The sequence below is a fragment of the Kribbella sp. NPDC026611 genome, assembly GCF_040638345.1.
Classification (GTDB): domain Bacteria; phylum Actinomycetota; class Actinomycetes; order Propionibacteriales; family Kribbellaceae; genus Kribbella.
The window spans coordinates 55,365-274,703 of the sequence record NZ_JBEZYC010000009.1; the positions used below are offsets into that span (position 1 = coordinate 55,365).

A 219,339-nucleotide genomic window follows, 5' to 3' on the forward strand; every position below is an offset into this window, starting at 1 on the left:
CAGAAGAGCACGACCGCCATCTCCAGCAGCCACAGCAACTCGGGCAGTTCGGCCCGGAGATCCGCTGGCAACTTCAGGTCGGACCCTTCCGCGACCTGCCGGAAGATCTCGATGCCGGCTTCGCGCGCCGGCGCGGACTGCTCGCTGAAAGGCGACAGCGGGCTGTTGGGATCGGCCGCGGTCTTGAAGAACGTGCCGGCGAACTCGTGGTACGGCGCCGCCACCTCCAGCCAGGCGAGCAGCACACCGGTCATCCGGGCCGTGAACGACTTCTCCGCTTGCAGGATGGGCTCGACGGCCTCCCGGTGCTGGGCGACCAGGAGGTCGTAGTACGCCTGCATGAGGTGCTCTTTGGAGCCGAAGTAGTAGTAGGCGTTGCCCACCGAGACCCCGGCCTCCCCCGCGATCGCGCGCATCGTCGTCTTGCCGTAGCCCTGCTCGCGGAACATCCGCAGCGCCGTCGACAGGATCAGCTCGCGCGTCTGCTCACCCTTCGCGGTCGCACCGTCCGTCACATCGGTCAGCGTAGTCACCTCCATCCTTGGTCCACCCCCTCAGCCCGGCCGCGGCCTGGACGATCGCCCGCGCGACCGGCCGCATCGCCGGACTCGACAGCCGCAGTGCCGTGTGCCTGTGCTCCCCTGTCGCCCACAGGCACACGATCCACGCGCGGTCGCCGACGTACACAGACCCGTCGTCGGCGACCACCGTCACCTCGCGAAGCGTCGCCTCGTGGTCGAGCTCGGGATAGAGCGCCCGCGCGTACGTCGACCCCGCCGCGACGAACCGCATCCGCACCACCCCGCCCGACCCGTCGGGCGCCGGCCGCTGCGCCGCCAGCCAGTCCTTGAACCGGCGGCACAGCCCACACCCCGCGTCGTACAGGACCGTCAGCTCACGCATCAGTAGCCGAACGGTCCAGGTGCGATGACCGGCCCCGGCGTGGGCAGCGCCTCGTTCAGTACCTCGTTAGGTGGCACCGGCGGCGTGGTCCGCTGCTCGAGCTGGCTCCGCCGGCGGATCGCGTTGAAGATCCACACGTTCGCCAGGTGCAGCCCGCCGAGCACGAGCATCACGGTCCCGAGCTTCACGCTCAGCAGCTCGAACAGCCCGCTCGCGTCCAGCACCGGCCGGTCCGTCCCGAGGTACAGCGTCACGAACCCCAGGTTGATCAGGTAGAACCCGACCACGAGCAGCCGGTTCACGGCGTCCGCGAACAGCGCGTTGCCGTCGAACACGTCGATCAGGAACATCCGTCCGTTCCGGCTCAGGGTTCGCGCCACCCAGATCGTCAGCGGTACCGCGATCACCAGGTAGATCACGTACGCCGTCACAGTCAGGTTCATCTCGTCCCCACTTCTTGAACACGTTCAAATTCTGTCGTGCAGCAGCGTAGGCCAAGTTTTTGAACATGTTCAAGTAGCCCTTCACGTGATCTGGCTCTCCTCCGGGGCAGGATGGGCACCATGACGACCTGGACCTTCGAAGGCACCGTGCTTCCCACCGGCGAGACCGCTCGGCTGAGCTTCGGCGCGGACGCCGCCACCGAGCAGCTCCCCGGCCGGTACGCCGTCCCCGGGCTGGTCGACGCGCACTGCCACCTGACCTTCGAGTTCACCCAGACCGGCCCACGCCTCGGCGGTGACGACTTCGCGAACGAGCGGCTCGAGGAGCTCACGAAGGCCGGCGTGAGCGCGCTCCGCGACGTCGGCGGCAACCGCGACGTCACACTCAAGCTCGCCCGGACCCAGGACGACAGCCGCCCGTACGTCCTCGCCGCCGGCCGCTTCTTCGCCCCGGCCAACCGCTACTTCCCGACCATGTACGAGCCGGTCGCCCCGGAGGACCTGCTGCGAGCGGTCGAGCAGGAGATCGCCGACGGCGCGACCTGGCTCAAGCTGGTCGGCGACTTCCCGCAGGTCGGCCCGGACGGCCCGATCCGCCGCAGCCCGGTCGGCCCGACGTACGACCTCGACGACATCCGGGCCATGGTCGACCTCGCCCACTCGAAGAACGTCCGGGTCGCCGCCCACACCACCAGCGAGCTCGTCTCCGACCTGATCGCCGCCGGGATCGACTCGGTCGAGCACGGTACGGCGCTCACCGAGCAGGACCTGCAAGCGCTCGGCGCCCGTGGTGGCGCCTGGACCCCGACCATGTGCGCGTCGATCGAGCGCAACCCCGACGCGAGCCCCGAGCAGGAGGCCAACCGCCAGGCCCGGTCGGCTCACCTCGCCGCGGTCCTCCCCCTCGCCGACCGGTACGGCGTCCGCGTGCTGACCGGGTCGGACGTCGTCGGCACGGTCGCCCGTGAGATCGAGCTGCTCGTCGAGCACGGCCTGACCGTCGACCAGGCGATCGCCGCCGCGTCGACCAGCGCGCAGGAGTACCTCGGCCTCGAGAACACCGGCAACCTGGTCACGTACGACGCAGATCCGCGCGAGCACCCCGAAGTACTCGCGCAGCCGGCCGCGGTGATCCTCAACGGCCGGCGGGTCCGATGAAGGAGAAGGACCTCGACAAGTGGGTCGCGAAGTACCGCAAGGCCTGGGAGTCGAACGACCCGGGCGACATCGCAGCGCTCTGGACCGAGGACGCGGCCTGGTACCGCCGGCCGGACGAGGAGCCGGTGCTCGGGCGAGACGCGATCGTCGCGGCCTGGCACGAGGTCGCCGACTCGCCGGGTGAGACGACATTCGAGTACGAGGTGCTCGGCTTCGGTGACGGTGTCGGGTTCGTCCGCGGGTGGACGACGTACCGAACCGATCCGCCCGGCGAGTTCAGCAATCTGTGGGTGATCCGGCTGGACAAGGACCGCGCGTACGAGTTCATCGAGTGGTGGATGGAGAAACCGTGATCGGTTACCGTGGGACCAGGCGCTCAGGGCGCCACCGGTCCGCGGGAAGGGCTCAGCCCACCTGGTCCTGGACTGGTGTTGCACCCGGTTTCACCTCCTTTCTCGCCTGACGACGCGGACAGCAGGCTCGTAGAGAGGAGGTCGCGATGGCGACCCGTAACCTTCCTGACGACCCACGCCTGGAGCACCTGCGCAAGCAGGCCAAGACCCTGCTGAAGGGCGTCCGCGCCGGTGACCGCGAGGCGCTGGCCCTCGCCGACGAGTTTCACTCCGTCGACACCCTGGCCGAGGCGCAGCTGGTGATTGCCCGCAGCTACGGCTTCGCCAGCTGGCCGCGGATCGTGCGGCACCTCGAGCTCGTCGATCGCTACAGCCGGTCGCCGCACCGGCAGGCAGTCGGCGGCCCGCTCGATACCCCGGAGCAACGTGCCGACGAGTTCCTGCGGCTGGCAACGCTGCACTACGACCAGGACGATCCGGCCCGGCAGCAAGCCGCGCGGGACCTCCTGGACCGGTTCCCGGAGATTGCCCAGAGCAACATCTATACCCGCGTCGTGGCCGGCGAGCTCGACGGTATCGACTACGACCAGGCTGCGGTCGAGGGTGGACCGTACCAGTGGGAACCGCTGCTCTACCTCACCTACAGCCGCCTCGACGTGCCCAACCAGGTCGAGATCGCCCGCCGCCTGCTGGAGAACGGCGCCGACCCGAACGCGGGCTATCTCTGGCAGGGCATGCCGTCACCCTTCACCGCGCTGACCGGCGTCTTCGGTCGCGGCGAGGGCGACCAGCCGGTGCACAAGGACCGCGTCGAGCTGGCCCGCCTGCTGCTCGATGCCGGCGCGGATCCGAACGACAGCCAGACGATGTACAACTGCGGGCCGGGTTGTCCGCCGCCGTGGGACGACGTCCACCTGGAGATCCTGCTGGAGTACGGGCTGGGACGTGGCGACGGTGGCCCGTGGCACGAGCGGATGACGACCGCGCACCCGACACCGCAGCAGCTGTTGGAGGACGAGCTGGTGTTCGCGTCGTCGAACGGTCTGCTGCACCGGGTCGAGCTAGTGCTTGCCCAGGGCATCGATCCGGAGGGCCGCGGGACACGTCATCCGGTGTTCTGCGGACACCGGGCCTACGAGCTGGCCGCCGTACAGGGACACACCGAGATCGCGGAGGTGCTGCGTGCGCGTGGTGCGGCGCCGCTCGACGAGGTCCACGAGGTGTTCGCCGCTGCCATGCGCGGTGAAACGCCGGATGTCACCAAGGAGCTCGCTGCGCGGGCCGTCGCGCGCAACCCGTTCCTGCCGATCCGGGCGGCGGAGATCGGCCGGACCGAGGCGATGGAACCGCTGCAGCGGCTGGGCTTCGACCTCAACGTGATGGGGATGTCCGCGCCGCTTCACCAGGCGGCCAGCAACGGTCATCTCGACACAGTCCGGAAGCTGGTGGAGCTCGGCGCGGACCCGGAGCTGCGCGATCCGTCGTACCAGGGCAACGCGCTGGGCTGGGCCGAGTACAACCGTAAGCAGGCGGTGGTGGACTACCTCAGGGGCTTACCGCAAGGAACAGGAACGCGCTGAACACCGCCAGGTGGACGGCGCCCTGAAGCAGGGTCGCCCGGCCGGTGGCGAGGGTGAGCATGCTGGTCACCACGGTCAGGGCGAACAGCACCATCTCCTTGCCACCCAGGCCCAGCACCAGCGGACCGCTCAGCCAGATCGAGGCGATCGCGATCGCGGGGATGGTCAGACCGATGCTGGCGAGGGCCGAGCCGAGTGCCAGGTTGACGCTGGTCTGGAGGCGGTTGCGCAGTGCCGCGCGGACTGCGGCAACCGTCTCCGGCAGCAGCACGAGCAGCGCGATCACGACGCCGACGACGGCGAGCGGCGCGCCGGCCGACTCCACGGCCGACTCGAGCTTCGGTGACACGACCTTGGCCAGCCCGACCACCGAGATCAGGCAGACGAACAACAGTCCGAGGCTGAGCAGCGCGGTCTTCCCGCTCGGAGCCGCGGCGTGCTGATCCTCGTCGGCGGCGGCTTCGTCCTCGGAAACCGGCAGGAAGTAGTCCCGGTGCCGGATCGTCTGGATGAAGACGAACACGCCGTACAGCACCAGCGACGTGATCCCGGCGAACGCGAGCTGCGCCGAGCTGAACTGCGGCCCCGGCGCGCTGGTCGTGAACGTCGGCAGCACCAGACTGAGCGTGACCAGTGCGGTCATCACGGTGAGCGCGGAGTACGACGCCTGCACCCGGAAGCCCTGGACCCGGTGCCGCAGCGAGCCGACGACGAGCGCGAGCCCGAGAATGCCGTTGCACGTGATCATCACCGCGGCGAACACGGTGTCGCGCGCGAGCGACGCGGCCTTGTCGCCGCCGGACGCCATCAGCGTGACGATCAGGGCGACCTCGATGATCGTCACCGCGAGCGCGAGGATCAGCGTGCCGAACGGTTCGCCGACGCGGTGCGCGACGACCTCGGCGTGGTGGACGGCGGCGATCACCGCGGCCCCGAGGCCGAGACAGACCAGGATCAGCAGGACCACGCCGAGGCCGCGGCCCCAGGACACCAGCAGGACGACGAAGGCGAGCGGCGGCACAGCAAGCGTCCAGCGCGGCAGCCCTTGGATCACGGAGTCTGTCATCCCCATCCAGCCTAGTGGGAATGGCCTTGGCATCCGGGGACGTACGGGTGATGCTTCTCGCATCATGACAGTGCAGATCAGAGAAGCGACGGACGAGGACTGGCCGGCGATCTGGCCGTTCTTCCACGAGATCGTCGTGGCGCGGGAGACCTACACCTACGATCCGCACCTCACCGAGGACGCGGCGCGGGAGCTGTGGATGTCGCCGTCGAGCTCACCGCTGCGCCGGACCACGGTCGCGGTCGATGCCGACGGCACCGTTCTGGGCAGCGCGAACATGTACCCGAACCGGCCCGGCCCGGGTGCGCACGTGTCCAGCGGAAGCTTCATGGTCGACGCCAGAGCGCGCGGCAAGGGCGTCGGGCGGCTGCTCTGCGCGGACATGATCGAGTGGTCGACGCGGTCCGGGTTCCGGTTGATCCAGTTCAATGCCGTGGTCGAGACGAACAAGTCCGCCGTCCACCTGTGGCAGGCGCTCGGGTTCCGGATCGCCGGCACGGTGCCGGGGGCGTTCGACCATCCGACCCTCGGGTACGTCGGCCTGCACGTCATGTACCGCCCGCTGCCATGAGGGCACGGGACCTGTGGAAGGCGCTGGAGCCGTTCCACGCGATCACGTACTTCGCGCCCGAGACCCGGCAGGCGACCGACGCACTCGGCCTCAAGGGCGGGTGGATGAGCTACTTCGCCTGCCGTTCCGCGCCGCTGGGGCCGGTCGATCCTGCGGTGGTCGCCGCGGTGTTCTACAACTTCCATCCGTCGATGGTTGCCCGAGCGCTGCCGGACGCATGGGGCTACGCGTCACCGGCGCACGTCCTGGAGGCGCGGCTCACGGCTGTGGACAAGGCCGTACGGCGGATCTTCCCGGACGGCTCGTTCGAGCGGGCAGCCGAGCTCGCTCGTCACGCGGCCGAGGTGGCTCCGGTCGCCGGACGGCCACTCGCGGCGGCGAATGCGGCGCTGGACTGGCCTTCCGAGCCGCACCTGGTGCTATGGCACGCGACCGCCGTACTGCGGGAGTCGCGAGGTGACGGCCATGTCGCGGCGCTGGTCGCCGCTGAGCTGAGCCCGTGCCAGGCGCTGATCACGATCTCGGCGGCCGGCGGGCCGTCGAAGGAGGTCTTCCAGCTCAACCGGCGGTGGAGCGACGCGGAGTGGGCCGAGGCGTCTGACGACCTCTGTAGTCGCGGACTGCTCGACGCCTCCGGTGCACTCACAGCGGACGGACGTGCGCTGCGCCAGCAGGTCGAGGACACAACAGACGCTCTCGCCGACCAAGGCTGGCGCGCGCTGGGCGACGACCTGACCGCCGAGCTGCACGACGTCGTACGCCCGCTGAGCGCCGTCGTCATGTCCGCCGGCCTGCTCCCGCCCGACAACCCGATGGGCCTGCGCTGGAGCTAGTCCTTCAGCCTCTCGGCCATCACGGTGATCGCGTAGGCGATGTCCTCGCCGGTCGGTGCCTTCTCGGGGTCGAACAGGTAGAGCGCCACCACCCCCAGCAGCAACGCCTGAAAAACCGACCCGATCCGTTGCACCGTGTCCGGGTCGGCATCGGGATCCACGCCACCGAAGAGATTCGCAACGCCCTCGCGGGCCTCTCCCTGCAGTTTCGACAGCTCGGCCAATAACTCCGGTTGGGTGCCAAGACTCAGCACCTCGAACTGCGTCGCCCACAACGCCTTCACGCTCTGCGCCGACAACGTCGAGATCGACAATCGCCACGTGTCCACGAACCGCTCGTAGGCATTGGCTCCGGACGGCCCGGCCCCCATCGTCTTCGCGACGTCGGCGCCCCAGTCGTCCAGCGCCGCACGCATGGCCTCGTTGAGCAGCGCCTCCTTCGACCCGAAGTGGTAGCCGATCGCGGCCAGGCTCACCCCGGCCGCGGTCGCGATGTCCCGCGCCGTCGTCCGGTTGTAGCCCTTCTCCAGCAGACACGCCTTCGCGCCCTCGACCAGCGCCTCGCGGTTACCCATGCCCAGCAGCGTAGCACATTTGTCTGGAACATACGTCTTGCACATTTGTATAAGACCGTTGTACGGTTCCTTCACCAACAACTTCTGGAGGGTTCCGATGACCACAGTTCTGATTTCCGGCGCGAGCGTGGCGGGTCCGGCGCTGGCGTACTGGCTGCACCGGTACGGCTACACCCCGACCGTCGTGGAGCGCGCCCCCGCGATCCGGCCCGGCGGCTACGCGGTCGACTTCCGCGGCGCGTCGATGACCGTGCTCGAGCGGATGGGCATCCTGGACGCCGTCCAGGCCAAGGCCACCAACATGGGCGACATCACCTACGTGAACGAGCAGGGCAAGCGGGTCTGCAGCACCCCGCCGAGCGCATTCAGCGGCGAGCTGGAGATCCTTCGCGGCGACCTGGTCGACATCTTGTACGAGCGCACCGCCGCGACGACGGAGTACCTGTTCGGCGACTCGATTACCGCGCTGCACGACGACGGCGACGGGGTCGAGGTGGTCTTCGAGAGCGGGCTGCGGCGCCGGTTCGACCTGGTCGTCGGCGCGGACGGCGCGCACTCGAACGTTCGCCGGCTCGCCTTCGGACCGGAGTCGTCGTACGCCCACGACCTCGGCTACCACGTCTCGGTGAGCACGGTGCCGAACCATCTGGACCTGGACCACAGCGGCCGGATCCTGAACGTGCCGGGCAAGGCCGTCGGGACTTACAGCGCCCGGGAGAACACCGAGGCGAAGGCGCTGTTCTACTTCTCCACCCAGGAGAAGCTCGACTACGACCGGCGCGACACGCTCGCACAGCAGGCGATCGTCGACGAGCAGTTCGCGGGGATCGGCTGGGAGGTACCGACCCTGCTGGCCGGCATGCGGCAGGCGCCGGACTTCTACTTCGACTCGATCACGCAGATCAAGCTGGACAGCTACTCCCGCGGCCGGGTCGTCCTGGTCGGCGACGCGGGGTACTGCGCCTCGCCGCTGTCCGGGATGGGCACGAGCCTCGCGGTCGTCGGGGCGTATGTCCTCGCCGGTGAGCTGCACGCGGCCGGTGGTGACCACGGGCGGGCGTTCGCGGCGTACGACGAGCGGATGAAGGGCTTCGTGCTCGCCTGCCAGAAGCTGGCCGAGGACGGCGCAATGTGGTTCATCCCGGGCAGCAAGGGATTTCTACGGCTCCGCAACCTGACGCTGCGGATGATGCCGTACCTGCCGTGGCGGAAGGTGATCGAGCAGGCGCCGTTGAAGGTCGGGAACTCGATCAAGCTCGTGAAGTACGAAGACCAGCCGCAGCGGCCCGCAGCACCGCGGCGGTGAGGGCGTCGAGGATGCCGGACTCGAGCTTCCAGTGCTGCCAGTACAACGGCACGTCGATGTACTTGCCAGGGGCAACATGTACCAGCCGCCCGGCGGCCAGCTCGGGTCCGGCCACCTCGTCCTCGAGCATCCCCCAGCCGAGGCCGATCCGGACCGCCCGGTGGAACGGCGCGGACGCCGGGATCGCGTGGGTCGGCGGGTCCAGCTTCCGCCGGGTCACCTTGCGGAGCAACCGGTGCTGGAGGACGTCCTTCTCGTTGAAGACCACCAGCGGGGCCTCCGCCAGCGCGTCCGGGAGCGGCCTGCCCTCGAGCCAGCGCTCGGCGTACTCCGGGGTGGCGACCGGAAGGTACCGCGTCTTCCCGAGCGGTACGACGCGGCAGCCCTGGACCGGCCGCGGGTCGGCGGTGACCGCGGCCAGGACGGTCCCGTTGCGGAGGAACTCGGCCGAGTGTTCCTCGTCCTCCTGGTGGACGTGGAACCGGGCGTTGTGCGTGCGGGACAGGTCGAGCATGGCCGGCACGAACCAGTTGTTGAGCGAGTCCGCATTCACCGCGAGCGGGATCCGCTGCGCGTCGATCGTGCCGCGGACGGCGGCGATCGCCTCGAGCTCGAGCAGGGCGACCTGCCGCGCGAGTCTGAGCAGCGCCTCGCCCGCCGGGGTCGGCTTGGCCGGCTTGCTGCGTTGCACGACCACCTGACCGAGGCCACTCTCGAGCGCCTTGATCCGTTGGCTCACCGCGGACGGCGTCAGCCGAAGCTTCCTGGCCGCGGCGTCGAAGCTGCCCTCGTCGACGACCGCGGCGAACGTCTCCAACTGGGCCGAGTCGAACTCCATGATGAAGCAATACTAATGGTGCATCAGAATCTTTAGCTGGTTTACTGCCTGTCCGCTCCCTACCGTCGAAGACATGCCCCTCCTCGCCGGCTTCGCCACGGCGTTGTCGCTGATCGTGGCCATCGGCGCCCAGAACGCTTTCGTCCTCCGCCAAGGCCTCCGCCGCGAACACGTCCTCCCCGTCGTCCTCACCTGCGCCCTGTCCGACGCCATCCTCATCTCCAGCGGCATCCTCGGCCTCGGCGCCCTCCTCACCCGCAGCCAGCTGGTCCTCGACCTCACGAAGTACGCCGGTGCCGCCTTCCTCTACACGTACGCCGTCCTGGCCGCGAAGCGAGCCTTCAACCCGAGCTCCATCACCCCGGCCGACCACACCCCCAACGCCCTCCGCGCCGTCGTCCTCACCTGCCTCGCCTTCACGTACCTCAACCCGCACGTATACCTGGACACCGTCGTCCTCCTTGGCTCGCTGGCCAATCAACGAGGTACGGACGACCGCTGGCTCTACGGCCTCGGCGCCGTCATTGCCAGCTTCACGTGGTTCTTCTCCCTGGGCTTCTTCTCCCGCAAACTGTCCGCGCTCTTCGCCCGTCCTCGGGCCTGGCAGGTCCTCGACTCCGGAATCGCCGTTCTGATGGCATCCCTCGCCACCTGGTTGCTGCTGCCCTGAGAATGTGCGCGTGGACGTGACAGTGCTGTGTGACGCGGTCGCTGTGTTTCCGGAGTCTGTTGAGGCTGCGATGCCTGGGTGGGACTCGACGCATGCTGCATGGACCGCGGAGGCGATGCCGGGCAACGTCGTCGGAGATGGATGGTTCCTGCACTTCCACAGTTACCTGGTGACGTCTGACGCCGGTGTCGTGCTGATCGACGCGGGCGTTGGGCCGGCTGGTGGCGAGGCGGCCGAATGGCTGGGTGTTGCCGGACGATTGCCGCGGCTGCTGGCGCAGGCCAGCGTGGAGGCGACGGACGTGGATGCGGTCGTGCTGACCCACATTCACCTCGATCATGTGGGCTGGGCGGCCGATGGAGTACGGCCGCTGTTCCCCAATGCGGAGTACGTCGTCCAGGCCGCGGAGCTCGCGCACGCACGGAGCGGGCCGACGTACGAGCACCGGATCCGGCCGCTGGAGCTTGCTGGGCAGTTGAGGGCGATCGAGGGCGAGAAGGTTCTGCGGGGGATTCGCTTGGTGCCCGCGCCTGGGCACACTCCGGGACATCAAGTGGCGGTGACTGAGCGAGCTGTGCTGGGTGGGGATGTGCTGGTCCATCCGGCGCAGGCTCGGTGGCCGGAGTTGACCTATGTTTACGAGCGCGATCCGGCGGTGGCCGTCACCTCACGCCGAGAGGTGCTTGCGATCGCCGCCGAGCTAGGAGTCCCGATCGCGGCCGCACACACGCACACTGCGCTGACAGCCGATGCTCGAGCCATCCAACAGTCGACCTCATTTGAAGCGTGTGCGGTGCACAAGCTTTAGCGGTAACCCGTGGTGTCTGCGGGCTTGCCTGGTGCTTCCACCTCCGCGATGTAGCGCCAGGCGTCCGGCTGGCTGCCGTCCAGGTCGGTGAAGCCGTAGTGCTTCGCCAGGTCGCCGCTGGAGGTCGACTTGCCGTGCCAGCGCGCCACCTCTGGGTCGGAGGCGAGCGCAGCGACCGCGCGGCCGACGTACGACGGGCTCTCGGAGATGGCGAAGTGGGGGATGCGTTCGGTGGCGTCCTGCCAGTTGGATTCGGTGACGCCGAAGCCCTCGAGCATTGCCTCGGAGCGCAGCCAGCCGGGAGTGAGCAGCACGACGGTTGCGTCGTACTTCTTCAGCTCGTGGGACAACGCGAAGGCGATCCGGCTGACCGCGCCCTTCGCAACGTCGTAGAAGAACGAGACGCGGTAGTTCTCGGCGTTGTAGTCGTTGGTGCCGTCGGTCATCTCGATGACCAGGCCGCCTGGTGACTTGATCAGCAGCGGGAGTGCGTAGTGGTTGGTGATCACGTGCGTGTTCACCCCGAGCTCGAGCAACCGCAACCCGCCCGCGAGGTCGCTCTCCCAGACCGTCTTGTCCCACTCGGGCTCGCCGTGCTGACCCCAGATGTCGTTGACCAGGAGGTGCAGCGCGCCCTGCTCCCGCTCGATCCGCGCGACCAGCGCCTCCACCTGCGCGGGGTCCAGATGATCCGCCGGTACGGCGATGCCGTGCCCGCCGGCCTGGTCGACCAGCTCCGCGGTCTCCTCGATCGTCTCCGGGCGGTTCATCTCCGACCGCGCGGCGCGCGTCGTCCGCCCGGTCACGTACACGGTCGCCCCGGCCGCCCCCAGCTCGACCGCGATCCCGCGCCCGGCGGCCCGGGTCGCCCCGGTCACCAGCGCGATCTTCCCCGCCAATGGCTTGCTCATCCCGGATCCTCCTAAATCCATACACCGTACGATTAGGTACCATACGGCGTATGAATAACGCTGGCAAGCGCTCCGGCCGGCCCCGCGCGGGCGAGGAGCGGCTGAGCCGGGAGGCGATCCTGGCCACCGCGCTCCGGATCGTCGACGACGAGGGCATCGACGCGCTGACCATGCGCCGGCTCGCGGCGACGCTCGGGGTGAACCCGATGTCGCTCTACCACCACCTGCCGAACAAGGCCGCCGTACTGGCCGGCCTGGCCGAGCTGGTCTTCGCCGGGCTGGAGCTACCCGACCCGGGTGACGCCGTGCCGTGGGACGAGCAGTTGAAGGAAGCGGCGCGCGCTTACCGCAACGGTCTCCGCGCGCACCCGAACCTCGCGCTCCAGGTCCTGTCCGACACAGCCGCGGTATCTGACATCGTCGTGGTGACGATGGAGCCGTTCTACCGCGCGCTCGACCGGGCCGGACTGGCGGCGCGGCAGATCTTCGAGGCAGCGAACACGCTGATCGACTTCATCCACGGGTTCAGTCTCGGCGAGGCGTCCGTCCGGGCGGAGACCTTCGAGCTCGCACCCGACCTGCTGACCAGGGTGCGTGCGCTGCCCGACGGCAAGGCGCCGACGCTGAGCCGAATCGTCGAGGAGCTCGGCGCCGACGGGCTGGCCTACGACTTCGACAGCGGGTTCGAGTCCGGGCTCGCCACGTTGACCGCCGGCTTCGCCGCCGCCGTCCGGTAACGCGAGATCGCCACTCCGACCAGGCACAACGCGCCACCGGCGTACGCCAGCGGCGCCGGGCTCTCGCCGAGCAGCAGCCACCCGAGCAGGATCGCGATCGGCGGCACCAGGTACGTCGTCGCACCCATCCGCCCGGCCGTGGTCCGGGCCAACGCGTAAGCCCAGGTAGTAAAGGCGATCGCAGTCGGGAACGCGCCGAGGAACACCACCCACCACACCGTGGACACCCGCGCGTCGCCAACCTCCCGCACGAGCGCCGGCCCGAACGGCAAGCAGGCAACGGTTCCGATCACACAGGACAGCCAGGTCACCTCCAACGCGGGCAACCTGGCCAGCAAGGGCTTCTGGGCGACCACACCGCACGCGTAGGCGACAGCCGCGACCAAGCAGAGCACGACGCCCCAGGTCTCCGCACCTCCGTGCGACGACGACAGGCCGATCACCACGACCCCGGCGAAGGCCACAATACTGCCGATCACCAACTGCCGGGGAAAGCCTTCCTGCAGGAGGATCCCGGCCAGCAGGGCGATCACCAGCGGGCCGATGTTCACCAGCATCGCCGTCGTCCCCGCATCGAGATGACGCTCGGCTGCGTTCAGCGCGAGGTTGTAGACGCCGAACCACAGCAGCCCGCACACCAGCAAGAGCTTCCAGTCCGCCCGCGTCGGCCACCGCCGCGGCCGGGTGAATACGAAGACACCAAGTAGCACGCTGCCCACCAGCAACCGCCCAAGCGACAAGGCGCCCGCCGAGAACTCGGTCCCGACGTGCCGGATCGCCACGAACGCCGACGCCCACAACAAGACCGTCACCGCGGCCGCGCCAGCGGCCAGGACGCCAGGTTTCCTCATGCTGATACAACGCGCGCTCGGCTCATGGTGTGAGGCTAAGGCTCTGACACTTCGGCGGCCGCCGAACTGCGCGGATCCGGCAGCGCGAACGGTACGACGAACGCCGTCAGCAGCACCGGGATCGTCAGACCCGCGACGAGCACGGCCATCGAGAACCAGACCGACCCGAGCGCGAACCCGGCGTACACCGCGACCGCGAACACCTCGGCGAAGAATCCCGACACCGACGTCACGGTGGCTCGGGCCGGACCGGTGATCGCGTCCTGGAGCCGCGACTCCGACACCACGATCACCAGCTGCATGAGTCCGTACCCGACCGCGATCGGCAGGAATCCCCACTGCGACCGACTCAGCGACCCGCTCGCGATCAGTACCGCGGTCGCACCCAGCGCGACCGCGAAGGTTGCGGCAGGCAACTTGTAGACCGGACCGGCCAGCGCGCCGCCGATCGCCTGTGCAGCAACGGTTCCCGCGATCAGCAACGGCACCGCGCTCGTCGTCGCACCAGCCTCTCGGGCGAGCAACGGGAAGTACTCGTCGAAGGCCAGGAACCCGCCCAGCAGCGCGACCAGCGCCACCGCCCGGCGTACCAACCGGCTGGTCAGCACCTCGGACACACCGGACCGCAGCATGTGCAGGTAGTTGGTGAACGCCGCGCGAGCGCCGGGATCGTCCGACTCGCGTGCGGTCTCGACCGCCCGGGCCTCGGGCAGGGACCAGGCGACCGCGGCCTGGAGCACGTTCGCCAACACGCTGACAATGCCGGCCAGCGTGTAACCGCCCAGGTTGAACAGCGGCGTCGCGAGCGCGGTCGCCGCCAGGTTCGTCACGAACGACGCGGAGCGAGCTCGACCGAGCAGCGTCGCGAACCGTTCGGTCCGGCCACGGGCGGCGAGCTCGTCGTACACGAACGCTTCGTAGGTGCCGGAGATCAGCGCGGACGACGTACCCCAGAGCACGAACCCGGTCGCGAATCCCGCGAAGGTCGGCAGCGTGATCCAGGTGGCGTAGCCGAGGGCGCTGAGCAGCGAGCCGAGCACCAGCAGCTTGCGGCGCGAGAACGAGTCAGCCCAGGCACCGGACGGTACTTCGAGCACGAAGGCCGTGGCCGACCAGATGACGAACAGCAGCGAGACCTGCGCTGCCGACAGACCGTGGTCGGTGAACAGCAGCTGGTACAGCGGGTAGAGCGGGATGAAGTCCTGCAATGCCTCGAAGGCAACGACCCGGACCGAAAGGCCCCTGTCAGAACGTCAAAGGTGCGGGCTCGGGAATCTCATGCCATCGAAGATACGGCATAAACCGCGGGCGCCGGCGGGCAATTTCGGCCAGAGTTGACGCATGGGACAGGTCAGCGAACGGTTCTGGGCCAAGCTGCCGGACGGCAGCCGAGAGGCCCTCGTCGACGGGCTGAGTCAGTCCGAGCTGCAGTCGGTGCTGCTCGACGTGACCCGCGAGCGCGCGGCCAAGGTGACGCCGGCGCGGCTGTTGCAGCGCTGGCAGCAGGACCGGTTCGTCCAGCCGTCGGCGGTCGACCCCCGGCAGCTGGTGAAGACGCAGCAGCGACTGTGGGAGCTGCTGCCCGCGAAGTTCGAGGGTGTCCAGCTGTCGCCGGTGGCACCGCTCGGCACGTGTTCGGCGATCGCGACCATCAACCAGCACCAGGTGGTCAGCACGATCCGCGGTACCGAGGTGGCCAGCGATCCGACCAACGAGCTGGCGATCGAGGCCGCGGTACGGCGCCGCGCCGGGCAGGAACGCGTCCACCTGGCGACCTGCCAGCGCGTCGTACGGGCGCAACCGTTCGACGGGCCCGGGATGTCGGCGCACTTCGAGCTGTTCGTGCTGGTGTCGAGCGCGCGGGACACCGGGTCGGGGCGGACCGAGGCCGAGCTGCTGATCGATCACCTGCGGTTCTGGCACGACGTGCTGGGTGATGCGGCCGACCTGAGCTTCACCCTGTTCACGCCATCGGCGATGCGCGAGCGGATCGACGACACGGTCCGGCCGGCGCTCGAGATCGATCTCCGCGAGGACACCGAGCGGACCAAGAGCGCGACCTACTACGCAGGTCTCGGCCTCGGCATCGACCACGCCGACGCGCGCGGCCTGGGCGACGGCGGCTTCACCACGTGGACCGCCGACCTCCTCGGCAACGCCAAGGAACGCTGCCTGACCTCGTGCATCTCGACGGAACGGCTGACAGCGACGACAGTGTGAGGCATGACCGAGCACGATCTCGAGGACGTGATCGTCACCATCGAGCACCCGTTCGGGACGCTCGAGGTGCCGTTGACCACCTGGATTCGGCGTGGGCCGGGGCCACGCACCCTCCTGCGGCCCACGGCGGCCAGCTCGCGACTGACCGGGGAGGCGCTACCGCTGGACGTCATACCGTTCCGCTACCGCAACGATTCGGCGTCCCGGCGCGCGATCGCGGCCGGCGAGATCGAGGATCCCTGGCCGGAGGTCTGACGCAGGTCGAGCAGGCCCGCGTCGGTCGGGCGGAAGCCGCACGCCTCGAGGTAGAACGCCTTCAGGTGGGGTTCGAAGTCGACGTGCAGCCAGTCGCAGCCGGCCTTGGCGGCTTCCTCAGCCGCGGTGAGCACCAACTGCTTGCCGATCCCCTGCCGGCCGAACTCCGGGTGCACAGCGGTGTCCAGGACGAAGGCGTGCGCACCGCCGTCCCAGCACACCTGAACGAACCCGACCAGCTCATCGTTGCTGAAGGCCCCTACCCAGGTCAGGGCCCACCGCTCCAACCGCTCCCGCCACGGGGTCAAGCTGTAGTCGCCCTCGAAGGCCGTCGAGTGCAGAGCGGACAGGGCCTCGTCATCGACCGGGAACCGGACAACGTAATCGATCATTCGGATGCGCCTTCGGTGCTGAGGAGGATGACAGTGCTGTCGCCGTTCAACGGCAGCCGGCCGCTGGCGGCGCGAAGTCCGGCCAGGGTGGCGGCGCCGCTGGGTCCTGAAGAGATGCCGGCCGCGCGTAGGTCGTCCACGGCCCGCTGCGCCGCGTCATCCTCGACGGTGGCCGAGTAGTCGAGCCCGGACCGCAGTACGGGCCAGGCGAGCGACGACGGCGTGCCGCAGTTGAGGCCGGCCATGACGGTTGCGCTGGTGGGGACGGTGGTGAGCTCGCCGGTCAGGAGGCTTGCGGTGACGCAGGCGGCGTTGGCCGGCTCTACGCCCAGGAGCGCGGGTGCCGCCGGCCCGCTGCGGTAGTGCGTGACTGCTGCCTGAGCCAGTGAGCCAACACCCATCGGTACGGCGACCAGGTCGGGCTGTACGTCGATCTCGCGGAACAGGGTCGAGTAGCCGTCGACGATGTACTGCGGGATCACCTCGTACCCGGGCCAGGCCGAGTCCTGGATGAGTAGGCGCGAGCCGGTGGCGTACGACGCAGCCTCGGCGACCGCGGCGTCGTACGACTCGGGGACGACGGTCACCGTCGCGCCCTCGGACCGGATGGCGTCCACCGCGGCGTCACCGACGACGTCCGGGATGAACACGTGCGACGCCAGGCCGAGCATGGTCGCCCGGCGAGCCACCGCGCGGCCGTGGTTGCCGTCGGTCGCAGTCACGAGCTCAGTGTGGTCCCGCAGTGCACGGTGGATCGCCCACCACGCACCGAGCGCCTTGAACGCGGGCAGGCCGAGCCGGCGCGACTCGTCCTTCACCAGCACCTGCCCGACACCCAGCTCCGCCGCCAGTGAGGGGACTGGCGTCAGCGGGGTCGCCCGGTACGTCGGAAGGCTCTGGTGGAACGTCAGCACCTCAGCCGGCGCAGCAGTGGTACGCCACGACCGTGCGGTCGGGTTGCTGTACCAACGCACCAACTAAGCGACCAGTGCGAACGCCTGGGCCGACCCGTACTGCGCTCGCGGCATCCCGCCCGGAGTGGGGACGAGCGGACCGGTCCGGTCCTCGACCCGGATCGCTGCGGTCTGCAGCCGGACCGGCAGCGTCGAGCGGAGCGCGGTGGCGAGGTCGAACTGCACCTCGGTCAGCAGGTCGGTCAGCTCGAGCTCGAGCGCACGACAGATCGCCGCGAGGATCTCCGAGGAGGGCTCCTTGCGGCCGCGCTCGATCTCGGAGAGGTAGGGCACCGACACCTGGGCCAGCTCGGCGAGCTCGCGCAGGGTGATCCCCCGCTCGCGCCGTAAGCGGCGGAAGACGTTCCCGATCACCTGGCGTAGCAACACGTCTGGCCCTCCTCGCCTCCGGATGTCCTGTACCGAGTGTGCCACTCGCCCGAGGTCCAACAGGCCGGGATCTGCCCTGAGCAGATTTTCTGCGGTCCGCTGCTGGCTGTCCGGTCAGGCGCTGAGGGCTTGCTGGAGGTCCTCAGCCAGGTCCTCCGGGTCCTCCAGCCCGATGCTCAGCCGGAGCAGGCCCTCGCCCGGTTTCGCCTCTGCCGCCACCAGGCGGTGGGTCAGGGCCGCAGGGTGCTGGATGAGCGTGTCCACACCACCCAGCGAGACCGCGTGGGTGATCAGCTTCAACCCGGCGGCTACCCGCGAGGCCGCTTCGAATCCCCCGGACAAGGCGAAGGCGATGACAGACCCGGGACCGGCTTGCTGGCGTCCGATCAGTCCGGCGGGGTCAGTGAGGCCTGGGTAGTACACGCGGTCTACCGACGGTTGCGCGGAGAGCCAGTCCGCGAGCTTGATTGCGGTTGCCTGCTGCGCCCGTACTCGGACCGGCAACGTCTGCAGTCCCCTGTGCAGTTCGTACGCCGCCAACGGATGCAGCAGGCCACCTGTTACGGCGCGGATCTGCCGGAGCCGACCGACCCACTCCACGCCGGCCGCGACGACGCCACCCATCACGTCGCCATGACCGCCGAGGTACTTGGTTGCCGAGTGCAGCACCAGGCTCGCCCCGTGCCGGGCCGGCTGCTGCAGGACAGGCGTGGCGAACGTGTTGTCCACCAGCACCGGTACGTCGCCCGCCGCGGCCGTCACGGCCGCGAGGTCCACCAGCTCGACCGTCGGGTTGGCCGGCGTCTCGACGATCACCAGGCCGGTGTCCGGACGGATCGCGGCCGCGATGCCGTCCACAGACGCCCAGGTGACGGTTGTCCCCAGGAGGCCTGTGGACAACAGGTGGTCGGAGCCGCCGTACAGCGGCCGTACGGCGACGACGTGCGGACGACCTGCGGCGACCGTCGCGAGCAGGCAAGCGGTGAGCGCAGCCATGCCGGAGCCGAAGGCGACTGCGCCATCGGTGTGCTCGAGCTCGGCCAGCGCGTCCTCGAAACGGGCCACGGTCGGGTTCCACAGCCGCTGGTAGACCAGGCTGCCGCCGGCCGGGGCGTGACCGTTCGCGAGGACGTCGTACGCCGTACCGCCGCTGTGGACGCCGGGGAGCGGGTAGGTGGTGGACAGGTCGATCGGCGGCACGTGGACGCCGAGGGCCGTCAGGTCGTCGCGGCCGGCGTGGACCGACCGGGTGTCGAGCTGGTGCATCGCTGCCTCCTCACCTGGATGGGGAATGAGGATGGAATCTTCTGCGAGCCAGTGGCCAGAGTTCCGAAGAAAATTCGTCCACAGGGTTGTACACACGCTGTGGATTCTGTGGATGGGCCCTAGAGTGAGGGCATGCCGAAGGATCGTCGGAGCCCGGGACCGGCTCCGCGGCCGGTACCGGACGGGCTCGACGACGTCGACCGGGAGCTGGTCCGGCTGCTCGCCGCCGACGGGCGGATGCCGAACAACGCGCTCGCCGAGGCGACCGGGATCGCGGCCTCGACGTGCCTGACCCGGGTCCGCGCACTGCGCGAGCGCGGGGTGATCCGTGGTTTCCACGCGGACGTGGACCTGGCCGCGCTCGGTCAGCCGCTGCAGGCGCTGATCGCGATCCGCATCGGCGCCCATTCCCGCGACGAGATCAACCGCTTCCGCGCGAAGGTCCCGGCATTACCGGGGGTGCTGTCGCTCTTCCACGTCAGCGGCGCCAACGACTACCTGCTGCACGTCGCAGCAGCAACCCCCGACGCCCTCCGCGAGTTCGTCCTCGACCACCTGACCGCCGACCCAGCAGTAACCCACGCCGAAACCAGCCTCATCTTCGAACACGTCCGCGGCGGCTAGGTCCGCCGCGTGCCCGGGGCAGGGAGGCCCGCCACCTCATCCGCTGGGCCTCGGCGACTACCTGCTTTTCAGTCCCCAGGCCTGCGCCAGCAGTTCGTACGACCGTCGGCGTTCGTCCGGGTTGTGGATGTTCGTTGTGATGATCAGTTCGTCCGCGCCGGCTTTGTTTGCTTTCCGCAGCAGCTCGGCGGCTACGTACTCCGGCGGACCGACGGTGACCAGACCGGTCCACTCCTCGATCGCAGCCAGCTCAGCGTCCGACCACGGGTACTCCGCGGCTTCCTCAGGCGAGGGAAGCGGTCCCGGACGGCCGGAGCGCAACCGCAGCGTCGACAACGCGTTGGCCCGCGCCAGCTCAGCTGCCCGCGACTCGGTCTCCGCCACGATCGCGGAGAGCGCCAGGATCGCCCGCGGTTCGCCGGCGTGCTCGAAGCGCCGGTAGTTCGTCTTGTAGGACGAGATCACGCCGGCCGGGTCGAGCGTCCCGAAGTGCCCGGCGTACGCGAACCCGGTCCCGAGCGCGGCCGCCGCCTGACCGCCGTACGTGCTCGACCCGAGGATCCAGATCGGCGGCAGCGGTACGTCGTCCGGCTGCGCGCTGATCGGCGCGAACGGGTGATCCGCCGGAAAACCGTCGACGTACGCCAGCAGCTCGGCGTACTGCTCGGTGAAGTCGTCCGCCCCGAGCGCCTCCCGGCTGCGCCGCAACGCGAGCGCGGTCAGCTGGTCCGTACCGGGCGCGCGCCCCAGGCCGAGGTCGATGCGGTCCGGGTACAGCCCGCCGAGCACGCGGAACGTCTCGGCGACCTTGAGCGGCGAGTGGTTCGGCAGCATGATCCCGCCGGACCCGACCCGGATGCTCGACGTCGCGGCGGCGACGGCCGCGATCATCACCTCGGGGCTCGTGCTGACCACGCTGCGGATGTTGTGGTGCTCGGCCAGCCAGTAGCGGTGCTAGCCGGCCGCCTCCGCGGTGCGAGCCAGTTCCAGCGTCTCGTGCAGCGCCTCCGAGGGCCGGGTCCCCGACGGGACCGGCGAGAGGTCGAGCACGGACAGGGGCATCGGTTCGGCGGTCACGTCCAACCTCCAACTGATGCCAGCGACAACCTATTCCGGGTACGGCGTGTCCGCCCGCGCGTCGCGCAGACAACGCGCCCACCACGCCAACTGACGCAACATCGCACCGGCCGCCCGCGGCGTACTCGCATCCACCGGCTCGCCGGATGCCGTGAAGTCCTCCTCGCGGAAGCCCAGGCTGTCCCGGATCGTCACCGCATGCAGCTCGCCGAAGACCAGCCGCAACGCCTCCGCCGCTCGCAACCCACCGGACCGCCCGCCGTACGCGACAAACCCCACCGGCTTCGCATACCAAGGCCGCCGGACGGCGTCAATCGCGGTCTTCACGTCCCCCGGATACGCGTGGTTGTACTCCGCCGTCACGATGACCGCCGCATCCGCATCCTCGATCCGCTCCGGCAACTCCGCCACCGGAACCACGCTCAGATCAACCAGGTCGAGCTTGAACCCCTCCGCCCGCTCGACCTCCCGGGCGAACCACCGCGTCACCGCCGTCCCGAACCGCCCATCCTCGAGATTGCGGGTCAGCACGACGAGCCGCAGCGGATGAACAGTCACCTCGGCGACGCTAGTACCTCAACAAGACTTGAGGTCAAGGTCAGCCGGCGGTGTCCCGGTCTGGCGCCTGGCCGGGTGGGGTGGAGGGGCGGAGCTCGGTCTTCGCCGCGTTCATGAGCTCCGTCCGATCGCTCTCCTGGGCCACACCACCGCTTGGCGGTTCCGGCGGTTCCTCGGCGAGGACGCCCACGGTTTGCCAGGCGGTGGTGACGGCGGCGACCTGGCTCGAGTCCGCACCGAAGAGGTCGCGTGCGGCGGCCTGTGTGGCCTCGGCGAAGGTCTTGAAGTCGGCCGATTCGGAGAGGGTTCCCGAGGTCAGCGTGGTGTACCAGATCTTGCCGGCGTCGTCGTACGCGTTCCCGCCAAGAGCGGCCGCGACCAGGTAGAACGCGCGGTTCGGGATGCCGGAGTTGAGGTGCACACCGCCGTTGTCATCGGTGGTCTCCACGTAGCCGGCCATCGTGTCCGGCTGCGGATCCTTGCCCAGCCGCGGATCGTCGTACGCCGTACCCGGTGCCTTCATCGAGCGCAACGCCACGCCCTGCACGCCGGGCATGAACAGACCGGCACCGATCAACCAGTCCGCCTCCTCGGCCGACTGCCCCAGCGCGTACTGCTTCGCGAGCGAGCCGAACACGTCGGAGATGCTCTCGTTCAGCGCGCCCGACTGGCCGTCGTACGCGAGGTTCGCGGTGTACTGCGTGACGCCGTGCGTCAACTCGTGGCCGGTGACGTCGATCGAGGCGGTGAAGCCGCCGAAGATCTCGCCGTCACCGTCGCCGAACACCATCTGCGCGCCGTCCCAGAACGCGTTCGCGTACCCACGGTCGTAGTGCACGGTCGAGGTCAGAATCAGCCCGGCGCCGTCGATCGAGTCGCGGCCGAAGCAGTCGTGGTACATCGTCCAGGTCGCGCCGGTCCCGTCGTACGCCTGGTTCGCCGACTGGTCCTGGACCGCGTCCTCACCCTCGGACCGGACCAGCGTGCCGGGCAGGTCGGTCCCGTGCTCCGCGTCGTACACCTCGCGTCTCAGCCCACCCTCGGCCGACGCCCGGCCCAGACCGGCGGCCGGCCGGCTGCGCAGTACGGCGTCGTGCTGCAGGGACAGCCGGAAGCGGGCCCGGAGGTTCGGGTCGTCGACGCTCCGCTCGAGCTGCTCGAGCAGGTACGGCGGGATGATCGAGTGAAACACCACTACAGGAAACCCCGGCAGCGGATAAACTCAAGGATTTGTTGGCGGCTGTCAAAGAATTCGCAGAATGCAGCCCGATAACCAACGGGACGTATTTTAACACAAGGGGTAGGAATTGCCGAATCCGGTCGACGCCGAACAGGCGCACCTGACCACGTTCTACGCCGCGCTCGACACGGAGCGCGAGCGGACCGACGCCCGCACCGGCGACGAGCAACTGGTCCAGACCCGCAACGCGCAGGCCCTGCACCAGCGCGACGGCCGCATCCGCGACCTCAAGCTCCGCCAGGCCCGGCTGAACGCGGCCGAGGAGGGCCTGTACTTCGGCCGCCTCGACACCGCCGACGGCGACGTCCTGCACCTCGGCCGGATCGGCCTGCACGACGCCGACTACGAACCCCTGCTGGTCGACTGGCGCGCACCGGCCGCACGGCCGTTCTACATCGCGACCGCGGTGGCCAACCACGGCGTCGTCCGGCGCCGGCACATCCAGACCCGGCTCCGGCGGGTCCTCGACGTCCAGGACGAGCAGCTCGACCTGGCCCGGGACGCGGTGGACGCGTCCAAACCCGGCACCGGCGTGATCGGCGAGGCCGTGCTGATGAAGGCGCTGGAGGCCCGGCGGACCGGCCGGATGGAGTCGATCGTCCAGACCATTCAGGCCGACCAGGACCGGATCATCCGCTCCGAGCTGCCCGGAATCCTGGTCGTCCAGGGCGGTCCGGGCACCGGCAAGACCGCGATCGCGTTGCACCGGGCGGCATTTCTGCTTTACACCCACCGGGAGCAGCTGGAAAAGCGCGGAATTCTGGTCGTCGGGCCGAATGCGGCGTTCCTCCGGTTCATCGGCCAGGTGCTGCCGTCGCTCGGTGAGGACGGCGTCCGGCTGGTCACGATCGCCGAGCTGTACCCGGGTGTGGACGCGACCCGGCCGGAGACGCCGGAGAGCGCCGAGGTCAAGGGCCGGACGGTGATGGCCGAGGTGATCGCCAAGGCGGTCGTCGACCGGCAGTGGCTGCCGGAGAGCCCGGTCCGCGTCTCGGTCGACCGTACCGAGCTCACCCTCGACCCTGACGTCGTTGCCGCCACCCACGACCGCGTGAGCAACCGCAACCTGACGCACAACCAGGCGCGGCCCTTCGTGCTCAACGAGCTCACCGACTACCTGACGAACCAGTACGCCGAGCTGATCGGCACCGACCCGCTGGACGGCGAGCAGCTGCTCGACGAGTACGAGCTGGCCGAGCTGCGCAAGGAGGTGCTCGCCGAGCCCGCAGTACAGGCCCTGCTCGAGCAGCTCTGGCCGCTGCTCAGTCCACAGCGGCTGATCGAGGACCTGTACGGCGACGAGGGCCGGCTGGCGTCCGCGGCGCCACAGTTGTCTGCACTCGATCGCGAACACCTCCTGCGGTACGGCGACGACTGGAGTCCTTCCGACGTACCGCTGCTGGACGAGGCCGCCGAGCTGCTGGGCGATGACGGGTCCGAGGCCGCGCGCGCGCGGGCCGCGCGGGCTCGTGCGATCGCTTACGCCCAGGGCGCTCTGGACGTGCTGAGTGGTTCGGGGTCGACGGACTGGGACGAGGACGACGACGCGGAGATCCTGACCGCGAAGGACATCCTCGACGCGGAGGCCCTGGCCGAACGATACGAGGCTGACGACGACCGGACGCTGGCCGACCGGGCCGCGGCCGACCGGCGGTGGACGTACGGTCACGTGATCGTCGACGAGGCGCAGGAGCTGTCGCCGATGGCGTGGCGGGCGATCGCGCGCCGGTGTCCGCTGCGGTCGATGACGGTGGTCGGCGATGTCGCGCAGACCAGCGCGATCGGTGGCGGGACGACCTGGGCGGGTGTGCTCGGCGAGACGTTCGGCGACCGTTGGCGACTGGCTGAGCTGACGTTGAACTACCGGACCCCGGCCGAGGTCATGGAGCTGGCCAACGACGTACTGCGGGAGGTCGACCCGAGCGCGCGTACGCCGCAGTCCGTCCGCTCGACCGGCGTAAAGCCGTGGCACGCGGACGTCCCGGCGGCGGAGCAGGCGCTGTACGTCTACAAGCTCGCCGCGGAGGAGACGCAGTACGGCGAGGTCGGCGTGATCACGTCGCGCAGCCGGCTCGAGCTCATCCAGGAAGCGGTCGACGGCCTGACCGGCGTCACGGTCCTGAGCGCCCGCGAGGCAAAGGGCCTCGAGTTCGACTCAGTCCTGGTCGTCGACCCGGACGGCATCGTGATCGAGTCCCCCCGCGGCGTCCGCGACCTGTACGTCGCCCTGACCCGCTGCACCCAACGCCTCGGCGTCATCGGCAACCTACCGGACTTCCTCCAAACCTCAACCGCCTGGAGTTAGACCGATGGCAACCCCAACAATCGTGCAGTCCTCGTCGCCGTGGTTGCGCCAGGTGTGGCAGGTGCCGTTCTGGACAACGACGTCCCCGGCTCGCAGGGCCGTCTGCTCCCCGTCGTCGAGCTCCAGCGTCACCTCGCCGGAAACAACCACGACGTAGTCGATGCTGTCGGTGGCGTGCATCCCCGGCGGTCCGGGGACGCTGCGGGCCATCGCCCCCGGCATCTGCCGCTCGAGCTCGGCCAGGGCTGCGGCCGCGTCGACCTCCGCGGGTACGGCGACCTCGCCCGGCGGGATCAGGTTGACCATGAAGCGCGAGCCACCCGGCGGCGGGTAGTACGCCTCGGCGCGCCGCGGTGAGCCGTCGTCAGGAAAGGTCGGCGGTTCGTCCGTACCCCACACGCGGAAGGCGGCGTACCCCGGCAGGAGCGCGCTGGTGATCGCCTCGACGGCGCTGTCGTCGACGACCCGGGACCTGCCATCGGTGTTGTGACCGGTGACCACTCGGCGGATCTTCACGACTCCTCCATACGGTAGCGTATCCATACGCAACCGTATCCTTGAGCGCGCCGCAGGGTCAATACGCTGCCGTATCCTGGGCCGGTGGTGAACGAACCGAGCCGGCTGTCCGCTCAGGACTGGGCGCGGGCCGCGCTGGAGGCGATCGCGAAGGGCGGGCTGGCCGCGGTTGCGGTCGAGCCGCTGGCGCGCACGCTCGGCGTCACCAAAGGCAGCTTCTACGCGCACTACCGGACCCGCGACGAGCTGGTCGCCGCGGCACTCACCGAGTGGACCCGAAGTCACGGCGCGGACGGCTTGTCCTGGTACGCCGACATCGCCGACCCCGAGCAGCGGTTGCGGGAGCTGGTCACGGCGGTCGTGCAGGCCGTACAGCCCCTCGCGCCGTCGGTGCATCTGAGCCTGCTCGGCGACCGGAACGACCCGCGGGTGCGGGATGCGGTTCGACAGGTGAACCAGGCGCGACTGGAGGTGCTGACGCAGACTTACCGGGAGCTCGGGCTGTCGCCGGAGCGCGCGGCGTCGCGAGCTCGTGTCGCGTACGCCGCCATCCTCGGGCTGATGCATCTCGCCCAGACCGATCCAGACGGCACCGACCCGGCCGTCCTCGCCGACGAGGCGACTGCGGCGTTCCTACCCCGCGCTTAGTGGTCGGCGCAGCAGTTCTGTTGGTGCTGGAGTTCGAAGGGGATGAGGACGTCGCCGGCGGCCGGTTGGAGCTGGAGGACCAGGCGGCCGTCGCGGCGTACGGGGCGGAGGAAGTCGAGCGTGTCGATCAGTGTGTCGTCCTCGACCGGTACGCCGCCGATGCCCTCGAGTTGATCGATACCGCAGCGCGTCCGTAGCTCGGCCGCGGGCAGGACGCCGTGCGCCTGCTCGTGACCGGGCCACCGGACCACGCGTCCCGTCGTACCCAGCGCCGCCTCGACCGCGGCGACGTAGGCGCCCCGGACGAGCCGGCTCGGACCGGCGAGCTCGGGCTCGCTGGCGCCGGGCCGGGTGACCGCCAAGCCGACGTTGCGGTCGGCAACCATCTCCCGGACCGTGTCAGCCAGGTCGGCGGTGCTGGTCAGCGATACCGCGACGTGCGGGTGATCGTCGCCGGACACCATGTGGGTGCAGGCGACGACCGGCTGGTCCAGCACGTCGATCAGGTCGTACAGCAGGTGGTCGGCCGCGGCCGTGTCCGAGCTGTCGGCATCGATCGCAATGATCACAAGAGCCTTCTTCGGGTAGAAGCAGTCTTACTTCGGCAGCACCCAGATCGGGTTGGTGTAGAACCACAGGTCGACCCACGGGTCCGCGTCGCCGACCACGTCCAGCTTGGGCCCGGCCGGGTCCACCGCCGCGCCGAGGTAGCCCGGCTGGCTGCGGTTCCCGTCCGTACCCCGGATCCGCACGTACTGCGCTTCGTCGGCGCGACCCAGCGGATGGATCAACTCGAACGTACCGCGCTTCCCCGAGGTGTCCCACTGCTGGACGACCTTCGTGTTCGGGGCGGTCATCGTGTCCTTGTCCCCGACCGGTCCGGTGACCGAGCCCTGGATCACGTCGACGCGGTTGAGCGTCGGCACGAAGTTGGCCCAGTTCGGCATCGTCTGCGTGGTGATCCGGACGACGAGCTCGATCGGCCGGCCCTTCTTGACCACGAGGGCCCCGCCCAACGGTTCGCCGTACCGTTTGCCAACTTCGCGCACCTCGACCTCGACACCCTTGACCAGCGCGCCGTGGTCGACCCAGACGCGACCGTTGCGCAGGCCCGCCATCACCGCCAGGTAGTCGCGGCGGGACGCCCCCACGTGGGTGCGGCTGTAGAAGCCGGGCCAGAAGTCGCTCGCGGTCGCGTTCACCGTGTTGCCGTAGACCGGGTCCATGTAGCGGCCGTCGCGGTCGAACTGCTCCTGGCTGGAGCCGTCGGGGCGGCGAGCGGTCTCGTTCCAGTTCACGTGCGAGTCGGAGTTCGCGGTGATCCACCACGGCTTGCCCTCGGCGAGCAGGCTGTCCCAGAGGCCGCCGACGGTCGCGGTCATCCAGTCGAAGCCACCCCAGGTGCGGTAGCTCTCGGCCGGGAAGGCGGGGAAAGAGTTCGGGTTCGGGGCGTTGCCGTAGAGGCCGCGGGCGGCACCGTTGCCGATGCCCTTCGGGAGTCCGCCGGCCTGGTGACCCGGCGCGCCCTCGAAGCCGATCGCGATCCGCGGGTCGGCGTCGCGCCAGTTCCGGATCTCGTGCGGGCTGTCGATGCCGTTGCGGGCCGGGTGGTTGGCCAGGAACAGCGCGTCGGCGACGCGGCGCTTGGTCACCTGCTGGCCGAGCCACTGGATCCCGGAGACCGCGAGGGCCTCGTTGACCGGCGAGTTGGCGCCGGCGTTGTTCACGCTGCCGTCGTAGCTGTTCTCGAACTGCTTCAGTACGTCGACCTCGCGGCTGCCCGGGGCGACGAAGACCGTGCCGTGCTCGGCGGCCGGGATGTTCCACTCCAGGCCCTGGAAGATCAGCGTGTCTCGCAGCTCGGCGCGGGCCGCCTTGATCTGCGGGTTGACCAGGTCGACCCCGATCCGGGCGTGCGTCGCGCCGCCGTGGTCGGTGATGACGAGCCAGTCCAGGCCGAACGCGGTCGCGTGGCGGGCCTGGTCGATCACCCGGTACAGACCGTCGGAGCTGAGCTGGGTGTGGATGTGGTGGTCGCCGGCCAGCCAGGTGGTCGGCCGGTCGCCGGGCTGGAAGATCCAGCCGTCCTGGGGGGCCGTGGCCGCGGCGAACTGGGCTCCCGTCACCGCGAGCGCCGCCGTTCCTCCGAGAATGCCGGCCGAGCGGAGCAGTGCGCGGCGCGAGACCTCCGCCGGCGACAGGTCGCTGTCCGGTACGGACTCGTCCAGCGCGGCGAGTGTCGCCTCGTCGAGCTCGGTGTTCGGGTGGTGGTGGTCGTGCCCATGGTCGTGGCCGTGCTCATGGCCATGCCCGTGGCCGTGGTCGTGCGGGTGGTCGTGCGAGTGCCCCATCCCGATGTCCTTTCCTGGCGGAATCCCGCGCGGATCATCACCCGTTTGCGTGACCACCAGATGTTGCGCCGGTGAACAGAATTCCGGGTCGAGGCATGGACAACGGAAAGTGACGAGGTTTCAATGATTTGCGGGGGGAATCATGAATGGAGAACCGTATTCACGCACGTATTGTCACCGCCGCGACCAGCACGGTAACGCGACCTTGGCGGCGCTGGGGGGAGTGGCGGTCGGCGTCATCCTGGTGCTGCTGACCTGGCTGCTGGTGCTGATGACGAAGGACGATCCAGCGCCGAAAGCAGCGGACACACCACCGTCGGCTCCGGCTGTCGCAGCGCAAGCACCGGCAGCCTCGGCGCCGGCACCGGTGCCGACCCGGACGGTCGTCGTACCCAAGCCGCCGGTCAAGACGACCACGGCGCCCGCGCTCGGGGACGTCCGTTCGTTGCCGGCCGGGTTGTTCTGCCGGGACCTGGACGCCAGGGGCTACAGCTATGTCGCCGCGATCGACTACTGGCGGATGCACGGGCAGCCGAACCAGATGGATGCCGACCGCAACGGAATCCCTTGTGAGACCGTCTATCCACGCAGCGATGTCGCGGCGTACTGGAACGGGCGGGTGATCAGCGGCGCCGTCTACTGGACCGCCGGCCTGTTCTGCCGTGACCTGGCGGCCCGTGGGGCGTCGTACGCCGAGGCGGTCCGCTACTGGTGGTACTACGGCATGCCCGACCGGATGGACGCCGACAAGAACGGCATCCCGTGCGAGACTGTCTACTCATCCGTCGCCGTCAACAGTTTCTGGTACCCGTGACGAGACATACCTGGGCAGTCTTTCTGGTCGTCATCCTCGCCGTGACCGGCGGTGGTTTGTTCACCCTGAAGGCCACTGGTGCCTTCACCGAGAAACAACCCGCCGCCGCGCCACCACCCACACCGAGCACCGCACCACCCACACCGTCGGCCACGGCGCCACCGACGGACGAGCGCCCGACACCCGCGGAGCCCACGCTCAAACCGACAGCGACGCACCCACCGTCGTCGAAACCCAGTTCTGTGCCCACGAAGCAACGGCCTGTCACACCCACGTCGTCCCGGAAGTATGTGTTCCCAGTAGGCGGGTGCCGCGCCGACGCGTCCCAGAGCCACCACGACTACCCGGCCTCGGACATCTTCACCGCCAAGGGTTGCCTGTTCGTCGCGCCCATCGACGGACGCGTGGACGAGGTCACCCGGGTGGACCGCTGGGACCCGAAGACCAACCGCGGCGCCGACCGCGGCGGCCTGGGGGTCTCGATCGTCGGCGTCGACGGCGTGCGGTACTACGGCTCGCACCTGTCAGCGATCCAGCCCGGGATCGTGCCGGGGGCGCGCGTGCACGCCGGACAGACGCTGGGCCGGACAGGCAACACCGGCAGCGCCCGTGTCACCCCGCCGCACCTGCACTTCGGGATCAGCTGGCCGACCGCCCCGAACACCTGGTGGATCCGCCGCGGCATCGTCCCGCCGCAGGAATTCCTCAACAGCTGGCACCACGGCGGCCAACTCTCACCGGTCAGCCTCGTCACCCGAACCCACGCGAAGTACGGCCGCGAGAACGGCTGCCGCTCTTACTGCTGACGAACCGCGTCAGCGGACGCGCCCCTCACGCAGAGCGGCGAGCGTCTTCTCCAGGCGACGGTCCCGAGTGGCGTCCGTCTTCGCCGACGCCAACTGCAGCACGTGCCACTGCCGGTTGCTGTAGCTGAGCGTGTCCCAGAAAGCTCGAGCGTCCGGGTCACCTGCCAACGCGTCGGCCAAGGGCGTCGGCATCTCCAGTTCCCGCGGCGCGGTGTCCAGCTCCACGTCGACCTCGAGCATCTCCCCCGGCGCAACGCCGGCCTCGGTACGACGCTCCGCCGAAAACCCGAGCAGGTAGCGCCCACCCAGCCGCGCGATCGACGTACGGAACGTGTAGCCCTTCACCGTGACGCTGACCTTCGGCCGCCCACCACCTCCGAGCGACTCGACCACCGACTCCGGGACCTCGAAGCCGGCCGTGTTCTTCCCGGTCAGCAACAGCTCAGCGGTGAACTTCATGGGATCTCCTCAGGCGCGGGTGTCGATGGTACTGCTGAGGAAAGTGGTCTAGTCAGGATGGTTGGCCGTTTGCGGGTGGGCTCGAAGAATGAGGAACCACCCGACCGCAGGAGGTTTCTCCGCCATGAAACCGTCCAAAGCCCTGGCCGCGGCTGTCGCCGCGGCGACTGTCACCACGGCTCTCACCGCGCAGCTTCCGTCCACCGCCCAGAGTCGTGCCCCGCACACCCAGCTCTGGGCGGCGCGGGCGGCGACGCACGTCTTCAAGGACTCGTCGCCGGCCGACACCGGCGGCAGTACGACGCTCCGGCTCGACAGCGCCCGCAACGAGTTCGAGGCGGGCCAGGTCGTCATCCGCCGCGATCAGAGTTTCACGATCAAGCGGGTCAGCTTCACCCCGCTCGTCTCCGGACGCGGCCTGATCCCGGCCGGCGACCTGACCTACAACTTCGTCAAGTACACCGCCCTCAACCACACCTCGGTCTTCGGCGGCAACCAGTACGTGTACGCCCCGAGTCGGCCCGCACCGGACGACTTCCCCGACGGTCTCTCCAACGACCGGTCGACCGCGGTCCCCGCGAACACCACGCAGCCGATCTGGGTCCGCGTCCACGTCCCGAAGACCGTCAACGGCGGCGTGTACCGCGGCCTGGTCAAGGTCGAGACGGACCACGGCACCGAAGTACTGCCGCTGTCTGTCAACGTGCGCCCGGTGACGATCCCGGACGCCAAGGACAGCGGCTTCACCGACGTCGAGTGGACGCTGTTCTTCGGCACGGTCTCGTACCAGGACCCGCCCAGCGGGGTCGAGACGATGCTGCGCAACTACGGCGCCTCGCCGTTCACCCCCAAGTGGTGGAAGCTGATGGAGGACTACGCGAACCTCCGCCGCGACTACCGCAACAACAACCTGACGCTGCCGATGAACACGCTGCTGCTGGCCGGCAACACGACGGTCGACGCCGACGGTACGGCGCACTTCGACTGGTCCAAGGTCGACCAGGTGGTGAAGTTCTTCGCCGACCGCGGCACGGTCAGCCGGCTCGAGGGCTTCTGGGTCAACGGCGGCCCGACCTCCGGCGACCACTGGGGTGTCGAGACCCTCGCCCCGAACGCGGACGGCAAGCCGGTCAAGACCTACGTCCCCTGGGACTCCCCCGCAGCCGACCGCTGGATCCAGCAGTACGTCGGCGCGCTCCGCGACCACGTCAAGAAGATGGGCTGGGAGAGCAAGTGGTGGATGCACATCGGTGACGAACCGCAGGGCGACGCCGGCAGCAAGGGCTGGAACGGCATCTTCGACAAGGTCAAGCAGATCTGGCCGGAGGTGAAGATCGGCGACGCGACCTTCTCGGACCCGGTCGCCTCGCAGGTCAGTACGCGGGAGGACGTCACGATCCCGAACCTGCTCAACTACGAGTGGAACCCGGCCCCGTTCGACCAGGCCCGAGCGAGCGGCAAGGACCTCTGGCTGTACAACTGCAACATCCCGACGCTCGGCTACCTCAACCGCTTCATCGACCAGCCGGAGTACTACCAGCGGCTGATCGGCTGGCTGGCCGCCGCCCGGAACGCCAACGGCCACCTGCACTGGGCGTTCAACAACTGGAACATCTCGATGGACGACCAGGACGTCAAGGGCGACTTCTGGGTGGTGAACCCGGACAAGGAGCACAACCTGCTGGAGCGGACCATCCGGCTCGAGTCGCTGCGCGACGGCATCGAGGACTGGGAGGTCGTGTCGATCCTGAAGAAGACGCACCCGGACCTGGCCACTGACCTCGCCCTGGCGCTGGCCAGCACGCCGGGTACCTTCACCGGCGACGTCACCTACCTCGAGCGGATCCGGTCACTCGTCCTCGACGCGGCCGCGGGCCGCCCGGTCGCCGCACCGGAGCTGGCCGAGCAGATCAGGTCCGGCGCCGCGGTGGATCTGGGCGCTCAGCATCAGGTCGACGGTGCGTTCCTGCAGTGGGGTGCGCAGTACCCGGCCGAGTACACGATCCAGAGCTCGTACGACGGCGTGAGCTGGGTCGACGCGGCCCGTCGTACCAAGGCCAACGGCGGCGAGGACTTCGTCGGGATCAACGCGAAGGCGCGGTACCTCCGGCTCAAGCAGCCGGCCGACGGGCTGGTCAGCTTCAAGGTCGCCGGCTCGCCGCTGCCGCGGGAGAACCTCGTCGGCGGCCGGACCTACACCAAGTCGTGGACGCCACCGGCCAGGTTCCCGGACTCGACCGGCCTGGAGTCGACCGACGGCGTGATCTCGGACAACTGGGGTGACGGCCGGCCGTACGTGATCCAGGGCGGCGACGGCGAGACGAAGGCCTTCGACGTCAGCTTCGACCTCGGCGCCCCGAAGACCGTCCGCGAGGTCGACATGCAGGGGTACGTCGAGTACTCCGGCTACCGCCCCGACACCGTCCGGGTGCTGACCAGCGACGACGGCGAGCACTGGACCGACCGCGGCGGGGTGAGCCGCCCGAACGATGCCTCCGGCAACAGGTTCGAGGTCCGCTTCGCACCGGTCCGGGCGCAGCACGTGAAGGTGGCCTTCACCCGGACCTTCACCAAGGCGGCGGACGGAGTGTTCCTGGACGACATCGAGGTCTACTGATGTCGAGACGGGCGCGGCGGCTCCGACGTACCGGGCGTAACGACGCCTGACGAATGGAGAGATCGTGTCCAAGCCCGTTCTGAACAGCATGTTGCTCGGCAGTACCGACCCGGAGCGGCTGAAGAGCTGGTACCGCGACGGGTTCCAGGCGGAGGTCGACGGGTACGGCAACCTGAACCTCGGCGGGTTCGGCCTGGTGATCGAGCAGCGCGACGACGTCGCGGCGAAGACCGCGGAGCCGGGACGGTTCGTCGTGAACTTCGCGGTCGAGGACATCGAGGCGGCGGCCGCGCAGCTGCGGTCGCTCGACGTGGAGTGGCTGGTGCACCCGGAGGACCGCGGGGTCGGCTGGTTCGCGACCCTCGTCGACCCGGACGGGAACTACGTGCAGCTGATCCAGATGAAGCCGGAGTACTACGCGGGGCTGTAAAAAGTCGTTCGCACCGGAGCTGGGGGTTCCGGTGCGAACGAGGTACTGCGTATCAGGCGCATTGTCAGGGGAGAAAGGCGGCAGGTGAGGGGCAGAACGCCCTCGCTCACCTGCCGCCCCCGTGCTCGGTGAGGAGCACTGGCGCCGGTACCTTTGCTGATCGAGGTGAGGCGACTCGACCGGGCCCCGGTCCGCGTTGGGTTGTCTGGTGAGGTGCGGACCGCGAAAAGGTGCCGGAGGCCCTAATATCGGGCGAGCACCGTTCAGCGTGGTGCTACGTCCCACATGCGCTCGCCGGGCAGCGGGTCGGGGAGCTTGTCGATGGTCGGCATCGGGTCGTTGGTGACCCGGAGGCCGGCGAACCGGCGGCTCATGGCGTCTGCGTACCGCTCGGCCAACGCCGGCTCGGCGTTGTAGTCGGCGATCACGTGCTCACCGAACCAGACACGGACGCGTCGGCGCTCAATGGTCTGGGTGGCGGTGGCGGTTGTCACTGGTCCTCCTGGCTGTTGCATCGCGGTGGACGGCCTGGAAAACGCGGGCGAGCGCGGTGATGGTGCGCCGTAGTGTTCACCGTCACGTCAAATCCAACGCAGCACCCGACCCCAGGTCACGCCCGGATTCCGATTTGTCCGGCGGCGGGCAAACTTTTCCGGAACCGGCCACACCCGAAATCCTCGACCAGGTGTTCGATTGTCTGGATTCAGGAGAACGGGCCGCGGACGGAGACGCCGCCGTCGAGCACCAGCTGCTGGCCGGTGACGTAGGCGGACGCGTCCGACGCGAGATAGACGACGGCCTCGGCGACTTCTTCGGAGCGGCCGAAGCGGCCGGCCGGGATGTCTTCCACCACCTCGGTGGCGACGTGGGCGTTGGCGACCGCGGTGGCGATGGCGCCGGCCGCGGCGACGTTCATCCGGATGCCGTCGCGCGAGTACTCGGCCGCGACCGTCCGGGCCAGGCTGAGGATGCCGGCCTTCATCACGCCGTACGCCGCTTGCTCGGGCGCGGCCATGAAGCCGGTGACCGAGCCGACGCTGACGATCGTGCCGCCGGTGCCCTGGGCGAGGAAGACGCGGAGCGCGGCCCGCACGGCGCGAGCGACGTACCTCAGGTTGACCTCGTAGATCGTGTCCCAGTCCTCGTCGGCCATCTCGTGCAGCTTGACCGCGGGGACGAACGCGACCTGTCCACCGACCACGGTGACCAGTACGTCGAGACCGCCGAGCTTGTCCACCGCGGTCTGGATCATCGCGTCGATGTCGCCCGCCGAACGCACGTCACCGGACACCGGGTACGCCGTCGCGCCCTGCTCACCCAGCGCGTCTGCTGCCTCGGTCGCGCGGGCGAGGTCGACGTCAGCGACCACGACCGCGGCCCCTTCGTTGCCGAAGGCGCCGGTAATCGCCCGCCCGATCCCGCCGCCACCACCGCCGATCACCAGAGCTCGCTTACCACTCAGTCGCATGGTTCGAGGCTAGTTCAGCAGGGTTGCAAGATTCACAGCGTTTCCTCAGGAACGACACGCCGACCTGTCAGAACCACTCCGTACGCTGGATCTTGTGACCATCGAAGACGCTGGAACCAGGCTGCAGACAAACGCTTTAGCGGTCCCCGACCGGGTGACCGCGGACCTGGTCCCGACCACCGAGGCTGGTCCCGGCGCGCTGGCGGCGGTGCAGACCGAGCACCTGATCGGTGACATCGGCGCGGCCCTGCGACTGCTCGACGCGGTCGAGCGCGTGCGTGGGCACGCCCACCCGCTCATCCTCGGCCTGCAGGACGCCGTCGGCATGAAGATGCCCGCCGCCCTCGTCCTGAACGCGATCGCCAACGGCCGCACCACCCCGGACGAGGTGGCCGAGCAGGTCGGCATCACCCCCGGCGAGGCCGAGCTGGCGATCGCCGACCTGGAGGTCCTGGGCATGGTCCGGACCGCGCCCACCCTCACCGTCACCTCGATGGGCCACGCCCGCCTCTCCCAGCTCGACGCGCTGACGGTCCGGATCCTGGATGTCATCACCGGCATCCTCGGCCCCACCGACGCCGCCCACCTGGTCCGCCTCCTGCACGCCGTCGCCGACGGCCTCGAATCCACCCCCGTCACCAAGGCCGTCACCCAGTCCCTCCCGCAAACGGTCCTGCACAACTAACGCCCCGCCCTCCCGTTCCCCTCCCCTCCCCTCCCTCCCCGCCTCAGCCCGGTCGCTGGCTCGGGTCGCGTTCGAGGGGTTATCCGCTGGTGTTGTGGGTTCACCATTGGTATACGAGGGGAGAAGGCTCAACTCGAGGGGATATCCCCTCGTACGTCGGCGCGCGGGATCGGCTCGCGGGGCGGGGTGTCGAAATCGGTGGGGTGGTCTCGACGTAGCTGGTGTCAAGAGACCTAGGAGGGCATCAGATGTTCAAGGACACGAAGGCGTTCAGCGGGTTTTCGGTGGACGACATTCCGGCGGCGAAGGAGTTCTACGGGACCACGCTGGGCGTCGAGGTCTCGGAGGAGAACGGCATGCTCCGGCTGCACATCGCCGGCGGCAACCCGGTGCTCGTCTACCCGAAGCCGAACCACGTGCCGGCGGAGTACACCGTGCTCAACTTCCCTGTGGAGGACATCGAGGCGGCCGCGCGCGAGCTGACCGAGCGCGGGATCACCTTCGAGCGGTACAACGACGAGCACGACGACCTCGGCATCTTCCACGGCGGCGGCCCGCTGATCGCCTGGTTCAAGGACCCGGCAGGCAACGTGCTGTCGCTCATTCAGGTTTGAGGCACGGAGTCGTTGTACTGGCCTAGGCGGCCTGTGTAGCGCTGGCCGTTCAGGTAGGGCCAGGCGTATGCCGTGCAGCCGTGGAGGCCTAGCGTTTGTTGCTGCATGACCGGTGCCGGCTGGCCAGGGCCTGGGCAGAGTTCGTGTCCGCGGCCCAGCCGGTGGCCGGTCTCGTGGTTGACCATGTACTGCCGGTACGCCGTGAGCGGTGCGCCGTATCCAGGGACGCCGTGCGTCCACCGCGCCACGTTCAGCACGACCCGGTCGCCGATCCGGCAACTGGTGTACCGGTCCGGCGCGGCGCCGCAGATCACGTCGCGCGTCTGCGGGGTCACGAGCAGCAGCATGAAGTCCGCCGTCTCCCCCGGCCCGACCTGCTGGAACCGCCACAACCCCCGCGACGCCCACCCTTCCGGCGCGCCGTACGTCGCCCGCACGAACTGCGCGAACGCCGCCTTGTCGATCCCCTCGATCCCGCCCTCGATGCCGATCTGGAACCGCATCACGCGCCCGCCGGTCCCGATCACCCCGGGAACCGCCGGGAGCACGGAGTACGACCGGTTGCCCGCGGCCGGGTACGTGATCACCTCATCCGACCGCGCCGGACCTGAGCTCTCCGGCTGAACCGGCTTCTGTACGACGCCCGATGCCGGCCGGCCGGCGCCCGTCGAACCGGCCGGTCCGATCGACTCGGCCGACACGACCGGAACGCGGTCGGGCAGGCCGTGCCTGGTCAACGGGCTGGCCGGGAGCTGGTACAGCGCTCCGGCCACGACGACGACTCCGACAGCGAGCCCGATCGTCCTGACTACAGTCCAGCGACGCATCTAGCTGAGCTCCTCACACCGCGCCCCCGCGGGCGCGCTCTCACACTGCTCTTGCCCTAGTGCCCACAAACCCTTCTCCACCCACGGGCGGAGACCGGATTTCCACCTCCCGTTTCCAACACACTCGTGTTAGTTTCGATCGAAGAAGCACACCTGTACCAAAACAAGGAGCCTTCGATGAACCGCTGGACCGCAGGCCTTGCCGCGGTGACCCTGCTGACCGCCGCGACGCCCGTGATGACTGCCTGGGGAGCACCGCCGTTGCCGCATCTGACCGCGGACACGAACCGCGACGGCCTGCTCACTCCCGCCGACGACGCCGGCAAGACGACCTGGACCGACGACCGCGGCGCGATCTTCCTGCCCAACCTCGACGACGACCAGCGCCGCTGCAAGGTCGACCCGGCCGAGCTCGATCTCCGCGGCCGCGCGGTCGACGACAAACTTGCCGCCTGCAACGATGCGGCCGACGACCGGATCAACGGCCCGCGCGACGCCGCTGACCTGGCGCCGCTCGCGATCGCTGCCCAACGCAACCTTTCGCCGACCGCAACCGGCCGTATCACCATCACGCCCGCGGACAAGGCCCGCGTCTTCGCCGCCGGCCGTCCGGTGAGCTCACTGACGGCCGGCCAGCTACGCAACGGCGTACGTCTGGCGTTGGAAGGCCGCGACATCGTCCGCGATCCGGCGAAGTGGGACGGCCTGATCACCGTCACCGTCGAGGTCACCGATCAGGGCCGGACCAGCTCGGATGCAGTCCGGATGCGCGTCGCGCCGCTGATGTTCCAGAACGATCTCCAGCCCGCGCAGACCGTGCTGGCCGGCCGTCCCGCAAAGGGACCCGGCTGGTGGGACGGTACCCCGCCGTACCCGGACGGCGTACCCGGGGAATGGCGGAAGTTCGCCCAGAGCTTGCGTAAGGCAACCACCAGGGTCCGGTTCGTGAAGGGTACGCCGGACGGCTGGAAGGACATGTGGTGGCAGGACACCTTCGAGCCCACGACCGCGAGCATGCCGGCCGTCGGCGGCCCGCACACGATGCGCATCCTGATCCGCTCCGGCAACGTCTGGGACATCGGCGGTACGTCGACCCCACGGCCCGCCGGCCGACTGCTGTACCGCGATCTCCGCGGACCGGACGTCGGCATCGTCCAGGAGCTCGCCGCCACCGCTTCGGACAGCCTCGACGACCTGCTGAACATGGGCGGCAACCTCGAGTCGCTCCCGCCGTACGCCGGGTACCCGCACGGCCGGATCGTCTACGGCTCCGGCGAGCGGCACCCGGATCCGGGCTTCATCACGATGGTGAAAAGCCAGGGGTACCAGCCGCCGCTGACGATCGACACCTCCTGGCTGATGGTCGGGCACGCCGACGAGACGACCCACGTGGTCCGCGCGAACAACGCCCGCGGCTGGACGCTCGCGGTCGCCGACCCGCGGCTCGCCGTACGCCTCCTGCGAGGGCGCCCCTACCCAGGTCTGAACCTCACCGACAACGAGGCGGCCGCGAAGCACATCGACGACCAGCTCAAGATATTGCTCGAGGCAACGGGCTTGCGGGCCGACGAGCTCGTCCACCTGCCCGTCCTCTTCGACCGCGTACCCAGGTACGGGCTGCTCAAGGCACTGACACCGGACCTGGTCAACGGTATCTCACTCACCGAGCACGAGTTCGCCGCTCCGGACCCGCACGCCCCCAAGGTCAACGGCCGGGACATCTTCAAGAGCGCGACCGAGCAGGCTCTCGCCCGCAACGGCGTCCGGGTCCACTGGGTCGAGGACTTCTTCTGGGCACACCTCGGCGGCGGCGAGGTGCACTGCGCGACCAACGCCCTCCGCGACACCAGCCGCGCTACGCCCTGGTGGTCCGGAACCGCATCGTCGGGTACTTCGCCTCGATGAACCCCAGCCCGAGGTAGAGGTCGGCACCGTAGTCGGTCGCGTGGAGCTCCACCTGGCCGACCGCGGTCTCGTCCTGGAACCAGTCCATCAATGCGACCACGCAAGCCCGAGCCAGCCCTCGCCGGCGAAAGTCGGGCTCGGTGCTGACGTTGTAGAGGTGTCCGCGCGCGGTCGTCAGATCGTTCGGCCCCGGCGCGTGCAGCTGGATGTCGCCGGCGGCACCGGCCACCACGCCGGCGACCGGGTCGTCGACGACGTACGCCGCGAACGTGTCCGGGTCGGCGAGCCGCCGCGCGAAGAAGTCGAGCGCGATGGCGCGCCAGGGTGCGTCCGGTCCGCCGACGTCGACGCCCATGGCGGAGAGCACCAACCCGCGCAAACGGACCAGGGACTCCGCGTCGTCCGGCTGTGCTCGGCGTACCTCGATGTCGGTCACAGCTCACATCGTGCCAACTTTTTGCCGGGTCAAGGAATCGAAGGGGGTATGGCCCCGAGCAGAGCGCAGCGTGCTGCGCGTCCCAGCTGCGCCCGGAGAGAGCGGCGACGATCGGCGGTGGGGGCGCTGGCGATCGCGGTCCTCGGGGTCCTGCTGCCGGGTACGGCGTACCTGGCCGCCCGGCGGTACCGGCTCGGCGCTGCCATCACGACGCTGAGCCTGCTCGGGTACGGCGCAGCGGCGTACCTCGTGCTGCGGAAGCGGGACGCGGTGATCGGCTGGGCGCTGGACCCGAACGTGCTGCTGTGGATGATCGCCGGCCTGGGGATGCTGGCGATCATCTGGGTGACCGTGCTGGTCACGTCGTACAAGATGCTCCGCCCGCTCACCGCCTCACCGGGCGCTCGGCTGGCCGGGTCGCTGGTGGTCGGGGTGGTGGCGTTCGCGCTGGCCGTGAGTACGGCGTCGGGCGCGCAGACGCTGGTCGCGCAGCGGAGCCTCGTGGACAAGGTGTTCGCCGGTGGGGAGTCGCAGAGCCGGACCCGGCCGAAGATCTCCTCGAAGAAGGACCTCTGGCAGCAGCTCCCGCGGCTGAACATCCTGCTGCTCGGCGCGGACGACGGCGCCGGCCGGCAGGACACCCGGACCGACTCGGTGATGGTCGCGAGCATCGACACCCGGACCGGAAACACCTCGCTGATCTCGCTGACCCGGAACTTCATGCGGATGCCGTTCCCGCCGGACTCCGAGCTGCACAAGATCTACCCGACCGGCTTCTGGGACCCGCACGGCGAGAAGGAGCAGCCGGAGTTCTACCTGGACGCGATGTACCGCAACGTCCCGAAGCTGCACCGGGATGCGATCGGGCCGTCGGACAACCCGGGCGCCGACGTGCTCAAGCTGTCGGTCGGCGAGGCGCTCGGGCTGCAGATCCACTACTACGTGCAGATCAACCTGGCCGGGTTCGCGCAACTGGTCGAGGCGCTCGGCGGGATCACGGTCAACATCAACTACCCGGTCCCGGTCGGCGGCAACGACGACAAGCACATCCCGCCGAGCCGGTACCTGCAACCGGGACCGGACCAGCACCTGATGGGGACCGACGCGCTGTGGTTCGCGCGCGGCCGCTACCGGGTCCCGACCGCGGACCTGGCCCGGCAGGCCCGCCAGCGCTGCGCGGTCAAGGCGATCGTCGAGCGCGCGACGCCGCAGAACGTGCTGGCCAACTACCAGTCGATCGCGAAGGCCGGCGAACAACTGATCCGGACCGACATCCCGCAGGACCTGCTCGGGCAGTTCGTCGCGCTCGGCCAGCGGGTGAAGACCGCGAAGATCGCCAACGTCGACCTGGACAAGAAGCACAACTTCCCGACCGGCGAGAACCCGAACTACGCCGCCATGCGCGAGATCGTCCGGAAGGCGCTCAACCCGGTCCGGACGACCACCCAGCCGGTCCGGCCGAAGACCACCACCAAGCCGAAGACGAGCACCATCAAGCCGCCCACGAACGCGGCCGACCTGACGTCGGAGTGCGCCTACCACCCGGGCTCACCGGGCTAGGCGTAGCGGACGCCCAGGCCGCCGTCGACCGCCCAGTTGGCGCCGGTGACGAACGCAGCTGCTTCGGAGGCGAGGAAGCAGACCACCTCGGCCACGTTCTCCGGCGTACCGATCCGGCCGAGCGGGTGTACGCCGAGCGCGTGCTCGCGTTCGTGCGGGAACTCGCCGAAGAACTCCTCGAGCAGGTCGGTGGCGATGTACCCCGGGCTCACCGCGTTGACCCGGACGTTGTGCGGGGCAACGTCCAGCGCGAGCGAGCGGGTCATGCCGAGCAGGCCGGCCTTGGCCGCGGCGTACGGGAACATCCCGGCGGTGGTCAGCTGCGCATGGATCGAGGCGACGTTCACGATCGCGCCGTGCCGGTGCTCGATCATCGAGGGCAGCACCTGGCGGGCCAGCAGCCAGGCGCCCTTCAGGTCGACGTCGAAGACACCGTCCCATTCGGCCACGGACATCGTGGTCGCATCGGCGTACGAGTTCTTGCCGGCGTTGTTGACCAGCACGGTGACCGGTCCACCGAGCTCCTCGGTCAGCCTGCCGACTGCCTGCCGCACCGACACCTCGTCGGTGATGTCGCCGACCGCGGTCGCGACCTTGGCACCGGACAGCTCGGCCTTGGTGGCGGCCAGTTGATCGCCGAGGACGTCGATCAACCCGACGGCTGCGCCTTCCTCGGCGGCCTTGAGCGCCACCGCCCGGCCGATCCCCCGCGCGCCGCCGGTCACCAGCACAACCTCGTTCACCAACCGTCCCGTCATGCCTCGACCCTAGGCTCGAGTGGGACGGCGAGACACCCCCTCGACCGTCAGCTGGGCGGCAGGACGCAGAACTCGTTGCCGTCCGGGTCGGCCAGCACCACCCAGTCGACATCGCCCTGGCCGATGTCGATGCGCTGGGCACCTAGCGCGATGAGGCGTTCGACCTCGGTCTGCAGGTCGCCGCCGGGCGGCGTCGCCAGGTCCAGGTGCAGGCGGTTCTTCGGTGCCTTCGGGTTGACCGGCGGGCCACCCCAGCTGATCTTCGAGCCGCCCTGCGGCGACTGGATCGCGGTCTCCTCGTCCTGGTCCCAGACCAGCGGCCAGTCGAGCGCTTTGCTCCAGAAGTACCCGACTGCCTGGCTACCGTCCGACGACAGCGCACCGATGAAGTCGGTGTTCGCGAGGAAGTTGTTACCGGCCTCGACCACGCAGAACTCGTTGCCCTCGGGGTCCGCGAGGACGACGTGCAACTCTTCGGGCCGCTGGCCGATGTCGATGTGCTTGGCGCCGAGCTCGAGGGCGCGCGCGACGGTCGCCTGCTGCGCCTCGGGCGTCGCGCTGCTGAGGTCGAAGTGCATCTGGTTCGCCCGGTCCTTCACCCGGTCGCTGGCCACGAAGCGCAGCCGGAACTGGGTGTCCTTGTCCGGCAGCACGTCGCACCCCTCGGTCTTCCGGCCCATCAGAGCAGCCCAGAACTGGGCGAGTCGGACCGGGTCGTGGGCGTCGAAGGTCAGTGCGTGCAGTGTGAGGGTCACCTTGTCGAGGCTAGGTCGCGGTGGCGGTCGGCCGCAAAGCAAATACGGCGGCGGCCGTCCGGGCGTAGCGGTCCGCCGCGGCTCGGCTCAGCGGCTGCCGGAGCAGGACGAGCTGGTGGTACAGCGGCGCGGTCGCGGTCATCACGACCTGGTGGGCCTCCGTCGTGGGTGCGACCTCGCCGCGCTCGACGGCACGCCGTACGACGATCTCCGTGCGGGCGTAGCGGTCGATCCAGAACTGGGTGAGTGCATCGGCCGCTTCCAGCGTACGGAAGGAGGCGGCGATCACCGCACGGGTGAGCGACGGCTCGGCGGTGAGGGCTTCGTGTACCTCGCGGTTGACGGCTCGCAGGTCGCCCTCGAGGGAGCCGGTGTCCTTGGGCATCCAGTCGTCGTCGATCCCGGCCTGCAGCAGGTCGACGAGCAGGCCGGCGACCGACTTCCACCGGCGGTAGACGGTCGTGCGATGAACACCGGAACGGATCGCGACCGCGTCGATCGTCAGCCCGTCGTACCCGTGCTCGGCGAGCTCGGCCTCGACCGCGGCCAGCACCTCGGTCCGCACCCGGGCTGTCCGCCCACCTGGCCTGCTTGCGCGTCCGGCATCGGTCATGCCATCATCTTAACGCAACAGTCGTCGTATTAAGGAGCCGGCCAGTGATCTTCTGACCCCCGCCGTTCGCATCCCACGAACCCGCGAGTCAGGAGGATCTCTATGTCTACCCAGCTGTCTCTGCACGCTGTCAGCAAGTCCTACGACCACCACCTGGTGCTCGACCAGCTCACCGCCGCGTTCCCGCCCGGCCAGGTCAGCGGTCTGATCGGCCAGAACGGATCCGGCAAGTCGACGTTGCTCGACGTGCTGGCCGGGGCCTTGAGTCCGTCGGAAGGCTTCGTCGCGCGGCGCGGGCGGATCGGGTATCTCCGGCAGGAGGTAATCGAACCGCGGCCGGACGAGACGCTGCGGCGGGCCCTCGGGCGGTCTCCGGGCGCGACCGGGCTCGGACTCTTCCGCCCGGAGCAACTGATCACGCGGGTCGGAGCGTTATCTACAGGTCAGCGCCGGCGGTTGGCGCTGGCGCGGTTGCTGACCACGCCGTTCGACGTACTGCTGCTCGACGAGCCGACCAACCACCTGTCCCTCGCGCTGGTGGAGGAGCTGGAGGCGGCGCTCGACGGGTACGCCGGTGCGCTCGTGGTCGTCAGCCACGACCGCCGCTTCATCGCCCGCTGGCGCGGGACCGTCGTCGACCTGAAGGAGAGCTCTCTTGTCAGTCACTGAAATCACCGTCGCCGGCCCGAACGACGGTCCGTACGGCGTCGCCGTCGCCGGTGGTGAGGTGTGGACGACGCTCGTCCACACCGGCCGCCTGGCGACGGCCTCCGGGCGGGTCTTCGACCTGGAGGCACCGATGTCGCGGCCGAGCGTGGTCGTCGCGGGGCCGGACGACGCGGTGTGGTTCACCCGGAGCGGGGATCACCGGGTCGGGCGGCTCGGGTACGACGGGACGCTGTCCGCGATCGACGTCGCCGGGTCGCCGTACGGGCTGTGCGTCGGGCCGGACGGGGCGTTGTGGTGCACGCTGATGGATGCCGACGCGATCGCGCGGGTCACGGTGGACGGCTCGGTCACGACGTACCCGATCGGGGTGGCGGGGGCGTTTCCGGCGATGATCACTAGCTTTGCTGGAGACTTGTGGTTCACGCTGAACCAGGCGAACGCGATCGGGCGGATGACTCTCGAGGGTGTGGTCACCACTTATCCGCTGCCCACGGAATCCGCCGGACCGGTGGGCATCTGCGCGGGAGCCGATGCGATCTGGTTCGTCGAGATCCTCGCCGGCCAGGCCGGACGAATCACGGCTGAGGGAAAGATCGAGGAGTTCCCTTTACCTGTGGATTCGAAGCCGCACGCGGTGGCTCCGGTGGCGGGTGGTGGATGCTGGATCACGCTCTGGGCGACCGGCGCGCTGGTCCGATTGGATGCCTCCGGCAACATTGTCGAAGAGCATGCCCTGGGCAAAGATTCTGAGCCGCACGGGCTGGCGCTGGGCCTGGACGGGTCGGTCTGGGTCGCACTGGAGAACGGGGCGCTGGCTCAGAAAGCTTAAATGCGATGGTTCAACGATAGCGTTGAACGTATGGATGCTGATGCGGTAACGCGGCTGCTGGGGCGGCCGCGGGTGCTGGGGTTGGGCGAGCCGACGCACGGGTCGACGGCGCTGCTGACGCTGCGGAACGAGTTGTTCCGGCAGCTGGTCGAGGAGGCGGGATACCGGACGATCGCGCTCGAGAGCGACTGCATGATGGGGCTGATCGCAGACGAGTACGTGGCGTCCGGTACCGGCGGGCTCGACGAGGTGATGGAGCGCGGGTTCAGTCACCATGAGCTGGGCGCGGGGCCGGGCAACCGTGAGCTGGTGCGGTGGATGCGGTCCTACAACGACGGGCGGCCCGCGGCCGAGCAGGTTCATCTCATCGGCTTCGACGGACCGCTGGAGATGAGCCACGCGGCCAGTCCGCGCCAGGCACTCACCGCGCTGCACTCCTATCTCGGCGAGTGGGTCGACGCAGGTCCGGCGGCCGTCCTCGACGAGCTGCTCGGCGACGACGACGCATGGACGAACCACGACGCGATGATGGTCCCGTCCGCATCCATCGGCCGAAGCCCTGAGGCACAACAGCTCCGGCTGCTCGCCGACGAGCTGACCAGTGTGCTCGACACGCAGACGCCCTACCTGATCGCGGCGACCTCGCGCGATGCGTGGGACCGGGCTCGCCTGTATGCGCGCACTGCAACGGGTCTCCTTCGCTACCACGCCTGCATGGCCGCGCCGGTGCCCGATCGTTGGGCGCGGCTCTCGGGGCTGCGGGACGCGATGATGGCGGCCAACGTCATCGCCGCCGCCGAGCGATCACCCGTCCTGGTCCACGCCCACAACAGTCATCTCCAACGCCCGATCAGCACGATGCGCATGGGCGACCAACAGCTGGAGTGGTGGAGCGCCGGCGCCCAGGTCAGTGCCCGGTTGGGATCGTCGTACGCCGTGATCGCGACGGCTGTCGGGACGATCCGAGCGCACGACGTCGGCGTACCGCCTGTGGACACGATCGAAGGTCACCTCGACAGTCTGCCTGCGCAGTTGCATGATCCACGACAGCTGCCGACTGGATTCGCTCCTCGGCGCTCACCGTGGTTCGGCTATGCGCCGCTCGACCCAGCGCAGCTGCCGACGTACGACGGAGTGATCTATCTCAAGGAGGCGTGAGTAGCTTCACTCCCGGGAGGGAGGACGGCGGCGGCCGCGGGGAGGAGAGTGGTTGCTGTGAGCACAGTGCTGATGGGGCGGGGGTCAGCAGCGCGGGTCAAGGACGTGCTGTCGATCGGGCGGCCGGCGTTCTGGGTGGTGTCGGTGGTCCCCTACTACACGGGGATCCTGCTGGCCACGCACCGGCTCGTGCCGCCGTTGGCGGAGTGGCCGCGGCTGATCATCGGTGCTGTCGTCCTGGGACCGTTGGTCTGGCTGGCTGTGCTCGGGATCAACGACGCGTACGACCTGCCGAGCGACCGCCTCAACCCGCGAAAGTCCAAGTCGCCGCTGCTGGACGGACGGATCACGCTCAAAGCCGTTAAACGGTTGGCCTTTGCGGCCGCCGTCGCCGCGGTCGGACTCAGTCTGCAGGTCGGCATCATCTTCGCCGGCGGCGTCCTGCTCGCGGTTCTGCTCGGTTACGCGTACTCCGTCCCGCCGGTCCGGCTCAAGACCCGCGCCGGCTTCGACGTCGCCGTCAACGCCCTGGCGTTGGGCGCTTTCGGCCCGCTCGCCGGGTGGGCCGCCATCAACCCGGACCTGAGCGATTTCCCTTGGCTGATGGGCCTCCAGGGCACGCTGGCCGCCGTGGGCCTCTACCTCCCCACCACCATCGCCGACCTCCCCGCAGACCGGGCAGCCGGCTACCACACCATCGCAGTCCGGTACGGCGCCCGCACGGCGTACCTGATCGGCTACACCGCCTGGATCGCCGCCGCAGCCCTCTCCGTCATCCTCGCCGCGACCGCCACGATCATCCCCCGCACCATGCTCCCCCTGGAACTGATCATGGTCCCGGTCCTCGTCGCCGCCTACCGCAAACTGATCGGCCAACCTCAATCCTTCAAGAACATCATCATCCTCGCCACCCTCTTCCTCTTCCCCTGCCTGACCTTCGCCCTCACCTACGCCGGCGTGCTGGGGCGGTTTCGGTAAAGGCGGTTGGCGGAATCGGCAAAGATTTGATCACTGATCTTTACATCGATGGACCGGGCCGGGATGGTTGGGGACCATGACTCTGACCCGCCCAGAGCTCGAGACCGACTACACCCTCGGCCGGTCCGACATCAGGCATTTCGCGGAGCACGGATTCGTCAAGCTGAAGAACGTGCTGAGCGCGGACACGATCGCGGCGTACGAGCCGGAGATCACCGGGAAGGTGATCGAGCTCAACACGCAGGATCTGCCGATCGAGGAGCGCGACACCTACGGCAAGGCGTTCCTCCAGGTGATGAACCTGTGGCAGGACAGCGAACGCGTGCTGGAGTTCGTGTCCTCGCCCCGGCTCGCGCGGATCGCGGCGCAGCTGCTCGGCGTACCGTCGGTGCGGCTGTACCACGATCAGGCGCTGTACAAGGAGTCCGGCGGCGGCGTCACCCCGTGGCACGCAGACCAGTACTACTGGCCGTTCACCACCGACCGCTGCGTCACCGTCTGGATTCCCTTGCAGGAAACGCCGATGGAGATGGGTCCGCTCTCGTTCGCGGCCGGCAGCCATACCTTCGAGCACGGCCGCAACCTCCCGATCAGCGACGAGTCCGAGCAGGTACTGCGGGACGCGCTGGCGGAGCAGGCCTTCCCGGAGGTGTCCGAGCCGTACGAGCTAGGCGAGGTCAGCTACCACCTCGGCTGGACCTTCCACCACGCCCCCGAGAACACCACCGACATCCCCCGCCGGGTGATGACCGTCATCTACGTCGACGCCGCCATGGAGATCGCCGCACCGGCCAACCACGAACAGGAGAACGACCTCGCCAGACTGGATGCCAGGCAACCAGCCCGGCGAACTGATCTCCTCGCCCCTCAACCCGATCCTCTACTAGCAGCGCACGTCGTAACCGCCGGCGCAGAGGTTATGGCACTGGGAACGATGGGGGCGGACCTTCGCCGGTGGAGCCGTCGGCTGCTTCGCGGAGGAGGTCGGCGTGGCCGGTGTGGCGGGCGTACTCCTCGATCATGTCGGCCAGCAACCGGCGCACGCTCATCCCGGCGTGGGTCGGTTGATCGAGGTCACCGCTCGCCAGCGCCTCGGCGAGTGCGGATCTGGATCGGTGCACCGCGCCGACCCATAGTGCCCGTAGCGCCTCCGGCGTGTCGTCCGCTGCGGTGCGCCACGGCCGGTCCCAGTCGGTCTCGGGATCGAGCGCGTCGAACGGCGCCATCGCCGGCCGACCTGCCAGGTGGCCCTGGAAGTAGAGCTCTTCTACCCATGCCAGGTGCTTGAGCAGACCGCCCAACGTCACCGACGAGGCAGCGACTCGCAAGGTCATGGCCTCGGCGCCGATGTCGGCGCATTTCCACGCGAACGTACGCCGGTTCCGCTCCAGCGTGATCAGGGCGGTGTCGAGCTCGTCACCGTGAAGGAACAGTTCGACGTCCCACGCCGGCGGCTTACCGACGGTGAAACCCGGAGGAAGTTTGGCAACCATACGGATCACCGTAGGCCCGGTTCCGGACGAAACCCTTCCGCATTGCAGTCGGTTCAGGGAACGAATGTGACCGCCGCCGTCAGTCTTGACCGACGGCCGCACGGTCGCGCAGCGTGTCCTTCTTGGATTTGTTCCCGCAGGTGTTCATCGAGCACCAGCGGCGCGTGCCGGGCCGGGAGGAGTCCAGGAACAGGGCTCGGCAGTCGTGTCCGGCGCAGTGGCGGACCCGGCCGATGGCCGTCGAGCTGACCAGGTCCACAGCGTCTCGGGCAACGAGGGCCAGGGTCGCCACGACCAGGTCGTCGGCTCCCCAACGCAACCGGCCCGCAGGGTCCAGCCACGGCGCCGGGACCGGCAGCGCGGCCATCTCGTTGACGGTCTCGCGCGCCTGCGCGGGACACGACGCGACCCCGGCCTGGCCGCGCGCCGCGGTGATCAGCTCGTAGATCGCCTCACGCAGCACCCGCGCCCGGGCATCCTGCCCCTCCCCGGTCGACTCCTCCGGGCCGAACTGACCGGCCGGGCCGAACTGGCGGACCCAGGCCAGCAGCGCGGCCGGATCCGGCAACTCCTCCTCGACGTCGGCGGTGCCGCCGTGGCGGAGGGTCCGGATGAAGTCCAGGCACAGCCGCCCCGCTCCACCGCGAAACGCGGGGACGGGCCTCGCAGCAGTCATGGCAACACCATACCCCGCGGAACCGGTTTAACTGGTACCGTGACGAACCAGTTAAACCGGTTCCGATTGCGAGGCCTCATGTCCCACGACCTTCAACGGCCCGACCGCACCGGTACCGCACCGGGGCGCCCGCTGATCCTGCTGCTCGCCCTGGCCTGCGGCATTGGCGTGACCAACGTCTACTTCCCGCAGGCGATCGTCCCGCTCGTCGCCGGCGGACTGCGCGTCACGCCCAGCGCGGCCTCGGCGGTGGTGACCGCGGCGCAGTTCGGCTATGCCGCTGGGATCTTCCTGCTGGTACCGCTCGGCGACAGGCTGACGCACCGCCGCCTGATCGTCACCCTGCTGACGATCACCGGCCTGGGCCTGGTCGTCGCTGGGACGGCGCCCACGCTGCCCGTGCTGGTGGCGGCCAGCGCCCTGATCGGCGCAGCGACCGTGGTCCCCCAAATCATCATCCCGATGACGGCGGGACTGGTGCCGGCCGACCGGAATGGTGCAGTCACCGGCACTCTGCTCAGCGGCTTGATCGGCGGCATCCTGCTCGCCCGCGCCTTCAGCGGCATCCTCGGGCAGTGGCTCGGCTGGCGCGCCCCTTACCTGGTCGCGGCGGCGGCCACGGCACTGCTCGCGCTGATCCTGGCCATGGCACTGCCCACCACAACCCCGTCCTCACGCGAGCGCTACCCAGCACTGCTGGCCACCTCTCTCCGTCTACTGCGCACTGAACCGGATCTGCGCCGCTCGGCCCTGTACCAGGCGCTGATCTTCGCGGGCTTCACCGCGGCCTGGACGAGCCTGGCACTCCTGGTCACCGGACCGGACTACGGACTGGGCGCCTCGGCCATCGGGCTGATCGCACTGGTCGGCGCGGTGAGCATGTTCGCCAGCCCCATCGCCGGGCGCTACGCCGACCGTCGCGGGCCAGACCCGGTCAACCTGGTCTGCATGGTGGCTGTCATCGGCGCGGCCGCCCTGCTCATCACCGGCTCCTTGGGTCACGCCGTCGGCCTGATCGGGCTGACCGCGGGCATGCTCGTGCTCGACGTGGCGATGCAGTCGGGCCAGGTCGCCAACCAGGCAAGGATCTTCGCGCTGCGGTCCGAGGTTCGCAGCAGGCTCAACACCGCCTACATGACTTGCGCCTTCCTCGGCGGCAGCATCGGCTCCTGGCTCGGCGTGCGCATCTACAGCACCTTCGGCTGGACCGGCGTATGCCTACTCGTGGCAGCACTGGCCGCCCTCGCCCTCACTCGGCACCTCGTCGGTAGGCGAAGTGACCTCTGTACCTATTAGTATGTACAGCATGATGCCAGGGATCAGTCGAGTGGTTGTGCTTGATCAGAAGTTGCCGGAGGCGCTTGCCGTACGGCGGATGGAGGTGCGGCGGATCACGATCGAGCCGGACACCGCGGTGGGTGCGCACGTGCACAATGGCCCGGTGTTCGGGAGTATCGAGGAGGGGTCGGCCGTGTACCAGCAGGCCGCGGACGACGAGGAGGTTGTGCTGCGCCCGGGCGACGTCTTCTACGAGCCGGCCGCCGAGCGGATCTCGCGGTTCGACGCGCTGGAAGAAGGCGTCACCTTCCTGGCCTACTTCCCGCTCACGGAAGGCCAGGAGTCCGCGCTGGACCTGATCTCATAGCGTCCGCTTCTGCGGGTAGATCGTCTCGCCGCGCTCCAACTGCGCCACGAACTGAGCGATCTTCTTCGCGCGCGTCTCGGCGCGCTTGACTGTCGTCACCCGGTAGATCACCGCGAACCGGTTCGCGCTGGTCAGGATCTCGAACATCGCCTGGGCTCGCGGCGAGGCGGCCAGGGCCGCGGCCAGGTCGTCCGGAATCTCCGCACGGCTGGACGTGTCGTACGCCGCCTCCCAGCGACCGTCCGCCTTCGCCCGCTCGACCTGCACGCGGCCGGCGGCCTGCATCCGGCCCTCCGTCTCCAGCCGGGCGATGATGTCGACGTTCCGCTGCGACCACATGCTGCGCGGCCGCCGCGGGGTGTACCGCTGGATGAACGTCGACTCGTCTCGGCCCTTGCGCTGGCCGTCGATCCACCCGTGACACAAGGCTTCCTCTAGCGCCTCGTCGTACGTGAGGCTGGTCGGCGTGGTGACGTTCTTCTTCGCGAGCACCAGCCAGACGCCCTCGTCCTGCCGATGATTCGCGACGAGCCACTCCCGCCAGGCAGCGGCATCGGCGACGGTCAGCTCGATCATGAAGCAGCGTCCTGGAAGCGCCCGGCCAAGTGCGCGGCGGCATCCTTCAACTCCCGCGGTCCCTCGAACTCCAGGTCGCACTCGAACATCCCGAACGACGCGGCCAGCCCCGTCCATGACCATGCGGTCAAGGTGAGCCGGCACGAGGTCGGCGTGAGCTCCTCGACGACGGTCCCGTTTCGCCCCGCCCACTGCGCGATGTCGCGAGCCTTCGCCTGCAGGATCGCCGTACCGCGGCAGGTGAACTGCTCCCCGGAGGTCTTGAACCGCGAAGCGATGTACGTCGCCACGTCCGGCGTCGGCAGCTCCCGCGGCGTGAACCGCGGACCGGTCGGCGTCTTCGGCGTCATCCGGTCCACCCGGAACGTCCGCCAGTCCTTCCGGTCCAGGTCCCAGCCGACCAGGTACCACCGGCCGCCCCACGTCACCAGGTGGTGCGGCTCGACCTTCCGCGGCGGCACCCACTCGTCGGACGCGCCCGGCGAGGCGTAGTCGAACCGCAGTACCTCGTTGGCCCGAAGCGCCATCCCGATCGCGATCAGCTGCTCGGAATCCACGGTCGTACGACGGTCCGCGTACCGGTCGACCGTGGTGACCTGCAGCGCGTCGACCCGCTGCCGCAACCGGGCCGGCATCACCTGACGAACCGTGGCGAGCGCACGCAGCGCCCCCTCCTCGATCCCGGTGACCGTCGTGGTCGCGGTCTGCAGCGCGACCGCGACCGCGATCGCCTGGTCGTCGTCGAACAGCAACGGCGGCAGGTCAGCACCCGCGTCCAGCCGGTAGCCACCATCAGGACCCTTGGTGGCCCGGACCGGATATCCCAGGTCGCGCAGCCGATCCACGTCGCGCCGGACCGTTCGCGGGCTCACCTCGAGCCGTTCGGCCAGCAGCGCACCAGGCCAGTCCCGCCGCGCCTGCAGCAACGAGAGCAACGCCAGAAGTCGAGCCGAGGTTTCGGACATGACCTCAGCTTGGCACGAGTAGCGGCCATGTCCTGTCCGCTTCTGCTGGAAACGTCAGAGGCACATCGAGATCGAAGGAGACAGCCGTGATCAGCACCCGAGCGCTCACCCGGGACTTCGTGGTGAGCCGTACCGAGACCGTGCACGCGGTCCGTGGCATCAGCCTGGACGTCGAACCCGGCGAGCTGGTCGCCGTCCTCGGCCCGAACGGCGCCGGTAAGACCACCACGCTCCGCATGCTCACCACCTTGATCACCCCGACCTCGGGGACCGCGACGGTCGCCGGGTACGACGTGACCGCGCAGCCGAGCCAGGTCCGCCGCCGGATCGGGTACGTCGGCCAGGGCAACGGCGCCGGCCACTCGCAACGGGTCGGCGACGAACTCACCGGACAGGCCGTGATCTACGGACTGGATCGGCGGGCGGCGAAGCGCCGTGCCGCCGAGCTGGTCGACGCGCTCGAGCTGACCGACCTGGCGCGACGCAAGGTCGCGGACCTGTCCGGCGGTCAGCGGCGCCGGCTCGACGTCGCGATGGGCCTGGTGCACGCGCCCTCGCTGCTGTTCCTGGACGAGCCGTCGACCGGGCTGGACCCGCAGAACCGGGCGAACCTGTGGGACCACATCCTGCGGATGCGCGCGGAGTACGGGATGACGATCGTGCTGACCACGCACTACCTGGACGAGGCGGACTCGATGGCCGAGCGCGTCGTCGTCGTGGACCACGGCGAGGTGATCGCGGACGACACCGCCGACGCTCTCAAGGCGAAACTGGCCGGCGACCGGCTCGCCCTCACCGTTGCTCCCAGCAACCTTGCACGGCTCACCGAGCTGGCGAAGAAGTTGCCCGGAGCCCGCGAAGTGGTTGCCGTTGGCGATGAGGTGAGCGTCCGCGTCGCGGACGGGCCGACCGCACTGCCGGAACTCATCACGGCCGCTCAGCAGCACGGCGTACCGGTCGCTGCGGCGCAGGTGCACCGCCCAACCCTCGACGACGTGTTCCTCAACCTCACCGGCCGCAGCCTCCGCGAAGAGTCGACTGGAAAGGCAGCTTGATGACCACCCTCACCCTCAACCCGACCACTACCGCCACCACCGAGCCGTCGTCCCGCAACCTGTTCGGGGACATCCGGACGGTGATGGCCCGCGAGCTCAAGCCGGTCCTGCGAGACCCGTTCACGATGGTGTTCGGGATGGTCCAGCCGCTGGTGTTCCTTGCTCTGTTCGGTCCACTGCTCCGCGGCTCGATGGGCGGCTCAGTTGGCAACGGCGTATGGCAATGGTTCGTGCCGTCGATCCTGGTGATGACCATGCTCTTCGGCACGTCGACCACCGGGTCCAACCTACTGTTCGAGTTCCAGACCGGCGCGCACGAACGGATGCTGGTCACGCCGCTGTCCCGCTCGTCGCTGCTCATCGGCCGCGCGCTGAAGGAGATGGTGCCGCTGTTCGGCCAGGCCGTGATCGTGCTCGCGGTGATGACACCGTTTGCGTTCGATTTGCACGTCGGTGGCGCGATCGTCGGCCTGGCGCTGCTCGCGGTGTTCGGCGTCGGGCTCGGCTCGTTCAGCTACGCGCTGGCGCTTGCGGTCCGCAAGCAGGACTGGATGTTCTGGATGGTGCAGCAGACGTTCCTGTTCCCGCTGATGATCCTGTCCGGCATGCTGCTGCCGCTGGAGACCGGCCCGGAGTGGATGAAGATCGCGTCCAAGTTCAACCCGCTGTCGTACCTCGTCGACGCGGAACGGGCGCTCTTCTCCGGCTCGGTCACGACCAGCCCGGTGCTGTGGGGATGGGTCGCCGCGCTCGCCACCACCGCGCTCGGCCTCACGATCGGCGTCCGCACCATGCTGCGCTCGGCAGATTGACCCAATTGCGCCGTCGCCGCGCTCGCCACCACGAGCGCGGTGGCGGCGTAATCGACGTCAAGCACACCGGAGCCCTCGCGCCCTTCAGGTGGGTGCGAGGGCGACGATGTGGCCGGTGTAGGCGACGTCGAGGAGGATCAGAATCGGTTTCATGGCTCAAGTTCACCGGGCTGAGCTGAGACAAACCATGGCTGCTGAGTGCAATTTGATGTCTGTGGCACTCAGGGCGGCGTACTCTCCTCGCATGGCTGTTCTGGATGACCTGCTGGCCGGGACCCGGGCGCGGGACGGGGTGTTCAATCTGACCATCCTGGACTCGCCGTGGGCGATCGAGATCCGGGACGAGGCGCCGCTCGCGCTCGCCACCCTGGTCCGCGGCTCCGGCTGGATCACCCGGGCCGGCATCGAGCCGCTGCGGATGGAGACCGGCGACGTCGCGATCTTCACCGGGACCACGCCGTACGTCGTCGGCGACAGCGTGGACACGCCCGCGCAGCTGCGCATCCATCCCGGCGGCGTCTGCGAACCGTTGCCGGGCGCGCCGGCGGACTACTCGGCCCGGCTCGGCGTGCGCACCTACGGCAGTCGCGCGCACGGCGAGGTAATGGTTGCCAGCGGCACCTATCAGGTACCGGGCGACGTCAGCCGCCGGCTGGTGACCGCGCTGCCGCCGGTGCTCGTCGTCCCGGCCGCGGAGATGGGCGGGTCGGTGCTGGACATGATCACCGGCGAGATCCAGCGGGACGCACCCGGCCAGCAGAGCGTCCTGGACCGGTGGCTCGACCTGGCCCTCATCATGACGCTGCGCGCGTGGTTCGACCGGCCGGAGTCCGATGCGCCCGGGTGGTACCAGGCGCAGAGCGATCAGGTGGCCGGTACGGCGTTGCGGTTGCTGCACGAGGATCCGGCGTACCCGTGGAACGTCACCGAGCTGGCCGATCGGGTCGGGGTGTCGCGCGCCTCGCTCGCCCGCCGGTTCACCGCGCTGGTCGGTGAGGCGCCGATGAGCTACCTGACCGGCTGGCGGATCACCCTCGCGGCGGATCAGCTGCGGTCGACCCGCGACACGGTCGAGACGATCGCGCGACGGGTCGGGTACGCGAACGCCTTCGCGTTGAGCGTCGCCTTCAAGCGCGTCCGCGGCGTCACGCCGACGGACCACCGCCGGGCGGCGTGAAGGTCAGCCGACCGTCGACTTCATGAACGCGAGCGCCTGCGGCCAGGCGAGCCGGAACGCGTCCTTGTTGACGTCCTTCCCATGCCGCGACTTGTCCGAGAAGCCGTGGTCGGCGCCGGGGAAGTACTGCGCGAAGGTCGCGCCGACCGGCCGCGCCTGCAGCACCGTCTGCAGCGCCTCGAAGTCCGCGTTCGGTACGGCGGCGTCCGCGCTCGGGTAGCTGACCAGCACCGGCGCCGTGATCCCGGCCGCGTCCGCGATCGCGTCGTACGTCTGGTGCGGCCGGAGCTTCGACGGTGTGGTCGGGTGGAACGCGACGACGTTCGACAGCCGGTGATCCCGCGCCGCGAGCAGGAAGGCGAACCGCCCTCCCAGGCACCAGCCGATCACGCCAGGTCGGCTGCAGCCGAGCTCACCGGTCAGGTAGTCGAGCAGCTCGACCTGCTCCGCGAGCGCCGCGTCGTCATCCAGCTGCGTCAGTAGCTCGCCCAGCTCCTCGCGGGTCGAGTTGTCGGTACTGCGGCCCTTGAACGGATCCCACACCAAGGCGGTGATCCCTTCACCGGCCAGCTCGTCGGCCCAGGCCCGGACCTGCTCGCCGATCCCGGTGATCATCGGGAGCAGCAACATCCCCGATCGCCCCACCCGCGCCAGGTAGGCGTCCTGCTCGCCGACCGTCACCGTCACACCCATGGGCACATCTTCACATGCCCACCTTCTGGTACTCCGGCTCGATCACTCCGATCACGCGTTCGACGTCGCGGCCGTACGGCTGCCCGAGGTACTTCTGCGCGATCTCGTCGACGAGCCGCCAGCCCTCGTCACCGTCGATCCACTCGACTACACGGCCGCGGAGAATGACCGGCTCGTACGGGTTGCCGGCCGCGGTCAGCGAGAGCGCGACGCGCGGGTCGCGCTGCAGGTTGCGCGCCTTCTGCGAGTCCGGCCCGGTCAGGAAGATGATCCGCTCGCCGAGGGTGTGAACCCACAGCGGAATCGAGTGCGGCGAACCATCCGGCAGCAGAGTTGCGAGGTGAGCGAGCGCGTTGCTTTCGACAGCGGCGCGTACGGCGGGCTTCAACATGGTCAGATCTCCTCAGCGAACGATCTCGTAGTGCAGGTGGGTGACGCCGGGCGCCGGCACGGCCTCGATCAGCCGGAGCTGGACGTGCTCGGGCAGCTCTTGGAAGAACGGCCGACCGGCGCCGAGCAGGATCGGCACCTGGTGCAGGACCACCTCGTCGACAAGGCCGGCCTGCAGCGCCGCGGTCACCACACCGCCGCCCATCAGGCCCACGTCCTTGCCACCAGCCAGCTCACGCGCGGCCGCGATCGCGTCCTCGATGGTGTGTGCGGCCGTCTGCCGCTCGCTCAGCCCCTCGACTGGGCCGTGGCTGAGCACGACCAGCGGTGCATTCGGGTGCGGGCTGCCACCGCCGAACCGGCCGGAGTCTTCGTACGTCTTGTGGCCGGCGACGATCGCGCCGTCCCGGGCGGCCAGCTCGTCGAACACCCGCGCGCTCGGGGCGCTGAGCTTGAACCCGTCGAAGACCTGGCTCGGGGTGTCGCCGTCGAAATACCAGTCGAACAGCATCGACGCGTCGCCGAGGCCGCGGTCGGGGCCGGCGTCGCGGCCGGTGATGTAGCCGTCGACCGAGACGGCGAGGGCGGTGAAGACCTTGCTCATCGGGCTTGCCCTTTCGGTTGGGGTTCCTTGAAGGAACGCTAACACGATGGAGTTCCTTCGGGGAACCCCAAGGGCTAGACTGGCTGCATGCAGCGGACAGACTTTGGTGAGTTGGCGTGTTCGATCGCGCGCACGCTGGACGTGATGGGTGAGCCGTGGTCGCCGCTGATCCTGCGGGACATCTGGGTCGGGTTCTCCCGGTTCGAGCAGCTTCAGGCGGACCTTGGCATCTCCCGGAAGGTGCTGACCGAGCGGCTCAACCACCTGGTCGACCGCGGCGTGATCGAGCGGCGGCCGTACGACCGGCGGCCGCGGTACGAGTACGTGCTGACCGAGAAGGGCTACGACCTCCTCGACGTCCTGATGGTGATGGTCGCGTGGGGCGACAAGTACCTGGCCGGCGAGGCCGGTCCCCCGGTCCTCTACCGGCACCACGCGTGCGGCGAAGTCAGCCACGTCGACCTGCACTGCGCCACCTGCGACAAGCCGATGCACGCCCGCGACATCGACATACTCCCAGGCCCCGGCGCCGCGGCCTAGCCGCAGTACGCGCGAAACACCTCGAGCATCCGATCGACCCGGCGGATCCGGTCGAACCCCCACGTGTCGACACCGGGCCGGTCGACCTCCTGCAGCACCCGGGCGGACATGTCCCGCAGACCGCGGGCGAGCAGCGCATACTCGAGATGACCGAGGTCGAGATCGCGTACGCCGTACTCCTCGAGGAACTCCACCACCTGCGGCCCCTCGGCCGCGACCCACACGTCGTGCTCCCGCGGTCCGATGACGGCGTCCTCCCGGTCGAGGATCGCCAGCACCTCACCCTCGTCGTCGAGCAACAGGTTCAACCCGTGGAAGTCCGTGTGGCAGACGACCTCCCGCACCGGCTTGAGCCCCGCGATGACGTCCCGCACCCGCTCGATCGCGGCAGCCACCTCGTCCCGCCGGTCCACGATCCACGGGTGGTCGAGATTCCGGCCCAACTCCCAGATGTGCGGCTCGTCGAGGTTTCCCGCGGGCAGGTCCACCCTCGGCGGTACGTCGCGCACCTGCCGCAACGCCCGTGCCGCCACCCGCCAGTCGTCCCAGGTCGCCGTACGCCCTTCTACATAAGGGAAGACTGCGTAGGCGCGGTCATCGGCCATCGCCGACAACTCGCCGCGCACGGTCCGGACCGGCTCGATCACCGGCAGTCCCAGTGCCGCCAGCTCGCTCAGCGTCTCGAGGCCGGTCGGCTTCTCACCGGCCGGCCACAGCTTCACGAACCAGCGCCGATCGACCACCCACGCGTCGGTCCGGAAGCCGCCGGGGTGTGGCTGGAGCGCCGAGGTGGTCAGGCCGTAGTCGCGTGCGAGGTCCACGCCCGCATGATCACATCATCGTTGTGCGGCGAGCATCCGGAATACGGCGAGGTTGACGAGGATCAGGATCAGGGCGGAGAACAGGAGGAGGGCGACCTGGGCGGGCAGGATCGCGATGCCGAGGCCGATGGCGAGGACCGGGATGGCGAGGCCGGCGTACGCGATCAGGAAGAGGGCGGCCAGGACCTCGCCGCGCGAAGACGGGTCGGCGAGGGAGGCCGCTGTCGCCACCGCGCCGCGGAAGACTAGTCCCACGCCGGCGCCGGCGATGACACCGCCGATGACGAAGAGGGTGAGGCTCGGGATCAGGCCGCCGGCGGCCACCCCGACCAGGCCGACGGACATGGCGACCAAGCCCAGGCGGAGCTGAGCAGGGCGGGTGAGACGGACGAAGACGACCTGGCTCAACGCGCCGGCGATGAAGACCGCGAACGTCACCAGGCCGGCCAGTAGCCGCGACGTGTGATGCAGCACGCCGGCCAGAAAGGTCGGCGCCAGCGACGTGAACAACCCGAAGATCGCGAACGCCGCGAACGCACCGATCGCCGACGCGAAGAACAACGGACGAGCCGACGACGGCAGCGACACCCGTTGCGGCCGGTACGCCGGACGCTCCTCCAGCCGCTCGACCGTCTCCGGCACAAGCGCAATCCCGAGCGCGCTGACCAGCAGCAGAACCAGGAAGACTTCGTACGGCCGCTGCAACGGCGACGACACGTACTGCGCGAGCAGTCCACCGACGAGCGGACCGAACGCCAGCCCACCGAGGTTCACCATGCTCGAGATCAGCGCGGACCGGCTCGGGTCCTCCCCCGGCCGCGCGACCTGCCGCAACTCGGACAGGTGAGCGGTCGCTGTCGCCGTCAGTACGCCGACACCGATCCCGCAGATGAACCGCGCAACCAGCAGACCCGGCACCTCGGGCCAGATCAGGAAGATCGCTGCCGCCAGCGCCTCGGCCAGAACCGCGACGAGCGCGACCCGCCGGCGCCCGAACCAGTCACTCAGATGCCCGGCCAGGTACAGCGACGCCATCACCCCGACCGCGTAGCTGGCGAAGATCACCGTGATCACGTACGTCGGAAAGCCGTCGCGCTGCTGGTAGATCGCGTAGAGCGGCGTCGGGATCGTCGAGAACGCCATCGTGGTCAAGAACGCCGCGGCGATCACCCAGAAGCCCGGAGCGTGGGCGAACCGGATCCGTCCGACGGTCCGGGAAGTAGTCATGGTGGACATGTCACCAGAGTGCCGCGCCACATTCATCGAGTCCAACGAAAGTTCTTGCAGGCTCTTATCGACAGACTCGATAATTACACCTGTGGACAGCCGTCAGCTCGAGTACTTCGTCGCCGTCGCCGAGGAGCTGAGCTTCACCCGCGCCGCGCAACGGCTCTTCACCGTCCAGTCCACCGTCTCGGCCGCGATCCGAACTCTCGAAGCCGACCTGAAGACGACCTTGTTCGACCGCTCGACCCGGCGGGTGACCCTCTCCGCGGCCGGCCAGGCTTTGTTGCCCGAGGCAAAGGCTGCGCTCGAGGCCCTGGACCGGGCCCGGGCCGCGGTCGAGGAAGCGTCGAGTGGGCTGCGGGGCAGCATCCGGATCGGGACGCTGGCCCGGCTCAGCCTGATCAACCTGGCCGAGCTGCTCGGCGGCTTCCACCGGAAGTACCCGTTGGTGGAGGTCCACGTCGCCACCTCACGGACCGGTTCGAGCGGCCTCGCCGACGACGTCCGGCACGGACGACTCGATCTCGCACTCCTCGGCCTGCCCCGACCGGAGCTCATCGGCCTCGACGCCCGCAACCTCGCGACCGTGCCGTTCGTCGCCTTGCTGCCGTCCACACACCCGCTGGCCTCGCGGTCCACGGTACGGCTGGCCGACCTGTCGCAGGAGCGCTTCATCGACATGCCACCAGGGTTCGGCAACCGCACGATGGTCGATCGCGCCTTCGACGCGATCGGTACGCCGCGGCGGCTTCAGGTCGAAGTACCCGAGCTGACCACGATCCCCGACTACGTCCGCGCCGGCCTCGGGGTGGCCGTCGTACCCGAGCTGGAGTTTCCGGACGAACCGACCGTCGTCAAGCTACCGATCGAGGGTGCCGAGCTGACCTGGACGTTGTCGGTCGTGACGGCGGCGGCCCGTCGGCCGAGCAGGGCGGTGGCCGCCCTGCTCGAGCTGATCGGCGAGTCGACCAGCCGCCCGTACTTCTAGTCGACCCCTTCGAGGCGACCCTTCTAGGCGACCCAGACCTGCCAGTCGGCGAGCTCGTTGTAGCGGCGCAGGCCAGCCACACCGCTGAGCCAACCGAGCCAGGCACCGTACGGCGGGTTGGACTCGTCGAAGCCGCTCATCACGAAGGTGAGCCGGGTCTTGCCCTCGGACTCGGCCAGCTCCCAGGTGCTGATCCCGGCCGGGCCCCAGTCGACGGACATCTTCTGGCCCTCGACCACCTCGACGACCTCCGCCGCGGGACCGGTGTCGAAGCCGCCCATCGCGAACCGGCCACCGACGTACGGCTCGATGCCGATCGGGAACCCGAACCACTCCGACGCCTTCTCCGACTCGGTGAGCGACGCGTAGACCTGAGCCGCCGGCGCGTCGATCAGTGCCTCGCCGGAGAAGGTCGCGGAGGTGAAGTCCGGGCGGGTGGTCAGCTCGCGACCGTCCAGGTAGTCGACGAGGTTGGCCAGCGCCAGCGCCCAGAAGGTCTGCAGTACTCCGCGGATGTTCGCGCCGCTGATCGCGTCGGCGAAGTCGAAATGCGTCTGCGACAGCTTGATCACCGTCGACTCGTCACCCTGGGGGACCAGCGTGATCTCGGTGGTGGTCTCCTCGCCGCCGAGTGTCCACGCCAGCGTCAGCGTGCTTCCGTCGTACCCGACGACGCGCTGGTGCGGTGCGTCGCCCTCGGGGATGTAGCGGCCCCAGAACTCGAACGTGCCGGGCAGGTCGACGGTCGAGTGCTCGCCGAGCCAGCGGTTCAGGGCCTTGGGGTCGATCAGCGCCTGCCGGACCTCGTCGAGGCCGTGGTGCGCGCGGACCTGCAGTACCAGTGGTTCAGTCATGTTGATCTCCCTTGGGGTAGCACGCCACGGCCAGCTTGAAGGCGTCGCCCTCGCTGCCGCCGTAGCGCTCGAAGAGGTCCTGCAGCGTGCCGCGCAGGTCCTCGAAGAACTCCCGTCGCCGGTCCGGCGGGACCCGGATCTCACCGGACACCCCGATGGACGGCAGCTCCGGGGCCGACCGGTCCAGCGCGGCGATGTCGGTCTGGACCTCTTCCATCAGGTCCAGCACGTAGCCGAGGCTCAGCTCGTCGCTGGGCCGGCGGAATCCGCCGATCCGGCCCACGAGCTGGGGCGACAGCCAGTACGACCGCGCCGTCGCCTGGTAGATGCCCTCGTGGATGCCGCGCACCTTGCGCTCCTCCACCAGCGTCGCCAACCCGGCCTCGACGAGGCGCTTGACGTGGTAGTAGACGCGCTGCGACGTCTGGCCGAGCTGCTCGGCCACCTCACCACAGGTCGCCGGCTCGGCCAGCCGCCGCAGCACCTCGATCCGTTGCGGCTTGAACAGCGCCTCGGCCTGCTCGAGCTGCTCCAGGTGCATCACGTCCTTGATCACACAAGGAAGTTTGTACGTAAAAAACTTCTTTGTCAATCAGGAGATTTACATCACTCCGGAATGTAAATGGTGGGTCGGGCGTTGTAGGAGGTGCTTGGTGATGTATCACCAACCAGACACCCAGGACCTGGGCGCCTTTGCTACGGATCGTCCGGCACGTTCCTGCCGGCGAAGGAGAGGAAGCGCGACATGGCAACTGTCTCGTTCAAGGGGGCGACCCGGGTCTACCCGGGCACCGACACCCCGGCGGTGGACAAGCTGGACCTCGATATCGAGGACGGCGAGTTCATGGTCCTGGTCGGGCCTTCGGGCTCCGGCAAGTCGACCGCGCTGCGGATGCTGGCCGGCCTCGAAGAGGTGAACGAAGGCGGTATCTACATCGGCGACAAGGACGTCACGAACGCCCCGCCGAAGGAACGCGACATCGCGATGGTGTTCCAGAACTACGCGCTCTACCCACACATGTCGGTCGCCGACAACATGGGGTTCGCGCTGAAGATGCAGGGCATCCACAAGGACGAGCGCGCCCAGCGCGTCCAGCAGGCCGCCAAGCTGCTCGGCCTCGAGGAGTACCTCGACCGCAAGCCGAAGGCGCTGTCCGGTGGTCAGCGGCAGCGGGTCGCGATGGGCCGGGCGATCGTGCGATCGCCGAAGGTGTTCCTGATGGACGAGCCGCTGTCGAACCTCGACGCGAAGCTGCGGGTGCAGACCCGCACCCAGATCGCTGAGCTCCAGCACCGGCTCGGCGTCACCACTGTTTACGTGACCCATGACCAGGTCGAGGCCATGACCATGGGCGACCGGGTCGCGGTGCTGAAGGACGGCGTACTCCAGCAGGTCGACACCCCGCTGAACCTGTACGACCGGCCGCGCAACAAGTTCGTGGCCGGCTTCATCGGCTCCCCCGCGATGAACCTGATCGAGGCCGAGATCACCGACGGCGGCGCGAAGATCGGCGACTACGTGGTCCCGATCAAACGCGAACTGCTGGCCAAGGCCGGCGACGACAAGACGCTGACGCTCGGCATCCGGCCGGAGTCGTTCCACCTCGCCGACGAGGGGCTGCCGGTCAAGGTCGCCGTGATCGAGGAGCTCGGCTCCGACGCCTTCCTGTACGGGACGGCGGAGCACACCGACGAGAAGCAGCAGATGATCGCGCGGATCGGGACCCGGATGCACAACGACAAGGGCACGCTGGTGCACCTCGCACCGGACCCCGAGAAGCTGCACCTCTTCTCCACCTCCACGGAGGAGCGGCTCGTCGGTTGACCGGGCGGCTTTCAGGTTGACCGGGTAGGCGTTTAGGTTGACCAGGTGGGCCTTTGGTCGCGGGACACCCCAGGAGTGATGGAGCTGCCGTCGGGTCGGCTGGTGCGCGGACGTGGTCTGCGCAACGGCCCGGCGGCAGCGCCGTTTCCGACGTACGGCGTGTATCTGCTCGGTCAGGAACCGCCCGACGTGCCGTGGGAGACGCGGTGGGTGCGCTGGCCGGACTTCCGGCTGCCGACTGATGTCGTGGCGGCTCGCGCAGCCTTTCTGGACGCGTTGGAGCGCGCCGGCGACGGCCGGGTCGAGTTCGCGTGCAGTGGCGGACGCGGACGGACCGGTACGGCGCTTGCGTGCCTCGCCGTACTCGACGGGCTGCCGGCCGCGGACGCTGTCGACTACGTACGACGGCACTACGACAAGCACGCGGTGGAGACGCCGTGGCAGAAGCGGTTCGTGCGGCACTTCGAGTAATTGTGTTGACGGCGGGTCGGCGTCTCGCGTTGGCTCGGTCGCGTGACGATCGAACGCTCCAACCCCGCCGGGCTGCACCCGACGCCTGGATATCACCACGTGACGACGGTCCAGGCCGACACCCTGATCTACCTCGCCGGGCAGTGCCCGTTGCAGGCCTCTGGTGAGCTGGCCGAGGGCGGGCTCGCCGAGCAGACCGCGCAGGTGATTGCGAACACGCTCACCGCGTTGAACGCCGCCGGCGCTCGGCCGGAGGACGTCGTCCGCACAGTCATCTATGTCGCCAGCTCAGATCGCGGCGAGCTCAGCGCCGTGTGGGACCTGCTCACCGCGTCGGAGTTGGCGCCGGCGTTCACGTCCGCGAGCACACTCCTCGGCGTTGCTCAGCTGGGCTTTCCTAGTCAGCGCGTCGAGCTCGACGTCACCGCTGCGCTGTGATCGTCCCGGCCGAGGTCGTTGCTTATGACCCGCGCTGGCCGTTGTGGTTCGCGGAGCTACGCGCCGGCTTGGCGCGGCCCCTGTTCGGCGTACCGCACCGGATCGAGCACGTCGGCAGTACGGCGGTGCCGGGGCTGGCGGCGAAGCCGATCATCGATCTCGACATCGTCGTACCGTCGGCGGAGCTGGTGCCGCTTGCGGTGGAGCGGTTGGTTGCTGCCGGCTACCGGCATTCCGGCGACCTGGGGATCGCGGGGCGGGAGGCGTTCGAGCTGCCGGCGGACGCGGAGCGGTACCACCATCTGTATGTCGTTGTCGATGGCAACGATGCTTTCCTCGACCATGTCATGCTGCGGGATCACTTGCGGCGGGACGCGGCCGATCGCGAGCGGTACGCCGCCCGGAAGCTCGAGCTGGCGCACCTGCTCACGACGGATCGGGCCGCCTACGTCGCCGGGAAGGCGGCGCTGGTGCAGGAGATGCTTGCTAGAGCTGGTGGTTCGCCTGCAGGCGGCGGGCCGGGTCGTACTGCCGGCGCAGAGCGGTCAGACGGGTGAAGGTCTCCGGCTCGTAGACCTCGCGGAGGTCGATGCCGGCGTCGTTGAAGTTGAACAGCCGGCCGATCGTCGCGGGCTGCCAGGGCGCGAGGATCTCGCGTTGGAGCTCGTCGCCCTCGGGTGGGGTGATGACCGTCAGCGAGTACGCCGCGTCGCGGTGACCGATCGCGTTGGGTACGGCGGGCTCGTGGGCCAGCGCGCCGCCGAGGTGGCGGATGGCGATCACACACCTCATCGGCGCCTCGGGACCGGCGAGCTTCGGGAGCGTCTGCAGGGCGGCCGGGTCCAGGTCGCTGAGCAGGACGTTGCGGGAGCTGAAACTGTCCGGGCGATCGGGCTCGTTGAAGATCTTGCCGGACTCGGCGTACGGCAGCTCGCCGACCGTGTCCATCGCCGGCTCGCCGATCGCGCGCAGCGGCTTGATCAGGTCCTCGCCTTCGCTGGTGATCGCCAGCGAGATCTGTGCGATGTACTTCCCGCGGATCGGCTCCGGCACCGGCTGGATGTCCGGCAGCGGGACCAGCGACAGCCCGGACGTGACGTGGTCAGGGACGGTCTGCGTCCACTGCCGCCAGATTTGCAGGACCTGCGGGTGCTCCGCGACGTCGAAGTACAGGCTGCCGCCGTACAGCGTCGGTACGTCGAAGAGCTCGATCTCGATGCCGGTGACGACGCCGAAGTTCCCGCCACCACCGCGGAGCGCCCAGAACAGATCCGGGTCGGCGGTCCGGCGTACACCGTCGAGCGTCACGAGCTCGATCCGGCGGACGTGGTCGGCGGCGTACCCGAAGCGCCTCGCCATCAGGCCGAGGCCACCGCCGAGTGTGTAGGGGATCGCGCCGAGGCCGGGGAAGCTGCCGGACAGCGGCGCGAGCCCGTACGGCGCGGTCGCGTCGAGGACCTCGCGCCAGGTCGCGCCGGCCTCGATCCACGCGGTCCTCTGCTCCGCGTCGACCGTGACCTGGTGGAATCCGCGGGTCGCGATCAGGACGCCGCCGTCGAGACCCCGGCCCGGACCGTGACCGGATGCCTGGACGGCCAGGTGCAGGTCGTGCTCGGTCGCGTAGCGGACCGCTTCCTCCACCTCGGCGGCGCTCGTGACCGCGAAGATCGCGTCCGGCCGGTGCGGGTCACGCCGCTGGAACCCGAGCCGTGCGTTGTCATATCCGTTGCTCGTCTTGGTCAGCATCATGGCACCGACGCTACGAGCCCTTGCGGACACATCTTGTCCGCAAGGCATGATTGTTTGGTGAGCGTGCGGAAGGAGATGCCGGGCCGGTTGCTGCGGTTGCTCTCGCTGCTGCAGAGCCGGCGGGAGTGGTCCGGCCGGGAGCTGGCCGAGCGCCTCGGCGTCACCGAGCGGACGGTCCGGCGGGATGTCGACCGGCTGCGGTTACTGGACTATCCGGTGACCGGCACGACCGGGACCGCGGGCGGATATCGGCTGGGGCCGGGGACGCAGCTGCCGCCGTTGCAGCTGGACGACGACGAGGCGGTCGCGGTGGCGCTCGGTCTGGTTGGCGCGGCCGGTGGTGGGGTTCGCGGGATGGCCGAGAGTTCGATGAGCGCGCTGGCGAAGCTGGAGCAGGTTCTGCCGGCGCGGTTGCGGCCGCAGCTCGCGGCGGTGGGGTCGGCGGCGGAGGCTGTGCCGCGTCCCGGCGTACCGCAGGTGTCACCTGACGTGCTGGCGATGCTTGCGCGCTGCTGCCGCAATCACGAGATCGTTGCCTTCGACTACCACGGCCGGGCTCGCTCGGTCGGTCGGCGTCGCGTGGAGCCGCATCAGTTGTTGTCGCTGACGTGGCGCTGGTACCTGCTCGCGTTCGACCCGTCGCGCGACGACTGGCGCATCTTCCGGGTCGACCGGATTCTCGAGGTCACGCCCGTGGGACACCGGTTCACTCCGCGGATCCTGCCTGCCCCGGACGCGGCGACGTACCTGGTCGAGTCCTTTGCGTCGGCCCAATACAGCCACACCATCCACCTGACCGTGCACGCTCCGGCTGCTGCTGTTTCGGAGACATTCGAAGGCGTTGTCCGCGGGATCGTCGAACCGGTTGATTCGTCCTCCTGCGTGGTGCGGTTCAGCGCCGACACCCCAGCGATGCTTCTCACCCAGGTCGCCGCCATCGCCGCCATCGCGTCGTTTGTTGTCGACCACGCAACCCCGGAGACAGCCGCGTTGATCGTCCAGGCCGGCGAACGCCTGCAGCAGTCGTTCGCCGGCCTAGGCAGCGATCAACCCAATCCCTAGCGTCAGCACGCCGAGCGCGAGGAACGCGGCGCCGATCCACAGGACCCAGATGAACTGGTTGGGCTGCGTGCGGTCCTTGCCGGCCGAGCTCGCGAAGAAGCCGCCGGACATCAGGATCGCGGCGGCCGGGGTGGCCAGGCGGGCGACCCAGAGCCAGAAGCCGGAGTACGTCGTCTGGTCGACGTACAGCAGGCCGACCAGGCTGAGGATGACCAGCACGCCGGCGTGAGCGTGGCCGGCCCGGGCGAACGACTTCTGGAAGCCGGTCATCGGAATCTGGCCGCGGACGATCCGGGTCATGAAGTAACCACCGAACTGGATCGTCACGATCGTCAGCAGGATGACACCCGCGATCGTGCGGGATGCGTCGGTCATGAGTGCACTTTCTCCTTGATTTGCGGGGATTCGGAGGTGGTGATCCTGGTCGCACGAGCGATCCACAGCGCGGTGGCCAGGTAGAGGATCTGTTCGGGGATGCGCTGCCAGAGCGGCGTCGCCGCTCCGCCGGCGAACGGGACGTGCGCGGTCGCGGCGTGGATGTTGGCCGGGAGCAGGGCGATGAACAGCGCGGCCAGGGCGTAGGCGGCCGGCTTGCGGGTCGCGGTGAGCACCAGACCGGCTGCGCCGAGCAGCTCGAAGACACCGGTCAGGTACACGAGCGCGTCGGCGAACGGGAGGAACGGCGGCACCATCCGGACCATGTCGGCATGGTTGGGCATCACGGTGACGCCGGCCGGGACGAAGTGTGCGCTGGCGGTGAACAGCAGCATGACGGCGAGCCCGTGCGCCGCGCTCGCGGGCCAGGTCGCGAACCGCAGTACGCCGCAGGCCCCCAGCGCGCGGAACAGCAGCGTCGTCAGGATCAGTACGAGGGGGATCATCGGCCCGCCTTCTCAATGGATAGTCAAGGTATCCGCTTATGGATACTGATACTATCCATCACAACCTCGAGGAAGGCAAGCGATGCGGATTGGCGAGCTCAGCAAGGCGACCGACGTACCGGTACCGACGATCAAGTACTACCTCCGCGAGGGCCTGCTCCCCGCGGGCGAGCTCAGCAGCCCGAACCAAGCGTCGTACGACGCTGTGCACGTCCGCCGGCTCCGCCTCATCCGCGCCCTGACCGAACTGGCCCAGGTCCCGGTCGCCCAGGTCAAGGAGATCCTCGAGTCCCTCGACTCCGACGACATCCCCCTGCACGAACAGATCGGCCGCGCCCACCGAGCCCTGACCCCCACCCGCCGCCTGACCACCACCCCCGAGGCCCGAGCCACCGCCGAGTCCCAGGTCGCCGCCCTGATCACCCGCCGAGGCTGGACCATCGAACCCGAAGCCCCCGCCCTGGCCACCCTGATCGACACCATCGCCGCCATGGAAACCCTCGGCCAACCCCACCTCTCCAGCTACCTCGACGCCTACGCCGAAGCCGTAGAGCACTTCACCCAACTAGACATCGAAGCAGTAACCACCCGCCCCACCCGCGACCAGCTGGCCGAATCAGTAGTCATCGGCACCATCCTCGGCGAAACCCTGATCGCCTCCCTACGCCTCCTGGCCCAAGAATCAATCTCAGCCCAACGCTGGAAGAACCGCTGACTCAGCCGAAGAGCTGGGCGTTGAGCGTGTCGGCGGTCCAGGTCACCCACTGGCGTTCGGTCCAACCAGCCTCGATGACCAACGCACCGTACGACTCGGGCCCCATCAAGAAGTCCAGGAGGTCGGCGGCCTTGCGCTGGGCCAGGCCGGCGCGCAGCGGGGTCTTCTTACGCAGGGCAACGACGAGCTCGCCCATGTCGTGGCGGCGAAGCTCCTTGGACCGGGCGTAGATCTCGCCGACCGGCTGCTGACTGACCGAGTTGAACACGGCCAGCATCGGCGCGATGCGGGCGTTGAGGGCAGCGACACCGGCGACGATCTTCGCGAGCGCCGCACGGGCATCCGACTCCTTCATCGCGGCGACGTGCCAGGGCTGCAGCGCCGGTGGCATCGGGGTGTCGCCGAGCACGGTCCACTCGTGCACCGCCTTCAGCAACTCGTCCTTCGTCCGGAACGTGAAGTAGACGGTCTGCACCGCGACCCCGGCCTGCTTGCCGATCGCCTCCATCGTCGTCGCCCGGTACCCGCCCGCGCAGAACAGGTCGTAGGCAGCCCGAACGATCCGCGCCCGGGTCGCCGCCGCCCGCTCCTGAGTCGTCGAGCGCTTGACACCGGCCATGCGTCGTACTCTACTTCTAGTGGTAGCCACTAGTGGCTACCACTAGTCAGAGGGGGAAATGATGACCGAGACACCACTGGACGCGACCGGGACACGACTCGACCGGCGCAGGGCGGCGGCACTGGCGGCGGTGAGTTGCGTGGCGGGCGCCGTACTGCAGCTCGGCTACGGCGTAGCGGCGATCGCGGTCGGCTACCCGCGGATCACCGAGCCCGCCTTCGAGGCCGTCTGGCTGCTGGTCAACCTGGGCATGGCCGGCGGGCTCGCCGGCTGGCTACTGCTCGACGTGGCCTGGCCGCGCCGCCTCGCGCTGATCGCGGGCGGTACGGCGATCGCCGGTCAACTGCTGCGCGTCGCGGTCTCGATCTGGCTGATCGCCGACCAGTCGGCAGCCGTCGATGGGCCGATCGTCGCCGGCATCCTGCTGATGTTCGCAGGCCTGGGCACCCTCGGCGTCTGCACCCTCCGCGGCCCGCTCACGGGCTGGCCGTCCTGGGCGCCCCTCACCACGGTCGCCGCCGGCATCGTCACCGCCGCCTGGTACTCCATCGACCGCCCCACCCACTTCGTGCTGCTGGGCCTACTCTGGGGCACCGCCTGGACCGCCTTCGCGCTGACCCTCCGCCGACTAACCGTCGTGGGCCATGTCCACAAACCGTGAGTAGTGGCCCTGGAACGCCACCACAACATCAGCAGTAGGCCCGTTCCGGTGCTTGGCCACGATGAAGTCCGCCTCCCCCGGCCGCGTCGACTCCCGCTCGTACGCATCCTCCCGATGCAGAAGGATGACAACGTCGGCATCTTGTTCGAGCGAATTATGAACAGCCATTCCATCGGCGACAAAATTGTGAGTACCGAGGACCGTGGCGTCGTACACCTTTTCCTCGCCGAGACTCTCGATCGAGGTCACCGTGTCCCAGAAGATGTCGTTGGTGGCGAGCACCTCGAGATCGGCGTCGTCGAGAACATCGGCGACCTTCGCCAGGCGCTGACGGCTCGGGGCATGCTTCCACATCGTCGAGCCGCAGAACTTGGTACCCATCGCGGTGGCGAACTCCCGGTGCGTGACGTTGCGGTCGGCAAGGATCTCGCGGACCTGGGACCAGACCTCCTTCGGCACCGTGTCCAGGTTCGTGTTCGCCTTCAGGCCGCGTAACGCGACGGCGACTTCCAGCGCCTTCAACCCGCGCAGGCCGTGCACACCGATCCCGTCGCAGAAGCGAAGCTGGTTCTCGGCGCCATAGACGTAGAGGTGATAAGTGTCCCGGTAACCGGCCTTTCGCACGGCCTTCACGCGGCTGAAGATGTTGTGGCGGAGGAGGAGGCGGGCGAGGTCGTCGGCGAGACGACGGCTGGTGGTGGCGTAGTAGATCCGCGCCTGGCCGGCCTTCGCGTCCCAGCGGACCGAGCCGTCAGTGGCCCAGAGGTGCCGGACGAAGTGGGCGACCTGGTCCTTCGGCAGACCGAACACGCCGGCCGGGATGAACTTCTCGTGGCTGCGCAGCCCGAAAAGCCCGAGACCGTCGAGCCAGGCAGCGATCGGATTGCGCCGGCCACGAGCCAAGCGGTACGGCGCGGGCAGGCGGAGCGTGGTCACGCGAGCGGCGGCGTACTCGTCACGAATCGCGGTGATCCCGAAGCGCCGGTGTGCCGCCTCCGCGACCGCGGTGAGGTTCCCCTCGTCGATGCTGGCATAGCGAATCGGCTGCCGCTTGACGAAGGATCCGTCGCCGATCAGGTGGGCGAGCATCGTGAGCTCGTCCTCGTCCCACGGGGTCACGTCGAGCGGCGGCGGAACGTGCCGGAGCGCTCCGAGCCGCACCCCCGGTGTCAGCTCACCCAGCGGCGTCCAGCCGTCGTAGGTCAGGAACGGATGATTCGCCGTCGCCTTGATCTCCCGGCCGGACGCGAGCCGCAGCCGGAAGACCTCCTTCACCCCGCTCGGAAACGCGTGGGTCAGCGTGCGCGGCACCAACTTGAGTCGATCGTCGAGTGACCACACCGGGACGTCCCGCGCGTCGGTCTCCAGCAATTCCCCGAGCGAGATCTCCGCGCCGGTGTCCGCCCGCAGCAACCGGGTGTCAGCGGTGAGGCAGCCGGATTCGCGGAGGTCGGAGGCCATGGGGCGTTTGTCGGAGCGTTGTTCGGAGCCTCGGTTGAGCTGGCAGATGGCTACTACCGGGAGCTCGAGCTCCTTGGCGAGGAGTTTGATGGAGCGGGAGAACTCGGAGACCTCGAGCTGGCGGGACTCGACCTTCTTGCCGGACGTCATCAGCTGGAGGTAGTCGATGACGATCAGCTTGAGGTCGTGGCGCTGTTTGAGGCGGCGGGCCTTGGCGCGGATCTCCATCATGGTGAGGTTCGGCGAGTCGTCGATGAACAGCGGGGCCTCGGAGACCTCGCCCATCTTGCGGGCCAGGCGGGCCCAGTCCTCGTCGGTCATCTTGCCGTTGCGCATGTGATGCAGCGGCACCTTCGCCTCGGCGGAGAGCAACCGCATGGTGATCTCGTTGCGGCTCATCTCCAGCGAGAAGATGCACGAGGTGAGGCCGTGCCTGATCGAGCAGGACCGGGCGAAGTCCAGGCCCAGCGTGGAGTTGTGCGTCGGGATCATCGTCTTGCCGGCCAGGTACAGGTGGTCGGCGTTGTCGACCTCGACGCACCTCACCGGGACGCTGTCGACCTGCTCCACCCACTCGACCCGCCGCTCGCCCTCACCGGCGAGCGCGGCCGGGAAGCCGTGCCCGGTGATCTGCCGTGGCGCCGACCCGGGGATCGGCGGTGTCAGCCCGGGACTCGCGGACATCGCCGTGAACAGGTCGGCGGTCGTGCAGACCACCGGGCGGCCGCCGTCCTCGACCAGCCACTGGTGCTCGGCGTCGGCGACGATGGTCGCGCCGTCCGAGAACGAGAGCCGGAAGCACGGCCGGTCCACCATCACCTCGGTCGCCGCGACCACGGTCGTCGGCAGCCCGTTGGCGTCGAGCAACTGGTCGCCGACCGCGACCTCGGCCATCGTCGTCCAGCCGGCCGGCGTCGGCAGCGGGGTGTCGAGCGCCAGCGCCTTCCCCATCGCGGGACGCGCGGCGACGATGATCATCTGGCCCGGGTGCAGCCCGTTGGTGAGCTCGTCCAGGTCGGTGAACCCGGTCGGTACGCCGACCATCGCGTCACCGCGGGAGTCGATCGCCTCGATCTCGTCGAGGGTCCCCTCCATGATGTCCTTCAGCGGCGCGTAGTCCTCGGCGGTGCGCTTCTCGGTGACCGAGTAGATCTCCGCCTGCGCCTCGTCGACGACGTCGTCGACCTCGCCCTCGCCCGCGTACCCGAGCTGGACGATCTTCGTCCCGGCCTCGACCAGCCGGCGAAGGATCGCCTTCTCTCGGACGATGTGCGCGTAGTACGACGCGTTGGCCGCCAACGGCACCGACGCGACGAGAGTGTGCACGTACGGCGCGCCGCCGATCCGGGTCATCTCGCCGCGCCGGTTCAGCTCGGCGGCGACCGTGATCGCGTCGGCCGGCTCGCCGCGCGCATACAGGTCGGTGATCGCGTCGAAGACGGCCTCGTGGGCCGGCCGGTAGAAGTCCGTGCTGCGCAGGGTCTCGATCACGTCGGCGATCGCGTCCTTGCTCAGCATCATCGCTCCGAGCACGCACTGCTCGGCCGCGAGGTCCTGCGGTGGGGTGCGGTCGAAGCCCATCTCCGGCCTGCGCTCTTCGTGGCCGTCGTCCTGGCCCCCGCGGAACTCCGCCACGCTCACTTCGCCCGACCTCCTCGCCGCGACTGCCCGATCCCAGGTGCCGGATTCGAACACCTGATCGAACCATAGCCATTCCGTCGGACAGTTTCTGCCCCTCGGACCGCATCGGCCTCGCGACCGTACGCCGGTCCCGTCACCCAAAGCCACCCGGCCGTCCACAGGGGGTGTGGACGAACCGTGGATAACCCCCGGAAGGCATGTGCACAGGTTGGGAACAACCCTGTGGATATCTGTGGGCAACCATCCACAACAGGCCCCTGACCTGCGCTTTCTCACATCAACAACTGTGGAGAAGAAAAACTTCGAGACGAATTTCAGCGGTCCCGCCCGGACCTGGGTAACCTCGCTCCCGATGAGACGCAATCGGTGGGTCGGCGACCAGGACCGCGAGATCCTCCGCCTCGCCGTACCGGCCTTCTTCGCGCTGGTGTCCGAGCCGCTGATGCTGCTCGCCGACTCGGCGATCGTCGGCCACCTCGGTACGCCGCAGCTCGCCGCGCTCGGCGTCGCGGGCACGATCCTGCAGACCCTCGTCGGCATCTGCGTCTTCCTTGCCTACGGCACCACGTCGGCCGTCGCCCGGAGGATCGGCGCCGGCGACCACAAGGGCGCGCTTGCCCAAGGCATCGACGGGCTGTGGCTCGCGTTGCTGCTCGGCGTCGTACTCGCGCTGCTCGGCCTCGCACTCGCGCCACAGGCCATCGCCGCCTTCGACCCGTCGCCGGACGTCGCCGACTACGCCGTCACGTACCTGCGGATCTCCTGCTTCGGCATCCCGTCGATGCTGCTCCTGCTCGCCGCGACCGGCGTACTGCGTGGCCTGCAGGACACCAAGACGCCCATGGTCGTAGCGATCACCGCCAACCTCGCCAACATCGGCCTTAACGTCTTCCTCGTCTACGGCGTGCACCTCAACATCGCCGGCTCGGCCCTCGGTACGGCACTCGCCCAGACCGGGGCCGGGGTCGCTCTGGTGGTGGTCGTCGTCCGCGGTGCCCGCCGCGACGGCGCCAAGCTCCGCCCGGACCGCCCAGGCATCCTCGCCTCGGCGCAGATGGGCGTGCCGCTGATCGTCCGGACGCTGACGTTGCGTGCGGCAATCATCCTGCTGACGTTCGTCGCCACCGCGCTCGGTACGACGTCGGTCGCCGCCCACCAGGTCGCCTTCACCCTCTGGTCCTTCCTGGCCCTCGCCCTCGACGCGATCGCCATCGCCGCGCAAGCACTCACCGGCCGCTCGCTGGGCGCCGGCGACGTGGCAGGCACGCGTGCCATCACCCGCCGGATGATGTGGTGGGGCCTGTTCTCCGGACTGCTCGGCGGCCTCGCGCTGTGGGGCCTGCGCGACATCTACGTCCCGTGGTTCACGTCCGACCCAGAGGTACGCCGTACGCTCGCCGCCGTACTGATCGTCTCAGCGGTGTGGCAGCCGCTGAACGGCGTCGTGTTCGTGCTGGACGGAGTACTCATCGGCGCCGGCGACGGCCGCTACCTGGCGCTGGCGGGCGTCATAGCCCTCGTTGTCTACATACCGCTCGCACTGGCGGTGCTGTGGCTCGGTGGCGGCATCGTGGCGCTGTGGTGGGCGTTCGGTGGGTACATGCTGCTCCGGTTCATCACGCTGACCACCCGTGAACGCCGAGACGGGTGGCTGGTCACCGGGGCTACCCGCTGACCCCGCAGTGCGGGATCGTGGGACATCGAGGAAGGGAGCGGCGTGTCCGACACAGACGACCAGGAGCGCGACGAGCTCGACCAAATCGTGCAGCGGCACGACGAGGAGCGCGCGGCGCACGACGAGCTGATACTGGACGAGGTCCGGACCAGGCACGATCACGCCAGGGACGCTGAGGTCGCCGATGCCATCAAGCGCGCTGACCTCGACGACCGAGCCGGCCTGCAACATCGCCGGCAGGCCGCGGACGACCGCCGGCTTGCCGACGATTCCCTGGCTCGCGGCCAGCGGCTGCTCAGGGAGGCCGCGGAGAACCCCGAAGCGGTCGACGCGGAGGAGAAGGCCGAGAAGGGTCATCGCCTGACCACGGTCAGTTCGATCGCCGAAGCCGAGGCCGCCGCCGAGCTGCGCCGCGCCGACTGGTACCGCGCCGCCGCCGACGACACCCGCCGCGACGCACGTCCGGAACAGCCCGACCCGATCGAGGCCGTCCAGCAGCCGCCTCAGAAGCCGCCGGTCGCGCAGCAGCCACAGCCTCGCAAGCTGGTGCGGAGGAACGTCAAGCGGACACTGCCCGGTGAGGGCGTCAACCTCGACATCACCATGGACCGGGACACCTCCCGCTGACCGCTGCGGCTACGGCTCGATTCGCTGCGCCTGGATGATCAGCAGGTTGGCCGCGACCACCGCGACGAACACCACGGCTGCCACTGGGTGTCCCAAGCTCCACAAGGCGGCGCCCGCCAGGCCGAACACGAGGAGCTTCACGGACCACCGCACGGCCGGTCCGCCGGACTTCGCGGTCGGCGCCGCGTACCTGCCCCACAGCACCACGGTCAGCGCCGGCAGGCCGATCGCGAGCAGCAGGCGGAGCGTGGTGGAGCCGGTCGCGGACCAGCCCCACCAGGCGAAGATGCCGATGGCAACCAGCTCGACGAGGAAGGCGAGCAGGAGGTTGCCCCACTTCCAGATAGTCAACACCGCCACACGGTCAGACGCCGCGCAGGTTCGGCTGGCGCTGGTCGAAGAACAGGCCCGCGGGCGGCTCCTGCACCGGCAGCGGCGGGATCGGGTAGTCCGTGTGGGTGTTGTTCCGGCAGGCGGCGAACGGGCCGTCCGGGTCCAGCAGCGCCATCATGTGCGGGTCGGCGTGGTCACGCCACCACACCGACATACCGGTCGCCGGGTCCAGCCGCAGGTGCTCCCAGGCGCGCCAGATCGAGTCCAGCCGGCTGAGGGCCTCCGCGTGCCGGTACCACTCCGGGCACCAGATGAACTGCTGCCCGAGCCGCCGCGTGTAGAGGTAGACCAGCCGGTCCTCCACGAACGCTGCCACGTGCGGGTAGAAGAGCTCCTGCTGCTCACCATCCATTGCGGTCCCCCTCGTTCTGCTCCCAGACCGGACGCTCCGGGCCGCGCGGCGCGGGCGCCTGCTGGGTGCCGGCCGACACCCACGGGTTGTTGCTCACCGGTACGACGGCGGCCGCACCGGGATCGTACTTCGCCAGCGACGCCTTCACCGCACCGGCGTCCGGCCGGGTGAACCACGGCACGGTCTTCACCATCGTGGCCGGGATCCCGGACGGGAACACGACCGCACGGCCGGGCGGCATCGCCGCCAGGTCGGACACCTCGAGGATGTTCTGCCGCTGCGTCTGCCGGCTCGTCCCGCGCTTGCCCTCGTTGTACGAGACCGAGCTGGAGATGATGTCGTAGTCGCCGATCAGCTTGCTCAGCCGCTCGAGGAAGTTCGAGTCCGAGGCGCCGCCGCCGTACACGCGGATGTTCGCGGCCGACCAGAGCTTCTCCATGCCGTGGTCGCCCCAGCACTCCTGGCCCTGGGCCCAGGACTGCAGGATCGTCATCAGCACGATGCCGCGGGAGCCGAAGTGGCTGTAGAGGTCGGGCAGGTTCTTCCAGCGGCACACGTTGGCGGCCTCGTCGAGCACGCCGACCAGCGGCTTCGGCATCCGGCCCATCGGCATCCCGCGCGCGTACTGCTCGGCGGCCTCCACGACGGCCACCGTCAGCGCGGTGACCAGCGGTCCCGCCGTACCGGCGCCTTCCTTGGAGAGGCTGTAGAGCGTGCCGCCCTGGCGGACGAACTCGTGCGGGTTGAACTGCGGGCGGGTGTCGTTCGGCCCCTGGGGGACGACCCAGCGGGTGACCTTGCGGTTCACCATGAACTGCGCGCTCTGCTGCGCCGTGCCGTACACACCGGCGCGCTGCTTGTCCGGTGCGTTGATGACACCGGCCAGGGCGTCCGCGGACAGCTGCAGGCCCGGGGTGTTGCGCAAGATGCGCTCGGGCTCGTCGTTCCGCTGGTCGGCCAGCCAGGAGTACACCTGGGTGATCGGCCGCTTGGCCACGGCCGCGGCGAGCAGCAGGCCGGCCAGCAGGTCCGTGCCGGCGGCGTCGAAGAACGCGTCGGTCTGGGCGTTCAGCTGGCGCTGCGAGGCGACGAAGTGCTCGGCCATCTCGCGGGCCTTGCTCTCGTCGGTGATGTATGTCAGCGGGTTCCACCACCAGGTGTTCGGCTCCTCGCACACCTCCTGCGGGTCGAACACCCAGACCGGGCCCTTCTCGGTGCGTGGCCCGCGGGTGGCGTCGACGATGTCGCGCTTGTTCGAGGTCGCGACCACCGCGCCCGGCGCGTCCAGGATCGCCGGGACGGCGCGGGACGTCGTCTTACCGGTACGGGGACCCCAGATGTCGACGTGCATGTCTTCCCAGGACCCGAAGACCTCGAGGTTGTCCCGCACGGTCCGGCCGATCATGATGCCGGGGCCTGCGTTCGGGGCGCCGAGCCGGTTCGCGATCTCCTGCGCGCCCTGGCGGGTGAGCTTGTAGATCTCGGACCGCTTCGACATCAGCGACGCCTGCCGGTCCACCCGGCCGATCGACACCTTGCGGTTGCGGATGTAGTACCAGCCGCCGATCACCAGGCCGAGCAGTACGACGTACTCCAGGATCAGCACGCCGGTGGTCGCACCGGACCACAGCAGCCGGCCCGAGATCAGGTCGGACACCACCTGGGCCGGATTCCCGACCGTGTGCGTGCCGTTGATCGCCGCGGCGATGTTCACCGCGCCCCAGAGCCCGCCGACGACCAGCGCCAGCAGTCCGATGCCGATGAACACCATCACCGACTCGGGCGACAGACCGCCCGGGCCGGTGGTCTTCCTGCCTTGGGCCATTACTCGTCAACTCCAGTTCTGGCGACCACCCGCGTGGTCGGGTCGGGCGGCGGCAACATCGCGGGGTCCTCCAGGCTGTACTCGCCGACGATCTCCTCGGTGCCGTCCTCGGCGACCTCGACCTTGACCGGGTTGCCGTCGGCGGCGGTCTTCCAGAGCTTGTTCGTGTCGTTGATCTCACGCTCGACCGAGGTCAGCCCGACGTGCACCGGGATGCCCGGGCGGCCACCGACCTTGATCAGGAAGTTGCCCCGGCCCGGAGGCGCGGCTTCCTCCCCGGTGGCCGGGTCCCAGGCCGGCGGGTCCTGCCAGCCGATGAGCATGTTCTGCTCCTCCTCGGACATCGGCACGACCTCGGACAGGTTCTCCATCTCGGCCCGCGGCAGGCCGCCGCAGATGACCATCCCGGACCGCTCGACGAAACCCTTCGCCTTCATCCGGTCCTCGGGGTGCTCCAGCGCGAGCAGGTCGGACATGGTGTGCGAGATCATCGCCATCCCGACACCACGCTGCCGGTTCAGCCGGGTCAGCGCGTCGACGCGGTCGACCAGACCACGCCCGGCCCGCAGCACCCGCCACAGCTCGTCCAGGATCACGAAGTAGTGCCGCCGCGGCTCGAGGCCGGCGTCGGCCAGCGCCTGCGAGACCGCGACCGCGCCGAACCCGTAGGACCAGCAGGCCAGCAGTACGGCGGCCTGCAGGTTGGTCTCGGAGTCGTCGATGTTGGACACGTCGAAGACGACCGGGCGGTCCATCTGCATCGGGTTGTCGGTCTGCTCGGAGAAGATCTCACCGAGCCGGCCGCCGCCGACCAGACCGATCAGCGAGGCCTCCAGGCCTTCGGTGATCTGCCGGTACCGGTCCAGGCTGCCGCGGTCCAGCGCGACGTTGCGAACCCGGTCCGGTGCGTCCTGGACGACCTGGAGCAGGTCGCGCAGCACCGGGGTGCCCTGGAAGCGCTCGTCGAGGACCTTGAGGGCCTCGTCGATGATGGTCTCCTCGCGGTCGGTCGGTGGGGCCGACCGAAGGATCGAGATCAGCGCCGACACCATCGTCTGCCGGCGGCCGTGCGCGTCGGCCTGGATCGCCTCGCGGGCCTTGCCGGTCAGCCGGAGCGCGGCCTCGCGGGACTCGCCCGGGTCGAGCACGTTCAGGTGCCCGCGGCCACGGCCGAGCTGGATGACCTGGCCGCCGAGGGCCTCGATCAGATCCTTGTAGTCCGGCTTGAGGTCGCCGAGCACCAGCGGCTGGACGCCGTACCCGGCCAGGCCGAGGGCCATCCGCCGGGTGATCGTCGACTTGCCGAGACCTGGCTTGCCGAGCACGAACATCGACGGGTTCGAGATCAGCTTGGCGCGCATGAACCAGCTGATCGGGTCGCAGCACATGGTGGCGCCGGAGAGGATGTTCCGCCCGATCGGTACGCCGACCATCGGGCTGCCGGTGCCGGCCGCGAACGGCCACAGCCCGCAGACCTGCACCGTCGTACCGCGCCACTCCTGCGGGGCCTGCAGGTACGTCGAGTACCCGCCGCCCATGCCCGGCCAGCCGCGCGGCATCGGCCGCCGGCCGCGCCGGGACGGATCGACCGGCTTCTTCGTCTTCTTGTTGTTCACCGTGACTCCCCAGCTGTCAGAGCGACTCGCGGATCCCGGCCGGGACGGACAGGTGGCTCTGCACCACGACGCCGAGCGGCAGAGCGGCCACGAACGCGGAGTCCTGCGAGCCGTACGCCGGCCGGAGCAGGACGCGCGCGGTCGCGCCCAGGTTGTCGATTGCAGCGATCATGTCCGGAATCTGCTCGGCGGTCATCACCGTGCCGGTCACGACCATGCCGAAGTTGACCAGACCCGCGCCCCGAGCCTCTTCCTGCGCCGTCCGGTCGGCGGCCCGGGCCTCGGCCAGCGAGCGCGCGGACGGCCGCTGCGAGGTCGTCGCGCGGAATGTCGCGTTGCGCTTGTCGGCCTCGACCATGCGGGCCGTCGTCGCCGCGTCCAGCGGGCGGTAGAGCAGCGTGACCCGCTTGCGGTCGATGTCCGGGTGCGGGGCGACCAACTGCGACAGCACCGACGAGAACACCTCGCCGCGCGGTGCCTGCGACATCTGCCAGGTCACCGACCACGCGGAGTCGTGCCGGTACTTGTCCCAGAACGCCTGCGCCGCCGCCGGACCGACATCGGTCCACTGCAGCTCCGGCGGCATGCCCTGGCCGCGCGCCTCGTCGATCAGTACGGCGGCCGCCGGGTCGTAGGCGATCCGGATGCTCTCGCACAGCTCCTGCGCGGCGACCGGCCGGGCCGCCCCGGCGCCAGTGGCGTTGAGGCTCTGGGTCAGCGCGGGCAGCCGGGAGGCGAGCTCGCGGCCCATGTCCTCTTCCTTGCGGCGCTTGCCGTTCCGGTCGGTGCCCTTGAAGGTGAGCGCGACCCGGGCCGCCACCAGCGCGGAGCCCTCCGGGTACGACTGCACGACCTCGGTCAGCATCGCCCGCGCGATCGCCGGCGACCCGTCCATCATGTTGTTGCCGACCTCGCGGCGCAGCCGGATCCCCGTGTCGGGCGCGCTCTCGACCGTCACCGACGCGGCCACGATGCCCGGCTCGTGGCCGAGCGAGGCGAGCCACTGGCCCCAGTGCGCGACCCAGACGTCGATCTGCTCCTCGTCGACCAGCGACGCACCGTCGGGCTCGGCGTTGATGACGACCGTGAAGTGCCGGGTGCTCGGGTAGAACAGCAGCGCGAACGGCCGCCCGTACGAGTCCTGGAACTCGCTCAGCTGCGACGCGGCGGCCAGACCGGGCAGCTGGAACTTGCCCCACGGCGTCCGCCCGACCGGACCGGAACGGTAGAGGTTGTGCTTAGCCATTTTCGCTCGTTGCCATCCAATGCGGATCGAAAGCCGTTGCAGGGTGGACAGGCCGTGCTTGTCCTTGGTCATCAGCATCAGCAGCGAGACGCCGACGATGATCAGCGTGACGAACGCGGCGCCGAGGCCGCCGGCCATCGACGCGAAGACGGTGGCGATCAGGCCGCCCATCATCAGCATCGTGCCGAGCGTGCCCAGCCCGGCGATGCCCGCCGAGGCGGGCTTGCGCCAGTTGCCGTAGGTCCGCGATACGCGGCGAATGCTCTCAGCTGCCACTTGGTCCGTCGTCTCTCATCCGGTTCTGTCGCTCGCGGTCTTCGTACAGCTGCCGCCGGTCTTCGTCGCGGTTCCGCTGCTGCCGGTACGACCCGCTGCGGCCCGGGTCCTGCTGCGGGGAGCCACCGGCACCCGATGGACCACCCCCGCCACCACCACCGCCCTGGCCGCCACCCCCACCACCGCCACCACCGTCGCCTTGGCCGATCTCGCCGCTGTCACCGGCGAACGCCTCCTTGACGCCATGCTTGACACCGGAGTGGGCCGCCTTGCCGGCCTGGTACAACGCCGCCGCTGCCGCGAGAGGTGGCGCCGCGGCGGCAGCGCCACCACCGGCGGCAGCAGCCGCTCCACCGCCACCGCCACCTCCAGCAGCGGCAGCCGCTCCGCCTTCACCGCCGGCAGCTGCGGCGGCACCGCCTTCACCGCCGCCGGCCGCACCCTCGGCCCCCTCTGGGGCGCCTCCGCCGCCGCCTTCGCCGCCGCCGGACGGGCCTTGGGAGTTGGGCTTCGGTCGGCCAACGTTCTGTGCGCCGGACGGGCCTTCCGCGTTGCTGCCCTCGCCGCTGGTCTCACCGACCGCGTTCTGCGAGTGCTCGGCCATCTTCTGACCGGCCACGCCGCCGAGCATCTTGGCGGCCAGCGCACCCGCACCAGCCGCACCCGCGGTCGCGGCAACCATCGGCACGATGAATCGCATCAGCGCCGGCAGCGCGAACAGCGCGAGCACCAGCATCGTGACGCCGGTGACCATGTTCATGATCTGGTTGCCGATGTCGTTCGCGTCGAAGCTCAGGTCGCCGTTGTTCGTGGTCAGCCGGATCGCGGTCGCGTAGACGATCGCGGCCACCGGCTTGTACAGGATGAACGCGGCCAGCCAGGCGACGATCTTCTTGAACCACTGCTTGCCCATCTCGGTGTTGGTCGCGGCGGCCGCGATCGGCAGTACGCCGATCAGCAGGATCAGCATCGCGCTGCGCACCACCATCAGCACGATCTGGATCACGCCCGCGATCACGCAGAGGATGCCGATGGTGATCAGCAACCCGACCCCGAGCGGGCCGGCGGCGGCCACGGTGAAGCCGAGCAGCGTGATCATCGCCTTGCCGAAGTCCTCGGCACCGCCGGCACCGAGACCGCAGACCCAGCCCTGGTTCCCCTTCGCCAGAGCGGTGGTGACGATGCAGTCGGAGAACTTGTCGCCGACCTCGACCAGCACCTGGGCGACCGAGATCGCGAAGACCGACGCGGTCGCCAGCGTGAGCAGCGACTTGAGGATCTCCCGGGCCTCCTCGCCGCGCTGGCTCCAGGCCATCCGCATCCCACCGACCACCACCCCGATCGCGGCGATGAACACCGCGATGAACGAGGTGTGGCCCCAGACCCAGTCGATGGTGCCGTTCGCCGGATGTCCGTTGCCGTCGCCGACAGCAATCGTCGGGACGTAGATCCAGAACGTACCGATCGTGCTCATGATCAGGCCGACCGCGTTCGCGATCGCGTCCAGAATCGGCTGGAAGAGCATCGTGATCAGACCTCCGACGAACGTCTTCAGCGCCCAGTTGACGGCGTCGAGCAGGATGTCGTACCAAGCGAGCGGAATCATGTCAGGACGCCTTCGGTGCGACGAAGCGGAGAATGGCCGGCAGCGCGACCACTGCGACGATCATCATCGTCACGCCCATGATGATCTTGAGGGTTTCCGGAGTACCGTCCGGCGCCGTGCCACCCGCGGGTTTCGGGACCGACATCAGATGGATCGCGGCGGCGTAGATCAGCGCCGCGACCGGTTTGTAGATGATGAATCCGGCCAGCCAGCCGAGGGCCCGCTTGAACCAGCTCATGCCCATCTCGGTGTTGGTCGCGGCGGCGGTCAGCGGCAGCATGGCGACCAGCAGCACGAGCATCCCGTACCGGACGATCATCAGGGCGAGCTGGATGATGGCGGTGATCACCATCAGGATGCCGACGAAGATGACCAGCACGAAGCCCAGCGTCTCCGTGGGACTCTTGAGCGGCTCGACCATCAGGGTGGCCAGCGATTTCGCGAAGGCATCGTCGTTGGCCCCGAGCGCCTGGCCGATGATCCAGCTGGAGAACTCGTCGGAGCTTTGGATCAGCACCGCCGCGAAGGTCGCCGAGCCACCGCTCACGACGGTCAGCGTGAGCAGCGACCGCAGCATCTCCCGGGCCGGCTCACCGCGGTACGAGACGGCCATCTGGACCGCGCCGATGATGATCGCGATCGCGGCCACGAAGACCACGATGAAGCTGGTGTGCGTCTGGATGAAGGTGACGGTGCCGTTGGTACTGACGTCCGGCGTCTTGATGTAGATCCACAGGAAGCCGACCGCCTTCAGCACCGCCTCGACCGCGGCCACCACGACCGCGGCGATGGCGTTGAAGATCAGCTTGAAGAATCCGCCGAGGGCCGCCTGCATCACGGAGTTGATGACCTCCATGACGCAGTCGTCCCAGTCCCAGGGCCACCACGAACATCCCAGCGCGATCATCAGTCCGCCCCACTGAACTTGACGTAGCCGTCCATGGTCTGCAGGACGTCGGGCTTGACCTGGCCGTTGAAGCTGCCGTCCGGCTGCAGCACCGCCTTCCAGTCACCCTTGGTCCACTGCATGGTCACCGGCAGGGCGGCGACCGCCTGCTCGTTGATCTTCGCGGCGACCTGGATCACCGCGCGGTTCCCGTAGTAGTCGATCACCTTGAACCCGGCGAACTGCACCCCGATCGGGGTCGGCGGCGTGGACGTGTCCCTGGCTTGCGCCAGCGCCTTCTCCCGGCCGGGGCCGGGCAGCACCCTGGCCTGCAGCACGTCCTCGGCGACCTGCTGGTTGGCGAGCTGGCCGAGCAGGACCATCGCCGCGAACACCGCGCCGGTCGGCGACTTGGCGAAGCACGACCGGACGCCGCTCGGCGAGGTCTCGGCCGGGCCGGCCTCCGCCTGCAACGGGATCAGCATGTCGCCGTCGAACTGCCAGCTGACCGCGGGCGGCGCGAGCTGCGGGACCTGCTGGTTCGGCCGTGCGTCGTGGCAGCCACCGGTGCCGTTGTGGAGCGGCGGCGGTGTCGGCTTGGGAGTCTTGGTGCCCAGCGGCACCTGGGTCTCCGGTGTGGCCGGTGGCCCACTCGGCTCCCCGGTGGACTCCGGCTCGCTGGGGACGGAGGTGCTCTGGTTCTCGCTCGGCTGGGCGGACGGGTCCGCGTTGTCACGGGCGAGGAACCAGACCAGCAGGCAGATCAGGACCGCACCGATGACGATTCCGCCGGCGACGAAACCACGCTCCTGCCAGAAGCTGGTCCCGTCGCCGTCGTCCTTGTCGTCACCGGAGTCCGGGTTCCTGCTGAACATGCCCACCTGCTGTCAGCCTCCGCGCAGCTCGCCACGTACCAGGATCACGTCACTTGTTGAAGACGTCCGTGATGGCTGTCGCCGCACCGATGACGATGCAGGCCGCGAGGACCCAGCCGAGCCGGGCCGCGTGCTCGCCACCCTCGCCGCGGCGCTGGCCGACCGCCATCATGCCGCCGGCGATCAGGATGCCGACCGTGCAGACCGAGTACGCGACCCACTTGACCCAGCCGAGGATCTTGTCGAAGTTGTCCTTGACGCCGGGCGGTGCCTCGAGCGGCAGCGTCTGGAGCTCCATGACAACGTGGTGTACCAACATCATGAGGATGAATCCCTTTCAGTACGGGGCGGGGTAGTCCGCTGGGTTTGACGCGCGAAGAGCGTAGATGGATTCAAGGACTTCGAAAACTTCGTCCGGAGTGTTGTCAGGAGAGGGTGCCTCCCCTCTGCGCCACTCCTCGATCCACGGGATGTCCCACACTCTGGGCACGCCGCCGCCGACGATGTCGGCGAAGTCGTCGAGCACGCGGGGCAACCGGCCGGGGGCGTCCGCGATCAGCACCAGCCCGAGCACCGCGACCCCCTGGACCACGCCGGACGCCCACTCGATCGCGGCCCGCTGCGCTGCGCGCAGGCCGGATCCGTGCGTCCGGGCGACCAGGATGACCGGCGTCGGCACCGGTGGCGGCGGGATCGGCCAGCGGTGGCCGGCCGCCCGGGTCCCGGGCAGGAGGTGCGACATCGTGGTCTCGCCGGCACCGCCGTGCACACCGACCCACCACAGCGTGTCTGCCACCGGAATCGCGAACTTGGGCAGCCGTTCGTCCTCCGCCGGCGCCGGTACGCCGTGCTGAGGAGCGGACGGGCCTCGTGGCGCCAGGTCCGGCTGAGCTGAGGGGGCGGGTGACGGCTGTTCCGGACCCGGAGACTGTTGCCGCGTCCACGGGTTCTGCGTCATGCCCCCTCCTCTCGCGGTGCGTCACAGGCTGTCGCCCACAGTATTCTCTCGCTTTCCGGGTGTACTTTCGTGACCCATCCACAGGCGAGGATGTTTCTACCCCCTTGTCGGGGTCAGTCGAGCCGCCGGGCTCGCGTGGTTTCTGCCTGCCCGGATTCCCTGGCATGCCTCGTGCGGGGGACATGCTAGAACGAGGACGTCCGCGTCGGATGAACGAGGGAGATCTGTGGCGGGAATGAGAGGTCATCGTGGCGGATAAGATCCCGTCCTGGCCCAAGGTCACGATTCGGCTGTACGACGACCACAACGCCGAAGTGAAGATCGCCGGCCGCAGCCACCCGGTCAACCACCACGACCCGCGGCAGGCCGCGATCGCGATCGTCAGCGAGCGGGCCGCCCAGCTCGGCCGGGCGGTGAAGGCGACCGCGGTGGAGGCCGACGGCGCGTCCTGGCCGCTGATCATCCACCCGGACGGACAGGTCGAGTCGGTCGAGGCCGAGACCGGACGGAAGAGCCGCGGTGGCGGCGGCGGGGGCGGCGGGGGCAACGGGCAGAAGCCGATCTGGCCGATCGTCGTCGCGATGGTGGTCGGCAGCGTCCTGATCCTCAGCACGATCTTCTACCTCGCAGTACTCAAGGACCACCTCGGCAACAAGAAGCCGACGAGCACTGCGTCGCCGACGCTGCCGGCGCTGCCCGGACCGAGCGTCGGGCCGGACCAGTTCACGGTCCGGCCGGCCCCGCCAGGCTTCACCGCCCAGGCGGACTGGACGGTGAACATTGCCCGTGACTCGCAACCCGCCGTTGCCCCGGACGGCACCGAGGTCGCCATCCTGACGACGGACCACAAGGTCGCCGTGTTCGACACCAACGGCAAGGTCAAGTGGCAGGACAAGGTGCCGAACGACGCCGAGAGTCCGGTCTACACCACGGTCGATGCCAAGCCGGTGCTGGCAGTGGTGACCTCGAGGACCTTGTACTACTGGGCCGGCAACGGCGCCCGCGCCACCGAGATCGAGCTCCCGGACGGGGCCGACGTCCAGTTCTTCGGCACCTCGCCCCTGGTGGTGCTGAGCTCCGGCACCGAAGCGAGCGTGGTGAGCGGTGGCGAGCTCAAGCCGTTGACCGACGTGAAGCGGTTGGCGACGATCCTGCTCGCAGAAGGCGACCGGATGCTGTCCGCGCGCTACACAGGCCCCTTGTACTGGAGCCAGCCCGGCAAGGACCAGCAGATCGTCGGGCTGAAGAAGCCGGCCGGCGCGAAGGACATCAACCACATCGTGTCGGCCAGCCCAGGCCGGGTGCTGGTCGCCTGGAACACGGCGACGCCGGAGACGGTGATCCCGTCCGTGCAGTCGACGGTGGACGGCTCGGTCGTCGCGACCTGCCAGAACGCCGGTGCTTCGGACGTGGACGGCTGGAGCTGGCTCCCGGACCCCGGCAACCGGGTCGCCGCCTGGGGCCCGTGCCTGATCAACTTCAGCACCCACAAGAGCGTGCACATCAACGACTTCCACCCGCTGTCGCTGCAGGGTACGTCGATCTACGGCACCGTCAGCGGCGATCTGTACCTGGTCAATCCTGGACGCTCGCAGCGGGTGCTCGCGGACACCACGGCGCGTCCGTGGGGTATCGCCGGTACGCACGCCATCGTCGTCCACTACGACGGCCACGACGACGTCCTGTACGCGCTGGACAAGCAGTGAGAACGCTCGGCCGAACGGCAATCGCGCTGCTGACCGGGCTGGCGCTGCTGCTGCCCCCGGTGGCCGCGGTGGCGGACGAGGATCCACCGCCGCCCGAATGGCCGAAGATGCAGGAGCCGGACGCCACCGGCTCCGGGTCGGACCCGGTGGCGGCGACCTGGCCCAAGGTGATCAAGTCCGATGACGGCAGCGGCAGCACGGACCCGGCACCGGCGACCTGGCCGAAGGTCGTGAAGAAGTAGCGAAGGCCCGTGCCTCCCGGTGTGGGTGGCACGGGCCTTCGAGGGTGCTGGGTCAGACCGCAGCGACCTCGAGGCGGACCGTGGCGGCCACCTCGGGGTGGAGCTGCACCGAGACCTGGTGCTTGCCGGTGGTCTTGATCGGCGATCCGACAGCGATCGCGCGCTTCTCGACCAGCGGTCCGCCGGCGGCCTTGATGGCGCCGGCGATGTCGGCCGGGGTGACCGAGCCGAACAGGCGGCCGGTGTCACCGGCCTTGACGTCGAGCTTCACCGAGAGCTGCTCGAGCTGGTTCTTGACCTCGCTCGCGTGCTCCTTGCCCTGGATCGCCCGGGCGTCGCGCGCCCGCTTGATCGTCTGGATCTGCTTCTCGGCGCCACGGGTCCAGCCGATGGCCAGGCCGCGCGGGACGAGGTAGTTCCGGCCGTAGCCGTCCTTGACCTCGACGATGTCGCCGGGAGCCCCGAGGCCCTCGACCTCCTGAGACAGGATGAGCTTCATGGTCCGCGCCTCCCTCAGCGAGCCGTGCTCGTGTACGGCAGCAGTGCCACCTCACGAGCGTTCTTGATTGCGGTGGCCACGTCGCGCTGGTGCTGCACGCAGTTCCCGGTCACCCGGCGGGCGCGGATCTTGCCGCGGTCCGAGATGAACTTGCGCAGCAGCGCGGTGTCCTTGTAGTCGACGTACGGGCTCTTGTCCTTGCAGAAGCCGCAAACCTTCTTCTTCGGCTTCCGAATGATCTTGGCCATTGTGGTGCTCTCTTCCTACTAGAGCCCGGCACGAATGCCGGAATGGTCACTTACGGGTTGGTCGGGCAGATCAGAACGGAGGCTCTTCCATCGAGCCGCCGCCCTGGCTGGCCCAGGGGTCGTTCTGCGGGGCGGACTGGCCGCCACCACCCTGCGGCGTCGCCCAGGGGTCGTTCTGCTGCGGGGCGCCACCCTGGCCGCCGCCGTAGCCACCACCCTGGTTGCCGCCGCCCTGGTTGCCACCGCCACCACCGAAGCCACCGCCGCCACCGTCGGAACGCGAGGTCTTGGAGATCTTCAGCGTCGCGTACCGCATGCTGGCGCCGATCTCCTCGACGTCACACTCGAAGACGGTGCGCTTGTTCCCGTCGCGGTCGTCGTAGCTGCGCGCCTTCAGGCGCCCGTGCACGACGACCCGGGAACCACGGGTCAGGGACTCGGCAACGTTCTCGGCGACCTGACGCCAGACCGAGCACGAGATGAAGAGGGTCTCCCCGTCCTTCCACTCGTTGCTCTGCCGGTCCAGCGTCCGCGGAGTGGATGCGATGGTGAAATTCGCCACCGCCGCCCCTGAGGGCGTGAATCGCAGTTCCGGATCACCCGTGAGGTTTCCGATCAGGGTGATGGGTGGTTCGCCTGCCATTGCCGTTCCTCCTGCTATCGGGTGTGGCTGTGTCTACAGCTGTCAGTAATAGCGGCCGGTGCCGACAGTACCGATGGCTGAGGACGACCCCAGGTTCAGTGCTGGTCCGGCCGGATGACCTTGGTGCGCAGGATCGACTCGTTCAGCGTGAGCTGACGGTCGAGCTCCTTCACGACCGCCGGCTCGGCGGTCAGGTCGACGACGGCATAGATGCCTTCGGACTTCTTCTTGACGTCGTAGGCGAGCTTCCGACGACCCCAGATGTCGAGCTTCTCGACCGTGCCACCTTCCTTGCGGACGATGTTCAGGTACTGGTCGATCGACGGCTCAACGGTGCGCTCATCGAGCTCCGGGTCGAGAATCACCATGACTTCGTAACGACGCATGCGCGAACTCCACCTCCTTCGGACTTTGGCGGCCACGGTCTCTCCGTGGCAGGAGGGCGATGCGATTGTCTGCTCCGCACCGGCACTTGCCGCCGGCGCCAAGCAACGAGCCCGGTCGATGGACCGGGCCACAACCAAGAGAATACCAGCGTCCGGACGGCCTCTTGACCATATCCACAGGCCGCTTTCGATCACGACGCGTCGATCATTGTCACTCTCCGGAGCCGGAGTGTCCATACCAGGAGCGGCGCGGCCAGCGCACAGGCGAACGCGGACAGCAGGGGGAAGCCGCCAAGCGTGAAGAGCCAGGGGGAGCTGGCCGTGGCGGCTGCGGAGATGGTCCAGATCGACGATTCGACCTTGCTCTCGAGGGCGGTGGAGAGCTGGGCGCTGCCAGCCAGGTAGCAGAGGTTCCACGCGTAGCCGAGGAGGAAGAGGGCCGGTGTGAAGAGCAGACCGGTCTGCGTGATGAGTACTCCGGACGCCAGTAGTAGAGCCAGGCCCGCGGTGGCCACTGGACGCGCGCCGAAGCGGTCGATGCACCAGCCGGTCAGCGGGGACAGAGCGAACATGCCCAGCGTGTGAGCGGACAGCATCAGGCCAAGCAGACCCAGACCGTCGCCGTGGTGATGCGCATGCACTGGTACGGCGGTCATCAGTCCGACCATCACCAACTGGCCGACGATCATCACCGCAGCAGGCAGCAACACTCCTGTGCCATGAGACGTGACCTCAGCAGGCACAGGCGCCTGAGCCGGAGCGGTACGTAGGTAGCTAGAGGCAACCAGTGCGGCAAACACGGCAGCTAGTGCGAGCAGGAACGGACCAGCCAGCGCAGGAAGCCCAAAGGACAAGGCGAACGACTGCGAGGGCGCCATGAGGAACGGTCCACCCGCTGCGCCCACAGTGCTGGCCCAGACGACAGTGCTCATCGCACGGGCCCGTCGTGCCGGCGGTACGACGTCTGCCGCGGCGTACCGGGACAAGAGGCTCGCAGCGTTGCCGACACCGAGCAGGAACATGCCGGCGAAGAGGAGGGCGATCGGCATACCCACAGCGGCCAGTACGGCGAGCGCTCCGCCGGCGACGCCGACGCCGTACCCGGTCCGGAGGGCTTGGGCGCGTCCGATCCGGCCGGTCCAGCGGCCGACGAGCATGGCGCCGGCTGCCGTGCCCAGCACCCCTGCTGTGTTGGGTAGACCAGCCAGCGCTGGACCGAGGTCGTCGGCGATCAGGATGGCGCTCACTGCGCTGGCAGCGACCATCGCGGCGTTCATCAGGGCGGCGGCGAGAACGACGGGGATCAGCATGCCTACCACGCTAGAAAGGCGCGCCTCGCCGCTGAAGGCACAATGAAAGGCGTCAGGCCTTGTGGAGGAGCGATCTCGAAGGTGTTCTGGGGACATGACCTTTCAGGAGCGCGATCTGGACTCGACCGACTGGCAGATCCTGGCGGAGCTGCAGTCCGACGGCCGCCTGTCCTTCAACCAGCTCGGCAAGCGGGTGAACCTGTCCCCACCGGCCGTCGCGGACCGGGTACGGCGGCTCGAGGAGGCCGGTGTGATCACGGGGTACCGCGCCGAGGTCGACCCGGCCCGAGCCGGTCAGCCGCTGTCGGCCTTCGTACAGATGCGGTGCACTACGGGCCGCTGCCTGCTGAAGACGACCCGCGCCGAGGACTTCCCGGAGGTGCTGGAGATCCACAAGCTCAGTGGCAACTCCTGCTCCATGCTGCGGGTGCGGGTCACGTCCATGCGCCATCTGGAGGGCCTGTTCGAGCGGCTGGGCGAGCACGGCGAGATGAACACCCACATCGTGCTGTCCACCGAGTTCGAGGGGCGTCCCGTGCAGCAGGCCAGTGCTGAGCGGACGGTGACCCGGTCCGCCGGATGGGGTGACTGAGATCGGGACGGGGAGGAATCGGCAACTGTCCGAGGGCGGTTCTAGGGTGGGGTCATGACTGTGAAGCTCGGTGCCCACGTGGACCAGGAAGACCCGCTGGCCGAGGCGGCCGCCCGCGGCGCCGACCTGGTGCAGTTCTTCCTCGGCAACCCGCAGGACTACAAGGCACCCAAGCTCGCGTACGCCGACGGCGAAGAGGCGCTGAAGGAGCGCGCTGCCAGCGCAGGCGTCGATCTCTACGTGCACGCGCCGTACCGGCTGAACGTGGCGAACACGAACAACCGGATCCGCATCCCCAGCCGCAAGCTGCTGCAGCAGACGCTCGACAAGGCGGCCGAGATCGACGTCAAGGGCGTGATCGTGCACGGCGGCCACGTCGGCGACGAGGACGACCCGGAGGCCGGCTTCGACAACTGGCGCAAGTGCATCGAGCGGGCCGAGCTCCCGGTCCCGCTGCTGATCGAGAACACCGCGGGCGGTGAAAACGCGATGGCCCGCCAGCTGGACCGGATCGCGCGGCTGTGGGAGGCGGTTCAGGCGTCGGGCAACGACCGCCTGGAGAACGTCGGCTTCTGCCTGGACACCTGCCACTTCCACGCGGCCGGCGAGGATCTGACCACGGTCGTCGAGCGGGTCAAGGCCATCACCGGCCGGATCGACCTGGTGCACGCCAACGGGTCACGCGACGAGTTCGCCTCCGGCGCGGACCGGCACAGCAACTTCGAGGAGGGTCACATCGACCCGGCCCAGATCGTCGCGGTCGTGCAGGCCGCCGGCGCTCCGGTCGTCGTCGAGACGCCCAACGGCACCGAGGGCCAGAAGGCCGATATGGACTACCTCAGGACTCATCTGAAGTAGTTCGCGGCAGGTTGTAGAGCCAGTAGCTGAGGCCCCACGGGAGGATCAGCGCGAGCGCGGTGCGGTTCTGCGGCGGCACCAGGACGCCGACGATGATCGTGACCAGCATCAGCACGGTCGTCAGCTGGAACAGGTCCACCGGACCGACCAGCCGAGTCCGCAGGCTGCTCCGGTCGAGCGCGCAGAGGACGTACGCCGCGATCAGCGCGAGCAGGCACAGCACGACGACGACCACTCCGAGCCAGGCGCCGGCGCCGTACTTGCCGTTGTCACGCAGGTTGTCGGACAGCAGGAACACGCCGACGAGCAGCGTCAGCCACCCGCACATCCAGAGGAACCGGGCCTCGGTCCGCTGCGCCTTCTCGGGATCCGGCTGCGGTTCGGCCTCGGCGTCGGGCTCGTTGTCAGCCTCGGTGTCGGCCTCCGGGTCGCCTGCAGGATCTGACGGGGTGGGCGGTTCGGCGTCGGGGTCGGCCGCGGACTCGGTGCTGCGCTCGGGATCCGGGTCTGCGTGGGCCATGGCGCAGACGGTAGCGCAGAATGAGCGCATGCAGCCGTGGGCCGACCGTTTCCCCGAACTGTTCGCCCCCGGCTACTGGGAGTGGGGTGAGCTCGACGTCCGGTTCACCGTCGAGCCGCCGCCGGACGAGCTGATCAGCAACGTGCACGTCGTCGCCCGGACGCCTGGCGGAATCGTTGTCTGCGGCAACGACCTCGGCTGGCGCTTCCTGCCCGGCGGCACCCGCGAGCCGGGCGAGACGATCGAGCAACTGGTCCGTCGTGAGCTGATCGAGGAAGCCGGCGCCCGGGTGACCGGCGAGCTCACCTGGCTCGGTGCGCATCGCGCCGACCACCGCCGTCCGGCGCCGTACCGACCGCACCTCCCGCACCCGGTCTCCTACTGGGCCAACGTCGTCGCGGACGTCGTCATCGAGGGCCCGCCCACCAACCCCGACGACGGCGAGCAGGTCACCGAGGTCCTGGTCCTGCCACCCGAGCAGGCGGCGCAGTACCTCGACGCTCAGCCGGGCGGGATCATGGGCCCGATCGTCAGGCTGGCTCAGGCAATGGAGCTGGTTTAGCCGACCGCCACGGCAGCAGTACGGCGCTGAGCGTGCAGCAAGCACCAGCGACCCACAGTGTGCCGCGCATCCCGATCAGCGCCACGAGCCCAGCACCGAGCGCGATGAACGCCGGCTGCACACACCGCGAGGTGATGGCCCACGCTCCCACGACCCGTGCCATGTGACCGTCCTCCGTGACCTCCATGCGGTACGTCGCGAACGACGGGTTGAACGCACCCGCGCCCACCAACAGGCCGAGCTCCGCAACGGTCAGCAGCACGAAGCCGCTCGCACCGGGCTGCGCCAGCGGAAACAGCAGCATCCAGGGAGCCCGCAGTACGCCGAAGACCAGCAGCATCCAGTGCAGCCCGTACCGCCGGGTCAGTCGGGGTGCCATCCGCGCACCGATCACCCCTCCGATGCAGGAGACCCCCAGAAACACCCCGTAGCTCCACGGCGCCAGCCCCAGGTCGCGCAGCATGAACACCGCCAGCAACGGCGGCGTCATCATCACCGGACCACCGAACAGCTGCGAGTTCCAGAACAGCGCCCGCAGCCCGTGGTGCCGCAGGATGTACCGCCAGCCCGCAGTCAGATCCGCCTTGCCCTCCCGCCGCACCGGCTCCGGCTCGGGTACGGCGATCCGCCGGATCCCGATCGCCGATCCGAGGAACGACACCGCGTCGACCGCCATCGTCACGGTCGCGCCGGCCAGGCTGACCAGCCCGCCACCGAGCGCCGGACCGACGGTCAGCGACACCCAGTTGGTCTGCTCGAACTTGCTGTTCGCCTCCGCCCGCCCGGCCGCCGGAACCAGCGCCTTCAGGTGCGCGCCGCTCGCCGCCTGGAACGCGATCGTCGCGGCCGACTGCACGACACCCGCTATGCACAGCTGTGCATAAGTCAGCGCATCGAAGAGCGCCGCGATCGGCACGGACAGCAGAACGGCGAACCGCAGCAGGTCGGCCGCGATCATCACCGGCCGCTTCCGCCGCTGCTCGATGAAGTCGCCCATCGGCAGGCCGAGAGCGGCTCCGGCCAAGGCGGACAAGGCCGCGAGCAGCGACACCTGGACCGCACTGGCATCGAGCACCAGCACCGCGACCAGCGGCAGTGCTCCGAGGCCTACCGCCGATCCGACGGCGCTGACAGTGAACGCAACCCACAACCGTTGAAAGTCTCGACCCAAAGACACCCGGCGAGCGTAGAGGGGCGCACCGACAGAAATCAGCGCAGGTTCAGGCCGCCGTCCAAGAGGATGACTTCGCCTGTCAGATAAGAGTTGTGGACAACCGCGGCGATGAGGTCAGCGACGTCGTCGGGTTGAGCGGCACGACGCATCGGACTGGTGGTTTTCCACAGGTCTTGGGCTGCGGTCCACGACTCGGTGAGTGGAGTGTCGACCAGCCCGGGCGCTACCGCATTGACTCGCACCTCAGGTCCGAGCGCGGCAGCCAGGAGCTTCGTGACGTGGTTCAGTGCGGCCTTGGAGGCGGCGTACGCCACCGAGCTGCCCTTAGGTCGAACGCCGGCGTGGCTGGTCACGTTGACGATGCAGCCGCCGGACTCGCGCAGCGCCGGGAGGGCCGCGGTACACAGCAGCCAGGGAGCGATCAGGTTGACGTCCAGTAGTCGTCGCCAGTCGTCCGCGGTCAGCCCTTCGAGGTCGTCGTGCGGCACCGGCCAGCTGATGCCGGCGTTGTTGACCAGTACGTCGAGCCGCCCGTGCTCGGCCAGCACGCTCGGGACCAGCGCACTGGCAGCCGCGTCGTCCGAGAGATCCGCCTGGTGGTACGAGCCGCCCAGCTCGGCCGCCAGTTCCACTCCGGCGACGCGGCTGGAGCGCGAGTGCACAGCGACGCGCATGCCGTCGGCGGCGAACCGCCGTACCGTGGCCGCTCCGATGCCTGACGTGGAGCCCGTCACCAGTGCGACCTGCTGCATGTCAGGCCCGGTACCGCAGGCCGTCCATCAGCAGGTCGAGCAGGCGGCCCGCCTGCTCCCTGTCGTCGGCCGCGGCACCACCCACGCCGCTGATGCTGACCAGCAGATCAGCCGGGGTGATGTCGGACCGGATCTGCTGCGCCGCCGCACCGGCGTCCAGCAGCGGCTGCACGGCGCCGACGAGCAGGTCGAAGCTCTGGGCGTACGGGTTCGCACCGGAGGCGAAGACGGCGCGCAGTGCGTCGGCCATCCCGCGCTTGCGGGCCATGTAGTCGATGAAGCGATCCATCCAGGCCCGTAGCGCTTGGTCCGGCGGCAGCTTCGCCAGCAGCTCGGCTGACGCGTCGCAGACCGCGGTGAGCTCGTTCCGGTACGCCGCCTCGATCAGCAGCTCGCGGGTCGGGAAGTGCCGGTACAGCGTGCCGATGCCGACGCCGGCGTCCTTCGCGATGCCCTCGAGCGTCGCTTCCAGCCCGCACTTCGTGAACGCCTTCGCCGCCGCGGCGACGACCTGATCGCGGTTCCGCTGGGCATCCGCGCGCAGCGGACGCTCCCCCGTAGCAGCCATCTCCCCCTCCCTCCGAGAAACCCAAACCTAGCGGACTTGCTAACCGGAGGCACCTCCGGTATCGGCGTCGAGACCGCCCGCGCGCTCGCCGTGGCCGGCGCGGAGGTCACCCTGGGGTGATGGCCGAGCCGCTGCACCGCACGCCCGAGGGCTGGGAGCACCAGTTCGCCACCAACCACCCGGTTGTGGGATCTGTCCGAGCAGCTGCTCGCGCGGGTTTGATCAGAAACCGGCTCAGCTGGGGATCTCCAGGCTGGGCCGGTACTCTGACCCCCCGTGAGTGACTTGAGCATTCGGACCATCTCGACCGACGAGCACGCCGCATATATCGCGGCCCAGCCGTCGGCGAGCTTCCTGCAGACCCCGGGGTGGGCCGCGGTGAAGAGCGAGTGGAAAGCGGAGTCACTCGGCTGGTACGAGGCGGGCAACCCGGGCGAGCTGCTCGGTGCCGGTCTGGTCCTCTACCGGCAGATGCCGAAGGTCAAGCGGTACCTGGCCTACCTGCCGGAGGGCCCGGTCATCGACTGGGACGCCATCGACCTCGGCCGCTTCCTGCGACCGCTGGCCGAGCACCTGCAGCAGCGCGGCGCGTTCGGCGTCCGCATGGGTCCGCCGGTCGCCACCCGGCGCTGGACCGCGAAGACGATCAAGGACGCGATCGCCGGTGGGCAGCAGCCCAAGCTCGGCGACGTCCGGCCGGACGTGATCGAGCCGTCCGGGGCCACGGTCACCAACCAGCTGCGCAGCCTGGGCTGGAAGGCGCCGAAAATCGCCGACGGGTTCGCGGCGGGACAACCGCAGTACGTCTTCCAGCTGCCGCTGGCCGGTCGCAGCCAGGACGACCTGCTCAAGGGCATGAACCAGCTGTGGCGGCGCAACATCAAGAAGGCGGAGAAGGCCGGCGTCGAGGTGACGCAGGGCGGGCCGGAGGACATCAAGGCCTTCCACCAGCTGTACGTCGAGACCGCGCAGCGCGACCACTTCACCCCGCGGCCGCTGCCGTACTTCGAGAAGATGTACGCCGCGATGGCGTACCAGCCGGCCGATTGCTGCGACTTCCGGATCTACAACGCCCACCACGAGGGCGACCTGGTCGCGTCGACGATCTGGGTCCGGGTCGGCGGTCACTCCTGGTACTCCTACGGTGCCAGCTCGACCGCCAAACGGGACGTGCGCGGGTCGAACGCGATCCAGTGGCGCATGATGTCGGACGCACTCGCCGCGGGTGCGTCCGTGTACGACCTACGGGGCATCACCGACACCTTGGACCCGAACGACCCGCACGTCGGGCTGATCCAGTTCAAGACCGGCACCGGCGGCGAGGCCGTCGAGTACGTCGGTGAGTGGGACCTGCCGTTGAACAAGGCGCTCTACACCGCATTCGACCTCTACATGAGACGGCGTTGACACCATGCCCCTAGTCCTGCACGTCGATTCCGACCGCTGGCGTGACCACCTTCGTTCCACCTGGCACCCCGACGTCGTCCCGGTGGCCAAGGGCAACGGGTACGGGTTCGGCAACCAGCGGCTGCTCGCCGAGTCGCGCGCGCTCGGCGCCCGGACGGTTGCCGTAGGCACCTACTTCGAGGTACCGCCGGACCCGCGCGAGGACGTCGTCGTGCTGTCGCCGTGGCGGCCGTTCCTCGAGGTACCGCACAGCAAGAACGTGATCCACACGGTCAGCCGGCTGGCCGACCTGGTCTCGATCCCGGCCGGCAGCCGGGTGCTGATCGAGGTGATGACGTCGATGCGCCGGCACGGCATCGGGGCCCGCGAACTGCGGCACACGATGCTGCTGAACGCGCTGGACCGGATTCGCTTCGAGGGCTGGTCGCTGCACTTCCCGATGGGCGCCGGCGGTACGTCGGCCAACCTGCGCGAGGCGCAGCAGCTGGCGAAGGCGGCGCTCGACGTACGCAAGGGCACGCTCTGGGTGTCCCACGTACCGTCGCAGAAGCTCGCCGACATCGGTGACAACGTGAAGCTGCGGATGGGCACCGGGCTGTGGCTGGGCGACCGTGGTGCGCTGTCGGTGCGCGCGACCGTGCTGGACGTGCATTCGGTACGCCGCGGCGAGCGGGTCGGCTACCGGCAGCGCCGCGTCAGCGGCGACGGGCACATCGTGATCGTCTCCGGTGGTACGGCGCACGGCGTCGGCCTGGAGGCACCGACCGCGGCCGCCACCGTCCGCCAGCGCGCGATCGCGATGGCGAAGGGCAGCCTGGACGCGGCCGGCATGGCGCTCTCCCCGTTCTCCATCGAGGGCAAGCAACGCTGGTTCGCCGAGCCGCCGCACATGCAGGCCAGCATGCTGTTCCTCCCGTCCGCGGTCGCACCGCCCGCGGTCGGCGACGAGATCCCCCTCGACGTCCGCTACACCACCACCACCTTCGACAAGGTCTCGATGGACTGACCGTCTGTCCGAGGCTCAACCAGTTGACTTCAGGTGGACCTGAAGTTGCAGCGTGGGTGTATGGGTTTTCTGGACCGGATCGAGGAGCGGCTCGGGGCGGCTGAGCTGCGGGTGGCGTCGTACCGGATGCTCGGGCTGCGCCGGGGCGCGACCGTCGTCGACGTGGCGTGCGGGGCCGGGCATGCGGCGGCGGAGCTCGCCGCGAAGGGCCTCAAGGTGACCGGGGTGGACGCGGATCCGGAGGCTGTCGAGGCGGCGCGGGAGCGGGCGCCGGGCGCGGTGTTCCACGTGGCATGGTCGGACGACCTGCCGCTGGAGGACGAGTCGATGGACGGCTACCGGGCCCTACGGCTGTTCCACCTGCTCGAGGACCCGGTCCCGACCGTGGCCGAGGCACGACGCGTACTGCGCCCTGGCGGGCGGATCGTGCTCGGCGGTCAGGACTACGGCTTCCTCATGATCGACAGCTCCGACCAGGACCTCACCGACGTCGTACTGCTCGGTCTGGAGTCCCGCACCGTCGTCCCACGCGCCGCTCGAAGCCTGCGCGACCTGCTCCTCGACGCCAGGTTCACCGACGTCGAGGTCGCAGTCCACACCGAGGTCGTCACCGACCACGCCCAACTGGCCCAGCAACTGAAGTCAGCCGCGGCAGCTGCCGTCGAGAAGGCGCTGATCACCCAGCAGGACGCCACGTCCTGGCTGAGCGAACAGTCCCGCCGCGGGCGCCGCGACCGCTTCCTCGCGGCGCTCCCGACCATCCTCGTCAGCGCCTCCGCACCGACTGCGTGACCGCGGCCAACGCACCGACGGACAGCGCGATCGCGAACGCGATCATGGTCGGCGGCAGGGCGAGGTGGCGGATGATCAGGCTGAAGGCGATCGAGGGCAGGCCCATACCGACGTACGAGATGACGAAGAACATCGCGAGGACGCCGGCGCGGGACGCCGGGTCGGCAGCGATGACCGTTTCGGCGACCGCGCTCTTGAAGAGCAGGCCCGCGCCGGAGCCCGCGAACGCGGCCGCAACCAGGAACAGCCACAGCACGGGGTGGTAGAGCGACACCGCCGTCAGCGCGAGCCCGAGCGGGAACAGCACCGTGCCGAGGACCAGCACCCGCCGGTACGCCATCCGGCCGACGGCCAGCTGCGCCACCGCCGAGGCAGCGAACGTCACGAACGGCGCCAGCCCGCCGACGAAGTACGACGTGATGCCGAGCTCGCCGCGCACGATGATCGCGCCGAGCGAGGAGAACAGGCCCATCACCGCAAAGGCGAAGAACCCGAGCGCAGCGGCCGCGGCAAACTGCTGCCCCGAACGGACCGCGAACCGCACCGGCCGGTCCTGGTCCGCGAGCTCGGTGTCGACCGTCTCCGGACTCGACAGCACCATCAGCAGCAGAACCACCATCAGCCCACCGAAGATCAGGTACGACGTCCGCACCGGCGCCGGCGCCCATTGCGCCAGCACGCCCGCGACGAGCGGGCCGAGCGCCAGCCCGCCGAGGTTCGACACGGTCGCGACCAGCGCCGGGAACGTCGGCGCCGCCTCCGGCCGAGCCTCGCGGTACAGATCGGTGAGGTACGCCGTGGCCGTCGACGCCATCAGGCCGATGGCGAGCCCGGTCAGGATCCGGCCGACCAGCAGACCGGGCAGCTGCGGCCAGATCGCGAGTACTGCGGCCGACGCGATCCCGGTGAGTAGGGCCGGCAGGATGATCCGCCGCCGGCCGAACCGGTCGGAGAGATGGCCGAGGAAGCCGAGGCCACCGGCCGCGCCGATCACCATCACGGCGAAGGCGACGGTCACGGTGATCGCGCCGAAGTGGTCGCGGACCTGGTAGATCGGCCACAGCGGCGTCGGCACGGTGCCGAAGGCCATCAGGGTCAGGAAAGCCGCGGCCACGAACCAGAACCCGGTCAGGTGCCGGGCGGAAGTACGAGTAGCACTGATTGTCGTCACAGTTCATTGGAACCGGGCAGAACCCGGCCGCGATACCAGCTCCGCACCGACTGGTTGAGATAGCTTCCATCTCTGCTGTAGATACTAGCCATGGAACTTCGCCATCTCCGGCATTTCGTGGCGCTCGCCGAGGAGCGCAGCTTCACGACGGCGGCCGGCCGCGAGCACATCGTGCAGTCAGGTCTGTCCACCTCGATCCGTGCGCTGGAGAAGGACGTGGACGCGCTTCTGTTCGTCCGCGGGACCAGACCGGTCCGGCTGACCGCTGAGGGCGAGGCGCTCGTCCCACTGGCTCGCCGCACGTTGGAGGCGGCGGCAGCGGCCCGGCAGACCGTGCAAGAGGTCCACGGTGCGCTGGCCGGGCACCTGCGCATCGGTGCGCTGCAGACGACCGGGCACACGCTGCCGTTCGCCGACTGGCTCGCTGAGTTCGCGTTGGCTCATCCGCGGGTGCGGATCTCGGTCATGCAGCGGGGTGCGTCGGAGATGGTCCGGCTGGTGCTGGACGGTGGTCTGGACTGCGGCCTGGTCGGGCTGCTCGACCACGATCCGCCCGGCCTTGACGTCGTACCGCTGCTGGCCGAGCCGGTCGTGCTGGCCTGTCCACGGAATCACCCGCTGGCTCAGGCGTCCGCGGTACGGCTGGAGCAGCTGACCGGTGAGCGGTTCGTGGAGCCGCCACCGGCCTGGGCGATCCGGACCGAGATCGACCGCGCGTTCGCCGCAGCGGGCCTGGAGCGCCAGATCGTCTGCGAGGTGAACGAGTGGGTGATGGTGCTCGACCTGGTCGGCGCCGGTGTAGGCGTCGCACTCGTACCGCAGGGGCTGGACTTCACCCTGCACCCCAGGTCGGACGAGGCGCTCCAGCTGGTCCCGTTGGCCGGGGTACAGCTGGAGCGCCGGGTCGATCTGGTCCTGCCGAGCGGCCACGCTGCCACACCGGCGGCGCGGCGCTTCACCGACCTGGTGCGGTCGAAGCTCAGCCCTGCTTGAGGGTCCCCTTCCAGCGGACCGTCGGCAGCAGCGCCGCGTGGTCCACCCGGTCCTTGTTGGCCGAGACGATGTCGAACATCGACTCGATCAGCGTGTCCGACAGCAGGTGCGGCTGCAGGCCGAGGCCGACCAGACCCGTGTGCTTCACGTTGTAGTAGTGCTCGGGCTGCTCGACGCGCGGGTTCTCCAGGTGCTCCACCTGGACCGGCCCGGCGAAGCGCTCGGCCACCAGCTCGGCCAGCTGGGACACAGAGAAGCTCTCGGTCATCTGGTTGAACACGCGGAACTCACCGGCGTCCGCCGGGTTCTCCACAGCGAGCCGGATGCACTCCACAGTGTCCCGGATGTCCAGGAAGCCACGGGTCTGACCACCGGTGCCGTAGACGGTCAGCGGCTCGCCCAGCACGGCCTGGATGACGAAGCGGTTGAGCACAGTGCCGAAGACCGCGTCGTAGTCGAACCGCGTGGCCAGCCGCGCGTCCAGCACGGTCTGGTCGGTCTGCTGCCCGTACACGACGCCCTGGTTGAGGTCGGTGACCCGCATGCCCCAGATGCGGCAGCCGAACTCCAGGTTGTGCGAGTCGTGCACCTTGCTCAGGTGGTAGAACGAGCCCGGCTTCTTCGGGTAGAGCATCCGGTCCTTGCGGCCGTTGTGCTCGACCTCGAGCCAGCCTTCCTCGATGTCGATGTTGGGCGTGCCGTACTCGCCCATCGTGCCGAGCTTCACCAGGTGGATGTCCGGGTTCGTCTCGGCGATCGCGTACATCAGGTTCAGCGTGCCGACCACGTTGTTGTGCTGGGTGTAGACCGCGTGCGCACGGTCGATCATCGAGTACGGCGCCGCCCGCTGCTCGGCGAAGTGCACGATCGCGTCCGGCTCGAACTCGGTCAGCACCTGGTAGACGAAGTCGGCGTCGAGCAGGTCGCCGGAGTACGCCGGGATCTTCCGGCCGGAGACCTCCTCCCACGCGGCGACCCGGGTCTCCAGGTCCTCGATCGGGACCAGGCTCTCGACCCCGAGCTCCCGGTCGTAACCGCGACGGGCGAAGTTGTCGAGCACGGCCGTGTCGTGGCCGCGGTCGGAAAGATGCAGTGCAGTCGGCCACCCTAGGTAACCGTCACCGCCCAGGACGAGTACGCGCACGGCTCGGCCGCCTTCCGTTGGGGACGTGACCCTTCACTGTCTTTCCTATCCCGAGTACCCGCTCCAGTAACGTGACGGGAGTCATCTATTCGCTGGCAATCGGCTGAGAATCTGCTTCGCCCTGCTCACAACGGGCGCGGGGGTGCAGAATAGGCCGCGATGCGTGCTCTTACCAAGGTCTTGAGCGGATCCGGTCCGCGCCACCCGCGATGGTTGCTGTGGGCGAGGTACTCGGCGTCCTCCGTAGTCGCCACCGTGGTCAGCCAGGTGGCGTTCGCTCTGTGTTACTGGTTCGGGACGCCGGCGATCGCCGCGACGCTGGTCGCGTGGCTGGCCGGAGCGGTCCCGAACTACGTGCTGAACCGGCGCTGGACCTGGGGGCGCAGCGGGCAGAAGTTGCCCTACACAATGATCGTGATCGGCTCGGCGGTCACGGCCGCGGTGGTCACCTCGGTGACCGACCACCTGGTGCAGCCGGTCGGGTCGTACGCGTGGAAGACGGCTCTGGTCACCGGTTCGTACCTCGGCACCTACGCGGTGCTGTTCATCGTGAAGTTCCTGCTGTTCGACCGGCTGGTGTTCGCCAGGTCTTCGCGCGCCGACGAGCCCGCCCCAGCGCGTACTCCCGTAGCCACGTAGTCGTCATCACGCGGCCGTAGTTCGCGCCGTACACCAGCCCTGGCCCCTTCTTGCTGATGCCGTCGCCGCGGCGCCGCATCGTCATCGGCAGCTCGACCACCCGTGCCCCGAGCGCGAGCGCACCGAGCAGGAGCTCCGACGACTGGTACTGCGGCTCTCGCAACGTCACCGCGGTCGCCAGCTCGGCCCGCATCGCGCGGAACCCGAACGACGTGTCCGTCAGCTTCCGCCGGGTCAGAACTGACGCCAGCGCAGCGAAAACGCGGACACCGACCCAGCGCAGCCGGCTGTCCGCGTCCTCCGCACCGAGCCGGCGGGACCCGGTCACGAAGTCGGCCCGGCCGAGCAGGATCGGCTCGAGCAGCACCTCCAGCTCGTCGTTGTCATACTGCCCGTCCGCGTCGGTGGTGACGATGTACTCCGCTCCGCCCGCCGCGGCGAGGTGGTACCCGAGCCGTAGCGCGGCGCCCTGTCCGCGGTTGCTTGGGGCAACGCAGACGTGGGCCCCGTTGTTCTTCGCGATCTCAGCCGTGTCGTCGGTGGACCCGTCCACCACCACCAGGACGTCAACGGCTAGGCCGGCGCAGGTGCGGGGCATGTTCTGGAGCACCGGGCCGATGCCGCCCGCTTCGTTGTACGCGGCAATCACCACGACGACCGGAGCGAAGTCGCGTTTGCCGAAGTCCTGCACAGCAAGGGAATCCACGGTGTCCGGATAGTCGGCCATCGCCGGGCGGGCCTGGTCCTTGCCGAGCAGTGCGCGCAAGCCGATCGCGCCGGCCAGCGGAAAGAACACAAGTCCCGGCAGTTGGTAGCGCCACGAGAACTCGAAGGCTGCTGATCCGAGCAACAGGATCACGCCAGCTTCTGCGGGCAGCAGAGCGGCCGACCGGAGACCAGAAGTCTTCGCCCGACCCAGTCCAGCTACCGCTGCGAGTGCCAGCAGCACGCAGAGTCCCAGGAATGAACCAGAGGCGTAGCCACCGTGCAGCTGATATGCACGCAGGATTGCCGCGGGCACGTGCGAGACCTGCGGCTCGGAGCCGCCCCACTTCACCGCTGCCTTGGCGGTGTTGGAGTCCTGCAGGTTGGGATAGGTCAGCTGGAACTGCCAGCGGTCCAGCGGTACGTCGTTGGGTGAGCTGGTCCGCGTCGGCGCGAAGCCCTTGGCGAAGTCCTTCAGCGCCGCCCAGGTGACGTCGACCGGCTGGTGCGTGATCACCAGATGCGCGAACTCGGTCGCCAGCTGGCGTTTCGTCGTACCGGGTGGGAGCGGACCGGGCCAGTTCGGGTCGCCGTAGTGGTTGTGCGCGTACTTGTCGACGCCGAGCCGCTGACCGAGAGGCTCCTTGGGGCAGAACAGCCGGGTGCCTTCGTTGAGCGGCAGCTTGGCGCAGTCGGCGACCGTAGCGGTCCGTCCGTAGAGGACCTGGTTCTCGGCACCGGTGAAACCCCACCGGCCGGTCTCAGAGTGGTAGTAGCCGACGTATGCGCCGAAGACGATGACGAAACCGGCTATAGCCGCGGCTGTTCGGCGTACGACGTCCATGCGGCGCTTGCGCCAGGCGTTGCCGACCACGATGAGGTAGAGCACCACAGCGATGAGCAGAACCATGCCGATCGCCCGGACCGCGAAGGCGGCGCCGATGAGTACGCCGACCACCGCTGCACGCCGCCAGCCGGGGACACCGCGGGCCAGAAGGAGCCAGAGGACCGCCACCAAGATCGCGTCGAAGGTGGTCTCCGCCATGATGTTCTGCTCGATCTGCACCTGGTAGGCGTCGAGCAGGATCGGCGCGGCAGCAACTGCGGCCAGCCAGCGGTACACAGTGAGGCGGCGGGCCAGGGCGTAGATCACGACCCCGAGCGCGAGGCCGACGAGGTGCTGCACGATCACCACGCCCATCAGCCCACCGGCCGAGACCAGTGGGCCGAGGACGAGGTCGTAACCGATCGGGTTGAGCTGGTCCGGGCTCAGCTTCTCCAGGTTGGTCAGGTACTGCACCGAGTCGGAGTAGATGATCGCCGGGCGGTAGGCGATGACGGCGAGGACGCGGAGGACCAGACCCGCCACGAGGAAGACTGCGAGCAGCCAGTGCTTCCTCACGCTTGTTTGAAGTATTGCCACGTCCGCGCCAGACCGTCCTCGAGCGACACCGTCGGCCGGTAACCGAGGTCGTTGGTGATGTCGACGACGACGGCCGGCATCTCGCCCGCCGGCGCCTCGATGTGCTCGGCCGGCACCGGGCAGCCGGTCACCGACCGCACGGTGTCGATCAGCTCGAGCACGGACACCGACCGGCCCGAGCCGATGATCGCGCGGCCGTCGTACCGGGTGTCGAGCGCGCGCAGCACGCCGCTGACGACGTCGTCGACGTACACCAGGTCGCGGCGCTGCTGCCCGTCGCCGTACACCCGGACGCCGGTGCCGGTGAGAGCTGCCCGCATCATCCGCGGGACGAAGCTGTCCTTGTGCGACATGCCCGGTCCGTACACGTTGGTGAACCGGAGCGCGGCGGTGGCGATCCCGTAGCTCCCGGAATACGCCGAGAGCAGCATCTCGCAGGCGGCCTTAGTGGCGCCGTACGGCGTGAGCGGCCGGAGCGGGAGGTCGGCGGTGATGGTCGACGTACCCACGTTGCCGACGACCGCGTTGGTCGAGGCGAGCACGAACCGGTCCACACCACTGCCCCGCGACAGCTCCAGCAGCACCTGCGTGATGGTGACGTTCTGCGCGAAGGTCTGCATCGGTGCGTCGACCGACCGCAGCACCGACGTCAGCGCGGCCAGGTGCACCACCGCGGTCGGCCTGGTCTCGAACGCGGCGATGCAGGTCTCCTGCTCGGCCAGGTCTCCGGTCACCACGTCCACACCGTCGCCCCAGGACGGGTCCGGCGGCTCGCGATCGACCGCGGTCACGGCCACGTCCCGCTCCCGCAGAGCAGCCACGACGACCCGTCCGATGAACCCCGAGGCCCCCGTGACCAGCACACGTTCGTCCATGCCCTCAACCTACCGCCGGTGTGTCGAACCACCATCACGTGTCGACAGTGCGCTACGAACTATTGACCAGGGGTGACTGCAGTAGGGAGGATCACCCCGGGCGCGGGCTGACAACCTTGTCATCGGGGCCGCGCACCCATGCCGGGGGACAGCTGTCGCGCCCGGTCCGGCCGTGCAAGGAGCGTGGATGAAACTCCGCCGCCCACTGGGGCTCGTCGCGTCTCTGAGTCTGGTTGTGACAATGTCATCTGCCATGACGTCAGCCCACGCCGCACCACCCGCTGCCGGAGAGCAGCCGGTGGTCAGCGGTACGTCGTACTTCACTTCGTTCGAGTCCGGGCAGCCGCAGCCCGGCCCGGCGGACACGGTCGAGACCGGTCCGGACGGGAAACCGCGCGCCGACGGCGTCCGCGGTCCGACGCCGACCGGGATCGGCGGCAGCGAGATGGACAAGGTCACCAAGGTGACCGCGAACGGTGAGAACACCGGTGGCGGCGAGATCGCCACCAACGCCGCCGACGGTGACAAGTTCACCAAGTGGCTGGTGTTCCAGCCGACCGGCTGGCTGGTCTACGAGACCTCGGTCCCGGTGGTGATCCGCAAGTACGCGCTGACCTCGGCAAACGACGCCGACGGCCGCGACCCGCAGAACTTCACCGTCCAGGGGTCGAACGACGGCACGAACTGGACCGTGCTGGACACCCAGACCGGCCAGAGCTTCGAGAACCGGTTCCAGACCAAGGAGTACAGCTTCGCGAACGAGACGCCGTACAAGTTCTTCAAGCTGGACATCACGCTGAACCACGGCGAGAACATCGTCCAGCTCGCGGACTGGTACCTGTCCAACGGCGCCCCGCTGCCGCCACCCGGCCCGGTCGCCGAGTCGCGGCTCGACTCCGGCCCGACCAGCGCGTACAACGCCCGCGCCCGGGTCGGCTTCACCGGCGTCAAGTCCTTCCGGTACGCCGGCCACCAAGAGGCCGAGGGCCGTGGGTACACCTGGAACCGGATCTCCGACGTCGACCTGAAGGTCGGCAAGGACACCCGGCTGTCGTACAAGATCTTCCCCGAGCACGTCGACGGCGACCTCAGCTACCCGAGCACGTATGCCGCGCTCGACCTGGCGTTCTCGGACGGCACGTACCTGAGCGACCTGAAGGCGCGCGACCACCACGGGTTCGTGCTGAGCCCGCGCGGTCAGGGCGAGGCCAAGGGCCTGTCCACCAACCAGTGGAACAACGTCGAGGCGGACCTCGGCAAGGTCGCGGCCGGGAAGACGATCAAGCGGATCCTGATCGGGTACGACAAGCCGACCGGGCCGGCCGACTTCCGCGGCTGGGTCGACGACATCCGGATCGCCGCCGCGATCAACCCGGACCGCGCGGCCCAGAAGACCGCGGCCAAGCACCCGTCCGACCTCGCGCTGACCACCCGTGGCACGAACGCCACCGGCGGGTTCTCCCGGGGCAACAACTTCCCGGCGACCGCCGTACCGCACGGCTTCAACTTCTGGACGCCGGTCACGAATGCGGGGTCGACCTCTTGGCTGTACGACTACGCCAAGGGCAACAACGAGGCGAACAAGCCGACCATGCAGGCGCTGTCGATCAGTCACGAGCCCAGCCCGTGGATGGGTGACCGGCAGACCTTCCAGGTGATGCCGTCGACGGCCGACACCCCGACCGCGGACCGCAAGGCACGCGCATGGTCGTTCAGCCACGACAACGAGGTCGCCCGGCCGTACTACTACGGTGTCACGTTCGACAACGGCAACGCGGCCGAGATCGCGCCGACCGACCACGCGGCGATGCTGCGGTTCAGCTTCCCGGCCGGCAAGGCGTCGCTGGTGTTCGACAACGTCAACAACAACGGCGGCCTGACACTCGACCCGGCCACCGGCGTGGTGACCGGCTACAGCGACATCAAGAGCGGGTTGTCCACAGGTGCCGGCCGGCTGTTCGTCTACGGCGTCGTCGACCAGAAGGTGCTTGCCTCCGGCAAGCTGGCGAACGGTGGTGGCGCCAACGTTGGTGGCTACTTCATGTTCGACGCCAAGACCACCCAGGTGCAGCTGCGGATCGCGACCTCGCTGATCGGCACGGAGCAAGCACGGAAGAACCTGGAGCTGGAACTTCCGGCCGGATCGCGGTTCGGTCGGGTCAAGGACGCCGCCCAGGCCGCGTGGGACGCCAAGCTGAACGCGATCGAGGTCGAGGGCGCGACGGCCGACCAGCTGACCACGCTGTACTCGAACCTGTACCGGCTGTTCCTCTACCCGAACAACGGCTCGGAGAACACCGGTACGGCCTCCAAGCCGGTAATCACCTACGCGTCGCCGACCTCGCCGAAGGTGGGTGCCGACACCCCGACCACGACCGGCTCGAAGATCGTGGCCGGCCAGACGTACGTGAACAATGGCTTCTGGGACACGTACCGCACGGTGTGGCCGGCGTACTCGCTGCTGGCTCCGGAGGCCGGTGACCTGGTCAACGGGTTCGTCCAGCAGTACAAGGACGGCGGCTGGATCTCCCGCTGGTCCTCACCCGGCTACGCGAACCTGATGGTCGGTACGTCGTCCGACGTCGCCTTCGCGGACGCGTACCTGAAGGGCGTCAAGGGGATCGACATCCAGGCGGCGTACGACGCGGCGGTCAAGAACGCGACCGTCGTACCGCCGTCGGAGAACGTCGGCCGCAAGGGGATGGACCTGTCCACCTTCAACGGCTACACGGCCAACACCACCGGTGAAGGCTTCAGCTGGTCGATGGACGGCTACATCAACGACTTCGGCATCGCGAACCTGTCGAAGGCGCTGTACGACCAGGCGAAGAAGAACGACCCGCGCAAGCAGGAGTACCTGGACAACTACCAGTACTTCCTGAACCGGGCCCGCAACTACGTGCACCTGTACGACCCGGCAGTCGGGTTCTTCCAGGGCAAGGGACCGGACGGCGTCTGGGGCAACTCCCCCAGCACGTTCGACCCGCAGGACTGGGGCCACGACTACACCGAGACGAACGCGTGGAACATGGCGTTCTCGACGCCGCAGGACGGGGCCGGCCTGGCCGCGATCTACGGCGGCCGGGACGGGCTGGCGAAGAAGCTCGACGAGTTCTTCAGCATCCCCGAGGACGCGCTGCACACCGGTGGGTACGGCGGCACGATCCACGAGATGCTCGAGGCCCGCGACGTCCGGATGGGTCAGTACGGGCACAGCAACCAGCCGTCGCACCACATCACCTACATGTACGACGTGGCCGGACAGCCGTGGAAGACGCAGGAGAAGGTGCGTGAGGTGCTGTCCCGGCTGTACCTGGGCTCGGAGATCGGGCAGGGGTACCCGGGTGACGAGGACAACGGCGAGATGTCGTCGTGGTTCCTGTTCAGCTCGCTCGGCTTCTACCCGCTGCAGGTCGGTTCGCCGACGTACGCGATCGGGTCGCCGCTGTTCACCAAGGCGACGGTCCGGCTGGCCAGTGGCAAGAAGCTGGTGATCAGCGCGCCGCAGAACTCGGCGAAGAACATCTACGTCAAGAGCGTGCGGGTGAACGGCCGCCCGTGGTCGTCGACCGCGCTGCCACACGACCTGATCGCAAACGGAGGCAAGCTCGAGTTCGAGATGACCGACCAGCCGACCAAGTGGGGCACCGGCCGCAACGACGCCCCGCCGTCGATCACGAAGCCGGGCGAGGACCCGGCGACGTGGCACGACTCGACCTCCGACACCGGCGCCGTCGTCGGTGCGGGCGACGGCTCCGATGTCACCGCGCTGACCGACAACGACGCCAAGACGCAGGTCACGCTGACCGGTGCGGCACCGACCGTCACGGTCGCCCTGCCGCAGGGCCGGCCGGTGGGCATGTACACGCTGACCAGCGGCGCCACTGGGGTCGCTCCGTCGGCGTGGGAGCTCCAGGGCTCGAACGACGGTACGACGTGGTCCACGGTGGATCGCCGTACCGGTCAGAGCTGGGCGTGGGCGTCGTACACCCGCTCGTTCAGCGTCGCCTCGCCCAAGGCCTACACGCAGTACCGCCTGGTGCTGACACCGGCCGCGGGAGCCAGCGGCGTCACCTTGTCCGAGATCGAACTGCTCGGCACCCTCAAGGGCATCGAGCCCGGCACCCACCCGAGCGACAAGCGCGTCGCGGAGACCGAGCCGAGCCCGACCCCGTCGCAATCGATCGACCGCAACTACGGCTGACCGATTCGCCGGTTCCTGTCACTTGTAGTGGCAGGAACCGGCGAACCTCAGCAGCGTGCTCATGGTCCAGCCGAGGTTGTACGCAGCGTTGGCGACGATCACGAGCCGCTTGCTGTTCCCCTGCCGGACGAACACCTCGCCCCGCCCCGCCTGGTCGCCCTGGGGCGCGTTCGCGGTCACCGCCACGTTCTTGCCGGCCCGCACCTTCGGCAACTGTGCCCACGGTGTCCCGAACTTCTCCGGCTCGAGGCCGTTGCCCACGTCGTAGAGCTCCGACGCCCGGACGTTCAGCGTGGTGGACGCGTCGTGGTACTTCTTCGGGTCCAGCTTGGGGTCGCGCAGCTCCTGCTGCTGCCACTCGCCGGCGTACGACACCCGGGCGATCCATCCCTGCGGGATCAGGTCACAGGTGATCTTCCCGGGGAAGGCCTTCGTGTTCGGCACCAACGGCACAGCGTGCACCGGAACTACCGGGCCCGGCCGGTGATCGCTGGTGTTGCCGCCGACCACCCGGTACGGCGTGGGCGTCGGGCTGGGCGTGGCTGCGACCTGCCCCTGCGTGGCGCCACCGGGCCAGAGGTTCCAGCCGACACCAACGACCAAGGCGGTGGCAACAGCGGAGGTACCAACAGCGGTGAAGCGGCGGCGACGGACGGCGCGTCGACCGCGCGCGAGGTCGGCGGCGGGATCTTGGTCTGCGACGCCGGGGTCGCCGGCGGCCTCGTCGAGGAGGTCTTTGAGGTCGGTCATCGTACGTTCTCCAGGGTTTCGAGGGGGTCGTTCAGGAGATCGCGCAGGGTGGCGAGGGCCCGCGACGTCTGCGACTTGACCGTGCCCGGCGAGCAGCCCATCAGCTCGGCGGTGGTCTGGATGTCGAGGTCGCGGAAGTACCGCAGCACGACGACCGCGTGCTGGCGGCGCGGGAGCTTGCTCAGCGCGTCCAACACCGAGAGCCGGTCGGCGGGGTCCTGGCTCGGCGGCGGTGCGGCGTCGTGCAGGTCCGCGGTGGTCGCTTCGCGCCGGCGCCACATCCGCCGGCGTTCGTCGAGGAACGCGTTCACCAGGATCCGGTCGGCGTACCGCGCCGCGCCGTCCTCCCGCCGCACCTTGCCCCAGTGGACGTAGAGCCTGGTCAGCGCGACCTGGACCAGGTCCTCGGCCCAGTGCCCGTCCCCCGAGGCGAGCAACCGGGCGGTCCGCAGCATGCGGCCGCGGTGGGCGCTCACGTACTCGAGGAACTCCGTGTCGCGGTCGCTCACGGTCCGCCCTCCCTTGTCGGTGATCTCCACCCTGGAACTACTGGGTGAGCACCTGGGAAGGTTGCAAGGCGGCGGACGTGCGACGAGGGCGGCGTGCTGCTCGCCGCCCTCGGAGGTCGCCCGGCGGAGCCTGCCCCTGAGAGGTTCCGCCGGAAGTAATGAGGGGTGGCGGTCCCCGCCCGGACTGCCACCCCTTCATCCCTATCGACGTGCGAGCACCGCCGCGGGTTGCCTCCGGCGGAAAGAGTCCACATGCCGGACAGCGGGCGCCTAGCCGGACCAGCGGCCGGTGAAGAAGCCGGCCGCCCAGATGGCGGCCAGTGGGATCGCGACGGCTAGGTACAGGCGGCCGATCCACCGGTGGCGCCGAGCGAGGACGGCGAGGCCGATCCACAGCGGCCACCAGAGGAGGGTGGCGCGGGTCAGCGAGTAGACCCAGAACGACGTACAGAACGCGCCGACGGTGGCTGCGACCCAGGTGGCCTCGCCCCAGGACCGGCGCCAGAGCAGCCAGGCGAGCAGCAGCAGGCCGATGAACAGCGTGACCAGCTCGGCGCGGAACATCCAGGTCCAGTCGCTCCGCTCCGCCGGGAAGTGGCCCTTCGTCGCGGCCTCGACCGTGTGGACGAACGAGGTCCACGGCCAGGTGAACTCGCGCGCCCAGCCCTTCTCCTGCGCCTCCTGCCAGGCGAACCACGAGCCGTAGACGTGCTTCAGGTAAGCCATGAACCCGAGCACCGGGACCGCCGGCAGCAGCAGCCACGGCGCCGACGCCCAGTCCCGCTTCTTCGAGGTGACGAACTCGACCACGAGCGCGACGGCGAGGAAGATGCCGGACACCCGGACGGTCGAAGCCAGCGCGACGAACAGCGCGGCGCGGCCCCAGCGTCCTTGCCGGGCGGCGAGCCAGGCGGGGAATGCGAAGGCGCAGAACAGCGCCTCGGTGTACCCGGCGGCGAGGAAGACGCCGACCGGGGCGCCGTACCAGATCATCGCCGCGTTCGGGCCGATGCCCTTGAGCTCGGGGAACTCGTACTGCGCCAGCCGCGCGAGGTACACGCCCGCGAACGCGCTGGCGACGGCGGAGACGACGATGCCGGCCGCGACGTACCCGATGCCGGTCCAGCTGACCACGCGGACGAGGAACGGGAAGCCGGGAAAGAACGCAGCCAGCGGCGCGCCCGACGGCTCACCGTGGGTGTAGCCGAACTCGGCGACCGCCTTCAGGTGCCAGACGTCCCACTGCAGCCACGCGTGCCAGACGTTCGGGTAGTCCTTCCCTGGGTTGAACAGCAACGGCGCCGAGATCGACAGCAGAAAGATCGCGACCCGGGTAACCAGCCACCACCCCAGGACCTCCCGCGCCGGAGCCGACGGCAACCATCGCTGCCACCGAACCCCGTCGACCCGGGCCCGCCGCGCCCGCCCCGACCGCGGCTCCTCGTCCGCGGCCGCCCGCTCATGCACGGCTCCACACACCAAACTCCGCCCGAGTCACACCCCTATCGTGCCCCATCCGTTCCACGTGGAACGCCCACACCAGCTGATCAGTCAGGAGGTGATGGTGTGTTACTGGCCGCCGGCACCGGGCTTCGGGGTGCCGGTGTCTGTTGGGTTGGGGATGGTGGGCCAGGGGGGTTTCGTGGTTTTGGTTTTGGTGGGTGTGTTGGTGGGCTTCGTCGGGGTGGTGGGCGGGGTGCTGCTCGGGGGCGGGGTGCTCGACGGAGGAGGCGTGTTCGTCGGGGTGGTGCTGGGCGGGGGTGTGCTGACCGGCGTCTTCGACGGCGTGTACGTCGGCGTCGGGCTGTCCTTGATCGCGTCCTCGTTCGGCTCGGGGAACTTGGACTTGTCGACGCCGTCGAGGGCGTTGGTCATGTACGCCAGCCAGGTCTTCAGCGGCCAGGTGCCGCCGAAGAACGCCTTCTCGTCGGTGTAGGCGTCCAGGTTGCTCTCACCGGTGCTGCCGGCGCGGTACACCACCGAGGTCGACAGGTCGGGTGTGTAGCCCGTCCACCACGAGGTCAGGGTCGCCGACCCCTCCTTGCAGCCGTCACACGCCTTGTTCTTGGCCCGGTCCTCGACGGCGACGCCACCCGCCGTGCCGGTCTTGCCGGCCACCGGCCGGTCCAGCTCCTTCGCGCCGGTACCGGTACCGTCGGTCACCACGTCCTGGAGCACGTAGTTGACCATCTTCGCGACCTCGGGATCGATCGCCTGGGTCTGCTTCGGCAGGCTGACGAGGCCCTTCCGCTTGGCTCCGTCAGCGGCCGTCCAGAGGACCTTGCCGTCGGGGCCGACCACCTTGTCGATGGTGTGGACCTGTCGGTGGACGCCATCGGCAGCGAACGTCGCGTACGCCGAGGCCATGTCGACGGCCGAGGCGTACGCGTTCGGGCCGAGCACCGTGGACGGGTTGGTGCGGTCGTTCTCCAGCGCCTTCGTCTTCGGGATGCCCGCGGCCACGGCGGTGTCGACCACCTTGGCCGGGCCGTCCTTCATCTGCTTGTCGACCAGGTCGTAGAACGCGGTGTTGATCGACTGCTCGGTTGCCTTCAGCAAGGTGACGTCGCCGTAGTCCTGGTTGAACTCGTTGCCGAGCCGGAGGCCGCGGACCGTGATCGGGCTGTCGCCCTGCAAGGTGTCGTAGATCGACCTGCCGTCCGCGAGCGCCGCGGCCAGCGCGAAGGGCTTGAACCCCGAACCGGGACGGGCCCGCAGGGTGGCCCAGTTCAGCGGGCTCTTCAGGAAGTCAGGACCGCCGTACACGGCGAGCAGCCCACCCGAGCTCGGCTGCACCGCGGCCATACCGACGTGCAGACCGGCACGCTTCTCGGGCAGCTCGTTCTGCGCCGCCTTGAGCATCTTCTTCTGCTGGCCGTAGTTGAAGGTCGTGGTGACCTTCAGACCGCCACCGCTGATCTCGTCGTCGTCGAAGCCGATCTGCTCCAGCTCGTCGCGGGCCATGTCCAGCAGGAAGCCGTTGGGGCCGGCGAAGCGGCTGCTCTTCTTCTTCGGGTTCAGCTTCGGGAGTTTCTGGCTGTACTGCGCCCGCTGCACCTCGGTGATCGTGCCCATCTGCTGCATGCCGTCGAGCACGTAGCGGTAGCGCTCGATGATCCGCTGCTTGGTCCGGGCGTCGGTCTTGTCGACGTTGAACAGCAGCGGGTTGTTCAGCACGGTGGCGAGCAGCGCGGACTCGGGGACGGTCAGCGTGTTCGGGTCCGGCTTCTGGAAGTACGCGTCGCCGGCGGCCGAGACGCCGTACGCGCCCTTGCCGAAGTAGATCGTGTTCAGGTAGCCCTCGAGCGTCTTGCTCTTGTCGCCCTGGCGGCCCATCTTGGTCGCGATGAACAGTTCCTTGAACTTGCGGTCGACCGTCCGCTCCTGGTTCAGGTACATGATCTTGACGTACTGCTGGGTGATCGTCGAACCACCCTGCAGCTGCTGGCCGCGGGCGATGTTCCAGGCCGCGCGGACCATGCCGGACGGCGAGATGCCCGGGTTGGTCCAGAAGGTCCGGTCCTCGGCGGCGATCATCGCGTCCTGGACCCGCTTCGGGATCTTGGACAGCGGCAGCGTGTGCCGGTTCTGGTCGTAGAACGAGCCCAGCGGGTTCTTCTGGTCGGCGAACGTCACCGTGGTGGTGTTGGCCGCGAACTCCTTGTTCGGGTCCGGGATCTCGGTGGACTGGTAGACGATGAAGAACGTCGCGACACCGGCGATGATGCCGAGGAAGAAGAGCGCGGCCAGCCAGCCGACCAGGCGGACCGCCCAGTGCCTCTTGTGCCGGCGCGAAGGGGTCGCCTTACGCGCCGGGGCGGCCTTCCTACGGGCTTCGCTCACAGTCCAGTCCTCGACGATCTCACGGAAGTCATTGCCCCAAAGACTACGGTGGGTGTGGTAACGGACCCGAATCCGCTCCGTAGGCTAACAAGCCCTCCGGTCGGCCGCGGCGTGCCCCCGGGCAGCCTTACGGAGTTCTTTCCTGCGGCTGGGAAGCGATTACCCCGTGACATGGGGTGCGAGCAATGTCACGGCGATCAGCGCCGCCGGGAAGCAGGCCAGGAACAGCGTGAAGGTGTAGCCCATGATGTCGCGCGCCTTCAGGCCGAGGATCGCCAGCGTCGGCAGCATCCAGAACGGCTGCAACAGGTTCGCACTCGCCTCACCGAGGTCGTAGACGACGACCATCCAGCCCGAGTCGACGTGGAGCTCGTTCGCCGCCTGCAGGACGTACGGCGCCTCGATCACCCACTTGCTGCCACCGCTCGGGACGAAGATGCCGAGCACGCACGAGTAGATCGCGACCAGTGGCGGGAACAGGAACTGGCTGCTTGCCTGCACCAACCAACCGGCCAGCCGCGCGGAGATCCCGGTGTAGGCGATCATGCCGAAGATCCCGCCGTACAAGGGGAACTGGAGCAGTACGCCGGCGGCCGCCGGTGCACCGTCGCGCACCGCGCGAGCCATCCGCCACGGCCGCCAGTGCAGCAGCAGCGCGAGCAGGAACAGGATGAGGTTGACCGTGTTCAGGTCCAGCGCGTTGAAGAAGCTCTTCCCGCTGAAGTAGCGGACCAGGTAGACCGCACCGAGCAGCACGATCAGCAGACTGAACAGCGGTGAGTGCTCCAGCCAATCACCCGGCCGCCGTACGTCGCTCTCCTCGCGCTGGCCGTTGTACGCCGACCCTCGCCCGATGAGCGGCTTCAGCTCGATCCCCAGGTGCTCCGCAGTCCGCGCACTGGCTTCACCAGGCGCGATGAACCAGGCCATCGTCACGCCGACGATGTACACGATCAGCGTGGCCGCCACTGCCTGCCAGGTGAAGATGGTGTCGCTGAGCGGGATCAACCCGCTCGCGTGCCCGCCGGCCTTGATCACCTCCTGCACCGGCGCCGGGCTGCTGCTCGCACTCGCCACCTGTAGCGCTGCGGAGCCGGACAGGCCCTGAGCCCACACGGTGCCCAGGCCGAGGAACGCCATCGCGCCCAGTGCGCGGTAGTCCGCCTTCGGCACGTTCCGCGCGACCTCTCGCGCCAGGATCGCGGCGAAGATCAGGCTGAAGGCCCAGTTCAGGTACGACGCCAGCATCGCGATCCCGGCCACGAACGCGACCGCGCCGCGCGGGCTCTTCGGGATCCGCGCCAGGCGCGTGATCAGGCGGGCGACGGGTCCGCTGGTGGCGACGGCGTACCCGCCGATGATGATCATCGCCATCTGCAGCGTGAACGTGATCAGCGACCAGAACCCGACACCCCACGCGTCGACCAGGCCGAAGCCCTTCGTCGCGGCAGGGTCGTCGGGCCGCTTCAGCAGCGGCTCACCGGAGATCAGGCCGAACAGCAGCACCACGAACGTGCCGACCAGCACGAATCCGAACGCGTCCGGGAGCCACTTCTCGGTGAAGCCGGTGAACCGCAGCGCGATCCGGACCAGCGGGCCCTCGGCCTCCACTCCGTCGTGCTTGGCGTGCTTCCCATGGCTGTCGGCCATGACCCTCCGCTCCTGGACCACGACTCTCGGTTGTCACCCCGATTAACGCAGCTCGCCGCCTGACGTAACAGGTTCCGCGCCCGGGGGTGACAAAGACGACGTTTGTCAGGAGTTGTCCACAGCCACGCGGTCTGCTTACAGTGGCGAAGCGATGTATCGAACCGATACATCAGGTCATGACAAACTGGACCGAGGGAGGTGGCTCATGGGAAACCGCAGTGGGGTCCTGGAGCTCGCCGTACTCGGTCTGCTGCACGAAGCGCCGATGCACGGGTACGAGCTCCGCAAGCGCGTCAACGCCCAGTTCGGCTGGGGACGCGTGCTGTCGTTCGGTTCGCTCTACCCGGGTCTGAAGGCGATGCTCCGCAACGGGCTGATCACGGCCGACCCCGGGACGCCGGAGTCCGGTCGCCGGCCCAAGATCGTGTACACGATCACCGCCGACGGCAAGGACTACTTCGCGCACGCGATGCACGAGGCCGGTCCGTCGGCCTGGGAGGACGACACCTTCGGCGTCCGATTCTCGTTCTTCGGCCGGACCGATCCGGCCACCCGGTTGCGCATCCTCGAGGGCCGCAAGGCCCGGATGGAGGAGCGGCTGGCCAACTTCCGGGCGGCGATGAGCCGGACGGCGGAGCGGGTCGACACCTACACCCTCGAGCTGCAACGGCACGGCCTGGAGTCGGCCGAGCGCGAGGTCCGCTGGCTGAACGAGCTGATCGACGGCGAGCGGAACCGGCAACGGCCCCCTGACCAGCACCAACCGCCTACCCAAGGAGATTCCAGATGACCTCGATCCGCGTAGCGATCGTCGGCGTCGGCAACTGCGCCAGCTCGCTCGTCCAGGGCGTGCACTACTACCGCGACGCGAAGCCCGAGGAGCGCGTCCCCGGTCTGATGCACGTCGTGTTCGGCGACTACCACGTCAAGGACGTGGAGTTCGTGGCCGCGTTCGACGTCGACGGCAAGAAGGTCGGCCTGGACCTCGCCGACGCCATCGGTGCCAGCGAGAACAACACGATCAAGATCTGCGACGTACCGCCGACCGGCATCACGGTGCAGCGCGGTCACACCCTCGACGGCCTCGGCAAGTACTACCGCGAGACCATCACCGAGTCCGACGCCGCGCCGGTTGACGTGGTCGCGACGCTGCGCGAGGCGCGTGTCGACGTCCTGGTCTGCTACCTGCCGGTGGGTTCGGAGCAGGCGGCCAAGTTCTACGCGCAGTGCGCGATCGACGCGGGCGTCGCCTTCGTGAACGCGCTGCCGGTCTTCATCGCCGGCACCAAGGAGTGGGCGGACAAGTTCACCGCCGCCGGGGTGCCGATCGTCGGTGACGACATCAAGTCGCAGATCGGTGCGACCATCACGCACCGGGTGCTGACCAAGCTGTTCGAGGACCGCGGCGTCACCGTGGACCGGACGTACCAGCTGAACGTCGGCGGCAACATGGACTTCAAGAACATGCTCGAGCGCGAGCGGCTGGAGTCCAAGAAGATCAGCAAGACCCAGTCCGTCACGTCGCAGCTGCGGGATGAGATCGACGCCCGCAACGTGCACATCGGCCCGTCCGACTACGTGGCCTGGCTGGACGACCGCAAGTGGGCGTTCATCCGGCTCGAGGGCCGCAACTTCGGCGACGTCCCGCTGTCGCTGGAGTACAAGCTCGAGGTCTGGGACTCGCCGAACTCGGCCGGCATCATCATCGACGCGATCCGCGCGGTGAAGATCGCCAAGGACCGCGGCATCGGCGGCCCGATCCTGTCCGCCTCGTCGTACTTCATGAAGTCGCCGCCGGAGCAGTACGCCGACGACGTCGCGCGCGAGCAGGTCGAGAAGTTCATCCGCGGTGAGGTAGACCGCTGATCGGTAGTGCCCCGCTCACGGGGTACTAAGGAGGTGTGCGGCTTCACGTGGGGTGTGCTCAGTGGACACATCCCGCGTGGCCGCAGCCTTCCCGCTCGAAGCTGCAGTCCTACGCGACGTGGGTGAACGCGGTCGAGAGCAACACCACCTTCTACGCAACGCCGTCGATCTCGACGGTGAGGTCCTGGGCTGCACAGACGCCGGAGGACTTTCGCTTCGTGGCGAAGGTGCCGCAGCTGATCTCCCACGAGCGCCGGCTGACCAACGCGGATCTGGAGCTTAGGCACTTCCTTGCTGTTCTGGAGCCTCTCGGCCCTCGGCTGCAAGCGGTGTGGATCCAGCTCCCGGCCTCCTTCGCGCCCACTGATCTCGGCACTCTCGCCGCCTTCCTGCACCAGGTCCCGCGCGACCGTCGGTACGCCGTCGAGGTCCGGCACCCTGATTTCTTCGCCGATCCGCGGGCCGCGCTGAATCTCGAACGCGTTCTCGCCCGGGTCGACGCCGAGTGGATCCCGTTCGACACCGGCACGCTCTTCGCGCGTCGTCCGACCAGCTTCGCCGAGCGCGACGCGCGGATGAAGAAGCCGCGCGTCGCTCGCCGGACCCGCGCTCTGACCGGTCATCCCGTTGTCCGCTACATCGGCCGCGACTCCGTGGCCGAGACCGTCGAGGGGTGGGCGTACCTCGTCGACCTCGTGGTGGAGTGGCTCACCGAGGGCCGGTCCCCGACGATCTTCCTGCACACGCCGGACAACGCCGAGGCGTTGAACCTCGCCCGGCGGTTCCACGCGGCCGTGTCAGCGGTGCTTCCTGGTCTCGAGCCGCTCCCGGAACCGGTCGCGGTCGAGCCGCCGACGCTGTTCTGAGTTATCCACAGCTGAAAAGTTCCCCGTCGAGCCGGGGCCGGATCTCCGTATGTTCTCCGCCGAATCCACACCTCGGGAGGACATCTCATGGAGCACACGGACGTTGCAACGACTGGCTCGACGACTGGGTCGACCGCTGGGTCGACTGCCGGCGCGACGGCTGACGAGCGACGGGCGCGAACCGAATGGCTGGTCGACGAGCTCGGGCGGCTCGCCGGCGCGAGCGACAATCCGCAGGAGCAGGCGCGGTACCGCCGAACTGCGGACTCACTCGTCCGGCTGGCGATCGCGCTGCGCCCATGACCGCCCCGCCCATGGCCGCCCCGCCGACATCCGCGGCCGAGCTGTTCGCGGTCAGTGCGGAGGTGGCGCGCGAGCTCGCCGGGGCCGAACACTCCGCCTGGAACGGGCAGGTCTACGAGACGACCGGCACGATCCTCGGCCTTGCGCACTGGGACGGGAGTCTCTATCTCGATCGCGAGTGCATCGTGGAGCCGCTCGAGCGGATGTACGAGCACGCCGGCGAGGAGCAGCCTGGCCCGACGCTGGTCAGCTACCGCGAGTCGCTCGGGACGCTGCTTCACGAGCAGGCTCATTTCCTCGGCCCTTTGGACGCCTCCCAGGAGGCCGCCTGTAAAGCCTTCACCGAGCCCGGCACCCGCCAGCTCGAGGAAGGTGTCACGGAAGCCTGGACCCAGGACCATCTCGACGAGTACATCCGTCGCCTCGGCATCGATCAAGTTGCTCCCGGCATCGAATCCGTCGACGCCGGTGGGTACTACCCCGCCTTCGTCCCGGCGGTCCGCCGAATCACCGCCGAGCTCGAGTCGCGCAGCGGGCTTGCCCACGGCGAGCTCGTCGATGTCCTCAACCGCCGAACCGCCTCCGACCAGGTGGCGCTGCTGACCACAGTCGTCTACAACGCCTCCAACCTCCCCGCCCTCGAACCACCCGAAGGCGACACTCGCACCCGCCTCGAAGCCGTCATCCGCGACCACCTGGCCCGCCTCGACCACTACGAGCAGTCCCCACCCGGCCACGCCGCCGCCCGTTCCCACCTGACCGCCGGCCTCCTCCTGGAAGCCCTCGACCACGAGATCCGAGTCGTAGAGTCCGCGCTCCTGACCCACCCGACCGCCTGCGAACTGCCGGCCCCCGCGGCTCGCCTGACACCCTCGCCCCTCCACCCGCCCCTCCACACGCCCATCCACTCGCCCCTCCACACGCCCCTCGCCGGCACCTCCCGTCCGCGCACAGCCCGCAGCACCACAGCTGCCACGGCGCGCGCAGGACGGGTACGGTGACCGGCGTCGAGGAAAGGACTGGAATGAACCTGGTTGCTGAGAGTGCTGCCCTCCTGGACGGCCTGGTGGACATCCGCCGGGCTCTGCACCGCGAGCCCGAGGTCGGACTGCAGTTGCCCAAGACGCAGCAGCTCGTGCTCGACGCTTTGGGCGGGCTGCCACTGGAGCTGACCCGCGGTAAAGAAGTGACGTCCGTGGTCGGCGTGCTGCGCGGTGCTCAGCCTGGTCCGACCGTGCTGTTGCGCGGCGACATGGACGCACTGCCCGTGGTCGAGGAGACAGGTCTCGACTACGCCGCAGAGAACGGGAACATGCACGCCTGCGGCCACGACCTGCACACGGCGGGCCTGGTGGGTGCAGCCCGGCTGCTGAGCGCCCACCGAGAAGAGCTCCACGGGAATGTGCTGTTCATGTTCCAGCCCGGTGAGGAAGGTCTCGGCGGAGCCGGGTACATGCTCCGCGAACGTCTACTCGAAGCGACAGGCGACAAGCCAATCGCGGCGTACGCCGTCCACGTCTGGTCGCAGGCGGCGAAGGGCACCTTCCAGACCCGCGCCGGCACAATGATGGCCGGCTCGAACCAGCTGCACATCACCGTTCACGGCAAGGGTGGCCACGGCTCGTCCCCCGACCTGGCGGTCGACCCCGTGCCGGTGGTGGCTGAGTTGGTCCTCGCGCTGCAGACCTACGTCACTCGCCGCGTGAAGGTGTTCGACCCCGTCGTCATCACCGTCACCCAACTCGAGGCGGGCGTCGCGATCAACGTCATCCCCAACTTGGCCCGGCTCGGCGCCACCGTCCGCACGCTCTCCGACACGACCTTCCAGCAGCTGTCCGCCGAGCTCCCCGCGCTGGCGGAGCGCATCGCCTCAGCTCACGGCTGCACGGTCGACGCGCGCCTCGACCTGCAGTACCCGGTCACCGTCAACCACCCCGAGCGGACCCCCGAGGCCGCATCGATTCTCGAAGCCGTCTTCGGTTCCGACCGCGTGGAGCAACTTCCCAACCCCTTGATGGGTGCTGAGGACTTCTCGATGGTCCTTCAGGAGGTGCCCGGCACGTTCATCATGCTCGGCGCCCGTCCCGACGACGTCCCCGCCGACGAAGCGCCGTCCAACCATTCGTCCGTCGTCCGCTTCGACGACGCCGTCCTCTCCGAACAGTCAGCCGCCTTGGCTCACCTGGCGACCCACCACCTCATCCCCGGAGCCGCGAGCCAAGGGTGAAGCCTGTGGCTGGTCGGTCCGCCAGAGGCCGACCAGCCACAGGGACTAGGAAGCGCTGACCGCGAGGGTGTAGCCGCCTCGGCTGCCGTACGTCGAGTAGCCGGTGTTGAGCGGGTCGCCGTAGCCCACGTTGTCGATGCGCAGGTAGTACGTACCCGGCTGGAGGGTGGCGCTAACACTGGCGCCGAGCCCGGTCGGGGTGCCGGCGTCCGCTTGGCCGGAGGCTGGGTCGTCAGAGGCGATGACGCTGCCTGAGCTGTCGAGCAGGTCCAGCTTGATGTCGAGGTTGCCACCGGTCGGCGCGGGGTTGGCGCCCGCGGTGTAGTTGCCGGCGGCACTGACATCCACGCGGTAGACGTCGGTGTCTGTCTCGGTCGCGATGAATCCCGACACCGGAGTACCGACGGTCAGCGCCGCGGCAGCGGCCGTCGTGTCACCGGCTTCGTCGGCGCGCAGCGCGAGACCATGCGTGCCGATGACCGCGTAGTCGTCCTCCTTGTTGTTCGCATCGGCGTACTCGCCCTTGCTCCACTGGCTGATCCCCCGGTAGTACCCGACGCCCATGATCGGAGCCCATGCACCATGACCCTGGTAGTAGCCGACCGTCGACGTCCCGTCGTGGTTCAGCCCGACGTTGTGCCCGGCTTCGTGCGACGCCGCCTCGGCGAGGTTCTTCGCGCCCGTGCTCACGCCCTTCGTGAACACCAGCGCCGGCTGGTAGTAGTCGTGCTGGCTCGTGCTGTCGTACACCCCGATGTACGCGACGCCGCCGCACCCGCACCCGGACTGGTACCAGGTGTCCGGATCGATCAGCACCCGCGTGCCGTACTGCTGGTCCGAGGCACCGGACCGGTCGATCGCCGACTGCGGCGGTTCCTGCGTCGTCACGTCGACGTCGAAGGTGGCGTAGTCCTCCGCGACCCGCGCCCAGACCTCGTGGACGACGTCCTGCTCGGCAGTGCCGAAGTTCGCCGGGTCGCCGTCGGTGTCGTACGCCGACACGTTGACCGGGTCGATGCCCTTCGACGCGTTCCACGCCGTACCGGTGATGGTGTGACCGTCGAAGTCGAGGTAGATGACGCGGTTCGACCCGGGCTTGCTGTGCAGCTCGAACGCCGGACCGGTCGCGCCCTGCACGGCCGACTTGGCCCACCGTGGCGACGCCTCCGGCGACTTCTGCGCGGCCGTCAAGACCGGTTCGCGGAAGAACAGTTTGCTGTCGGCATCGAGCCAGGCGGTCCTGTCGGTCGCCAGGATCTGCCGCAGCTGATCGGTCGGCAGGCCGTTGTGCGCGGCAACGTCGGCGAGCCGCGACTGGACCTTGCCGATCGCCTGACTGCCGATCAGCGGCGTGGACAGCAGTTGGTCGACCGGCGTCTGCTGGGCGTCGGCCTGACCGCCCAGCGCGACCGCCAGGCCTCCGAACGCGACGACATCGGCACACGCGAGCGCACCGGTTCTGCGGATCTTGCTCATCGGATTCTCCTCACACCCCCCGCGGGCGGGATCCCCCCGAACCCGGGGCCGTCGATCTCGGTGGGAACGACGGCCCCGGGCAGCTCACAGGTCCTACGGCCGGCCCATGGACCGCGGCCGGCGCACGGCTCAGCCGTTCGTGACGCGGACCGAGTAGGCCCCGCGGCTGCCGTACGTCGAGTAGCCGGTGTTGAGCGGGTTGGCGTAGCCGGTGTTCTCGACCCGCAGGTAGTAGCGACCCGCGGTGACCTGCCGGCTGATGCTGGCGCTCAGTCCGGTCGGCGTGGCCGAGTTCGACTGGCCGGACGCCGGGTCCGCCGTTGCGACGACCGCGCCGGACGAGTTCAGCAGCGAGAGCTTGATGTCCAGGTCTGCACCGGACGTCGCCGCGCTCGCCGCGAAGGTGAAGGTGCCGGCGGACAGATCGATCCGGAAGGTGTCGACATCCGCGTCGTCCGCGTAGATCCCGGGCACCGCGGTGCCGAGCGTCAGCGCGGTCGCGTCGGTGGTGCCGTTGCCGTGGTCGTCGGCCCGCAGCGCCAGGCCGTTCTGGCCCATCACCGCGAAGTCGTCTTCCTTGTTGTTGGCCCCGGAGTACTCGCCCTTGCTCCACTGGCTGATCGCCTTGGAGTAGCCGACGCCCATGATCGGAGCCCACGCGCCGTGGCCCGCGTAGTACCCGACCGACGCGGTGCCGTCGTGGCTCAGGCCGACGTTGTGCCCGGCCTCGTGGGCGGCCGCCTCGGCGATGTTCTTCGCGCCGGTGCCGACGCCCTTGGTGAACACGAGCGCCGGTTGGTAGTACGAGTGCTGGCTGGTGTTGTCGTACACCCCGACGTACGCGACGCCGCCGCACCCGCAGCCGGACTGGTACCAGCTCGTCGGGTCGATCAGGACGCGCGTGCCGTACTGCTGGTCGGACGAGCCGGACCGGGTGATCGCCGCGGCGGCCGGCTCCTGCGTGGTCACGTCGACGTCGAACGGCGCGTAGTCCTCGGCGACCCTGGCCCACACGTCCCGGACGACGTCCTGCTCGGCCGTGCTCCAGCTGCTGGTGTTGCCATCGGTGTCGTACGGCGTGACGTTGACGGTGGCCGGCTTGCCGCCGGTGTTCCACGCCGTGCCGGTGATGGTCTGACCGTCGAAGTCGAGGTAGATGACACGGTTCGAGCCGGGCTTGCTGTGCAGTTGGAAGGCCGGACCGGTCGCGCCGGCGACCGCGCGGGTCGCCCAGCGCGGCGAGGCAGCGGCGGAAGTCCGGCGTTCGGCCTTCGTGGCGGCCGGTTCGCGGTAGAAGAGCTTGCCGTCCCGGTCCAGCCAGCTGGCCTTGTCGGTGGCGAGGATCTTCTGCAACCGGTCGGCGTTCATGCCGTTGCGGTCGGCGAGCTCGGCGATCCGGGACTGGATCCGGCCGAGCGCAACCTTGCCCTGCAGGTCCTGGCCGAGCAGCTGGTCGATCGAGGGCGGAGCGGGCGGCCGCGCGGACTGCTGGGCGTCGGCCTGGTTTCCGGCCACGACGGCGACAACGCCGAAGGCCAGGGCGCCGGCGCTCGCGAGGGCGGCGATGCGGCGGGGGCGGGATGGCATGAAGGGGTCCTCCTCGGGGACTCCGGGCGTGCCTCACTTGACACAAACACGGGCGGTGTGCAGGGGCGCACTGTGCGTAGACTGCCCGAACGAACCGCTTCCGGTCTAGATTCGTCTCGCGATTTAACGCCGACTTACGGAGGCCGCGATGCGGTTCATGATGGTGTTCAAGGCCAGCGAAGAGTCCGAGGCGGGAGTGTCGCCGAGCGAGCAGAGCCTGACCGCGATGGGCCTGGTGATGGCCGAGATGGCCGAGAAGGGCGTCCTGCTCGCGGGCGACGGGCTGCGGCCGAGCTCGGAGGGCTTCCGGCTGTCGAACGAGGCGGGCAAGCGCCGGGTGATCGACGGTCCGTTCGCGGAGACCAAGGAGCTGATCGCCGGGTTCTGCCTGATCGAGGTCGCGTCCCGCGAGGAGGCGATCGAGTGGGGCTGGCGGTGCGTGATGGCCGACGGAGGGCAGTCGGGTCAGCTGGAGATCCGGCCGATCCAGACCGCGGAGGACTTCGGCGACGAGTACACGCCCGAGGCGCGGGCCCGCAGCGAGCAGTCGTTCCAGAAGGCCGCGGACAACCTCAAGAAGACCAGCTTCTAGAAGACGAGCACCTGGCGGATCGTGCTGCCCGCGGCCAGGTCGTCGAAGGCCTGGTTCAGGTCGTCCAGCCCGACGGTCGCGGTCAGCAGCTGGTCGACCGGGAGCCGCCCGGCTTGGTAGAGGGCGACGTACCGGGGGATGTCGCGGGACGGGACCGACGAGCCGAGGTACGAACCCTTGAGCGTGCGTTCCTCGGCGACGAGGCTGACCGCGGGGATGCTGAACGACTGCGACGGGTGCGGCAGGCCGACGGTGACAGTAGTGCCGCCCCGCCGGGTGGCGGCGTACGCCTGCTCGAGCACCTTGGCGCTCCCGACCGTCTCGAACGCGTACTCCGCTCCGCCGCCGGTAGCGGCTCGCACCTGGTCGACGGCGTCGAGGTCACGTCCGTCGATAGCGACGGTCGCGCCGAGCGACTGAGCCAGGGCGAGCTTCGACGGGACGACGTCCACCGCGAAGATCGGATGTGCGCCGGCGAGGACGGTGCCGAGGAGCGCGGAGAGGCCGACGCCGCCGAGACCGAACACCACCGCGCTCCGCCCCGCGCGGACCTGTGCGGTGTTGACGACCGCCCCGACGCCGGTCATCACCGCACAGCCGAACAACGCCGCGATCTCCGGCGGCAGGGCTGGGTCGATCTTCACGACCGACCGTGCGGACACGACGGCGTGATCCGCGAAGCCGGATACGCCGAGGTGGTGATGCACGCCGTCCAGGCGGCGGCTCCCGGACAGCAGAGTGCCGGCGGTGTTGGCGGTGGCGCCGGGTTCGCAGAGGGCGGGGCGACCGTCAGCGCAGGGCGCGCAGGCGCCGCAGGCTGGGACGAACGCGCAGGCAACCACGTCACCCGGCGCGAAGCCGGGAGACTCGGACTGGATCACCTCGCCGGTTGCCTCATGGCCGAGCAGCATCGGCATCACCCGCGGCCGCGAGCCGTCGATGACCGAGAGGTCCGAGTGACAGAGGCCGGCGGCGCGAATCCGGATCAGCAACTCACCAGGTCCGGGCGGAGCCAGTTCGACTTCTTCGATCCGTAGTGGTTGCGACTCGGCGTACGGGCGGGCCAGACCCATCTCCCGCAGTACGGCGCCACGCACGATCATCCGGTGATCCCCTCGAGCGCGGTGCGGATGGGGTCCGGAACCGGGACCGGGCGGCGGTCGGCCCGGGTGACGAAGACGTGGACGAAGCGACCGGTGGCGGCGGGTTCATCGGCGCCCTCGCGGAAGAGGGCAATCTCGTAGCGAACGCTCGAGTTGCCGAGCCGGCCGACGCGCAGACCGGCGTCGACCACCCCCGGGAACTCGAGTGGCTGCTTGAACGTGCACTGCGAGTCCACGCACAGCCCGATCACGTCACCGCCGAGGATGTCCAGCCCACCGGCCCGGATCAGGAAGTCGTTGATCACGGTGTCGAAGAAGCTGTAGTACTCGACGTTGTTGACGTGACCGTAGACGTCGTTGTCCTTCCACCGCAGGGTGATCGTCAGGTAGTGCGGATACGCGCCACGGTCCATCCGCCCACCTTAAGGGGGTGTCTCGGTTACGGCTTGCGGCCGACTCCGACCCAGAGGCTGCACATGATGTCGGTGAACTCGCCCTTCTCCACCAGGCGGTTGGTCTCCTCGTCCGGGTACCACCGGAACGGCGAGACGATGCCAGGCTCGACCAGCTCGAGGCCCTCGAAGAAGCGGGAGACCTCCTCGTGGCTGCGGACCTGCGCGTCGCCACCGTCGGCCTTGTAGACCATCATCGCCCGCTCCCACAGGTCCGGCGCGAAGTCCGGCGTGCAGTGCGAGAAGATCAGCAGCGACCCGGGGGCCAGTGGCTCGACGAGCTGGGCGACCAGGTCGTACGGCTTGAGGTAGTCCGGCAGGTAGTGGAAGACACCGACGATGCTGAGCGCGACCGGCTTGCTGAAGTCGATGAGCTCCTTGACCTCGTCGGAGTCGAGGATCGCCTGCGGTTCGGTGACGTCGGCCTCGAGGTACGCCGTCCTGCCCTCGGGGTTGCTGACCAGCAGCGCCCGCGAGTGGGCGAGCACGATCGGGTCGTTGTCGGCGTACACGACGTGCGCCGACGGGACGATCTCCTGGACCACCTCGTGCAGGTTCGGGCTGGTCGGGATGCCGGTGCCGATGTCGAGGAACTGGGTGATGCCCTGCTCGGCCGCGTACCTCGCGGCCCGGTGCATCCACATCCGGTTCGACAGGGCGGCGGTGCGGAACCCCGGGAACGCCTGGAGCAGGTGCTCGGCGGCCTGGCGGTCGATCGCGAAGTTGTCCTTGCCGCCGAGGAAGTAGTCGTAGACCCGGGCCCCGTGCGGTCGGTCGAGCTTGAGCTGCTCGTACATCCGGGCGTCGACCTCGGGGTCCTGCGATTCAGTCATGAATGTCCCATCCGCGCTACTGCTCGGCACCGAAAACCATCGTAACCGGCGCACAACCGTGCGTAACACCGGCAGCTTGACCCTACCGCTTCACGAGGCCGCTGCCACTGGCTCGGGCGCGTCCGCCGGTGGCCTTTACGCAGGATTGAATTGACACTGTCTGATGAGGGAGAGGGGACGTCATGGGTGACGTGATCGTGGGGCGGCAGACAGCGGCATTCGACCGGGAAGTCGTGGTCTTCCTGATCGGGATGCGGGTGAACTCCGTACGGAAGGTGCGGGAGTGGCTGCCGGTCGTGCGGGCGATGGGTCCGATGCTGCAGGAGCTGATGAAGGACAAGGAGAGCGGGCTGCTCGGGTTCCGTACGCTGCCGACGTGGCGAGGGGTCACCCTGATCCAGTACTGGGAGTCGGTGGAGAAGCTGCAGGCGTTCGCCGGCGACACCGGTCGCAAGCACCGGCCGGCCTGGGTGGACTTCTTCCGGAACTCGTTCAAGGGCGGCGCGGTCGGGATCTGGCACGAGACGTACGTCGTGCCAGCCGGCAACACCGAGACGATCTACGGCAACATGCCGCTGTTCGGCCTCGGCCGGATCGCCGGCGTCGAACCCGTCGGCAAACGCGGCGACACCGCCGCCGAACGCCTCGGCCACAACTAACCAGCCGCGACCGCGCAAGCAGAAGCGGCCGGGCAGCGCCACCGCCGAGCAGCGGCTCCTCCGGGCAGCGCCTCCCCCGGGCAGCGCTGGGGCCTGGGCAGTGGCTCGTTTGGGCGGGGGCGGACCGGCCGGGGTTAGTCGGACCAGAGGCCGATGCGGTTGTTGTCGTGGTCGCGGAAGATCGCCATCGTGCCCAGGCCGGGCACGGTCCACAGGGGCGTGTCGACCGTGGCGCCGAGCTCCACCGCGCGCGCCAGCGTCTTCTCCACGTCACCGACGGAGAAGTACGTGACGATGCCGACCGCCTGCGTCGGGGAAGCCTCGCCGATGCCGCCCGGCAGCGTGCCAGGTCCAGGCTGGACGAGCGCGTAGTTGGCGCCCTCCAGCAACTGCAGCTTCCAGCCGAACAGCTCGGCGTAGAACGCCCGCGCCGAGGCGCCGTCCGTCGCGGTGATGTCGACCCATGCCGGGTGCTTGCTCTCCATGCCCGGTACGTCGGAGCCAGCCATCCGCTCTCGACATGTCCGGCGGTTACAGTGCAGGCGTGCGGTTCATCCGTGATCTGTGGACGCTGCTGCAGCGACGCGACTTCCGGCGGCTGTTCGCGGTCCGGCTGACGTCACAGTTCGGCGACGGCGTGTTCCAGGTCGCGCTGGCGTCGTACGTGCTGTTCTCGCCCGAGCGCGCACCTGACGCGGCTGCGATCGCCGGACTGTTCGCGGTGTCCCTGCTGCCGTACTCGATCCTCGGCCCGTTCACCGGCGTGCTGCTCGACCGGTGGTCCCGCCGGCAGATTCTCTTCGCCGCCAATCTGACCAGGGCCGTGCTCGTGATCGCGGTCGGCTCGGTTGTCGCGATCGGCAACGCCGGCGTCCCCTTCTATCTCGCCGTACTGCTGACACTCGGAGTGAACCGCTTCCTCCTGTCCGGCCTGTCCGCCGGACTCCCGCACGTGGTTGAGCGCGACGAACTGGTGATGGCGAACGCCGTCACACCGACCTGCGGTACGGCGTCCTTCCTCATCGGCGGCGGCGTCGGCGCGGGAGTGAAACTGATCGCCGACTCGGACCTGGTCGTACTCGGGCTGACCGTGGTCGTCTACACCGCCGCAGCCTTCCTCGCGCTGCGGCTGCGACGCGACCAGCTCGGACCGGACCTGAAGGGTGACGAACCCGGGCTGGCCGAAGCGCTGCGGTCCATCGCGACCGGCCTGGTCGACGGCGGCCGGCACCTGAAGGAGCGGCGCGAGGCGGCACTCGGTCTGGCGGCGATCGGCTCGCTGCGGTTCTTCTTCGGGCTGATGACGGTCGAGATGATCCTGCTCTACCGCAACTACTTCTACGGCCCCGGCCAGCTCAACCAGGCGTTCGGTGGGCTGGCCATCGCGACCGGTGCGGTCGGTGCGGGGCTGTTCATCGCCGCGCTGGTCACGCCGTGGGCTACGCGGGTGATGTCGCTGCACCAGTGGATCACTCTGCTGTTCGCGGCCGCGGCGGTGGTGAGCGCCGTACCGATCGGCCTGTACACGCAGCCCGCGCTGGTGGCCGGTGGGCTGCTGACCGGGTTCTGTGCGCAGGGCGTGAAGATCAGCGTCGACACGCTCGTGCAGACGCGTGTCGACGACGTGTACCGCGGCCGGGTGTTCTCGCTGTACGACATGATCTTCAACGTCGGGCAGGTCTCCGCGGCCGCGCTCGGCGCGGTGATCCTGCCCGACAACGGGAAGTCGTACCCGGTCCTTGCCTTCATCGTGATCGGGTTTGCGGCCAGTGCTCTGGTCTACGGACGGCTCAGCTCAGGTGCCGCGAAGCGCGGTGATCGGCTGGATCGCGGAGGCCTTCCAGGCGGGATACGTGCCGGCGACCAGGCCGATGAACGCACCTAGGAAGGGTGAGCCGAACGCGAGCCGGTTGTCCAGGATCGGGGTCCAGTCGCGGACCCAGGACACCGACACGGTGAGGATGACGCCGACCGCGGTACCGAGCAGGCCGCCGAGGAAGCCGACGATCACGCTCTCCACCAGAAACTGGAGGGCGATGTGTCGTCGCGCGGCGCCCAGGGCCCGGCGGAGACCAATCTCCGAGATCCGTTCGAGGACGGACAGCAGCGTGACGTTCGCGATCCCGAGGCCGCCGATGAGGAGCGCCACCGCGCCAAGGAGCAGGAACAGTGCGTTGAGGTCGGACTCGACACCCTTGCGGACGGCGCCTTGTTTCGGTGGGGCGTCGACGCGGAGCGTGCTGGGGTCGTTCGGCTGGATCGCGATCGGGGCCTGGCCGGCGATCAACTGGGCGGCGCCGACGGCGGTCCGGATCTCGAGCGCGTCGGGTGACTCCAGCTTGTAGGCGTCCTCGGCGGTGCCGTTCGGCATGATCACGGCGTCGTTCAGCTCGGCGCGGCCGGAGACGGAGTCGAGGATGCCGATCACGGTGTAGGGCTGGTCGCCGATGAACACCGCCGGCTGGGAGTCGACCCGGTTGATGCCGAGCCGCTCGGCCGCATGCTTGCCGAGGACAACGACTTTGTCGGCGCGCTGGTCGTGCCCGGCGTCGAAGAACCGGCCGGTCTTGAGCACCGCGCGTACTGCGTCCCAGAGCCCGGCCGAACCAGCCATTACCCGCAGAGCCTTGCCCTGGCCGTCGTCCGGACCGGTGACGTTCTGCACCAGGTCGTCGCCGATGTCGAGGTTGCTGACGGTGCCCGCCGCGTCGACCCCGTTCAACCGCTTCACACGCTCCGGCGCATCCCATGGGAGTTGCGTAGCCGCCTCCCCCTCTTGCCCGCCTTCGTCATCCGGCTGTACGACTACCCGCGTGGCAGCGGCCAGGTCGAACCGCTGCGTGATCTGCCCGGCCGCCGTCTGCCCCAGCCCGACAGTCCCCACCAGCGCAGCAACCCCCAGCACAGTCCCGAGGGTGGTGAGGATGAGCCGGGTAGGACGAGCCGCCACCCCGGCCAACGCCTCGTCCAGCACGTCCCGCAAAGCCGGCCCAGATCTCAGCCGCGACCGGCGCGGGCGGGCGGAGCCGGTGGCAGGGCTGGTGGCGGAACCGGTGGCAGGGCTGGTGGCAGAGCTGGTGGCAGAGCTGGTGGTGGATGCACGGCGCACAAGCCCGGCCAGCAGCAGCCGCGGCCGGAACCGGCGCCGACGGCGACTGCGCTGGTTGGTGGACGGCCCGCCGGCGGGATCCGGGGGGCCTGCTTGGGTTACCACTGGAGGGTCCCGTCGACGATGCGGACCTGGCGCTGCGCGCGGCGGCTGACGTTGTCGTCGTGGGTGATGACGGCCAGCGTCATCCCCTCGGAGTGCAGTTCGTCGAACACTTGCAGGATCGCCTCCGCGTTGGCTGTGTCCAGGTTTCCGGTCGGTTCGTCGGCCAGCAGCAGGCTGGGCTCCGCGACCAGCGCCCGCGCGATGGCGACCCGCTGCCGCTCGCCGCCCGACAGCGTGGTCGGCGCGAACTCCATCCGGTGCGCGAGCCCAACCCGCTCCAGCGCCACCCGCGCGCGAGCGAGACGCTGCCGCCGCGGCACCCCGACGTACACCATCGAGAGCGCGACGTTCTCCAGCACGGTGCGGTGATCGAGCAGGTGGAAGGACTGGAAGACGAACCCGATCCGCTCCCCCCGCAGCACCGCCCGGCGCCGCTCCCGCAGGCTCATCGTGTCCACGCCGTCGAGCCGGTAGACCCCGCCGGTCGGGTTGTCCAGCAACCCGAGCAGGTGCAGCAACGTCGACTTCCCCGAGCCGGACGGCCCGACGATCGACAGGTACTCCCCCTGCCCGATCGTCAGATCCACCCCGTTGATCGCCTGCACCTCAGGCGGCCCGGGGAAGAACCGCCGGACGCCGATCATCTCCACCACCGGCCCGGGCAACGCCACAGCAGTCGCACTCATCGCCCGACCACCACCTGATCGCCCTCGGCCAGCGTGGCGTCCCCCGCCGGCGTGACCTGCGCGAACCCGTCCGCCGTCAGCCCTACCTTGACCGGGACCAGCTCGACCTTCCCGTTCCGCAGTACCTCGACCCGCGACCCACCGTCGGAACCGGACGACAACGCGGCCACCGGTACGGCGAGAACCTTGCCCGCCGTGCTCTTCACCGGGATCGTCACCCGCACGTTCGCGTCCCGGAGCAGCGCGAGCTGACTCGCGGTCAGCGTCTTCGGCGCGACCACCACGTTGTACTGGGTGCCGCTCTTCGCGACCCGCAGCACTTTCGCGGCGATCGTCGTACCGTCGAGCTCGAGCGCCGCCGCCATCCCCGCCTTCAGCCGCTGCGCGGTCGCCGCGTCGACCTTGAGCGTCACGACCAGCGACGCACCGCTCGCCGACATCACCACGCCGTTGACCGTCCCGCCGCGCTCGACCTTCACGTCGTCGACCCGGCGCGGCAGCGTCTTTACGTAGACGACCTCCGACACCGGCAGCGGCGTACCGGCCTTGAACTTCGCCTCGCCCAACGCCTCCTGGGCGTCTGCGAGGTTCTGCTCCGCGTCGTCGACGGCACCTTGTTGGACTGAGGTGTCCTTCGCATGGGCCGTCTTCGCCGCCTTGAGCTGGGACTCCGCCTGCCGGAGCTGCTTCTTCGCCGCGTCCACCTGATGCTTCGCGGCGTCGACCTGTTGCGTGAGCTGCTTGTCCGGCTCGGGCGCCTCGTACCCGGCCTTCTCGTAGAGCCGCTCGACGGCCGCCGAAGTGTCCAGCGTGTACTCGTCGTCCACCGTCCCCGGGTCCAGCCCGAGCCGGTCCAGCGTCTGCTCGAGCTGCAGTACGTCGGGACCCTTGCTGCCCGGCGACAACGCGCGGTACATCGGCAGGACGCCGGCCAACCCGATCACCGGGCGCCCGGTGATCTCCAGCAACGCCTTCCCCTCGGTGATCGTCGAGCCGACCGCAGGGACCTTCCCGGTCACGATCGGCGGGGTGCTCATCCCGCTGGTCTCGACCCGGATGTTCACCGCGCCGTCGAAGGACGCGTCACCCCGGCCGACCACCTTGCTGGACAGCGCCTTCTTCTCCACCGGCACGGTGATCTGGGATGCCTTCGGCGGGCCGGTCTTGGCGGCGGCGTCCTCCGGCGAAGTGATCCGGCTGCCCGCGGCCACGCCGATACCGAGCGAGACCGCGGCCACTGCGGAGACTCCGACCAGGACCCGGCGCCGGGACTTGGGCGTAGCGCTCACCGGTTCGCCATCTCGTCGCGGTAGGCCTCGAGCTCGGTCTTGTGCTGGGTGACGAACTCCTTCTCCGCTGCGTACTGCACCTTCTTGTACGCGTCGTCGAACTTCTCCTTCTTGCACTTCTGATCGGCGACCGCGAGGGCGATCTCGAACTTGCGCAGGTCGGCCAGCTTCGCCGAGTCGACCTTGTCGAACGACGGCGGTCCGATCAGCGCCTTGCCCTTGCCCTTGACCGGCGGCGTGGTGCCGGTCAGCGTGTCCAGCTTGGTCTGTACCTGCTGCCGCGGGTCGTCGACCTTCTTGAACCCGGCGTGCCCCGCGTCGGCCAGGCAGTCGGACCACGCGGTGGTCGCGGCCACGACGCCCGGGTCGGCCTCGATCTGCTTGGACAGCGCCTCGAGGTCCTTGAACAGGCTGTCGAACTTCTTGAAGTCGGCGGCCCGGTCCTGACCCTTGCCGTAGACCTGCTCGACCGCCTTGCCCCGGCAGCCGAGGTCCAGCTTCCCGGAGTTGGTGGCCTTGCCGCCGTCGGCCGGGAGTGCCACCACCGAGCCGTTCGGGCCGGCGTTCGGGCCGTTCAGCGCCTTGTCGTACGCCTTCTGCGCAGCCGGTGAGAGGGCATTGCGGATCTTCGTGTTCGGGTCGGAGTCGTCCTGGCCGGCCTTCGACCAGTCGATCGTGCTGATGCCGTACCCGTACTGCTCGGCGAACTTGTCCGGCGGCAGGTTGAACGCGTCGCTGAACTTGCTCTTCGCATTCTGCTCCGGCGGTACGGCGACGTACTCGAACCCGGCCGTCTTCATACAGGCCGCGGTGGCGTCCTCGACCTTCCGCTGCTTGGCCAGCTCCTCCTCGGACGGCTGCCGCCCGCCACTGGCCCGGGTGACGCGGAACATGCCACCGGAGCTGGAGAACCCCTCGCCCATGTACTCCGCGAGCGGGCTCTTGTCGCCCTGCTGGTCCCCGCCCACCGGAGCGTTGTCCTGTCCGTTCCCACATCCGGCGAGCGCCAGGACCGCGACGACGGCGAGTGCTGATGTCTTCTTCATGGCGTGGAGCGTGCCGCCGGGCCGGTGAAGAACCTGTGAAGGACCGGTTTGCACCCGATGCTCTCAGCCGATCTTCATCGGATTCTCATCAACCTCAGTCACATTGAGAGCTATGCCAGCGCGGATCCTGGTCGCCGAAGACGACCTCAAGCAGGCTGAGCTGATCCGGCGGTACCTCGAGCGGGAAGGGCATCTGACCGTCGTCGTCCACGACGGGCGGGCCGCGATCGACGAGGCCCGCCGGCGCAGCCCTGACCTGCTCGTACTCGACGTGATGATGCCGAAGGTCGACGGTCTCGACGTCTGCCGGGTGCTCCGGGCCGACTCCGCGGACGTGCCGATCATCATGCTGACGGCCCGGTCGACCGAGGACGATCTGCTGCTCGGGCTCGACCTGGGCGCCGACGACTACCTGACCAAGCCGTACAACCCGCGCGAGCTGGTGGCCCGGGTCCGGACGGTACTGCGTCGTACGCAGAGCCGGGCCGAGGGCGAGGTGTACCGGATCGGTGAGCTGGAGATCGATCCGTCGCGGCACGAGGTCCGGCTGGCGGGGGAGTTGGTCGAGCTGACGCCGGCGGAGTTCAAGATCCTGGCCTGCCTGGCGGCCGCACCCGGGCGGGCGTTCTCGCGGCAGCAGCTGCTCGAGCACGCGTTCGGCTTCGACCACTACGTGTTCGACCGGACGATCGACGTTCACGTGATGAACCTGCGGAAGAAAATCGAGCCCGGCGTACCGACGTACCTGAAGACGGTCTACGGCGTGGGCTACAAACTCGCCGACAAGGTGGTGACGTCGGATGCGTCGTAGCGTGCTGATCCGGTTCCTGGCGCTGTCGCTCGCGGTCGCGCTCGGGGCGGTGATCGCGACCGCGCTGATCGCGACGTACTCCACCTCCGAGCATCTGCAGGGCGAGATCGACGCGAACACCGGGCAGCTGCAGGTGGACGGGCAGATCTACGGCGAGCTGACGCGGTACGCCTCGGAGCACCCGAGCTGGTCGGGGGTGGACAAGCTGGTGCACGAGCTGGCCAACAAGCTCGGCCGGCGGATCGCGGTCACCGACGAGAACGGCACGGTGATCGCAGACTCGGCCCGGATGCTGGGCGCGGCGCCCGAGCTACCTTCGGTGCCAGCGGCAACGATCGACGCCCGCGAGGACGGGTTCACGGTCGGTGGAGGCATCTCGAAGACGGTCTGGGCCGCGCCCAAGGCCGGCGTAGCCGCGAGCAAGGACTTCTCGTCCGTCTCGGCGATGGCACCCGCGGTGATGTACGGCGGCTGGGGGCTGAGCGACGACGAGCGGCGGCGACGCCAGAAGCTCGCCGAGAAGGCGGCGGCTTGCTATCGCGCCGAGGGCAAGCTGTCGAGCGTCGCCCTGGCCGACGGCATCATGCCACAGGTGCTCGTCGAGTCGAAGGACGCGACGGCGGGGATCCGGACGATGCAGAAGGCAACGGCCGCGCCCACCGACAAGTGCACCCCGGTCGGACTGTTCGCGCCGAGCGCCAAGGCCAGGATCGTCAACGACGACGAGGTACGCCGGGCCACGGAGTGCCTGAGCGCGGCCGGGATCAGGTACGACGTCAACTCGATCGACGGCCTGAAGTCGGTCGAGCCGAAGACCAAGAACGAGCTCAGCGAGAAGTTCGTCGACTGCGCGCGGCAGGCTCGCGTCCAGGCGCTGACGCCGTACGTCGCACCCCAGGCGAAGCTGTATCTAGGCGCGAAGAGCACGTTCAACGTGTTCTCCGCCGAGGGGTTGTTGCGGACCGCGGCGACGGCGCTGGGGGTGTTGCTGATCGCGGCGCTGGTGATGTTGTTCACCGGGCGGCGGTTGGTGCGGCCGATCGTGGCGCTGACGGGTGCGGCACAGCGAATGCGGAACGGGGATCACGCGGCGCGCGTGCCGGTGACGGGGAAAGATGAGGTGGCGCGGCTCGGGCATGCGTTCAACGCCATGGCGGAGGCGATCCAGCGGCACGACTTCCAGCGGAAGGCGATGGTGAGCGACGTCGCGCACGAGCTGCGCACGCCGCTGGCGAACATCAAGGGGTATCTGGTCGCGTCGGAGGACGGCGTCGTACCGCTGGACGCCGCTCTGGTCACGTCGCTGTTGGAAGAGACTGGTTTGCTGGAGCATCTCGTCGCGGACCTGCAGGACCTGGCGCTGGCCGACGCCGGCATGCTCCGGCTACACCCTGGTCCGCGCGACCTGTCCGAGCTCATCCAGCAGGTCGTCTCTGCTCACAAACCGGCCGCCGATGCGGCCGGCGTCACGCTGGCTTCCAACAGTCCTGACTCTGCACCGGTCTCCGTCGACAGTGCACGCATTCGTCAGGCGCTCGGCAACCTCATCTCCAACGCCATCCGCTACACGCCGTCCGGTGGTCACGTGGTGGTCGGCGTACGGCGAGTTGCCGACGGCTACAACCTGACCGTCACGGACAACGGCGGCGGGATCGCGTCGGAGCACCTCCCGCATCTGTTCGACCGCTTCTACCGGGCGGAGCAGTCCCGGAGCCGGACCACCGGTGGGAGCGGCCTGGGTCTGGCCATCACCAAACACCTGGCCGAGGCTCACGGCGGCCGGATCACCGTCACCAGCCGCCTGGGCTCGGGCTCGACTTTCACGATCTGGCTCCCCTCCCCTGCCACACTGTCCCCGTGACCCAGCCCCCCAACACCCCCGGCCCGTCCACCCCCGGCTGGCAACAACCACCCGCCGCCTACCCACCCCAACCGGGCTACGGATCGGGCCAGCCGGGCTACGGGCAGGGTGGTCCCGGTGGGCCGGCGTACGGACCCGGCTCCGGTGGACCGAGCGGACCGGGGTACGGACCAGGCGGACCCGGCTACGGACCGGGTGGGCCGGCGTACGGACCTGGTGGGCCCGGGTATGGACCGGGAGGACCTGGTGGGCCGCGGCGGGGGCGGACGGTTCTGTCTGTGGTGCTGGCGGCGTTTGCGGTGCTGGTGCTCGTCGGGGTTGGGGCTTTGGTTGTGCCTGGGCTTGTTGGTGGGGACAAGGAGAGCGGTCCGACAGCGCCGTCTGTGTCCTCGAGTCCGCCGGCCGGGTCGCAGCCGTCGACCACCTCGCCGGTCACGCCACCAATGACACCGCCGGCGACACCGCCGGCCGGTGCCCGGAGGTTGACCGAGGCGAGTGCGTTGGTGACCAAGTTCCTGACCTTCCTGAACGCCAACGACCAGAAGCACGCGGCGGCGCTCGGCTGCACGGAGACGCAGAAGCTGCTGCCCGCCGTCATCCTGCTTGCCGTCGATCCCCCGACGAAGCTGACCGTCAACGGCCCGGCCGTCGCGCTCGGCAAACCCGGCGGCGACCCGTACTACGAGAAGCTGCTCAGCGTCCCGTTCGCCGGTACCACCAAGCACAACCCGGCCACCGGGACCGTCACCGTCATGGACGTCCCCGCCCGCCCGCTCTGCATCCGGCTGATGACCCTCAAGCTCGGCTAGACGTCCCTAGACTCGACCCCATGGCTTCGAGGAAGGCCCGCGTGGCGGACGTCCACGAGATCGCCCGCGGGATGCCCCACGTCACCGTCTGGGAACGCGACGACGGCACCAACCGGCCCGTCTACCAGGTCGGCGGCAAGTCCTTCGTCTTCTTCCGCACCGCCCGCCCGGACGCGTACGACGCCGGCACCGGCGAGCGGTACGACGACGTGATCATGATCTGGGTCGAATCCGAAGACGAGAAGCTCGCGCTCCTCTCCGCCGACTCCACCCCCTTCTTCACCACTCCTCACTTCGACGGCCACCCGTCCGTCCTGATCCGAGCCAGCCGCATCCCCGAACTCACCAAACAAGAGCTCACCGAGGTCATCCAGGACGCCTGGCTCTCGCGCGCCTCGACCCGCCGTGCCACCACCTGGCTCAAGGAACACCGTCTCGACTCTTGAGACGAAGCTGTCGGCTATATGGACAGCCGTGTAACACCAGCGCGGTCCGCAGGGATGGGTCCACTGAAGGGGGCCTCGCCAATGCTCTGGCGAGGCCTCCTCGTGGTTGAACCGTTAGCTGACGCCGGCCGTCTCGCGCTGTCACACTGAGCGGGTGAGCTCACCCCCGTCCGGGCCGGAGTACGGCTGGCAGCCGCGGCCGCAGGACTACAACTCGGCACCCAGTTACGGGAAGCCGCCGCGGCAGAGCCGGGCCGGGTTGATCATCGTGCTGATCGTGGTGCTGGTGCTGGTCGTGCTCGGCGCCGTGGGGCTGCTGGGATATCGGCTCGTATCGGACCACAAGGCGTCGGGTCCAGCGCCGGTCGTCTCGGTAGCGCCAGTACCCAGCAATCGCCTGACGCCTACCAAGAGCTCGCCGCCCAAGAGCACACCTCCGAAGACCATCGGTCCAGTCGCGGCCGTGGCCAATTTGAGTCAGCAGTTCGTGGCGGATCTGAATGCGAACAACGTGACCGCCGCCTCCGCGCTGGGCTGTAAGAGCTCGAAGAGTGTGATCCCGACTCTCATGAAGGCCTTCCTGAAGCCCCCGGCCAAGCTGGTCGCCGGTGCGCCGGTCGGGTCGAGCCTGGCCTACGCCGTCCCGCTGTCCGGGACCATGAACGGCGCCGCGGTGAGCGGAGTCGTTGCCGTCAGCAACCTCGGTGACGAGCCGATGTGCATCCGGGCGTTCTCGGTCAGCGGGGGCTGAGCGAGCGAGCCGTCTCGATCAGGTCGGTGCCGGTGGGCAGCGCCGCGATGATCGGCGTGTCCAGCCCGTTCTCGACGTACCGGTCGATGTGTGCGCGGCACTCCGCCGCCGACCCATGCACGATCAGGTCGTCGAGCAGCGCGACCGGGATTGCGGCCATCGCGGCGTTGCGGTCGCCCGCGGCCCACGCCTCGCGCATCTCCTTCATCGCGGCACCCCGGCCGAGCCAGTCGTGGAAGGCGGCGTACCCAGGCACCGTCAGGTACGTCGCAATCAGGAACCGCCCGATGTTCCGCGCCATCTCCGCGTCCTCGGTGACGCAGACGAAGATCCGCGCCGCGAGCTCCTTGTCCGGGCCGAGCTCCGCCCGCACCTTCCGCACGTCCTCCGCCGACAGCCAGTTCGTGATCGCGCCGTCGGCCTCCCGCGCCGCCAGCCGGAGCATCTGCGGCCGCAGCGCCGCGAGCATGATCGCCGGCTCCACGTCCGGCGCCTTCTCCAACCGGAACCTGCTGATCGTGAAGCTGTCGAACGACCCGTCCACCTTCTCCCCCGCGAACGCCTGCCGCAGGAACCGCAGTACGTCGCGGGTCCGCGCGTACGGCGGATCGTAGGCGATCCCGTTCCACCCTGAAACGATCGTCTCCGACGACGCCCCGATCCCGAGCACGAACCGCCCCGGCGCCAGGTCCGCCAACGCCGCAGCACTCATCGCCAGCGCCGCCGGCCCGCGCGTGTGCACCGGTACGACGGCCGTCCCCAGCCGCAACTGCTGATCCCACTCCGACGCGAGCACCAGCGGCGTGAACGCATCCGCGCCCGCCACCTCCGCCGACCAGAGATCGGTGTACCCGAGCGACGCCAGCTCGGCGACCAGCGCACGATGATCCCGCAGGGGCACCCCGGTCAACGGAACAGTCAGACCCCAACGCATCAGATCGCCTTCCTCAACCACGGGCACATCCAGGAGTCCTTATCTGTAGGTGAGCAGTTCGGCGCCGACATGTACATGCTCGTTGTAGCTGACCACAGTCAGCCCACGATGCCCCGACACCACCTTGGTGATCGCCGTGTTGATCGTCACCGGGTTCAGCTTCGCCCACAGCCCGTCGCCGCCGGACAGCAGCCGGCTCACCACCGCCGCGATCGGCCCGCCGGACGTGAACACCACGGCCGTCTCCCCCTTGCCGAGCCGCTCGGCGGTACGCCGTACCGCTGCCTCGGACCGGTCCGCGAACGCCTGGAACGACTCGGTGTAGCCGTCGCCACCGTCGATCCACCGTTGGGTCGCCGCCGCGAACATGTCCTGGAACGCCCGCTTCGGGTTCCCGGTCCGGGCCAGGTCGGCGAGCATCACCGGCCGCACGCGGTACGCCGGTTTGTGCGCGACGATCACCTGCTCGTGGTCGAACTCGTCGTACCCCGCGTCGACCTCCGCGGCGAAGCCGGCCAGCTCCGCGGTCTGCCGGTGCCGGCGCATCGACCCCGACAGCACCACGTCGGCCTTGACGTCGGCCAGCGTGTCCCCGACCCGACGCGCCTGCTGCTCGCCGAGCGCCGACAGGTTGTCGTAGTCGCGCGCACCGAACGACGCCTGCGCGTGCCGGACCAGGTAGATGACGGCCACCTCAGGCCTGCCGGATGATCCGGCGGCAGCGCCGCTCGAGCAGGTTGACCGGGAGCCAGAAGCTCTTGAACCGCGGGTTGCGGGTCTGCTTGTGGTGGTAGCGGTAGTAGATCTGCTGCGCGATCACCGCCAGCCGGAACAGCCCGAACACCTCGTAGAACGCCCAGTTGTCCGGCTTCAGCCCGGACCGGTCGGCGTAGTACCCGACGATCTCGTCGCGGGTCGGCATCCCCGGCGCGTCCGACGGCTGCAGGCGGAACCGGCGGAAGGCCCAGTCGTCATCGGCCTGCACCCAGTACGCCAGTGCGCTCCCAAGGTCCATCAGCGGATCGCCGAGCGTCGCCAGCTCCCAATCGAGCACGCCGACCACCTTGAGCGGGTCGTCGGGCCCGAGGACGACGTTGTCCAGCCGGAAGTCGTTGTGGATGACACAGGTGCGGACGTCGGCGGGCTGGTTCGCGGCCAACCAGGCCATCACGCGCTCGTAGCTGGGCACGTTCCACGTCTTGGCCTTGCGATAGCGGTCGGACCAACCGGTGACCTGGCGTTCGACGTACCCGGCGCCGCGGCCGAGATCTTCCAGGCCGGCCGCGGAGGGATCGACGGCGTGCAGCTCGGCGAGCGTGTCGATGAGGGTGAAGCCGAGCTTCCTGGTCTGATCCGGGGTGAGGTCGACGCCGAGCTCGTGATGGCCGGGGATCGTCCCGACGACACGCTCCATCACGTAGAACTCGGAACCGATCACGGTCTCGTCGTTGCAGTGGGCAACCATCGACGGGACGTAGCGGAAGACCGGTTTGAGGCCGGCCTGGATCCGGTACTCGCGGCCCATGTCGTGCGCGCTCTTCGCCTTGGTTCCCTTCGGCGGACGGCGCAGGATCAGGTCGTGGCCGTCGTACCTGAGCAGATAGGTGAGGTTCGACGCGCCGCTGGCGAACTGCTTGACCTCGGGCAAACCATCCGGCAGCTCGGTCTGCGCGCGCAGCCAGGCGTCCATCGCCGGTACGTCGAACGCGTCCTCGTCCCGTACTGCGCGAGCCGCCTCGCTCATCCGGCCTCGGCCCGCACCCGGGCGCGCTCGGCGATCTTCCGCATCTGCCGGTTGTACAACGGCCGGGCGAACCGCTTGGTGCGCCACGCCAGCAGCGCCGGGCGGTCCGGGATGATCAGGAACTGTTTCTTCCGGATCCCGGCGAGCACCGCGACCGCGATGTCGTCGGCCGTGCGCGGCGACTTCTCGATCAGCTGGCGGGCGGTCACCCCCATCGCCTTGTCCTCACCCTGGATCGAGTCGGCCAGGTTGGTCCGGAAGAAGGAGGGGCAGACTACCGACACGGTCACGCCGTACGGGTGCAGCTCGTGCGAGAGCGTCTCGGAGAGCGCGACCACCGCTGCCTTCACCGTGTTGTACGAGCTCATCATCGGCGGGTGGACCAGGCCGGCCGCGGACGCCGTGTTGACGATGTGGCCGGAGCGCTGCCGCTTGAAGACGGGCGTGAACGCGCGGCAGCCGCGGACCCCGCCCATCAGGTTGATGTCGACGACCCGGTCCCACTCGTCCAGCGTCTCGACGTCGATCCGGCCGCCGGGCGCGATCCCGGCGTTGTTGACCAGGATGTCGAGGCCGTCCCAGTGCTCCTCGCACCAGTTGACGGCCTTCGCCCAATCGTCGGGGTTGCGGACGTCGAGCTGCAGGTAGGTGCCCGGGCCGTCGGCGGCGACGTCGGTGGTCAGTACTTGGTGGCCGTCAGCAACGAACCGGGCGACCAGCGCGGCGCCGAGACCGCTGGCGCCGCCGGTGACGAGAACACGACTCACTTGGCCTCCTGGGCTGCGGCGAGGTACGACGCGAGCTCGATTCTCGCGATCACCCCACGATGCACCTCGTCCGGTCCGTCGGCCAGCCGGAGCGAGCGGGCGCTCGTCCACGCCGCCGCGAGCGGGAAGTCGTCGGACAGGCCGCCACCACCGTGCAGCTGGATGGCCATGTCGATCACGTCCTGCGCCATCCGCGGTACGGCGACCTTGATCTGGCTGACCTCGCTCAGCGCACCGGCCAGGCCTTGGGTGTCGAGCAGGTACGCCGTCTGCAGCACGAGAAGCCGCGCCTGGTTGATCGCGATGCGCGCGTCGGCGATCCGCTCGCGGTTGCCGCCGAGGTTGACCAGCGGCTTGCCGAACGCCGTCCGGCTGGTGCCGCGCTGGAGCGCGAGCTCGAGGGACTTCTCGGCCAGGCCGACCAGGCGCATGCAGTGGTGCACGCGGCCGGGGCCGAGGCGGCCTTGGGCGATCTCGAAGGCCTTGCCCGGTCCGACCAGGATGTTCGAGGCGGGCACGTGGACGTCGGTGAAGGAGACCTCGCCGTGGCCGTGAGGTTCGTCGTACCGGCTCATGGCGGGGAGCAGACGCTCGACCTTCACACCCGGGGTGTCGCGCGGGACGAGAACCATGGTGTGGCGCCCGTACCGGTGGGCCTGGGGATCGGTGAGGCCCATGAAGATGAGCAGCTCACAGTCCGGGTGACCGACGCCCGTGCTCCACCACTTGCGGCCGTTGATCACGACCTCGTCACCGTGGACCTTCGCGGTGGCAGCCATGTTCGTGGCGTCGGACGAGGCGACGCCGGGCTCGGTCATGCAGAACGCGGAGCGGATCGTGCCGTCCAGCAGGGGTTCGAGCCAGCGCTTCTTCTGCTCGTCGTCGCCGTAGCGGAGCAGGACCTCCATGTTGCCGGTGTCGGGCGCGTTGCAGTTGAAGATGTACGGCGCGACGAACGACCGGCCGGTGAGCTCCGCGATCGGGGCGTAGTCGAGGTTGGACAGACCCTCGCCGTACTGCTCGTTGCCGGGCTCGGGGGGTGGGAGGAACAGGTTCCACAGGCCGGCGGCGCGCGCCTTCGCCTGCAGGTCCTTGACGATCGGCTGTGGTTGCCACGGGTCGCCCGCCGCCCGGATCGCGGCGTGCAGCTCGGCCTCGACCGGCTCGATCTCGGTGCGCAGGAACTCCTTGACCTGCGCAATCAAGTGCTGCGCCCGGTCCGAAGGTTCGAAACCCATCAAGACTCCTCTGCTCGCCTTGACCGTAGCTCAGCTTCTAAGCAATGCTCAATAGCATGGATCACCGACTGACCGCGGAGGATCGCAAGAAGCAACTGGTCCGGATCGGTCTGATGATGCTGCGGGACAAGCCGATCCACGAGCTGTCGATCGATGCCATCGCCGGGCAGGCCGGGATCTCCCGAGGCCTGCTCTTCCATTACTTCCCGAGCAAGCGGGACTACTACGTCGCCGTCATCTCCGCCGCCGGCCGCCGCCTGCTGCGCGTCACCAAGCCGGACGACAGGTTGCCGGACGACGAGAAACTGCGCGAGATGCTGGTCCAGTTCGTCGCGTTCATCGCGCGTCGGCGGACGGCGTACATCTCCTTCGTCCGCGGCGCCGCGGGCGGCGACGACTACGCGGTCGAGGTGTACGACGAGACCCGCGCCGGCCTCGCCAAACGCGTCCTCACCTACCTCGGCATCCCCGACGTCGCCGACGAACCCGCGTCCCGCGACTACCTCCGCGTCCACGCCTGGCTCTCCTACACCGAGGACCTGGCCATCGAATGGTCCGGCCTCCCCGAAGACGACCGCCCCTACACCGCCGACTCCCTCATCACCCACGCCATAGAAGCCCTCCACACCCTCCGCAAGCTGTAGTTCTCCCACGCACGCTCGCACCGCTGGCGAGCTGCGGGCTGCCGCCCGCGGGTGACATCGGGCTTAGCGCGACGGCGAACCGCTCTACCAAACAGCCACCCCGGACACGCGACGCGGAGTCGCCACCCGAGCGGACCCGCCGCGCCCTCCTCCGAACGCCCTACCGGCCGGAGCCATCCGCACCCCCGGTCACGCCCACGGTTAGTTGCCCCACGCACCGAGCCCCTCCACATTCAGTCAACTGGAGAGGTGTTGGGTCTCGTTCAGGGAGAGGACCTGGTGGCTGTGGTGGGTGTCGTTGTGGTGGAGGGTTGTGATGCTGCCGGACGTCAGCGGGAAGAACCCCAGGTCCGTCGACCTCATGGGCATGCCCAGCCAGGCGAGGATCAAGTAGCTCGAAGCGGAGCCGTGGGAGACGACTATCTGGTTCTCGGACGGTTGGGTGAGGATGTCGGCGAGGGCTGGGTAGAGACGTTCGACCAGTTGGAGCCGGGTTTCGGCGTTGGCTGGACCGTCGTGATGGGCCAGGCGATCGCCGGACTCGGGGAGTGGGATGCGGCGTTCGGCCAGCCAGGATTGCGGGCGGCCGTCGGCGTCGCCGTTGGATCGTTCGCGGAGGCGTGGGTCGGTCCGGACCTCGACGTTGAACCTCCGCGCGATGCGCTCGGCTGTTTCGGTGGTTCGGCGGAGGTCCGAGGAGTAGATCTCGACCGGTTGCGGTCCGATCCTGTCCGCCAGCACGTCGGCGATGCGTTCGGCCTGCTGACGTCCACGCTCGGTCAGGGCCGAGTCGTGCCAGCCTCCAACGACGTCGTCGACGTGGTGCTGGGCCTCGGGGTGCGTGACGAGGTACAGGGTTCTCATGATTGTCCTGGGCAAGGGTTCCAGCTCGACGGAAAAGGTGCCGTCGGCAACATGAACCTCGCCGACGGCAGCTGCGTCTACGGAAGCAACTCTGGGGTGAGGTCCGGGTCGGGCATGTTGGGGTCGAAGGGGTAGAGGGGGCGGATGACGCTGTGGTAGTAGAGGCGGAGGAGGTCCTGGTCTACGCCGCCGGGGGTCAGGGCCAGGAGCCAGTCGGCGGCTAGGTCGTAGAGCTCGGGCTCGAGGTAGCCGATCTTGACCAGCACCAGGTCCATCGACGTGGGGTCCAGGTCCAGCAGCGTGAAGTCCGCGAGGTGGTGGTACGGCTTGCGGCGGCTGGTGAGGATGGAGTGCAGGCCTCCGACCTGGACCACCGCGGTCGTGCCGCCCACCGGGTCTTCTGCGATCGAGAAGACCGTGCCGGACAGCTCCACCGGGCCGGCTGGGCCGGAGTCGATCTTGCCGCCGGCTGCGACCTGGACCGGGTTGCCGACGCCGGCGGCGACACAGGCGGCGACGGCTTCGGCGTCGAAGATGCTCGCGTGGATGGCCGTGGCCTTGCCGGAGGTGAGCTCTTCGACCTCGAGCAGTTGGCCGAGCGTCCACGACGTGTCGTCGGCGCCCCCGGCCGTCGGGTTGTCGCCAGAATCGCTGATCAGGAAGGGTCTCGCCGTACTCGCCAGACCGGCGTCCACGCACTCCTGCAACGTCCCGGTCGGCGCCACGAAGGCGAAGTCGTCCCGCGCCGCCCAGTACAGCTGAGCGAGCTCCGCAGCCCGTGCGGTGATCAGCGCCTGATCGTCTCCGGTCACGACGACAGCGGCGCGGCAGCGCGGCTCGTCGGCCCACGCGTACCCGACCCACACCGCCGCATCCAGTACGCCGTCCTCGTCGGCGATCTCCGCCACCCGCTGGTAGATCGACTTCGCGGGCTCGAGCCGCGTCGACGTCTTCTCCCCCGGCAGCAGCACCGGCACCTGGATCCACGCCTTCCCCGGTTTGCCGGCCCCGGACCGCAGCCGCTCGACCAGGGTACGCAGGGCCCGCTCCCGGCTCTCGAGCGCGTCCTCGTGCGGCGCCATCCGGTAGCAGGTGATCAGGTCGACGGCAGTTCCCAGCTCACGCGACACGTTCCCGTGCAGGTCCATCGACGCGGACATCAGTACGTCGGGACCGAGCACGTCGCGGATCCGGGTCGCGAGATCCGCCTCCGCGTCCTCCCGCCCGACGACGCTCATGGCACCGTGGATGTCGAAGAAGAACCCGTCCAGCGGCCCGGCGTCGGTCAGCCGCGTGATGATCTCGGCGGACAGGTCGTCGTACACCTCCGGCAGGACCGCACCACCGGGCAGCGACCGCGCGTGCAGGAGCGGCACCCACTCGATCCCCTGCGCCCAGTCCTTGCCGAGGAATTCGTACCGCTCCAGCAGGTGGTCCCCACGCCGTACGTCGAAGTCCGCCAGCCCGGCCCGGTGCGGCGAGAACGTACTCGATTCGATCGCGATCCCGGCGATCCCAATCCGAAGGTTCATGCCTAGAACCTGCCACAACCGAACCCTTTCGCGCACTGCCCGGTCGCGAAATCTGGACAGCAGCTAGCCGGATGCAGCCTCGGTGAGGGCCGCGAGCAGCGCCGCGGTGGCGGGCGGGTCGGGCGGGTCGCCGTACGTCACCGCGTAGATCCGCCGCGGCGACTGCGGCAGCTCGTGCACGAGGACGCCGTCGGCCCGATGCGCCCGCAGAGCCAGGCCTGGGATGGTCGTAACGCCGAGTCCGGCAGCGACCAGTGCCTGCATCACAACCATGTCGTCGGACGCATAGGCGATCCGCGGCTCGAAGCCCTCCTCCGCGCACTGCGCCACCAGGTGGCTGCGGCAACGATCGCACCCGGCGATCCAGGTCGAGTCGCGGAAGTCGGACAGCGTTTCGGCCGGGACGGTCGACAGGAGGTACAGCGGGTCGTCGAGCAGGTAGTGCAGGCGGACCCCGGCCGGCTCGGGTTCGGTCTCCTCGTAGCGGAAGATGACTGCGAGATCGATCTTCCCGGCCCGGAGCAGCTGCATCGCCTCGATCGGGTGGGTGTCGATCAGGCTGATCTCCAGCCCTGGGTGGCGGGTGGCCAGCGCGGCCACCGCGGCCGGGATCAAGGAACCGATCGCCGACGAGAAACCGGCCATCCGCACCCGGCCGGCGGTCAGGCCCACATGGGCGGAGACCTCGGCCTCGGCGGCGTCGATCCGGCCGAGGATCTCGGCGGCCCGGTCGGCCAGCAGCTGGCCGGTCAGGGTCAGCCGGATGCCGCGGCCGACCTTCTGCAGCAGTTGGGCGCCGGCCTCGGTCTCGAGCCGGGCCAGGTGATGACTGACCGACGGCTGTGAGTAGTGCAGCTCCTTGGCTGCCGCGGTAACCGAGCCGTGCCGCGCGACGGCGTCGATGACGCGCAACCGGGTGATGTCCAGCATCCGCCGACGGTAGCCCGCCCACCCCCCGAACGCATCAACTTTCTTGATGGATTCCCGCGGAATTTGGCATTGGACCGCGTCACCGCACGCCCACAGGCTAGGGACAAACCACCAGAGGAGATGCAGCATGAGTGAGAATCTGACCTGTTCCTACGTGACCTACCTGCGCAGCGACGCCGATACCGTCTGGCACGCGCTGACCGACGCCGACGTCACGGCGCAGTGGTGGGAGCGGAACGAGTCCGACTGGCAGGTGGGTTCGACCTGGCAGCACGGCGCGAACGGATCCGGGACCGTGCTCGAGAGCGATCCGCCGAAGCGGCTGGTGCTGACGTTCCCGACCGACGTGCCGTCGCAGCTCGCCTTCGACCTCGAACAGCACCAGGACATCGTCCGGCTCACGATGACGCACCAGAAGCTGGCCGATCAGAACGTCTGCGACATTGTCGCCGGTGTCTGGCCCGCGCTGCTCGCGAACCTGAAGACCCTGGTCGAGACCGGTCAACTGCTCCCGCAGTCACCGCTCGAGATGCTCCCTGCGAAGTGAGCGGTTGAGCCGCGGACGATCAGCTCGGTGGCGAGTTCGACGTGGAGGGCTTCCAGTTCGTGGCGGTCGAGGAGGCGGATCAGGAGGCTGACTGCCATCCGGCCCATTTCCTGCAGGGGCTGGCGGACTGTCGTCAGGGGCGGTGTGGTTGCCCGGCTCAGGTCGAGGTCGTCGAAGCCGGCGATGGAGACGTCTCCGGGGACGGAGAGGCCACGCTCGGCCGCGGCTTGCAGGGCGCCGACGGCGGCCTTGTCGTTGAAGGCGACCAGGGCTGTGGGGCGCAGGTCGAGGTCTAAGAGTTCACTGGCCGCCCGGTAGCCGTGGGTCGTGGTCGGTTGGTCGTGGCGGACCAGTGCGGGGTCCGGGAGGATGCCGGCGTCGGCGAGCGCGGCTTTGTGACCAGACAGTCGAGCGTCGGCTGCCAGCCACTCACGGGGTCCGGCGATGACGCCGATGCGCCGGTGGCCGAGCGCCGTGAGGTGAGCAGTGAGCTGACGGGCGCCGGAGTGGTGTGCGGCCGACACAGACGGGATGTCCCGTGGCAGTGTGGTCCGCGGGTCGACGACGACGAACGGGTATCGCCGCGAGCTCAGCCGGACCAGCTCCTCGGCAGGCTCCGGCGGCAGGATCAGGATGGCTCCACCGACCTCCTGCTGCGCCGGCAGCCGCGACAGCACCCTGTCGTGGGCGGCCGCCTCGCCCGCGTTGAGGATCACCTGCCGGCCGTGCCGGTCCAATGTCTCCACGATCGACGACACGATCAGCCCGAAGTAGTCGGTGAGGACGTACGGGCAGCGCACGTAGACAGCGCCGTCGACCGGCTTCGCCGTACCGCCGCGGGGCACCGGCGGCCGGACGTCGAGCTCTTCGAGGGCGGCCTCGACCAGTCGGCGCGTCTCGGGCGTGACGAGGCCCGACTGGTTGAGCACGCGGGACACCGTGGCCAGGGAGACCCCAGCGGCCGCCGCGACGTCGCGCATCGTCGCTCTACGGCCTGGCATTTGTTACATCCCCTTGTTTCACGCTCAGCACTCTAGAGCACCGCTCCGACCCCTTGACAGTGGTCGACCACGAGCGTTTCCTGTGGCCGTTTGTTTCATCCCGAGGAGTGCGATGAGAACACCAGCTTTCGGCGTCGCCCTGGCTCTCGCGGCGGCGTCTCTTACCGGTCCCGCTCAAGCTCATCCCCCGTCGACCGAGGTCAAGGTCTGGGTCACCACGCCCGACCGCACCGAGCTCCTGCACCAGCGGGCGCCGGTCGCGTTCCAGCGCGGAGCGAGCGACCGGACCACGATCACGGTCGACCCGCGGACGACGTACCAGACCATGGACGGCTTCGGCGCCTCGATCACCGACTCGTCGGCGGCGGTGCTGTACCGGCTCAGCCCGGCCGACCGGGACCGGACGATGCGTTCGCTGTTCGACCCGGAGCAGGGCATCGGCGTGAGCTTCCTCCGCCAGCCGGTCGGCTCGTCCGACTTCACCGCGGCGACCGAGCACTACACGTACGACGACGTACCGGCCGGCCAGACCGACTTCGGGCTGCAGCACTTCAGCATCGCCCACGACCAGCAGCAGGTGCTGCCGCTGCTGCGCCGGGCCAAGCAGCTCAACCCGGCGCTCAAGGTGATGGCGACACCGTGGAGCCCGCCCGCATGGATGAAGACGGGCGACTCGCTGGTCGGCGGCCGGCTCAAGGACGACCCCAAGGTGTACGACGCCTACGCGCGCTACCTGGTGAAGTTCGTCCAGGCCTACACCCGCGCCGGCGTACCGGTCGACTACCTGTCCATTCAGAACGAGCCGCAGAACCGCAAGCCGAGCGCGTACCCCGGCACCGACGTACCGGTGCGGCAGGAAGCGTCAGTGATCACCGCCCTGGGTCCACTGCTGCAGAAGGCCAGCCCGCGCACCCAGATCCTCGGTTACGACCATAACTGGACCACGCACCCCGGCGACGTCGCCTCCACCCCGCCTGGTGAGGACCCGGAGACCGACTACCCCTACAAGCTGCTGCAGTCGCCGGCGGCCAAGTGGATCGCGGGTACGGCGTACCACTGCTACTCCGGTGACCCCTCGAAGCAGACCGACCTGCACAAGGCGTTCCCGTCGAAGGGCATCTGGTTCACTGAGTGCTCCGGCTCGCACGGGCCGACCGACACACCTCCGCAGATCTTCCGCGGCACGCTCACCTGGCACGCCCGGACACTGATGCTCGGCACGACGCGCAACTGGGCCAAGTCGGTCGTCAACTGGAACATCGCGCTCGACTCCACCGGCGGCCCGCACCTCGGCGGCTGCGACACGTGCACCGGTCTGGTCACGCTGCAACCGGACGGCACGGTCACGACCGACGCGGAGTACTACACGATCGGCCACCTGTCGAAGTTCGTGAAGCCGGGCGCGGTGCGGATCGGCAGCACGTCGTACGGGACGACGGGGTGGAACGGGCAGCTGATGTCGGCCGCCTTCCGCAACCCCGACGGCTCCACCGCGCTCGTTGTCCACAACGAGAACGACGACCCGCGGAGCTTCGCGGTCGCGCTCGGGGACAAGACATTCAACTACGAGCTGCCGGGTGGGTCGATCGGGACCTTCACCTGGGACCGGGTGTCGGCCGACGTACCGCAGCCGGTGTCGCTGGACGGTGCGACGGCGACCGCCTCGGCCAACGCGGCGGATGCCGGGCTGGCGATCGACGCCGACGGATCGACCGTGTGGCAGAGCAAGGCTGGACAGGCACCGGGTCAGTGGGTGCAGGTCGATCTGGGGAAGGCGCAGACGTTCCGGCAGGTCGCGCTGGACCGCGGTGGCAACCTCGGCGACTTCGCGCATGGCCGGGAGGTTGCTGTGAGCAACGACGGGACGAACTGGCGGACCGTGGCATCCGGTACGACGACCAGCCAGCTGGACACGATCAACGTTCGGCCGACGTACGCGCGGTACCTGCGGATCACCAATACAGGTACTGCGGGCAACTGGTGGACGCTGGCGGACCTGAGGCTCTACCGCTGAGCCTCCAGCCAGCACGCGACCGCGGCGGCCTTCTCGTTGCTTGCAGCAATCACCTGCAGGCCGACGGGGAGGCCGTCCGTCGGTAGCGGCAAGCTGATCGCGGCGTGCCGGGTCAGGTTCGCCAGGCGGGTGTTGGTGAGCAACCGCTTGCGCACCGCGAGACCGCCGTCTGCGGTGTCTGCTTCTGAGATCAGCGGTGCCGTCGTGAGGACGGTCGGGGTGAGCACAGCGTCCACCTGCTCCAGCAGGGCGTCCAGCTCACGCGTGATCAGCACTGCGTCTTCACGGGCCCGCTCGTACTCCGCCGACTGCACCTGCGCTGCCTCACGGAGCCGCTGCTGTACGTCTGGCTGATACCGGTCCTGGGAACGCGCCAAATGATTCGCCACGGCTTCAGGACCTTGGAGGTTGGCTGCTGTGGTGAAGCCGTGGGACCAGTCAGGCAGCTGCACTTCGACACCGCCGAATCTTTCCACCGCCGCAGACCACGCACTGAGTACCCCAGGACTGAGTTGCAGGTACTCCGGATTGGCCACGAAGCCCAGCCGGGGTGTGCCTACGTCCAGGGGCGACAGGTCGGCGAGGGCGGCTAGCGCGTAGGTGGCGTCGGCTGCTGTGCGGGTCAGGACGCCGACGTGGTCCAGCGACTGCGACAGTGGGAACACCCCGTCCGCCGGGATCGTGTTGTACGACGGCTTGAAGCCGACGACCCCGCACAGCGCGGCCGGGATGCGCACCGAGCCCGCAGTGTCTGTACCGATGGCGAGTGGGACCACACCCGCCGCCACTGCAGCAGCTGACCCCGAGCTGGACCCACCTGTCATCCGCGACAGGTCATGCGGGTTCCGGCACGCGCCAACGCGGTTGGACACCCCTGTGCATCCGTAAGCGAACTCGTGCGTGTGCGACAGCCCCACCACGATCGCCCCGGCGGCGCGCAACCGCCGTACCACCTCCGCGTCCCGCCGGCCGACCTCGTCCATCGAGGCAGACCCGCACCGGTACGGCAGCCCCTCGACCTCGATCAGCTCCTTGACCAGCACAGGCACGCCGGCGAGCGCACCAGTCCGGTCGTGGGTCGCGGCTGCCTTGCGCGCACCCTCCACGTCCAGATAGACGACAGCGTTGAGCTCAGCCGCGTCGGACGCCCGCCTCAGCGCATCCTCGACCAGCTCCACCGGATCCAGCGACCCGGCGCGTACCCCAGCAGCAATCTCCTCGAGCGAGCTCACCCACTCATCAGATCACGGTCCTGGAGGTTGAGGACGATATGTTCGCCCTCACGGTGGAAGCCCAGGCTGGCGAGGTACGGCGTCGCGTCCTGCATGCGCGGCGGCGCGAGGACCTGGGTGAAGCCCTGCGTAGTGAAGACGTCGCTGCGGCGGTAGACGAACTCGCCGGGGGTGAAGTCGCGGTACTTCGGGACCACATAGTCGAGGTCGATCTGGGCACGACCGGCGCCGGCGTCATGGGCCAGAACGACGCCGACGGTGCGGTCGCCGTGCTGGACGAGGAATGCGTACGGGCTGGTGCCAGGGGTAAAGCCCGGGTTGAAGCGGGCGATGTCCTTCGCATGCCGCTGCAGGACGTAGCCGAGGTACGAGTCGGACTCCGTGACCTGCAGGACCTGGTACTCCGTCTCGTCGTGCCGGTGCCGCAGCAGCCGCCACAGGTGCACCAGGTTGATCACGGCAAGCACCGCGTTCATCCCGACCATCGGCCAGACGCCGATCACCGCGTTGAACGCGACCAGCACTACACAGCCGACCAGGTTCAGCAGTCGCAGCCGCAAGATCCGGGTCTGCAGCAACGAGACCACAACCACTGCGGACCCGCCCCACCCGATAACGCTCCACACAACGTCCACAGCGCGAGCGTAGGCCAGCAGGCTCGATCGGCCTGACTTGCTACTACCGCGTGGCGGCCGCGGGAGCCGGTAGCAACAGGAAGCCGAGGGCCATCCCCAGCAGGCAGGGCAGTCCGTGGTTGTCATGGAGCAGCGTGCCGACCACGGCCAGCACCGGCACGACGAGCGCCGACATCCGCAGATTCGACGGAAACACGACGCCGTACCGCCGGGCGGCCACCAGCACGACCACGCTCAGCGCACCGAGCAGTCCGGCGCTGCACATCGAGTTGCCCGCACCGACCGGGTTCAGCCAGAGGTAGCTCATGAACTGCCCGAAGAGCCCACAGCCGAAGTACAGGACCAGCCAGCGCACCCGGCCGAACACGCGCTCAGCCAGGATGCCGACCGCCGCCAGCCAGACCAGGTTGACGACCAGGCCGGCCGCCCAGCCGTCCTGGAAGAACATGCCGGTGATCAGGCGGTACCACTCACCTGCGTCGATCCGCGCCGCGTCCCGCACCACGAGGTCGTACAACGGCCGGTGCACGAGCTGGGCGACGCCACAGGCGAGCGTCACCACGAACACCCCGACGGTCAGCAACGGCCGACGTGGTCCGGTGGTGAGCGCGGCGAACTGGTTCGACGGGTCGGTGCGGGTCACGGCCGCGACTCTAGGCGTCGCACGGAGCACCGGCAGGTCAGCGGGCGGACCACCACTCCAGGAGCTTGGCGCGGGCCTCGTCCTCGCCCAGCGGGCCCTGGTCGAGGCGGAGTTCCATCAGGAACTTGTACGCCTGGCCGACCTCGCGGCCCGGCGGGATACCGAGGATCTCCATGATCTGGTTCCCGTCCAGGTCGGGGCGGAGGGCGTCCAGCTCCTCCTGCTCCTTCAGCCGCTCGATGCGCGCCTCGAGGTCGTCGTACGCCGCCTTCAGCGCCTCGGCCTTGCGCCGGTTGCGCGTCGTGCAGTCGGCCCGGGTGAGGACGTGCAAGCGCTCCAGCTGGTCGCCGGCGTCGCGGACATAGCGCCGTACGGCGGAGTCCGTCCACTCGCCCTCGCCGTACCCGTGGAAGCGCAGGTGGAGCTCGATCAGCTTGCTGACCTGGTCGATCTGCTCGTTGCTGAACCGCAGCGCCTTCATCCGCTTCCGCGCCAGCTTCGCCCCGACCACGTCGTGGTGGTGGAAGGTCACCTTGCCGCCGTCCTCGAACTTCCGGGTCCGCGGTTTCCCGATGTCGTGGATCAGTGCGGCGAACCGAACGACGAAGTCCGGCGTCGGAACAGACAGACGCGACTCGAGGTCGATCGCCTGGTCGAGGACGGTGAGTGAGTGCTGGTACACATCCTTGTGCCGATGGTGCTCGTCCCGCTCCAGGGAGAGCGCCGGCAGCTCCGGCAGCACGTGCTCGGCCAGGCCGGTGGACACCAGCAGGTCGAGCCCGATCCGCGGGTGGTCGGCGGTGATCAGCTTCTCCAGCTCGTCCCGGACCCGCTCGGCGGACACGATCGTGATCCGCTCCGCCATCGCGGTCATCGCCGTCACCACGGCCGGGTCCGGCGTGAACCCGAGCTGCGCCGCGAACCGCGCCGCCCGCATCATCCGCAGCGGGTCGTCACTGAACGAGTCCTCCGGAGTACCCGGTGTGCGGATCCGCTGCCGGGCGACGTCCTCCATCCCGCCGTACGGGTCGACGAACTGCCGCGACGGCAGCCGGACCGCCATCGCGTTCATCGCGAAGTCCCGGCGGGCCAGGTCGCCCTCGAGGCTGTCGCCGTAGGCCACCTCGGGCTTGCGCGACGTGGGATCGTAGGTCTCCGACCTGTACGTCGTGATCTCCAGGATCCACTCACCCTTGCGACAGCCGATGGTGCCGAACGCCTTGCCGATGTCCCAGACGTGGTCCGCCCAGCCGGCCACCAGCCGCTCGATCACGTCCGGGTGCGCTGACGTGGTGAAGTCCAGGTCCTTGCTCCCGCGACCGAGCAGAATGTCCCGGACGGGTCCGCCGACCAGCGCGATCTCGTGCCCGGCGGTGGCGAACCGGGAGCCCAGCTCGTCGACCACCGGTGCTAGTTGCAGCAACGCCTGGACAGCCCGCCGCTGGACGGCGGACAACGATCCGGCAGGCGCTGACTGGTCGGCAAAAGGTGACACGGAGAACTAGGTTACGGTGACGGCGTGTTCAGACGGCGACTGAGAGGGTGGCTTGGGGTTCTGCGCCGTCGCGAGCAGGTGCTCGGCGGAGTGCCTCGGCGTGCTGGAGGGGAGGGTTCGATGCGGAGCATCGTGCCCTCCCCTCCAGTGCGCCGAGGTGCCCGCCGAGTGCCGCGCAGTAGGCGCAGAACCCCAAGCCACCCTCTAAGGCTCTCCGCGGCAGTAGGTGCGGGGGCGTTGATCGTTGCTACGGCAGCGGTTTTCGGCACCCCGGCCGACGCGGCGCCGGTCGACGACGCGGTCGTCCAGGTCACCATCGACTCGTTCAGCCCGGTGGCGGCAACGCCCGGCCGGCCGGTGACGATCAAGGGCCGGGTCACGAACACCAGCTCGGTCACCTTCGACGACCCGCAGGCGCTGGCGTGTATCGATCGGACCCGCCTGGCCAGTACGGCCGCGCTGGGCGCGATCTCCGCCGAGCAGAACATCCCGATGAAGGACCGGGACAGCTGCACGAACATGGTCAACGCGGAAACCCAGACCTTCGAGCAGTTCGACCAGCCGCTCGCGCCGAAGGCCTCGATCTCGTTCACCCTGACCGTGCCCTGGCCGGAGTGGAAGATCACCGACACCACCGGTGTGTACGTCGTCGGCGTCACGTTCCGCGGCAAGCCGGAGAACGGCGAGCGGGCCACGGCCGGCCGCACCCGCACCCTCATGCCCGTCATCGGCAAGGAGGCACTGACCCGCACGGTGAACACCGCCCTGGTGATCCCGCTGCGGCACCGGCCCACCCAGCTCGGCGGACGGAACTTCGCCAACGACTCCCTGGCCAAGGACCTGGCTCCGGACGGCTCGCTCGGACGGCTCCTCGCCCTCGGCAAGCAGCGCAAGGTCACCTGGCTGGTCGACCCAGCGATGCTCGACGAGATCACCCAGCTGGCGAAGGGCTACGTCATCGTCGGCCAGGGCGGCCAGACCACCCAGGGCGCCGGGCAGGCCGTCGGTGCGGCCTGGCTGAAGGAGTTCGCAGCCAGCCAGGCGCGGGGCAACCAGGTGGTCCTGCTGCCGTACGGCGACCCGGACGTGGCCGGGCTGCTGGACGCGGGCAACCCGCTGCAGAAGCTCGTCGACCAGGCCCGCACCAAGACCGAACGGACCGGCGGCGAATTGGCGCCAGGGTTCACCAACGGGCTGTGGCTCGAGGGCGGCGCCGCCGCCAGCAAGTACCTCGCTCCCGCGTCCGGCGGCTTCCCCGGCGCGACCGAGCACGACCTGAACCTGGTCAGCAGCTCCTCGTGGGCGGCAGGAACCGCCCCCACTCTCACCACGACCCCGGTGTACAACGTTCTGGCCCCGGAGGGACCCGACCACATCGTGCGGACGGTCATCGCCGACTCCGCACTGACCAGCGGTGGCCCGGACCCGGACAGCGCCCTCAACCCGCTGCAGATCCGCCAGCGCTTCGCAGCGGAGACCGCGCTGATCGCCGCGAGCGGCAAGGGCCCCGCGTCGGTCGTCGTGCTGCCGCCGCGCAGCTGGGACACCGACGGCACAGCGAGCACAGCGACGGCCGCACTGGCCGGCAGCCTGGCCCTCCCCTGGGTCAAGCCGACCGACGTCGCGAGCGTTGTCGCCGACAACCCCAGGCCGAAGGCAACGAAGGCACCCTCCGCGGACACGACGAACGGTGTCATGACCGGCGGCCAGGTCGACGACATCAAGCACCTGCAAGAGGCAACCACGACCATGCAGGGCCTGCTGGTCGACGAGACCGCGCTGCCCGAGGTCATGTCCCAGGCGTTGCTCCGGTCGGCGTCGACCAGCTGGACCGGATATCAGGACGAGGCACGGCGCTTCGCCGCGATCGAGCTCGGCTCGGCGAACCAGCAGCTCGGCAAGGTGCACCTGGTCAACGCCAGCGTCGACCGCGGCCTCCGCAAGGAGATCAAGGTCAACCTGGCCGGCAGCAAGGGCACGTTCCCGCTGACCATCACCAACGACACCGAGTGGTCGATCCGGGTCGGCATCCTGGTCTCCACGGCGAACCGGTCCGACCTGAAGATCAAGTCGCCGCAGAGTGTCGTGCTCGGCCCGAGGCAGAAATGGACCCCGCGGATCAACGCGAGCGCCGAGCAGAACGGCCTGATCCGCGCCAACGCCCAGGTCGTCACCGCGGCCGGCCAGCCGGTCGGCAAGTCCCAGGAGCTGCTGATCCAGGCCAGCCAGTACGGCAGCGTCGGCTGGATCCTGGTCGGGGCCGCCTGCGCGCTGCTGTTCGGTACGTCGTTCGTCCGCATCTACCGCCGGATCCGTACCGAGCGCCGCAACCCGGCGCCGCCGGCCGCGGACGCGCTGCACCCCGAGCCCATCGACGTACCCGAAGCGACCGCTCCGGAGTCACCCCGCCCGGACGACACTGAGAACACCGTCCTGAAAGAAGGAGTCGGTTCGAAGGATGGCTGACCGCACCCTGCGCTCCGCGGCGGTGATGGCAGCCGGAACGGTGCTGTCCCGCCTGCTCGGATTCGTCCGGATCGCCCTGCTCGCGGCCGCCATCGGTACCGCGCTGCGCGGCGACATCTTCACCGCCGCGAACACCATCCCGAACAGCCTCTACATCCTGCTGGCCGGCGGCGTGTTCAACACCGTGCTGGTCCCGCAGCTGGTCCGCGCGATCAAGAACCACGACGACGGCGGCCAGGACTTCACCAACCGGGTGCTCACCTTCGGCTTCGTCGTCCTGGCCGTCGTCACCGTCGGCTGCGTGCTGCTCGCGCCGGCGATCGCCGAGCTGTACCTGCCGAAGGAGCTGCACGACCCGTCCCGGGTGACCGAGAAGGCGAACATGGTGATGTTCGTCCGGCTCTGCCTGCCGCAGATCTTCTTCTACGGCGCGTTCGTGCTCGTCGGGCAGGTGCTGAACGCGCGGCGCCGGTTCGGTCCGATGATGTGGGCGCCGATCGCGAACAACATCGTCGCCTGCGCGTCGATCGTCGTCTTCCTGTTCGTGTACCGGGTCGGTGACACGCCTCCGACGTACGGCCACGGTGAGGAGCTGCTGCTCGGGCTCGGGCACACGGTGGGCATCGCCGTCCAGCTGCTGGTGCTGCTGCCGTACCTGAAGGCCAGCGGGCACAGCTACCGGGTGAAGTTCGGCCTCCGCGGTACTGGACTAGGTCATACTGCCCGATTGGGCCTTTGGACCGTGCTGTTCGTCGCGGTGAACCAGGTGACGCTGGTCGTGGTCACCCAGCTCGCCATCGCCGGTAGTGCCTCGAACGACCCAGGCGCGAAGGCGGGTCTGTTCGCGTACAGCACCGCGATGCTGATCATCCTGGTGCCGCACGGCATCGTCACGGTGTCGCTCGCGACCGCCGCGCTGCCGCAGATGTCGTCGCTGGCGGCCGAGGGCGATCTGGCCGAGGTGAGCCGGCTGTCCGCGCGCTCGATCCGGCAGACGCTGGCGATCGTGGTACCGGCCGCGGCCGCGATGATCGCGTTCGCGCATCCGATCGTGACGGTCATCGCGGGGTACGGCTCGGGCAAGAACAACCTGACGCTGATGTCGTACACGCTGATGACGCTGGCGCTGGGCATCGTCCCGTTCACCGTGCAGTATTTCCAGCTGCGCACCTTCTACGCGTTCGAGGACACCCGGACGCCCTTCTTCCTGCAGTGTGCGATCGCGGCCACGAACATCGCCGCCGCGGTGATCGGGGTCCGCGTGCTGCTCGACGCGGAGCACCTGCGGTTCAGCGGTGTCGTCCTGGGCGCGGCGTACGCGCTGGCCTACCTGGTCGCCGTACTGATCTCCCGGCCGGTGCTGCGGCGCAGGGTGCGGCGGGTCTCGGGCTCCGGCATCGGGCTGCCGCTGCTCGCGATGGTGATCGCCGCGGTGGTCGGCGCGGGCATCGGACGCGCGGTGCTCTGGGTGATCGGACAGGTCGTCACCTGGTCCGGTCCGGTCGGTTCGATCGTCGAACTGGCGATCGCCGGGGCGGTCATGCTGCCGGTGTACGCCGCGGTGGCCCGGGTACTGCGTATTCACGAGGTCAACGACGTGGTGTCCATGGTCACATCGAAGCTGCCGATCCGGCGCTGAACCGGTCCGCTTGTGCGCTCGTGCACCAGTCAGCAAGACACGGGGGCACTAGCATGGGGGCTGCGATCAGGCCGCGTGGGCATCTAGGAGGGCGAGAGACACCGTGTCGAACCAGACCGTGAGTCCTGGTGCGCTCCTGGCCGGGCGGTACCGGATCGCCGAGCTGCTTGCGGAGATCGACGGCGCGCGCGTGTGGCGAGCCGTCGACGAGGTGCTCAGCCGGGCCGTCGTGGTGGATGTGCTGCCGGTCGGCGACCCCCGCACCAACCTGCTCTTCGACGCCGCCCGCCGGGCGGCCGCAGCGACCGACCCGCGGTTCCTCCGGGTGCTCGACTGCGACATGCACGACGGCGTGACGTACTGCGTCCGCGAGTGGGCCGGAGGCCGTCCGCTCGAGCGCATGCTCAGCGCCGGACCACTGACCGGCCAGCAGGCCGGCTGGCTCGCCCGTGAGGTCTCCGAAGCCCTCGAGAACCTGCACCGGACCGGCTACGCGCACGGTGCGATCAGCCCGGCGACCGTGGTGGTCACGGACGCGGGCGCGATCAAGGTCGTCGGCGTCGCCACCGAGGCCGCGCTGCGGTCGTTCGGCGCCGGCTCCCCGGAGCAGGACGTCTATGCGCTCGGTGAGCTCCTGTTCTCGTCGCTGACCGGTCGCTGGCCCGGTCCGGCTCCCGCGTGGGGTCTCCAGCCCGCACCGGTCGAGCACGGCCGGCTGCTGAGCCCGCGTCAGGTGCGCGCCGGCGTACCGCGTTCGCTGGACGACATCTGCGACCGCCTGCTGAGCGACCCGCCGCGGCACCACGCTCCCCCGATCACCAGCGCCGCCGGCCTGTCCGCGGCCCTGTCCGGAGTGGTCGGCAGCTCGCACGAGCCGCCGAACCAGATGGACGAGACCGTCCAGGTCGCCCGGCAGAACGGCAGCATCGACGACGCCACCCAGGTGGTGCCCCCGTCCCCGCCGCCGGCCCTCGACCCGACGTCGCAGTACGACAGCGAGCCGAACGGGTACCGTCCGCCGCAGCCGGCGTACCAGACCGCTGCCGAGACCCGGCCGGTCCGGCGCCAGACGCCACCGCCGTCGAACGGTGGGGGCAGCCGGCGCCGCGCCGACGAGCCGAAGCCGAAGGGCGGCTGGGGTGGGCGGATCCTGATCCTGCTCGCGATCCTCGCGCTGCTGTCGGTGGTCGCGATGGCGCAGTTCCTGCTCAAGGGCGCGATGAACAACGACCAGGGCAGCGGCGACAACGGGACGAAGACCAGCGGCCCGCCGCAGACGAGCAGCAGCACGCCGACGACGACCGGTGGCAAGGCGCAGATCTCCAGCGCCCAGGACTTCGACCCGAAGGCCGACGGCGGCAACGGCGAGGAGCACAGCGGCGACGTACCGAACACGTACGACGGCAAGGCGAGCACGACGTGGGAGACGCAGACCTACCACAACAAGCCGAACCTGGGTGGCACCAAGCCGGGCGTGGGCATCGTCTACAACCTCGGCGCGAAGACCCCGATCTCGTCCGTCGCGGTCGCCCTGCAGGGTGACGACACGAGCGTGCAGCTGATGGTCCCGAAGGGTGACACCACCAAGTCCCCGCCGTCGATCGACGGCTGGGTGGCCGTGGACACCAAGGCGGACCAGCCGGAGGGTACGGTGACCCTCAAACCGCAGTCGCCGACCGAGACGCAGTACGTCCTGGTGTACCTGACCAAGCTGCCGAAGGCCGACGGCGGTTTCCGGGGCATCATCTCGGAGGTCACAATCCAGAAATGACGGCTCACGTGGACTCGGGCAACCCCCCGCCCCAGCCGGACGTGCCCCGGATCGGCACCGCCGACCCGGTGGATCAGCATGCGGGTCCGGTGAGCTACGACCAGCTGGACGACCATGAGCTGCTCCGGATGCACGTGGCCGGCAACCCGGACTCGTTCGGCTTCCTGGTCCGCCGGCACCGGGACCGGATGTGGGCGGTCGCGATCCGCACGCTCGGCGAACCCGAGGAGGCCGCGGACGCGCTGCAGGAGGCGTTCATCTCGGCGTTCCGGCGGGCCGACTCGTTCCGCGGTGACGCGAAGGTGACCACCTGGCTGCACCGGATCGTGGTGAACGCCTGCCTGGACCGGATCCGCCGCCGCCAGGTCCGGGCCGCCGACCCGCTGCCCGAGGACGAGGACCGCGCCGCCGAGCTGGCCGGACCGACCGAGGACGACCCGGCCGAGGTCCGCGAGCGCCGCCTCGACGTACTGAACGCGCTCAAGCAGATCAACGAGGACCAGCGGGCCGCGCTGGTCCTGGTCGACATGGAGGGCTATTCGATCGAGGAGGCCGCCGGGATCCTCGACTGCGCCCCCGGCACGGTCAAGTCCCGCTGCGCCCGCGGCCGCGCCAAACTGCTCCCCCTGCTCCGCCACTGGCAGGAAAAATCGCCGACCGAACCAGTGGGAACCGAATGAGCGCACCCGCCGTCGAAGCGAGGTCGCCTGCCTCTGGCGGCCCGATTGACTATGTCTTCGACCGGAGCACCAATATGACCACGCTGCCGCGTATCCCAGGTGGGGAGGCGAGCCCCCGATGACCGAATCCGGTCTGCCGACCAGCGAGCACCTCGAGCACCTGGACACGGACACCATCGCCGACCTGATCGAGAACCTGCTGCCCGCCGCCGAGGCGCATCGCGCGCGCGAGCACGTGAAGGCGTGCCCGGACTGCCAGCAGACGTACGACGCCCTGCTCCAGCTGTCCGAGGACCTCGCGGAGGAGGGTCGCGCGGACATCCCGATGCCGGCCGACGTCGCCGAGCACCTGGACGCGGTGATCGTCTCCGAGTCGGTACTGCGTGCTTCGACGGTCGGCGTGCACTCGCTGGCCCAGCTCCGCGACGAGCCGCGCCGGTACCTGCCGAAGCTGCTCGGCGCCGCGGCCGCCGTCGTACTGGTCGCTGCCGTCGGCGTCGGCATCGTGGTCGCCACCCGGGACCAGGCCGGTGAGGGCGCGGCCAGCACGACCCAGACCAGCCCACCGGCCGGCGTGGTGACGATGAGCACGAAGGACATCGGCCCGCAGGCGCAGCAGTGGCTCGAGCACACCCCGACCCCGATCCTGAACGGCTCGGCGGCGGAGATCTCCTGCGCCCGGCAGTTCGCGGCCGGCCGGCCGAACCCGAGCCTCCGGCTGGTCCAGCCGGTGAAGGTCGACGGCACCCGGGCCACGCTGATCGGCGTCCAGGGCGGATCACCGCGGGACATCCAGCTTTTCGCGGTCACGGGATGTAGCGACAACGGCGTGGCGAGCTCGTTCTACGACACCTCGGTGACGCTCCGCAACCGCTGAACGGGCAGGCGTGTGGCCTGGGTACCGTGGGAATGCTCGACCTCTAGGATCCGTTGAGTACGACGTATCAATCTCGACTCCCCGAGGAACGCCTGCATGAGCGACTCCACAGTTCGCAACGTCATCATCGTCGGCTCCGGCCCGGCCGGGTACACGGCTGCCGTGTACGCCGCGCGGGCAGCGCTCGAGCCGTTGGTTTTCGAGGGTTCCGTGACCGCCGGTGGCGCGCTGATGAACACCACCGAGGTGGAGAACTTCCCCGGGTTCTCGCAGGGCATCATGGGCCCGGCGCTGATGGACGAGATGCGTACCCAGGCCGAGCGCTTCGGCGCCGAACTGGTCGCCGACGACGTCATCAAGGTGGACCTGACCGGTGACATCAAGGTGGTCACCGACTCGGCGGGCACCGAGCACCGCGCGAAGGCCGTGATCCTGGCGATGGGCTCCGGGTACCGCAAGCTCGGCCTGGACGACGAGGCCCGGCTGTCCGGCCACGGCGTCTCCTGGTGCGCGACTTGTGACGGCTTCTTCTTCCGCGACCACGAGATCGCGGTCGTCGGCGGCGGCGACTCCGCCGTCGAGGAGGCCACCTTCCTGACCAAGTTCGCCAAGAAGGTGCATCTGGTGCACCGCCGCGGCGAGCTGCGGGCCTCGAAGATCATGGCCGACCGCGCGCACGCGAACGAGAAGATCGAGTTCCAGTGGAACTCCGAGGTCGAGAAGATCCACGGCGACCAGAAGCTGACCCACCTGACGCTGCGCGACACCACCACCGGCGAGACCCGCGAGGTACCGGCCACCGGCCTGTTCATCGCGATCGGGCACGACCCGCGCTCGGAGCTGGTCAAGGGCCAGGTCGACCTGGACGAGGAAGGCTACGTCCTGGTCAAGCAGGGCAGCACCGAGACCAACCTGACCGGCGTGTTCGCGGCCGGCGACCTGGTGGACCACACCTACCGGCAGGCGGTCACCGCCGCCGGCACCGGCTGTGCCGCCGCGCTGGACGCCGAGCGTTACCTGGCCGGCCTGGAGGACGCGGCGACCGCCGCGGCCGCCGCCGAGCCCGTCACCGTCTGAACCCTCACACCCCTCACTGAAGGAGATACGCCCGTGGGCGAGAACATGAACGCTGTCACCGACGCCGAGTTCGACCAGACCGTGCTGAAGAGCGACAAGCCGGTTCTGGTGGACTTCTGGGCCGAGTGGTGTGGACCGTGCCGCCAGGTATCGCCGATCCTGGAAGAGCTGTCGCAGGAGCACAGCGACAAGCTGACCTTCCTGAAGATGAACGTGGACGAGAACCCGGTCACCCCGAGCAACTACAGGGTGACGGGTATCCCTACCATCAACGTCTATGTGAACGGTGAGCTGGCCAAGTCCATCGTCGGTGCCAAGCCGAAGGCGGCGCTGCTGCGGGAGCTGGCCGACTTCACCGGCTGAGCACTGAAACAGGACCACCCTTCCGCCACGGCAAGGAGCAGTACCTATGGAAGCCCCGCACGGCGTGTACCAGCTCGGCGACAGCGGTGAGGCGGTCGCCGAGATCGTCGGCAAGCTCCAGCGGCTCGGCCTGCTGGCCGGCGGTCACGACGTCTACGACGAAGCGACCGCGCACGCCGTCCGGGGGTTCCAGCAGCAACGCGGGCTGATGATCGACGGGATCGTCGGGCCGCAGACGTACCGGGCGATCGACGACGCCCGCTGGCGGCTGGGCGACCGACTGCTGACGTACGTCCCGACGCACCCGCTGACCGGTGACGACGTCCTCGCCCTGCAGGCCAAGCTCCAGGAGCTCGGCTTCGCGGTCGCCCGGATCGACGGGATCTTCGCCGCGGACACCCAGCGCGCGGTGACCGAGTTCCAGCGCAACATGGGTCTCCCTGCCGACGGCACCTGCGGCCCGTCGACGTTCAAGGCGCTGCAGCGGATCCGTCCGATGGCGACCGGTGGTCGCCCGGACGCGCTGCGGGCGCGCGAGGCGGTGCGTGCCGCCGGACCGCGCTTGTCCGGCAAGACCGTGGTCATCGACGCAGGCCACGGCGGCTTCGACTACGGCTGGGAGGGCTACGGCCTGCGCGAGTCCGACATCGCGTACGACCTTGCCGCCCGGATCGAGGGCCGCCTCGGCGCGACCGGCGTCCGTGCGTACCTGTCCCGCGGCCGCGACCAGGGTCCGGACGAGCTGGCCCGGGCGGCGTTCGCCAACGAGACCGACGCGAACCTCTGCGTCTCCCTGCACACCGACGGGTCGATGAACCCCGAGGCGCAGGGCGTCGCGACGTACTTCTACGGCAACGATCTACACGGCGCCTCGTCCAGCGTGGGCGAGCAGTTCGCCGGCCTGGTGCAGCGCGAGATCGTCGCGCGCACCGACCTGCTCGACTGCCGGACCCACGCCAAGACGTGGGACCTGCTGCGCCGGACGAAGATGCCCGCAGTGCGCCTCGAGATCGGGTACGTGACCAACCCGCACGACTCCGCCCGGCTCGCCGACCCGGCCTTCCGCGACGTGATCGCGGAGGCGATCGTGGTCGCGATCCAGCGCGTCTACCTCCCGCCGGACCAGGACGCCGCCACCGGCATGCTCCGCTTCGGTCAGCTGACGGTCTGAGCGTCGTCGATTTCGCGGTGAGCCGTTCGTCAGCTGAATGAACCCGGCGATCACGCCGGGCATCATTCAGGAGGGGCTCATGGCACACCCAGTCGTCCATACCGAGATCCGATCGGCGGATCCCGACAAAACCCGGGAGTTCTTCGCGGACCTGTTCGGGTGGAAGGTCGCGTCCGAGGGCGAGTTCCCGGGCTACACGTTCATCGACACCGGTACCCCGGACGGACCGTACGTCGCGATCGGCCCGCGGCAGAGCACCGAGGACGAGGTGCTGTTCTTCGTCGCCGTGACGGACGTGGCGGCCACGCTCGAGCGAGCGGAGCAGCTCGGCGGGCGCATCGTTCAGCCGGCCCAGCAGGTACCCGGCACGAGCTTCGGTGTGTTCGCCGACGCGCAGGGTCACAAGATCGGCGTGGCCGCCACGCAGTGATCACTCCTTCTCGAGGGCGATCTTCGGGAGGATCCGGCCGAGGCCTCGCGGCAACCACCACGCGTGGTTGCCGAAGAGGCGCATCACAGCGGGCACGATGATGCAGCGGATCAGCAGGGCGTCGAGCAGCACCGCGGTGGCGAGCCCGAGGCCGAACTGCTGCAGCATCCGGTCCGGGCTGAGCAGGAACGCGCCGAAGACCACGATCATGATCGCGGCCGCCGCGGTGATCACGCTGCCTGTCGTAGCGAGCCCTTCGCGGACCGCCTCGCGGGCGTCCTTGGTCCGGCGCCACTCCTCGTGGATCCGCGACACCAGGAACACCTCGTAGTCCATCGACAGCCCGAACACGATCGCGAAGATCATCACCGGCACGAACGCCTCGATCGGCCCCGGCTGCGCGCCGAACCAGCCGTGCTGGAACACCAGCGTGATCACGCCCAGCGAAGCACCGATGCTGAGCAGGTTGAGCACCGCCGCCTTCAACGGGATCAGGATCGACCGGAACACCGCCAGCAGGAGCAGCGCCGACAGCCCGACCACGACCAGCACGAAGATCGGCAGCCGGTTGCTCACCGCGGACGAGAAGTCATCGGCCGCCGCTGTCGCACCGCCGACGAGGTGCGTCGCCTGCGTCTCCGACCCGAGCTTCGGCAACGTGTCGTCCCGCAGCCGCTGCACGAGGTCGCTCGTCGCCGCGTCCTGCGGCGCCGACTTGGGGAACGCCAGTACGGTCGCGAGCTTCCCGTCCGGAGTCTGCTGAGCCGGCGTCACCGCCGCGATCCCCGGATCGGCGGCCAGCGTCCTCCCGAGCTCCTGCGCCGCGGCCGGCCCGCCCTCGGTCACCACGACGAGCGGACCATTGAAGCCGGGCCCGAACCCGTCGGCCAGCAGGTCGTACGCCTTCCGGCTCGTCTTCGCCGGGTCATCGGTCCCCGCGTCCGCGAATCCGAGTCGCAGGTCGAGCGCCGGCAGTGCCAAGGCGATCATCGCGACGGTCCCGACCACGAGCGGTACCCACGGCCGCCGCTGGACGGCCGCTGCCAGCTTGCGCCAGCCGTCTCCCGGCGTACGTCGCTGCTTCGCCGCGTGCTTGCGCACGCTCCGCTCGATCCGCTTCCCGAACAGCGTCAACAGCGCCGGCAGCAAGGACACGGCAGCGAGCATGGTCATCAGCACCGTCAGCGTGACACCGAGTGCGATCCCTTGCAGCGACCCAAGTCCCAGCGCCAGCAGGCCGAGCAGCGCGATCACGACCGTACAGCCGGCGAACAGCACCGACCTTCCCGCGGTGTCCAGGGCGAGCATCGTCGCCGTTTCCCGGTCGGTCGCGTCCTTCAGCAACTCGTGGCGGTAGCGCGCGAAGATCAGCAGCGCATAGTCCACGCCGACGCCGAGACCGACCAGCATCATCACCGGCGCCGTGTACGACGGCACCGTGAACACGTGCGAGGCCAGCACCAGCACGCCGAGTGCACTACCGACGGCGAACAGCGCGGTCAGCAACGGAAGTGTTGCCGCTAGCAACGATCCGAACAGCAGCACCAGGATCACCAGCGCGGCGAACACCCCGGCGCCTTCGGCGATACCGCCCGGGCTCTCGACTGCCGACCGCGCGAGGTCTCCACCCACCTCGACCTGGAACCCAGGCCGGGCGAAGTCCTGTGCGCGGTCGATGATCATGCGCACGTCCGCCAGCGGCACATCCACGACGGACGCATCCAGGCTCACGGTCGAGTAAGCGGTACGTCGATCTGTCGACATGGACCCGGGTCCGGCATACGGATCCGCGACCGACGCGACATGCGGAAGCTTCCGCACGACGGCGAGCATCGACTCGACCCGCTGCTGTTCGGCGGCCAGACCGGCGTCGGCCCGGACGACGATCTGAACGGACGCCGTCTCCCCCTGCGGCTGGTGCGCCTGGAACAAGTCGCTGACCCGCTGGGAGTCCGTGTTCGGCAGCGAGTTGTCGTTCTTGTACGCGTTGCCGACCAGCAGCGACGCCGTCGTCACCGCAGCCAGCACCACGACCCACAGCATCAGTGCCAGACCGGAGTGCCGCATCGACCAGCCGGACACCCGGTGCAGCAGCCCGGGCCGGTCCTTCCCGGTCGGCCGGACCGGAGTGTCGACGGTCATGGCAATCCCCCTCAATAAGTAGCTCGTCTACATGTTGTCTCTCGACAGTAGCAGGGACATGAGTAGACTGGCTACATGAAAGCGGACGCACTGCGTGGACACCTGGACCCGATGATCCTGGCGGTCGTCGAGGCCGAGCCGCTGCACGGCTACGCGATCATGGAGGCGTTGCTGGCGCGCAGCGGCGGCGAGCTCGACCTACCGACCGGCACGCTCTACCCCGCGCTCCGGCGGCTGGAGCGAGCCGGCTACTTGGCCAGCGAGTGGAGCACGGTCGGCGGCCGGAAGCGCCGGACCTACCAGCTCACCGGTGCCGGTCAGAAGATGCTTGCCGATGGCAAGAAGGAGTGGGTGACGTTCCGGGCCGTGGTGGAAGGCGTGCTACGCCCGGGCCAGACGTAGGCACCTGGCGGCCTGGAGACTGACGAAGGACAGCGGCAGGACGACGAAACCGCCGGCGACCGAGATGTCGAGCAAGCTCGGCAGATGGCCGTTGGACACCGTCATCAGGATGCCGATCAGGCCGATCAGGATCGAGCCGGTCAGCGCGAACAGCCCGGTCACCCGGCCCACGTGGTCCCGCACCACCGGGTAGCGCATCCCGGCACCGGCAGCGATCACCGCCAGCACCGCACCGGCGATCACCACCATCCCGACCGAGCGGACGAAATCCTGCAGGAACGCGTTCAGCGCGGTCTCGCCACTGGCGTCCTGGTTCCAGCTCCAGACGCCCTGCGCCCAGACGATCGGCTGGATGATCAGCGCGAGCAGCAGCAGCATCGCCGTCCGGCGGCCCTGGCTGACGGCCAGCTCGGCGCGGTAGCCAGGAACCACGTCGTCGAGCTCGCCGAAGTCGGCGACGGCTTCGAGCTCGGCGTCGTACCGGCTCAGGCCTTCGGCCTCGAGAGCCTCGGTCGCATCCGTGAGATGGTCGCGGGCCTCGGCCAGCAGGTCGGCCTTGCGTCGGTGCGGCCCGCGGAGCGCCTTGCGCAGTGCGGCCAGGTACACGTCGACGGGGTACAGCTCGACTCGGGTGCTGGACACGCCTTCCAGTATGTACAAGCCCGGGTTCGCTTACGTCCGGGGTCCCACTGACTGGCCCCTGACCTTGCGCCGACGGCGGCGCCGGGCGACGAAGAATCCGGCGTACCCGATCAGGACCAGGGCGAAGCCGACCTTCTCCGCGACCGGGGTGGAGCCCTCCGGCCAGAGCTTGCCCTCCAGGTAGTGGTGGATGTAGCCGGCCTCGTAGACGGTCTCACCGCCGCGGCGGAGGAAGTACTTCTCGGAGGCGGTCACCGGGCAGCCGAAGTCGAGTACGACGATCAGCAGGTTCCATACCACGATGGCCAGGTGCACCCAGATCAGCTTCGGCCACCGCCAGGCGAGGAACCCGCCGATGAGGAAGAAGAGCAGCAGCGCACCGTGCACGATCATCACCAGATCGGCCAGCGCGCGCCAGATCATGGCTGGCTGCTTCGATCCAGCGCGTCCCGGACGGTGACCGGCGGCGCGTGCTCAGGGCGGATGGCGCCCATCAGCCGCTCGACAGCCGCCTCCATCTCGCTGCGCCAGGTGATCACGGACCGCAGATCGAGCCGGAGGCGCGGATTGCGCGGGTGGTCCCGGACGACACCGAAGCCGACGGCGCGGAGGAAGTCGGTCGGCCAGACGCAGCCTGGCCCGTCCCAGCGGGAGTCCCCGAACGCCTCGACCGCCCGGAACCCGCGCTTCAGCACGTCCTTCGCGACGGCCTGGACGAGGACCTTGCCCAGCCCGAGACCGAGGTACCGCGGGAGGATCCGCCCGGTGGCCAGTACGACGGCATCCGGGCTCACCGGTGCCGTCGGGAAGGCCTGGATCCGGGGCAGGTACGACGCGGGCGCGTAGACGGCGAACCCGGCCGGCTCGTCGTCGACGTACAGCACGACGCCCGCCGGACCCCAGTCGAGCAGGACCTGGGACAGCCAGGCCTCCTTCTCCAGGCCGGTGTCGCCGTTGCGGTCGGCCTGCCGGGCGGCGACCGGGTCGAGCTCCCAGAACACGCAGTGACGGCACGAGGTCGGCAGCTCGTCGAGGTTGGCGAGCGTGAGCGGTTCGAGCCGTCTGGCCATCAGCGCATCCGGTCCCGAGCGGCTGTTAGCTTCGTCACGGCGGGTGTCATCGAGTGACTGGTTCGGCCGCCGGCTGTGGCGCGGGCTGCGGGGTCCGCGCGTCGGTGGTCCTGGTCGCCTCGGGTGCGACGTACCGCTGCTGCACCTTCGCAGCCGGTTGCCGCCGCAGCAGTTCGCCCGCGAATCCGGCCAGCACGCCCAGCAGCAGTGCGCCGAAGGTCCAGCCGGCTGTCTTGCCCACGCCCATCTCGATCCTGCCTTCCGGTTCCACCGCCGGGCCGCACCTGCCCGTCCGGCCGTCTCAGCAGCCAGATCGCGGCATGGTCGAACCTGCCCCTATAAGGCATGGTAGTGAGAGGTCGCGCCGATCCACAGCCCGGGCACACCGGGGTCTTTCGACGTAGCCTGGTGACTTCCCCCTCGAGCACCGCTGGAGTAGCCCTCGTGATTGCCGACCTGCCCGATGTCCGGCAGACCCGCCTCGACAACTACGTCGACCGGTACGCAGCCCGGACCAAGGGCATGACCGCATCGGAGATCAGGGCGCTCTTCGCGGTCGCCAGCCGGCCCGAAGTGGTCTCGCTCGCGGGTGGGATGCCGAACATCGCCGGCCTGCCGCTGGACGTGGTCGGCGGCGCGGTCCGCGACCTGGTGATCGACAACGGCGGGGTCGCGATGCAGTACGGCTCCGGCCAGGGCGACCCGACGCTGCGGGACCAGATCTGCGACATCATGCGGCTCGAGGGCATCGAGGCGCACCCGGACGACGTCGTCGTCACGGTCGGCAGCCAACAGGCCGTCGACCTGGTCACGCGGGTGTTCTGCGACCCGGGCGACGTGGTGCTCTGCGAGGCGCCGTCGTACGTCGGTGCGCTCGGCGTCTTCCGCGCGTACCAGTGTGAGGTCGTGCACGTCGCGATGGACGACGACGGCGTGGTGCCGGAGGCGCTGGAGCAGGCGATCGCCTCGGTACGGGCCGCCGGCAAGAAGATCAAGTTCTTCTACACAATCCCCAACTTCCACAACCCGGCCGGTGTCTCGCTCTCGGACGAGCGGCGCCGCCGCGTGCTGGAGATCTGCCAGCGCGCGGATCTGCTGGTGCTGGAGGACAACCCGTACGGCCTGCTCGGGTTCGACGGCGAGCCGCGGCGGGCGATGCGGGCCGACGACCGCGAAGGGGTGATCTACCTCGGGTCGTTCTCGAAGACGTTCGCGCCGGGGTTCCGGGTCGGCTGGGCGGTCGCGCCGCACGCCGTCCGCGAGAAGCTCGTGCTGGCACAGGAGTCGGCGACGTTGTGCCCGCCGGTGTTCAGCCAGTTGGCGATCTCGTCGTACCTGATCCGGCACGACTGGATGGGTCAGGTGAAGCAGTTCCGGGAGATGTACCGCGAGCGCCGGGACGCGATGCTCGGGGCGCTCGCGGAGAAGATGCCTGCGGCAACGACCTGGACCAGGCCGGGCGGCGGGTTCTACGTCTGGCTGACGCTGCCGGACGGCCTTGATTCCAAGGCGATGCTGCCGCGCGCGGTGACCGCCCGCGTCGCCTACGTCCCCGGAACCGCCTTCTTTGCGGACGGTTTCGGCTCGCAGTGCATGCGGCTGTCGTACTGTCATCCGACCCCGGAGCGCATCGTCGACGGCGTCGGCCGGCTGTCCGCCGTGATCCACGAGGAGCTCGAGCTGCGGCAGACCTTCGGTCCGCTGACACCAGGCGCCGGGCACAACTACGACGCTCCGGGTCCGGAGCTCAGCTAGACCACAGCGCAAAGGTTGCGCAATGGATCGATGGGTGCGGGTGGGTCCTTGACGCGGTAGCGGTACCGTCTCAGTGGGCCTCGGGACCGGCGACCGTGCCGGAGTCGCCCACGAGTGATCGGGATATTTGTGATGAGTGATCTGGGTCGGGTGCTGGTACTGGCGGGCGGACTGTCACACGAGCGGGACGTCTCGCTCCGGTCCGGCCGACGGGTCGCGGATGCTCTGCGCAGCGTCGGCGTCGAGGTCGAGCAGCGGGACGTTGACGCTGCCCTGGTCGATCGGCTCCGCGAGGATCCGCCCCACGCGGTCTTCCCGGTCCTGCACGGCGTCACCGGCGAGGACGGCGCACTCCGCCAGGTCCTCGACCTGTACGGCGTTCCGTACGTCGGCGCGGACGCGGCCGCGTGCCGGACGGCCTTCGACAAGCCGGTCGCGGCGACCGTGGTCGGCTCGGCCGGGCTGCACACGCCGGCCTCCGTGGTGCTTGGGCACGACACGTTCCGCGAGCTGGGCGCCGGTGCGCTGATGGAGGCGGTGATCGGCCAGATCGGGCTGCCGCTGGTGGTAAAGCCGGCGCGCGGCGGTTCGGCGCTGGGTGCGTCGATCGTGCGGTCGGCGGAGGAGCTGCCGTCGGCGATGGTGAACTGCTACGCGTACGGACCGGTCGCGCTGATCGAGCAGTACATCGAAGGGACCGAGGTCGCGGTGACCGTGGTCGACGTCGGCGACGGGCCGCGGGCGCTGCCGGCGGTCGAGATCCGGCCGGACTCCGGGTTCTACGACTACGAGGCGCGGTACACGGCTGGAGCGACGCAGTTCATCGTGCCGGCTCGGCTGGACCCAGAGGTCGCCGGTGCGTGCGCTGCGGCCGCCGTACAGGCCCACCAGGCGCTGGGGCTGCGCGATCTTTCGCGGTCGGACCTCGTTGTGGACGCGGCCGGTGTCCCCTGGTTCCTCGAGGTGAACGTGGCGCCGGGGATGACGGAGACGTCGCTGGTCCCCCTGGCCGCCGAGGCTGCGGGCATCGAGCTCGGCGTACTCTGCCGCGACCTGCTGGCCGCTGCCGCTGCCCGCTGATGTCTGTCTGGCGGACCGTCTTCACGGCGCGCTGGCTGGGTTTGCTGCTGCTCGCACTCACGCTTGCCGGCGTGATGACGGTGATGGGCGTGTGGCAGCTGGACGTCTACCACTCGAAGACCGCTGCCGCGACAGCCAAGCACGCCGCTGCGGCTCCGGTCGCCTTGCAGTCCTTGTTCTCGGTCGACGAAGGACTTCCGGCGAAGGCGGTCGGGCGGCAGGTGACGATCGACGGGACCTGGGGTCCCACCGCGGACCAGGTCTTCATTGCCGATCGTGAGCGGAATTCTGCCCGTGGGTTCTGGGTGGTCAGTCCAGTGAAACTCAACGCGGCCGACGCGGTGATGGTCGTACGGGGCTGGGTCCCGTCGACCTCCTCCCCTGCCGCCGTCGCCCCCAGCGGGCCGGTGCGGTTGACCGGGGTGGTCGCTGCATCCGAGGCGCAGGACTCTTCCGCTGATGCCGCCAAGGGCCGGGTGCTCTCGTCGCTGCGGATCCCCACGATCGTGCACCTGGTGAACTACCGGCTGTACGACGGCTTCGTGATCCAGCGGTCGATCGAGTCAGGCGCAGTACCTTCGCCGGCGCCGGCCGCCGTCCAGCCGCCGCCTCCGCCGACCGACCATGCCGGTCTGCGCAACGTCGCGTATGCCTTCCAGTGGTGGATCTTCGCCGCCTTCACGCTGGCGATGTGGGTGCGGATGGTCGTCGACGCGCACCGCTCGGAAGCGGACGACGCCGGCGAGCCCACGGACGGGGAAGGTCCAGCCCACCAGGCCGATGAGCGCGTGGAGTCAAGCGGTACCGTTTCAGCGTGACCTCCTCCGCTGAACCCGCCACGATCACCCCTGCCGTCCGCGGCGCGCTGACCCGATACCGCGTGATCGCGTACGTCGTGGGCGTGATGCTGCTCCTGCTGGTGTTCCTCGCGATGCCACTGAAGTACTTCGCGGACAGCCCCGGCGCGATGGACATCATCGGTCCGGCGCACGGCTTCCTCTACATGGTCTATCTGCTGCTGACCTTCGACCTCTTCCGCCGGGTCCGCTGGTCCTTCCCGCGCCTGGTCATGATGGCGCTCGCCGGCACGATCCCGTTCCTCTCGTTCTACGCCGAGCGGAAGACGACGCACGAGCTCCTCGGTCGCTGAACACACCAGTGCCCATGCGCGATGTTTCACGTGGAACATCGGCCGCATGGGCACTTATAGGTTTGTCGACAAATCCTGGTGGGGGGCGGGACCCCGGAATTCCGCTGAGAGACGGATCCTAAGCGGACTGGCCGTTCGCCTGGTTCGGGTCCATCAGCGTGACGATGCGCTCGAGGTCGTCGATGGAAGCGAACTCGACGGTGATCTTGCCCTTGGTCTTGCCGAGGTCGACCTTGACCCGGGTCTCGAAGCGGTCCGAGAGCCGATCGGCCAGATCGACCAGTCGCGGGGCGACCGGCTTGTTCCGCCGGCGCGTAGGAGTCGGTTCCTCGGCGTTCATGTCGCCGAGAGCAACGATCTCCTCGACCGTGCGCACCGAGAGTCCCTCCGCAACGATGCGCTGAGCGAGCCGCTCGATGGCGTCACCGCTGGGCAGGCCCAGGAGGGCCCGGGCGTGGCCGGCTGACAGAACGCCGGCCGCGACACGGCGCTGTACGGACGCGGGGAGCTTCAGCAGCCGCAGCGTGTTGGAGATCTGCGGGCGCGACCGCCCGATCCGGGTGGCGAGCACCTCCTGCGTGCAGCCGAAGTCGTCGAGCATCTGCTGGTACGCCGCTGCCTCTTCCAGCGGGTTCAGCTGACTGCGGTGCAGGTTCTCCAGCAACGCGTCGCGAAGCATCACGTCGTCGGACGTGTCCCGCACGATCGCCGGGATCGTGGTCAGCCCGGCCTGCTGCGTCGCCCGCCAGCGACGCTCGCCCATCACCAGCTCGTACTTGTCCTGCTCGAGCCGCCGGACGACGATCGGCTGCAGCAGCCCGATCTCCTTGACCGAGTGGACCAGCTCCTCCATCGCCTCCTCGTCGAAGACGCTGCGCGGCTGCTTCGGGTTCGGCGTGATCTTGTCGACGTCGATCTCGGCGAACGACGCACCCGGCACCGCGGCCAGCTCCGGCCCGGTCTTCACCGTGGCCGCCATCGGCGGTGCACCCGGGATCGAGTTCGACTTGCTGCCGAGCGTCGGCGTGCTGCCGGGAGCCGGTGTGCTGGGGATCAGCGCACCAAGGCCACGTCCGAGTCGGGTGTTCATCGCGCTCCCTCGAGGTCGACCAACTGCTGAGCTAGTACCGACCGGCCACCATCGCCGGTCTCCGTTTCACGTGAAACGGTGCCACACGGGATCAACAAGATCAGCCGTTGTTCCGCATGGCGATCTCGCGGGACGCCTCGAGGTACGAGAGCGCGCCGGCCGACGCGGGGTCGTACGCCAGCACGGTCTGCCCGTGGCTCGGCGCCTCCGAGATCCGCACCGACCGCGGGACCGCGGTGCGCAGTACGGCGTCCTTGAAGTGGCCCCGGACCTCGGCCGCGACCTCGCCGGCCAGCTTGGTGCGGGCGTCGTACATCGTCAGCAGGATGGTGGAGACGTCGAGCCCGGGGTTCAGGTGCGACTTCACCATGTCGATGTGGCGGAGCAGCTGGGACAGACCCTCGAGCGCGTAGTACTCGCTCTGGATCGGGACCAGCACCTCGCGAGCCGCGGTCAGCGCGTTCACGGTCAGCAGGCCGAGCGACGGCGGGCAGTCGATGAAGACGTAGTCGTACTTCTCGCCCGCGGCCTCGGTCTCGGCCAGGTGCGCGTCCAGCACGTTCTTCAACCGGCTCTCGCGGGCCACCACACTCACGAGCTCGATCTCGGCACCGGCCAGGTCGATGGTCGCCGGGACGACCATGATCCCGGGGTGCTCGGCACACGGCTGCAGGAGCTTGTTCAGGGGCTCGCCCTCGATGACCGCCTCGTAGACCCCGGGGGTCCCCTCCGAGTGGTCGATGCCGAGGGCCGTCGAGGCGTTGCCCTGCGGGTCGAGGTCGATCACCAGGATCCGCGCGCCGTACAGCGCGAGGCCGGCGGCGACGTTCACCGTCGTCGTGGTCTTCCCGACGCCGCCCTTCTGGTTGGCGACGACGAAAACTCGGGTCTCGGCGGGCAACGGGAACTCCCGGCCCATTGTGCGTCCTTCATTCACCAGCAAGGTCCGTTCGGTGGCGGCGGCGATCGGAGTTTCGAGGAGTCGTCGCTGAAGCTCGTCCGACGTGGCCCGCGCGGCGATCTGTGCGGCAGTCATAGCGCCCATTCCAATAGGTGCGGGACTTGGCCCGAAGAGGATGTCGGTAGGGGTCGGGGCGGGTCTGCCCCCAGCTCCGTCCACAGGCCTCTGTGGACGAATCCCCGTGTGCGAGGGCAGTTTCATGCGGTCGTCATCCACAGGCGGTGGAGACTCCGAGAGGTCCCGTTCGGCGTCCACCAGCGACGCCGATTCCGGCTCAGAACCATCATCGCGCATCTCCGCTGTTTCACGTGAAACGCCCGCCGCGTCGACCGCCGCTCGATCGGAAACGGGACTTGCCTCGGCCTCGGTTTCACGTGAAACGGGAGTTGAGCCGCGATCCGTTTCACGTGAAACGGGATCCGCGTCTGCGTCGGCCGGTACGTCGAGACCGGTCGCCGCGACGGCCCGAAGCCGGGAGGTGTCGATCGGCGGTTGTTCCGGGATGGTGGGCCAGCCGATGCCGTCCGACGTCCTCGGCTCACCGGTGCTCTTCTCGGGCCACCCGAGGGCACGACTCACCAACCCGCTCACCTCCCGCGTCTTCCGTGCCGGGATCCCCCTGCAGCACGTCCGGCCACAATACTCACCACAGTGGTGGGCTGGGCCAGCTCATCGACGCCGAGTTGGTGAATGTGCCAAAGCTCGGCCCCGAGCTTCGCCAGCTCGGGCTCCGCGGCTTCCAGCTCGTCCTCGGCGGACGATCCCTTCATCGCCAGCATCAGCCCACCTTCGACACAGAGTGGCAAGCACCACCGCGCCAGTTTGCCCAAGGGAGCGACCGCTCGCGAAGCCACCACGTCGTACGACGCCGGCGGAAGATCTTCGGCCCGCGCCCGCACCACGGACGCGTTGCTCAGCCCGAGCGACTCGACCGCTTCCTCCAGGAACGTCGTACGCCGAAGCAGCGGCTCGACGAGGGCGACCTCCAGGTCCGGACGGACGATCGCGAGCACGAGGCCGGGCAGTCCGGCGCCGGTGCCGATGTCGGCGACCGAGGCCTCCTCCGGGATCAGCCGCTCGAGGACCGCGCAGTTCAGCAGGTGCCGGTCCCAGAGTCGCGGGACCTCGCGCGGCCCGATCAGTCCGCGGAGGGTGCCTTCGGTGGCGAGCAGCTCGGCGTACGCCGAAAGCGGCACCGCCGCCCGTGGAAACAGTTTCTCCACGAGCGGCGGTGTTTCACGTGAAACGTCCTCGGTCACGAGGACTCCCCGGCGACCATCACGACGGCTGCACCACCACGCGACGGCGGGGCTCCTCGCCCTCGGACTCCGACGTCAGGCCGGCGGCCGCGACCACGTCGTGCACCACCTTGCGCTCGAACGGAGTCATCGGGTCCAGCCGCACCGACTCTCCGGTCGCCTTGACCTCCTCGACCGCCTTGCGCCCGACCTCTTCGAGCTCGGCCTTCCGGTTCGCCCGGTAGTTCGACACGTCCAGCATCAGCCGGGACCGCTCACCGGTCTCCCGGTAGACGGCCAGCCGGGTCAGCTCCTGCAGCGCCTCCAGGACCTTGCCGTTCTCGCCGACCAGGTTGTTCAGCTCCGCGCCGACGATCGAGACCGCAGCCCGGTCGCCGTCCACATCCATATCGATATCGCCGTCGAGATCGGCGATGTCCAGCAACTCCTCGAGGTAGTCGGCGGCGATGTCGCTCTCCGCCTCGAGCGCCTTGAAGCGCTCGGAACCGCTGGACGAGCCGGCGGGCTCCGCCGGTTCGGTGTTGTGCATGCCGTCGGTCACGGCTACTCCTTCACAGTGTCAAGATCCGCCCCACGGGGACCCGGGTCAGTACAAGAGGGGAAGAGGTCGGCGCGCGCAATGTCAGCGCGAGCCACCGGACCGCTTCTGGGCGGCGCGCTTCTGCGCGGCCGACTTGGCCGCAGGCTGACGCTTCGCACCCGTTCCCTTCTTGCCGGCCGGCTGCTTCTTGGCAGCTCCGGCCTGAGTCTTGTTGGGCGTGTCCTGCACACCGCTCCCGGACGTCTGCCCGTTGCTCGACGCCGTGGGCTCCGGCTCGGCCGTGCCGCCCGCTGCCTGCGGGCCGCCGCGCCGGTCGCTCCGGGACTGACGCTTCGGCTGCTGCCGCTGCGCGGGCCGGCGGTCCGTCACAGTCTCGGTCGCCGTGCCGGCCGCACCAGCGGTGCCGGGGACGTTGTCGTCGGCCGGACGGCCGTGGCGCAGGTTGTGCTCACGCTTGCGGGCCTGCATGGCGTCGTACGCCGGGGTGCCCGGAGCCGGGTTGCGGCGGATCACGTAGAACTGCTGGCCCATCGTCCACAGGTTCGAGACGAACCAGTAGATCAGCACACCGATCGGGAAGTTGAAACCACCGATCAGGAAGAAGACCGGGAAGACGTACAGCATGATCTTCTGCATCTGGGCGGCCTGGCCGGTGAGGGCCTCCTTCGGCATGTTCTTCCGCATCAGCTGCAGCTGCGTGGTGAACATGGTCGCCGTCATCAGGATGATCAGCACGATCGCGACGGCCTTGACGTTGCCCGAGCCGGAGCCGTTCGCCTTCAGGAAGGTCTGCGAGATCTCCGCACCGAAGATCTTCGCGTGCTGCAGCGAGTTGACGTGCGACTTCATGATCTCGCTGTGCCACTGGCCCTTGGCCGCGTAGTCGAGCACCCGGAACAGGGCCAGGAAGATCGGCGACTGGAGCAGCAGCGGCAGGCACGAGGAGAACGGGTTGGTCCCGGTCTCCTTGTACAGCTTCATCATTTCCTGACCGAGCTTCTCCCGGTCGTGGCCGTACTTCTTCTGCAGCTCCTTCATCTTCGGCTGCAGCAGCTGCATGTTCCGGCTGGAGCGGATCTGCCGCACGAACAGCGGGATCAGCAGGGTCCGGATGACGATGGTCAGGCCGGCGATGGACAACGCCCAGGCCCAGCCGCCGTTCGGGTCCAGGACCTGGCCGAGCAGCCAGTGCCAGCCGACGAGCAGCGCCGAAACGGCCCAGTACAGCGGCGTCATGACCGTGTTGAACAGATCTACGATCCCGTCCCACACCGCGAGTCCGGGGATGGCCAGAAGAGTCACTCATGCACCTCGCTGCACAGGCCCGGCGTCGGCTGACAGTCCGGGCTGGTTGGCGGAGCCGTGAACACAGGGGTCCTCACGGTCTCCGCGCTGGTCGACATCTGTGGGTGGAACGGGGTCGTAGCCGCCGGGGTTCCACGGGTGGCAGCGGAGGAGTCGCCTCGTCGCCAGCCAGCTACCGCGCACCGCACCGTGGCGTTCGACCGCCTCCAGGGCGTACGCCGAACAACTCGGGTAGAACCGGCAGACCTGCCCGTACATCGGGCTGATCAGCAGGCGGTACAGCTTCAGGAAACCGATGATCCCGCTGCGCGCGGGGTTGAAGCGCCTCATGAGCGCAGCAGCCGCGCGAGCGCGCCGTCGACGTCCGCGACCAGTTCGTCGTACGACGCCGTGGCGGACGACGGGAGCGCCCGGACGACGGTCAGGCTGCCGGCTGGAAGGTCGGGAAGCCGCGTCGCCAGGACCGAACGCAGACGGCGGTGGACCCGGTTCCGCAGGACCGCGTTGCCCACCGCCTTGTTCACAACGAACCCGACGCGCGGCGGATCGGCAGGGCCGTCCTCCGCCAGCAGGTGCAGGACCACCGCGCGCCGGCCCGCACGCCGACCGGAACGGACGGCGCGACGGAAGTCGTCGGACCGGCGCAGCCGGTTCGACGCGGGCAACACGAGGTGGTCACCGTCAGACGAGTCGCTCAGGCCGCGAGGCGCTGGCGACCCTTGCCACGGCGGGCGGCGATGATCGCGCGACCCGCACGGGTACGCATCCGAAGACGGAAGCCGTGCTTCTTGTGCCGACGACGGTTGTTCGGCTGGAACGTCCGCTTGCTCACTGGAATGACTCCGGTTACTCGAGATCACAAAATTGTCGACAAATCCACTGATTGGATCTGCCGCTGGTGCAGTCCTGCGCAGAAGTCCGAGAGCCACGGGTGGTCCCGCAGCGAGCGCAGCACGAAACGGCCGGCTCAACACCGACCGATCCACGGTACGTGTCCGCCTGTGGACAGGTCAAACCAGGTATCCCCATAGTTTTCCACAGGCTTGTGGACAGCATAGTGGGCAACTGGTGACCGCCCGGCTCGTCACCGTCCGGTCCGGATCGCGACAGAGAGCGATCGCCAACCACGACTACTCTCCGGCGTCCACCCGACACGCCGCAAGTTGCCCCCAATTTGGACTCCATAGCCTGTGGATGACGGCTTGAAGCAGGCTGGGCGAACTTGTTAGCGTCAGCCCCTCACACCAGTGGTTCCACACCCCGCGATCGGTAACCAACCTGCTCCGGCGGTCGTTCACAACTGTGGACAACCGTGTGGACAGAGGTTCGCCCGGTGTCGGGTCGAATGGTCGCGCCGCCCGGGTCCACCCGGAACGCGCCGGCCACCGCAGCGATGGATTCGGGGAGCAACGCGTGGTCGAGGACCATTCCGCCAGTGCGGAATACACACCGGCGGAACACACCGGCAGCCAACCCGGTGAGCCGGGACAGGACCTCCGACCGGAGCCGGCCACCGACTTCCGGGCCGAGTTCAGCGCCGGTCTCCGGCCCGAGCAGGCCGTCGACTTCCGGCCCGAGCAGGCCACCGACTTCCGCACCGAGCTCCACCTACCGCTCCAACCCACCCCAGAGCCGGAGCCTGCGTCCGAGCCGACCGCCGAGCCGACGCAGCAGGACTCGGCTCCGGTTCAGTCATCGGCACCGCAGATGGATCCGGGCGACTACCTCAGCCCGTCCCTCCCGATCCCCATGCCCGGCCCACCGGCCGCCGGCTACCGCCCGGCTCCGCCGCCGGGGCATTACGGCTACCGCTCCGAGCTGGAGCGCGCCGCCACCGACCTCAACGCGGGCCCCTCGGGGGCGCAGTACTTCGGTGCCGCCCCGGCCGTCAGCAACATGCAGTCCCCGATGGAGCGCAACACCTGGGGCGGCGGCTACCAGCCCGCCGAGCCGCCCCGGCCGGAGCGACCGCAGTACGACGGAAGCCAGACCCCGCAATGGGGTACTGGCAGCGGTGACGTAGCGGGGCCCCCACGGAACGAGGGTGATGCACGTGCGGACGGCGACAGTACGACTCCCGGTAACAACCCCACCGAACCAACCAGCCCACCTGCTCAGCCGGTGCCGGCCGCACAACCGGCCCAGCAACCGGCCCAGCAACCGGTCCAGCAGGTCCAGCAGGTCCAGCAACCGGCGCGGCAACCACAGCAACCGCAGCAGCCACCGGTCCAGCAGGTGCAGTCTGCCCAACCGGTCCAGGCAGAAGCGGCAGGTCCGGTGATGGACCTCGGAGACGCGTGGGCCCGCGTGCTGACCGGCCTCCCGCCGAACCAGCGCGCCTGGCTCGCGAACTCGCGGCCGGTGACCCTGCACGAGAGCACCGCCATCGTCGCGGTGCCGGACGACTTCACCCGCGGCCAGCTCGAGACCCGGCTCCGGCCCGACCTGGAGCGCATTCTCAGCGAGAGCTTCGGCCGCGACATCCGGATCGCCGTCACGGTCGACCCGTCGCTCGACCCCGAGCTCCGCGAGCAGCAGCGGGCCCCGCAGCAACACCACCAACAGCAGCAGCACTCGCAGCAACAGCCGATGCAGCAACAGCAGCAGCCGCTGGCACCCCCGCCGGTCCGGGAGCCGCTGCGCACCGACGGTGCCTACCAGCCGACGATCCAGTCCGCGCTGACCGACCCGGACAACGGTCCGCAGTTCAGCCCGCCGCGGCCGGAGCAGCGCTACGAGCAGCCGGCGCCGCAGCAGCAGTTCGGTGCGCCGCCGCTCGGCTCGGTCGCCCCGCCGCCGAACGGCTCGGTCCCGACGCAGCAGGCCACCGAAGGACAAGGCGAGGCCCGGCTGAACCCGAAGTACACGTTCGAGACCTTCGTCATCGGCAGCTCGAACCGGTTCGCCCACGCGGCCGCCGTCGCCGTGGCCGAGGCACCGGGCAAGGCGTACAACCCACAACTCATCTACGGCGACTCGGGTCTGGGCAAGACCCACCTGCTGCACGCGATCGGCCACTACGTCCGGAGCCTCTACACCGGGGCCCGCGTCCGGTACGTCTCCAGCGAAGAGTTCACCAACGACTTCATCAACGCGATCCGCGACGACAAGGCGTCCCAGTTCCAGCGCCGGTACCGCGACGTCGACGTGTTGCTGATCGACGACATCCAGTTCCTGGAAGGCAAGATCCAGACCCAGGAAGAGTTCTTCCACACCTTCAACACGCTGCACAACGCGAACAAGCAGATCGTGATCAGCTCCGATCGCGCCCCGAAGCGGCTGGAGGCGCTGGAGGACCGGCTGCGGAACCGGTTCGAATGGGGCCTGATCACCGACATCCAGCCGCCCGACCTCGAGACCCGGATCGCGATCCTGCGGAAGAAGGCGGCCACCGAGCGGCTGACCGCGCCGCCGGAGGTGCTGGAGTTCATCGCGTCGAAGGTGCAGACCAACATCCGCGAGCTCGAGGGCGCCCTGATCCGGGTCACCGCGTTCGCCAGCCTGAACCGGCAGCCGGTCGACCTGAGCCTGGCCGAGATCGTGCTGAAGGACCTGATCCCCGAGGGCAGCAAGCCCGAGGTGACGGCCAGCATGATCATGGGCCAGACCGCGTCGTACTTCGGTCTGTCGATCGACGACCTGTGCGGATCGAGCCGCAGCCGCGTGCTCGTCACGGCCCGGCAGATCGCGATGTACCTGTGCCGCGAGCTGACCGATCTGTCGCTGCCGAAGATCGGTCAGCAGTTCGGTGGCCGCGACCACACGACGGTGATGCACGCCGAGCGGAAGATCCGTCAGCTGATGTCCGAACGGCGCAGCGTTTTCAACCAGGTGACCGAGCTGACGAACCGGATCAAGCACCAGGCGAAGCAGCAGTAGGAACCACACAGGCTGGGGACACAGCTGTGGATAACTGTGGGTATCGCAGTGGACACACCGCTTTGTCGTGTGGACGGGCTGTGGGGACAGAATCCGTCGTCCTCAGCTGTCCTCAGACACAGCGACGGCCGTCCACACGGCGTCCACATGGCAATTCGGGGTCTGACCTGCACGAACGGGGGTTTTCCACACTATCCACCGGTGCGAAGACTCCTATGGAATCTGTAATGGGATCAAAGTCCGCAAATCGATCGACCGGCCCAACCTGGGGAAAACCCCACTCTCGCGCCGGTTGCGGAGACCTGTCAGGCTGTTCCCGTAAGCATCCGGAGCACGACCGGATCGACGCCGACGCGACCCGCCCGGAGCGCCACGTCAGGCCCGATGGGCGCAGAGCACACTTGTCCGTGGCAGGATCTGCCTGGCACACAGCCGAATCAGGAGGCACCCAGCGGTGAAGTTTCGCGTCGAGCGCGACGTACTGGCCGAGTCGGTGGCCTGGGCCGCGCGCAGTTTGCCCAGTCGTCCCAGCGTTCCGATCCTTGCCGGCCTGCTGGTCGAGGCCGAGGACGGGCAGATCACCCTGTCCGGCTTCGACTACGAGACCTCGGTCCGCGTCACCGTGCCCGCACAGGTGGCCGACGCCGGGAAGTGCCTGATCTCCGGCCGGCTCGTCGCCGACATCTCGAAGAGCCTTCCGAACCAGCCCGTGGACATCGCTGTGGACGGTGCGAAGGCCCAAGTCACGTGTGGCAGCTCGCGGTTCACGCTGCAGACGCTTCCCACCGAGGAATATCCGGCCCTGCCGGAGCTTCCGGCCGCCAGCGGCACGGTGAAGGCCGACGTCTTCGCCCAGGCGGTCTCCCAGGTCGTCACGGCGGCCGGGCGGGAGGACACGCTGCCGGTGCTGACCGGTGTCCGGGTCGAGATCGAGGGCTCCACGATCTCCCTGCTGGCCACCGACCGCTACCGGCTCGCGATCCGTGAGCTCGAGTGGAACCCGCAGTCCCCCGACGCCTCCGCGGCCGCGCTGGTGCCGGCCCGGGTGCTGTCCGAGACCGCCAAGGCGATGACCGGCTCCGACGTGATCGTGTCGCTGGCCGCTCCGGGCAGCGGTGACGGCATCGTCGGCTTCGAGGGTGAGGTGTCCGGTGGCAACCGGCGCGCCACCACCCGGCTGCTGGACGGCGAGTTCCCGAAGGTCCGCGGCATCATCCCGACCGACGCGGCGATCGCGACCCGGGTGCGGATCGACACCGCGACCCTGGTCGAGGCGGTCAAGCGGGTCGCGCTGGTGGCCGAGCGGAACGCGCCGGTCCGGCTGACCTTCGACGACGACAGCGTGACGCTGGACGCCGGCAGCGGCGACGAGGCGCAGGCGTCCGAGTCCCTCGAGGCCCGCGTCACCGGTGACCCGGTGACGGTGGGGTTCAACCCGACGTACCTGCTCGACGGCCTGAACGCGATCGGTACGCCGTTCGCCCACCTGGCCTTCACGCAGGCGACGAAGCCGGCCGAACTGACCGGTGTGACGGACTTCGACGGTGAACCGATCAGTGAGTTCCGGTACGTGCTGATGCCGGTCCGCCTCAACAGCTGAAAGCCAAACAGAACAAGGGGATTCACCATGGAGCTCGGCCTTGTCGGTCTCGGCAAGATGGGCGGCAACATGCGCCAGCGGATCCGCAACGCTGGTCACACCGTGGTCGGTTTCGATCACAACCAGGACATCTCCGACGCCAAGGACCTCGCCGACATGGTCGGCAAGCTCACCGCCGCCGACCAGCCGAAGGTGGTCTGGATCATGGTGCCGGTGCAAGCCATCGACGCGGTCGTGACCGAGCTGGCCGACCTGCTCTCCCCCGGTGACATCGTGATCGACGGCGGCAACAGCCGCTGGACCGACGACACCCGCCGGGCCGCCCAGCTCGCCGAGAAGGACATCCGCTTCGTCGACTGCGGTGTCTCCGGTGGCGTCTGGGGCCTGGAGAACGGCTACGCGCTGATGTGCGGCGGCGACCAGGAGACCGTCGACGTCGTGATGCCGATCTTCACCGCGCTCAAGCCGGACAGCGACTTCGGCTTCGTGCACGCCGGCAAGGTCGGCGCCGGCCACTTCAGCAAGATGGTCCACAACGGCATCGAGTACGGGATCATGCAGGCGTACGCCGAGGGCTACGAGCTGCTCGAGGCCGCGGACATCGTCGAGAACGTGCCGGAGGCCTTCGAGTCCTGGCGCGAGGGCACCGTGATCCGGTCCTGGCTGCTCGACCTGCTGGTCGCCTCGCTGAAGGACGACAGCCACCTGGCCAAGATCCGTGGGTACGCCGACGACTCCGGCGAGGGCCGGTGGACCGTCGAGGCCGCGATCGACCACGCGGTCCCGATGCCGGCCATCTCGGCCGCGCTGTTCGCCCGGTTCGCCTCCCGGCAGGACGACTCGCCGGCGATGAAGGCGATCGCCGCGATGCGCAACCAGTTCGGCGGGCACGCCGTGAAGGGCGCCGAGGCCGCCGACCCGTCGTACGCGACACCGCCCTCGACGCACTGAGGTGTACGTCACCGCCCTGGGGCTGCTCGACTTCCGGTCCTACCCGCAGGCGGAGGTCGAGCTCGCTCCGGGCGTGACGTCCTTCGTCGGGCCGAACGGTCACGGCAAGACCAACTTGGTCGAGGCGATCCACTACACCGCGACCCTCGGCTCGCACCGGGTGGCCACCGACGCACCGCTGGTGCGGGCCGGTGCCACCCGCGCGATCGTGCGGACCGAGATCCGCAGCCAGTACGACCGGGACGTGGTCGTCGAGCTGGAAATCAATCCTGGGAAGGCAAATCGGGCCCGGATCAACCGCTCGCCGGTCCCCCGGCCGCGGGAAGTGCTCGGTCTGCTCCGGACCGTGCTGTTCGCGCCCGAGGATCTCGCGCTGGTGAAGGGCGATCCGTCCGAGCGGCGCCGGTTCCTGGACGAGCTGCTGACGCTCCGGTCGCCGCGGATGGCCGGCGTCCGGTCGGACTACGACCGGGTGCTGAAGCAACGCAACTCGTTGCTGCGTAGCGCTTCGCAGGCACGCCGCCAGAACCGGACGAGCGCCGCCGAGGGCCAGCTGCGCACCCTCGAGGTGTGGGACTCACATCTCGCGCGCTCCGGGTCCGAACTCCTCGCCACCCGGCTCGAGCTGCTGGAATCCCTGCGTCCACTGATCTCCGGCGCGTACGACGCTGTTGCCCGAGGCAAGGGTGATGCGCGGCTGGAGTACAAGTCCTCGGTCCCGCTCGAGCCGGGGGTGGTGTCGCGGGAGCAGCTCGAGGAGGTCCTGCTCGCGACGGTTCGGGAGAAGCGGCAGGACGAGCTCGAGCGAGGTGTGTCGCTGGTCGGTCCGCACCGGGACGACGTACTGCTCGGGCTCGGGGACCTGCCGGCGAAGGGGTACGCGAGCCACGGGGAGTCCTGGTCGTTCGCGCTGGCCCTGCGACTGGCGTCGTACGAGCTGCTGCGCGCGGACGGCGGGGAGCCGGTGCTTATCCTCGATGATGTGTTCGCCGAGCTGGACTCCCAGCGGCGGGACCGGCTCGCAGAGCTGGTCGCGCCGGCCGAACAGGTGCTGGTGACCGCGGCGGTCGGCGCGGACGTGCCCGCTGAGCTCAGCGGAGTGCGCTTCGAGGTGGGTGAAGGGGTCGTTCAGCGTGGCTGAACCCCCGGATTCCTCTGAGAGCGGCCCCGAGAGCGAGGCCGAGCACGACAAGCAGGGCTTGGAGCTCGCGAAGTCGCTGGCGAACCGGCTCAAGCAGCAGGCCGCCAAGGGCCCGGTCAACCCGGTCAAGCGTCGCAAGCGACTGCGCGGCGGGAACGCCCAGATCAGCAGCGCGCGCCCCGACGACCGCGATCCGCAGCAGCTGACCAACACCCTCGGCCGACTGATGCGCGACCAGGGCTGGGAGGTCGACGTCGCCGTCCACGGCGTGATGGCGCGCTGGCCGTCCATCGTCGGCCCCGAGATGGCTGAGCACTGCAAGCCCGAGTCGTACGACGACACCGTCCTGACCGTGCGGACGTCGTCGACCGCCTGGAAGGTGCAGCTCGAACTGCTGGCCCCGCAACTGATCTTCCGGCTGAACGCCGAACTGGGCGAAGGAACCGTCTCGCACGTCAAGGTGCAGGGACCGAACACCTACACCTGGCGCAAGGGTCCCCGGACCGTCCGCGGCGGCCGCGGCCCCCGCGACACCTACGGCTGACCGGACAGCTTGCAAACGAGACCCGGCGCTCCCCTAGGATCAACGGCGATGCGCACGCTCGTCGACGGTTTTCGCGAGATGGTCCACCTGATCGGAGACACCTTCCGGCTCTGGTGGCGCAACCTGCTGCCCATGACGATGTGGTGGCTCGGGGGCTTCCTCGGGTTCACGGTCTGCTCGCAGGCGGCGATCTGGCTGGCGGCGCACTCGCACTCGAGTCTCGGCACCGGCCTCTTCGCGATCGGCGTACTGCTGCAGATCACCGCGGCCGTCGGCATGATCCGGACCTGCGCGATGTCGCTCTACCGCTGGCGGGACGCGGCGAGCAGCGAGACCGAGGAGACCTCGGACCCGACCCAGCGCGGCCTGCTCGAGCTGCTCGCCGTCACGCTGCTGCCGCTGGTCGCGGTCTGGTCCGCCTGGGGCTTCTTCGACGAGCAGGTCAACACGCTGAGCGCGACCTTCCTCGTGCAGAACGGCACCCAGCCCGGCTCGCAGTTCTTCAAGCTCGGCATCCACCAGTGGCACAGCTACCTCCCGGTGCTGGTCGTCCTGCTCGTGCTGCGGCGGGTGTTCCAGGCGGTCGACGACCGCTGGCCGAGCCGGCCGGTGAAGTTCGCCCAGGTCTGGGCCGAGGCGTTCTTCGTGCTGATCACGTTCGTGATCACGCCGTTCGCGATCGCCGAGGGCAAGGACTGGTTCAAGGGCCGTAGCTTCTGGTATTGGTCGCTGGGCTGGTGGGACGGCTTCAAGGACTTCTTCGCGAACATCCACATCCCGCTGCCGGCCGGCATCGTGTTCCTCTGGGGCTTCTTCTGGGACTCGCTCTGGCCGCTGTTCAAGCTCGGCGTCGCCGAGCCGCTGACCTGGCTGGCGATCACGACCGTCGTGTTCGGCCACCGGGTGCTGTCCAGCGGCGGCGTCTTCCGCGGTACCCGCCTGGAGCGCCGGCTCGGCGGTCAGCTCGAGACCGAGGCCCCGCAGCGCAGCCGGTTCGTCGAGCTCACCTACAAGGCTCCGGACCTGCTGCTGGCCGGCGTCCGGGAGAAGTTCTACCCGGCGCTCAACGCGTTCCGGTTGCTAGTCCGGGTGGGGCCGGTGTTCCTCGGCGTGGTCTGCCTGGTCTACACGTTCTGGGTGCTCGGCGACGGCTGGGCCTTCGTCCTGATCCAGCGCACGATCGGCAACCACGGCCAGTACTGGGGCCTGATGAACATCGAGATCTCGGGCATGGTCGAGAAGATGCTCTTCGAGCCGCTGCGGATCGCGCTGCTCGCGGCCGCCTTCGACCTGTGCATCTCGGTCGGCACCCAGCGCCGCGCCGAGGTGGCCGCGGCCAACGCCGAGGCAGCGATCAAGGCCGAGGCGGCCCGGGAGCCGGTCAGGGCGTGATCAGGACCCGGCGGCGTTCGCCGAGGTCGTCCACCACGACGCCGGTCAGATGCGGTACGGCGGAAGCCGGCACCGTGAAGATCTGCGCCACCTGACCCGGCTTGTCCATCGTGAACGGGTGGTCGTTGTCGCTGCAGTACGTCGGGTACGGGAAGCCGTACGCCTGCTGCTCGCTCCAGGAGTTGCCCCGGTCGTCCCGCAGCGCGACGTCGCAGCGGAAGCCCTTGTCCTTCAGGTACAGACCCTCGCGCGGCGTCACGGTCAGCAGGGCGACGATGTACACCGATCCGGCCGGTGCACCCACCGAGATCTCCTCGCCGTCCTTGTCGGCGAGCTTGCTGTAGACCTTCAGCGAGTCCAGCTTGTACTCGACGTGGCCGACCGTCACCGGCCCCTGCTTGAGCACAGTGTCGATCCGGCCCTCGTCGAACAGCCGCTCGTCGTCGTTCAGGTACGGCCGGAGCAGGACGAACGCGCTCCCGGCCAGCAGCGCCAGCAGCAGCGCGACCTGCATGGTCAGCCGGACAGCCCGGCTCGCAATCATGACGACGCCACCCGGGTCACGGACTTCTCCACCTCGTACTTCGCGGCCGCGTTGTCGACCATTCGCTGGGCGATCTCCTCGGTCGGGATCCCCAGGTCGACCTGGATCTCGGAGTTGTACACGTTGAAGACCATCAACGACTTCAGCCGGAGCCGCAGGCCCTTCATGTCGGCCGGGTTGACCTCGAACACGATCGACCCGGTCTCGGCGTAGCCGGGCTCAGGGATGTCGATCCCGCTGTGGCTCAGGCCGGCGACCGGTGCGTAGATGCTGCCGCCATCGGTCACCAGCGTCGGCGTGATCGGGTCGGGCTTCTTGCTGCCGCGGACGGCGTCCCACTCGACCGCGACGTACACCCCGTCGGTGTCGAACGGCTTCTTGTTCTCGTCGGCCTCACTGTCGATGACGGACTGGGCCAGCCGGATCCGGGTCACCTTCACGGTCGAGCCGCTGCCGGCGTAGTCGAGCGCCTGGCCGATCGTGCCGTGGACGACCTTGATGTTCTGCTGGTCGTACACTTGGTCCGGCGCGGCAAGGCGGGCGACGCCGCCGAGCAGCACGAACAGGACGCCGACGAGAACGGTCGAGGGGCGGTACAGCTTCTTCACTCGCCGGCTCCCTTGTCGACCACGACCTTCGGCTCGAACCGGACCACTTCGGTCGCGACTGGGTCCTGCCAGTACTTGTCGTCGCTCGCGCCGAAGACTCCTTCGACGGCCTTGTAGCTCTCGGCGAGGACACCGATCTCCACCATGTCGGCCGTGAAGTTCGGACCGACCTTGAAGTCGGTGTAGCAGTCCTGCGGCGGCAGGCCGTAGACCAGCACCCAGCCGCTGGCGCCGTTGCAGGTGACGCCCTCGGCATGGACCAGGTCGGCTTTCCCGCCCGGCACGTACCGGAGCACCTCGGAGTCGACGCTGGTGGCGGTGCTCTCCTCGCTGTCCAGGTTCTTCGCGGTGAAGTAGACCCGGAGCACGGCCTTGGCCTCGTCGTACTTCGTCTTCGGGGTCCGGCGGATCTCCGCGCGGTCGAACCCGAACTCGTACCGCCCGGCCGTGACGGTGGCCGGCGCGCTCACGGTCGGGACCTTGCGGCCCTGCTTGTACTTCCAGCCGCCGCTGACCAGCACCACCAGCACGAGCACGACGAGAACCGCGATCGCGATCAGCCACTTGCGCCGGTGCCGGTGAATCACCCGGTCGGCGATCATCGCGTCGATGACCTCGTCGAGACTTTCCACGGCAGCGATCTTAGGGGGCCGCGGGTCCGCGCCGGAGCCCCTGCTCCGCCGCCGGCGTGAACCGGGCAACCGGTCTGGACCGCTCGGCCGGGTCTCAAGGCCGAGACGGTCAGCTGTCAATCCGCCAAAGGCCACTGAGCGGCCGTGAGCGCTTTCTGGCCCCCCACCCGCGAGAGGGGACATGGCGACGAGGGAGAAAAGACGCCCTGACCCGAGTTTTGGGCGACTGGTGGCCATTTCTGCTTCCGCCGACCGGTACAATGGACCGTGTAGAGCGAGCCGCACCTCATCACCACTGTAGAGGGCGGCTCTACTGTGCCGCGATGCCTCGCGAAGGCGGGGTCCGAGGAGGACAACCACCGGTGACCGACGAGCCGACCGAGATCGACGCCAACCAGTCCGCCGACCCCATCGGCCCTAGCGACACCAGCGACACCGCCGTACCCGAGAGCCTCGAGCTGCCCGCGATGCTCGACGCCATCCCGTCGAACGTCGTCGACCGGGAGTACGACGCGAGCGCGATCCAGGTCCTGGAGGGTCTGGACGCGGTCCGCAAGCGTCCGGGGATGTACATCGGGTCCACCGGTGAGCGCGGCCTGCACCACCTGGTCACCGAGGTGGTCGACAACGCGGTGGACGAGGCGATGGCGGGCTTCGGCGACCGCATCGTGGTGACGCTGCTCGCCGACGGCGGGGTCCGGGTCGAGGACTTCGGCCGTGGCATCCCGGTCGACATCGTCGAGTCCGAGGGCAAGCCGGCGGTCACCGTCGTGCTGACCGTCCTGCACGCCGGCGGCAAGTTCGGCGGCGGCGGGTACAAGGTCTCCGGCGGTCTGCACGGCGTCGGTGTCTCGGTGGTGAACGCGCTGTCCAGCAGGCTCCAGGTCGACGTGCGCAAGAACGGCAAGCTCTACCTGCAGACGTTCACCCGCGGCAACCCGGACGCCGACCTGGCCGAGGTCGGTACCTCGGACCGGGATGGGACCACGATCACGTTCTGGGCCAGCCCGGACGTCTTCGAGACCACGACGTACTCGTACGAGACGCTGGCCACCCGCTTCCGTGAGTACGCGTTCCTGAACAAGGGCCTCGAGTTGGTGATCCGGGACGAGCGCCCGGACCACTTCGACGAGGACGGCAAGCCGCTGGAGCAGGCGTTCAAGTACGACGACGGCCTGGTCGACTACGTGAAGTACCTGACCGGTATCCGCGAGACCGTGCACCGCGACGTGATCTCGTTCGAGGCGGCCACCGCCGAGAACACCATGAGCCTCGAGGTCGCGCTGCAGTGGAGCGGCTCCTTCCAGGAGTCCGTGCACACCTTCGCGAACGCGATCAACACCCACGAGGGCGGCACCCACGAAGAGGGTTTCCGGGCCGCGCTCACCTCGCTGGTCAACGGCTTCGGCGAGGACCAGGGGATGATCAAGAAGAAGGAGGACCGGCTCACCGGTGACGACATCCGGGAGGGCCTGACGGCGATCATCTCGGTCAAGCTCGCCGAGCCGCAGTTCGAGGGCCAGACCAAGACCAAGCTCGGCAACACCGAGGTCAAGGGCTTCGTCCAGCGCGTCGTCAACGACAAGCTCGGTGCCTGGTTCGAGCAGAACCCGGCCGAGGGCCGCGAGATCATCCGCAAGGCGACCGCCGCGGCGAGTGCCCGGATCGCGGCCCGCAAGGCCCGCGACCTGGCCCGCAACCGCAAGGGCCTGCTCGGTGGCGGTGGCCTGCCGGGCAAGTTGGCCGACTGCCAGTCGACCAACCCGGAGGAGTGCGAGGTCTACATCGTCGAGGGTGACTCGGCGGGTGGCTCCGCGAAGGGCGGCCGGGACCCGAAGTTCCAGGCCATCCTTCCGATCCGCGGCAAGATCCTGAACGTCGAGAAAGCCCGGATCGACAAGGTCCTGCAGAACAACGAGGTGCAGGCGATCATCTCGGCGCTCGGCACCGGCATCCACGAGGACTTCGACGAGGACAAGCTGCGGTACCACAAGATCGTGCTGATGGCCGACGCCGACGTCGACGGCCAGCACATCCGGACCCTGCTGCTGACGCTGCTGTTCCGGTTCATGCGGCCGCTGATCGAGCGCGGCCACGTGTACGCCGCGCAGCCGCCGCTGTACAAGATCCGCTGGAGCAACCAGCCGCACGAGCTGGCCTACAACGACGCGGAGCGCGACGGCCTGCTCGAGGCCGGCGCCGAGGCAGGCAAGAAGCTGCCCAAGGAGAACCCGATCCAGCGCTACAAGGGTCTGGGTGAGATGAACGCGAACGAGCTGTGGGAGACCACGATGGACCCGGCCAACCGGGTGCTGCTGCAGATCACCCTTGACGACGCGGTGCGGGCCGACGAGACGTTCCAGACGCTGATGGGCGACGACATCGAGGCGCGGCGCGGGTTCATCCAGCGCAACGCCAAGGACGTCCGCTTCCTCGACATCTGATCCGCGCTGCTCACCGACGTACTGATCTGAACGGGACTTATTCATGACCGAGACCCCCACCGGCCACGACCGCGTCGAGCCGCTGGACCTGCAGACCGAGATGCAGCAGTCGTACCTCGACTACGCGATGGCGGTCATCGTCGGCCGCGCGCTGCCCGAGGTTCGCGACGGCCTGAAGCCGGTGCACCGCCGGATCCTCTACGCGATGTACGACGGCGGCTACCGGCCGGACCGCGGTTTCAACAAGTGCTCGCGCATCGTCGGTGACGTGATGGGTCAGTACCACCCGCACGGCGACTCGGCGATCTACGACACCCTGGTCCGGCTCGCGCAGCCGTGGGTGATGCGGGCGCCGCTGATCCAGGGCCAGGGCAACTTCGGTTCCCCGGGCAACGACCCGGCGGCCGCGATGCGGTACACCGAGTGCCGGATGGCGCCGCTGGCGATGGAGATGGTCCGCGACATCGACCAGGACACCGTCGACTTCCGGCCCAACTACGACGGCAAGTCGCAGGAGCCGGTGATCCTCCCGGCCCGCTTCCCGAACCTGCTGGTCAACGGCTCGTCCGGGATCGCGGTCGGGATGGCCACCCAGATCCCGCCGCACAACCTGCGCGAGGTCGCGGCCGCGGTCGACTGGGCGCTGGAGCACCCGGACGCGACGCCGGAGGAGCTGCTCGACGCCTGCCTGCAGTACATCAAGGGCCCGGACTTCCCGAACGGCGCGCTGATCGTCGGCTACAAGGGCATCGACGACGCGTACCGGACCGGCCGCGGCTCGGTCACCATGCGCGCGGTGGTCGACATCGAGGAGGACGCCAAGGGCCGGACCAGCTTGGTCGTCACCGAGCTGCCGTACATGGTGAACCCGGACAACCTGGCGCAGAAGATCGCCGAGCTGGTCAACACCGGCCGGGTCAACGGGATCGCCGACATCCGCGACGACAGCTCGTCCCGGACCGGTCAGCGGCTGGTGATCGTGCTGAAGCGGGACGCGCAGCCCCGCGTCGTCCTGAACAACCTCTACAAGCACACGCAGCTGCAGGACACCTTCGGCTGCAACATGCTGGCGCTCGTCGACGGCGTACCGCGCACGCTGAGCGTGAACCTGTTCATCAGCCACTGGATCGACCACCAGATCGAGGTCATCCAGCGGCGGACCCGGTTCCGCCTCCGCGAGGCCGAGAAGAACGCGCACATCTACCGCGGGTACGTGAAGGCGCTGGACGCCCTCGACGAGGTGATCGCGCTGATCCGGCGCAGCCCGGACGTGGACGAGGCGCGCACCGGCCTGATCCAGCTGCTCGACATCGACGAGATCCAGGCGCAGGCGATCCTGGACATGCAGCTGCGCCGGCTGGCCGCCCTGGAGCGGCAGAAGATCATCGAGCGGTTGCAGGAGCTCGAGGCGATCATCGCCGACCTCGAGGACATCCTGGCCAGCCCGGAGCGGCAGCGCACGATCGTCAAGGACGAGCTCTCCGAGATCGTCGACAAGTACGGCGACGAGCGGCGGACCGAGATCATCGCGGCTGACGGCGACCTGTCCGTGCAGGACCTGGTGCCGGACGAGGACGTCGTGGTGACGATCACCCGCGGCGGGTACGCGAAGCGGACCAAGACCGACCTGTACCGGACCCAGAACCGGGGCGGCAAGGGCGTGCGCGGTGCGCAGCTGCGGGCCGAGGACGAGATCAGCCACTTCTTCGCCACCACGAACCACCACTGGATGCTGTTCTTCACCACCAAGGGCCGGGTCTACCGGGCCAAGGTGTGGCAGCTGCCGGAGTCCGCGCGCGACGCCAAGGGCTCGCACGTGGCCGGCCTACTCTCGTTCCAGCCGGACGAGGAGATCGCGCAGGTGCTGACGCTGCGCGACTACGAGCAGTCGGACTACCTGGTGCTCGCGACCAAGAAGGGCCTGGTCAAGAAGACGGCCCTGCGCGACTACGACTCGGCGCGGCAGAGCGGCATCATCGCGGTCAACTTCCGCGAGGACGACGACGAACTGATCGGTGCCGACCTGGCCAGCGCCGAGGACGACCTGCTGCTGGTGTCCCGGAAGGGCCAGTCGATCCGCTTCACGGCGAACGACGAGCAGCTGCGGCCGATGGGCCGGGCGACGTCCGGTGTGACCGGGATGAAGTTCCGGTCCGGCGACGAGCTGCTGTCGATGTCCGTGATCCGAGTGGGCTCGGAGGAGGACACGCAGTACGTCTTCACCGTGACCGACGCCGGGTACGCCAAGCGGTCGCGCGTCTCGGAGTACCGCCAGCAGGGTCGTGGCGGGCTCGGGATCAAGGCGGTGAAGCTGAACGACGAGCGCGGTTCGCTGGTCGGGGCGATCATCGTGGTGGACGACGACCAGGTGCTGGCGATCAAGGCCAGTGGTCAGGTCGTCCGCAGCCGGGTGGACAGCGTGCCGGTCAAGGGCCGGGACACGATGGGCGTCCGGTTCGCCGGGGTGGGTGAGTCCGACGCGGTGGTCGCGATCGCCCGGAACACGGATCTCACCATCGCTCTGGAGGAGTCCGAGGGCGCCGAAGAGGGTACTGAGCCAGTTGGTGCCCAAAATGATGCCCAGAATGTGGACGAATCGACAACCGAATCCACCTCTGAGAGCGTCCAGAATGAAGAGGATCGTTCGACGGACGTGGACGGCGCGGCTACCGTCGAAGACGACGAAGCCGGCCAGGAGGGTGACTGATGACCAACCGCGCGAGGCCGACATGGCCTGAAGGTGCGGCCGACGGCTCCAAGTCCCAGCGCCCGGCGCCGGGTGGGACGCCATCAGCCGCCCCGGCCAACCCGGCCTCCAACGGTCGTTCCACCGCCGGCAGCGGCAACGGCCAGCAGAGGCCGCAGAGCGGCTCCGGGCAGCGTCCTTCGGAGTACCGTCCGCAGCGGCCGGCTCAGCCTGCGCCGCGGCCGGCCGGTGGTCAGCCGTCGTCCCGTACCGCTCCGCCTCCTCCGAGTACGCCGGGGCGGCCGGAGCCGTGGACTCCGAGCGGTTCTGCGCCGGCTGATTCGTCTGCTGGGCTGGCTGCGGCCGGAGCGGCGTACGGGGAGTCGACGTACGGCAGTGCTCCTGCGGCCAAGTCCGAGTCTTTCGGTGACCGGGTGAGTGCGGCGCGTCAGGCCGTGATCGACAAGGCCGCGGCGGTGAAGGCCGACCGGGCCGACCGCGAAGAGATCCGGATGGGTCGGCTGGCCGAGAAGGACGCCAAGGCGTCGTCCCGGCACCAGACCCGCAAGGCGCGGCTGCGGATGTCCCGGATCGACCCGTGGTCGGTGATGAAGACGGCGTTCCTGCTGTCGATCGCGTTCGGGATCGTGACCTGGGTGGCTGTGTTCATCATCTGGTCCGCGATCGGGGCGGCCGGGGTGTTCGACAACATCAACAGCACCGTGCAGGAGGTGCTGGGGACGCCCACCGCCGAGCCGTTCCGGGTGGAGAACTACATCAACACCGGGAAGGTGATGGGCTTCACCACGCTGCTCGCGTGTGCGGACGTGCTCATCATCACCGCGCTCGCCACGCTCGGATCGTTCCTGTACAACATCGCCGCCACGCTGCTCGGCGGCCTCGAAGTGACGCTGGCGTCGGAGGACTGATCCGGCCGGCCGGGTCCGCGTCGGGCCCGGCCGCAACCGGTTTGGGAGTAGGGCACTTGGTGCGGTAATCTCTCCCGGGTTCGAAACTTCGACACCGCGGTTCCGCGGGCCTATAGCTCAGACGGTTAGAGCGCTGCCCTGATAAGGCAGAGGTCACTGGTTCAAGTCCAGTTAGGCCCACTTCTACTTCGCGTGACCGATCCCGAGGGAGTCCCAGTGCTGAGAAAGATCCTGCTGGTGCTGCTGGCCGGCATCGGTGGATACTTCGCCTACAAGAAGACCCAGCAGGCCCGCGCCGACAAGGACCTCTGGGCCGAAGCAGTAGACCCGGTCACCCCAGGCCGCTGACCCACCCGGGGGCGTAGCTCAACTGGCAGAGCACTGCCTTTGCAAGGCAGGGGTTAGGGGTTCAAGTCCCCTCGTCTCCACCATCAGTCCATGCAGGTCAGAGCGCGATTCGCCGCGCGCCCGCCGTTCTCCCTAGCTTCGTTGAGGGTCTGTGTGCCCTCCGCGTGCCCCAACGCGTCCTTGTCGACCTGGAGGCGAACCTCCCGCAGCCGGGCACTGAGCCGGTCGGCGATGTGCCGCGAACGACCCTTAGACGCGTGTGCCCCGGAGGTCGCGGAAGTGCACCGGACGCACGCCGGAGGTCAGATCACCGAGGAACTGCGTGCGCTCGCGCTCGACCAGGTCGACGAGGTCCCGACGACTATGTCCGCGATCACCAGTCCCCACGAGTTCCTGAGCGCATGCGCCAAGATCTCCGCGGAGCTAGCTCGCCAGGTCGAGGCCGCTCTCCAAACCGCCGAGATCAAGGCCGTTCGAGAGCGCTACCCCTACACCCGGTGTAGACGCATTCCTGTCAGCCTGCCGCGCCACTGGTCGGCAGCTCGCGACCGTCAGTAACAACACTGAAGCATTGGTCGGCGCCTGCCTCGACCGCGTCGGCCTCGTCCAGCACATCGAGGCCCGCGACCCATCCACCCCGGTCTCATGCAGCCCAGCCCGCATCTGATCAAGCGAGCCGCCCAGGCTCGGCTACGACGAGCGCCGGGACACGAGATAACCCCTGGCGTTCGGCCCAGCCAACCAGCCTCGATGCGCTGCTCAGCGGGCGGAGTATGGGGACCGGGTCTAGACATGGTCTCGCCAGGGGTACCAACACGCAGATTACCTCCAGAGCGGCAGTCGCGGCTGCGGGCGGCGCTGGGGCACCGTCCTCGCCGGAGCCCATCAGCAGGACGCTTCCCGACCCCCGCGATCGGAACTGGCACGGGCGGGCCGTCCTGGGTCCGACCGTGCCGCCTGGCTGATCGACCGTACGGGCACCACGACACGCATGAAGAGCGCGTACGGCGTCCCTACGGGATCGGCAAGCCGACTCTTGCTCCGCCGCCGCGCTGACCTGGGTTTGGCCGCTGTCAGTGGGACGGGACCAGAATGGTCGCATGCTGCTCATTTGAAGGGGGATTGTCGATCATGGCGCACGAGGTGCTGAACGGCCCCGGGAGCTCGCCGGACGAGTGTGAGCGACCCGCGAGTTTCCAACTTGGAAACAAGGAAGGGTGGGACACGGCTCACGTCATCCGGATGCGGTGTCCCGAATGTCGCCTGACCACCCGGATGGAGCCCATGGATCACCCCGGTCAGGACTACGCGGTTGAGCTCCGGGACGGAACCAAGGTGGGGTTGGGGGTCCGTCACTGCCCGAACGAGGCGTGCGCGCAGCTGATCTTCGTGACTTACAACCGTCAGGAGTCGGAACACTCACTCCTCTTCACTGCACCCGCCGAGACCCTGGACTTCGACACAACCGATCTGCCGACAGCAGTCGAGGCTGCCATGTCCGAAGCGGCGGTCTGTTTCTCCAACGGCTGTTACACGGCCGCAGCGATCATGATTCGGAAGACGCTTGAGCAGGTCTGCCACGATCAGCAGATAACCGGCGGCACCCTCAAAACGCGGATCGAGGCGCTTCGGGAAAAGGTGATCTTGCCACCGGACCTGATGGCTGGGTTAGACGCACTTCGGTTACTCGGAAACGATGCCGCTCACATCGAGTCTCAAACCTTCAGCCAGGTCGGGCGAACCGAGGTGCAGGTGTCGTTCGACGTAGTCAAGGAGATCCTCAAGGGTGTGTATCAGTACAGCGCCTTGATCGCCAGCCTGAACAACCTGAAGAAGGGTCAGCCGTGATTTGGCGGCGGCGTGCCCTCCGCGTGCCAGTGGGCTCGACCGGTCACTCAAGGGGTGGAAGCGGTCGAGCCGAAACTCAGCGATCCGACGCTCAAGCCAGCGGGAGTGCCACAACTGCCTTTGCAAGGCAGGGGTTTGGGGTTCAAGTCCCCTCGTCTCCACAGATTTCCCCTCACGCAGCACTACGAGCGCCTCCTCCGTCTTGGCGCCAGGCGGTTGTTCGTGGGCGGGGGTTCAGGAGAGGCAGAAGGGGTGGCCGTGGGGGTCGAGCATTACCCGGACGCCTTGCTGCGGCTGGTGTTCTGCTTGGGTTGCGCCTGATTGGATGGCCCAGGCGACTGCGGCGTCCAGGTCGTCGACGGCGATGTCGAGGTGCATGGTTGCGGTCTGCTCGCCCGGCCGGCTCGGCCATACCGGTCGTTTGTACGCACGGTCCTCTTCGATGTTGATCGTTGGTCCCGGCTCGTCCTCGGGTGGGTGCAGCTGCGCCCAGCCTCCCTTCGGGCCGACGTGGGCGATCGGCCAGCCCAGCAACCGGTGGTAGAAATCCGCCAACTCACGCGTTCGGCCCGGCGCCGAGGTAATCGTCACCGCGCCGACCTGTAGGCGAGGTCGTCCCATCGACTCAGATCCCTTCATCAAGGTCATTGCATCTTCAGTCAGGCGAGGGGTTTGACGAATCGGCGGCAGGAGTGGACTCGGGTGAACTGCCGGCGTACGTCGTCCTCGTGGTCGACCGTTCCGTGGAAGAAGCCGGTCCGCGGCCTCAAGTTGAGGGGCGAGTTGAAGGCTAGCGCGGCCTCTCCAGGGGTGGATGCGTAGACGTGGAGGTAGCGGAACTCTTGGGTGAAGCCCTGGGATTCGTACCAGGCGAGGGTTGGCTTGTCGTCTCGGGTCCAGGCGTCGAGCTGGGTGGCTCCCTGGCTTTGTAGGCGGGTGCAGATCTCGGTGACGAGCCGGCGGCCGATGCCCAGGCGGCGGTGGTCGGGGTGGATCGCGATGGTTTCGATCGTTGCCTCGGTGCCGGTCAGGCTCGCGTCCAGCAGGCCGATGACCTGGTCGTCGGCGACAGCAACCAGTTCGAGGCCGGGTGCACGGCTTGGTTTGGCTGTGACCACGTCGTCGTAGTAGTTCGTGTCGAGGAACGCGAGGACGCGGCACCGCAACCAACTCGTCTCATCCGCCGGGACGTAGTCGCGCACGATCCAGTCCGTCATGCCGACCATCTTCCCCAGCCAAGCGGCTAGAACGTGATTCCAGGGGCGGGTTCCATGCACGGTGTCGATGGTGCGTCTGGATCCTCATGGTCGATCTCGTACTGGCATTCGCTGCAGCCTTCGTCAGGGAGGTGCTCTCGCCAGTCGTGGGTGCAGGCGGGGCAGGCTCCGTAGTACGCGTAGCGCTTGCGGTGGGCGCGGTAGTCGCGCCACCGTGCGCCCATCCAGTCGACTGCCTTCACCCGATCAGCCAACCACAGCCTGTGGTGAAGTCTGTGGATAGATTGGCGTCGGTCACCTCAGGGGGTCGTTGCCCTGGTTACGTGGCGGAAGCGGTGGACTTCTTGGGGCCAGCCGCAGGCGGTGGCTACCTTTGCGGCCCAGTGGCGGGCGGAGGCTTCGTCGGGGACGGTGATGAGGGCGAAGCCGCCCAGGTGTTCCTTGGACTCCACGTAGGGGCCGTCGGTGAAGAGCGGCTCGCCGGTGGTGGGGGTGACGCTGAAGACGGGGGCGGTTTCGTCGAGGCCGCCGGTGTAGATGAGTACGCCGGCGGACTCCATCTCGGCTCGCAGCGCGCGAACCTCGCGGGACGCCCGCTCGAAGTCCGTGAGTTCGCTGACCCACTCGTTGTTGAACGCGATCAGGTACTCGGGCATGTCGACTCCTTCGCTCGGTGCATTCTCACCACCTCTACGAACAGGATCTCCCCAATCCGACAGCTACTGTGACGCGGTGGAGATTGCGGCGGCGGTTCGAGGGCTGCGGGTCGACGGACGGCCGGTGCTGGTCGGCGTGGAGGGGTACGGCGGCTCCGGCAAGTCGACGTTCGCGGCCAAGCTGGCCGAAGCACTCGGTGACGCGTACGTCGTCGGGATCGACGACTTCATCGTCAAGGACCGGCTGGCTGACACGCCGTGGGACGAGGGCGCCTTCGACCACGCGCGCCTCGAGCGGCAAGTGCTTGCGCCGGCGCGGGCGGGCCAGACCGTCGCCTACCAGAAGCTCATCTGGGAGACGGACGAGCTCGGCGCGCCCGTCACCGTTCCCCCGATCGGGTTCCTGATCGTCGAGGGGATCTCGGCGTACCTCCCGAGCCTCGCGAAGTACTACGACTACAAGATCTGGGTCGACACCCCGATCGAGATCGCAAGCGCCCGCGGCCGCGCACGCGACGGCTCCAACGAGAACGCCGCACACTGGGACCGCTGGGCCACGTTCGACCTCGCGTACCAAACGAAGTACCACCCGGAAAAGACCGCCGACGCGGTAGCCAACGGCCTACTCGCCGACTGACCTGTCGACCGCCTCGCGAAGCAAATCCGCGTGCCCGACGTACTAGTCGGCCTACACCTCGGCCGATGCCATGGGCAAGCGCAGATCGACGACGTCAGAGCAGGGCGGCGATCAGTGCGTCGCCGACGAAGTCGCCGTACCGGTGGATCGGCCAGCCGGACTTGACCACCAGAAGCTCGTAGAGCTCGCTGGAGCTGTACGTCCACAACACATCGGCCGCATGCGCGACCGTCACGCCGTCGCGCAGCCAACCCCGCTCCCCCAATCGGCGGGCGTTGACCCCCATCCGCTCGCGGCGCTCGTCTTCGGCGTCCTGTAGCAACTGAGCCATCTCCGCATCGCTCGTCGCCGCAGCCCGCACGAGCAGCATGATCGGCGCGACGATCGGCGCAACCTCGGTCACGAACCCGCCCCAGCCGCGCAGCACCCGCACCGGGTCGGACTCGCTCGAGCTCAGCTCGTCGGACCGCTGCACCGCCGACACCGGCCCTCGTCCGTCCAGCGCGCTCTGCCACAACGCCCGTACGACGCCGGCCTTGCCGCCGAACGCCTTGTACACGGTCTCGGCGGAGCACCCGACCTGTCGGGCGATGCGCGCCACCGTGGTCGCGGCGTACCCGGACTCGATGAACTGTTCGCGGGCCGCGGCCAGGATCGCCTCCTGCGTGCGCTGCGCCTGCTCGCGGCGCGACCGTGCGTCGTACCGTCGCGCGGTATTGACCCGACCCATATTCGGCTCCATAGTGCTGTATTGAATACATATTACTGTACCGAAATTTTGCGGGAGGTGCAGCCGATGAGCGAGATCATCGATCGGCTGGTCACGACGACCAACGCGCACGACCTGGACGGTCTCGTCGCCTGCTTCGCCGGCGACTACGTCAACACGACCCCGGCGCATCCGTCCCGTGGCTTCACCGGCCGCGAGCAGGTACGGCGGAACTGGACCGCCATCTTCGCCGCGGTCCCCGACCTCACCGCGCGAGTGACGGCCCGTGCGGTGTCCGGCGCCGAGACCTGGACCGAATGGGAAATGATGGGCACCCGCCGCGACGGGGCTCGGCACGCGATGGCCGGCGTCATCGTCTTCACGATCCGCGAGCAGCAGATCGCCGCCGGACGCTTCTACCTCGAACCCGTCGAATACGCCGGCGATGCCAACGCGGCGATCCAACAGCAGTTCGGCGACGCCGGCGACGACCGGAGCATCAGAGGTACGTCGTGATCCTCGTCGCCGGCGGTACCGGGACCCTCGGACGCGAGCTCGTCTCCCGCCTGCGCGCGGCCAAGCACTCCGTGCGTGTCCTCACCCGGGACCCGGCGCGGGCGGCGGGACTCGACGCGGAGGTCGTCGTTGGCGATGTGCGTGACCCGTCGAACCTCGCGGCGGCGTGCGTCGGGTGCTCCGCCGTCGTCTCCGCAGTCCACGGCTTCCTCGACGGACGCAACGGTCCGTCGCGAATCGACGACCAGGGCAACGCACACTTAGTGCAGGCGGCCCGCGGTGTGGAGACCTTCGTCCTGCTCTCGGTGTACGGCGCTCGCGCGGACCACCCGCTCGAGTTGCATCGCGCGAAGTATGCGGCCGAGCAGCACGTCCGCGCGGCCGGCATCCCGTGGACGATCCTGCGGCCCACCGCCTATCTGGAGACCTGGACCGGAATCATCGGCGCCAAGCTCGACGCCGGCGGGCCGGCCCTCGTCTTCGGTCGCGGCGAGAACCCGATCAACTTCGTATCGGTGCACGACGTGGCCGCCGTGGTGGAGTGCGCGCTGACCGACACCACGCTCCGCGGCCGGACCATCGACGTACCCGGACCGGAGAACCTGACGCTGACCGAGCTCGCGACCAGCCTTGGCGCCACCAAGATCAGACACATCCCACGCGCCGCACTCGCGGTCCTGTCCCGGATCGGCCCGCCCGCCTTCGCTCGCCAGGCCGCCACGGCCCTGTTCCTCGACAGTCAACCGCAGACCGCCGACAATTCTGGGCATGTACGTCCGTTACCAGAGTCCGGTTCCTGATCGGCGGGGGCGACGGGTCGGGGTCTTTGGGTTGGTGAATTCGCTCGGGGCGCGCGGGATGCTGACGGACGAGGAGGAGCACTTCCGGCGTACGACGAACGCCTGGTACGACGCGACGTACACGAACCCGTCCGACGTCGACCCGAGCGTGTACGAGCACGTGCTCGCGGCGGCGTGGTTCGCACCGACCGCGAAGCACCTGTTCGAGCCGATCCCCGGCTACCTGGAGATCCTTGCCGCCCACAACCTTCCGTGCCAGCGCTTCGAATCGGCGGATCCCGGCCGGGTTCTCTACGAGGACGAGCACCAGATAGTCGTGATCCCACACCCCACAACCGACAAGCCAACAAGCTCGATGTGGCTACCACCCCGTTGACTGTTCCACGTGGAACAGTCAACGGCGGACGGTGCCGTCGATGAGTTCGCGGACGATGTCGGCATGGCCGGCGTGGTGGGAGGTCTCGGCAACCATCCTGATCAGGAGCACGCCGAGCGTGGTCTCGCCGTTCGCCCAGTGGCTGACGTGACCCGGGGTGTCGAGGTCGAGTTGGTTGATTGTGGCGTCGGAGTGGGCGCAGGCTTCGCGGTAGACGCTGGTGATGTAGTCCGTGGACTCGTCGGGTGTGGCCCACAGGTCGATCTCGTCGTACGGGTCGTCGCGGAACCAGGTCGGCGGACTGACGGGTGGGCGGGCGAAGGCGGTGCCGAGGTAGCCGTACTCGAGGCCGGCCAGGTGTTTGACCAGGCCGAGGAGGTTGGTGCCGCTCGGCACCAGTGGGCGGCGGCGGTCGTACTCGGAGAGGCCGTCGAGCGTCGCGAGCAGGCTGGCTCGGCTGGTCTGCAAAGCCTTCAGGAGTTCGGCCTTGAGATCGGTCATCTGACAGACGGTACTGCGGGACCACCGACAGTTCGGTGGTCCCGCAGCGGCCGTCAGTGTGGGAGGGAGGTGAACCAGGTGAGGATTTGGGGGTAAGCCAGTTCGGCTGTGTGGTTGTGGTCGGTGGGGCCGACGTTGGTGATGGTGGGGTGGGCGCCGCGGTGGGTGAGCTTGGTTTGGCAGGTCTGGGCGTTGGTGGCGGGGACGTCGTGGTCCGCCGAGCCGGTGAAGAAGTGGATGGGGGCTTGTGGCGTCCAGTTCGTACAGATGGTGTCGGCGGCGCGCAGGCGCTCGCCGAGGGCGCCGGTCGGGTGCGTCAGGCTCTGGAGGAACTCGGGGCGGACCAGTTGGTCCGGGCTGGTCGGCAGCGCGGCCGCGATCTCCTGGATCGGGTGGGTGCCGTCGAACAGCGAGTCCACGACCTGGTCGTACGGCGGCAGGAACACCTCGGACGGGTCGTCGTACAGGTGGATCAGCCGGCTCCACGAGGTGAGGAAGTAGCCGAGGTACAGCGTGGCGACGAACGGGCTGACCTGACCGTCGACGAGTGCCGGTAGTTCGACGCCGACGAGGTCGTACGGTCCGGCGACCGGCGCCATCGCGCGTAGGCGGAAGCCTGGGACCTCGCCGCGCTGGAGTGCGCGGCCGAGGCTGAGCGTGATCCGGCCGCCCTCGGAGAAGCCGGTCACGAGTACCTCGGGTCGGAGCGCCCGGCCGAGGGCCGCGCTGAGCTCGCGGGCCGCGATCAGCTGGTCGGCGGAAGCGCTGGTCTCGGAGGCGGTGTCGCCGTACGGGTGCCGGCCGGGGCCGACGCCGAGACCTAGCAGGTCAGGGGCCGCTACTGCGAAGCCGGCGCCCGCGAACATCAGGCTGCGGACCCGGTCCGGGCTGGTCGGTGCGACCGATGCGGTGGTGTTCTTGGTGGCATTCGTGCCGTGCAGGAACGTCACCAGCTCAAGGCGGCTCGTACGACGCGGGAACGCGACCAGGCCGCTAGCGGTCGTCGGTCCGCCCTGCGGGGTGATGGTTCTGTACACGACGCGATAGGCATCGATGCCGTACTTCGCCGGCGGTGGGCGCATGCCCGTCGAGTTCAGGTACTGCGTCAGCTCGCCGGCCGTCAGGTGCTCGATCGGTACGACCGACACCAGCGAGCCGCGCTGTTGAAACGTCACACGGCGACCGACGGGCGTCGGCTCGACAGCGGACGCGACGAGCGGCGAGATCGAACCGGCCGCGAGGACGGAGACACACGCTCCGGCGGCCGCGAGTTTGAAAAGTTTCATACCGCAAGCCAAGCGCCCGTCCTCGTGGGCGACGATGGCTCTGCACCCACTGCGCGAGTGGGTCTACCTCTCCTAAAGGCAGAACGGGTGCCCGGCGGGGTCGGCGTACACGTGGTGGTTCGAGCCGGTGGTCTGCAGCGGCTGAGCGCCGCTGGCGACGGCATGCGATCTCCCGGCCGGCACGTCGGTGGTGAACAGGTCCAGGTGCACTTGCTGTGGATAAGCCGGGTCGGGCCAGCGCGGGGGCTCGGAGGTACTGCGTTGGAACGCGACCGCCGGCGAGCCGGTCAGCACGACGCGGTCCGGGGTGTCGAGCTCGCGGTCCGGCAGGTCGAGGAGTCGGCTGTAGAAGGCGGCGAGTGCCTGCGGGTCCGCGCAGTCGATCACTACGCGCGTGACCCGGGCGCGGTCCGTTGGCTCCTCGTAGAGGCAGAACGGGTGGCCGATCGGGTCGGCGTACACACGGTGGTCGCCGTAGTCGTGGAGCAGGGCGGCATCGTCGGGAGCCGCGGTCAGGTCGGGTACGGCGATGTCGAGGTGCAGCTGCTGCGGATGAGCAGGGTCGGGCCAGCGTGGTGGGTCGTAGTCGATCGGGCCATCGCCGAAGGCCAGGCGGAGGGCTGACGGGTCGTCGGGATCACCGACGACGATCCAGTCCTCGCGGATGATCTGCAGCCCGAGCAGGCGGGCGTAGAACATCGCCGCCGGGCGGGCACCCTCGGCGTACGTCTCGGGAGTGTTGCCCGGGCACGCGAACACGATGTTCCGGATCTGCAGGCTCATGCCGACCCATCGTGCATGGTTGACCCCTCGGCTGGGTATCTTTCCTTCATGGAAAGAAATACCTTGGTGCGGGCGCTGACTCGGGCGACGGTCGCGCTGGTCGGCGACGCGCAGCGCGGGATGGCCCGGGCGTTCGATGTGCCGCGGGTGAACGTGTTACGGGTGGTCGGGGCTGAGGTGCAGCGACCGAGTGTGATCGGAGAACGGCTGGGGATGGCGCCGTCGTCGGTGACGCGGAACATCCAGGCGCTGGAGGATGCCGGGCAGGTGACGGTCGAGATCGATCCCGATGACGGGCGAACCTGTTTGGTGTCGGCGACGGCGGCCGGTCTCAGCGAGTTGCAGCAACTCGACGACATCGGGGCGACAGTCTTCGGTGCGGTCGTCGAGGACTGGTCGGACAGCGACATCAAGACCCTGACCCGCCTGCTCGAGCGCCTGACCAGCGACTGGGCCCAGCGCGGTCCGTCGGCCCGCCGCCGCACCCGCCCTACCACCAACCCCCGCTGGCGCCACCGCCCCGAACCAGCCGATGAGCGGGACTGATCAGGAGGTGTTGGGTTTATGAGTACTGCGACCAGGATGCGGGGGCGGGACGCGGTGTGGGTTATGCGGTGCTTGGCGGGGTTGGTGGTGTTTCAGGTGCTGATTGCCTGTCTGCTCTTTGCCAACCGGGAGCGGACGATTGACGAGTTCGCCGGGCATGGGTTTGCGCCGACGCGGGACGCTGCCGAGGGAGCGGTGTACGGCGCTCTGCTTGTTCACCTACTGCTTGCGGTGTTGGGCGGCCTGTTCGCGGTGATTGTCGGACGGGCGGAGCGGACGACGCGGGTGCTTGTCGCGATCTATCTCGCGGCGACGGCTGTCGGCGGCGTGGCCGCGATGCGGTTGCCGGCGCAGACCTACCTGTCCCCCATCGGTGTGCTGCTGGCGCTCGGGGCGCTGTGGTTTTTATGGAGATCATCCCGGACGGAATAGTTTCGTAGCGGATCACCTTGTCATAGATTATGAGCATTGAGATCGGAGTCATCCTGCCGACGTCCACGCCGGATCCGAACCGGCCGATTCTGGGAGACGTGCGAGCGAGTGCGCGGTATGCCGAGGAGCTGGGGCTCGACTCGGTCTGGTCCACTGATCATCTGATCGCGAGTGCGCCGATCCTGGACAGCACGGTGGTGCTGGCGACCGCCGCGGCGGTGACCGAGCGGATCACCGTCGGCTTCAACGTGATGCTGCCGGCGCTCCGGCCGGTGGCATGGGCGGCCAAGCAGGTCAGCACCCTGCAGTTCGTGTCGAACAACCGGGTCGTGCTCGGGGTCGGAACCGGCAACCCGGCGCACGGCGACATCGGGTGGTCTGCGGCCGGTGTCGAGTTCGCGGACCGTGGACAGCTGACGGACGAGTCCCTGGCGGTCCTCCCGGACCTCATCGCCGGTCGCCCGGCAACCCTCAGCCCGAGCCTGATCGCCGGCCGCGTGGAGACCTCCGCAGCGGCGGGTGGGCTCGAGGTGACCTTGGCGCCGGGTTCCGCGGTGCCGCCGATTGTTGTAGCGGGCAACGGAGTGCGGGCGTTGCGGCGGGCGGCGAAGTACGGCGACGGATGGGCGACGATCGGGATGTCGCCGGACGAGGTCCGCGCGAACCTCCAGCGCATCGCGGAGCTCGGAAAGCAACTGAAGGCCACCGTCATCGCGCCTCAGCTGGACGGTAACCCGGTGGAACAGCTGGTCGCCTACGAGGCCGCCGGTGTTGAACGCGTGATCCTCGTTCCCTCCGGCGACTGGCGCCACGACTACGAACAGGCCGCCGAGCTGCGCGCCAACTCGAGATAATCCAGGCGGCTACGCTCGAGGCATGGCTGGGGTGATCGTGGTCGGGGTGGGTCCCGGAGTCGGCGTTGCGGTGGCCAAACGGTTCGCTCGGGAGGGGATGAGCGTTGGGCTGATCTCTCGGTCGGAGCAATCCCTGAAGGCGGCGGCGGAGCAGTTGGCGGGCGCGGACCTGCTCGCAGTCGCCGCCGACAGCACCGACGAGCCGGGGCTGCGGGCCGCGCTCGACCGGATCGTCGAGACGTACGGCGTGCCCGAGGTCGCGGTGTACAACGCCGCGGTGATCCAGGCGGACGCGATCGGCGACCTGACCGCGCAGCAGCACCTGGATGCCTGGGCGGTGAACGTCGTCGGCGCCATCACGACCGCTGGTCATCTGCTGCCGGCCATGGCTGAGCGTGGCAGAGGAACCTTCCTCGTCACGGGCGGGATGCCCGTGCCGAAGCCGGCGTACGCGAGCCTGTCACTGGGCAAGGCCGGACTTCGCATCCTGGTGACCCTGCTTCACCAGCAGTACGGCTCCGCCGGCATCCACGCTGCGAGCGTCACGATCGGCGGTGGTGTCGCCCCCGGCACCGCCTGGGACCCCGACGACATCGCCGACCACTACTGGCGGCTGCACGCGCAAGCAGAGCCGGACTGGCTGCACGAGCTGGTGCTCTAGCCCGACGGCTTCAGGAGCCCACGGTTGTAGGCGGCGGCCACCGCGGACGCCCGGTCGGGGGCGCCGAGCTTGGCGTAGATGTTGAGCAGGTGCGTCTTCACCGTGGCCTCGCTGATGAACAGGTGCTTGGCGGCCTCGCGGTTGGTGTTGCCTGCGGCCACCAACTGGAGGACCTCGAGCTCCCGCGGACTGAGCAGCTCCGGTGCCCGGGGTGTGCGGACGTGGTTCATCAGCGTGTTGGCGACCGACGGCGCCAGCACGGATCGGCCCTCGGCCGCGGCCTGGACCGCGCGGAGCAGCTCGTCGCGCGGTGCGTCCTTCAGCAGGTAGCCGATCGCGCCCGCCTCGATCGCGGGGACGACGTACCCGTCCGTGTCGTACGTCGTCAGCACGAGCACCTTCGCCGTGACCCCGCGATCGGCCAGCAGGCTGATCGCGGACAGGCCGTCCAGGCCAGGCATCTGCAGGTCCATCAGGACCACGTCAGGACGCAGCGCCTCGGCCAGCCGCACCGCCTCCGCGCCGTCACCCGCCTCGCCGACCACCTCGAACTCGGGTTCGGCCGCGAACATCCCGCTCAGCCCGTCCCGGACGATCGGGTGGTCGTCCGCGATCAGCAGCCGGATCATGCCGGCGCTCCCGGCGTCGGGACCCGTGCGGAGATCGCCGTACCGGATCCCGGCTCGGACTCGATCTCGAGCGTGCCGTTCAGCGCCTCGACCCGCTGCCGCATCGCGACCAACCCGAAGCCGCCACCGGCTGAGGTGGTCCGGTGGGACGGGTCGAACCCGACCCCGTCGTCGCGTACGTCCAAGGCAACCTCCCTCTCCAGGTACGACAGCGTCACACCGACCCGGCCGGCCTGTGCGTACTTCGCCACGTTCGCCAGCGCCTCCTGCGTCGCCCGCAGCAGCGTCGACTCTGTCTCCGGCGTCACCACGCGCGGCGTACCGGTGGTCGTCAGTTGTCCGTCGATCCCGTGCAACGCGGACCACCGCCGTACGACGTCTGCGATGGCCTCGCTCAGCGTTGCCGACTGCAGCGCCTGTGGACGCAGCGCGTGGACCGATCGCCGCGCCTCGGTCAGGCTCTCCCGGGCGAGGCCGACCGCGGCCGTCACGTGCCGGCGCCAGTCGGCCGCGTGCTCGGCGGCCTGGAGCTGGGTCACGATTCCGGTCAGGCCCTGCGCGATGGTGTCGTGGATCTCCCGCGCCATCCGCTGCCGCTCGTCGGTGATCCCGGCCTCCCGGGCCTGGGTCAGGAGCTGCTCGTGCAGGCCCGCGTTCTCGGCGAGTATCGCCTCGAGCCGCCTGTTGGTCTCCGTCAACGCGTCCACCGCCTCCTGGCGCTGCTGGCTGAGTTGCTCGCTGCGCTGGCCCACCCACGCGGCGAGACACATCCCGGCGACGTTCACTCCGATCACCGCGGCGCACCCGAGCAGGCCGAGCACGGTCGTCTTCGGGATGTCGTACGACTGGGCCCACCCCGCGATGACCGCGACCGCCCCGATCCCGATCAGCTCGCCCGGCCACTGCAGCAGGATGAACGTGTAGAAGTAGCCGGCCGGGGTGAGGAAGCCGAACCACGGGTCGCGGACCACGAGCACGGCCAGCAGTAGCACGAACCCGGCGATGAAGACCGCCATCGGCCGGTGCCTCGTCCGCCACGCCGGCCGGAGCGTGAACATCCCGAGCTTCCACAGCCCGACCAGCGCGCACAGCACCAGATCGACCGCCAGCGACCGGGGCTGGTCGCGCTTGATGGCGACAGTGACCACGACCAGTGCCGCCAGCAGAACGTACGGCGCCACCGTCAGCCGCCGCGGCCACACCTGCTCGCTCATTCAGCTAGTGAACACCGAGCGGAGGTGCTTGCCGTTGACCAGCAGTACGACGCCGAGCAGCAGCAGCCCGCAGACGCCCTGCTCGATCCGCATCCAGACCGGGAAGACGCCCGGCAGCGCGATGATGACCACGATCGCGACCAGCATCACCGCCGAGACGATCCGGAGCCGGAGGTACCCGCGCCGGGATCCGCGGGCGGCCCGCCGGGCGAACAGGAACGTCAGCACCGAGCTGGCGACCACGATCGTGCCGCGGGTCCAGACCGTGTCCGTGACCACCGACGAATGGTTGCGCAGGGCAATGATGGCGACGAGGGTCAGTACGCTGACCGCGAGGTAGCCGGTGACCAGCAGTTGCACGCTCCGCAACGCCGCGGCGCTCCGCGGGTGCCGTACGTCGGCCGTCGATGACATCGTCGTTCTCCTTCCGAGGGGACTTCCGTCTGCTTCGACGATCCCGCCCGTCCCCTGCTCCGCACATCGCCCGCGCAGCTCCACCCGCCTCCACCGATCGGTTGATTCCAGCCTCCGCGTCGCAGAGGATCGTTGCCTTGAGCACCTACTTTCCGTGTCAGTTCTATCCCGGATTGTCACGAGGCGTTTGCGGCTGCGTGCAGATGTCCGGACAAGCCTGGCGGCGGAGGGACCGGTCGGCTGATCGTCGTTGAGGAAGCGCAATCGACGAGGAAGAGATCGAGTCAGCCGGTCGACCACGGGAGGGTCCGGACGCGTGCTCGAGACTTATCGCGGCATCCCGCATCTGTTGGACACCTGGCTCGTGCTCACCGGCATGACCCTGCCGATCGCCATTTCGTCGCTCCGTCGGCCCGGCGCGCTGGTCCCCCGGCTGGCTGCATTCTGCGGACCGGCGGCCTTCGCGCTGGTGATCGCGGCGACGCTCAGCCCGACCGCGCACCGGCTCGGGCAGGTCGGCCAGTGCGGTACGCACCTGACCACGACCGGTGGGCTCACCTCGCTCCAGGGCCTGCTCAACGTACTGCTCTTCGTGCCGGCCGCCAGCATGCTCACGCTCGCCAGCGGCCGACCAGGTGACGGCATTGCCGCCGGGATCGGGATGTCCGCTGCTGTCGAGGCGGTCCAGGCGCTGATCCCGCAGCTCGGCCGGTCCTGCCAGTTGCACGACCTGATCGCGAACTCGGTCGGCGCGTTCTGCGGGGTCGGGGTCGCGGCCGGGCTGCAGTCGCTGACCCGCACCCGCCGGCTGGTCGCCGTACCGGTCATTGTCGAGCACGCGGCGGTCCTGGTCTCGCGGCCTCCGCTCGGGGTCCGGCCGGCGCTCGTCACGGCCAGACGGCCGGCCGCGGGGAGATATCACAGAACGAATACACAGTTATCCGGATAGTTATCCACAGGTTGTGGATAGGACCGGGGATGACGCTGCGGTGACGCGGAGTTATCCACAGGCTCAGGGGCGAACATCAAGCCCGAGGCTCGCCGCGACGACCATTGCCTGGGTGACGTCGATCCGGGCGTCCCGGAGCGTGACGGTCAGTGGGTCGAGCTGGGAGAGGTCGGAGCCGCGCAGGTCGGCCCCGGAGAAGTCGGCCCGCTGCAGCGAGGCGCCGGACAGGTCGAGGTCCCGCAGCACCGCCTTGGCTGCCTTGATGCCGGTCAGATCGGCTTCGCGGAGCTTCACGCCGGTCCACTCGGTGCCCTTCAGGTCCGCGCCCGGGAGCGCGGTGAACGACCAGTCGCCGCCGGTGACCTTCATCAGGTTGTACGTGCAGTCGTCGAACGCCGTACCGACGAACTTGCACCGGGTGAACGCGGTGTCGAACAGCGAGCAGCGGACGAACGTGCAGTTCACGAACGCGGCCTCGGTGTGGGTCGAGGCGTTGAACCGGACACCGCGGAACGTGCACTCCTCGAACACCCCGCCGCGGTTGGCCACCTCGGTCAGGTCGGCGTCGATGAACTGCACCTTCGAGAACGTCTGCCCGGACGGGTCGGCGTCGTCGTCCCACTCCCGGACGGTCGACTCGGTCGGCAAGGCGGGTCTGATGGCCATGAGGCCCACCCTGCCATCTCCTGCCGACACAGTTGTGATGCTGTCGGCGGGCAACGGAGGGGCGAACGACAAATAGGGATCGCACGATGGAGGGGTGACCGGAACTGAGCGGGTGATGGTGTTCGGCGCGGGAGGCTTCCTCGGCGCCAGGATCTGCGCGCTGCTCGCCGAACGCGGCGTCGAGTACCGCGGGCTGAGCCGGAGCCGGGGTGAACCGTACCGGCGCTGCGACCTGTCCACGATGCACCCGTACGCCCTCGACACCCAGATCGGCATGTACAAGCCGACCGTGGTCGTGAACGCGGTCGGCGCCACGCTGGGCGAGCCGGCCGACCTGGTCCGCGCCAACGTGATCGCGGTCGAGGCGCTGCTCGCGTCGATCCGGGACAACGCCGGTCATGCCCGGTTCGTCCAGCTCGGCTCGGCCGCGGAGTACGGCGGTGGACCGCACGGCACCAGCATCGACGAGCAGACGGCCCCCCGGCCGACCGGTCCGTACGGCGTCACCAAGCTGGCCGGCTCCGAGCTGGTACTGCGGGCGCAGCGGGGCGGCGCGGACGCCGTCGTACTCCGGATCTTCGACGTGATCGGACCAGGTGCGCCGGAGAGCACGCTGACCGGACGGGTCATCCGGGACCTTCGCTCGCGGCAGCTGATCGAGGTGGGGTCGCTGGACGTCTGGCGGGACTTCGTGGACGTCCGCGACGTGGCCGAGGCCGTGGTGGCGGTCGCACTGGCCGATGCCAAGCCGCCGCCGCTGCTGAACGTGGGCACCGGCCGGGCGACGCTGGCACGAGATGTGGCCGGTTCGCTGTTCGAGCTCAGCGGTAAGCCGGCCACGATCGTCGACGACACCGGCCAGGAGGGCATGCTCGGTGCGCCCTGGCAGCAGGCGGACACCAGCCTGATCGGCGAGCAGCTCGGCTGGTCGCCCAAGATCGCGCTCGACCAGTCCCTCGCCGACAGCTGGGCAGCAAACTGACCCTGTGGATATCCGCTCGCTCAGCCAGCCCGCTCCGGATCGCCAACCGCCTTCGGTCAACGAGGACCTCGTCCTGACCGGACCTGACTTCGCAGTGGTGCTGGACGGCGCCACAGCGCCCAGAGGCGTCGAGTCCGGCTGCATCCACACCGTGGCGTGGCTGGTCGGCCAGCTCGCCGCTCAGCTCGCACCACCGCTCCTCACCGCATCAGCGGCACCCCTCACCGACCTGCTGGCCGAGGCGATCACCGGAGTACGCGCTGCTCACGTCGGCACCTGCGACCTGACCAACCCGGACAGCCCGTCGTCCACAGTGGCGATGGTCCGCGTGCAGCCGGCATACGTCGAGCACCTGGTCCTGGCTGACTCACCGATCGTGATGCGCTCGCCGGGAGGTGCGGTGACCGTGTACAGCGACGACCGGATCGACCTGCTCCCCGAGCGCACGCTCGAGGCGGTCAGCCGGCTCCGCAACCAGGCAGGCGGCTTCTGGGTCGCCAGCACCGACCCGAAGGCCGCGTACCAGGCAGTCACCGGTCGCACTGACCTGGCGGCGGTCGAGGTCAGCGCGCTGCTGACGGACGGCGCCTCGCGCTACAGCGAGCGCTACGGACACAGCTGGGACGAACTGGTCGACGTACTCATTACTGAAGGACCACGGGGTCTGGTGGACAGGGTCCGTGTGCACGACTCCGAGTCGACGCCACGGTGGAAGCGGTACGACGATGCGAGCGTGGTACTGCTTCAGCGGCCGTAGGACGGGAAGTTGGGACCGTTGTACCGCGGGAAGTACTGCGGTGGCGGGGTCACGTCCTGCACCGTCGGCGCAGTCGCCCGCTCGTGCTGCCAACCGGTGACCTGGAGCATCAGGAGCGAGGCAGCGATGCCGGCCAGGATCAGTAGGACGGTCGCGACCGTGAAGCCGATGTTGACGGCCAGCGCGACCCGGACCATGAAGTCCTGCAGGTCGTAGATGTCGACGTAGTCACCGGTCGCGTCCGCGGCGTCCGCCGCGTCGACCAGCCGGACGATCCAGACGATGAAGCCGACCAGCCCGACCGTGCCGCCGCCGAGCAGGATCACCCAGAAGCCGGTCCAGGTGCTCCACCAGCCGTAGAGCAGCGCGCGCATCCGGCCGGACCTGGCGGCGCCCTCGGTCGGTTCGCTCGCGGTGGCGACGTCCTGGACCACCTGCAGCGGGTACCAGAACTGCACGATCGGGCAGAACCAGGCGCCGACCATCCAGCCGGACGCACGCCGGTGCAGACCGCGCGGCGGACCCACAGGTGGTCGCGGCGCGAGCGGCGAGTGCAGGTACTCCGTGTTCTCGCGCGCCTGCCAGAGCCAGATCAGGAAGGCGATACCGGTGCCCATCAGCAGGTAGGTCACCACGTTGAGGAGCGGTCCGGTGCCGGCGACCGACCTGATCCCGCTGTCGATCTCCTCCTCGGACAGCAGCCCGTACACGAACCGTTTGACGTCGTCGTACGAGCTCCAGAGCAGCGCCGACTGCACGATCGCCGCGACCACGGTCAGCCCCATCAGCACGATGCTGACGATCGCAAGCTTCCGCAGCGGCCGGTACCGCGGCAGCACCGGTTGGTACGGCTGGTACGGCTGCGGGTAGTACTGCTGCGGCTGGTACGGTCCCGGCTGCTGTGGCTCTGGCTGCTGTGGCCCTGGATAAGGCTGCGTCACCTCTCCACCTCCCCGCAGCCCAAGTTAGCTCACGACAGGTGAATCAGACGGCGGCGAACGCCGCACGGACCGCGGGCAGCGCCAGCTCGCGGTCCGCGGCCGACAGCCCGATCCGTGTCCGCCGATCGAGTACGTCGTCCTCGGACAGCGCACCCTCGTGCCGTACGGCGAACCGCAGCTCGGCGTACGTCGTCCGCAGCCCTGGCGCGATCGGCTCGCGCAGCTCCGGTGGACCGGCGATCACCTCGGGCGCCTCCATGCCGTACCGCTCGACGAACCGCGCCGGCGCATGGACAGCCGCCAGCCGGACCCGGTCCGCCGCACCGACCAGAGGGATCCGGTGCGTCTCGCACTGCCGCTTCACGTCCACGTCGGACTGGTCGAGCGCGGTGTCGAGGGCGTCCGCGGCCATCCGGCGGTACGTCGTCAGCTTCCCACCGACGATCGTCACCACGCCGTCCGGGCTGGTGATGACTGCGTGCCGGCGGGAGATGTCCGAGGTCCGGTCGCCGTGTCCGGTGTCGAGCAGCGGCCGGAGACCGGCGTACGTGCCGAGCAGGTCCGCGCGGGTGATCGGCTCCCGGACGGCCGCGCTGATCGTGTCGAGCAGGAAGTCGATCTCGGCCTCGGTCGCGTGCGGTACGTCGCTGACCGGGCCGGGCGCGTCCTCGTCGGTCAGCCCGACGTACACCCGGTCGTCCGGCGCCGGGATCGCCATCACCGCGCGCCGGATGTCGCCCGGCACCGGCACGGTCAGCACGGCGGACAGGCCGCCGAAGACGGACTGTGGCAGGACCAGGTGGGTGCCGCGGCTCGGGCGGAGTTTGATGCCGGAGGCAACTTGGTCGGCCCAGATGCCGGTCGCGTTGATCACGATCCGGGCATCGAGCGGGAACGAGGACCCGGTCAGCTGGTCGACGAGCACCGCGCCGCGGCCGGTGACCTCGGTCGCCGCGACCCGGGTGAGCACCCGGGCGCCGTACTGCGCCGCAGTCCGCGCGATCGCGACGACCAGTCGCGCGTCGTCGTACAGCTGGCCGTCCCAGATCAGGAAGCCACCGCGGAGTCCCTGCGGGCGCAGGGTCGGCGCGTACCGGAGCAGCTCGGACGAGGTGACCCGGCGGGAGTGCGGCAGGTAGTCGTCGCTGGTCCGTGCGACCGTGCGGAGGACATCGCTGCCGAGGAACGCCGACCGAACCAGCGCGGCCTGGGCGAAGTTTGCCTGCGGCAACCATGGCGCGATCTGCGGGACCGGGTGCACCAAGTGCGGTGCGGTGGTCTTCATCAGGATGCCGCGCTCGACCGCGCTCTCGTACGCGATCCCGACGTGGCCGGAGGCGAGGTATCGCAGGCCGCCGTGCACGAGCTTCGAGCTCCAGCGGCTGGTGCCGAACGCCAGGTCGTGCTTCTCCACCAGGGCAACGGACAGGCCGCGAGCAGCCGCGTCCAGGGCGACGCCGGTGCCCGTGACACCGCCGCCGATCACCAGGACGTCCACCGCGCCGGTCGTCGCGAGCTGGTCGAGCTCGCGGGTACGGCGGACCGCGTTCAGGCTCGCGTTGCCGATGGCGATCACGGCGTCAGGTACCGGGTGAGCATGATCCGCAGCTCGTCGTCGAGCTTCGAGTACTCGTCGCGGGAAGCCATCACCGGACCGGACACCGCCGAGGCCAGCGCGACCAGGATGATCTGCCGCGCCAGCCAGACCGGGTCGCCCGCGCGGACCGAGCCGTCGGCCTGACCCTGGCGGAGACCCTCCTCGACGAGCGCGAGGTGCGCGACCGTGCTGCTGCCGCGGCGCTCGAGCAGGTACGGCGTGAGGAACTCGGGGTCGAGCTCGATGATCTTCCGCATCAGCGGGTGCACCCGGGTCTGCGCGACCACCTCGACCACGCCCTCGACCAGGCGGGACCGGCCGTCCGCGGCGTCCGGCTGGAACGCGGACACCAGGGCGATCGTCCACTCGCGGGTCATCAGCGCGGCGACCACGGCCTGCACGTTCGGCCAGCGCCGGTACAGGGTCGCGCGGGAGACCTCGGCGTGCCGGGCGATGTCGGCCATCGTCATCCGGCGCATCCCGATCGCGAGCAGGAGCTCGTAGGCGGCGTCGAGGATCCGCTCCTCGCCGATCGCGTTCGCGGGAGCCGGGCGGGAGCCGCTCTCCGGCGCTGGTTCCGGTGTCGCTTCGCTGCTACGCTGAGACATCACACGTCAGAGTGTATCAGCGACTGCGCCGTCCAGGAATGCCGCAGCCCGGAACTGTCGACGACGCTACCTCGCAGCACCACCGAAAGGGAGCCACCCATGACCGAATCCGACCTCCCGGTGGCCCATCTCACCCCCGGCCGCTGGGGCGACCCGAACCACCAGGTCGAGGTCCCGCAGGCCGCCCTGGACGCCCTCAAGCACCTGGGTGTACGCCGCCCACCCGCGCACCCCGCCCAACCCCAGCCCGAGCCCGACCGCCCCGGCCTGTCTGCGGACCAACTGTCTTTTCTCGTCTCAGTGCTGGGTGAGCAGTACGTGTCGACTGACGTGGACATTCGTTGGGCTCACACGCGGGGGTACTCGACGACGGACCTGCTTCGGTTCAGGGCGAATGACCGCTCCGACATGCCGGATGCGGTGATTTTCCCAGGAACGCATGAAGAGGTGCTGGGTCTGCTTGCCGGTTGTGGTGAGCATGGTCTGGCGGTGGTGCCGTACTCCGGTGGGACCTCCGTGGTGGGCGGGCTCGCGGCCAATCGCAGGTTCGTCACCGTGGATCTTCGAAGGCTGGATCAGCTGACCGAGCTGGATGAGGTCTCCAGAACAGCAATATTTCAAGCAGGTGTACGAGGTACAGCCGCCGAGAAGCTGCTCGCTGACCGCGGCTACACGCTCGGGCATTTCCCGCAGTCCTACGAAGGTGCCAGCATCGGCGGTTACGCGGCGGCCCGCTCCAGCGGTCAGTCGTCCGCCGGCTACGGCCGGTTCGACCAGATGGTTGTCGGGCTGACTCTCGCCACTCCGCGCGGCACGATCAAGCTCGGCCGGGCTCCGATGTCCGCCGCCGGCCCCGACCTCCGCCAACTCGTCCTCGGCTCCGAGGGCGCCTTCGGCATCATCACCGAGGTGGTCGTCCGCGTCCGCCCGCGCCCGACCGAGCGCCACTTCGAAGGCTGGCGGTTCGACAACTTCGCGGCCGGCCTGACCGCGGTCCGCCGCCTCGCCCAGGACGGCCCGCTCCCGACGGTACTGCGGCTGTCCGACGAGGTGGAGACAGCCGTCAACCTGGCCGACCCCGACGTCCTGGGCGGCGGATCCGGCGGCGCACTCGCGATCATCGGCTGCGACGGCCCGTACAACCAGGCCACCGCCGACGTCCTCACCGACGCGGGCGGACAAAACCTCGGCGAGGGCCCAGGTGAGACCTGGCGGGTCGGCCGCTACCGAGCGCCGTACCTCCGTGACCCGCTGCTCGACGAAGGCGCGCTCGTCGAAACCCTCGAGACAGCCGCCTTCTGGTCCCGCATCCCCGCGCTCAAGTCCGCTGTCACCGAGGCTCTCGTCGATGCGCTCAAGGACACGCCACCCCTGGTCCTCTGCCACATCTCCCACGTCTACGAGACCGGCGCATCGCTCTACCTCACCGTCGTCTGCGCCCAGACCGGCAACCCGGTCGAGCAATGGCGTACGGCGAAACGCGCCGCCAGTCAGGCGATCGCGGACGCCGGCGGGACCATCTCGCACCACCACGGCGTCGGCACCGACCACCGCGACGCCTACGAGACCGAGATCGGTCCGCTCGCGGTGGAAGCCCTCAAGGCGGTGAAGCACACGCTCGATCCGGACGGCGTCCTCAACCCCGGCATCCTGCTCTCTTGACCTCAAGCTTGCTTGAAGTATGACAGTTCGAGGCATGACTCCTGATTCCTCGAACCGTCCGGTCGCCCTGATCACCGGTGCGTCCGCCGGCCTCGGACTGGCGTTGGC

At 69.0% G+C, this 219,339-nt stretch carries 233 protein-coding genes, 3 tRNA genes and 2 pseudogenes (2 of these 238 running past the window's edge); 113 read left to right on the forward strand and 125 right to left on the reverse strand.

Annotated elements, in window-relative coordinates:
* The 3 genes in view from AB0E69_RS31510 to AB0E69_RS31520 are tightly spaced (each overlapping or abutting the next) and all read right to left on the reverse strand, a layout consistent with a single transcriptional unit that may run on beyond the window.
* A protein-coding gene (locus AB0E69_RS31510) for a TetR family transcriptional regulator (RefSeq protein ID WP_360154378.1) crosses the window boundary here: on the reverse strand, positions 1 to 533 show its 5' portion. It extends 154 nt beyond the left edge of the window; 533 of the gene's 687 nt are visible here — the first part of the coding sequence; its start codon is at positions 531 to 533; its stop codon lies beyond the left edge, outside the window.
* A complete protein-coding gene (locus AB0E69_RS31515) occupies positions 487 to 903 on the reverse strand; it encodes a DCC1-like thiol-disulfide oxidoreductase family protein (RefSeq protein WP_360154381.1) in 417 nt (138 codons plus the stop codon). The genes AB0E69_RS31510 and AB0E69_RS31515 overlap by 47 nt, the downstream gene beginning before the upstream one ends.
* Positions 903 to 1,346 carry a hypothetical protein gene (locus AB0E69_RS31520; protein WP_360154384.1) on the reverse strand — a complete coding sequence of 148 codons (444 nt, stop codon included), beginning with the start codon at positions 1,344 to 1,346 and terminating at the stop codon, positions 903 to 905. Before AB0E69_RS31520 ends, AB0E69_RS31515 begins: the two co-directional genes overlap by 1 nt.
* Before the next feature lie 120 nt (positions 1,347 to 1,466).
* Here AB0E69_RS31520 and AB0E69_RS31525 point away from each other — a divergent pair, with 120 nt between their 5' ends.
* The 3 genes from AB0E69_RS31525 to AB0E69_RS31535 all read left to right on the forward strand — a co-directional run bounded on the left by AB0E69_RS31525 (position 1,467) and on the right by AB0E69_RS31535 (position 4,437).
* The gene (locus tag AB0E69_RS31525) at positions 1,467 to 2,504 is read left to right on the forward strand and encodes an amidohydrolase family protein (RefSeq protein WP_360154387.1); all 1,038 of its coding nucleotides are present in this window, start codon (positions 1,467 to 1,469) and stop codon (positions 2,502 to 2,504) included.
* Positions 2,501 to 2,857: a nuclear transport factor 2 family protein gene (locus tag AB0E69_RS31530; protein ID WP_360154390.1), complete on the forward strand. Its 357-nt coding sequence runs from the start codon at positions 2,501 to 2,503 to the stop codon at positions 2,855 to 2,857. Before AB0E69_RS31525 ends, AB0E69_RS31530 begins: the two co-directional genes overlap by 4 nt.
* 146 nt (positions 2,858 to 3,003) lie before the next feature.
* A complete protein-coding gene (locus AB0E69_RS31535) occupies positions 3,004 to 4,437 on the forward strand; it encodes an ankyrin repeat domain-containing protein (RefSeq protein ID WP_360154393.1) in 1,434 nt (477 codons plus the stop codon).
* On the opposite strand, the gene AB0E69_RS31540 is transcribed toward AB0E69_RS31535, so the two are convergent.
* Positions 4,403 to 5,503 carry an ionic transporter y4hA gene (locus AB0E69_RS31540; RefSeq protein ID WP_360154396.1) on the reverse strand — a complete coding sequence of 367 codons (1,101 nt, stop codon included), beginning with the start codon at positions 5,501 to 5,503 and terminating at the stop codon, positions 4,403 to 4,405. The genes AB0E69_RS31535 and AB0E69_RS31540 overlap by 35 nt on opposite strands.
* A 64-nt stretch (positions 5,504 to 5,567) precedes the next feature.
* Between AB0E69_RS31540 and AB0E69_RS31545 the strand changes: the two genes are divergently transcribed.
* Together AB0E69_RS31545 and AB0E69_RS31550 are read left to right on the forward strand one after the other, a co-directional pair.
* Positions 5,568 to 6,074 carry a GNAT family N-acetyltransferase gene (locus AB0E69_RS31545; protein WP_360154399.1) on the forward strand — a complete coding sequence of 169 codons (507 nt, stop codon included), beginning with the start codon at positions 5,568 to 5,570 and terminating at the stop codon, positions 6,072 to 6,074.
* Entirely contained in the window at positions 6,071 to 6,907 is an 837-nt protein-coding gene (locus tag AB0E69_RS31550; RefSeq protein ID WP_360154402.1) for a hypothetical protein, read from the forward strand. The genes AB0E69_RS31545 and AB0E69_RS31550 overlap by 4 nt, the downstream gene beginning before the upstream one ends.
* Here the strand turns inward: AB0E69_RS31550 and AB0E69_RS31555 are convergent.
* A complete protein-coding gene (locus tag AB0E69_RS31555) occupies positions 6,904 to 7,482 on the reverse strand; it encodes a helix-turn-helix domain-containing protein (protein ID WP_360154405.1) in 579 nt (192 codons plus the stop codon). The genes AB0E69_RS31550 and AB0E69_RS31555 overlap by 4 nt on opposite strands.
* Before the next feature lie 97 nt (positions 7,483 to 7,579).
* On the opposite strand from AB0E69_RS31555, the gene AB0E69_RS31560 reads away from it, so the two are divergent.
* Positions 7,580 to 8,788 (forward strand): FAD-dependent monooxygenase, encoded by a 1,209-nt coding sequence (locus AB0E69_RS31560; RefSeq protein WP_360154408.1) that lies wholly within the window; start codon positions 7,580 to 7,582, stop codon positions 8,786 to 8,788.
* On the opposite strand, the gene AB0E69_RS31565 is transcribed toward AB0E69_RS31560, so the two are convergent.
* The gene (locus AB0E69_RS31565) at positions 8,733 to 9,626 is read right to left on the reverse strand and encodes a LysR family transcriptional regulator ArgP (RefSeq protein ID WP_360154411.1); all 894 of its coding nucleotides are present in this window, start codon (positions 9,624 to 9,626) and stop codon (positions 8,733 to 8,735) included. The genes AB0E69_RS31560 and AB0E69_RS31565 overlap by 56 nt on opposite strands.
* Before the next feature lie 73 nt (positions 9,627 to 9,699).
* Between AB0E69_RS31565 and AB0E69_RS31570 the strand changes: the two genes are divergently transcribed.
* A complete protein-coding gene (locus AB0E69_RS31570) occupies positions 9,700 to 10,296 on the forward strand; it encodes a LysE/ArgO family amino acid transporter (RefSeq protein ID WP_360154414.1) in 597 nt (198 codons plus the stop codon).
* Between the two features lie 10 nt (positions 10,297 to 10,306).
* The gene (locus AB0E69_RS31575) at positions 10,307 to 11,104 is read left to right on the forward strand and encodes an MBL fold metallo-hydrolase (RefSeq protein ID WP_360154417.1); all 798 of its coding nucleotides are present in this window, start codon (positions 10,307 to 10,309) and stop codon (positions 11,102 to 11,104) included.
* Here the strand turns inward: AB0E69_RS31575 and AB0E69_RS31580 are convergent.
* Positions 11,101 to 12,015 (reverse strand): SDR family oxidoreductase, encoded by a 915-nt coding sequence (locus AB0E69_RS31580; protein ID WP_360154420.1) that lies wholly within the window; start codon positions 12,013 to 12,015, stop codon positions 11,101 to 11,103. The two genes, AB0E69_RS31575 and AB0E69_RS31580, sit on opposite strands and share 4 nt — an antisense overlap.
* Before the next feature lie 50 nt (positions 12,016 to 12,065).
* On the opposite strand from AB0E69_RS31580, the gene AB0E69_RS31585 reads away from it, so the two are divergent.
* Positions 12,066 to 12,752, forward strand: a complete 687-nt coding sequence (locus AB0E69_RS31585) for a TetR/AcrR family transcriptional regulator (RefSeq protein WP_360154423.1) — start codon at positions 12,066 to 12,068, stop codon at positions 12,750 to 12,752.
* On the opposite strand, the gene AB0E69_RS31590 is transcribed toward AB0E69_RS31585, so the two are convergent.
* Positions 12,680 to 13,603 carry a DMT family transporter gene (locus tag AB0E69_RS31590; protein WP_360154425.1) on the reverse strand — a complete coding sequence of 308 codons (924 nt, stop codon included), beginning with the start codon at positions 13,601 to 13,603 and terminating at the stop codon, positions 12,680 to 12,682. The genes AB0E69_RS31585 and AB0E69_RS31590 overlap by 73 nt on opposite strands.
* Positions 13,604 to 13,638: 35 nt before the next feature.
* On the reverse strand, positions 13,639 to 14,811 hold the full coding sequence (locus AB0E69_RS31595; protein WP_360154428.1) for an MFS transporter: 1,173 nt from the start codon (positions 14,809 to 14,811) through the stop codon (positions 13,639 to 13,641).
* 133 nt (positions 14,812 to 14,944) lie between these two features.
* Here AB0E69_RS31595 and AB0E69_RS31600 point away from each other — a divergent pair, with 133 nt between their 5' ends.
* Both AB0E69_RS31600 and AB0E69_RS31605 read left to right on the forward strand, forming a co-directional pair.
* Complete coding sequence (locus AB0E69_RS31600; protein WP_360154431.1) at positions 14,945 to 15,823, forward strand: hypothetical protein; 879 nt, start codon at positions 14,945 to 14,947, stop codon at positions 15,821 to 15,823.
* 3 nt (positions 15,824 to 15,826) lie between these two features.
* On the forward strand, positions 15,827 to 16,078 hold the full coding sequence (locus tag AB0E69_RS31605) for a hypothetical protein (protein WP_360154434.1): 252 nt from the start codon (positions 15,827 to 15,829) through the stop codon (positions 16,076 to 16,078).
* On the opposite strand, the gene AB0E69_RS31610 is transcribed toward AB0E69_RS31605, so the two are convergent.
* The 4 genes from AB0E69_RS31610 to AB0E69_RS31625 all read right to left on the reverse strand — a co-directional run bounded on the left by AB0E69_RS31610 (position 16,006) and on the right by AB0E69_RS31625 (position 19,079).
* On the reverse strand, positions 16,006 to 16,470 hold the full coding sequence (locus AB0E69_RS31610) for a GNAT family N-acetyltransferase (protein ID WP_360154437.1): 465 nt from the start codon (positions 16,468 to 16,470) through the stop codon (positions 16,006 to 16,008). The genes AB0E69_RS31605 and AB0E69_RS31610 overlap by 73 nt on opposite strands.
* On the reverse strand, positions 16,467 to 17,444 hold the full coding sequence (locus AB0E69_RS31615) for a pyridoxal-phosphate dependent enzyme (RefSeq protein ID WP_360154440.1): 978 nt from the start codon (positions 17,442 to 17,444) through the stop codon (positions 16,467 to 16,469). The genes AB0E69_RS31610 and AB0E69_RS31615 overlap by 4 nt, the downstream gene beginning before the upstream one ends.
* A gap of 3 nt (positions 17,445 to 17,447) precedes the next feature.
* Positions 17,448 to 17,813, reverse strand: a complete 366-nt coding sequence (locus AB0E69_RS31620) for a helix-turn-helix transcriptional regulator (protein ID WP_360154443.1) — start codon at positions 17,811 to 17,813, stop codon at positions 17,448 to 17,450.
* A 114-nt stretch (positions 17,814 to 17,927) separates the two neighbouring features.
* Positions 17,928 to 19,079 carry a PLP-dependent aspartate aminotransferase family protein gene (locus AB0E69_RS31625; protein ID WP_360154446.1) on the reverse strand — a complete coding sequence of 384 codons (1,152 nt, stop codon included), beginning with the start codon at positions 19,077 to 19,079 and terminating at the stop codon, positions 17,928 to 17,930.
* Between the two features lie 132 nt (positions 19,080 to 19,211).
* On the opposite strand from AB0E69_RS31625, the gene AB0E69_RS31630 reads away from it, so the two are divergent.
* The gene (locus AB0E69_RS31630) at positions 19,212 to 19,703 is read left to right on the forward strand and encodes an Lrp/AsnC family transcriptional regulator (RefSeq protein WP_360154449.1); all 492 of its coding nucleotides are present in this window, start codon (positions 19,212 to 19,214) and stop codon (positions 19,701 to 19,703) included.
* Positions 19,704 to 19,760: 57 nt separating this feature from the next.
* Here AB0E69_RS31630 and AB0E69_RS31635 read toward each other — a convergent pair whose 3' ends face one another.
* The 4 genes from AB0E69_RS31635 to AB0E69_RS31650 are packed head-to-tail and all read right to left on the reverse strand — an operon-like array spanning position 19,761 to position 22,530.
* Complete coding sequence (locus AB0E69_RS31635) at positions 19,761 to 20,645, reverse strand: LLM class flavin-dependent oxidoreductase (RefSeq protein WP_360155282.1); 885 nt, start codon at positions 20,643 to 20,645, stop codon at positions 19,761 to 19,763.
* Positions 20,646 to 20,657: 12 nt separating this feature from the next.
* A complete protein-coding gene (locus tag AB0E69_RS31640; protein ID WP_360154452.1) occupies positions 20,658 to 20,780 on the reverse strand; it encodes a hypothetical protein in 123 nt (40 codons plus the stop codon).
* A 30-nt stretch (positions 20,781 to 20,810) separates the two neighbouring features.
* Positions 20,811 to 21,338, reverse strand: coding sequence for an NAD(P)H-dependent oxidoreductase (locus AB0E69_RS31645; RefSeq protein ID WP_360154455.1), 528 nt, complete (start codon positions 21,336 to 21,338; stop codon positions 20,811 to 20,813).
* Positions 21,339 to 21,378: 40 nt separating this feature from the next.
* Positions 21,379 to 22,530, reverse strand: a complete 1,152-nt coding sequence (locus AB0E69_RS31650; RefSeq protein ID WP_360154458.1) for a M4 family metallopeptidase — start codon at positions 22,528 to 22,530, stop codon at positions 21,379 to 21,381.
* A 115-nt stretch (positions 22,531 to 22,645) separates the two neighbouring features.
* Between AB0E69_RS31650 and AB0E69_RS31655 the strand changes: the two genes are divergently transcribed.
* Positions 22,646 to 24,883, forward strand: coding sequence for an AAA family ATPase (locus AB0E69_RS31655; RefSeq protein ID WP_360154461.1), 2,238 nt, complete (start codon positions 22,646 to 22,648; stop codon positions 24,881 to 24,883).
* Here the strand turns inward: AB0E69_RS31655 and AB0E69_RS31660 are convergent.
* Positions 24,866 to 25,399 (reverse strand): cupin domain-containing protein, encoded by a 534-nt coding sequence (locus AB0E69_RS31660; RefSeq protein WP_360154464.1) that lies wholly within the window; start codon positions 25,397 to 25,399, stop codon positions 24,866 to 24,868. The two genes, AB0E69_RS31655 and AB0E69_RS31660, sit on opposite strands and share 18 nt — an antisense overlap.
* A gap of 84 nt (positions 25,400 to 25,483) precedes the next feature.
* Between AB0E69_RS31660 and AB0E69_RS31665 the strand changes: the two genes are divergently transcribed.
* A complete protein-coding gene (locus AB0E69_RS31665; RefSeq protein ID WP_360154467.1) occupies positions 25,484 to 26,047 on the forward strand; it encodes a TetR/AcrR family transcriptional regulator in 564 nt (187 codons plus the stop codon).
* On the opposite strand, the gene AB0E69_RS31670 is transcribed toward AB0E69_RS31665, so the two are convergent.
* Together AB0E69_RS31670 and AB0E69_RS31675 are read right to left on the reverse strand one after the other, a co-directional pair.
* A complete protein-coding gene (locus AB0E69_RS31670; protein ID WP_360154470.1) occupies positions 26,044 to 26,616 on the reverse strand; it encodes a hypothetical protein in 573 nt (190 codons plus the stop codon). The two genes, AB0E69_RS31665 and AB0E69_RS31670, sit on opposite strands and share 4 nt — an antisense overlap.
* 27 nt (positions 26,617 to 26,643) lie before the next feature.
* The gene (locus tag AB0E69_RS31675) at positions 26,644 to 28,398 is read right to left on the reverse strand and encodes a histidinol-phosphatase (RefSeq protein WP_360154473.1); all 1,755 of its coding nucleotides are present in this window, start codon (positions 28,396 to 28,398) and stop codon (positions 26,644 to 26,646) included.
* Between the two features lie 205 nt (positions 28,399 to 28,603).
* Between AB0E69_RS31675 and AB0E69_RS31680 the strand changes: the two genes are divergently transcribed.
* Together AB0E69_RS31680 and AB0E69_RS31685 are read left to right on the forward strand one after the other, a co-directional pair.
* Complete coding sequence (locus tag AB0E69_RS31680) at positions 28,604 to 29,212, forward strand: hypothetical protein (protein WP_360154476.1); 609 nt, start codon at positions 28,604 to 28,606, stop codon at positions 29,210 to 29,212.
* Positions 29,209 to 30,018 (forward strand): M23 family metallopeptidase, encoded by an 810-nt coding sequence (locus tag AB0E69_RS31685; RefSeq protein WP_360154479.1) that lies wholly within the window; start codon positions 29,209 to 29,211, stop codon positions 30,016 to 30,018. The genes AB0E69_RS31680 and AB0E69_RS31685 overlap by 4 nt, the downstream gene beginning before the upstream one ends.
* Positions 30,019 to 30,027: 9 nt before the next feature.
* Here the strand turns inward: AB0E69_RS31685 and AB0E69_RS31690 are convergent, their stop codons facing one another.
* On the reverse strand, positions 30,028 to 30,477 hold the full coding sequence (locus tag AB0E69_RS31690; protein WP_360154481.1) for a YdeI/OmpD-associated family protein: 450 nt from the start codon (positions 30,475 to 30,477) through the stop codon (positions 30,028 to 30,030).
* Between the two features lie 124 nt (positions 30,478 to 30,601).
* Here AB0E69_RS31690 and AB0E69_RS31695 point away from each other — a divergent pair, with 124 nt between their 5' ends.
* Both AB0E69_RS31695 and AB0E69_RS31700 read left to right on the forward strand, forming a co-directional pair.
* Positions 30,602 to 33,094 carry a glycoside hydrolase domain-containing protein gene (locus tag AB0E69_RS31695; protein ID WP_360154483.1) on the forward strand — a complete coding sequence of 831 codons (2,493 nt, stop codon included), beginning with the start codon at positions 30,602 to 30,604 and terminating at the stop codon, positions 33,092 to 33,094.
* A 64-nt stretch (positions 33,095 to 33,158) separates the two neighbouring features.
* Entirely contained in the window at positions 33,159 to 33,524 is a 366-nt protein-coding gene (locus AB0E69_RS31700; RefSeq protein WP_360154485.1) for a VOC family protein, read from the forward strand.
* Positions 33,525 to 33,787: 263 nt separating this feature from the next.
* Here the strand turns inward: AB0E69_RS31700 and AB0E69_RS31705 are convergent, their stop codons facing one another.
* Both AB0E69_RS31705 and AB0E69_RS31710 read right to left on the reverse strand, forming a co-directional pair.
* Positions 33,788 to 34,018, reverse strand: coding sequence for a hypothetical protein (locus AB0E69_RS31705; protein WP_360154488.1), 231 nt, complete (start codon positions 34,016 to 34,018; stop codon positions 33,788 to 33,790).
* A gap of 209 nt (positions 34,019 to 34,227) precedes the next feature.
* Positions 34,228 to 34,992 carry an SDR family oxidoreductase gene (locus AB0E69_RS31710; protein ID WP_360154491.1) on the reverse strand — a complete coding sequence of 255 codons (765 nt, stop codon included), beginning with the start codon at positions 34,990 to 34,992 and terminating at the stop codon, positions 34,228 to 34,230.
* A gap of 94 nt (positions 34,993 to 35,086) precedes the next feature.
* On the opposite strand from AB0E69_RS31710, the gene AB0E69_RS31715 reads away from it, so the two are divergent.
* On the forward strand, positions 35,087 to 35,677 hold the full coding sequence (locus tag AB0E69_RS31715; RefSeq protein ID WP_360154494.1) for a MarR family transcriptional regulator: 591 nt from the start codon (positions 35,087 to 35,089) through the stop codon (positions 35,675 to 35,677).
* A gap of 248 nt (positions 35,678 to 35,925) precedes the next feature.
* Complete coding sequence (locus tag AB0E69_RS31720; protein ID WP_360154496.1) at positions 35,926 to 36,291, forward strand: VOC family protein; 366 nt, start codon at positions 35,926 to 35,928, stop codon at positions 36,289 to 36,291.
* On the opposite strand, the gene AB0E69_RS31725 is transcribed toward AB0E69_RS31720, so the two are convergent.
* Complete coding sequence (locus AB0E69_RS31725) at positions 36,282 to 37,118, reverse strand: DUF3152 domain-containing protein (RefSeq protein ID WP_360154499.1); 837 nt, start codon at positions 37,116 to 37,118, stop codon at positions 36,282 to 36,284. The two genes, AB0E69_RS31720 and AB0E69_RS31725, sit on opposite strands and share 10 nt — an antisense overlap.
* Positions 37,119 to 37,295: 177 nt before the next feature.
* Between AB0E69_RS31725 and AB0E69_RS31730 the strand changes: the two genes are divergently transcribed.
* Complete coding sequence (locus AB0E69_RS31730; RefSeq protein ID WP_360154502.1) at positions 37,296 to 39,023, forward strand: protein-arginine deiminase family protein; 1,728 nt, start codon at positions 37,296 to 37,298, stop codon at positions 39,021 to 39,023.
* Here AB0E69_RS31730 and AB0E69_RS31735 read toward each other — a convergent pair.
* On the reverse strand, positions 38,974 to 39,459 hold the full coding sequence (locus AB0E69_RS31735) for a GNAT family N-acetyltransferase (RefSeq protein ID WP_360154505.1): 486 nt from the start codon (positions 39,457 to 39,459) through the stop codon (positions 38,974 to 38,976). The genes AB0E69_RS31730 and AB0E69_RS31735 overlap by 50 nt on opposite strands.
* A 117-nt stretch (positions 39,460 to 39,576) precedes the next feature.
* Between AB0E69_RS31735 and AB0E69_RS31740 the strand changes: the two genes are divergently transcribed.
* Positions 39,577 to 41,019: an LCP family protein gene (locus tag AB0E69_RS31740; protein WP_360154508.1), complete on the forward strand. Its 1,443-nt coding sequence runs from the start codon at positions 39,577 to 39,579 to the stop codon at positions 41,017 to 41,019.
* Here AB0E69_RS31740 and AB0E69_RS31745 read toward each other — a convergent pair.
* Genes AB0E69_RS31745 through AB0E69_RS31755 form a run of 3 tightly spaced genes read right to left on the reverse strand, consistent with a single transcriptional unit; the run spans position 41,016 to position 43,145 of the window.
* Complete coding sequence (locus tag AB0E69_RS31745; RefSeq protein WP_360154511.1) at positions 41,016 to 41,777, reverse strand: glucose 1-dehydrogenase; 762 nt, start codon at positions 41,775 to 41,777, stop codon at positions 41,016 to 41,018. The genes AB0E69_RS31740 and AB0E69_RS31745 overlap by 4 nt on opposite strands.
* A 47-nt stretch (positions 41,778 to 41,824) precedes the next feature.
* A complete protein-coding gene (locus AB0E69_RS31750; RefSeq protein ID WP_360154514.1) occupies positions 41,825 to 42,532 on the reverse strand; it encodes a VOC family protein in 708 nt (235 codons plus the stop codon).
* A gap of 10 nt (positions 42,533 to 42,542) precedes the next feature.
* Positions 42,543 to 43,145, reverse strand: a complete 603-nt coding sequence (locus tag AB0E69_RS31755) for a TetR/AcrR family transcriptional regulator (protein ID WP_360154517.1) — start codon at positions 43,143 to 43,145, stop codon at positions 42,543 to 42,545.
* A 102-nt stretch (positions 43,146 to 43,247) separates the two neighbouring features.
* Here AB0E69_RS31755 and AB0E69_RS31760 point away from each other — a divergent pair, with 102 nt between their 5' ends.
* From AB0E69_RS31760 to AB0E69_RS31780, 5 genes and pseudogenes are all read left to right on the forward strand, one after another.
* Positions 43,248 to 43,814, forward strand: a complete 567-nt coding sequence (locus AB0E69_RS31760; protein ID WP_360154520.1) for an ATP-binding cassette domain-containing protein — start codon at positions 43,248 to 43,250, stop codon at positions 43,812 to 43,814.
* A complete protein-coding gene (locus AB0E69_RS31765) occupies positions 43,801 to 44,643 on the forward strand; it encodes a virginiamycin B lyase (protein WP_360154523.1) in 843 nt (280 codons plus the stop codon). Before AB0E69_RS31760 ends, AB0E69_RS31765 begins: the two co-directional genes overlap by 14 nt.
* 30 nt (positions 44,644 to 44,673) lie before the next feature.
* Complete coding sequence (locus AB0E69_RS31770) at positions 44,674 to 45,801, forward strand: erythromycin esterase family protein (protein WP_360154526.1); 1,128 nt, start codon at positions 44,674 to 44,676, stop codon at positions 45,799 to 45,801.
* Positions 45,802 to 45,858: 57 nt separating this feature from the next.
* Positions 45,859 to 46,779, forward strand: a complete 921-nt coding sequence (locus AB0E69_RS31775; protein WP_360154529.1) for a UbiA prenyltransferase family protein — start codon at positions 45,859 to 45,861, stop codon at positions 46,777 to 46,779.
* A 76-nt stretch (positions 46,780 to 46,855) separates the two neighbouring features.
* A pseudogene (locus AB0E69_RS31780) lies at positions 46,856 to 47,464 on the forward strand (phytanoyl-CoA dioxygenase family protein); the annotation flags it as partial.
* A gap of 232 nt (positions 47,465 to 47,696) precedes the next feature.
* Here AB0E69_RS31780 and AB0E69_RS31785 read toward each other — a convergent pair.
* Both AB0E69_RS31785 and AB0E69_RS31790 read right to left on the reverse strand, forming a co-directional pair.
* Positions 47,697 to 48,272 (reverse strand): DUF664 domain-containing protein, encoded by a 576-nt coding sequence (locus AB0E69_RS31785; protein WP_360155285.1) that lies wholly within the window; start codon positions 48,270 to 48,272, stop codon positions 47,697 to 47,699.
* A gap of 79 nt (positions 48,273 to 48,351) precedes the next feature.
* Positions 48,352 to 48,948, reverse strand: a complete 597-nt coding sequence (locus AB0E69_RS31790) for a CGNR zinc finger domain-containing protein (protein ID WP_360154532.1) — start codon at positions 48,946 to 48,948, stop codon at positions 48,352 to 48,354.
* A gap of 78 nt (positions 48,949 to 49,026) precedes the next feature.
* Between AB0E69_RS31790 and AB0E69_RS31795 the strand changes: the two genes are divergently transcribed.
* Together AB0E69_RS31795 and AB0E69_RS31800 are read left to right on the forward strand one after the other, a co-directional pair.
* Complete coding sequence (locus AB0E69_RS31795; RefSeq protein ID WP_360154535.1) at positions 49,027 to 50,244, forward strand: MFS transporter; 1,218 nt, start codon at positions 49,027 to 49,029, stop codon at positions 50,242 to 50,244.
* A 31-nt stretch (positions 50,245 to 50,275) separates the two neighbouring features.
* The gene (locus AB0E69_RS31800; RefSeq protein WP_360154537.1) at positions 50,276 to 50,593 is read left to right on the forward strand and encodes a cupin domain-containing protein; all 318 of its coding nucleotides are present in this window, start codon (positions 50,276 to 50,278) and stop codon (positions 50,591 to 50,593) included.
* Here AB0E69_RS31800 and AB0E69_RS31805 read toward each other — a convergent pair.
* Together AB0E69_RS31805 and AB0E69_RS31810 are read right to left on the reverse strand one after the other, a co-directional pair.
* On the reverse strand, positions 50,588 to 51,169 hold the full coding sequence (locus tag AB0E69_RS31805; RefSeq protein WP_360154540.1) for a YdeI/OmpD-associated family protein: 582 nt from the start codon (positions 51,167 to 51,169) through the stop codon (positions 50,588 to 50,590). The genes AB0E69_RS31800 and AB0E69_RS31805 overlap by 6 nt on opposite strands.
* Complete coding sequence (locus AB0E69_RS31810) at positions 51,166 to 52,134, reverse strand: WYL domain-containing protein (RefSeq protein WP_360154543.1); 969 nt, start codon at positions 52,132 to 52,134, stop codon at positions 51,166 to 51,168. Before AB0E69_RS31810 ends, AB0E69_RS31805 begins: the two co-directional genes overlap by 4 nt.
* Positions 52,135 to 52,220: 86 nt before the next feature.
* On the opposite strand from AB0E69_RS31810, the gene AB0E69_RS31815 reads away from it, so the two are divergent.
* The 3 genes from AB0E69_RS31815 to AB0E69_RS31825 all read left to right on the forward strand — a co-directional run bounded on the left by AB0E69_RS31815 (position 52,221) and on the right by AB0E69_RS31825 (position 55,178).
* Positions 52,221 to 53,189 carry an ATP-binding cassette domain-containing protein gene (locus AB0E69_RS31815; protein WP_360154546.1) on the forward strand — a complete coding sequence of 323 codons (969 nt, stop codon included), beginning with the start codon at positions 52,221 to 52,223 and terminating at the stop codon, positions 53,187 to 53,189.
* Entirely contained in the window at positions 53,189 to 54,001 is an 813-nt protein-coding gene (locus tag AB0E69_RS31820; protein ID WP_360154549.1) for an ABC transporter permease, read from the forward strand. The genes AB0E69_RS31815 and AB0E69_RS31820 overlap by 1 nt, the downstream gene beginning before the upstream one ends.
* A 244-nt stretch (positions 54,002 to 54,245) precedes the next feature.
* Positions 54,246 to 55,178 (forward strand): AraC family transcriptional regulator, encoded by a 933-nt coding sequence (locus AB0E69_RS31825; RefSeq protein WP_360154552.1) that lies wholly within the window; start codon positions 54,246 to 54,248, stop codon positions 55,176 to 55,178.
* Between the two features lie 3 nt (positions 55,179 to 55,181).
* Here AB0E69_RS31825 and AB0E69_RS31830 read toward each other — a convergent pair whose 3' ends face one another.
* Genes AB0E69_RS31830 through AB0E69_RS31840 form a run of 3 tightly spaced genes read right to left on the reverse strand, consistent with a single transcriptional unit; the run spans position 55,182 to position 56,865 of the window.
* Complete coding sequence (locus AB0E69_RS31830) at positions 55,182 to 55,871, reverse strand: dienelactone hydrolase family protein (RefSeq protein WP_360154555.1); 690 nt, start codon at positions 55,869 to 55,871, stop codon at positions 55,182 to 55,184.
* A 10-nt stretch (positions 55,872 to 55,881) separates the two neighbouring features.
* The gene (locus AB0E69_RS31835; RefSeq protein ID WP_360154558.1) at positions 55,882 to 56,262 is read right to left on the reverse strand and encodes a PPOX class F420-dependent oxidoreductase; all 381 of its coding nucleotides are present in this window, start codon (positions 56,260 to 56,262) and stop codon (positions 55,882 to 55,884) included.
* Positions 56,263 to 56,274: 12 nt separating this feature from the next.
* Complete coding sequence (locus AB0E69_RS31840; RefSeq protein ID WP_360154560.1) at positions 56,275 to 56,865, reverse strand: dihydrofolate reductase family protein; 591 nt, start codon at positions 56,863 to 56,865, stop codon at positions 56,275 to 56,277.
* A gap of 87 nt (positions 56,866 to 56,952) precedes the next feature.
* Here AB0E69_RS31840 and AB0E69_RS31845 point away from each other — a divergent pair, with 87 nt between their 5' ends.
* The gene (locus tag AB0E69_RS31845; protein ID WP_360154563.1) at positions 56,953 to 57,405 is read left to right on the forward strand and encodes a helix-turn-helix domain-containing protein; all 453 of its coding nucleotides are present in this window, start codon (positions 56,953 to 56,955) and stop codon (positions 57,403 to 57,405) included.
* Here the strand turns inward: AB0E69_RS31845 and AB0E69_RS31850 are convergent.
* The gene (locus AB0E69_RS31850) at positions 57,402 to 58,226 is read right to left on the reverse strand and encodes an aminoglycoside phosphotransferase family protein (protein ID WP_360154566.1); all 825 of its coding nucleotides are present in this window, start codon (positions 58,224 to 58,226) and stop codon (positions 57,402 to 57,404) included. The two genes, AB0E69_RS31845 and AB0E69_RS31850, sit on opposite strands and share 4 nt — an antisense overlap.
* Before the next feature lie 15 nt (positions 58,227 to 58,241).
* Positions 58,242 to 59,462: an MFS transporter gene (locus AB0E69_RS31855; protein ID WP_360154569.1), complete on the reverse strand. Its 1,221-nt coding sequence runs from the start codon at positions 59,460 to 59,462 to the stop codon at positions 58,242 to 58,244.
* Between the two features lie 82 nt (positions 59,463 to 59,544).
* Here AB0E69_RS31855 and AB0E69_RS31860 point away from each other — a divergent pair, with 82 nt between their 5' ends.
* A complete protein-coding gene (locus AB0E69_RS31860) occupies positions 59,545 to 60,441 on the forward strand; it encodes a LysR family transcriptional regulator (protein WP_360154572.1) in 897 nt (298 codons plus the stop codon).
* Between the two features lie 23 nt (positions 60,442 to 60,464).
* Here AB0E69_RS31860 and AB0E69_RS31865 read toward each other — a convergent pair whose 3' ends face one another.
* Together AB0E69_RS31865 and AB0E69_RS31870 are read right to left on the reverse strand one after the other, a co-directional pair.
* On the reverse strand, positions 60,465 to 61,295 hold the full coding sequence (locus tag AB0E69_RS31865) for an SRPBCC family protein (RefSeq protein WP_360154575.1): 831 nt from the start codon (positions 61,293 to 61,295) through the stop codon (positions 60,465 to 60,467).
* Positions 61,288 to 61,851 (reverse strand): helix-turn-helix domain-containing protein, encoded by a 564-nt coding sequence (locus AB0E69_RS31870; protein WP_360154578.1) that lies wholly within the window; start codon positions 61,849 to 61,851, stop codon positions 61,288 to 61,290. The genes AB0E69_RS31865 and AB0E69_RS31870 overlap by 8 nt, the downstream gene beginning before the upstream one ends.
* 189 nt (positions 61,852 to 62,040) lie before the next feature.
* Between AB0E69_RS31870 and ugpC the strand changes: the two genes are divergently transcribed.
* From ugpC to AB0E69_RS31890, 4 genes are read left to right on the forward strand one after another with little or no spacing between them, the layout of a single operon-like run.
* Entirely contained in the window at positions 62,041 to 63,120 is a 1,080-nt protein-coding gene (gene ugpC / locus AB0E69_RS31875; RefSeq protein ID WP_360154581.1) for a sn-glycerol-3-phosphate ABC transporter ATP-binding protein UgpC, read from the forward strand.
* 45 nt (positions 63,121 to 63,165) lie between these two features.
* Positions 63,166 to 63,591, forward strand: coding sequence for a protein-tyrosine phosphatase family protein (locus tag AB0E69_RS31880; RefSeq protein ID WP_360154584.1), 426 nt, complete (start codon positions 63,166 to 63,168; stop codon positions 63,589 to 63,591).
* Positions 63,592 to 63,633: 42 nt separating this feature from the next.
* Positions 63,634 to 64,029: a RidA family protein gene (locus AB0E69_RS31885; RefSeq protein ID WP_360154587.1), complete on the forward strand. Its 396-nt coding sequence runs from the start codon at positions 63,634 to 63,636 to the stop codon at positions 64,027 to 64,029.
* Positions 64,026 to 64,586 carry a GrpB family protein gene (locus tag AB0E69_RS31890; protein WP_360154590.1) on the forward strand — a complete coding sequence of 187 codons (561 nt, stop codon included), beginning with the start codon at positions 64,026 to 64,028 and terminating at the stop codon, positions 64,584 to 64,586. Before AB0E69_RS31885 ends, AB0E69_RS31890 begins: the two co-directional genes overlap by 4 nt.
* Here the strand turns inward: AB0E69_RS31890 and AB0E69_RS31895 are convergent.
* Positions 64,516 to 65,778 (reverse strand): FAD-binding oxidoreductase, encoded by a 1,263-nt coding sequence (locus tag AB0E69_RS31895; protein WP_360154593.1) that lies wholly within the window; start codon positions 65,776 to 65,778, stop codon positions 64,516 to 64,518. The two genes, AB0E69_RS31890 and AB0E69_RS31895, sit on opposite strands and share 71 nt — an antisense overlap.
* Before the next feature lie 57 nt (positions 65,779 to 65,835).
* Between AB0E69_RS31895 and AB0E69_RS31900 the strand changes: the two genes are divergently transcribed.
* Entirely contained in the window at positions 65,836 to 66,840 is a 1,005-nt protein-coding gene (locus AB0E69_RS31900; protein WP_360154596.1) for a WYL domain-containing protein, read from the forward strand.
* On the opposite strand, the gene AB0E69_RS31905 is transcribed toward AB0E69_RS31900, so the two are convergent.
* Positions 66,814 to 67,215, reverse strand: a complete 402-nt coding sequence (locus AB0E69_RS31905) for a hypothetical protein (RefSeq protein WP_360154599.1) — start codon at positions 67,213 to 67,215, stop codon at positions 66,814 to 66,816. The genes AB0E69_RS31900 and AB0E69_RS31905 overlap by 27 nt on opposite strands.
* The gene (locus AB0E69_RS31910; RefSeq protein ID WP_360154602.1) at positions 67,212 to 67,721 is read right to left on the reverse strand and encodes a hypothetical protein; all 510 of its coding nucleotides are present in this window, start codon (positions 67,719 to 67,721) and stop codon (positions 67,212 to 67,214) included. Before AB0E69_RS31910 ends, AB0E69_RS31905 begins: the two co-directional genes overlap by 4 nt.
* Positions 67,722 to 67,803: 82 nt before the next feature.
* Between AB0E69_RS31910 and AB0E69_RS31915 the strand changes: the two genes are divergently transcribed.
* Positions 67,804 to 68,436 (forward strand): MerR family transcriptional regulator, encoded by a 633-nt coding sequence (locus AB0E69_RS31915; protein ID WP_360154604.1) that lies wholly within the window; start codon positions 67,804 to 67,806, stop codon positions 68,434 to 68,436.
* 1 nt (position 68,437) lies between these two features.
* Here AB0E69_RS31915 and AB0E69_RS31920 read toward each other — a convergent pair whose 3' ends face one another.
* The gene (locus AB0E69_RS31920; protein WP_360154607.1) at positions 68,438 to 69,055 is read right to left on the reverse strand and encodes a helix-turn-helix domain-containing protein; all 618 of its coding nucleotides are present in this window, start codon (positions 69,053 to 69,055) and stop codon (positions 68,438 to 68,440) included.
* Positions 69,056 to 69,116: 61 nt separating this feature from the next.
* Here AB0E69_RS31920 and AB0E69_RS31925 point away from each other — a divergent pair, with 61 nt between their 5' ends.
* Positions 69,117 to 69,716 (forward strand): hypothetical protein, encoded by a 600-nt coding sequence (locus tag AB0E69_RS31925; RefSeq protein ID WP_360154610.1) that lies wholly within the window; start codon positions 69,117 to 69,119, stop codon positions 69,714 to 69,716.
* Here AB0E69_RS31925 and AB0E69_RS31930 read toward each other — a convergent pair.
* A complete protein-coding gene (locus AB0E69_RS31930; protein ID WP_360155287.1) occupies positions 69,684 to 72,758 on the reverse strand; it encodes a replicative DNA helicase in 3,075 nt (1,024 codons plus the stop codon). The genes AB0E69_RS31925 and AB0E69_RS31930 overlap by 33 nt on opposite strands.
* Before the next feature lie 412 nt (positions 72,759 to 73,170).
* On the opposite strand from AB0E69_RS31930, the gene AB0E69_RS31935 reads away from it, so the two are divergent.
* Together AB0E69_RS31935 and AB0E69_RS31940 are read left to right on the forward strand one after the other, a co-directional pair.
* On the forward strand, positions 73,171 to 74,493 hold the full coding sequence (locus tag AB0E69_RS31935; RefSeq protein ID WP_360154613.1) for an MATE family efflux transporter: 1,323 nt from the start codon (positions 73,171 to 73,173) through the stop codon (positions 74,491 to 74,493).
* A gap of 42 nt (positions 74,494 to 74,535) precedes the next feature.
* Positions 74,536 to 75,120 (forward strand): hypothetical protein, encoded by a 585-nt coding sequence (locus AB0E69_RS31940; RefSeq protein WP_360154616.1) that lies wholly within the window; start codon positions 74,536 to 74,538, stop codon positions 75,118 to 75,120.
* Positions 75,121 to 75,129: 9 nt separating this feature from the next.
* On the opposite strand, the gene AB0E69_RS31945 is transcribed toward AB0E69_RS31940, so the two are convergent.
* Genes AB0E69_RS31945 through AB0E69_RS31990 form a run of 10 tightly spaced genes read right to left on the reverse strand, consistent with a single transcriptional unit; the run spans position 75,130 to position 85,153 of the window.
* Positions 75,130 to 75,474, reverse strand: coding sequence for a YrdB family protein (locus tag AB0E69_RS31945; protein WP_360154618.1), 345 nt, complete (start codon positions 75,472 to 75,474; stop codon positions 75,130 to 75,132).
* Between the two features lie 10 nt (positions 75,475 to 75,484).
* A complete protein-coding gene (locus AB0E69_RS31950) occupies positions 75,485 to 75,865 on the reverse strand; it encodes a DUF4913 domain-containing protein (protein WP_360154620.1) in 381 nt (126 codons plus the stop codon).
* Complete coding sequence (locus AB0E69_RS31955; RefSeq protein ID WP_360154623.1) at positions 75,855 to 77,690, reverse strand: TraM recognition domain-containing protein; 1,836 nt, start codon at positions 77,688 to 77,690, stop codon at positions 75,855 to 75,857. Before AB0E69_RS31955 ends, AB0E69_RS31950 begins: the two co-directional genes overlap by 11 nt.
* The gene (locus AB0E69_RS31960; protein ID WP_360154626.1) at positions 77,690 to 79,306 is read right to left on the reverse strand and encodes an ATP/GTP-binding protein; all 1,617 of its coding nucleotides are present in this window, start codon (positions 79,304 to 79,306) and stop codon (positions 77,690 to 77,692) included. Before AB0E69_RS31960 ends, AB0E69_RS31955 begins: the two co-directional genes overlap by 1 nt.
* Positions 79,307 to 79,322: 16 nt before the next feature.
* Positions 79,323 to 80,828, reverse strand: coding sequence for an SCO6880 family protein (locus tag AB0E69_RS31965; RefSeq protein WP_360154629.1), 1,506 nt, complete (start codon positions 80,826 to 80,828; stop codon positions 79,323 to 79,325).
* The gene (locus AB0E69_RS31970) at positions 80,818 to 82,434 is read right to left on the reverse strand and encodes a hypothetical protein (protein ID WP_360154632.1); all 1,617 of its coding nucleotides are present in this window, start codon (positions 82,432 to 82,434) and stop codon (positions 80,818 to 80,820) included. The genes AB0E69_RS31965 and AB0E69_RS31970 overlap by 11 nt, the downstream gene beginning before the upstream one ends.
* Before the next feature lies 1 nt (position 82,435).
* Complete coding sequence (locus tag AB0E69_RS31975; protein ID WP_360154635.1) at positions 82,436 to 83,290, reverse strand: type IV secretion system protein; 855 nt, start codon at positions 83,288 to 83,290, stop codon at positions 82,436 to 82,438.
* Positions 83,291 to 83,340: 50 nt separating this feature from the next.
* Entirely contained in the window at positions 83,341 to 84,195 is an 855-nt protein-coding gene (locus AB0E69_RS31980; RefSeq protein ID WP_360154638.1) for a hypothetical protein, read from the reverse strand.
* 49 nt (positions 84,196 to 84,244) lie between these two features.
* Positions 84,245 to 84,493 carry a conjugal transfer protein TrbC gene (locus AB0E69_RS31985; RefSeq protein ID WP_360154641.1) on the reverse strand — a complete coding sequence of 83 codons (249 nt, stop codon included), beginning with the start codon at positions 84,491 to 84,493 and terminating at the stop codon, positions 84,245 to 84,247.
* 39 nt (positions 84,494 to 84,532) lie between these two features.
* The gene (locus tag AB0E69_RS31990; protein ID WP_360154644.1) at positions 84,533 to 85,153 is read right to left on the reverse strand and encodes a DUF6668 family protein; all 621 of its coding nucleotides are present in this window, start codon (positions 85,151 to 85,153) and stop codon (positions 84,533 to 84,535) included.
* A 248-nt stretch (positions 85,154 to 85,401) separates the two neighbouring features.
* On the opposite strand from AB0E69_RS31990, the gene AB0E69_RS31995 reads away from it, so the two are divergent.
* Positions 85,402 to 86,859, forward strand: coding sequence for a hypothetical protein (locus AB0E69_RS31995; RefSeq protein ID WP_360154647.1), 1,458 nt, complete (start codon positions 85,402 to 85,404; stop codon positions 86,857 to 86,859).
* Complete coding sequence (locus AB0E69_RS32000; RefSeq protein WP_360154650.1) at positions 86,856 to 87,101, forward strand: hypothetical protein; 246 nt, start codon at positions 86,856 to 86,858, stop codon at positions 87,099 to 87,101. Before AB0E69_RS31995 ends, AB0E69_RS32000 begins: the two co-directional genes overlap by 4 nt.
* A gap of 52 nt (positions 87,102 to 87,153) precedes the next feature.
* On the opposite strand, the gene rplI is transcribed toward AB0E69_RS32000, so the two are convergent.
* From rplI to AB0E69_RS32025, 5 genes are all read right to left on the reverse strand, one after another.
* Positions 87,154 to 87,600: a 50S ribosomal protein L9 gene (rplI, locus tag AB0E69_RS32005; protein WP_360154653.1), complete on the reverse strand. Its 447-nt coding sequence runs from the start codon at positions 87,598 to 87,600 to the stop codon at positions 87,154 to 87,156.
* Between the two features lie 14 nt (positions 87,601 to 87,614).
* Entirely contained in the window at positions 87,615 to 87,848 is a 234-nt protein-coding gene (gene rpsR / locus AB0E69_RS32010; protein WP_360154657.1) for a 30S ribosomal protein S18, read from the reverse strand.
* 70 nt (positions 87,849 to 87,918) lie between these two features.
* A complete protein-coding gene (locus AB0E69_RS32015) occupies positions 87,919 to 88,491 on the reverse strand; it encodes a single-stranded DNA-binding protein (RefSeq protein WP_360154660.1) in 573 nt (190 codons plus the stop codon).
* A gap of 95 nt (positions 88,492 to 88,586) precedes the next feature.
* Positions 88,587 to 88,877 carry a 30S ribosomal protein S6 gene (gene rpsF, locus AB0E69_RS32020; protein WP_130386399.1) on the reverse strand — a complete coding sequence of 97 codons (291 nt, stop codon included), beginning with the start codon at positions 88,875 to 88,877 and terminating at the stop codon, positions 88,587 to 88,589.
* A gap of 191 nt (positions 88,878 to 89,068) precedes the next feature.
* Positions 89,069 to 90,187, reverse strand: a complete 1,119-nt coding sequence (locus tag AB0E69_RS32025) for an MFS transporter (protein ID WP_360154663.1) — start codon at positions 90,185 to 90,187, stop codon at positions 89,069 to 89,071.
* 94 nt (positions 90,188 to 90,281) lie between these two features.
* Here AB0E69_RS32025 and AB0E69_RS32030 point away from each other — a divergent pair, with 94 nt between their 5' ends.
* Both AB0E69_RS32030 and AB0E69_RS32035 read left to right on the forward strand, forming a co-directional pair.
* Positions 90,282 to 90,779: an Lrp/AsnC family transcriptional regulator gene (locus AB0E69_RS32030; RefSeq protein ID WP_360154666.1), complete on the forward strand. Its 498-nt coding sequence runs from the start codon at positions 90,282 to 90,284 to the stop codon at positions 90,777 to 90,779.
* Positions 90,780 to 90,833: 54 nt separating this feature from the next.
* Positions 90,834 to 91,637 (forward strand): deoxyribonuclease IV, encoded by an 804-nt coding sequence (locus AB0E69_RS32035; RefSeq protein ID WP_360154669.1) that lies wholly within the window; start codon positions 90,834 to 90,836, stop codon positions 91,635 to 91,637.
* Here the strand turns inward: AB0E69_RS32035 and AB0E69_RS32040 are convergent.
* Positions 91,618 to 92,157, reverse strand: a complete 540-nt coding sequence (locus tag AB0E69_RS32040; RefSeq protein ID WP_360154672.1) for a hypothetical protein — start codon at positions 92,155 to 92,157, stop codon at positions 91,618 to 91,620. The two genes, AB0E69_RS32035 and AB0E69_RS32040, sit on opposite strands and share 20 nt — an antisense overlap.
* Before the next feature lie 28 nt (positions 92,158 to 92,185).
* Between AB0E69_RS32040 and AB0E69_RS32045 the strand changes: the two genes are divergently transcribed.
* Complete coding sequence (locus tag AB0E69_RS32045; protein WP_360154675.1) at positions 92,186 to 92,719, forward strand: NUDIX domain-containing protein; 534 nt, start codon at positions 92,186 to 92,188, stop codon at positions 92,717 to 92,719.
* Here AB0E69_RS32045 and AB0E69_RS32050 read toward each other — a convergent pair.
* Genes AB0E69_RS32050 through AB0E69_RS32060 form a run of 3 tightly spaced genes read right to left on the reverse strand, consistent with a single transcriptional unit; the run spans position 92,688 to position 95,213 of the window.
* Positions 92,688 to 93,896, reverse strand: coding sequence for an MFS transporter (locus AB0E69_RS32050; protein WP_360154678.1), 1,209 nt, complete (start codon positions 93,894 to 93,896; stop codon positions 92,688 to 92,690). The two genes, AB0E69_RS32045 and AB0E69_RS32050, sit on opposite strands and share 32 nt — an antisense overlap.
* A 32-nt stretch (positions 93,897 to 93,928) precedes the next feature.
* Positions 93,929 to 94,645, reverse strand: a complete 717-nt coding sequence (locus AB0E69_RS32055; RefSeq protein ID WP_360154681.1) for an SDR family oxidoreductase — start codon at positions 94,643 to 94,645, stop codon at positions 93,929 to 93,931.
* Position 94,646: 1 nt separating this feature from the next.
* Positions 94,647 to 95,213: a TetR/AcrR family transcriptional regulator gene (locus AB0E69_RS32060; protein ID WP_360154684.1), complete on the reverse strand. Its 567-nt coding sequence runs from the start codon at positions 95,211 to 95,213 to the stop codon at positions 94,647 to 94,649.
* A 276-nt stretch (positions 95,214 to 95,489) separates the two neighbouring features.
* Here AB0E69_RS32060 and AB0E69_RS32065 point away from each other — a divergent pair, with 276 nt between their 5' ends.
* Genes AB0E69_RS32065 through AB0E69_RS32075 form a run of 3 tightly spaced genes read left to right on the forward strand, consistent with a single transcriptional unit; the run spans position 95,490 to position 98,418 of the window.
* Positions 95,490 to 96,620, forward strand: coding sequence for a peptidoglycan bridge formation glycyltransferase FemA/FemB family protein (locus AB0E69_RS32065; protein WP_360154687.1), 1,131 nt, complete (start codon positions 95,490 to 95,492; stop codon positions 96,618 to 96,620).
* Positions 96,621 to 96,624: 4 nt separating this feature from the next.
* Positions 96,625 to 97,626 carry an alanine racemase gene (locus AB0E69_RS32070; protein WP_360154690.1) on the forward strand — a complete coding sequence of 334 codons (1,002 nt, stop codon included), beginning with the start codon at positions 96,625 to 96,627 and terminating at the stop codon, positions 97,624 to 97,626.
* Between the two features lie 60 nt (positions 97,627 to 97,686).
* Positions 97,687 to 98,418: a methyltransferase domain-containing protein gene (locus tag AB0E69_RS32075; protein ID WP_360154693.1), complete on the forward strand. Its 732-nt coding sequence runs from the start codon at positions 97,687 to 97,689 to the stop codon at positions 98,416 to 98,418.
* Here AB0E69_RS32075 and AB0E69_RS32080 read toward each other — a convergent pair.
* Positions 98,393 to 99,589, reverse strand: coding sequence for an MFS transporter (locus AB0E69_RS32080; protein WP_360154696.1), 1,197 nt, complete (start codon positions 99,587 to 99,589; stop codon positions 98,393 to 98,395). The genes AB0E69_RS32075 and AB0E69_RS32080 overlap by 26 nt on opposite strands.
* A 90-nt stretch (positions 99,590 to 99,679) precedes the next feature.
* Here AB0E69_RS32080 and AB0E69_RS32085 point away from each other — a divergent pair, with 90 nt between their 5' ends.
* Positions 99,680 to 100,582 (forward strand): LysR family transcriptional regulator, encoded by a 903-nt coding sequence (locus AB0E69_RS32085; protein ID WP_360154699.1) that lies wholly within the window; start codon positions 99,680 to 99,682, stop codon positions 100,580 to 100,582.
* Here the strand turns inward: AB0E69_RS32085 and AB0E69_RS32090 are convergent.
* Positions 100,569 to 101,726, reverse strand: coding sequence for an NAD-dependent epimerase/dehydratase family protein (locus AB0E69_RS32090; RefSeq protein WP_360154702.1), 1,158 nt, complete (start codon positions 101,724 to 101,726; stop codon positions 100,569 to 100,571). The genes AB0E69_RS32085 and AB0E69_RS32090 overlap by 14 nt on opposite strands.
* A gap of 159 nt (positions 101,727 to 101,885) precedes the next feature.
* On the opposite strand from AB0E69_RS32090, the gene AB0E69_RS32095 reads away from it, so the two are divergent.
* Entirely contained in the window at positions 101,886 to 102,365 is a 480-nt protein-coding gene (locus AB0E69_RS32095) for a GtrA family protein (protein ID WP_360154705.1), read from the forward strand.
* Here AB0E69_RS32095 and AB0E69_RS32100 read toward each other — a convergent pair.
* Together AB0E69_RS32100 and AB0E69_RS32105 are read right to left on the reverse strand one after the other, a co-directional pair.
* Entirely contained in the window at positions 102,271 to 104,472 is a 2,202-nt protein-coding gene (locus AB0E69_RS32100) for a glycosyltransferase family 2 protein (RefSeq protein ID WP_360154708.1), read from the reverse strand. The two genes, AB0E69_RS32095 and AB0E69_RS32100, sit on opposite strands and share 95 nt — an antisense overlap.
* The gene (locus tag AB0E69_RS32105; protein ID WP_360154711.1) at positions 104,469 to 105,368 is read right to left on the reverse strand and encodes an NAD-dependent epimerase/dehydratase family protein; all 900 of its coding nucleotides are present in this window, start codon (positions 105,366 to 105,368) and stop codon (positions 104,469 to 104,471) included. The genes AB0E69_RS32100 and AB0E69_RS32105 overlap by 4 nt, the downstream gene beginning before the upstream one ends.
* Positions 105,369 to 105,621: 253 nt before the next feature.
* Between AB0E69_RS32105 and AB0E69_RS32110 the strand changes: the two genes are divergently transcribed.
* Entirely contained in the window at positions 105,622 to 109,572 is a 3,951-nt protein-coding gene (locus AB0E69_RS32110; RefSeq protein ID WP_360154714.1) for a GH92 family glycosyl hydrolase, read from the forward strand.
* An 18-nt stretch (positions 109,573 to 109,590) separates the two neighbouring features.
* Here the strand turns inward: AB0E69_RS32110 and AB0E69_RS32115 are convergent, their stop codons facing one another.
* From AB0E69_RS32115 to AB0E69_RS32135, 5 genes are all read right to left on the reverse strand, one after another.
* The gene (locus tag AB0E69_RS32115; protein ID WP_360154717.1) at positions 109,591 to 110,322 is read right to left on the reverse strand and encodes a hypothetical protein; all 732 of its coding nucleotides are present in this window, start codon (positions 110,320 to 110,322) and stop codon (positions 109,591 to 109,593) included.
* Positions 110,319 to 110,831 (reverse strand): SigE family RNA polymerase sigma factor, encoded by a 513-nt coding sequence (locus tag AB0E69_RS32120; protein ID WP_360154720.1) that lies wholly within the window; start codon positions 110,829 to 110,831, stop codon positions 110,319 to 110,321. The genes AB0E69_RS32115 and AB0E69_RS32120 overlap by 4 nt, the downstream gene beginning before the upstream one ends.
* Before the next feature lie 270 nt (positions 110,832 to 111,101).
* Positions 111,102 to 112,298 (reverse strand): mannosyltransferase family protein, encoded by a 1,197-nt coding sequence (locus AB0E69_RS32125; protein WP_360154723.1) that lies wholly within the window; start codon positions 112,296 to 112,298, stop codon positions 111,102 to 111,104.
* Between the two features lie 102 nt (positions 112,299 to 112,400).
* Entirely contained in the window at positions 112,401 to 114,674 is a 2,274-nt protein-coding gene (locus AB0E69_RS32130) for a transglycosylase domain-containing protein (RefSeq protein WP_360154726.1), read from the reverse strand.
* Between the two features lie 159 nt (positions 114,675 to 114,833).
* On the reverse strand, positions 114,834 to 116,324 hold the full coding sequence (locus AB0E69_RS32135) for a TIGR00366 family protein (RefSeq protein WP_360154729.1): 1,491 nt from the start codon (positions 116,322 to 116,324) through the stop codon (positions 114,834 to 114,836).
* A 205-nt stretch (positions 116,325 to 116,529) separates the two neighbouring features.
* Between AB0E69_RS32135 and AB0E69_RS32140 the strand changes: the two genes are divergently transcribed.
* The 6 genes from AB0E69_RS32140 to AB0E69_RS32165 all read left to right on the forward strand — a co-directional run bounded on the left by AB0E69_RS32140 (position 116,530) and on the right by AB0E69_RS32165 (position 121,586).
* Positions 116,530 to 117,114 (forward strand): PadR family transcriptional regulator, encoded by a 585-nt coding sequence (locus tag AB0E69_RS32140; RefSeq protein WP_360154732.1) that lies wholly within the window; start codon positions 116,530 to 116,532, stop codon positions 117,112 to 117,114.
* The gene (locus AB0E69_RS32145) at positions 117,111 to 118,190 is read left to right on the forward strand and encodes an inositol-3-phosphate synthase (RefSeq protein ID WP_360154735.1); all 1,080 of its coding nucleotides are present in this window, start codon (positions 117,111 to 117,113) and stop codon (positions 118,188 to 118,190) included. Before AB0E69_RS32140 ends, AB0E69_RS32145 begins: the two co-directional genes overlap by 4 nt.
* Before the next feature lie 47 nt (positions 118,191 to 118,237).
* The gene (locus AB0E69_RS32150; protein WP_360155290.1) at positions 118,238 to 119,056 is read left to right on the forward strand and encodes a DUF72 domain-containing protein; all 819 of its coding nucleotides are present in this window, start codon (positions 118,238 to 118,240) and stop codon (positions 119,054 to 119,056) included.
* An 87-nt stretch (positions 119,057 to 119,143) separates the two neighbouring features.
* On the forward strand, positions 119,144 to 119,359 hold the full coding sequence (locus tag AB0E69_RS32155; protein WP_360154738.1) for a hypothetical protein: 216 nt from the start codon (positions 119,144 to 119,146) through the stop codon (positions 119,357 to 119,359).
* Entirely contained in the window at positions 119,356 to 120,360 is a 1,005-nt protein-coding gene (locus tag AB0E69_RS32160; RefSeq protein ID WP_360154741.1) for a hypothetical protein, read from the forward strand. The genes AB0E69_RS32155 and AB0E69_RS32160 overlap by 4 nt, the downstream gene beginning before the upstream one ends.
* A 23-nt stretch (positions 120,361 to 120,383) precedes the next feature.
* On the forward strand, positions 120,384 to 121,586 hold the full coding sequence (locus AB0E69_RS32165) for a M20 family metallopeptidase (protein ID WP_360154744.1): 1,203 nt from the start codon (positions 120,384 to 120,386) through the stop codon (positions 121,584 to 121,586).
* 45 nt (positions 121,587 to 121,631) lie between these two features.
* Here the strand turns inward: AB0E69_RS32165 and AB0E69_RS32170 are convergent, their stop codons facing one another.
* Together AB0E69_RS32170 and AB0E69_RS32175 are read right to left on the reverse strand one after the other, a co-directional pair.
* A complete protein-coding gene (locus tag AB0E69_RS32170) occupies positions 121,632 to 123,062 on the reverse strand; it encodes a pre-peptidase C-terminal domain-containing protein (RefSeq protein WP_360154747.1) in 1,431 nt (476 codons plus the stop codon).
* Between the two features lie 129 nt (positions 123,063 to 123,191).
* Positions 123,192 to 124,649 carry a PPC domain-containing protein gene (locus tag AB0E69_RS32175; RefSeq protein ID WP_360154750.1) on the reverse strand — a complete coding sequence of 486 codons (1,458 nt, stop codon included), beginning with the start codon at positions 124,647 to 124,649 and terminating at the stop codon, positions 123,192 to 123,194.
* A 148-nt stretch (positions 124,650 to 124,797) separates the two neighbouring features.
* Here AB0E69_RS32175 and AB0E69_RS32180 point away from each other — a divergent pair, with 148 nt between their 5' ends.
* Positions 124,798 to 125,241: a YciI family protein gene (locus AB0E69_RS32180; protein ID WP_360154753.1), complete on the forward strand. Its 444-nt coding sequence runs from the start codon at positions 124,798 to 124,800 to the stop codon at positions 125,239 to 125,241.
* Here the strand turns inward: AB0E69_RS32180 and AB0E69_RS32185 are convergent.
* Genes AB0E69_RS32185 through AB0E69_RS32195 form a run of 3 tightly spaced genes read right to left on the reverse strand, consistent with a single transcriptional unit; the run spans position 125,238 to position 127,629 of the window.
* Complete coding sequence (locus tag AB0E69_RS32185; protein WP_360154755.1) at positions 125,238 to 126,344, reverse strand: zinc-dependent alcohol dehydrogenase family protein; 1,107 nt, start codon at positions 126,342 to 126,344, stop codon at positions 125,238 to 125,240. The two genes, AB0E69_RS32180 and AB0E69_RS32185, sit on opposite strands and share 4 nt — an antisense overlap.
* Entirely contained in the window at positions 126,341 to 126,757 is a 417-nt protein-coding gene (locus tag AB0E69_RS32190) for a thioesterase family protein (protein WP_360154758.1), read from the reverse strand. The genes AB0E69_RS32185 and AB0E69_RS32190 overlap by 4 nt, the downstream gene beginning before the upstream one ends.
* Positions 126,758 to 126,783: 26 nt before the next feature.
* Entirely contained in the window at positions 126,784 to 127,629 is an 846-nt protein-coding gene (locus AB0E69_RS32195) for an SAM-dependent methyltransferase (RefSeq protein WP_360154761.1), read from the reverse strand.
* A gap of 182 nt (positions 127,630 to 127,811) precedes the next feature.
* On the opposite strand from AB0E69_RS32195, the gene AB0E69_RS32200 reads away from it, so the two are divergent.
* On the forward strand, positions 127,812 to 128,288 hold the full coding sequence (locus AB0E69_RS32200) for a DUF4188 domain-containing protein (RefSeq protein WP_360154763.1): 477 nt from the start codon (positions 127,812 to 127,814) through the stop codon (positions 128,286 to 128,288).
* Between the two features lie 134 nt (positions 128,289 to 128,422).
* Here AB0E69_RS32200 and AB0E69_RS32205 read toward each other — a convergent pair whose 3' ends face one another.
* Positions 128,423 to 128,797, reverse strand: a complete 375-nt coding sequence (locus tag AB0E69_RS32205; RefSeq protein ID WP_360154767.1) for a VOC family protein — start codon at positions 128,795 to 128,797, stop codon at positions 128,423 to 128,425.
* Between the two features lie 35 nt (positions 128,798 to 128,832).
* Between AB0E69_RS32205 and AB0E69_RS32210 the strand changes: the two genes are divergently transcribed.
* Entirely contained in the window at positions 128,833 to 130,173 is a 1,341-nt protein-coding gene (locus AB0E69_RS32210) for an MFS transporter (RefSeq protein ID WP_360154770.1), read from the forward strand.
* On the opposite strand, the gene AB0E69_RS32215 is transcribed toward AB0E69_RS32210, so the two are convergent.
* Genes AB0E69_RS32215 through AB0E69_RS32230 form a run of 4 tightly spaced genes read right to left on the reverse strand, consistent with a single transcriptional unit; the run spans position 130,084 to position 134,523 of the window.
* Positions 130,084 to 131,502: an ABC transporter permease gene (locus tag AB0E69_RS32215; protein WP_360154773.1), complete on the reverse strand. Its 1,419-nt coding sequence runs from the start codon at positions 131,500 to 131,502 to the stop codon at positions 130,084 to 130,086. The two genes, AB0E69_RS32210 and AB0E69_RS32215, sit on opposite strands and share 90 nt — an antisense overlap.
* Positions 131,496 to 132,188 (reverse strand): ABC transporter ATP-binding protein, encoded by a 693-nt coding sequence (locus AB0E69_RS32220; protein WP_360154776.1) that lies wholly within the window; start codon positions 132,186 to 132,188, stop codon positions 131,496 to 131,498. The genes AB0E69_RS32215 and AB0E69_RS32220 overlap by 7 nt, the downstream gene beginning before the upstream one ends.
* Positions 132,185 to 133,477: a peptidoglycan-binding protein gene (locus AB0E69_RS32225; protein ID WP_360154779.1), complete on the reverse strand. Its 1,293-nt coding sequence runs from the start codon at positions 133,475 to 133,477 to the stop codon at positions 132,185 to 132,187. Before AB0E69_RS32225 ends, AB0E69_RS32220 begins: the two co-directional genes overlap by 4 nt.
* The gene (locus AB0E69_RS32230; protein ID WP_360154782.1) at positions 133,474 to 134,523 is read right to left on the reverse strand and encodes a hypothetical protein; all 1,050 of its coding nucleotides are present in this window, start codon (positions 134,521 to 134,523) and stop codon (positions 133,474 to 133,476) included. Before AB0E69_RS32230 ends, AB0E69_RS32225 begins: the two co-directional genes overlap by 4 nt.
* Positions 134,524 to 134,635: 112 nt before the next feature.
* On the opposite strand from AB0E69_RS32230, the gene AB0E69_RS32235 reads away from it, so the two are divergent.
* The 5 genes from AB0E69_RS32235 to AB0E69_RS32255 all read left to right on the forward strand — a co-directional run bounded on the left by AB0E69_RS32235 (position 134,636) and on the right by AB0E69_RS32255 (position 139,201).
* Complete coding sequence (locus AB0E69_RS32235; protein ID WP_360154785.1) at positions 134,636 to 135,334, forward strand: response regulator transcription factor; 699 nt, start codon at positions 134,636 to 134,638, stop codon at positions 135,332 to 135,334.
* Positions 135,324 to 137,195 carry a HAMP domain-containing sensor histidine kinase gene (locus AB0E69_RS32240; RefSeq protein ID WP_360154788.1) on the forward strand — a complete coding sequence of 624 codons (1,872 nt, stop codon included), beginning with the start codon at positions 135,324 to 135,326 and terminating at the stop codon, positions 137,193 to 137,195. Before AB0E69_RS32235 ends, AB0E69_RS32240 begins: the two co-directional genes overlap by 11 nt.
* Positions 137,192 to 138,004: a hypothetical protein gene (locus AB0E69_RS32245; RefSeq protein ID WP_360154791.1), complete on the forward strand. Its 813-nt coding sequence runs from the start codon at positions 137,192 to 137,194 to the stop codon at positions 138,002 to 138,004. The genes AB0E69_RS32240 and AB0E69_RS32245 overlap by 4 nt, the downstream gene beginning before the upstream one ends.
* 20 nt (positions 138,005 to 138,024) lie before the next feature.
* Entirely contained in the window at positions 138,025 to 138,450 is a 426-nt protein-coding gene (locus AB0E69_RS32250) for an MmcQ/YjbR family DNA-binding protein (protein WP_360154794.1), read from the forward strand.
* 154 nt (positions 138,451 to 138,604) lie between these two features.
* Complete coding sequence (locus AB0E69_RS32255) at positions 138,605 to 139,201, forward strand: hypothetical protein (protein ID WP_360154797.1); 597 nt, start codon at positions 138,605 to 138,607, stop codon at positions 139,199 to 139,201.
* Here the strand turns inward: AB0E69_RS32255 and AB0E69_RS32260 are convergent.
* The 5 genes from AB0E69_RS32260 to AB0E69_RS32280 are packed head-to-tail and all read right to left on the reverse strand — an operon-like array spanning position 139,188 to position 143,884.
* Positions 139,188 to 140,135: an LLM class F420-dependent oxidoreductase gene (locus AB0E69_RS32260; protein WP_360154800.1), complete on the reverse strand. Its 948-nt coding sequence runs from the start codon at positions 140,133 to 140,135 to the stop codon at positions 139,188 to 139,190. The two genes, AB0E69_RS32255 and AB0E69_RS32260, sit on opposite strands and share 14 nt — an antisense overlap.
* 39 nt (positions 140,136 to 140,174) lie before the next feature.
* A complete protein-coding gene (locus AB0E69_RS32265; RefSeq protein ID WP_360154803.1) occupies positions 140,175 to 140,828 on the reverse strand; it encodes a histidine phosphatase family protein in 654 nt (217 codons plus the stop codon).
* A 1-nt stretch (position 140,829) separates the two neighbouring features.
* A complete protein-coding gene (locus AB0E69_RS32270) occupies positions 140,830 to 141,879 on the reverse strand; it encodes a phosphotransferase family protein (RefSeq protein WP_360154806.1) in 1,050 nt (349 codons plus the stop codon).
* Positions 141,876 to 142,646 carry an SDR family NAD(P)-dependent oxidoreductase gene (locus AB0E69_RS32275; protein ID WP_360154809.1) on the reverse strand — a complete coding sequence of 257 codons (771 nt, stop codon included), beginning with the start codon at positions 142,644 to 142,646 and terminating at the stop codon, positions 141,876 to 141,878. The genes AB0E69_RS32270 and AB0E69_RS32275 overlap by 4 nt, the downstream gene beginning before the upstream one ends.
* Complete coding sequence (locus tag AB0E69_RS32280; RefSeq protein ID WP_360154812.1) at positions 142,643 to 143,884, reverse strand: acyl-CoA dehydrogenase family protein; 1,242 nt, start codon at positions 143,882 to 143,884, stop codon at positions 142,643 to 142,645. Before AB0E69_RS32280 ends, AB0E69_RS32275 begins: the two co-directional genes overlap by 4 nt.
* A gap of 56 nt (positions 143,885 to 143,940) precedes the next feature.
* On the opposite strand from AB0E69_RS32280, the gene AB0E69_RS32285 reads away from it, so the two are divergent.
* On the forward strand, positions 143,941 to 144,528 hold the full coding sequence (locus AB0E69_RS32285) for a TetR/AcrR family transcriptional regulator (RefSeq protein ID WP_360154815.1): 588 nt from the start codon (positions 143,941 to 143,943) through the stop codon (positions 144,526 to 144,528).
* A 237-nt stretch (positions 144,529 to 144,765) separates the two neighbouring features.
* Here the strand turns inward: AB0E69_RS32285 and AB0E69_RS32290 are convergent, their stop codons facing one another.
* From AB0E69_RS32290 to AB0E69_RS32300, 3 genes are all read right to left on the reverse strand, one after another.
* Positions 144,766 to 145,392 carry a histidine phosphatase family protein gene (locus AB0E69_RS32290; protein WP_360154817.1) on the reverse strand — a complete coding sequence of 209 codons (627 nt, stop codon included), beginning with the start codon at positions 145,390 to 145,392 and terminating at the stop codon, positions 144,766 to 144,768.
* Between the two features lie 77 nt (positions 145,393 to 145,469).
* Positions 145,470 to 146,924 carry a M81 family metallopeptidase gene (locus tag AB0E69_RS32295; protein WP_360154820.1) on the reverse strand — a complete coding sequence of 485 codons (1,455 nt, stop codon included), beginning with the start codon at positions 146,922 to 146,924 and terminating at the stop codon, positions 145,470 to 145,472.
* 63 nt (positions 146,925 to 146,987) lie between these two features.
* Positions 146,988 to 147,854, reverse strand: coding sequence for a LysR family transcriptional regulator (locus AB0E69_RS32300; RefSeq protein WP_360154823.1), 867 nt, complete (start codon positions 147,852 to 147,854; stop codon positions 146,988 to 146,990).
* A 127-nt stretch (positions 147,855 to 147,981) separates the two neighbouring features.
* Between AB0E69_RS32300 and AB0E69_RS32305 the strand changes: the two genes are divergently transcribed.
* Positions 147,982 to 148,401 carry an SRPBCC domain-containing protein gene (locus AB0E69_RS32305; protein WP_360154826.1) on the forward strand — a complete coding sequence of 140 codons (420 nt, stop codon included), beginning with the start codon at positions 147,982 to 147,984 and terminating at the stop codon, positions 148,399 to 148,401.
* Here AB0E69_RS32305 and AB0E69_RS32310 read toward each other — a convergent pair.
* Positions 148,356 to 149,402 (reverse strand): LacI family DNA-binding transcriptional regulator, encoded by a 1,047-nt coding sequence (locus tag AB0E69_RS32310; protein WP_360154829.1) that lies wholly within the window; start codon positions 149,400 to 149,402, stop codon positions 148,356 to 148,358. The genes AB0E69_RS32305 and AB0E69_RS32310 overlap by 46 nt on opposite strands.
* A 112-nt stretch (positions 149,403 to 149,514) precedes the next feature.
* Here AB0E69_RS32310 and AB0E69_RS32315 point away from each other — a divergent pair, with 112 nt between their 5' ends.
* Positions 149,515 to 151,416 carry a discoidin domain-containing protein gene (locus tag AB0E69_RS32315; protein ID WP_360154832.1) on the forward strand — a complete coding sequence of 634 codons (1,902 nt, stop codon included), beginning with the start codon at positions 149,515 to 149,517 and terminating at the stop codon, positions 151,414 to 151,416.
* Here the strand turns inward: AB0E69_RS32315 and AB0E69_RS32320 are convergent.
* The 4 genes from AB0E69_RS32320 to AB0E69_RS32335 are packed head-to-tail and all read right to left on the reverse strand — an operon-like array spanning position 151,407 to position 155,382.
* Complete coding sequence (locus AB0E69_RS32320) at positions 151,407 to 152,648, reverse strand: amidase (protein WP_360154835.1); 1,242 nt, start codon at positions 152,646 to 152,648, stop codon at positions 151,407 to 151,409. The genes AB0E69_RS32315 and AB0E69_RS32320 overlap by 10 nt on opposite strands.
* The gene (locus tag AB0E69_RS32325) at positions 152,645 to 153,283 is read right to left on the reverse strand and encodes a hypothetical protein (protein WP_360154838.1); all 639 of its coding nucleotides are present in this window, start codon (positions 153,281 to 153,283) and stop codon (positions 152,645 to 152,647) included. The genes AB0E69_RS32320 and AB0E69_RS32325 overlap by 4 nt, the downstream gene beginning before the upstream one ends.
* Before the next feature lie 43 nt (positions 153,284 to 153,326).
* Positions 153,327 to 153,926, reverse strand: coding sequence for a rhomboid family intramembrane serine protease (locus tag AB0E69_RS32330; RefSeq protein ID WP_360154841.1), 600 nt, complete (start codon positions 153,924 to 153,926; stop codon positions 153,327 to 153,329).
* Positions 153,927 to 153,963: 37 nt separating this feature from the next.
* Positions 153,964 to 155,382 carry a CCA tRNA nucleotidyltransferase gene (locus tag AB0E69_RS32335; protein ID WP_360155293.1) on the reverse strand — a complete coding sequence of 473 codons (1,419 nt, stop codon included), beginning with the start codon at positions 155,380 to 155,382 and terminating at the stop codon, positions 153,964 to 153,966.
* 276 nt (positions 155,383 to 155,658) lie between these two features.
* Here AB0E69_RS32335 and AB0E69_RS32340 point away from each other — a divergent pair, with 276 nt between their 5' ends.
* The 9 genes from AB0E69_RS32340 to AB0E69_RS32380 all read left to right on the forward strand — a co-directional run bounded on the left by AB0E69_RS32340 (position 155,659) and on the right by AB0E69_RS32380 (position 165,895).
* Positions 155,659 to 157,887 (forward strand): hypothetical protein, encoded by a 2,229-nt coding sequence (locus tag AB0E69_RS32340; protein WP_360154844.1) that lies wholly within the window; start codon positions 155,659 to 155,661, stop codon positions 157,885 to 157,887.
* The gene (murJ, locus tag AB0E69_RS32345; protein ID WP_360154847.1) at positions 157,880 to 159,526 is read left to right on the forward strand and encodes a murein biosynthesis integral membrane protein MurJ; all 1,647 of its coding nucleotides are present in this window, start codon (positions 157,880 to 157,882) and stop codon (positions 159,524 to 159,526) included. Before AB0E69_RS32340 ends, murJ begins: the two co-directional genes overlap by 8 nt.
* Before the next feature lie 103 nt (positions 159,527 to 159,629).
* Positions 159,630 to 161,297 (forward strand): protein kinase family protein, encoded by a 1,668-nt coding sequence (locus AB0E69_RS32350; RefSeq protein ID WP_360154850.1) that lies wholly within the window; start codon positions 159,630 to 159,632, stop codon positions 161,295 to 161,297.
* A complete protein-coding gene (gene sigM, locus AB0E69_RS32355) occupies positions 161,294 to 161,977 on the forward strand; it encodes an RNA polymerase sigma factor SigM (protein ID WP_360154853.1) in 684 nt (227 codons plus the stop codon). Before AB0E69_RS32350 ends, sigM begins: the two co-directional genes overlap by 4 nt.
* A 118-nt stretch (positions 161,978 to 162,095) precedes the next feature.
* The gene (locus AB0E69_RS32360) at positions 162,096 to 162,854 is read left to right on the forward strand and encodes a zf-HC2 domain-containing protein (protein ID WP_360154856.1); all 759 of its coding nucleotides are present in this window, start codon (positions 162,096 to 162,098) and stop codon (positions 162,852 to 162,854) included.
* 96 nt (positions 162,855 to 162,950) lie between these two features.
* Positions 162,951 to 163,931 carry a thioredoxin-disulfide reductase gene (gene trxB, locus AB0E69_RS32365; RefSeq protein WP_360154859.1) on the forward strand — a complete coding sequence of 327 codons (981 nt, stop codon included), beginning with the start codon at positions 162,951 to 162,953 and terminating at the stop codon, positions 163,929 to 163,931.
* A gap of 45 nt (positions 163,932 to 163,976) precedes the next feature.
* Positions 163,977 to 164,294, forward strand: coding sequence for a thioredoxin (trxA, locus tag AB0E69_RS32370; protein ID WP_360155296.1), 318 nt, complete (start codon positions 163,977 to 163,979; stop codon positions 164,292 to 164,294).
* 46 nt (positions 164,295 to 164,340) lie between these two features.
* The gene (locus tag AB0E69_RS32375) at positions 164,341 to 165,465 is read left to right on the forward strand and encodes an N-acetylmuramoyl-L-alanine amidase (RefSeq protein ID WP_360154862.1); all 1,125 of its coding nucleotides are present in this window, start codon (positions 164,341 to 164,343) and stop codon (positions 165,463 to 165,465) included.
* Between the two features lie 79 nt (positions 165,466 to 165,544).
* Positions 165,545 to 165,895, forward strand: coding sequence for a VOC family protein (locus tag AB0E69_RS32380; protein WP_360154865.1), 351 nt, complete (start codon positions 165,545 to 165,547; stop codon positions 165,893 to 165,895).
* Here the strand turns inward: AB0E69_RS32380 and AB0E69_RS32385 are convergent, their stop codons facing one another.
* Positions 165,896 to 168,037, reverse strand: coding sequence for an MMPL family transporter (locus tag AB0E69_RS32385; RefSeq protein ID WP_360154868.1), 2,142 nt, complete (start codon positions 168,035 to 168,037; stop codon positions 165,896 to 165,898).
* A 75-nt stretch (positions 168,038 to 168,112) separates the two neighbouring features.
* Between AB0E69_RS32385 and AB0E69_RS32390 the strand changes: the two genes are divergently transcribed.
* The gene (locus tag AB0E69_RS32390; RefSeq protein WP_360154871.1) at positions 168,113 to 168,439 is read left to right on the forward strand and encodes a helix-turn-helix transcriptional regulator; all 327 of its coding nucleotides are present in this window, start codon (positions 168,113 to 168,115) and stop codon (positions 168,437 to 168,439) included.
* Here the strand turns inward: AB0E69_RS32390 and AB0E69_RS32395 are convergent.
* From AB0E69_RS32395 to AB0E69_RS32410, 4 genes are read right to left on the reverse strand one after another with little or no spacing between them, the layout of a single operon-like run.
* The gene (locus AB0E69_RS32395; protein WP_360154873.1) at positions 168,419 to 169,081 is read right to left on the reverse strand and encodes a permease prefix domain 1-containing protein; all 663 of its coding nucleotides are present in this window, start codon (positions 169,079 to 169,081) and stop codon (positions 168,419 to 168,421) included. The genes AB0E69_RS32390 and AB0E69_RS32395 overlap by 21 nt on opposite strands.
* A gap of 30 nt (positions 169,082 to 169,111) precedes the next feature.
* The gene (locus AB0E69_RS32400; RefSeq protein ID WP_360154876.1) at positions 169,112 to 169,504 is read right to left on the reverse strand and encodes a DUF2784 domain-containing protein; all 393 of its coding nucleotides are present in this window, start codon (positions 169,502 to 169,504) and stop codon (positions 169,112 to 169,114) included.
* Entirely contained in the window at positions 169,501 to 170,151 is a 651-nt protein-coding gene (locus AB0E69_RS32405; protein ID WP_360154879.1) for a GNAT family N-acetyltransferase, read from the reverse strand. The genes AB0E69_RS32400 and AB0E69_RS32405 overlap by 4 nt, the downstream gene beginning before the upstream one ends.
* 46 nt (positions 170,152 to 170,197) lie before the next feature.
* Entirely contained in the window at positions 170,198 to 170,398 is a 201-nt protein-coding gene (locus tag AB0E69_RS32410) for a hypothetical protein (protein ID WP_360155299.1), read from the reverse strand.
* A 197-nt stretch (positions 170,399 to 170,595) separates the two neighbouring features.
* Between AB0E69_RS32410 and AB0E69_RS32415 the strand changes: the two genes are divergently transcribed.
* The 4 genes from AB0E69_RS32415 (at position 170,596) to AB0E69_RS32430 (ending at position 174,136) form a co-directional block, all read left to right on the forward strand.
* On the forward strand, positions 170,596 to 171,906 hold the full coding sequence (locus AB0E69_RS32415) for a PLP-dependent aminotransferase family protein (protein ID WP_360155302.1): 1,311 nt from the start codon (positions 170,596 to 170,598) through the stop codon (positions 171,904 to 171,906).
* Between the two features lie 132 nt (positions 171,907 to 172,038).
* Entirely contained in the window at positions 172,039 to 172,986 is a 948-nt protein-coding gene (locus AB0E69_RS32420) for a D-alanine--D-alanine ligase (protein ID WP_360154882.1), read from the forward strand.
* Positions 172,986 to 173,804: an SURF1 family protein gene (locus tag AB0E69_RS32425; RefSeq protein WP_360154885.1), complete on the forward strand. Its 819-nt coding sequence runs from the start codon at positions 172,986 to 172,988 to the stop codon at positions 173,802 to 173,804. The genes AB0E69_RS32420 and AB0E69_RS32425 overlap by 1 nt, the downstream gene beginning before the upstream one ends.
* On the forward strand, positions 173,801 to 174,136 hold the full coding sequence (locus tag AB0E69_RS32430) for a DUF3817 domain-containing protein (protein WP_360154888.1): 336 nt from the start codon (positions 173,801 to 173,803) through the stop codon (positions 174,134 to 174,136). Before AB0E69_RS32425 ends, AB0E69_RS32430 begins: the two co-directional genes overlap by 4 nt.
* Before the next feature lie 118 nt (positions 174,137 to 174,254).
* Here the strand turns inward: AB0E69_RS32430 and AB0E69_RS32435 are convergent, their stop codons facing one another.
* The 8 genes and pseudogenes from AB0E69_RS32435 to rpmH all read right to left on the reverse strand — a co-directional run bounded on the left by AB0E69_RS32435 (position 174,255) and on the right by rpmH (position 180,124).
* Positions 174,255 to 175,226, reverse strand: a complete 972-nt coding sequence (locus AB0E69_RS32435; protein ID WP_360154891.1) for a ParB/RepB/Spo0J family partition protein — start codon at positions 175,224 to 175,226, stop codon at positions 174,255 to 174,257.
* Positions 175,227 to 175,326: 100 nt separating this feature from the next.
* Positions 175,327 to 176,262 (reverse strand): AAA family ATPase, encoded by a 936-nt coding sequence (locus tag AB0E69_RS32440; protein WP_360154894.1) that lies wholly within the window; start codon positions 176,260 to 176,262, stop codon positions 175,327 to 175,329.
* Positions 176,263 to 176,774: 512 nt separating this feature from the next.
* On the reverse strand, positions 176,775 to 177,446 hold the full coding sequence (rsmG, locus tag AB0E69_RS32445) for a 16S rRNA (guanine(527)-N(7))-methyltransferase RsmG (protein ID WP_360154897.1): 672 nt from the start codon (positions 177,444 to 177,446) through the stop codon (positions 176,775 to 176,777).
* A 19-nt stretch (positions 177,447 to 177,465) separates the two neighbouring features.
* Positions 177,466 to 177,975, reverse strand: a complete 510-nt coding sequence (locus tag AB0E69_RS32450; RefSeq protein ID WP_360155304.1) for a R3H domain-containing nucleic acid-binding protein — start codon at positions 177,973 to 177,975, stop codon at positions 177,466 to 177,468.
* A 318-nt stretch (positions 177,976 to 178,293) separates the two neighbouring features.
* Positions 178,294 to 179,280, reverse strand: a pseudogene (yidC, locus tag AB0E69_RS32455) (membrane protein insertase YidC); the annotation flags it as partial.
* 9 nt (positions 179,281 to 179,289) lie between these two features.
* Positions 179,290 to 179,622 carry a membrane protein insertion efficiency factor YidD gene (gene yidD, locus AB0E69_RS32460; RefSeq protein WP_360154900.1) on the reverse strand — a complete coding sequence of 111 codons (333 nt, stop codon included), beginning with the start codon at positions 179,620 to 179,622 and terminating at the stop codon, positions 179,290 to 179,292.
* Positions 179,619 to 179,960: a ribonuclease P protein component gene (rnpA, locus tag AB0E69_RS32465; RefSeq protein ID WP_360154903.1), complete on the reverse strand. Its 342-nt coding sequence runs from the start codon at positions 179,958 to 179,960 to the stop codon at positions 179,619 to 179,621. The genes yidD and rnpA overlap by 4 nt, the downstream gene beginning before the upstream one ends.
* 26 nt (positions 179,961 to 179,986) lie before the next feature.
* Positions 179,987 to 180,124, reverse strand: coding sequence for a 50S ribosomal protein L34 (gene rpmH / locus AB0E69_RS32470; protein ID WP_130386492.1), 138 nt, complete (start codon positions 180,122 to 180,124; stop codon positions 179,987 to 179,989).
* Positions 180,125 to 181,572: 1,448 nt separating this feature from the next.
* Here rpmH and dnaA point away from each other — a divergent pair.
* The 6 genes from dnaA to AB0E69_RS32500 all read left to right on the forward strand — a co-directional run bounded on the left by dnaA (position 181,573) and on the right by AB0E69_RS32500 (position 188,799).
* Positions 181,573 to 183,171, forward strand: a complete 1,599-nt coding sequence (gene dnaA, locus AB0E69_RS32475; RefSeq protein ID WP_360155306.1) for a chromosomal replication initiator protein DnaA — start codon at positions 181,573 to 181,575, stop codon at positions 183,169 to 183,171.
* A 454-nt stretch (positions 183,172 to 183,625) separates the two neighbouring features.
* Positions 183,626 to 184,771, forward strand: coding sequence for a DNA polymerase III subunit beta (dnaN, locus tag AB0E69_RS32480; RefSeq protein WP_360154907.1), 1,146 nt, complete (start codon positions 183,626 to 183,628; stop codon positions 184,769 to 184,771).
* A 27-nt stretch (positions 184,772 to 184,798) separates the two neighbouring features.
* Positions 184,799 to 185,722, forward strand: a complete 924-nt coding sequence (gene gnd, locus AB0E69_RS32485; protein ID WP_360154910.1) for a phosphogluconate dehydrogenase (NAD(+)-dependent, decarboxylating) — start codon at positions 184,799 to 184,801, stop codon at positions 185,720 to 185,722.
* A 1-nt stretch (position 185,723) separates the two neighbouring features.
* Positions 185,724 to 186,863 (forward strand): DNA replication/repair protein RecF, encoded by a 1,140-nt coding sequence (gene recF / locus AB0E69_RS32490; protein ID WP_360154913.1) that lies wholly within the window; start codon positions 185,724 to 185,726, stop codon positions 186,861 to 186,863.
* Positions 186,856 to 187,407 carry a DciA family protein gene (locus AB0E69_RS32495; RefSeq protein ID WP_360154916.1) on the forward strand — a complete coding sequence of 184 codons (552 nt, stop codon included), beginning with the start codon at positions 186,856 to 186,858 and terminating at the stop codon, positions 187,405 to 187,407. The genes recF and AB0E69_RS32495 overlap by 8 nt, the downstream gene beginning before the upstream one ends.
* A 48-nt stretch (positions 187,408 to 187,455) precedes the next feature.
* Positions 187,456 to 188,799 (forward strand): hypothetical protein, encoded by a 1,344-nt coding sequence (locus AB0E69_RS32500; RefSeq protein WP_360154919.1) that lies wholly within the window; start codon positions 187,456 to 187,458, stop codon positions 188,797 to 188,799.
* On the opposite strand, the gene AB0E69_RS32505 is transcribed toward AB0E69_RS32500, so the two are convergent.
* The 3 genes from AB0E69_RS32505 to AB0E69_RS32515 are packed head-to-tail and all read right to left on the reverse strand — an operon-like array spanning position 188,789 to position 190,583.
* The gene (locus AB0E69_RS32505) at positions 188,789 to 189,343 is read right to left on the reverse strand and encodes a hypothetical protein (protein WP_360154922.1); all 555 of its coding nucleotides are present in this window, start codon (positions 189,341 to 189,343) and stop codon (positions 188,789 to 188,791) included. The genes AB0E69_RS32500 and AB0E69_RS32505 overlap by 11 nt on opposite strands.
* The gene (locus AB0E69_RS32510) at positions 189,340 to 189,951 is read right to left on the reverse strand and encodes a hypothetical protein (RefSeq protein ID WP_360154925.1); all 612 of its coding nucleotides are present in this window, start codon (positions 189,949 to 189,951) and stop codon (positions 189,340 to 189,342) included. Before AB0E69_RS32510 ends, AB0E69_RS32505 begins: the two co-directional genes overlap by 4 nt.
* Positions 189,948 to 190,583 (reverse strand): hypothetical protein, encoded by a 636-nt coding sequence (locus AB0E69_RS32515; RefSeq protein WP_360154928.1) that lies wholly within the window; start codon positions 190,581 to 190,583, stop codon positions 189,948 to 189,950. Before AB0E69_RS32515 ends, AB0E69_RS32510 begins: the two co-directional genes overlap by 4 nt.
* A 467-nt stretch (positions 190,584 to 191,050) precedes the next feature.
* On the opposite strand from AB0E69_RS32515, the gene gyrB reads away from it, so the two are divergent.
* The 9 genes from gyrB to AB0E69_RS32560 all read left to right on the forward strand — a co-directional run bounded on the left by gyrB (position 191,051) and on the right by AB0E69_RS32560 (position 198,999).
* On the forward strand, positions 191,051 to 193,027 hold the full coding sequence (gene gyrB / locus AB0E69_RS32520) for a DNA topoisomerase (ATP-hydrolyzing) subunit B (protein WP_360155309.1): 1,977 nt from the start codon (positions 191,051 to 191,053) through the stop codon (positions 193,025 to 193,027).
* A gap of 43 nt (positions 193,028 to 193,070) precedes the next feature.
* The gene (gene gyrA, locus AB0E69_RS32525) at positions 193,071 to 195,734 is read left to right on the forward strand and encodes a DNA gyrase subunit A (protein ID WP_360154931.1); all 2,664 of its coding nucleotides are present in this window, start codon (positions 193,071 to 193,073) and stop codon (positions 195,732 to 195,734) included.
* On the forward strand, positions 195,734 to 196,642 hold the full coding sequence (locus AB0E69_RS32530; protein ID WP_360154934.1) for a DUF3566 domain-containing protein: 909 nt from the start codon (positions 195,734 to 195,736) through the stop codon (positions 196,640 to 196,642). Before gyrA ends, AB0E69_RS32530 begins: the two co-directional genes overlap by 1 nt.
* 106 nt (positions 196,643 to 196,748) lie before the next feature.
* Positions 196,749 to 196,822, forward strand: a tRNA-Ile gene (locus AB0E69_RS32535).
* Positions 196,823 to 196,861: 39 nt separating this feature from the next.
* The gene (locus tag AB0E69_RS32540; RefSeq protein ID WP_360155312.1) at positions 196,862 to 196,990 is read left to right on the forward strand and encodes a DLW-39 family protein; all 129 of its coding nucleotides are present in this window, start codon (positions 196,862 to 196,864) and stop codon (positions 196,988 to 196,990) included.
* Positions 196,991 to 196,997: 7 nt separating this feature from the next.
* Positions 196,998 to 197,073: transfer RNA gene (locus tag AB0E69_RS32545), tRNA-Ala, on the forward strand.
* Between the two features lie 196 nt (positions 197,074 to 197,269).
* Entirely contained in the window at positions 197,270 to 197,548 is a 279-nt protein-coding gene (locus tag AB0E69_RS32550) for a hypothetical protein (protein WP_360154937.1), read from the forward strand.
* A gap of 573 nt (positions 197,549 to 198,121) precedes the next feature.
* Entirely contained in the window at positions 198,122 to 198,838 is a 717-nt protein-coding gene (locus tag AB0E69_RS32555) for a DUF4145 domain-containing protein (RefSeq protein ID WP_360154940.1), read from the forward strand.
* Between the two features lie 102 nt (positions 198,839 to 198,940).
* Positions 198,941 to 198,999 (forward strand) — tRNA-Leu (locus AB0E69_RS32560).
* 73 nt (positions 199,000 to 199,072) lie between these two features.
* On the opposite strand, the gene AB0E69_RS32565 is transcribed toward AB0E69_RS32560, so the two are convergent.
* From AB0E69_RS32565 to AB0E69_RS32575, 3 genes are all read right to left on the reverse strand, one after another.
* Positions 199,073 to 199,459, reverse strand: coding sequence for a VOC family protein (locus AB0E69_RS32565; RefSeq protein WP_360154943.1), 387 nt, complete (start codon positions 199,457 to 199,459; stop codon positions 199,073 to 199,075).
* Between the two features lie 38 nt (positions 199,460 to 199,497).
* Positions 199,498 to 200,055, reverse strand: a complete 558-nt coding sequence (locus AB0E69_RS32570; protein WP_360154946.1) for a GNAT family N-acetyltransferase — start codon at positions 200,053 to 200,055, stop codon at positions 199,498 to 199,500.
* 299 nt (positions 200,056 to 200,354) lie between these two features.
* Complete coding sequence (locus tag AB0E69_RS32575; protein WP_360154949.1) at positions 200,355 to 200,711, reverse strand: YciI family protein; 357 nt, start codon at positions 200,709 to 200,711, stop codon at positions 200,355 to 200,357.
* A gap of 76 nt (positions 200,712 to 200,787) precedes the next feature.
* On the opposite strand from AB0E69_RS32575, the gene AB0E69_RS32580 reads away from it, so the two are divergent.
* Positions 200,788 to 201,348: a hypothetical protein gene (locus AB0E69_RS32580; protein ID WP_360154952.1), complete on the forward strand. Its 561-nt coding sequence runs from the start codon at positions 200,788 to 200,790 to the stop codon at positions 201,346 to 201,348.
* Between the two features lie 94 nt (positions 201,349 to 201,442).
* Here AB0E69_RS32580 and AB0E69_RS32585 read toward each other — a convergent pair whose 3' ends face one another.
* Positions 201,443 to 202,078, reverse strand: a complete 636-nt coding sequence (locus AB0E69_RS32585; RefSeq protein ID WP_360154955.1) for a helix-turn-helix domain-containing protein — start codon at positions 202,076 to 202,078, stop codon at positions 201,443 to 201,445.
* 66 nt (positions 202,079 to 202,144) lie between these two features.
* Between AB0E69_RS32585 and AB0E69_RS32590 the strand changes: the two genes are divergently transcribed.
* The 3 genes from AB0E69_RS32590 to AB0E69_RS32600 are packed head-to-tail and all read left to right on the forward strand — an operon-like array spanning position 202,145 to position 203,749.
* The gene (locus AB0E69_RS32590; RefSeq protein ID WP_360154958.1) at positions 202,145 to 202,573 is read left to right on the forward strand and encodes a nuclear transport factor 2 family protein; all 429 of its coding nucleotides are present in this window, start codon (positions 202,145 to 202,147) and stop codon (positions 202,571 to 202,573) included.
* On the forward strand, positions 202,570 to 203,373 hold the full coding sequence (locus tag AB0E69_RS32595) for an SDR family oxidoreductase (protein ID WP_360154961.1): 804 nt from the start codon (positions 202,570 to 202,572) through the stop codon (positions 203,371 to 203,373). Before AB0E69_RS32590 ends, AB0E69_RS32595 begins: the two co-directional genes overlap by 4 nt.
* Positions 203,374 to 203,407: 34 nt before the next feature.
* Positions 203,408 to 203,749, forward strand: coding sequence for a hypothetical protein (locus AB0E69_RS32600; RefSeq protein WP_360154964.1), 342 nt, complete (start codon positions 203,408 to 203,410; stop codon positions 203,747 to 203,749).
* Between the two features lie 18 nt (positions 203,750 to 203,767).
* Here the strand turns inward: AB0E69_RS32600 and AB0E69_RS32605 are convergent, their stop codons facing one another.
* The 3 genes from AB0E69_RS32605 to AB0E69_RS32615 all read right to left on the reverse strand — a co-directional run bounded on the left by AB0E69_RS32605 (position 203,768) and on the right by AB0E69_RS32615 (position 206,319).
* A complete protein-coding gene (locus AB0E69_RS32605; RefSeq protein WP_360154967.1) occupies positions 203,768 to 204,250 on the reverse strand; it encodes a DinB family protein in 483 nt (160 codons plus the stop codon).
* 53 nt (positions 204,251 to 204,303) lie between these two features.
* Entirely contained in the window at positions 204,304 to 205,536 is a 1,233-nt protein-coding gene (locus AB0E69_RS32610) for a hypothetical protein (RefSeq protein WP_360154970.1), read from the reverse strand.
* Positions 205,537 to 205,608: 72 nt separating this feature from the next.
* On the reverse strand, positions 205,609 to 206,319 hold the full coding sequence (locus AB0E69_RS32615; protein WP_360154973.1) for a VOC family protein: 711 nt from the start codon (positions 206,317 to 206,319) through the stop codon (positions 205,609 to 205,611).
* Positions 206,320 to 206,367: 48 nt separating this feature from the next.
* On the opposite strand from AB0E69_RS32615, the gene AB0E69_RS32620 reads away from it, so the two are divergent.
* From AB0E69_RS32620 to AB0E69_RS32635, 4 genes are read left to right on the forward strand one after another with little or no spacing between them, the layout of a single operon-like run.
* Positions 206,368 to 206,865: a MarR family winged helix-turn-helix transcriptional regulator gene (locus AB0E69_RS32620; RefSeq protein WP_360154976.1), complete on the forward strand. Its 498-nt coding sequence runs from the start codon at positions 206,368 to 206,370 to the stop codon at positions 206,863 to 206,865.
* Positions 206,866 to 206,883: 18 nt separating this feature from the next.
* Entirely contained in the window at positions 206,884 to 207,297 is a 414-nt protein-coding gene (locus AB0E69_RS32625; protein WP_360154979.1) for a hypothetical protein, read from the forward strand.
* A 29-nt stretch (positions 207,298 to 207,326) separates the two neighbouring features.
* Positions 207,327 to 208,151, forward strand: coding sequence for an LLM class flavin-dependent oxidoreductase (locus tag AB0E69_RS32630; protein WP_360154982.1), 825 nt, complete (start codon positions 207,327 to 207,329; stop codon positions 208,149 to 208,151).
* A 22-nt stretch (positions 208,152 to 208,173) separates the two neighbouring features.
* Entirely contained in the window at positions 208,174 to 208,812 is a 639-nt protein-coding gene (locus tag AB0E69_RS32635) for an SDR family NAD(P)-dependent oxidoreductase (protein ID WP_360154985.1), read from the forward strand.
* On the opposite strand, the gene AB0E69_RS32640 is transcribed toward AB0E69_RS32635, so the two are convergent.
* The 3 genes from AB0E69_RS32640 to AB0E69_RS32650 are packed head-to-tail and all read right to left on the reverse strand — an operon-like array spanning position 208,809 to position 211,069.
* A complete protein-coding gene (locus tag AB0E69_RS32640) occupies positions 208,809 to 209,441 on the reverse strand; it encodes a response regulator transcription factor (protein ID WP_360154988.1) in 633 nt (210 codons plus the stop codon). The genes AB0E69_RS32635 and AB0E69_RS32640 overlap by 4 nt on opposite strands.
* On the reverse strand, positions 209,438 to 210,655 hold the full coding sequence (locus tag AB0E69_RS32645; RefSeq protein WP_360154991.1) for a sensor histidine kinase: 1,218 nt from the start codon (positions 210,653 to 210,655) through the stop codon (positions 209,438 to 209,440). Before AB0E69_RS32645 ends, AB0E69_RS32640 begins: the two co-directional genes overlap by 4 nt.
* The gene (locus tag AB0E69_RS32650) at positions 210,656 to 211,069 is read right to left on the reverse strand and encodes a hypothetical protein (RefSeq protein ID WP_360154994.1); all 414 of its coding nucleotides are present in this window, start codon (positions 211,067 to 211,069) and stop codon (positions 210,656 to 210,658) included.
* A 316-nt stretch (positions 211,070 to 211,385) separates the two neighbouring features.
* Between AB0E69_RS32650 and AB0E69_RS32655 the strand changes: the two genes are divergently transcribed.
* Positions 211,386 to 212,018, forward strand: a complete 633-nt coding sequence (locus AB0E69_RS32655) for a VanZ family protein (protein WP_360154997.1) — start codon at positions 211,386 to 211,388, stop codon at positions 212,016 to 212,018.
* Positions 212,019 to 212,081: 63 nt separating this feature from the next.
* On the opposite strand, the gene AB0E69_RS32660 is transcribed toward AB0E69_RS32655, so the two are convergent.
* Positions 212,082 to 212,684: a pentapeptide repeat-containing protein gene (locus tag AB0E69_RS32660; protein ID WP_360155000.1), complete on the reverse strand. Its 603-nt coding sequence runs from the start codon at positions 212,682 to 212,684 to the stop codon at positions 212,082 to 212,084.
* Between the two features lie 94 nt (positions 212,685 to 212,778).
* Between AB0E69_RS32660 and AB0E69_RS32665 the strand changes: the two genes are divergently transcribed.
* Together AB0E69_RS32665 and AB0E69_RS32670 are read left to right on the forward strand one after the other, a co-directional pair.
* Positions 212,779 to 213,666 carry an NAD-dependent epimerase/dehydratase family protein gene (locus AB0E69_RS32665; protein ID WP_360155003.1) on the forward strand — a complete coding sequence of 296 codons (888 nt, stop codon included), beginning with the start codon at positions 212,779 to 212,781 and terminating at the stop codon, positions 213,664 to 213,666.
* Between the two features lie 4 nt (positions 213,667 to 213,670).
* Entirely contained in the window at positions 213,671 to 214,423 is a 753-nt protein-coding gene (locus tag AB0E69_RS32670; protein ID WP_360155008.1) for a protein phosphatase 2C domain-containing protein, read from the forward strand.
* Here AB0E69_RS32670 and AB0E69_RS32675 read toward each other — a convergent pair.
* The 3 genes from AB0E69_RS32675 to AB0E69_RS32685 are packed head-to-tail and all read right to left on the reverse strand — an operon-like array spanning position 214,411 to position 217,569.
* On the reverse strand, positions 214,411 to 215,364 hold the full coding sequence (locus AB0E69_RS32675) for a DUF4328 domain-containing protein (protein WP_360155011.1): 954 nt from the start codon (positions 215,362 to 215,364) through the stop codon (positions 214,411 to 214,413). The two genes, AB0E69_RS32670 and AB0E69_RS32675, sit on opposite strands and share 13 nt — an antisense overlap.
* 43 nt (positions 215,365 to 215,407) lie before the next feature.
* Positions 215,408 to 216,940: a glycerol-3-phosphate dehydrogenase/oxidase gene (locus AB0E69_RS32680; RefSeq protein WP_360155014.1), complete on the reverse strand. Its 1,533-nt coding sequence runs from the start codon at positions 216,938 to 216,940 to the stop codon at positions 215,408 to 215,410.
* Entirely contained in the window at positions 216,937 to 217,569 is a 633-nt protein-coding gene (locus tag AB0E69_RS32685) for a helix-turn-helix domain-containing protein (RefSeq protein ID WP_360155017.1), read from the reverse strand. The genes AB0E69_RS32680 and AB0E69_RS32685 overlap by 4 nt, the downstream gene beginning before the upstream one ends.
* 99 nt (positions 217,570 to 217,668) lie before the next feature.
* Between AB0E69_RS32685 and AB0E69_RS32690 the strand changes: the two genes are divergently transcribed.
* On the forward strand, positions 217,669 to 219,231 hold the full coding sequence (locus AB0E69_RS32690) for an FAD-binding oxidoreductase (RefSeq protein ID WP_360155020.1): 1,563 nt from the start codon (positions 217,669 to 217,671) through the stop codon (positions 219,229 to 219,231).
* Between the two features lie 34 nt (positions 219,232 to 219,265).
* Positions 219,266 to 219,339, forward strand: partial view of an SDR family oxidoreductase gene (locus AB0E69_RS32695; RefSeq protein ID WP_360155023.1) — the beginning only. It continues 646 nt past the right edge of the window; the window shows 74 of its 720 coding nt (coding positions 1-74); it begins with the start codon at positions 219,266 to 219,268; its stop codon lies beyond the right edge, outside the window.

Excerpts from the sequence above, each read along its gene's own strand:
- AB0E69_RS31515 (WP_360154381.1), bottom strand. The coding sequence starts at position 903 with ATGCGTGAGCTGACGGTCCTGTACGACGCGGGGTGTGGGCTGTGCCGC.
- AB0E69_RS31520 (WP_360154384.1), bottom strand. The coding sequence starts at position 1,346 with ATGAACCTGACTGTGACGGCGTACGTGATCTACCTGGTGATCGCGGTA.
- AB0E69_RS31525 (WP_360154387.1), top strand. The coding sequence starts at position 1,467 with ATGACGACCTGGACCTTCGAAGGCACCGTGCTTCCCACCGGCGAGACC.
- AB0E69_RS31530 (WP_360154390.1), top strand. The coding sequence starts at position 2,501 with ATGAAGGAGAAGGACCTCGACAAGTGGGTCGCGAAGTACCGCAAGGCC.
- AB0E69_RS31535 (WP_360154393.1), top strand. The coding sequence starts at position 3,004 with ATGGCGACCCGTAACCTTCCTGACGACCCACGCCTGGAGCACCTGCGC.
- AB0E69_RS31540 (WP_360154396.1), bottom strand. The coding sequence starts at position 5,503 with ATGACAGACTCCGTGATCCAAGGGCTGCCGCGCTGGACGCTTGCTGTG.
- AB0E69_RS31545 (WP_360154399.1), top strand. The coding sequence starts at position 5,568 with ATGACAGTGCAGATCAGAGAAGCGACGGACGAGGACTGGCCGGCGATC.
- AB0E69_RS31550 (WP_360154402.1), top strand. The coding sequence starts at position 6,071 with ATGAGGGCACGGGACCTGTGGAAGGCGCTGGAGCCGTTCCACGCGATC.
- AB0E69_RS31555 (WP_360154405.1), bottom strand. The coding sequence starts at position 7,482 with ATGGGTAACCGCGAGGCGCTGGTCGAGGGCGCGAAGGCGTGTCTGCTG.
- AB0E69_RS31560 (WP_360154408.1), top strand. The coding sequence starts at position 7,580 with ATGACCACAGTTCTGATTTCCGGCGCGAGCGTGGCGGGTCCGGCGCTG.
- AB0E69_RS31565 (WP_360154411.1), bottom strand. The coding sequence starts at position 9,626 with ATGGAGTTCGACTCGGCCCAGTTGGAGACGTTCGCCGCGGTCGTCGAC.
- AB0E69_RS31570 (WP_360154414.1), top strand. The coding sequence starts at position 9,700 with ATGCCCCTCCTCGCCGGCTTCGCCACGGCGTTGTCGCTGATCGTGGCC.
- AB0E69_RS31580 (WP_360154420.1), bottom strand. The coding sequence starts at position 12,015 with ATGAGCAAGCCATTGGCGGGGAAGATCGCGCTGGTGACCGGGGCGACC.
- AB0E69_RS31585 (WP_360154423.1), top strand. The coding sequence starts at position 12,066 with ATGAATAACGCTGGCAAGCGCTCCGGCCGGCCCCGCGCGGGCGAGGAG.
- AB0E69_RS31590 (WP_360154425.1), bottom strand. The coding sequence starts at position 13,603 with ATGAGGAAACCTGGCGTCCTGGCCGCTGGCGCGGCCGCGGTGACGGTC.
- AB0E69_RS31600 (WP_360154431.1), top strand. The coding sequence starts at position 14,945 with ATGGGACAGGTCAGCGAACGGTTCTGGGCCAAGCTGCCGGACGGCAGC.
- AB0E69_RS31605 (WP_360154434.1), top strand. The coding sequence starts at position 15,827 with ATGACCGAGCACGATCTCGAGGACGTGATCGTCACCATCGAGCACCCG.
- AB0E69_RS31610 (WP_360154437.1), bottom strand. The coding sequence starts at position 16,470 with ATGATCGATTACGTTGTCCGGTTCCCGGTCGATGACGAGGCCCTGTCC.
- AB0E69_RS31625 (WP_360154446.1), bottom strand. The coding sequence starts at position 19,079 with ATGCACCAGCTCGACACCCGGTCGGTCCACGCCGGCCGCGACGACCTG.
- AB0E69_RS31630 (WP_360154449.1), top strand. The coding sequence starts at position 19,212 with ATGCCGAAGGATCGTCGGAGCCCGGGACCGGCTCCGCGGCCGGTACCG.
- AB0E69_RS31675 (WP_360154473.1), bottom strand. The coding sequence starts at position 28,398 with ATGGGGCACTCGCACGACCACCCGCACGACCACGGCCACGGGCATGGC.
- AB0E69_RS31690 (WP_360154481.1), bottom strand. The coding sequence starts at position 30,477 with ATGAAGTTCACCGCTGAGCTGTTGCTGACCGGGAAGAACACGGCCGGC.
- AB0E69_RS31695 (WP_360154483.1), top strand. The coding sequence starts at position 30,602 with ATGAAACCGTCCAAAGCCCTGGCCGCGGCTGTCGCCGCGGCGACTGTC.
- AB0E69_RS31710 (WP_360154491.1), bottom strand. The coding sequence starts at position 34,992 with ATGCGACTGAGTGGTAAGCGAGCTCTGGTGATCGGCGGTGGTGGCGGC.
- AB0E69_RS31720 (WP_360154496.1), top strand. The coding sequence starts at position 35,926 with ATGTTCAAGGACACGAAGGCGTTCAGCGGGTTTTCGGTGGACGACATT.
- AB0E69_RS31725 (WP_360154499.1), bottom strand. The coding sequence starts at position 37,118 with ATGCGTCGCTGGACTGTAGTCAGGACGATCGGGCTCGCTGTCGGAGTC.
- AB0E69_RS31730 (WP_360154502.1), top strand. The coding sequence starts at position 37,296 with ATGAACCGCTGGACCGCAGGCCTTGCCGCGGTGACCCTGCTGACCGCC.
- AB0E69_RS31745 (WP_360154511.1), bottom strand. The coding sequence starts at position 41,777 with ATGACGGGACGGTTGGTGAACGAGGTTGTGCTGGTGACCGGCGGCGCG.
- AB0E69_RS31755 (WP_360154517.1), bottom strand. The coding sequence starts at position 43,145 with ATGACCGATGCCGGACGCGCAAGCAGGCCAGGTGGGCGGACAGCCCGG.
- AB0E69_RS31760 (WP_360154520.1), top strand. The coding sequence starts at position 43,248 with ATGTCTACCCAGCTGTCTCTGCACGCTGTCAGCAAGTCCTACGACCAC.
- AB0E69_RS31770 (WP_360154526.1), top strand. The coding sequence starts at position 44,674 with ATGGATGCTGATGCGGTAACGCGGCTGCTGGGGCGGCCGCGGGTGCTG.
- AB0E69_RS31785 (WP_360155285.1), bottom strand. The coding sequence starts at position 48,272 with ATGGTTGCCAAACTTCCTCCGGGTTTCACCGTCGGTAAGCCGCCGGCG.
- AB0E69_RS31790 (WP_360154532.1), bottom strand. The coding sequence starts at position 48,948 with ATGACTGCTGCGAGGCCCGTCCCCGCGTTTCGCGGTGGAGCGGGGCGG.
- AB0E69_RS31795 (WP_360154535.1), top strand. The coding sequence starts at position 49,027 with ATGTCCCACGACCTTCAACGGCCCGACCGCACCGGTACCGCACCGGGG.
- AB0E69_RS31805 (WP_360154540.1), bottom strand. The coding sequence starts at position 51,169 with ATGATCGAGCTGACCGTCGCCGATGCCGCTGCCTGGCGGGAGTGGCTC.
- AB0E69_RS31810 (WP_360154543.1), bottom strand. The coding sequence starts at position 52,134 with ATGTCCGAAACCTCGGCTCGACTTCTGGCGTTGCTCTCGTTGCTGCAG.
- AB0E69_RS31820 (WP_360154549.1), top strand. The coding sequence starts at position 53,189 with ATGACCACCCTCACCCTCAACCCGACCACTACCGCCACCACCGAGCCG.
- AB0E69_RS31825 (WP_360154552.1), top strand. The coding sequence starts at position 54,246 with ATGGCTGTTCTGGATGACCTGCTGGCCGGGACCCGGGCGCGGGACGGG.
- AB0E69_RS31830 (WP_360154555.1), bottom strand. The coding sequence starts at position 55,871 with ATGGGTGTGACGGTGACGGTCGGCGAGCAGGACGCCTACCTGGCGCGG.
- AB0E69_RS31835 (WP_360154558.1), bottom strand. The coding sequence starts at position 56,262 with ATGTTGAAGCCCGCCGTACGCGCCGCTGTCGAAAGCAACGCGCTCGCT.
- AB0E69_RS31840 (WP_360154560.1), bottom strand. The coding sequence starts at position 56,865 with ATGAGCAAGGTCTTCACCGCCCTCGCCGTCTCGGTCGACGGCTACATC.
- AB0E69_RS31845 (WP_360154563.1), top strand. The coding sequence starts at position 56,953 with ATGCAGCGGACAGACTTTGGTGAGTTGGCGTGTTCGATCGCGCGCACG.
- AB0E69_RS31855 (WP_360154569.1), bottom strand. The coding sequence starts at position 59,462 with ATGTCCACCATGACTACTTCCCGGACCGTCGGACGGATCCGGTTCGCC.
- AB0E69_RS31865 (WP_360154575.1), bottom strand. The coding sequence starts at position 61,295 with ATGACTGAACCACTGGTACTGCAGGTCCGCGCGCACCACGGCCTCGAC.
- ugpC (WP_360154581.1), top strand. The coding sequence starts at position 62,041 with ATGGCAACTGTCTCGTTCAAGGGGGCGACCCGGGTCTACCCGGGCACC.
- AB0E69_RS31895 (WP_360154593.1), bottom strand. The coding sequence starts at position 65,778 with ATGATGCTGACCAAGACGAGCAACGGATATGACAACGCACGGCTCGGG.
- AB0E69_RS31905 (WP_360154599.1), bottom strand. The coding sequence starts at position 67,215 with ATGACCGACGCATCCCGCACGATCGCGGGTGTCATCCTGCTGACGATC.
- AB0E69_RS31910 (WP_360154602.1), bottom strand. The coding sequence starts at position 67,721 with ATGATCCCCCTCGTACTGATCCTGACGACGCTGCTGTTCCGCGCGCTG.
- AB0E69_RS31915 (WP_360154604.1), top strand. The coding sequence starts at position 67,804 with ATGCGGATTGGCGAGCTCAGCAAGGCGACCGACGTACCGGTACCGACG.
- AB0E69_RS31920 (WP_360154607.1), bottom strand. The coding sequence starts at position 69,055 with ATGGCCGGTGTCAAGCGCTCGACGACTCAGGAGCGGGCGGCGGCGACC.
- AB0E69_RS31925 (WP_360154610.1), top strand. The coding sequence starts at position 69,117 with ATGACCGAGACACCACTGGACGCGACCGGGACACGACTCGACCGGCGC.
- AB0E69_RS31930 (WP_360155287.1), bottom strand. The coding sequence starts at position 72,758 with ATGGGCTTCGACCGCACCCCACCGCAGGACCTCGCGGCCGAGCAGTGC.
- AB0E69_RS31935 (WP_360154613.1), top strand. The coding sequence starts at position 73,171 with ATGAGACGCAATCGGTGGGTCGGCGACCAGGACCGCGAGATCCTCCGC.
- AB0E69_RS31950 (WP_360154620.1), bottom strand. The coding sequence starts at position 75,865 with ATGGATGGTGAGCAGCAGGAGCTCTTCTACCCGCACGTGGCAGCGTTC.
- AB0E69_RS31955 (WP_360154623.1), bottom strand. The coding sequence starts at position 77,690 with ATGGCCCAAGGCAGGAAGACCACCGGCCCGGGCGGTCTGTCGCCCGAG.
- AB0E69_RS31970 (WP_360154632.1), bottom strand. The coding sequence starts at position 82,434 with ATGATTCCGCTCGCTTGGTACGACATCCTGCTCGACGCCGTCAACTGG.
- AB0E69_RS31975 (WP_360154635.1), bottom strand. The coding sequence starts at position 83,290 with ATGGAGGTCATCAACTCCGTGATGCAGGCGGCCCTCGGCGGATTCTTC.
- AB0E69_RS31980 (WP_360154638.1), bottom strand. The coding sequence starts at position 84,195 with ATGTTCAGCAGGAACCCGGACTCCGGTGACGACAAGGACGACGGCGAC.
- AB0E69_RS31985 (WP_360154641.1), bottom strand. The coding sequence starts at position 84,493 with ATGGAGCTCCAGACGCTGCCGCTCGAGGCACCGCCCGGCGTCAAGGAC.
- AB0E69_RS31990 (WP_360154644.1), bottom strand. The coding sequence starts at position 85,153 with ATGACGCAGAACCCGTGGACGCGGCAACAGTCTCCGGGTCCGGAACAG.
- rplI (WP_360154653.1), bottom strand. The coding sequence starts at position 87,600 with ATGAAGCTCATCCTGTCTCAGGAGGTCGAGGGCCTCGGGGCTCCCGGC.
- rpsR (WP_360154657.1), bottom strand. The coding sequence starts at position 87,848 with ATGGCCAAGATCATTCGGAAGCCGAAGAAGAAGGTTTGCGGCTTCTGC.
- AB0E69_RS32015 (WP_360154660.1), bottom strand. The coding sequence starts at position 88,491 with ATGGCAGGCGAACCACCCATCACCCTGATCGGAAACCTCACGGGTGAT.
- rpsF (WP_130386399.1), bottom strand. The coding sequence starts at position 88,877 with ATGCGTCGTTACGAAGTCATGGTGATTCTCGACCCGGAGCTCGATGAG.
- AB0E69_RS32025 (WP_360154663.1), bottom strand. The coding sequence starts at position 90,187 with ATGCTGATCCCCGTCGTTCTCGCCGCCGCCCTGATGAACGCCGCGATG.
- AB0E69_RS32030 (WP_360154666.1), top strand. The coding sequence starts at position 90,282 with ATGACCTTTCAGGAGCGCGATCTGGACTCGACCGACTGGCAGATCCTG.
- AB0E69_RS32035 (WP_360154669.1), top strand. The coding sequence starts at position 90,834 with ATGACTGTGAAGCTCGGTGCCCACGTGGACCAGGAAGACCCGCTGGCC.
- AB0E69_RS32040 (WP_360154672.1), bottom strand. The coding sequence starts at position 92,157 with ATGGCCCACGCAGACCCGGATCCCGAGCGCAGCACCGAGTCCGCGGCC.
- AB0E69_RS32045 (WP_360154675.1), top strand. The coding sequence starts at position 92,186 with ATGCAGCCGTGGGCCGACCGTTTCCCCGAACTGTTCGCCCCCGGCTAC.
- AB0E69_RS32055 (WP_360154681.1), bottom strand. The coding sequence starts at position 94,645 with ATGCAGCAGGTCGCACTGGTGACGGGCTCCACGTCAGGCATCGGAGCG.
- AB0E69_RS32060 (WP_360154684.1), bottom strand. The coding sequence starts at position 95,213 with ATGGCTGCTACGGGGGAGCGTCCGCTGCGCGCGGATGCCCAGCGGAAC.
- AB0E69_RS32070 (WP_360154690.1), top strand. The coding sequence starts at position 96,625 with ATGCCCCTAGTCCTGCACGTCGATTCCGACCGCTGGCGTGACCACCTT.
- AB0E69_RS32075 (WP_360154693.1), top strand. The coding sequence starts at position 97,687 with ATGGGTTTTCTGGACCGGATCGAGGAGCGGCTCGGGGCGGCTGAGCTG.
- AB0E69_RS32085 (WP_360154699.1), top strand. The coding sequence starts at position 99,680 with ATGGAACTTCGCCATCTCCGGCATTTCGTGGCGCTCGCCGAGGAGCGC.
- AB0E69_RS32095 (WP_360154705.1), top strand. The coding sequence starts at position 101,886 with ATGCGTGCTCTTACCAAGGTCTTGAGCGGATCCGGTCCGCGCCACCCG.
- AB0E69_RS32105 (WP_360154711.1), bottom strand. The coding sequence starts at position 105,368 with ATGGACGAACGTGTGCTGGTCACGGGGGCCTCGGGGTTCATCGGACGG.
- AB0E69_RS32110 (WP_360154714.1), top strand. The coding sequence starts at position 105,622 with ATGACGTCAGCCCACGCCGCACCACCCGCTGCCGGAGAGCAGCCGGTG.
- AB0E69_RS32115 (WP_360154717.1), bottom strand. The coding sequence starts at position 110,322 with ATGACCGACCTCAAAGACCTCCTCGACGAGGCCGCCGGCGACCCCGGC.
- AB0E69_RS32135 (WP_360154729.1), bottom strand. The coding sequence starts at position 116,324 with ATGGCCGACAGCCATGGGAAGCACGCCAAGCACGACGGAGTGGAGGCC.
- AB0E69_RS32140 (WP_360154732.1), top strand. The coding sequence starts at position 116,530 with ATGGGAAACCGCAGTGGGGTCCTGGAGCTCGCCGTACTCGGTCTGCTG.
- AB0E69_RS32145 (WP_360154735.1), top strand. The coding sequence starts at position 117,111 with ATGACCTCGATCCGCGTAGCGATCGTCGGCGTCGGCAACTGCGCCAGC.
- AB0E69_RS32155 (WP_360154738.1), top strand. The coding sequence starts at position 119,144 with ATGGAGCACACGGACGTTGCAACGACTGGCTCGACGACTGGGTCGACC.
- AB0E69_RS32160 (WP_360154741.1), top strand. The coding sequence starts at position 119,356 with ATGACCGCCCCGCCCATGGCCGCCCCGCCGACATCCGCGGCCGAGCTG.
- AB0E69_RS32165 (WP_360154744.1), top strand. The coding sequence starts at position 120,384 with ATGAACCTGGTTGCTGAGAGTGCTGCCCTCCTGGACGGCCTGGTGGAC.
- AB0E69_RS32170 (WP_360154747.1), bottom strand. The coding sequence starts at position 123,062 with ATGAGCAAGATCCGCAGAACCGGTGCGCTCGCGTGTGCCGATGTCGTC.
- AB0E69_RS32175 (WP_360154750.1), bottom strand. The coding sequence starts at position 124,649 with ATGCCATCCCGCCCCCGCCGCATCGCCGCCCTCGCGAGCGCCGGCGCC.
- AB0E69_RS32180 (WP_360154753.1), top strand. The coding sequence starts at position 124,798 with ATGCGGTTCATGATGGTGTTCAAGGCCAGCGAAGAGTCCGAGGCGGGA.
- AB0E69_RS32185 (WP_360154755.1), bottom strand. The coding sequence starts at position 126,344 with ATGATCGTGCGTGGCGCCGTACTGCGGGAGATGGGTCTGGCCCGCCCG.
- AB0E69_RS32190 (WP_360154758.1), bottom strand. The coding sequence starts at position 126,757 with ATGGACCGTGGCGCGTATCCGCACTACCTGACGATCACCCTGCGGTGG.
- AB0E69_RS32195 (WP_360154761.1), bottom strand. The coding sequence starts at position 127,629 with ATGACTGAATCGCAGGACCCCGAGGTCGACGCCCGGATGTACGAGCAG.
- AB0E69_RS32200 (WP_360154763.1), top strand. The coding sequence starts at position 127,812 with ATGGGTGACGTGATCGTGGGGCGGCAGACAGCGGCATTCGACCGGGAA.
- AB0E69_RS32205 (WP_360154767.1), bottom strand. The coding sequence starts at position 128,797 with ATGGCTGGCTCCGACGTACCGGGCATGGAGAGCAAGCACCCGGCATGG.
- AB0E69_RS32220 (WP_360154776.1), bottom strand. The coding sequence starts at position 132,188 with ATGAGTGCGACTGCTGTGGCGTTGCCCGGGCCGGTGGTGGAGATGATC.
- AB0E69_RS32230 (WP_360154782.1), bottom strand. The coding sequence starts at position 134,523 with ATGAAGAAGACATCAGCACTCGCCGTCGTCGCGGTCCTGGCGCTCGCC.
- AB0E69_RS32235 (WP_360154785.1), top strand. The coding sequence starts at position 134,636 with ATGCCAGCGCGGATCCTGGTCGCCGAAGACGACCTCAAGCAGGCTGAG.
- AB0E69_RS32240 (WP_360154788.1), top strand. The coding sequence starts at position 135,324 with ATGCGTCGTAGCGTGCTGATCCGGTTCCTGGCGCTGTCGCTCGCGGTC.
- AB0E69_RS32250 (WP_360154794.1), top strand. The coding sequence starts at position 138,025 with ATGGCTTCGAGGAAGGCCCGCGTGGCGGACGTCCACGAGATCGCCCGC.
- AB0E69_RS32260 (WP_360154800.1), bottom strand. The coding sequence starts at position 140,135 with ATGCGTTGGGGTCTGACTGTTCCGTTGACCGGGGTGCCCCTGCGGGAT.
- AB0E69_RS32270 (WP_360154806.1), bottom strand. The coding sequence starts at position 141,879 with ATGAGCGAGGCGGCTCGCGCAGTACGGGACGAGGACGCGTTCGACGTA.
- AB0E69_RS32280 (WP_360154812.1), bottom strand. The coding sequence starts at position 143,884 with ATGGGTTTCGAACCTTCGGACCGGGCGCAGCACTTGATTGCGCAGGTC.
- AB0E69_RS32285 (WP_360154815.1), top strand. The coding sequence starts at position 143,941 with ATGGATCACCGACTGACCGCGGAGGATCGCAAGAAGCAACTGGTCCGG.
- AB0E69_RS32290 (WP_360154817.1), bottom strand. The coding sequence starts at position 145,392 with ATGAGAACCCTGTACCTCGTCACGCACCCCGAGGCCCAGCACCACGTC.
- AB0E69_RS32295 (WP_360154820.1), bottom strand. The coding sequence starts at position 146,924 with ATGAACCTTCGGATTGGGATCGCCGGGATCGCGATCGAATCGAGTACG.
- AB0E69_RS32300 (WP_360154823.1), bottom strand. The coding sequence starts at position 147,854 with ATGCTGGACATCACCCGGTTGCGCGTCATCGACGCCGTCGCGCGGCAC.
- AB0E69_RS32305 (WP_360154826.1), top strand. The coding sequence starts at position 147,982 with ATGAGTGAGAATCTGACCTGTTCCTACGTGACCTACCTGCGCAGCGAC.
- AB0E69_RS32310 (WP_360154829.1), bottom strand. The coding sequence starts at position 149,402 with ATGCCAGGCCGTAGAGCGACGATGCGCGACGTCGCGGCGGCCGCTGGG.
- AB0E69_RS32315 (WP_360154832.1), top strand. The coding sequence starts at position 149,515 with ATGAGAACACCAGCTTTCGGCGTCGCCCTGGCTCTCGCGGCGGCGTCT.
- murJ (WP_360154847.1), top strand. The coding sequence starts at position 157,880 with ATGGCTGACCGCACCCTGCGCTCCGCGGCGGTGATGGCAGCCGGAACG.
- sigM (WP_360154853.1), top strand. The coding sequence starts at position 161,294 with ATGACGGCTCACGTGGACTCGGGCAACCCCCCGCCCCAGCCGGACGTG.
- AB0E69_RS32360 (WP_360154856.1), top strand. The coding sequence starts at position 162,096 with ATGACCGAATCCGGTCTGCCGACCAGCGAGCACCTCGAGCACCTGGAC.
- trxB (WP_360154859.1), top strand. The coding sequence starts at position 162,951 with ATGAGCGACTCCACAGTTCGCAACGTCATCATCGTCGGCTCCGGCCCG.
- trxA (WP_360155296.1), top strand. The coding sequence starts at position 163,977 with ATGAACGCTGTCACCGACGCCGAGTTCGACCAGACCGTGCTGAAGAGC.
- AB0E69_RS32375 (WP_360154862.1), top strand. The coding sequence starts at position 164,341 with ATGGAAGCCCCGCACGGCGTGTACCAGCTCGGCGACAGCGGTGAGGCG.
- AB0E69_RS32380 (WP_360154865.1), top strand. The coding sequence starts at position 165,545 with ATGGCACACCCAGTCGTCCATACCGAGATCCGATCGGCGGATCCCGAC.
- AB0E69_RS32385 (WP_360154868.1), bottom strand. The coding sequence starts at position 168,037 with ATGACCGTCGACACTCCGGTCCGGCCGACCGGGAAGGACCGGCCCGGG.
- AB0E69_RS32390 (WP_360154871.1), top strand. The coding sequence starts at position 168,113 with ATGAAAGCGGACGCACTGCGTGGACACCTGGACCCGATGATCCTGGCG.
- AB0E69_RS32400 (WP_360154876.1), bottom strand. The coding sequence starts at position 169,504 with ATGATCTGGCGCGCGCTGGCCGATCTGGTGATGATCGTGCACGGTGCG.
- AB0E69_RS32405 (WP_360154879.1), bottom strand. The coding sequence starts at position 170,151 with ATGGCCAGACGGCTCGAACCGCTCACGCTCGCCAACCTCGACGAGCTG.
- AB0E69_RS32410 (WP_360155299.1), bottom strand. The coding sequence starts at position 170,398 with ATGGGCGTGGGCAAGACAGCCGGCTGGACCTTCGGCGCACTGCTGCTG.
- AB0E69_RS32420 (WP_360154882.1), top strand. The coding sequence starts at position 172,039 with ATGAGTGATCTGGGTCGGGTGCTGGTACTGGCGGGCGGACTGTCACAC.
- AB0E69_RS32425 (WP_360154885.1), top strand. The coding sequence starts at position 172,986 with ATGTCTGTCTGGCGGACCGTCTTCACGGCGCGCTGGCTGGGTTTGCTG.
- AB0E69_RS32435 (WP_360154891.1), bottom strand. The coding sequence starts at position 175,226 with ATGAACACCCGACTCGGACGTGGCCTTGGTGCGCTGATCCCCAGCACA.
- AB0E69_RS32440 (WP_360154894.1), bottom strand. The coding sequence starts at position 176,262 with ATGACTGCCGCACAGATCGCCGCGCGGGCCACGTCGGACGAGCTTCAG.
- AB0E69_RS32450 (WP_360155304.1), bottom strand. The coding sequence starts at position 177,975 with ATGCACAACACCGAACCGGCGGAGCCCGCCGGCTCGTCCAGCGGTTCC.
- yidD (WP_360154900.1), bottom strand. The coding sequence starts at position 179,622 with ATGAGGCGCTTCAACCCCGCGCGCAGCGGGATCATCGGTTTCCTGAAG.
- dnaA (WP_360155306.1), top strand. The coding sequence starts at position 181,573 with ATGGACCTCGGAGACGCGTGGGCCCGCGTGCTGACCGGCCTCCCGCCG.
- gnd (WP_360154910.1), top strand. The coding sequence starts at position 184,799 with ATGGAGCTCGGCCTTGTCGGTCTCGGCAAGATGGGCGGCAACATGCGC.
- AB0E69_RS32500 (WP_360154919.1), top strand. The coding sequence starts at position 187,456 with ATGCGCACGCTCGTCGACGGTTTTCGCGAGATGGTCCACCTGATCGGA.
- AB0E69_RS32505 (WP_360154922.1), bottom strand. The coding sequence starts at position 189,343 with ATGATTGCGAGCCGGGCTGTCCGGCTGACCATGCAGGTCGCGCTGCTG.
- gyrB (WP_360155309.1), top strand. The coding sequence starts at position 191,051 with ATGCTCGACGCCATCCCGTCGAACGTCGTCGACCGGGAGTACGACGCG.
- gyrA (WP_360154931.1), top strand. The coding sequence starts at position 193,071 with ATGACCGAGACCCCCACCGGCCACGACCGCGTCGAGCCGCTGGACCTG.
- AB0E69_RS32530 (WP_360154934.1), top strand. The coding sequence starts at position 195,734 with ATGACCAACCGCGCGAGGCCGACATGGCCTGAAGGTGCGGCCGACGGC.
- AB0E69_RS32555 (WP_360154940.1), top strand. The coding sequence starts at position 198,122 with ATGGCGCACGAGGTGCTGAACGGCCCCGGGAGCTCGCCGGACGAGTGT.
- AB0E69_RS32565 (WP_360154943.1), bottom strand. The coding sequence starts at position 199,459 with ATGGGACGACCTCGCCTACAGGTCGGCGCGGTGACGATTACCTCGGCG.
- AB0E69_RS32570 (WP_360154946.1), bottom strand. The coding sequence starts at position 200,055 with ATGACGGACTGGATCGTGCGCGACTACGTCCCGGCGGATGAGACGAGT.
- AB0E69_RS32575 (WP_360154949.1), bottom strand. The coding sequence starts at position 200,711 with ATGCCCGAGTACCTGATCGCGTTCAACAACGAGTGGGTCAGCGAACTC.
- AB0E69_RS32585 (WP_360154955.1), bottom strand. The coding sequence starts at position 202,078 with ATGGGTCGGGTCAATACCGCGCGACGGTACGACGCACGGTCGCGCCGC.
- AB0E69_RS32590 (WP_360154958.1), top strand. The coding sequence starts at position 202,145 with ATGAGCGAGATCATCGATCGGCTGGTCACGACGACCAACGCGCACGAC.
- AB0E69_RS32605 (WP_360154967.1), bottom strand. The coding sequence starts at position 204,250 with ATGACCGATCTCAAGGCCGAACTCCTGAAGGCTTTGCAGACCAGCCGA.
- AB0E69_RS32610 (WP_360154970.1), bottom strand. The coding sequence starts at position 205,536 with ATGAAACTTTTCAAACTCGCGGCCGCCGGAGCGTGTGTCTCCGTCCTC.
- AB0E69_RS32615 (WP_360154973.1), bottom strand. The coding sequence starts at position 206,319 with ATGAGCCTGCAGATCCGGAACATCGTGTTCGCGTGCCCGGGCAACACT.
- AB0E69_RS32620 (WP_360154976.1), top strand. The coding sequence starts at position 206,368 with ATGGAAAGAAATACCTTGGTGCGGGCGCTGACTCGGGCGACGGTCGCG.
- AB0E69_RS32625 (WP_360154979.1), top strand. The coding sequence starts at position 206,884 with ATGAGTACTGCGACCAGGATGCGGGGGCGGGACGCGGTGTGGGTTATG.
- AB0E69_RS32630 (WP_360154982.1), top strand. The coding sequence starts at position 207,327 with ATGAGCATTGAGATCGGAGTCATCCTGCCGACGTCCACGCCGGATCCG.
- AB0E69_RS32635 (WP_360154985.1), top strand. The coding sequence starts at position 208,174 with ATGGCTGGGGTGATCGTGGTCGGGGTGGGTCCCGGAGTCGGCGTTGCG.
- AB0E69_RS32640 (WP_360154988.1), bottom strand. The coding sequence starts at position 209,441 with ATGATCCGGCTGCTGATCGCGGACGACCACCCGATCGTCCGGGACGGG.
- AB0E69_RS32645 (WP_360154991.1), bottom strand. The coding sequence starts at position 210,655 with ATGAGCGAGCAGGTGTGGCCGCGGCGGCTGACGGTGGCGCCGTACGTT.
- AB0E69_RS32650 (WP_360154994.1), bottom strand. The coding sequence starts at position 211,069 with ATGTCATCGACGGCCGACGTACGGCACCCGCGGAGCGCCGCGGCGTTG.
- AB0E69_RS32660 (WP_360155000.1), bottom strand. The coding sequence starts at position 212,684 with ATGGCCATCAGACCCGCCTTGCCGACCGAGTCGACCGTCCGGGAGTGG.
- AB0E69_RS32685 (WP_360155017.1), bottom strand. The coding sequence starts at position 217,569 with ATGTCTCAGCGTAGCAGCGAAGCGACACCGGAACCAGCGCCGGAGAGC.
- AB0E69_RS32690 (WP_360155020.1), top strand. The coding sequence starts at position 217,669 with ATGACCGAATCCGACCTCCCGGTGGCCCATCTCACCCCCGGCCGCTGG.